A 230,686-nucleotide genomic window follows, 5' to 3' on the forward strand; every position below is an offset into this window, starting at 1 on the left:
TGAATCAGAAAATATTCTTGCTTTTGTAGAAGGTTCAGAAAAACCAGAAGAGGTAATTGTGATTTCTGCACATTACGATCACGTCGGAATGTCGAATGGGGAAATCTACAACGGAGCCGATGATGACGGAAGTGGAACTGTTGCACTTTTGGAAATTGCAGAAGCCTTTCAAAAAGCAAAAAAATCTGGAAAGGGTCCTAAACGTTCGATCTTGTTTTTACATGTTACGGGTGAAGAGCACGGACTTTTAGGTTCGAAATATTATGCAGATCATCCGATTTTCCCGATGGCAAATACGGTTGTAGATTTAAATATTGACATGATTGGAAGATGCGATCCGGGAAATTGTGGTAAAGATTATGTCTATGTAATTGGTTCGGAAATGTTGAGTTCTGAATTAAAGAAAATTAATGAACAAGCCAATAAAGAAACCGTCAACTTAGAGTTAAATTATAAGTATGATGATCCTAATGATAAAGATCGTTTGTATTATAGATCAGATCATTACAACTTTGCCAAAAATGATGTTCCGGTGATTTTCTACTTTGATGGGATTCATGAAGATTATCATAAACCTACTGATACACCTGATAAAATAGATTATGTTGCATTAAAAAAACGTACGCAATTGGTTTTCGCAACGGCGTGGGAATTGGCGAATAGAAAGGACAGGATCTTGGTTGATAAAAAATAAGAGGTGTTGAAATAGTTCTCTTTTTACTGATATTAGTTAATTCATTTATTTTTATACGAAGATTATTAATGAACATTTTAATAAAAAATCATTTATAATGAAGGTCACAATGATTTGAAATTAGATACCAAAACTTTTTCTTTAATCGTAAATGCTGACAAAATGATATTGGTTAAAACTGCCGAATTTCATTAATTAAAAGATGGACAAAACTTCAGAGTTTCAGGTTATCTTTAAGATGATTAATGTATTATATAACAAAAACGAAGACCATATTTATTTCATAAATGCGATTAAGAGAAGAAGGAGGGGTTTTGAAGAATGGTTTTTTTTTGGATGTTTTTTCTTTTAAACTATAAATCCTCTAAATTTCTCAGTCTTTTTTGTTTCAAACCTTTAAAATAAGTTGGCGTAAGACCGGTAATTTTTTTGAATTGATTTGATAAATGGGCAACACTGCTGTAATGAAGTTTGTAGGAAATTTCGGTAAGATTCAGTTCGTCGTACAGTAGAAGTTCTTTAACTCTTTCAATTTTGTTCAAAATAATATACTGCTGAATGGTGATTCCCTTCACTTCCGAAAAAGTATTGGCTAGATAAGTATAATCGTAGCCCAGTTTTTTGCTGATGTAATCTGAATAATTCACTTTGGGGATTTCATCAGAATAATGAATCATTTCAATGATAATGGCTTTTATTTTTTCAATGATGATGTTCCGCTTATTGTCTAGAAGTTCGAGGCCAAATGTTTTAAGGTTTTTACTCAATTCTTCCTTCTGGAAATCAGAGATATTTTCCTTAATCTCAATAGTACCAAGTTCTACATTTACACAATGAAGACCAATCTTTTGCAGTTCTTGCTTCACGATCATTTTACAGCGCAAACTGACCATATATTTGATGTATATGAACATGTTTTCAGGAAATTACTTTTTCTAAATAAAAGGGAAATAGAATCATTGTTAAAATCTTTTTCAATTTGATTTTTCCCTATTGATTATGTAATTTAAAGATACAAAAATCAGAATAAGTCGTAACTGTTTTTTTTATTCTATACATGTGCAGTTAATAGGGATAAATTCCATCGCTTATAAAAAATCAAAAGTAAATTGATATTTAAATTATTTGGTTTATCAAGGTATTACGCCAAAAAATAAAATTTAAACTCATTAAACAAGCAAACAATTTTTTCCGGAGAATTTACATTCATTATGAATTCTATTTTATTTAATCACTCCCATATTTTCGCGAGTGAGAAAAATGTAATTTATAAATCATATTGTATAAAATAATTGAGAAATACAATATTAACTTTATCTATTAATTTGATCAAAAATACATCATGATTCCATACGACCCGTTTTGGATGATTTTACACCTGCAATATATTTGCTAATGGTATATCGCAAAAGAGATCAATACTTTTAATTTAATAACAGAAAATTAAAACGTGAAAATTCTACAGCATAGTAAGTTTCTATTAAAAATAAAATAATGAAAGATTAATTTAAAAATAAAACAAAATGAAAAATGCCAACATCGGAATTTCCGAAGAAAACAAACAAGTAGTTTCAGACCAATTGTCAAAAATATTGGCCGATGAATTTCTACTTTATTCCAAAACATTGAATGCTCATTGGAATATTGGAGGACCTGATTTCCATACCGCACACGTTTATCTGGAAACACTTTACAATCAACAACAGGAAATCGTAGATACCGTGGCTGAAAGAATCCGTGCAATTGGACATTATGTTCCGGCACAACTAAGTAAATATCTGCAACTGACCCATCTTTCCGAACAACCACTTGATAAGAATGATAGCCAATCACTTTTTGAGGAATTGTTACATGATCACGAAAGTATCATCATTTTTTTAAGAGAAAATATAAAACCGATGGCAGACAAATTAAAAGCAGAAGGAATCAGCGATTACATTACAGGTTTGATGGAATATCATGAAAAAACTGCTTGGATGCTTCGGGCTCATTTAAACTAGAAATAGGTTGAACTCAAATTTTAAAACTATCCTTATTGAAAGGAAAAAGAGATATGATATTCGATATAAAGAGTTTTGCTCAGTCATAAAAAATCAATTAATTTTTATAAAATGAAAAAATCAATTTTAATCTTAGTAATGCTGGTATTGGGTTTTCAATGCTATGCGCAAGATGTACTTTACAGTGCCAGTTTAAAAAAAGGTGATGTTCCAGCGGTTGTCCTTAAATCCATAGAAGCGAATTTTCCCAATTATGTTGTAGAAGAATATAATGCAGTTCCCGTAAAATACGTTGGGGGAAATGTGTATGTTGATAAGGATGTAGATCTTTCAGATGTCGACAGTTATCAAATAGTGATTTCTTCTAATGGAAGAAGACTTGTCGCTAATATGGATGACAATGGTAAACTGATGAGCACGATAGAATATGTAAAAGATATGAAAGTACCTGGCAATATTTCTAGTGCTATTGCTGCAGCATATCCTGGTTGGATGGTTGATAAAGACAGTTATCATATGACTAATTACGCGAACGGAAAGAAAATCGAACATTACCGATTTCTTTTAACCAAGGATGGAAAAAAACAACGGGTTCATACTGATCTTAAAGGGAATATTATAAAGTAAAAATCAGCATCTATCGTTATCAAAATTTACGGTAGATATTGAAATAAATATAAATGACCACATCGTTAAATTACTTAAATCCTATTTCTCAAAGGGTTTAATGATTCCCATTGCGGCATAATAGGCAGCACCAATTAAAGCGGTCTTATCATTGAGAACTATTTTCACTGGAATTGTTTTCAGCAAATGTTCCATACGGCCGATGTTGATAAAGTTTTTGTAAAACTCTTTTTTATCGATTAGTGAAAGGATTTTTGGCGCAATTCCGCCGCCGATATAGATTCCGCCGGCTGCTTTCGTTTTTAAAGCGAGTTGGGATGCTTCTATACTCAAGAATCTTAGAAAAAGTTGAAGGGTTTCAGCACAGATGGAATCTTTGTTTTCTAGAGCAGCACGAGAAATTACTTTGGGAGGATCTTCATTTTTAAATTGTTTCGTAAGCCAATCGGGTTCTTTTTCGTTTTTGGAATGTCTTAAAAACTTATAAATATTTTCAATGCCATGTCCTGAAACAAGGCGTTCCCAACTAACATGGTCAAATTTCGTTTTTAAATAGGTCCATAATTCCATATCCAATGGATTGGTCGGGCTGAAAGAGCAGTGTCCACCTTCGGTAGCAAACGGATGGTAATGCGACCCGTCCCAATACATTCCTGCTTCACCCAGGCCTGTTCCGGGAGAAATAATTGCGGCATTGCCTTCCGCTTTTAATCCTTCAGTCAGGATTTCAAAATCTGCATCTTCAAGTGTTGAAAGTCCGTAAGCATTGGCTTGCAAATCATTAATGAGCACGATACGTTTAATATTTAAATCAACTTCTAATTTTTTAGCATCGATTTCCCAAGCAAAGTTAACTCCTTGAACTTTATCACCATCTACCACACCTGCAACTCCTAAACAGGCACAATCAATTTTAGACAATTCATCTCCGTGAAAACTCCCCATTGCTTTTACAAAAGAATTGTGATCACTTGTTGGATAGCGTTGTTGTTTAATTGAAATCAATTTCCCTTTTTGAATTTGAAATAGTGCCATGTCGGTTTTGGTTCCGCCAATGTCTGCGGCTAAAACTAATCCAGATTCAGGTAACCGATTTTTTCTTGAAGGATAGGCCATTGGTAATTTCGCATCTGAAATATCAGGTAAGCAAATTGATTTAAAATTCTCCATTTTTCATTATTTAGAAATTAAACACATGTAGAGTAGAGTATCGTAAAGATGGTTTAGATTTGCGAGAGTTATGTTATATTATTGAAGTTAATGTTATATAAATGATAGATTAACTTTCAGTAAAACTTATTAAATATCTTAATTGATAGTTGTTTTGTAGCCTCACTGGGAATCGAACCCGGATCTAAAGTTTAGGAAACTTTTGTTCTATCCGTTGAACTATGAAGCCGAAAGTGAATTCAAATTTAATACTTATCTAGGAAAAATTCTTTCTAAAATTTTTTTTTCTGACCAAAAAAGCCACCTCCGAAAAGTTGGCTTTGATATTTAATACAAGGGGTCTATAATTTTTATTACTTCGGACTTCCTACAATTTCTGTTTCAAATATTTCCCCGTATGCGATTTTTTATTATTCACCAAATCTTCGGGAGTTCCTTCAAAAACAACTTCGCCACCGTATTTTCCGGCTTCCGGGCCGATGTCGATAATGTAATCTGCGGTTTTGATAATATCGGGTTGGTGTTCAATAACGATTACTGAATGTCCAAGTTCTATTAAGGCCTGAAGGGATTTTAATAATTTATTAATATCGTGAAAATGCAAACCTGTTGAAGGTTCATCAAAAATAAATAATGATTTATCGGTCGTTGCGCCTTTTACTAAAAACGAGGCTAACTTTACTCTTTGTGCCTCACCGCCGGAAAGGGTAGAGGAACTTTGGCCCAATTGTAAATAGCCCAAACCAACGTCCTGCAAAGGTTTTAGTTTGGTAACAATTTTCGGCTGCTCATTATCTTTAAAAAACTCCAGCGCTTCGTCAACGGTTAAATGAAGAATATCTGAAATGTTCTTTTCGTCGAATTTAATTTCGAGGATTTCGTTTTTAAATCTTTGTCCTTTACAGGTTTCACATTCCAATTCAATATCAGCCATAAACTGCATGGATACGGTAATTACACCTTCACCTTTACACTCATCACATCGTCCGCCATCCACATTAAAAGAAAAATGTTTTGGCATTAAACCCTGCATTTTTGCCAGTTTCTGTTTTGAGAACAAATCACGAATATCGTCGTAGGCTTTGAGGTAAGTCACCGGATTTGAACGCGAAGATTTACCAATCGGATTCTGATCGATGAGTTCAATATTTTTAATGAGTTTCGTCGGGAAATCTACAGAATCGTAATTGCCCTTTTTTCCGCCCATTCCCAGTTGAATCTGAATGTCATTGGTCAAAATTTCTTTCATTAAAGTAGATTTTCCACTTCCTGAAACTCCTGAAATTACGACCAGACATTCCAGCGGAATATCAACATCAATATTTTTCAAATTATTTTGTCGAGCGCCTTTAATATGAATCCATTCTTTTGGTTTACGACGGCTTTCCGGAACTTTTATTTCTAATCTTCCAGTCAGATATTTTGAAGTTAAAGTGTCTGCATTTTCGAGTTCATCAAAGTTTCCAGCGAACACCAATTCGCCACCAAGATACCCGGCTTCCGGACCAATGTCGATGATGTAATCTGCGGCTTTCATTACGTCTTCATCGTGTTCAACAACGATTACGGTGTTTCCTAAATCACGAAGACTTTTTAAAACTTCAATTAAATTTTCAGTGTCTCGGGAATGCAGACCAATCGAAGGTTCATCTAAAATATAGATCGATCCAACCAACGAACTTCCGAGTGAAGTCGCTAAATTAATACGCTGACTTTCCCCACCAGAAAGCGTATTCGAGGTTCTGTTAATGGTTAAATATCCCAAACCAACTTTATCCAAAAATTCTAAACGCGTCGTAATTTCGTACAGCAAACGTTTTGCAATTTCAGCATCGTGTTTGTTGAGTTTTAATGATTTTATTAATGGTAAAAATTCATCTAAAGGCAATTCAATCACCGACTGAATATTATGTCCGTCGATTTTTACCCATTTTGTTTCTTCGCGCAAACGCAAACCTTCACAAGTCGGACAAAGCGTTTTTCCACGGTATCTGGAAAGCATAACGCGGTATTGAATTTTATACAAATTCTCCTCCAGCATTTTGAAGAAATTATTAATTGAAGGAAAATCAGAAGTTCCATCTCCTTTCCATAAATAGTTTTTCTGCTCCTTTGTTAACTGATGATAAGGCTTATGAATAGGGAAGTCTTTGGCTTTTTTAATGAAACTTCTTTTCCATTCGCTCATGCTGTCGCCTTTCCAACTCGCCACGGTTTCTTCAAAAACGGATAAATTTTTATTGGGAATCACCAGATCTTCATCGATGCCAATTACTTTTCCGTAACCTTCACATTCCGGACAAGCACCGTAAGGATTATTAAAACTGAAGAAATGAACATTTGGTTCCATGAATTCCATTCCATCCAATTCGAATTTGTTGGAAAATTCTGTAATTTTCCCGGTCTCAATATTTTTTAAAGAGCAATAGCCGCGACCTTCATAAAAAGCCATTTGAATAGAATCTGCCAATCTCTGTAAGAAACTTTCGTCCTCTTCATAACTGAAACGGTCGATCACCAATTGAATTTCCATATCGGCTTCAGGTACAAAACCGAAACTTTCTAAATCCTCGATTCCTGCTACATTTCCGTTGACTTCTAATCTCGTAAAACCGGATAGTTTTAAAGTATTGACTTGCTCCGTAAATTTTTCAACATCAAATAGTAGAGGAGTCGTTAAAAGAAAAGTCTGGTTTTCATTTTTTTCAATGAAAGTAATAACATCGGTTACCGAATCCTTCTTCACTTCATTTCCCGAAACTGGCGAAAATGTTCGTCCAACTCTGGCGAAAAGCAGTTTTAGATAATCATAAACTTCCGTAGAAGTTCCAACGGTTGAACGTGGATTCGAAGAAATAACTTTCTGCTGAATCGCAATTGAAGGAGCCAAACCTTTAATATCATCAACTTTTGGCTTTTCTAATTTACCTAAAAACTGTCTTGCGTAAGAACTCAAACTTTCCACGTAGCGCCTTTGTCCTTCAGCGTAAATGGTATCGAAAGCGAGCGACGATTTTCCACTTCCCGAAACTCCCGTGATTACGATGAGTTTGTTTTTAGGAATCAGAACATCAATATGTTTCAGATTATTAAGATGCGCATTTTTTACAAAAAGTTGTTTCTTAATATCGATATCTGTGGGTGTAGTCATTATAAAATTTAAAGGCTACAAAATTACGGAATTTTTAAGAGAAATTTCCTGAAGATAATTTGGAGTTCCGGATATTTTTTGCAATATTTGTTTCAACAAATAAATGTAGTAATATCATGAGAAAAATTTTGAATGATCTGATTACACATTTGATGAAATTAAGATAAGTTTTAACTTTAATCTTCAAAAGGAATGCAGCGCTTCGGTGTTGCATTTTTTTTGATTACACTTTTTTTTCTTTTATTTTTGCAAGATGTCAAAACGGATTCTTCTACTTTCCACTTCTCTTTTTATGCTGAATTTATCAGCACAGAAAGAATCGATTTCCAGTTATAATGTGATTACGGTTAACTATAAGCATAATAAGAAAATATTCGCTTATGCCGAAGGTCAGTTGCGTGGTATTTCAGATTATTCTTATCCGGACTATTATGAAATTAAAGTTGGTGTCGGTTATAATTTGACCGAAAATCACAAGCCTTTAATCGGAATTGGAAGATATGTAAACTACAAAAACCATTCTTTAGAAAAAGAAGAATTTCGGGTTTGGTTGCAAGATATTTACGATATTAAGGTCGGCAAATTTAAATTCGAAAATCGTTTTAGAGCCGAAAAAAGTTGGTTTTATAATAGTTTGAAAGATGAACATTCTGATCGGATTCGTTTGCGTTATCGACTTAATATTTCAATGCCTTTAAATGCAGATAAAGTTGCACCTGGAACGCTTTCAGCCATGGCTTATGATGAAACATTCTTCGTTGTAACTGATGATCCATTGTTTGCAAGAAATCGGGTTTTTGGTGGATTTTCTTATCAAATTGATAACAACTTTGCGATTACTTCTGGGTATCTTTGGCAAAGAGAATTTGCTAATTCGGGCAATAAAAACTTACATTTTATCTACCTCGGCTTATCTGTAAATATCGATCGCACAAAATCACAGAAAAAAGACTTGCCAGATCTGGATTAATGTTGGTAACTTTTTCACGGAAACAGTTTTTATCACCCAAAATATTGCATTTTTTAGGGTTTAATTTATATATTTGTGAAATTAATAATAATTGATTTTTATGAAATTTATTGTTTCAAGTAGTGAATTACAGAAAGCCTTACAGACAGTGAGCGGAGTGATCTCCAATTCTCAGTCCCGTCCAATTTTGGAAAACTTTTTGTTTGAAATCGAAAAAGATATACTGAAAATTACCGCTTCGGATGGTGAGACGACTTTAATTACTTCCTTGGATGTGAAGTCTGACGTTGAAGGTAAGATTGCAGTTCCCGCAAAAATATTTCAAGAATTTGTGAAAACTTACGGTGACCAACCTTTAACGCTTTCTGTGAAAGATGCTGAAGATGGAAACGGAAAGTTGCTCGAAATTTTGGATGAGAAAGATAACTTCGCAGTGGCACTAGATCACGCAGAAGATTATCCGGAAATCCCTGAATTCGATGCGGCTCAAAGCGTAACGATTTCTGCAGGTATCTTATCTGAAGCATTAAATAATACTTTATTTGCAACCAGTAATGATTCTCTTCGTCCAGTAATGACGGGAGTTTTGTTCCAATTCAAAGAAGATGAAACCAATTTCGTTTCTACCGATTCGCACCGTTTAGTGGTTTATAAAAGAACCGACTTAATGAATGCTGAACCAGTAGAATTCATTATGCCGAAAAAACCTTTGGCAATTTTCAAAAGCATCTTAGCATCTTCTAACGAAGAAGTTTCTATTGAGTTTAATGAAAATATGGCGAAGTTCACTTTCGGAAATAATATCTGGATCTGTCGTTTAATTGATGGAAAATATCCAAATTATTCCGCGGTTATTCCAAAAGAAAATCCAAATATTTTAACGATTAATAGAACTCTTTTATTGAACTCCATTAGAAGAGCCTCGATTATGTCGAACAAATCTACGAACCAGGTTCGTTTCAAATTATCAGGAAATATTCTTCATTTGCATGCAGAAGATACTGAGTTTGCAAACAAAGCAGATATGCAGATTCCTTGCGATTACAACGGAGAAGATATTAATATCGGTTTTAGTTCTAAGTTTTTAACGGAAATGTTATCCGTACTTTCTGCTGATGATATTACCATGAAAATGTCTCAACCAAACAGACCGGGAATTATCGAACCAGTTGATGGTTTAGAAGATCAAGAAAAATTACTGATGCTTTCAATGCCGGTTATCGGAATGTAAGAAAAACAGTTTTAAATAATTGCACTAAATATTAATTGAGATTCAAAGTTTTTGAATCTCAATTTTTTTTTAACCTTCAAAATCACGATATTTGCACCTTTCCGGTTTCAAGGTCTTTATTAATGAAATCGAAAATATAACATCTGAAATTTACGACAGAAATGAAAATCTCAAACAACTGGCTGAAAGAATACATAGACACTGATATCAAATCTGAAAAGATTGGCGAATTCCTGACCGATATTGGTTTGGAAGTAGAAGGAATCGACCCTTTTGAATCGGTAAAAGGAAGTTTAGAAGGAATCGTTGTTGGGAAAGTTTTAACTTGCGAACAACATTCCAATGCTGATAAATTAAAAGTAACAACAGTTGATGTTGGATCTGGAAAAATCTTAAATATCGTTTGTGGAGCGCCAAATGTTGCAGCCGGACAAACTGTTCCTGTAGCAGTCGTTGGAACGAAAATTTACGGAAAAGACGGAAGTTCGTTTGAAATTAAAGAAGCCAAAATTCGTGGTGAAGTTTCTCAGGGAATGATTTGCGCAGAAGATGAACTGGGCTTGAGCGATGATCACGGCGGAATCATGATTTTAGATGAAACGAAATTTGAAGTAGGTAAAAACTTCGCAGATTATTTTGATCTTACCAACGATAAAGTTTATGAAATCGGTTTAACGCCAAACCGAACTGATGCGATGTCGCATTACGGTGTTGCCAGGGATTTGAACGCCTATTTAAGTACGCATCAACTTGCTTCTACCTTTGAAAAAATGGTTTCTCAACCTTTAAATAATGAAGGAACTACCGATTTTCAAATTGAGGTTGAAGATTCTGAATTGTGTCCAAGATATATCGGTGCAGTGATCGAAAATGTGGAAGTAAAGCCGTCTCCGGATTGGTTAAAAAACCGTTTGAAAGCGATTGGATTAAGTCCGATTAATAATATTGTAGATATTACGAATTATATTCTTCACGGTTTTGGTCAGCCGCTTCATGCTTTTGATGCTGATAAAATTGCAGGCAAAAAAGTAAAAGTTGGAGTGAGTGAAAAAGGAACAAAATTCACCACTTTAGATGGTGTTGAAAGAACGTTGAACGGAACCGAAATCATGATTAAAGACGGCGAGAATAACCCAATGTGTATTGCTGGTGTTTTCGGGGGACAGACTTCTGGAGTTTCTGAAACTACGAAAACCATCTTTTTAGAAAGCGCTTATTTCAACCCGATTGGAATTAGAAAAGGCGCGAAATTTCACAGTTTAAATACCGATGCTTCTTTCCGTTTTGAACGCGGAGTTGATCCAAACATGACCAGAACTACGCTGACTCATGCCGTGAAAATGATTGCTGAAATTGCTGGTGGAAAAATGGTTGGTGAACTTCTAGAACATTATCCTACAAAAATAGAAGACCATTATATTATTCTTCGTTTTTCTAAAGTTGAACAAATTTTAGGAACGAAAATTCATCAGGAGAAAATTAAAGAAATTCTGAAGTCTTTAGAAATTACCGTTTTAAATGATATTCAAAATGGATTAGAAATTTCTGTTCCTGCATACAGAGCCGATGTTACGAGAGAAATCGATGTTATCGAAGAGATTTTAAGAATCTACGGGTACAACAAAATCGATTCTCCGCAGAAAATTTCTTTTACACCGGTGAAATTAAGTTTTGATGATCAGGATGCTTTGGAAAATGCTTGGGCGAGAACTTTACAAAGCAATGGTTTCAATGAAGTGATGAACAATTCTTTAACTTCTGTAAAAGACGAAACTGATGCGGTTCGTTTGTTAAATCCATTAAGTGGAGATTTGGCATTTATGAGAAAGTCTTTATTAGAAGGACTTCTGGAAAATGCAGATTATAACATCAAAAGAAAAAATCAAAATATTAAGTTCTTTGAATTAGGTAAAATCTACCACAAAAAAGGAACCTATTTAGAGAGAAAACAACTTGCGATTTTGGTTACAGGAAGAGATGAAGCAGAAAACTGGTTACAGCCAAAATCTACTACTGATTTCTATAGATTAAAATCTTATGTGAAAGTTCTTTTAGACGCACTTCCGGTTTCAATCGAAGAAAAATCTTTAGAAGATGCACGTTTTTCAGATGCAATTGAATTATCAGCAAATGGAAAAACCGTAGCGAGATTAGGAAAAGTTGCTCCGGAATTATTGAAAGATGCGGATATCGAGCAGGAGTGTTTCTATGCCGAAATCGAATTGGAAGTTGCTCAGAGTTTCAGAACAAAAGAGAATTTGAAATTTAAAGATATTCCGAAATTCAATAAAACCAGAAAAGATTTGGCTTTATTGATCGATAAAAATGTGACTTACGCTGAACTTTATAAAGCAGCCAGAAGCAATCCTTCCAAATATTTAAAGAATATTAATTTATTTGATGTTTATGAAGGCAAGAACCTTCCGGAAGGCAAGAAGTCTTATGCAATGAGTTTTGAATTATTAAACGAAGAAAAAACTTTAGAAGATAAAGACATTACCGAAGTGATGAATTCTTTGATTAAAACCTTCCAGAAAGAATTTTCTGCGGAGTTACGATCTTAATTTTAAAATTTAAATAAAACCTAAAAAGCATTTCTGAAAAGAGATGCTTTTCTGTTTGTACGGAAGAGATTAAATCCTGCAGCAAGTCATTAAATCAATATATTTACTTAAATTTACGGTATTAAAATTTTAAAAATGAAAGCAATTCACTTCCCACAGAAGAATATTTTCAGAAATATTTCCTTAGCGATTTTTACGGCTGCAACGATTGTTTCCTGTTCAACCATGGCAACTTCCAAATCAAAAGTTGGAACACCACAACCGAATATCGCAAATACGCAATGGACTTTAGCCGATAATGTAAAAGGTAAAAAGCCGACTTTGATGATTGAGTCTGCAAGAATTACCGGTAATGGTGGCTGCAATAATTACTTCGCCGATTTAATGATTGACCGTACTGTTGGAAATTTTTCAACCAAAAATATTGGTTCTACAAAAATGGCGTGCGACAATATGAGCGAAGAATCTAATTATTTCAGTATGCTCGGTGCTGCAACCAAATATGTGGTGAACGGAACTACTTTAGAATTGTACAAAGACAATCTTTTATTGTTGAAATTTAACAAGTTATAAATTTTAATTCAATAAAAATTGACATAAAAAAAGGAACTCAAATTTGAGTTCCTTTTTTATTTTTTTTGCTATCTATTCTTCGTCTTCTTCTTCATCATATTTAGCGAGTTCTTCGTCGCACCATTTGAAAGCTGCTTCGACTACTTTTGTAGCTTCGTCTGCTACTGTTTCTTCGTCATCTCCTTCTAGATCGTCGAACCATTCTACTTCCTCTTCCTCAACATTCAAAACAAATCTTGGGTATTCGGTGTGAACTACGAATAAATCTTCAGGAAAATCTGAATTGTCTGCTAATAAAAACTTTGGTAATTTCATTTTCTAATTGTTTATAACTGCGTCAAAGATAATAATTATTTATTGAAATTGATTCTTGTCAATTTTAATTTTTTGTAAAACTTTGTATTTTGTTAAAGTGTTATTTTTCAGCGTATCATCTGGTTTAAAGGTTACTTTAACATTTGGGTTTACGGTGCTGATTAATTCTGCGATTCTAATTTTATCCAGTTGTTCTTCATTTTCCATATAGAAATTAATGCGTCCATTTTCTAAATTTTCAGCATGAAGAAATTGTGTGATTTCCTTTCGGTTTTCTAAATAATTTCCACGCGCTAACCAAGTGAATGCAAAGCCAGTCATTAAACTTAAAACCGTAATTCCATAAGTGAACTTTCCGATTAATTGCCACAGTTTTTTAAAATAAACCAACCATATTGGAAGTGAAAATGGCGCTAGTAATCGGTAGTCTAAAGCATTAACGGAATAAAAATATTGAATGAAAAAAGAACAGGCAATTCCGAGAAAGCCAATCGTGAGAAAAAATTTCTCTGTTTCTTTTAATTTTGTTTTAATGAAAAGGTAAATCATTAAAGCAAAATTTAATAAACCAATTCCTATAATTCCGTAATTAACGATTCCACCCGCCGGATTTAGGATATGAATGAAGGGATTAAAAACCGTGACCATTCCCAGAAACAGTTCTTTTAGTAATTTGGAAGTTGGGTGCAAACCGATTTCTAGAAATTTATTAACGTACTGATTATTAAAATAATCGATGAATAAAAACTTGTACAAAATCACGAAGATCAATCCAATAATTCCTGAATAAATAAAAGTTTTTCCATAGGTTTTTCTGTAATTTAATATACCAAAAACTCCAGTTGCAAACATGATGAATAAAGCAGGATAGCGAATATTATATAATCCAATTAAAGCCAAACTTAGATATAAAACTGCTTTTATACCTTTAATATTTTCTGTAATAATTTGATGAGCCAAATAAAGAAAAACGAACATTACAGGTAAAATCAACGTTTCGCTCATCGTATAAGAAAAGATAGAAACGAAACTAAAAAGTCCGCCAACTAAAATTATTTCTTTATAAAAGAATTTCTTTTTCCAGGCGAAAAATACGAGGAATAAATATGCTAAAACTCCAATCGTTTTACTTGCCCAAAATTCATCAAAACCAAAGAGCGTAAAAAACTTTAAACTCAGCGGATAACCGAGTGGAGTAGTTGTATTATCAATTGTGGGAAATACTTTCGACGTTCGCATATACCGAATTGAGTCTGGATTTACACGACCTTTTTCATTCCATAAAAAACGAAGAATGATCATTACAAAAGTTGCAATGACCAATAGTATTTGAATTGATTTTTCCTGGTTCTTTTTCATTAGAATAGAAACCTTCAAGGTTTTTAACATCTTGAAGGTTTATTAAATTTAAAATTACTTCGCAAACATTTTCGAAACCTTCTCGGCTTTTCTACTTTCGGAATAATCATAAAAACCTTCTCCCGATTTCACGCCCATTTTCCCAGCGGTAACCATATTTACAAGCAATGGATTGGGTGCGTATTTTGGGTTTTTAAAACCGTCGTGCATCACATTCAGAATTGCTAAACAAACATCTAATCCGATAAAGTCAGCCAATTGCAAAGGTCCCATCGGATGTGCCATTCCCAATTTCATTACCGTGTCAATTTCCTCAACACCAGCAACGCCGTTGTATAACGTTTCGATGGCTTCATTAATCATCGGCATCAATATTCTGTTCGCCACAAATCCAGGATAGTCATTCACTTCAACAGGAACTTTTCCTAAGGTTTTGCTCATTTCATAAATCTCGTCAAAAGTCTCTTTCGAAGTAGAGTAGCCTTTGATGATTTCTACCAGTTTCATAATCGGGACTGGATTCATAAAATGCATTCCAATTACTTTTTCCGGACGGTTGGTAACCGACGCGATTTTGGTAATAGAAATAGAAGAAGTATTGGTCGCCAGAATACACTTTTCTGGAGCCAACTCATCCATTTGTTTGAAGATTTTTAACTTCAAATCTAAATTTTCGGTAGCGGCTTCTACGATTAAATCTGCCTTTGCAGCACAATCTCCTAAGTTGGTAAAAGTCGAAATATTGCCTAAAGTATTTGCTTTTTGGTCTTCAGTCATATTTCCTTTTGAGATAATACGATCCAGGTTTTTGGTAATCGTGGCTATCCCTTTATCTAATGCAGATTGCGAAACATCAACTAAATTAACGGTGAATCCGGTTTGTGCAAAAGTATGCGCAATACCGTTTCCCATGGTTCCGGCGCCGATTACTACTATGTTTTTCATATATTTTTATTTTTAAAATCTTAATTATTTATAAACTTCTGGAGTACTGTTTTTTTTCTTCAACATAAATTGGGTTTGCGTTTCCGGTTACCATAAATTTAGTTTTGATGTAATTTCTTTCTCCATCAATTTTGGGAGCGAAAACGGAAAAATGCAGATGTGGGCCTTTAGTCCAACCCGTATTTCCACTATATCCTATTAATTGTCCTTGTGAAACTTGTTCGCCAATTTGCACCGTAGAACCGTTTTGTTTCAGGTGAACATATTCTGCTAAAGTCCCATCGTTATGTAAAATCGTAATTTTATTGTTGAATCTCGCACAGTCTTTTGTAATACAATTTTTATTATTATTAATGATAACCTGAACTATTGTACCTTCTCTTGCGGCAAAAACCTGTTCTCCATTTTGCAAACTGAAATCAATCGAATTTGCATTCTGATGAGAAAATTTCCCGTTGTATCCCTGGTAAACTGAATGCTTTTTATGCTTTGCGAAAGGTAAAGTATAAGCAATATCTTTTTCTTTAAAATCGATGTTCACATCTCCTAAAACGTAGTAAGCAGTATAATTGAAACGAGTGCCTTTTTTGGGATCGATGCTTTGTAACTCAGTCAAAAGAAATTTTTTCGCTAGTGCTGGGATTACCGTAACACTTTTATCTTTCGCCGAAGAACTCATGTTTTCAGCGGTGAAACTATATTCTACAGAAACTGGTGCGTGCTCGTCATTGTCGGCATAGAGTACAAAAGTTTTGCCGACATTTTCTCGATATATTTTTAACTGTATAGAATCTTGCGCGAAAGAAATACAAGAAACTACCGCAAGAAATAAAATTAGAAACTTCCTCATTCAAATTAATTTTTAGTAAAATAATCAAAAACAATTTTAGAAATATCGGCAACTATTTTAGTATTCGTCGCTTCACTTTCCATAGAATCTGAAACAAAAACGCTGATTGTATAATGCTTTCCATTTGGAAGAGTGATAATTCCGATGTCGTTTTCTGCAATGGTTAATCCTTGATTGTTTTTTCCAGAAGAACCGGTTTTGTGGGCAACTGGTGTTCCTTTTGGTAACTGCGCTACAAGTTTTGTAGCTCCGGTATTGGTTTCGACTAAAGTTTTCATTAAAAAATCAGTGGAATTTTTAGATAAAACTTTTCCTTCATAAAACTTTTTCAATAATAAATTTGCAGCATTAGTCGTGGTCCAGTTCCAGTACATAAACTCGTAACCTTGATGCATTTTCGCTTCGTCGGCTTTTATCTGAAATTTTTTAATTCCTTGATGATCGATGAATTTTTGAACGGTTTCTGTTCCTCCAATTAATCTTAGTAAAATATCACAACCGTTATTATCACTTTGTGCAACCGTATATTGAATCATTTTACCTAAAGACATTTCAATATTTCCGTCGGGATATTTCTCCCGAATCGGACTCCATGTATCGGGTAGAAGTTCTGATTTCTTGATGAATATATTTTGATCTAAACTCAGTTTCCCTTCATCAACTTGATTCAAAACCGCCAATGCAATATGAAATTTGAAAACACTCAACATCGGAAGTTTTTTATTTCCGTTGATGTTTAAACTGAAATTATCGTCTAATGAAAGAACAGAAACCGCCACAGTTGCTTGTTTCCCTTTAATAATGTTTTTAAGGTCTTTCTTTAAACTTGATTTTTGGGCAAAGGAAAAAACCGAACATACAACAATTAATAGCGTTAATAATTTCTTGGTCATTTTTATCATCATTAATAATTTTTAGTATAACTTTTTCCTTCTTCTAAAAGCGTTGCTTCTCTTTCAGAAGTTCTAAATTTCGTTTTTATAAATGTTCTTTTTCCGTCGATTCGATTAATGAAAACTGCGAAATGCAAATGTGGTCCGCTTGCAAAACCAGTACTTCCGCTATAGCCAAGGAGTTGATCTTTTTTCACGTGATCCCCTTTTTTAACGACTGCGCCATGGAATGTAAGATGGGAATAATCGGCAAAAGTTCCGTCGCTGTCCATGATGACGATTTTGTTATTGTATTTCGCACAAGAAATATCGGGACAATTCTTATTGTTATTATTGATGACGGTAACTACAATTCCGTCGCGTGCAGCCAAAATTTTACTGCCCATTTTTAAATCAAAATCTAATGAAAATTCATTCTGGTGAGAAAATTTTCCATCGTAACCTTGGAAAATAGTCTGCGTTTTTCCTTCCTCGAAAGGCAATGAATAAATATAATCATCATCAAAGTTTTCCTGCAGCGAATTTCCATAATTGTAAGTATTGGTGTAAGAAAAAGAGTTCGCTTGATTTGGATTGATGGGAGCCAGTTTTGCAATCAGAAACTTTTTTGCTTTTGCTGGAATCACTACTATTACCTCATTTGGAAGCGTACAGGAAAGATTCGTCAGTTTAAAATCAAACTGCGCAGACATCGGCATTTCTTCCTTATTATCTGCGAAAATAAAAACCTCGCGGTTAATAACTTCATTGTAAAACTGAATATCCCATTTCTCTTGGGAGAAAAGGAAAGTTTGAATAAACAGAAATAGTATTAATAATATCTTTTTCATTTAATTTTCATTCAGGTACGCTAATATTTTCGAAGTCAAGTATTTTCGTTCTTCTTCATTAGCGTCATTGTCCATACTGCTGTGTTTTATATCAGTAAACTGAACGGTAATTCCAAATTTTTTCTGTTCTTCACCAGAAGGTAAAACGCCTTCGTCGGCAGGATAATCGCTTGAACGTAAAGTATAAACTTTTGGTTTAGACGTTCTGGGTAAATCCATTCTTCTGTTATCCATTGCGATTAATTTATGAATCAATTCGGGATGTTGATGTGCAAAGAGAACAGATATATCTCCACCATTAGAATGACCAATTAAAACCAGTTTATCAAAATTTACTGAAGAATATTCTTCTTTCATTTTATTCAAAACAAAACCAATATTTTCTGAACCTCTTTTCCAATTTGGCATTCTTGTAACTTTTAAAGGTTCATCCATTGCAAGAAGTTCATCCGTATCTAATTCATGTTGGATGCTGATTACAAAATAACCTTTGCTGGCAAGTGTTTCCAATAAATAAGTGTAATCTTCAATGTACTCATCTCCCTTATTTCCACCATAACCATGACTGAAAATTATGGGAGTTTTATTCACTAATTTTTTATCTAAATGTCCGTAAATGGCAACAGGAATTAGTCGATTGCGAGATGAATCGGTATACTTTTCTAGAGCTAATAAATATTTATGATTCGAATGGTCAATCGCTATTTTTGATTTACAACCTAAAAGCGAGAATAAAATAATTATAATTAAAGATTTTTTCATTCGAAATATTCTACTAATTAAGAAATTAACCTCACAATTTCCAAAGCCACCTTCAACGCTTCCGTTCCGTCTTCCAAAGAAACTTCCACGCTTTTATTTTCAGTAATCGCATCGGCGAAACTTTCCAGTTCATCTAAAATCGCATTGTTTGGTTGAATGTTCGGATATTCAAAAATTATCTGATTTTTTTCACCGTCCGCATTTTCAATAATCATATCAAAATCACTTGGGTTTTCAGGAGCCGGTTTCATGCGGATTACTTCTGCTTTTTTCTCTAAGAAATCTACAGAAATATAAGCGTCTTTTTGGAAGAAACGAGATTTACGCATCGCTTTCATCGAAATTCTGGAGGTTGTTAAATTCGCAACACAGCCATTTTCAAATTCAATTCGGGCATTACAAATATCCGGAGATTTCGAAACCACTGAAACACCACTTGCATGAATCGCTTTCACTTTTGATTTTACCAAAGAAAGTAAAATATCCAGATCGTGAATCATTAAATCCAAAACTACAGAAACATCAGTTCCGCGCGGATTGAATTCTGCCAAACGGTGAATCTCAATAAACATGGGATCTTTGATGAAATCTTTGGAACCAATAAAGGCCGGATTATATCTTTCTACGTGACCAACTTGTGCTTTAATTCCAAATTCACGGCATTTGTAGAGGATTTCTTCTGCCTGTTTCAGGGTTTGCGTAACTGGCTTTTCAATAAAGAAATGGATTCTTTTATCAATCGCTTTCATCGCGTAATCGTAATGATATAAAGTCGGTGTTACGATATCCAGCATTTCGATTTCATTTAAAAGATCCTCGAAACTTTCAAAATATTTATATCCGAATTCGCTTTCCAGTTTTTTACCGTTTTCTTTATCTGCATCATAAAAGCCGACCAAGTCGTACTTTTCTGATTGTTGAAGTAATTTTAAATGGATTTTTCCTAAATGACCTGCGCCAACTAAACCTGCTTTAAGCATAGAAAATTAATTTTTGTAAAGATAAGAAAATAGATGAAAAGACATGAGAATAAGAGACACGAGACTAAGAGACCGTAGATAATTATGTGAAAATAGAAAATTTTAAAATCTCTAATATCATGTCTTTGAATCTCGAGTCTATTTCCTATTTTTGTGACATGCAGGATTCGTACGTACATAAAGGAAAAAGAAAAATTTTGATTGATTATCTCCGTGATAAAATGGGAATATCTGATGAGAACGTTTTGGCGGCAATTAACAAAGTTCCACGTCATCTTTTTTTAGAAAGTGTTTTTGAGGATTTCGCTTATGAAGATCGGGCTTTTCCGATTTTAGCGAAACAGACTATTTCTCACCCATCAACTGTTGCGGAACAAACCGCCCTTTTAGAAATAGAAGAGAAGGATAAAGTTTTGGAAATAGGAACTGGAAGCGGATATCAAACTGCAGTTTTAATTGCCATGGATGCTTGGGTTTATACCATTGAACGTCAAAAAGACCTACACGATTTTTCTCAGAAAAAATTTAGAGAATTACATCTTCGTCCGAAATTTCAAAGTTTTGGAGATGGTTTTTTGGGACTTCCAACTTTTGCTCCTTTTGATAAAATTTTAGTTACGTGTGGGGCAGAAGTTCTGCCCACAGAATTACTTCATCAGTTAAAAGTAGGCGGAAAAATGGTGATTCCTTTAGGGAAAACGGACGAGCAAATCTTAATGCGATTCACCAAAAGATCCGAACGTGAATTTGAAAGAGAAGAATTTGGTGCCTATAAATTTGTACCGATGTTGAACAATACCAATCATTAAATGAATACAGAAATACTCGTTTTTAAAACAAGAATCGGCAAAAGTTTTGTCGCTTTATATCTCCTGATATTTTTGATTATTTTATCGATGAGCATCGTTACTTACTATTCAGCCAATGATTCTTCAATGTTCAGTTTTATGGCAGGAATCAGTACTGTTGCTTTAATTTTTATGTCATCTACTTTTTTTCTATTGAAAATTAAGATTGAAGATGACTTTTTATGCGTTGACCTTTTTTATCCAATCTATAAAGTTGACATTAGAACAATTACAACCATACAAATGGGTAAGACAATGTGGTTTGGTTTTCACAAACACGGCACGGCTACCAAAGGTTTAATCATTTCTTCACAATTCAAAAACGATGTTTACATTACTCCACAAAATGAGCAAGAATTTCTTCAAAAACTACTGAATATTAATCCGAACATCAATATTAAGAAAGACTAAATTGTTCTTTTATATTTACGCATTGAAGAAATTTATGATTTCTTTCGATTCTATCAATGTTAATTAACTTAAAAAAGAAGTTGCAAATTCGCTAATTCAGATTATAGATTGTATTTTTGCCATCGTTCAATTTATTCTAAATTAAAATACCTGAAATCAAGAATAAACTTTTTTTCAGTTAAAAGTAAAGTTTTAGATTCTCATGAAAAAAATTCAAAGTATTCTTATTTCGACCAGAACCATGGCGGTTTTATTATTAGTTTATGCTGCTTCAATGGGTTATGCTACTTTTCTGGAAAACGATTACGGAACTCCCACTGCAAAAGCACTGATTTACGACGCCAAATGGTTTGAATTGGTAATGCTTTTACTCATTTTTAACTTTATCGGGAATATCTCAAGATACCGACTTTGGCGCCGGGAGAAATGGCCGGTTTTGGTTTTTCACCTTTCATTTATTTTAATATTTCTTGGTGGTGCAGTCACTCGCTACATAAGTTTTGAAGGGGTTATGCACATCAGAGAAGGGGAGACTTCTAACGAAATCATCACCGACAAAAATTTCTTTAAAATTCAAATAGAAGAAAAAGGAGATGTTCTTAATTATGAGGATATTCCTTATTTAATGTCCCCTCTTCACAAAAACTTTAAGGCAACTTATCAATTCCACGATAATAAAATTTCTGTAAAAGCGCTTGATTATATCCAACGTAAAAAAGACAGTATCGTACTTAATCCTTCTGGTACAGAGTATCTTCACTTGGTTTCTACAGGACAATCTGGGCGTGAAAATATCTACATCAAACCAGGCGATTCGAAATTGGTAAACGGAATGTTAGTTTCATTCAACAGAGCGATTGACGGAGCAGTGGAATTCAATAATACCAATGGAACTTTGTTAATCAAAACTCCAGTAGAATCTGAATATATGACGATGGCGACCCAAGCAAAAGGGATGACGAAAAAAGATGAATATGAGCCTTTAGTTTTAAGAAGTCTTTACACCATCAACGATTTGAAGTTGGTTGTTCCTGAAGGTTTGATGAAAGGAAACTTGATTGCTTATGAAGGTGACCGTAAGAAAGATGCTAATGTTTCTGATAATTTAAAAGTAGAAGTTCAAGGACCAAAATCAAAACTGATTGTTGATCTTCCAGTTGAAAAAGGAAATCCAAATGCCTTCAAACAAGTTTCACTTGATGGGATGAATATCATGCTTGGTTTCGGACCGAAAGTTTATAAAACACCATTTTCTTTAAAATTAGAGAAATTTGTGATGGAAACTTACCCAGGAAGTTCTTCACCAAGTGCTTACGAAAGTCACGTACAAATCATTGAAAAAGGAAAACAAACGCCTTATAAAATTTATATGAATCACGTATTGAATCACGAAGGTTACCGATTCTTCCAGTCAAGTTTTGATCCGGATCGAAAAGGAACTGTACTTTCTGTGAACCACGATTTCTGGGGAACATTGCTAACGTATATTGGATATTTCTTCCTGTTTGGTGGAATGTTTGTAATCTTCTTCTGGAAAGGAACTCATTTTTGGAAACTGAATCAAATGTTGAAAAACGTAAGCAAAAAGAAAGCAGCAACGCTTTTATTAATATTACTGACTCTCAATTTTAATGCGCAGTATATCGAAACCCACGGGAATACCGATGGTTCCGGAGCGCCAGTTCATTCTGCCGATGATGGACATGACCACGGTGCCGCAGATTTATTGAATGAAGACGCAGCGCCTCAAAAGCAACAGAAGGTAGGAATGTTAAGATCTCCGAAGCCAATTACCGCTGATGAAATTATCGCAAGAAATAAAATTCCTAAAGAACACGCCGATAAGTTCGGATATTTGTTAGTTCAAAATTACGAAGGTCGTATTGTTCCGATGAATACTCAGGCTTTAGACGTTCTTAGAAAATTGTATAAACACGATAAATTTAATGGAACAGACGGAAAATCAATGACAGCTGAACAATGGTTTTTGTCAATTAATACGGATACTGCAAGTTGGACCATGGTTCCGATAATTAGAGTGGGTTCGAAAGGAGGAGAAGAGTTAAGAAAAAAAACCAAAGCTATTTATAAAGATCATAAGGCTTTAGGTGATGAATATTATACGTCCCTAATGAGTCTTTTCCCAGCTGATAATACGGGTGCTCTTCATTACGTTTTGGAAAAGGACTACCAGGAAGCCTTCCGAAAAAAACCTGCAGATCAGACCAATTATGATAAAGAAGTTATTGCAGTAAACGACCGTGTTCAGGCCTTCAATGAATTCTTCAGTGGGCAGTTCATGAGAATTGTTCCCGTGAAAAACGATCCGAATAATACTTGGCATTCGTGGTTAGATCAAAATTTCGAACCGGATACTGCTTCACAAGAAGTGATGGGACCATATTTCTCAGAAGTTTTAGCAGCACAAAAATCAGGAGACTGGAGCAAAGCAGATGCTGAGTTGGTGAAATTAGAACAATACCAAAAAACTTGGGGGAAAAATGTAGTTCCGAATGAAACGAAAGTTAATCTTGAAGTATTTATGAACAAAGCGAACATTAACTTTTACTTATTGATGTTCTATTCTGTAATAGGTGGTTTAATCTTGCTTTTAGGTTTCTTCGAGTTATTCAAACCGAATAAGATTTTAAATAAAATAATCAAAGGATTAATTCTTGTTGGCTTAATTGGATATTTCGCGCAATTCTTAGGATTGGTAGGAAGATGGTACATTTCAGGTCACGCACCTTGGAGCAACGGTTACGAAGCAATTATCTTTATCTCCTGGGTCGGGATTACCGCCGGATTATTATTATACCGAAATTCAAATGCACTAATTCCTGCCGCCGGATTTATGGTAGCAGTAATCATGATGGGCTTTGCACACGGTGGTTCAGCGCTTGATCCGCAAATTACACCGCTGGTTCCGGTGCTGAAATCATATTGGTTAATTATCCACGTTGCCATTATTGTTTCGAGTTACGGTTTCTTCGGTCTTTCCATGGTAATCGCAATTATCACATTGTTCTTCTATATTTTCTCCGACAAAAAAACCTATAAAGTTCACCATGATACCACGATTAAAGAATTAACCATCGTTTCAGAAATGTCTTTAACCATTGGATTATATGCCTTAACTGTCGGAACCTTCCTTGGTGGAATTTGGGCCAATGAATCTTGGGGAAGATACTGGAGTTGGGATCCAAAAGAAACCTGGGCCTTCATTTCCGTTATGGTTTACGCCTTCGTTTTACACATGAGATTAGTGCCGGGCTTAAGAGGAAGATGGGCCTTCCACGTAGCCTCTTTATTCTCCATCAGCACAATTGTGATGACGTATTTTGGAGTAAATTATTACTTAAGCGGATTGCATTCATACGCCGCAGGAGATCCGGTTCCTGTCCCAATTTGGGTGTACATCGGTATTGCATTCATGTTCACCTTAGCCATCGTTTCGTATTTCAGATTCAAAGCGATTAACAAGAAATAAATTAAATAGTAAGTCCCGAAATTAATTTTCGGGATTTATTTTTTAGGAGCAAGTAGATTTTCGCTTCTTAGAAAACCGGTCCGGCTGTCCACTATATCTTTTAATTTTTTCTGTCGAAAAAAATAAAAAGGATGCCGTTTCCATCCGGGCTATAATCAAGATTGTTTTTTTCTTTTATAAGTCTTCTAAATATTCAGTAAATTTGTTTGAATTTAAAAACACCAAACATTCTAAACTTTTGAGCGCACACCTAACTATTCTCGGCTTCAACTCAGCAATTCCCACCGTGAATTCGTCTCCCACAGCACAATTCCTGGAAATGGATGAGCGTTGTTTTCTCATTGATTGTGGTGAAGGAACGCAAGTGCAGTTGAGAAAAGCAAAAGCACGATTTTCCAAAATCAATCATATATTTATTTCGCATTTACATGGCGACCACTGTTTCGGATTACCGGGATTAATCGCATCTTTCCGATTATTAGGAAGAGACACGCCTTTGCATGTTTACGGCCCGAAAGGAATCAAGGAATTACTCGAAACAATTTTCAAACTGACAGAAACGCACAAAGGTTTCGAAGTCATTTACCATGAACTGCAAAGTAAGAAATCAGAAAAAATTTACGAAGATCACAAATTAGAAGTTTTCACGATTCCTTTGGATCACCGTATTTACTGCAATGGTTACCTGTTCAAAGAAAAACCAAAAGAGAGACATCTCAATATGCAGGAAGTTTCGAAATATCCCGAAATAGAAACCTGCGATTATCAAAATATAAAAAACGGAAAAGATTTCGTTTTAAGTGATGGCTACGTTTTGAAAAATGAAGTGTTAACAACTGATCCTAACCGGTCAGTTTCTTATGCTTTTTGCAGCGACACGCGTTATTCAGAAAGTATTTTACCCATCATCAATGAAGTAGATTTGCTTTACCACGAAGCCACTTTCTTACACGATCTAAAAGAAATGGCAGATTACACTGGACATACCACCGCTTTAGAAGCCGCCAGAATTGCGAGAAAAGCCAACGTCGGAAAATTGATTGTCGGCCATTTCTCCAACCGCTACCATGATTTAAATGTATTTCTGGATGAAGCTCGCCAGGTTTTTCCAAATACGGATTTACCAAAAGCGTTAGTTCCAGTTGAGATTGGTTGAGAGTTTTAATTAAGGAATTTACTTAGAAAGTGTTTTTTTTAATTCTTGATTTTTGCGTTGAATTCTAAGAAGAAATTGAAAACACTATATTTAAATCAAATTAATTAAATTTGTAATTATGAGTACAGCAGAATTAAAATTAGACTTAATTAGTCAAATTGCGGGTATAACTGATAAAGTTAAACTTAAAGAATTGATGCAATTACTTAAATTTCAAACCGAAGAATCTACTTACATCACCTCAGAAGAAGATAAAAACGCAATTTCGGAAGCGCGTAAAGAAATCGCTCAAGGAAAAGTCTTCACCAACGAAGAGGTGCAAAAAGAGATTAAGGAATGGTTAGAACAATAATTTGGACTGAAAAAGCCAAGAAAGAATTATTTGAAATTCTTAAATATTGGAATAATCGTAATAAATCAAAATCATTCAGTTTAAGATTGAACAATTTAGTTGAAGAACAATTGAGTTTAATTACTGAATTTCCCAAAATCGCGAGGGCAACCGATATTCCAAATGTTAATGTGAAGGTTGTTCACAAATACTTACTTTATTATGAAATTGTCGACGACGTATTGTACGTTTTAACATTTCGAAACGGTAGCAAAAATCCTAAAACATTAAAGATTAGATAAGATTTTATTTTCGAATCATTTAAAAAGCCCATTCACTCAATCCAACCGATGACCTTTCAAGAACTAAAAGATTTCCTCGACGAAAAAGCCGATCTATACAATCACATCGACTTTATCGAAAATGATCCCATTCAGATCCCACACCGTTTTTCTTTAAAACAGGATATTGAGATCGCTGGATTTTTAACCGCGACAATTTCTTGGGGAACCCGAAAATCAATCATCAGTGATGCAGAGAAAATCCTTTCTTGGATGGGGATTTCACCGTATGATTTCGTCTTAAATTTTAAAGAAACCGACATGGATTTCTTTAATCACAATTCCGTGCACCGAACTTTTAATAAAGAAGATTTAAATGAGTTCGTCCGAAACTTAAACCGACTTTACAAAGAAAATGACTCTTTGGAAAATCTCTTTTTAGTAAAAAAAGATGAAACCAATTTTTACCACAGTCTCCATCGCTTCAGAACAGAATTCTTTAGAGAAAACGAAATTCACCGAAGTACAAAACACGTAAGTTCTACTTATAAAAACTCCTCTGCAAAACGCTTAATCATGTTTCTCCGCTGGATGGTTCGCCAGGATCGAAAAGGAGTAGATTTCGGAATTTGGAAAAATATCGATCAGAAAAACTTATCAATTCCTTTGGATGTTCACACGGGAAATATTTCCCGCAAACTCAATCTCATCCAAAGAAAACAAAACGACTGGAAAACCGTCGAAGAAATGGATCTGGTTTTAAGAAAGTTTGATGATCAAGATCCTGCGAAATACGATTTTGCACTTTTTGGTTTAGGAATTGCTAAAGAGATTTAGGACTTTAAAACCAAAAAGTAACAGAAGTAAAGTTCACTAAAGTCATTGCTTTTGTAAGTAAAGAAAACAAAGTTTTTGAAAATCTCTAGATTTTCTATTTTGTGAACTTTTAATTTTAAGTAATTTGCACTCCATAAATTTTTGTGACTTTTGTGGTTTAAAAAGTGAGGTGCTTATTTAATAATTTGACGTAAAAAATATGAAAGACAGAGAAGAAAAAACCAAAGAAAAGATCGAACTTCTGGTTCGTATAACCGATGGCGTAATGTGGTGGATTGGTTCTATTCCGTCTTTGATTGTACATTCAATTATTTTCATAACTGCTTTTTTACTACCGATTTTCGGATTTGTCGAATTTGACAAAATGCTTTTGGTCTTAACAACGGTACTTTCTTTAGAAGCAATTTATCTCGCCATTTTCATTCAGATGTCAGTAAACAGAAGTCAGGAACATATCGAAGATTTGAAAGACGACGTAAACGAAATCCAGGAAGATATTGAAGATATCCAGGAAGATATTGAAGAGATTAGTGAAGATATTGATGATATCCAGGAAGACATCGAAGATATTGCCGAAGAAGAAGATGACGAGGATCACAATGAACGTGCAAAAAACGTAATGTTAAAAAGCAATGTTTCATCGAACAAGAACGATATCAAAGCAATGAGAGAAGTAATTGCCAATCTTCAAAAACGTTTGGAAGATTTAAAAAGTGAAGAAGAAAAATCTAATCTTCCGCCAGAAAAATAAGTTTCAATAGACCTTCAGATTTTTCCTAAAACCTTGTCAAGGTTCTGAACCTTTACAAGGTTAAACGCTACCTTTTTAGCATTTTTGAAGAGCACTTAAGTGACAAGACTTTTGTGACTTTGTGATAAAAAAATCAAGTTTATATTTTAAAAAAAAACCATTTCAAATCTGAAATGGTTTTTTTTATTTTTAAGAATGCTCTTTCCAGAGTTTGCTAAAAGCAATAAAATCTTCTACCGATAATTCCTCCGCCCGTTTATCCATAAATTCATGCGTTTTCAACGCTTCCGGAATATCCAGCGCTTTCCAGGAATTTGATAATTTCTTTCTTCTTTGCCCGAAGCCCGCTTTTACAATTCGCTTAAACAAAACTTCATTTCCGGCTAAACCTTCTTTTGGATTTCTTGTCAATCGAATAACGCCCGACTTTACTTTAGGAGGTGGATTAAAGACGTTTTCATGCACCGTAAACAAATACTTCACATCGTACAACGCCTGAACCAGAACCGACAGAATTCCGTAGTCTTTCGTTCTCGGGACAGCAGCCGTTCTTTCAGCAACTTCTTTCTGAAACATTCCAACCATTTCTGGAACATGATCGTAATAATCAATAATTTTAAATAAAATCTGCGATGAAATATTATACGGGAAATTCCCAATAATTGAGACTTGACCTTCAAAGGTTTCTGCAAGATTTAATTTTAGAAAATCGCCGATAAAGTGTTTTTCTTCTAATTTCGGATAATGGCTTTTTAAATATTCGATGGATTCAGTATCAATTTCTGCCACGAAAATTTCAGCATCTTTTTCCAAAAGATATTTGGTAAGTACGCCCATTCCGGGACCAACTTCCAAGACCTGATTACTATTTCCGTAACTCAGTCCATCCACAATATTTTTGGCAATATTTTCATCCGTTAGAAAATGTTGACCGAGGTGTTTTTTGGCTCTTACGCTCATTCAGAAATTTAATTTTTAAAATTAAAAATGAAGGTCATAATCCCAGTTTTCTAGGTTACACCTTATTTCTTTTAAGTTTTTTTTAACAGCGATTTTCCGCGTTTGTCCGCAAATTACGGAAGTTTTTTTCTATTTTAGCAGAAATTTTTTATTTAATGGCTAAGACAGTTGAGGATTTTAACAAAAGACGACTTCGCTCCAGCAATATTACCGTAGTAATAAGTATTGCATTGGTGTTATTTTTATTAGGGTTAATGGGACTTATCCTTATTAATGCTCAAAAATATTCAGATTATATCAAGGAGCAATTGGTGGTGAATGCGTATTTTGATGAAAATTATGATGCAAAAGATTCGGTGAAAATCGCGAAAATGGAAGCAGAGACCTTTAAGAAAATTCAGGTTTTGGCTCCCGTAAAAAAAGCGACTTATATTTCCCGGGAAATGGCTGCAGAAGAAGCAAAGAAAAGTATGGGCATTGAAAGCAGCGCGCTTTTCGACGAAAATATTTTCCCTTCGTCTATTGAAGTTGCCTTGAAACCCGAATTCGTAGATCCGGCAAAAATCGATGAAGCGATTAAGCAGATTAAATCGACACCCGGAATCATTGATGTGAAAAACAACAGTACTTTGATGGTTGAAGTTTATAACAACCTGAACAATATCTTGAAATGGATTTTAGGATTTTCAATCTTGTTTTTAATCTTAGCAATTGTCTTGATTAACAACTCAATTCGTTTAAAAATATTCTCTAAAAGATTTATTATCAAAACCATGCAGTTGGTTGGTGCCAAGCGCCGTTTCATCTTAAAGCCTTTTATTAAAGAAGCAATTATTCTTGGCGTAATCGGTGCTTTAATTGGTTTAGGCGTTTTATTTGGTGCCTGGTATTACTTCGTTACTCAAATCGGAACTCCGTTTGCGCAGGACAATAATCAATTGATTATTTTAGTTGTGGCTATTTTCTTATTGGGTGTTTTTATCACCGTATTCTCGACGATTTTCGCAACATGGCGTTTCCTAAGATCGAATGTTGATGATCTTTATTATTCTTAAAAATGAGCAAAAAAAATAAACAGTTCTCTGCTGATACGATTGGTAAATCGGTAGAAGTTTCAGAAAATAATCCTTTCTATTTCGGCAAAGAAAATTACAAATTGATGCTGATCGGTTTAGCCTTAATTGTAGTTGGATTTCTATTAATGATGGGCCCTGATGCCAACACCGTTGATGGAAAATACGATCCGAATGTTTGGAACGAAGATATTTTCTCGATCCGCCGAATTCGTATTGCCCCAATGTTGGTAATTGCAGGTTTTGCCGTTGAAGTGTACGCTATTCTGAAAAGAAAGAAAAAATAATTATTTTTTACAATACATCACTTTGTCATCGTTTATCTTTGACAAAGTTTTTTTTTAATATCAATTTACATGGATTTATTCAGAGCAATTATCATTGCAATCATCGAAGGTCTTACCGAATTCCTTCCTATTTCTTCTACCGCACACATGGGTTTTATCGCAAATTTAATGGGCATGGAAGAGACAGAATTCTTAAAAATGTTTCAGGTATCAATTCAGTTCGGAGCAATTTTAGCCGTAGTCGCTGCTTACTGGAAAAAGTTTTTTGATTTTCAGAACCTTAAATTTTATTATAAACTGGCCTTCGCAGTTCTTCCGGCCTTAGGATTAGGATTTTTATTCGATGATAAAATAGAAGAATTTCTTGGAAACCAGGTTGCAATTTCAACCGTTTTGGTTTTAGGTGGAGTCGTTTTACTCTTCGCAGATTCCTGGTTTAAAAATCCAAAAATCGATGATGAAAAGGACATGTCGATTAAGAAAGCCGTGATCATTGGTTTTTGGCAATGTTTAGCAATGATGCCCGGAACGAGTCGGAGTGCCGCTTCAATCATCGGTGGAATGACACAGGGATTGACTCGAAAAGCCGCTGCAGAATTTTCATTTTTCCTGGCAGTTCCTACGATGTTGGCCGTTACTGTTTATTCCATTTTTGTAAAAACTTGGGGCAAAACGACCGCAAATCCTATGAAAGGTTATGAGATGATTTTGGCTTCAAATGATAATATTATTGCGTTTGTTGTTGGGAATGTAGTCGCGTTTATCGTGGCGTTAATAGCGATAAAATCGTTCATTGGATTGCTTAATAAATACGGTTTCAAACCTTGGGGTTGGTACCGGATTATCGTGGGAATCGTGTTGTTGATTTATTTTTTGAAGTTTCAATAATTTGATTTGGGCAGACATTTCCGTCTTCCACTCCCAATCTTTTTTCAATCCTGAAAGGATTAAAAAAAGGATTTCCGTTCAAGCCGGGCTGCAAGGCAGAACTTTTCACCAATTTAGTTTTTAAAAATGACCGATACCGATTTCTTAGAAGGCCAAATAATACTCCTCGACAAACCTTTGGATTGGACGAGTTTTCAAGCGGTGAATAAACTGAAATACAAACTCAAAAAAGAATTCAATCTTCCGAAGAAATTTAAAATCGGTCACGCCGGAACTTTGGATCCGCGTGCCACAGGATTACTAATTGTCTGCACCGGAAAATTCACCAAGATCATTCCTGAAATTCAGGATGCTCCAAAAGAATATTTTACCGAAATAAAAATCGGCGTTCAAACAGAATCCTACGACACCGAAAAACCGGAGATTCTTCAACAGGATATTTCAAATATTACGGAAGAACAAATCAAGGAAACTTTAGAAAAATTCCTTGGCGAAATCGATCAGAAACCACCCATCTTTTCGGCCATTAAAATTGAGGGAAACCGCGCCTATGATCTAGCCAGAGCAGGTAAAGAGGTCGAGATGAAAACCCGTAAAACCACCATTAATTATATCACCGATATTGAGATAGAATTACCTTTTGTAAGATTTACCGTTGGCTGTTCGAAAGGAACATATATTCGAAGTTTAGCCCACGATATTGGTCAGGATTTAGGAGTGGGCGCTTACCTCACCAATCTTCGCAGAACAAAAATTGGAGATTACAAAATTGAAAATGGGAGTTCAGATTATTTGAAAGACGAATACCGATTTGAAAATTTCAATCAGTAGCCTTGATATGAAAAAACTATGTTTTATTTTTGTATTAATTTCCAGTCTTGGATTTAGCCAAAGTAATCCTGAGAAAAGACCAATACAGGGTTTTTATTTCAGTCCGGAAGTAAGTGCAGGATTTAATTTATCGAATATTATTGCAAGTAATCGAGATAAACAGAACAATCCAGAAAATCAATATACAACCTATCCCAACGATTTTTCTTACGGAATTTCAGCGGTAGCAGGATATAATTTTATACCGAATCTATCTTTAGGTGGCGGAATAAAATACACGTACACCACAGATAATTTTCATATTGTGTACGGAATTATCCAACCGAAAATCCTTTTCAATGTTGATGATGGAGAACCTGTTTTCATTGATTTGACGTATGGATTTCAACTGAATAAATCGGTGGTTAATGATTCAGATTTGTATGGAATTAAAGTGGGAAAATTAGTTTCTCACAGTACACGGTTAAGCCAGCAAGGCGGCTTATATTTTGAAGGTCAACAATTAGGAAATACTGGAGTTACCTTTGTAGGGTTATTTTACGGACTAACGATCTTCAGTAATAAAAACTATAATGAGTATGGAAAAGACTAGAATAAATAAATATCTTTCAGAAGTTGGTTTTTGTTCCCGCAGAGAAGCAGACCGACTTTTAGAACAGGGAAGAATAACCATCAACGGCGCAGTTCCGGAAATGGGAACTAAAGTTTCTGACGACGATGAAATCTTTGTCGATGGCGTGACCATTCGAAAAACAGATGAAGAACCTGTTTATATCGCATTGAATAAACCGGTCGGAATTGTCTGCACCACGGATACCAAAAGAGAAAGAGACAATATCATCGAATTCGTGAATCATCCGAAAAGAATTTTCCCAATCGGAAGATTAGATAAACCGAGTGAAGGATTAATTCTTCTGACGAATGATGGTGATATTGTGAACAAAATTCTTCGTTCCAGAAACAACCACGGAAAAGAATATATCGTACGAGTTGACAAACCAATTACGCCGAAATTCCTCATGCAAATGCGTGGCGGAATTCCGATTCTGGATACCGTTACCAATAAATGTGAAGTAGAGCAGATCGATAACTTATCGTTCCGTATTGTTTTAACGCAAGGCTTAAACCGCCAGATTCGCCGCATGTGCGAATATTGTGGTTATGAAGTAAAAAAACTGAAAAGAATCCGTGTTTTAAATATCAAACTCGATCTTCCAATAGGGAAGTGGCGGGATTTAACCGCAGCAGAAGTCAGCGAATTAAAAGCCTTGGTGGCTGATTCTGACAAGACCGTTGATTAGTATTTTTCCTTTAAATAAAGATAAGCCGTTAAGTATTTATTTAACCGTTTGAAATCTCTTTCGGTCATAACATTATTAAATCTCGTTAGATTCATGTTATCCTGCAAGTCATTTAATTTTACCGAAACGGCCAGTTTTGACTGTTCCGTTTTTTTGATGAATTCCATGTAGTCAATATCAGTCGGATTTTTAGTAAGACATTTTATAGCAAAAATTACTTCTTCAGAAAATCCTTCTTCAACCAAAGTTTCATAGGTGATTTCTGGGCAATCTTCGATCACATCGTGAAGAACGCCAACGATTTTTTCGTCGTACGTTTTTCCGGCATTCATTACCCGAATTACATGACCGATGTACGGCGTTCCGAATTTATCAGTTTGTCCCTTGTGCGCTTTCTGGGCTAATTTTATGGCTTTGTTAAGCAGTTCGTCTTTGGTCATTTTGTTTTTTATTAAAGATAAAATTTAAAGTAAAATAGAAGTTTGTTTTTTTAAATATAATTAAATACAAAATAAATTTTTAAGAAGGGTTTGAGGGTTTTGATAGGACCTTCATTTTTTTGTTCAATTCCTCTAAAAGAGCGAGTTGCTTCTGCTGAATATCGCAAAGATGCTTGTATTGATCGATTATCGAAAGGTCTATTTTCTCATGAAGATTTCTAATTTCAATCTCAGATTTCAGGTTGATCATATAATCGTTAATGGCTCTTTTTCGGTCTTTAACTTCTTTTCTATTTTGGCTCATCATTATGATTGGAGCCTGTACTGCAGCGATACAAGACAAAATAAGATTAAGTAAAATGTAGGGATAAGGATCAAAACTTTTGTTGTACTTAATTTCCGTATTATATAAAATCCAAATCATCAATAAAACGCCAAAGATGATGATGAACTTCCAACTGCCGCCCAACTCTGCTACTTTATCAGAAAGTTTTTCGCCATACGTCCGCTCTTCGTCATTATCCTGAATGGTCGTGGTGATGAATGTTTCCTCCGTTATGGCCTTATCGATAATCTCGTGCATTTTGTTAAGTTGGTCGTCTTCACTTTTTAGCAGATCGATTACATACTTTTTATTTTTCATAATGAAAGGTCTAAGGAATTAGCAATAAAACTTAAATAAAATTAATTCTTATTTTTCAATACTCTTTATTGGAGCCAGAATTTTTTCAAAAGAACGAGCACAATAATTCCAATCCCTGTAATGGCCGTTCCAAAAAGAATTTCTGCGATCAATTCCAGTCGGTGCGTCCATTTTTTATTTTCACTTTTAATGGAGGCAAAAGATAAGATTACCGAAAGGCATAATAATAAAGCAACGATACTTGTAAATTCATCTAAAATAGAATTTACGGTCGCCGAACTGATGTGCAGTGATGTAATTACGATGAGACAAAATCCCAGTAAATTAGAAGCAGTCGGAAGAATATGTTGTGAAGTTTTATTGGCCATTGATGTACTTTGAAAATATATTATTTCCCGCACCTTTTTTCTGAAATAGTTGATCCATTTTCGTGCGCATAAAATCGTTAAAGTTTGCGAAATAGTTCTTCGTTTTGAGAAATAGTCATTTTGATGATCGGTGTTCGACGGTAGAACTTAATTGAACGAAGTAGTTTAAACGCTTCAATATTTTTTTTTAATCGATCTTGAGACGATTCATTATTAGATTGAGTCGTAAAAAATTACTTCAGTTTTTTCTTAATCAGCAATAGTTTTAAAAGATTTTTATCCTATATAAAAAATGCTCTTGTATCTTAAAATAAAATTGAACGCTCCGGTTACGAAGTGTTTTTTTGTTTTTATCTATTTGGAAATATAAGGAATTACCCAATTATTTTGTCAATTGCTTTTGCGAGTTTATGGTCTTTCTCAGTAATCGCATTCCCTTCGTCATGCGTACACAAACTGATATTCACTTTGTTATACTCATTCGACCAATCTGGATGATGTTGCTGGCACTCTGCAACCAATGCGACTCTGGTCATAAAGGCAAACGCTTCGGAAAAATTTTTGAACTTAAAAGTCTGTTGAAGTTTTCCATCGATTTCTTTCCACATGATTTTATATTTTAAAGATTAGAATATGTTGTTGATAGTCAAACATTATTTATTTGGTTTTATCTTTTCATTTTCCGGAATCGCATTCAAAATTTTGTGCGGTTTATCATTTCTGGCTTTTCCCTTTAATGCTGCATAAATAGAACTGTCTTTAGGTTTTGCATTCGGCATATGAATAGTTTGGACTCTTTGCTTAATTTTTGAATTTGCTGACGAAAGTTTGAGTTGCTCGGAACTTTTTAAATTCAACATATCCAAACTGTCCACTTTTTTTTCTGGATTAATTTTAGGCAGAACCTGTTGACCAAAAAGGAAAGACGTGAACATTAGCGAAAATAAGATGGTGATATTTAGTCTCATCGTTTTTAAATTTTATTAAAGATAGAATTTATATTTAGTGTAAAACTGTATTTCTCCTAGAATTTTCGTTAAAATTTATATTTGTGATATTTATTTTCGAGAGAATTTAACTCTAGGCGGTTAACTGTTAATTATGTTTTTTTACAAAAATTATTTTATAAATTTCCAGCGTAACCAAAGGGACAAGACCCAGAAATAATGCCATGATCCAACCTTTGGAATCGGGCATATGGAGTTTGAATGCGTTTCTCAAAACCGGGATAAAAAGCAAGGTTAGCTGTAGGAAAAGTCCCAGTAAAACAGCTCCGTTTAAATAATGATTGCCAAAAATTTTGATCTGATAAAAAGGTTTTTTGCTGTTTCTTAATCCTAAAGAATAGAAAAGTTGTGCACATACCAAGACCAAAAAAGCCAGCGTTCTCGCATTTTTCACTACTTCCTCCGGAATGTTTTTCTCAAATGGCGTATAACCGAGTTCGTAAAAGCCGTACCAAAAAGCAAAAATGGTAATCAAACCGATAAGGATTCCGCCGATGACTACATGAGTTCCAGCGCCGTGGGAAAAGAAATTTTCATTGGCATCTCTTGGTTTTTCCTGCATTACGTCGGGATCATCACCATCCATTCCCAGGGCGATTGCGGGCAGAGAATCCGTGAGAAGGTTGATCCACAAAAGTTGGGTCGCAATAAGTGGAGCCGGCCAGCCAAAAGCGAGTGGCAGAAACATGGCCAGGACTTCGCCCAGATTACAGGTCAGTAAAAAGACCACCGATTTTTTAATGTTCTGAAAAATATTTCTTCCCTGTTCTATGGCAACAACAATCGTAGAGAAATTATCATCGGTCAGGATCATATCGGCGGCGTTTTTGGCCACATCGGTGCCGGTAATTCCCATTGCCACTCCAATATCTGCGATGTGAAGTGAAGGTCCGTCATTCACTCCGTCACCAGTCATCGAAACGATATTTCCGTTTGCTTGTAACGCTTGTACGATTTGCACTTTGTGTTGCGGGGAAACGCGCGCAAAAACGCGATAGTTAGTTACTTTTTCAATGAATTCATCTTCGCTAATTTCCTCCAGTTCCGGTCCTGTAAGAACTTGGTCAATACTTTCCGCAACTTCTAAATCTTTTGCAATGGCGAAAGCGGTATTCTTGTGATCACCAGTAATGATAATGGTTTTGATACCGGCATTTGCGGCAAGTCTTATGGAAGGTTTCACTTCTTCCCGTGCGGGATCGATCATTCCCACCAAACCGGCGAATACTAAATCTTTTTCCATGTCCTCCGGAGCTAAATTTTCATCTGCAGGTTTGTAGGCTAAAACGAGGGTTCGTAAAGCATTGTCAGACATTTTTATCGCTGCCTCACTGAAATTCTGAAGGTCTTTTTCTGTAATGGCTCTGATCTCTCCTTTATCAAAAATCCGGGTAGCCACTTTTCGAAGACTTCCCAAAGCACCTTTCGTAAAAACGCTGCACCCACTTTCAGATTTCACCAGAACCGACATCATTTTACGGTTACTGTCGAAAGGATTTTCTCCGATACGTGTATATTTCTGACCTAAGTTTTTGCGGTCGAGTCCGAGTTGATCGCCCAGAACAAGCAGGGCAATTTCCGTCGGATCTCCTGTTGCTTCTTCGTTTTCGAGCGTTGCGTCGGAGCAGAGAATCATTCCTTCAGACAGTAATTTTGCCGATTCAGAAATGGTCGTATTTTCTGTTTCTTCCAATACCATTAAACCTTCTGAGGTAAAGATTTGAGTAACGGTCATTTTATTCATCGTCAGGGTTCCGGTTTTATCGGAGCAGATGATGTTCACAGAACCTAAAGTTTCTACCGCCGGAAGTTTTCGGATAATGGCATTTTTTCGGGACATGGCGGTAACACCTATGGAAAGCACGACGGCGACAATCGCAGCCAGACCTTCCGGAATGGAGGCAACGGCGAGTGAAACTGAAATCAGGAACATTTCCGCCAGATCACGCCCCTGAAGCCAGGAAACTCCGAAGATGAAAATACAGATTCCGACGGCGATTTTCCCAAGTGATTTCCCGAGTTCGCTAAGTTTCTTTTCTAAAGGTGTTTTAATGTTGGAGTCTGTATCCAGGAGATCTGCAATCTTTCCGACTTCGGTGGTCATTCCGGTATCGACTACAATTCCTAAACCCCTTCCGGCAGTGACGATGGTCGACATAAAGGCCATGTTTTCAATTTCAGCCAGCGGCATTTTGATGTTGTCAAAAACACTTTCTGCCTTTTTATGCACGGGCAGAGATTCTCCTGTTAAAGAAGATTCTTCGATCTGCATGTTCACCGTTTCCAGGAGACGTAAATCTGCGGGAATGATTCGGCCTGCGTCTAAAATAACAAGGTCGCCCGGTACCAATTCGGCACTGTCTATTTCTTTGGTCTGCCCGTCACGTTTTACGACGGCTTTCGGCGAAGACATTTTCAAAAGCGCATCGATCGCCTTTCCGGCTTTCACTTCCTGATAGGTTCCAATGGCGGCATTAAGGAAAATGACAAGCGTAATAATCACCGAATCTATATATTCGCCCATGAAAGCGGTGATGATTACGGCAGCAAAAAGGACATAGATGAGCCAGTCATTTAGTTGAGAGAAGACAATTTTTAAAAGAGATTTTTTCTTTTTGCCTACCAAAATATTTGCGCCAAAATGTTCTTTTCTTTTCCGCGCTTCATCTTCAGAAAGTCCTGTATCAGCCTCCACCGAAAGCAACATTAAAGTTTCGTGAACAGATTTGGTGAACCAGTGTTTTATTTCTTTATTCATAAGGAGAATTATCTTTAGAAAATTGGTAAGTGCAATTTACCGCTTTAAAGGGGGATTTCATAAAAATATCGCAGTGAAATTTAGAAAAAAGAAGTAATGGAAAAAGAGAGGAGAAAAGGAATTAGATTTTAGATTATTTTACAAAATCCTTTGAAATTTAGAGAAAATGACAACCTTGACAAGGTTTTTTGAGTATCAAAGTACTCAATGCTTTGAAAATCTGCAGCGCCGGAAAAAACCTTTTCATTGCTGCAAAAGTAAGGTCATTATAATCTCTGTCCCAATTTTTAACAAACTTTATAGATTCAAGACTATTAAACTGGAGTGGGAGTTATACTTTGTTATTATTAGCCACACGAAAGGATTCGTGCGGGAGCGGGGAAAGGATTTGTGCGGGGGTGGGGGAAATTCAATTTAATTTTTTGTGCTATCAGTGATTTTGCAAAAAAATTTTCGATTTCCTGTAAGATTTGTATTACTTTTTAATTTTAAAGTTAAATCATTATTTTCAAATGATTTAATATTGAGAATTTCAGCACTTTGAAAAGATCCGTCACTTTTCATAATTACTATTAAACTTTCATTAGTGACAGCTATATTTTTAAGATTTGAAAATCCAAGAATGTTTCCCGCGAAAACTTTTGCATTTTCAATTTCAATACAATGAAATTTTCTCCAATACTTTAATTTTTCTTGTTCCAAATCGATTGTAAGAATTTTGTGTAAACTCTTAAAGTATTTTTCAATGAAATTAACATATTCAACTATTTGACTTGGGTCTAGTAATGAAATAACACTTCCGTGAGCGACCTCATTTCGCATTTCTACTAATTCATCTAACTTTATAAATTGATTTTCGGAATTTGATAAATTAAAATCTGTATGTTTACGAAATTCTTGATTTAAATCTAAATCTATTTGTTTAAATAGTTCACATACTTTTGCATGTTTCATATTACCAGATAAAATGGTAAAACCATCATAATTAAGTAAATAATTTGGAACATCTGTAAGGCAAGAATTTAAATTTCTTATCAGATCAACTTCCTTTAGATGTTTATATTTAAGGTATTTATTATCAAAAACTTTTAGTGTAAGATCTGCAGAGTTTCGAATATTCTTTTTTTTAATAACTTCTTTTAAATTTGAATATTCCGAAATTACTGTACTTAAATTCTCAAGGTATGTTTTGATAAATCTATCACAATAGTTTTCTACAATACCATATAGAGAAATTATTAAAGATTTATAATTAAAGGTTCGTTTCGTTATTGAATTGACATATATGTATAGTGAACTTGTCTCACCTATTTCCGTAGTAATATTCTGAATATACTGCAAATGTTGTCGTAATTCAATTATTTCATCGTCAAATTTTTTTAATGAAGAATTCATTATGCAATTGAATGTTCTATTAGATTAGTAAAATATTTGATTCTAGCTTCTACATTACTCCTGCTGTTATATTTTCCGTCAAATAGATCAATTTTTTTTCCTCTAGATTCATACGTTATTTTTTCTAAATCTTTAAATTTTGATTCTCGAATTGTTGATTGATTGCTTAAAATTACCTTTTCCTTATCAAGATTCATTGAAAATGCCTGCATTATTGAATCGTAAATAGTTTTTGTAGGAGTACTTTTCTTTTGAGTGCTTTCCGGCATATAAAATGCGCTTTCTCCAAAAAGAGAATAAACAAGTTCGACAGTTTTTGAAAAAATATTTTTTAACTCAATTAATAGATTTGGTTGATATTGATTAGCTATTTGCAAGTAATTGTCTAAGAATTGTTCTTGTGACCTAAAGTTAGAAAGTTGTTCAATATGTCGGTAAGCAAAAAATCTTAAAATCATTTCAACGTCTTCCATTTTTCTAAAAGTCTCATCTACCAATAGTTCGTCTTCATTCATCAATTTACCATTGGAATATTTGTAAGATGTATAATTCCATAATTTTCTAAACGTATCATTTTTAGACAACTCGATACAAAATTCATTGAATTTTCCGGCATATAGCGCATTTCTAGTTTCCTGGGGAGTTAATTTATCCCCACCACTGTTAAGTCTTCCAAATACCATTTGTTTAAGCGAATCTGCAATTTCTTTATCTTTAGCAGTTTCATTTAAAAGCACAATTGAAGAAAGATACCTACGGTCAATACCTTCTTTAATATTTTTTGGAAGTTGAGAATATTTTCTACCATTTAATTCTTTCCATTCTTCTAGACCACTTAGCGCAAATTTATCAGTATAAAAATCATTTATTGCTGTAAGTCTTTGTAAGCCATCCATTACCTCATACTTTGCATAAACAACTTCATATAAAAAAATTGGAGGTATTGGTACATTTATAATAAAGGATTCGATAAGTTTTGACTGTTGTACAGTGCTCCACCTTTTTCTTCTTTGATATTCTGGATTTAAATCATATTTGCCACTTTCAAGCATTGACGGGATAGTATCTAAAGGATAGCGCGCTTGTTCGGTAATAATTCTAATTTCACCTTTTGAATATTTTTCATTAATATCAGAATCAGATATTACAGAACTTTTACCTTCATCTAGCTTATAAAAGTTTATAAATTTTTCCCCGTTTAATAAGTTCATATTGATTATTTGTTTCTTTTTAATAGCTTTATCGAATGTAATTATTTCAATGTTAAATATACAAACAAATCCAATATTCCATTAAGGTAATTTGAAAAAATTATTAACTTCATTTTATGATAATGCTAATCATGAAAAAGAACGCCCCGATTTCTCAGAGCGTTCAAACCACATATCAAACTATTTCTAGTAAGATCCTTTTTCCACGAAATGCGCTGCAACTTTTTCAGTTAAGGCAACTACATTTGGCATATTGGTGTATTTTGTAAATCTGCGTAATCCAGAAAGCATCATGCGCTGTTCGTCGCCTTCTGCGAACGAGACAATTCCTTCTTTCGCTGCGGTAGAAATAGCTTCTACAGCTTTGTAAAGATTTAATCTCGCCATTGCTGCTTCTACAGAATCGGTATCGAAATGTTTTTCTGCTCTTAAAACTGCAGATTCTGCCATATAGATCTGGTTCAGAATTTCAGAGGCATTTAATAAAAGATGCTGCTGTTTTTCGATTTCCATCATGTATTTCTGAAGCGCTGCTCCGGCAACCATTAAGAATACTTTCTTCAAGTTGTGAAGAATTGCTCTTTCTTCAGACATATATTCTGAATAATCTGGAACTTCAAAAGACGGAATTCCCATCAATTCTTTTCCGATCGCCATGGCTGGTTTCAACAAATCAAGTTCGCCTTTCATTGTTTTCTTGATCAACATTCCTACGGCAAGAAGTCTATTAATTTCGTTGGTTCCTTCATAGATTCTTCCAATTCTGGAATCTCTCCAGGCTGCTTCCATTGGTGCATCTTCGGAGAATCCCATTCCACCGTAAATCTGAATTCCTTCGTCTGCGATATGTTGGGTTAAATCTGAAACGTACACTTTAAGAATTGAACATTCTACGGCATATTCTGCCAAAGCGCTTAATTCTGCTTCTGCGTGAGACATTCCACCCGCAACGAATTCCTCAATTTTATCTTCTACATTTTTCGCTGCACGGTAAGAACCTGCTTCAGAAACGAAAATTCCTGTTGCCATTTCTGCAATTTTCTTACGGATCGCTCCGAAAGTTGAAATAGAAACGCCGAACTGTTTTCTTTCATTTGCGTAGTTGATGGCAAGTCCTGTAATTCTTCTCTGTCCGTCAATGTTTGCAGCGGCTAATTTAATCCGACCTGCGTTTAAGGCGTTGATCGCGATTTTGAAGCCATTGTTTCTTTCGCCCAATAAATTTCCTACCGGAATTTTCATATCGTTAAAGAAAACCTGACGCGTAGAAGAGGAGCGGATTCCTAATTTGTGTTCTTCTTCGCCCATGGTCATGCTGTTTGGATCTTCCAGTTCAGAACGGTTGATGACGAAACCTGTAATGTTTTTATCGTCTTCAATTCTTGCGAATAACGTGAATGTATCTGCAAAACCTGCATTCGAGATCCACATTTTCTGTCCGTTGATGATATAATGTTTTCCATCTTCTGAAAGAACGGCTCTCGTTTTCCCGGAGTTTGCATCTGAACCTGCATCAGGCTCTGTCAGACAGTACGCTCCGAATTTTTCACCTGTTGCTAAAGCGGGAAGGTATTTTTGTTTCAATTCTTCCGTTCCGTACAAAAGGATAGGAAGCGTCCCGATTCCCGTATGCGCTCCGTAAGCAGTTGCCAAAGAACCGTTCGCGCCGGAAACCACATCGCAGGTCAACATTGTACTCACAAATCCCATTCCGAGACCGCCGTATTCTTCCGGAACTGCAATTCCCAAAGTTCCCATTTCACCCAATTTCCGCATGGTTTCTTCGGTCAGTGCGTAATCTTTTTTCTCGAAACGCTCTCTGTGTGGGATGACGTCTCTTTCCATAAATTCAGTAATTGAATCCCGAAGCATTTTTTGCTCATCGCTCAATTCTTCAAGACTGAATAGTTCTGCTGCAGGAATATCTTTGATGATGAATTCACCGCCTTTTAATGTTGTTTTTGTATCGCTCATTGCTATTAATTTTAATATTTGTTTTGTTGAATTGACGAATAGATGATAGACGGATAGATAATAGATTCTAACTGCTTCATATTGTCTGTCATTTTGTAGTCTATTGTCTGTTGGTCTATTATCTTTTAGTCTTTTAATGTGTTTTGGAAAACCATCGTAGCACGTTGAAATTCTTCAATTTTACTTTCTAATGAAACAGTAAGTTCATCAGAAATATATTTTTTATAGTTTGCTAAAATAAGTTGGGTTTGCAATTCGAATGATGAACCTAAAGACATATCTAAGAAATGACTGAAAGATTTATTAGTTCTACTTGAACCTTCGGCTACATTTGATACTATTGAAACGGAACATCTATCCATCTGACTTCGCATTCCAAAATTTTCAAAGGACGGAAAGGCGACAGTGATATCTGAAATGTTTTTCGCAATTTCCATAGCCTAATGCCAAATTTTCAATTTTTTGAAATTATGTCTTTTAAAATCGCTCATAATCAAATTTTTGTTTAATTAAAATCTCTTTATCGTTTCTCAGTCTATCATCTATCCGTCTATTATCTCTTCGTCTTTTAGAAAAGTTCGAAAATACTCGCTGCTCCCTGTCCAGTTCCTACGCACATTGTTACCATTCCATATTTCATATTTCCACGTTTGCGCATTTCATCCAAAAGTTGAACGGTTAGTTTTGTTCCGGTGCAACCAAGTGGATGTCCAAGTGCGATTGCTCCGCCGTTTACGTTGAGGATGTCAGGATTAAGGTTGAGTTCTTTTTTCAAAGCAACAGATTGAGAAGCAAAGGCTTCATTCAATTCAATTAAATCGATGTCTTTTAATTCTAAACCGGCTTGTTTTAATGCTTTTGGAACGGCATATAATGGACCCATTCCCATGATTCTTGGTTCTAAACCTGCTGCTGCATAAGCGACTAATCGTGCTTCCGGTTCCAAACCTAATTCTTTCACCATTTCCTCGGACATTACAATTACGAATGCCGCACCGTCACTCATTTGAGACGAGTTTCCTGCAGTTACAGATCCGCCATTTGCAAACACCGGACGTAACTTTGCCAAACCTTCTAAACTCGTATCTTTTCTTGGACCTTCATCCATCGTAAAGTCGTATTTCTTCGTCTGCATTTTCTGGTTCTCGTCAAGATAATTGTATTCTACCGGAATCGGAACAATCTGATCTTTGAATCGGCCAGTTTCGTTTGCTTTCAATGCTTTTTGATGAGATTCAAAAGCGAACTGATCTTGCTCCTCACGGGAAATTTTAAATTGGTTGGCAACTTCCTCTGCAGTATAACCCATTCCCCAATAATAATCAGGATTGGATTTTGCCATATCGCTTTCCGGAACTGGTTTGTAACCACCCATCGGAATGTAAGACATTGATTCCGTTCCACCTGCGATGATACAATCAGCCATTCCCGCCTGAATTTTCGCAGAAGCAATTGCAATCGCTTCAGATCCGGATGCGCAATATCTGTTCACCGTAACACCCGGAACTTGATCGGTATTTAATCCCATTAATGAAATTAAACGCGCCACGTTTAAACCTTGTTCTGCTTCCGGCATTGCGTTACCAACGATTAAATCGTCGATTCTGTTTTTATCTAACTGCGGCACTGCAGCCATTAACGTTTCGATAACTGTTGCTGCCATGACGTCGGGACGCGTGAAGCGAAGTGATCCTTTCGGAGCCTTTCCGACTGCGGTTCTAAACCCTTTAATTATATATGCTTGTTTTGACATTTGTTAAATTTTTAATTTTATTTCATTCCATTTCATTGGGCTTCACCCAATGCTTTTGATTTCGCCACTTCGTGGCTCAACGATTGAAAATTAATTTCTAAGTGGTTTCCCTTTCGTTAACATGAACTGGATTCTTTCCAAAGTTTTTCTCTCACCACACAATTGTAAGAAAGTTTCTCTTTCCAGATTCAATAAATATTGTTCTGTAACAATTGTTGGTTCCGAAAGATTTCCACCTACAAGAACGTTTGCTAATTTGTCAGCAATCAGTTTATCGTGCTCAGAAATATATTTCCCGGTTAACATTTGGTCGGTTCCAACTAAGAACATTCCTAAAGCATCACGTCCTAAAACTTTTACTTTTTGTTCGATTGGTTGCGTGTAACCGTGTTCCGCTAAACTTAAAGCGAGCATTTTTGCAGTTTTGATCTGACGGTTTTTATTCACCACCACGATGTCTTTATGGTTTTCTAAAATTCCCATATCGTAGGCTTCGTAAGCAGAAGTCGCTACTTTACCCATCGCGATATTCATGAACATATCACGAAGTCTGTTGTTCTTCACATCATCAGAATGGAATTCACGGGAAACTCTCAACGCCATTTCTTTCGTTCCACCACCACCAGGAATTACACCAACACCAGTTTCCACTAATCCGATATAGGTTTCTGCCGCTGCAACAACGCGGTCAGCATGCATTGTCATTTCGCAACCACCACCTAAAGTCATTCCGTGAGGAGCAACAACTACAGGGATTGTAGAGTAACGAACGCGCATCATGGATTTTTGGAAATAAGCAATTGCCATATTCAAATCATCCCAATCTTGGTCGATCGCCATCATTAAAATCATTGCTAAATTGGCTCCAACAGAGAAATTGGCACCTTGGTTTCCGATTACCAAACCGTCATATTCTTTTTCTGCTAAATCGATGGCTCTGTTCAAACCATCTAAAACTTCACCTCCTAAAGAGTTCATTTTAGAATGGATCTCGAAGTTTATAATTCCATCGCCCAAATTCTGAATTGAGGAACCTGAATTACTCCAAAGGGTTTTATTTTTTCTAATATTATCAAGAATGATAAAAGATTCCTGACCCGGAATGTTATTATAGTTTCCAGAGTTTTTGTCGAAGTAAATACTTTGACCTTCTTCGTTTACTTTATAGAAAGTTGCTACGTTTTTCACCCAATCAGAAACTTCATAACCGGCTTCTTTTGCCAGTTCAATTCCTTTTTGAACTCCAACTGCATCCCAAATTTCGAATGGTCCATTTTCCCAACCAAAACCTGCGCGCATTGCATCGTCGATTTTGTACAGTTCATCAGAGATTTCCGGAACTTTATGAGAAACGTAAGCGAATAAAGCGCCTAAAGATTTTCTATATAATTCTCCGGCTTTATCTTTTCCACCGATGAGAACTTTGAAACGGTCGATTGGTTTATCAATGGATTTGGTTAAAGCAAGCGTTGGAAATTCTGTTTTTCCTTGAAGTTCGTATTCCATGGTGTCCAAATTCAAACCTTGAATCTCAGATTTACCATCGGCATTTTTTACTTTCTTGTAAAAACCTTGTTCCGTTTTAGAACCCAACCATTTGTTATCAACCATGGTTTGGATGTATTTCGGAAGTTTGAAAACATCGTTGAAATCGTTGGCTTCAGCGCCACTTTGACTTACTCCGTTCGCAACCATCACCAAAGTATCCAATCCAACAACATCTGCAGTTCTGAAAGTTGCAGATTTCGGACGACCGATTACTGGACCGGTTAATTTATCAATGTCAGAAACATTTAAACCAAGATTTTGAACTTCATGAAGTAAATTCATAATCGAGAAAACTCCAATTCTGTTCGCAATAAATGCTGGAGTATCTTTCGCTTCTACCGTTGCTTTTCCTAAGAACTTCGCGCCATATTCCATATAGAATTTCACGATTTCAGGATCAGTTTCCGGCGTCGGAATAATCTCTAAAAGTGGTAAATATCTTACCGGATTAAAGAAATGCGTTCCCGCAAAATATTTTTTGAAATCATCACTTCTTCCTTCGATCAAGAAATGAATCGGAATTCCAGAAGTGTTCGAAGAAACTAAAATTCCCGGTTTTCTAAACTGTTCGATCTTTTCGTAAACCGATTTTTTAATGTCGAGTCTTTCAACAACAACTTCTATGATCCAGTCGGTATTTTTGATTTTTTCTAAGTCATCATCAAAGTTTCCAACGGTAATTCTTTCCGCAAATTTCGGAGAGTACAAAAGTGCCGGACTTGATTTCTGTAATTTTACAAAGTTCTCCGCAGCGATTCTGTTTCGGAAAACTTTATCTTCTTTCGTTAGACCTTTTTTCTGTTCAGCTTCCGTCAGTTCAAAAGGTACAATATCGAGTAAAAGCACTTGTACACCAATGTTGGCGAAGTGTGCCGCGATACCAGAACCCATAATTCCTGAACCTAAAACCGTAACGTGTTTGATGCGTCTGTTCATATTCCTTATTATTTTTTATTATTTAATTCATTGGCTATTCTCAAGATGTCGGTCATGACTTCCTTAAAAACATCCAGTTTTTCTTCTGAAATTTGTTCAACAACTTTTTTATTAAAATTAACTACAACTTCTTTGGAGAGATTTCTGGAGTTAAGGCCTTTTTCAGTCAGTTTAATGATTACTTCACGTTTGTCGCTCGTGGTTTTCTCTTTATAGATATAGCCATTGTCTTCTAAAAGTTTAATGATTCTTGTTAAAGAAGTTGGTTCGATTGCCATTTTGGGACCTAGATTCGTACTCCGAGTTCCTTCTTTAGGATCAATTTTTAGAAGAGTAAGTGCCTGAACGGCTGTTGCTGCATGGTCTTGTGCTAATTCTGAATACATTTTCGAAACCGCAAGCCAAGTAGATTTCAATATGAGATCAATATTCTCAACTTTTTCACTGTGCCTTTTGTTCATAATATTGTTGTAATGTGGTTATGTCAAATATAATTAATATTATGCATGCATAGTATATTTATTCTGTTAAAATTTTGTTAATAACTGAATAGCAGTACTTTAAAAGATATGAAAAGCATAATACTATGCATGCATAGTACTTTAGAAACTGTTGAAGAATAGGGATTTAATGAAGGTTTTGGATAAATAAAGCAATTTCCTCAAAAGAATGGCAATTTTGTTGAAAATGATGGTTTGAAACTACCCAAATTTGCTCTTTGAATTCAAATTTGAGAAAAGAGAGGTCAGTTTTGAAGTTTTTTTGAAGAAAAGAGTAGAGCATTTCTTTGTGCAGATTTGGTGCGAAAATTTGAGGAGCCACAAATCCTTCCGTAAATGCAAAAATGTTGGGATTTAATAGTTCATCATGCAATAGCAGAATTTCTTCTGTAATGCCGGCGTCAATTTTTTGAGTATTAATGAGCCATATCTTATCTGCAAATTCTTTCGCCAATCGCCAATCGTGGGAAGAGAATAGGATCAATTTATTTTGTTTTTTTGCTAAATTCCGCAGTAATTTTAGAATGATTATTTTATTTTCTTCGTCCAAATGAGTCGTAGGTTCATCTAAAATAATCATCGGAGAATTTTGTGCTAAAGCACGACCGATAAATGCTTTCTGAAGATTACCATCAGATAACTGACTTAAGGGAAAATCCCGGTATTGTGTTAAATTCAGACTTTCTATAATCTGTTCAACTTCTTTTTTGTCTGTGTCGTTTAATTCGAAATAGTAGGGATAGTGAATATATTTTCCGAAAGAGATTAAATCCCGTAAAGTATAATTTGCGGGAATTTGCGATTTAGAAAAAACGACCGCAATTTGTTCTGCCATTTCTTTTGATGAAAAAGTTTTGGTGTCTTTTCCATTTAATAAAACGTGCCCATCCAAGAACTTAATTTGATTCAGAATACTTTTAATTAAAGTTGTTTTCCCAACACCGTTATTCCCGATTAAAAGACAAACTTCACTTAAAGCCAAAGAGGTATTAACTCTATTAATTAAAGGAGTTTTATAACCAATTGTTGTATTTTTTAATTCTAGAAACATTTTTTTTAAATTGCAAAGTCACAAATGCTTTTCCTTAAGTCAAATTTTATTTTCGAATATTTTAAACTTTTTATTACCTGGCTCTTTTATTATTCAACATCATCGTCAAAATTACTGGAATTCCAAATAGGGAAGTGATCACATTCAAAGGAAACTGTGTAGATTCTGAAATAATAGAGAAAAATTCCATTATTAATATTCCTAATAACATATTTAAAATCCATTGTTGCCACAGTTTTGCGGGATTAAACAGCATTCTGCAAAAATGTGGAACTACAATTCCTATAAATAAAATTGGGCCTAAAAATGCCGTAACTGAAGCTGATAAAAGTGAAGAAGAGATTATTATAAAATATTTTAAGTGTTTCAGATTTACGCCTAAACTTTGAGCATAAGCTGTTCCCAGGGAATTTCCTATCAAAGGTTTGATGGTTTTGAAACTTAACATTAAACCAATTAGAACGAAAATACTTAAAACAATGATTTGATTCGTAGAAACCTGATTATTCGCACCGAAACTCCACAAAATATAATTTTTTAAACTTTGATTTTCTGCGTAAAACTGCAATATCGAAACTACTGCTCCTGCTAAAGCAGAAATCAAAAAACCAAAAATGATCAGAAATGACTTGTCCTGAAATCGTCCTGAAAATGCCAGCAAAATAATCATTAAGAACAAACTTCCGCCGATGGCTGAAAAACTTAAAAAACTATTCTGCAAAAATTCTGGCAAAATAAAATCTTTAGAAAAGAAAATATAAAATGCGACACTCAAACTTGCCACAGACGTAATTCCCAAAACGGATGGTCCCGCTAAAGGATTCTGAAAATATTCCTGCAATAAAAACCCAGAAGTCGGTATCGAAATTCCCGCCAACATCATAACCAAAATACGGTTGATACGAAGTTGCGCGATCTGCGAGTTTTCAGAAGTTGAGGAGAAAAAATCAGAAAAACTTAAATCCATAAAACCGATATTCAAATTGATGACGATTGAAATAAGAATTCCAATGACAATAAAGATTCCAGTGATTTTAAAGTTTTTTGACATTTTTAGATAACAAAAAAGCCACAAAAATTCTGTTATTATTAAAGGTGAAAAAAAGGAAAAATTGAAAGATGATTGAGGATAAACCTTCTCCATCAAAAATACCTCTTCACTATAATTTTACAGTAATTTTTGTGACCTTTAATTGTTTTTATTTAAAAGAATTAATTTTCTCTGTTAATGCTTCCATGCTCATCATTCCCACAGTTTCGTCGGTTTTATCGCCTTTTCTCATAAAGGTGAAAGGAATAGATCCACCGTCCCACTGTTTGAAGTTTTCTGCAAAAAATCCAGGAGTAAGCATTGAACCATCTACTAAAACGACATTATTTGAAAGACCATGCTCTTCTGCGAATTGTTTCACTTTTGTGTCCCAATCTTCTTTTGGATCTAAACTTACAAACGTAAACTTCACCGGTTGTGATTTCAATTCGGTCATTTTTTCTTTGAAATGCGGAATTTCTCTAACGCATGGAGGACACCAAGTTGCCCAGAAATTAGTTACATATAAAGTGTCATTTTCTTTTTTACCAAGGAGTTCAGAAGTTTGATCTTGACTTAATTCAACACGTTTAAATGGAGCAACCGCTTCCATTGAACCTTCTGATTTATTTGCAGTTATGGAGTCAGCACTTGCGTCATCAGTAGTTTCTGTAATTTTAACTTCTTTTTTACAAGCCGAAAGTGCAGTTAATAACACCACACCAAAAATCAATTTTTTCATTTTATTTTTATTATTTTTGAATTCTTAATAATTATGGAAAATCTCTTATCTAAAGCAAGACCAATAAAATTTCACCGGTTAAAATTAGCGAAAAAGGCAGAGCTGACCAAAACAACCTTTGCGCTAGAGTTCGAAATTACCGACGAATTGTCAACCAAATATCAGTTTGAGGCTGGGCAATATGTCACGCTTCAATTCATCGCCAGCGGAAATGTTGTACAGAAAGACTTTTCAATGACTTCGGCGCCACATGAGGGAAAGATTTCTTTAGGAATTAAAATTAACAGCGAAGAAAGTGTAGCCAATTCTCTTTTTAAAAATTTAAAAGTAGGAGATGCAGTAGAAGTTTCGGAACCTCGTGGAAGATTTACATTAATTTCCAAACCTCATGAATTCCGTACTATCGTGGGATTTGCAGGAGGAATTGGGATTACACCCATTTTAAGTCATTTCAAAAATATATTGTATTCCGAACCCAGAACGCGCCTCTTTCTATTTTATGGAAACAGGAGTAAAAAGCAAGTTGCCTTTAAAAATGAACTGGAAGAGTTGGTAAAGCAATATCCTGATCGATTAGAAATTCATTATTTTTACTCGCAGGAAAAAGTGGGGAATGGACTTTTTGAAGGACGATTAAATGCGAAAAAAGTAGCTTTAATCATCAATCAAATTTTAATGTTGGATGATACTGATGAAGAAAGCACAATTTGGGATGCTGTTGATGAAGTCTTAATTTGTGGGAAAGGTGAAATGATAAAATCAATTGCTAACGCTTGTTACAAACATGGAATTCCGAAGAAAAATATTCATTTTGAATTGTTTGAGGAATTTAATGAAGACATTTATCCGGTTGAAAAAGAATTTCCTTTGATAGAAGATATTGAAGTTGATTTTAAACTTTTTAATAAAGAATATAAAACCACTTTGAACAATAATAAAATGCGACTGTTGCAGCAATTATTGATTCAGAAATTTCCGGTTCCTTATTCTTGTAAGTCAGGGATTTGTGGAAGTTGTGAATGTGTTTTGGAAGAAGGAGAAGTAGAACTTTTAGAGAACGAATATTTGACGGAAAAAGAAGAAGCATCCGGAAAAATATTGGCCTGCATGTCTGTTGTATTAAGTAAAAATATTAAAGTCAATTTTGATTTAATTTAACCGTTTTGAAAAAAGTATTAGACTTACTAAAATCATTTTTTAATCTCATTGAAATTGGGATTTTAATTATGATTTTGGCTAATATTTGGGTTTTTGCAGTTACGAATGGAAAGACTTACACTAAAATCTCGAAAATTCCGCCGCGGGAAACAGCGCTCGTTTTAGGAACCTCTCCGAAAATGAAATCCGGAATTTCAAATCCTTATTTTACCTCGCGAATGGACGCTACGGCTCTTTTGTACCATCACGGGAAAATTAAAAAAATCATTGTGAGCGGCGAAAAAAGCAAAGGTTATGATGAACCTGCTGCCATGAAAGATTACCTTATTTATCAGGAAGGGGTTCCCGAAAATATCATCATCGAAGATCCAAAAGGTTTTAAAACACAAACCAGTATTAAAAATTGCCTGCAGATTTATCATCAAAAAGATGTAATTATTGTTTCCCAGGGTTTTCATAATTTGCGTGCTTTGTTCTATGCCAGAAATAGCGGTATGAATGCTTTGGGTTTTGATGCACAAGATGTTTTAGCCAATAAAAGTTATTATAGAAATCAGTCGCGTGAATTTTTGGCGAGAGTAGTAGCGGTAATATATTACGTCTTTAATATTGAAAGAAAAGTGTAGTTTTTTTTTAAAGACAATTAAGACTAGATTTACTGAAGAATTTACGACAAAATCTTATATTTGTAAAAACAAAAAATATGCTCGTAATCGGAATTGCAGGAGGAACCGGATCTGGTAAAACTACTGTTGTCAATAAAATTCTTCAGCAACTTAACACAGAAGGTGTTAATGTGCTTTCTCAGGATAATTACTATCATGATAATCCTAATTTGACATTACAGGAGAGAGAAGTTTTAAATTATGATCATCCGAAATCGATTGACTTTGATTTGCTTATCAAACATGTAAAAGCTCTGAAAAATGGCGAAACGATTGAGCAACCTTTGTATTCTTTTGTAACGCATTCCAGAACGGGAGATCACGTTTCCATCGATCCAAGAAATGTTTTGATTGTTGAAGGGATTTTGGTGTTAACCAATTCTGAACTGTTGAAAGAATATGATTTAAAAGTTTTTGTTCATGCGGATTCTGATGAAAGGTTGATTCGTAGAATTAGACGTGATACGCAAGAACGCGGTCGGGATCTGCAGGAAGTTTTGCACCGTTACCAAACGACTTTGAAACCAATGCATCAGGAATTTATAGAACCGTCAAAAAATGAAGCCGATTTAATTGTTCCAAATATGAAGCAAAATACCGTAGCGATTGATTTTCTTTCAACGGTTATCAATAATACTTTGAAACACACTCATTAAAATGGAAGACTTAATTAAAGAAATTAAACCCAAATCACCGAAGTTAAAATTCATTCAAAAATATTTTGTGAATAAATATTTCGTGACCATTTTTCTTTTTTTAATGTGGATGATTTTCTTCGACAGTACTTCGTTTTTAGTTATTAATGAATTGAATGGGGAAATTAATAAGTACGAAAATCAATTAGCCTACTATCAATCAGAGTACCATAAAAATGATGATTTCTATAAAAAATTGATGAACAATAAAGATGAGAAAGAAAAATACGCCCGTGAAAATTACTTCATGAAAAAACCAAATGAAGAAATTTTTATTTTGGTTGTAGACAGTACGAAAGCGGTTCAGAAATAACTCACGAGATAAAAGTCAGCAACTGACGCCATCAAAAATATGTTCAAAAAAACTTCACTTCAAGACTGGGAATCTGTTGTTCAAAAACAATTGAAAACAGAAAATATCTATGAGATTTTATCCAAAGAAAACCTCGAAGGAATCGTTGTTAAGCCGTATTACGATTCTGTTTCAAACACTTTAAGCAATCTTCCTAAAGTTGAAGAATCTACACATCTTGTTTCTCTTTATCACGAAAGTGCAGAAGAAAACGTTTTCGCTTTTCTTTTAAATAATAATGTGGAAAATTTACAGGAGAAAGTACTTTTTGTGAATGATAAAGATTTGGCAGAACATATATCTGTTGATGAAAGTAACCGTTATTTTTCTTTAATCGATGTTTTTTCAGAAGATCAAAGTGGTGAATTAAATCAGCAATTGGCGAAAGAACTTTTGGCGAAAGATTTTGAACGAAATATTTGTATTACTATTTCTTTACATCAAAATGCTGGAGCATCTATTGTTCAGCAGTTAGCAATCGCCTTGGCAAAAACAAAAGAACTGACCGAAGTTTTCGGCGCAGAAGTTTTAAATAAATTAAGTTTCAAAATTGCAGTTGGTGGAAATTATTTCTTTGAAATTGCGAAAGTTCGAGCCTTGAAATTAGTCTTTAATGAATTTTCAAAAGAGTTCGGTTTAGATGAAATTCCATTTATTTTTGCAGAAACCTCGTTGCGTAATAAATCAAAAAATGATGCAGAAAATAATTTAATCCGTTCGACTTTAGAACTTTCTGCAGCCATGATTGGTGGCGCAGATGCAGTTTTTAGCAACGATTATAAAATAGAAAATTCTGATTCTGTTTCAGAAGAAATTTCCTTTAAACAGCAAATCGTTTTGGCTTACGAAAGTATCATTAATGTTTTTGATGATGCCGGAAATGGATCTTATTATGTAGAAGATTTAACCCAACAATTCGCAGAGAAATCCTGGCAATTGTTTTTAGAAATAGAAAATAAAGGCGGCTATTGTGAACTTTTAAAATCTGGTTGGATTCAACAGATAATTTACGACCAAGCCATCAAAGAACAAAATTGGGTTGAAGAAGGAAAGGTGAAAATCATAGGCGTGAATCTTTATCCGAAATTAGAGAAGACTAAATCTGCTGAAGAATTATATTCATCAAATGAAATTAAAGCGGTTCGGTTAGCAGAAATGTTTGAATAGTTTTTGCCATGAATGCATGAATTTTTATTTCTTTTTTCCTTTAAAAAGATTTTAATTCCAAATTCAAAACAACCATGTGTGGTTTAGAAGAAATACTGTGAAAAACATCCTTAATAAAGAAATTCAACAATATATCAATGCAAATCTTACAACGGATTTGCATTCTTTGTTATTGAAAAAATCACCTTTCCCAGAAATTTCGATGCAGGAAATTGTGCAGCAAATAAAAGGGAAGAAAGTGGCTCAGAAAAAGTTTTCGTATTTGTTGAAAGACGGAATTATATTTCCACCCAACTTAAATTTAGAACAGGCTTCTTCGCAAGCAACTGCTGAGTTTAAAGCTAAAAGTTTAAGTGGAAAAAGTTTCATCGATTTAACTTCCGGCTTTGGTATCGATCCTTATTTTTTATCTCAAAATTTTGAAGAAGTTACTTTGGTCGAACAGAATGCTGAACTTTTAGCAATTGTAAAACACAACTGGAAAACTTTAAATAAAAAGGCGAACTTCATTAATGAAAACTTAGAAAATTTCTTAAAGCAAAATGATGAAAAGTTTGATTTGATCTATCTTGATCCGGCAAGAAGAGATGAACATAAAAATAAGAAATTTCTGCTGGAGGATTTGTCGCCGAACCTTTTGAAAATTCAAGATCAGTTGTTGAAAATTTCCGATCAAATTATCATTAAACTTTCACCGCTGATTGATATTTCTTATTTAATTTCAACTTTGAAGAATATTGTTGAAATTCAAATTATCGCGGTGAGAAATGAAGTTAAAGAATTGTTGGTTTTTATTTATTCAAATAAATTAAAAGATCAAATTGCAATTACTTGCATCAATCTTGAAAGTGAAGAAAAACAATTTTCTTTTAATTTTGATGAAGTAAAATCTGCTGTTTCAGAATTTTCAGAAGCCCTTCAGTATCTATATATTCCAAATAATGCGGTGTTGAAATCGGGTGGATTTAATTGTATTTCAGAGAAATTTAATTTAAAAAAATTGCATCCTAATTCACATTTTTATACTTCAGAGGAACTTTTGGAAAATTTTCCAGGACGAGTTTTAAAAGTAGAAATCATAGATTCAAAACAAATTAAAAAAGGGGAGAAGTACAATATCATTTCCAAAAATCATCCTTTAACCCCTGATGCAATTAAGAAAAAATATAAGATTATGGATGGTGGAAATGCCTATTTAATTTTCACCCAAACTCAGAAAAGTAAAATTATTTTAAGAACTGTTTAGAATTTATAGAAAAGCTTTGTTAAAAATGGTAATATTTCATACTTTTGGGGCATTGAAAATTATAAAAATTCTTAATCATCATAAATAAGATATGAAAAAAGTTATTTTAGCAGTAGCAATCGCAGGTTTAGCAATCAGTTGTCAGAAAATTCAGGCAGGTGGTAACAAGGGAGTTTTGAAAATGGAAAACGGTGTCGAAAGATACAGCGATGATGTGATGAGCGATGAGGCGACAGCAGCAGTGAATGCAGCAGATGCTAAAAAATCTGCAGAGATGATGTCTGCAGACAGTTCTAAAGTAGTTGCTCAGCCAGCACAAGTAATCAAAACGGATAGTGTTAAAGCAACTGAAATGCCTACTTCTACTCCGACTAAATAGTATTTTTCAGATATTAAAAGGTAAATGTCTTGCTTCGGCGAGACATTTTTTTTATTTTTACAAAGTTCGATTTTAAATAATTTTAATTAAAATAAAATGAAAGAAACCCTCAGTTACATTCAAGAAAATAAACAGCGTTATGTTGATGAACTTTTTGAATTGTTAAAAATTGCTTCGATCAGTGCAGATCCTGCTTATAAAGATGAAGTTTTGAAATGTGCAGATGAAGTAGCAAAATTCTTAAAAGATGCTGGTGCAGATGATGTAGAAGTTTGCGAAACCAAAGGATATCCTATTGTTTTTGGACAAAAATTCCTCGATAAAAATTTACCAACAGTTTTGGTTTACGGTCATTACGATGTACAACCACCAGATCCATTAGAATTATGGACGAAACCACCATTCGAACCTTATATTGAAAAAACTGAAATTCACCCAGAAGGTGCAATTTTCGCCCGAGGTTCTGCCGATGATAAAGGTCAGTTTTTCATGCACATCAAAGCTTTTGAAGCGATGATGAAAACCAATACTTTGCCTTGTAATGTTAAATTTATTTTTGAAGGTGAAGAAGAAGTTGGCTCAAAAAGTTTAGAAGATTTCGTGAATGAAAATAAAGAAAAATTATCATGTGATGTTATTTTAATTTCAGACACGCATATTTATTCGAATGAACAACCGACTGTAACAACAGGTTTAAGAGGTTTGAGTTATGTAGAAGTTGAAGTAGAAGGACCAAACAGAGATTTGCATTCTGGTTTATATGGAGGTGCTGTTCCTAATCCGATTCACGTTTTGTCAAGAATGATTGCTAATTTAATTGATGAAAACGGACATATCACCATCGATGGTTTTTATGATAATGTAGAAACGGTTTCTGATGACGAACGAGCGGCTATGAATAAGTTGAAAGACGATCCAGAACATTTCAAAAAATCAATCGGTTTAAATGGAGTGGAAGGTGAAAAAGGATATACAACTTTGGAAAGAACATCGATTCGTCCGACTTTAGACTGCAATGGAATTTGGGGTGGATATATCGGTGAAGGTGCGAAAACCGTGATTCCGTCAAAAGCATTTGCGAAAATTTCTATGCGTTTGGTTCCTTATCAAACTCCAGATGAAATTACCGAAAAGTTTACCAAATACTTTGAGAAAATTGCACCTGCAAACGTAAAAGTAAAAGTAAATCCGCACCATGGCGGAATGCCTTACGTTTTACCTAGCGATACGAAAGAATTTTTGGCGGCAAAAACAGCAATGGAAACTGCATTTGGAAAAGAAGTGCTTCCGTACAGAAGTGGTGGAAGTATTCCGATTACTGCGATGTTCGAGCAAGTGCTTGAGGCAAAATCAGTATTGATGGGATTTGGATTGGATTCCGATGCAATTCACTCGCCAAATGAGCATTATGGATTATTTAATTTCTACAAAGGAATTGAGAGTATTCCATTATTCTTTGAGAATTACACAAAATAGATAGAAAGCACCTTTTTCAAGGTGCTTTTTTATTTTAGTAAAATGACTGCTTTTTAGACTGATAGATTTTGAAATTATCTGCCTTCACTTTTTAAAATGAGAGAAATTCTGCTACGTCACAGACTTTTTTTATCTTTATAAAAATAAAAAGTAATGAAAAATAAAGTCGCATATATTACTGGCGGAACTAAAGGGATCGGTTTAGGAATCGCAGAAGTACTCCATAAACATGGAATCATAGTTGCCGTTTCTGGACGTAATAAAGAAGATGCAATTACAATTGCCGACCAATTATCTACTATGGAAGCACCTGTTTTTGGTATTGGCTCAGATGTGAAAAATTTTGAAGACGAGAAAAATGCAGTTGCCGAAATCACCAAAAAATTTGGGAAAATAGATTACGTTATTGCGAATGCAGGACTTGGAGTTTTCAAACCTGTTGATGAACTTTCGATTGAAGAATGGTCGTCAATGATCGATACCAATCTTACCGGAATTTTTCACACCTTGAAAGCATCTGTTGAAGAATTAAAGAAAACAGAAGGCTATTTTATAACCATTTCAAGTTTAGCAGGAACTAATTTTTTCGAAAATGGTTCTGGTTACAATGCGTCAAAATTTGGTGCAGTTGGGTTTACTCAGGCAGCAATGCTGGATTTAAGAAAATATAATATTAAAGTTTCGACCATAATGCCTGGTTCAGTCTCAACTCATTTTAATGGAAATGAACCTTCAGAAAAAGATGCCTGGAAAATTCAACCCGAAGATATTGGTGAATTAATCTTGGATATTTTTAAAATGAATCCGCGTACTTTACCGAGTAAGATCGAGATTAGACCTTTAAAACCAAAAGGTTAATTATGTACCAAATATAAATTTTTTTAAAATACTATGCATGCATAGTAAATAATTTTTTATCTTAGCAAACAGTAAAACAATAAATATTAACACATGAAAATATTAGTTTGTATCAGTAGTGTCCCAGATACTACGTCCAAAATTAATTTTACCGCAGACAAATCTGCGTTTGATAAAAATGGAATTCAGTGGGTTATTAATCCTTTAGATGAATTCGGTTTAACCAAAGCCATTAAATTGCAGGAATCAGCGGGAGCAACTGTAACGGTAATTAACGTTGGTGATGCTACAACAGAACCAGTAATCAGAAAGTCTTTGGCAATTGGTGCTAACGATGCTATACGAATTAATGTAGAGCCTAAAGATAGTTACTCGGTTGCTAAAGAAATTGCAAATATCGCTCAAAGTGGTGGGTACGATTTAATTCTTTGTGGTAAAGAATCCATCGATTATAATGGTGGAGCAGTTCCGGGAATGATCGCTCAGATGTTGAACCAACCTTTTGTGAACGCTTGTGTTGGCTTAGAAGTTAGTGGTTCTGAAGCAACTGCAGTAAGAGAAATCGAAGGGGGTAAAGAAACCATCTCCGTAAAACTTCCAGCAGTTATCGCAGGTCAAAAAGGAATGGTTGATGAGAAAGATTTAATTATCCCGAACATGCGTGGTATTATGTCTGCCAGAACAAAACCTTTGACGGTTAACGAACCAATGAATAACGAAGTAAAAGTAGATGCGGTTTCTTTTGATTCAGTACCTGCAAGAGCGGCAGTGAAAATGGTGGCCCCGGACAATCTTGATGAATTGGTAAGATTACTTCACGAAGAAGCGAAAGTAATTTAATTCTTAAACTTAAACAAAATCAATCATGGCAATATTCGTATATGCAGAAAATATAAACGGAATCTATAAAAAAGCAGCGTTCGAGGCAGTTTCTTATGCCAAAGCAATCGCTGATAAAAATGGGGACACGGTTACCGCAATCTCTATTAATCCAACAGATTCTTCCGATTTATTATATAAATATGGTGCAAATCAAGTTCTTAATATTAAAGATGAAGGATTAAAAAACTTCAGTGCAAAAGCATACGCCCAGGCGGTGAGTGAAGTAGCAGACGGAAATGTAATTGTTTTTCCTCACACTACAGATGCTTCTTCAATTGCGCCTATGTTGGCGATTATGAAGAACTATTCTTTAATCACCAACGCAATTGATACTCCAGAAAGTATGTCGCCTTTTCAAGTGAAAAGAAGAGCGTTTTCTGGTAAAGGAATGATGCACGCAAAAGCAGATGCCGCTGGCGTAATCGTAACGATTTCTCAAAATGCTTACGGTGTTAAAGAAAATACAGTTTCAGGTTCTGAAGAAGTGAAGAATCTATCGGTAGCAAATGAAGATACCAAAGTAATTTCTCACGAACAGAGTTCAGGAAAATTGGATTTGAAAGAAGCAGAAATCGTAGTTTCGGCAGGACGTGGAATGAAAGGTCCTGAAAATTGGGGAATGATTGAAGATTTAGCAAACCTTTTGGGTGCTGCAACAGCTTGTTCAAAACCAGTTTCAGATATTGGCTGGAGACCTCATTCAGAACACGTAGGACAAACGGGGAAAGCCATTTCACCTAACTTGTACATCGCAATAGGTATTTCGGGAGCGATTCAGCATTTAGCAGGAGTAAATTCTTCTAAAACGATTGTGGTAATTAACAGCGATCCAGAAGCTCCTTTCTTTAAATCAGCAGATTATGGAGTAGTAGGTGATGCGTTCCAAATTATCCCAGAATTAACTCAGAAAATTAAAGCCTTAAAAGGATAAAACTTTTTTTTGATTTACAAACTTAAAGTCCGAAATTAAATTCGGACTTTTTTGTGATTTTTTCATGATATTTTTCACAAATTCACTTCTTCCAAACCCATCTTGTTAAAATTTCATTTATATTTGTCTTATGGATTATAAAAAATTAACCATTCGCGGAATTTCCTACAGCCAAACGCAATCTGGTGCTTACGCATTGCTTTTGGAACATGAGGAGACGAATATTAAACTGCCAGTTGTGATCGGTAATTTCGAAGCGCAATCTATTTCTTTAGGTTTAGAGAAAGATATTCATCCGCCGCGTCCTCTAACTCATGATTTATTTTCAAAGTTTGTTTTAGCAACTCATTTTGAGATTACATCGGTCATTATTTATCAAATCATCGATGGCGTATTTTTCTCCAATATTAATTTTAAAAATAAAACAACCGAAGAAGAGTTAATCTTGGATGCAAGAACTTCTGATGCTGTTGCAATGGCCGTACGTTTTGATGCGCCTATTTACACCACACAGCAGGTTTTGAATGAAGCCGGGATTTTGTTAGAGCTCGATGTGCCTTCAAAGGAAATCGCAATGGAAGAAGATATTCCGGTTGAAGGAAATTTATCCGGTCTTAGTAATGAGGAGTTAAATAAACTCTTGGAAGATGCAGTAAAAGATGAAGATTTCGATGCTGCCTTGGAAATCCAGGAAGAAATTAAACGTAGAAAAAAGAAAATCGACTAAAATTATCATACTATTATGAATTTAAAATTAAGACTTACTGTATTATCGTTTCTACAATTTGCAGTATGGGGTGCCTATTTAACCTCTATGGGAAATTATTTAGGATCCGTAGGGCTGGGTTCTAAAATAGGATTGTTTTATGCAACTCAGGGCATCGTTTCGATTTTCATGCCGGCGATAATGGGTATTGTAGCAGACAGATGGGTTCAGGCCCAAAAACTTTTGGGAATATGTCATTTTTTGGCAGCCAGTTTTTTAATAGCCGCAGGATATTATGGAATGACCGCTGGTGCTGATGTCGAATTTTCTAAACTGTTTACCCTTTACAGTTTAAGTGTGATGTTCTACATGCCAACGATTGCACTCTCTAATTCTGTGGCCTACGCATTATTGGTTAAAAATAATTTTGATACGATAAAAGCATTCCCACCCATACGTACTTTTGGAACGATTGGTTTTATTTTAGCGATGCTTTTTGTTGATTTTACAGGTCATCAGGCCAGTTATACGCAGTTCTATATTTCCGGAATTCTTGGGATTATTCTTTTTATATATTCATTTACATTGCCACAGTGTCCGACCAGTAAAAAAGAAGAGAAAATGAGCGTTTCTGACGCTTTGGGTCTAAAAGCATTTAGTCTTTTTAAAAACAAAAAGATGGCTATTTTCTTTATATTTTCCATGTTACTGGGAGTTTCACTTCAAATAACAAATGGATATGCTAATCCTTTTATTACAAGTTTCAAAGAGATTCCTGGTTACGCCGATACGTGGGGTGCAAATCACGCCAACGCTTTAATTTCCCTTTCTCAGGTTTCTGAGACCTTATGTATTTTGTTGATTCCCTTTTTCTTAAAGAAATTTGGTATTAAGAAAGTAATGTTGATGGCGATGTTTGCGTGGGTTTTAAGATTTGGTCTCTTCGGTTTAGGGAATCCAGGAACTGGGGTTTGGCTATTCATTTCGTCTATGATCGTTTATGGTATTGCCTTTGATTTTTTCAATGTTTCAGGTTCTTTGTTCGTAGATAAAGAAACGGATAAAAGCATTCGATCCAGCGCTCAGGGCGTCTTTATGATGATGACCAATGGTTTCGGTGCTACAATCGGAATGCTTGCCGCACAGGAAGTTGTAAATCACTATGTGTTTTCACAAACTGATCCTCTTGCTCAACTTGCAGGTTGGCAGACTTCCTGGTATATATTTGCTGCTTATGCATTGATTGTTACCGTATTATTTGCAATATTATTTAAGCACAAACATCATCCTGAAGAGGTCGCAGATTTAAGACATTAATTTTTTAAAGAATACAACACACTTTTTTCAAAGTGTGTTTTTTTTTGTAATTTGGCGTACTTTTAAAAATATAAAATCTACATAATGAAAGAAGTATTCATCGTATCAGCAGTAAGAACTCCAATGGGAAGTTTTCTAGGAAGTCTGGCTTCAGTACCAGCAACTAAATTAGGTTCAACTGCAATTAAAGGTGCGCTAGACAAAATAAATCTTGACCCAAAACACGTTCAGGAAGTGTATATGGGAAATGTACTGCAAGCAGGTGAAGGTCAAGCACCGGCACGCCAGGCTGCAATGGGAGCGGGCTTATCAAATCACACTCCGGCAACTACGATTAATAAAGTATGTGCTTCAGGAATGAAAGCAGTAATGATGGCAGCACAATCCATTAAAGCAGGTGATCAAGACGTGATCGTTGCAGGTGGAATGGAAAACATGTCTTCTGTTCCTCATTATTATAATGCAAGAAATGCTACGAAATTAGGTGATGTTAAAATGTCGGACGGAATGGTTCTGGATGGTTTAACAGATGTTTACAATAAAGTTCATATGGGAGTTTGCGCAGAAAAATGTGCGGCTGAGTACGGATTAACCAGAGAAGATCAGGATAACTTCGCTATAGAATCTTACAAACGTTCAGCAAAGGCTTGGAGCGAAGGTAAATTTAAAGACGAAGTTGTTTCAGTTGAGATTCCACAAAGAAAAGGAGATCCAGTTATTTTTTCTGAAGATGAAGAATACAAATCTGTAAACTTTGATAGAATCGGAACTTTGCCAACGGTTTTCCAAAAAGAAAATGGAACAGTAACGGCTGCTAATGCTTCAACTTTAAACGACGGTGCATCTGCTTTGATTTTAATGTCTAAAGAAAAAATGGACGAATTAGGTTTAAAACCTTTAGCAAAAATCGTTAGTTATGCTGATGCCGCTCACGAACCTGAATGGTTTACAACGGCTCCTTCAAAAGCGTTACCAATCGCTTTGAAAAAAGCAAACTTAGAAATTTCAGATATCGACTTCTTTGAATTTAATGAAGCGTTTTCTGTAGTAGGTTTAGCAAATAATAAAATTTTAGGATTAGACAGTTCCAAAGTAAATGTGAACGGTGGAGCGGTTTCCTTAGGTCATCCACTTGGAAGTTCAGGTTCCAGAATTATTGTTTCTTTAATTAATATTTTGAAGCAAAACAACGGTAAGTACGGTGCGGCAGCGATTTGTAACGGTGGCGGTGGCGCTTCGGCAATTGTTATTGAAAACCTATAAAATATTTAACAGTCTTTAAATCAAGCCATTAAGAATAACTAGTGATTTTTTCAGTAGATTCTTAATGGTTTTGTTATTTTTGTTCAATCAATTACTTAACACATGTCGGAAAACGAATCTCTACAAACTCCAAATATCAAGAATAATCCAAAGATCATGAAAGCGTGGGCTTTGTATGATTGGGCAAATTCTGTTTATTCATTGGTCATCACTTCAACTATTTTTCCGATTTATTATTCGATTCTTACGACGGCTTCAGAAAAAACGGAATTTGTAGAAGCAACAGGACAATGGATTAAAGTTCCAGTTCGTCACATGATTACCATTTTTGGAAAACAATATCAGCCTGATGCGATTTATGGATATTCCTTAACGATTTCCTTTTTAATTGTGGTTTTAATTTCACCCTTTTTATCTTCGTTAGCAGATACGATCGGTAACAAAAAATCATTTCTACAATTTTTCTGTTACTTGGGAGCGACTTCCTGTATGGGTTTAGCGATGTTTACAGGAATGCAGAATGTATTTTTAGGATTACTTTTCAGTATTACAGCGAGTGTTGGATTCTGGGGAAGTTTGGTTTTCTATAATTCATTTTTACCGGATATCGCAACGCCGGATAAACAAGATGCGCTTTCTGCAAAAGGCTATGTTTACGGTTATTTAGGTTCTGTAGTTTTAGTGATTATTTGTTTGGTAATGATTCAGGTTTTTGCGAAAGATGCCGAGCAAGCGAAAATGTACACCCGAATTTCTTTCCTATTAACTGGTGCATGGTGGTTTGGTTTTGCGCAATATACCTTTAAACATTTACCGCAGTTTGGAAATATTAAAGAGCAGTTACCGAAAGATTTGGTACTTTTAAATTATAAAAACATCTTCAAAAAACATGAAGAACATGGTGGTGTTTGGGTCGTGTTAAACGATAATATTCATTTCTATTTTGATATTGCAAAACAAAGTTTCCGGGAATTATTTAAGGTTGGCCGAACTTTATTTCAAGATCGCAACTTAAAATTCTTCTTATCGAGTTTCTTCTTTTACAGTGTCGGAATGCAAACTATTTTCTTAATGGCGACGCTTTTTGGCAAAAGTGAAATTAATTTAGAACAGGATAAACTGATCATGACTTTGTTATTGATCCAGATTGAAGCAATTATTGGAGCCGTAATTTTCTCCAGATTGTCCAGAAGAATTGGAAATAAAAATGTGATTTCAATTGCTATCATTCTTTGGATTGTTGCTTGTTTATCAGCGTATTTCCTCAACAAGGAAAATCCAAATGTAGAATATCAATTCTATCTGATTGCTGGAATTATTGGTTTGGTGATGGGAGGTTTGCAGGCCATGTCTCGCTCGACTTATTCCAAATTATTACCGGAAAATAGTATGGATAATACAACCTATTTTAGTTTTTATGATGTTTTGGAAAAAATAGCGATTATCATTGGAACATTCATTTTTGCGACAATGATTGAACAATATCATAATATGAGATATTCTGCTTTATCGATGTCTGCATTTTTCTTTGTAGGATTGGTGTTAATCCGTTTTTTGAAGGTGAAAGTAAATAAAGTAAAGTAGCGAATTTTTAATTTTTTTAACTTTTCATTTTGGATTAATAATTGCTTGTTTAATTGCGAAGTTGTTAAATTAAATTTCCGTAAATTTGCAACAGTAAATCAATGGACTACATTACATTATGACCAACCCTTTATTTTACGCAAAGATTCTTTTGTTCGGCGAATACGGTATTATCGAAGATTCGCAGGGACTTACGCTACCGTATAGTTTTTATAAAGGAACTTTGAAGTTTTCTGATTTAGAAAGTGATTTCGAGGAAAAATCGAATGAATCACTTTTAAAATATTCAGAATATTTAAAGGATTTACAACTTCCGAAAACTTTTCAACTCGATATTTCTAAGTTCAAAAAAGATATTAAGAAAGGTCTGTTCTTCGATTCTAATATTCCGCAAGGATATGGTGTAGGAAGTTCAGGTGCTTTGGTTGCAGCAATTTTCGAAAAATACTCGTTAAAAAGTTACGGGCCGGAGCAGGTTTCTAAAGACGAACTTAAAAATCTTAGAACTATTTTTGGTCAAATGGAAAGTTATTTCCACGGAAAAAGTTCAGGAATTGATCCACTGATTTGTTACATGAATCTTCCGATTCTTATTGAAAGCAAAGATAGTGTAGAGAAGGTTTCTGTGCCAGCAAGTCATGAAGGAAAAGGAGCGATTTTCTTAATCGATTCAGGAATGACTGGAGAAACTGGACCAATGGTTCAAATCTTCTTCGAAAAAATGAAAACCGAAGGTTTCCGTAAAACGATGAAAGAAGAGTTTATCCGTTACAACAATGCCTGTATCGATGCTTTCCTGAAAAAAGAAATGACGCCACTTTTCAGAAATTTAAAAAGTCTTTCTGTATGGGCATACGAACATTTCAAACCAATGATTCCTGAAAGTATTTATAATGCCTGGAAAAAAGGTTTAGATACCAATGCGTATTACCTTAAACTCTGCGGAAGTGGAGGTGGCGGTTATATTTTGGGTTTCACCAAAGACTATCAGAAAGCAGAAAAAATGCTCGAAGGTTTTCATAAAGAAGTAATTTATCGGTTTTAGATAAATTGCGCAAGTCGGAAGCCACCAATCAAAATTCAATTTTAATTTAGAAGTTAGTGACTTACGGTCTATGAAAAATCCCTTATTTTATCGATTTTCACAGTTCATTGCCTTTCTTATGGGCGCGCGGGTTTTCGTGACTTTACTACTTACTTTTGCTTTATATGTTTCTACTTTTTTTCTCTTTAATCAAGAAGAAAGTTTGAGAAATTTCGTCTTTGATTTTAGAGTTCACGGCATTATTTTCTGTTCTATTTTAAGCATTCTGGCTGGCGGAATTATCAATCAATTTTACGATCGGGAAAAGGATCAGGTTACAAAACCATTCAGAACAAGAGTTCAGAATTTCCTGAAACAAAAATATTTCCTTTACGCTTATATTGTTCTGAACACATTTTCGCTGGGAATTGCGGGAATGATTTCTATGCGGGTTTTCTTTTTCTTTTTAATCTATCAGTTCTTGATGTGGTTTTACAGTCATAAATTAAGTAAGTTATTGATTATTAATAATCTAACTTTTGTGAGTTTGTCTTTATATCCCTTTTTCGGAATGCTGTTTTACTATAAAACGTTTTCGCTGCACATCTTTTTAATGTCGATTTTTATCTTTTTAATGCTTTTAATTATTGATGTTATTAAAGATACTTTAACCAAAAACGCAGACAAAATTTTCGGATATTATACCATTCCCAACTATTTCAGCACTCAAGTTTCAAACACAATTATTGTAATTCTTTTAATTTTAGCTCAAATTTCTTCTGCATTAATCATTTTGAAAATGGGCTTGCACAGCATCATGAGTTATTATTTTGTTGCCAGTATTTTCGTTCAGATCTGCTCTATTATTTTAGTTTTAAACAGAGCCAAATATTCGAAATTTGCTAATTTGAATTTACTCAGAATCTGGATTTTTATTGGAATTATTTCAATGTTAGCAAATGGAATTCATCAGTACTATTTTTTCTAAGTTTCAAGTTTAATCATTTTACTAAGTTTGTGAACTGATCATTTAGCAATACTTTTTTTTGAAGTTTATTGATTTTAAGGACTATCTTATTGCATTGCCGTATTTAAACAAATAAAAAATACCTTATCTTTGCAGATAAATTTTTCAGAACATGAGCAGAGACAGTAATGGTAATAAGAAGCCACGCATAAGCAAAATTTCTAATTCAGGAAGTTCCCCAAAACCACGCGGAACAAAATCTACTCGTCCGCGAACTGAAAAACCAGTTGAGAGAAAAGAGCCTAAAGAACCGAAAGCACCAAGAGAACCAAGATTAATGTCTCAGTCGGAAGCGAAGTCTTACGAGAAAACATTTGATAAACCGACTTCCCGTAAAATGGGAAAAAGAATTGGAAAATCTTACGACAGCAGCAGTAAGTTTGAAAAAGGACCTTCAAAATCTGGAGTTAAAAAACCATATAAGAAACCTTTCGTTCCAGTTGATGAAGCGGAAAAAACACGTTCTTTTGTTCAAAAAAGAAGGTTTGATAAATTAGCCAAAGAAACGCCGAAAGAATCAATCCGATTAAATAAATATATCGCTAACTCAGGAATCTGTTCCCGTAGAGAAGCAGATGATTTGATCACGCAAGGTCTTGTAGAAGTAAACGGGAAGCCTGTTACGGAGATGGGTTACCAAGTTCAGAAAACCGACAGAGTGGTTTTCGACGGACAGGGAATTACGCCAGAGAAACCGGTTTACGTTTTATTGAACAAACCAAAAGGTTATATTTCTACTACAAAAGATGACAAAGCCAGAAAAACCGTTTTGGATTTGGTAGCAAACGCATCGCCTTACCGATTGTTCCCAGTAGGAAGATTAGACCGTTCTACAACCGGAGTAATCTTGTTAACGAATGATGGTCACATGACGAAGAAATTGACGCATCCATCTTTTGCGATGAAGAAAATCTATCATGTAACTTTGGATCGTAAATTAGACAGAGCCGACTTAAATATGATTCAGGAAGGTATTCGTTTGGAAGAAGGAATTGCCGAAGTTGACAGCATTTCGTACATCGAGGGTAAACCGAAAAATGAAGTCGGAATCGAATTGAGTATTGGCTGGAATAGAGTAGTGCGTCGTATCTTCACAAAGTTAGGTTACGAAGTTGAATTACTTGATCGAGTATTGTTTGCTGGATTAACCAAGAAAAACATCAAACGTGGACACTGGAGAATCTTAACTGATCTGGAAGTGAATAATTTGAAAATGTTATAAGTTTTCTTTAAATAAAATTAAAGAATTTTAGAAATAGAAAACCCTTTTTGCTTGTTGCAGAAAGGGTTTTTACTTTATTAAATTTTATTTAAAGTTTTCTGTAACAAAATTATCCAAATGCTACTAACTTGTTAGATTACTCAAATATGTCTTCACTGGAAAAAGAATTTTTAGAAAAAATAGAAAAACACAAAGGCGTGATTTTCAAAATTTCTAAAATGTATATGGATAATTTCGAAGACCAAAAGGATTTGTTCCAGGAAATTACTTTTCAGGTCTGGAAAGCGTATCCAACTTTTGAAGGTAAAAGCCAGTTTTCAACTTGGCTGTATCGAGTTGCTTTAAACACGGCGATTATATTTTTGAAATCTGAGAAGAAGCGAAGTTTCATTCAAAATGATGAAGTTGAAAATTTCAAGATTATTGCTGATGATTACGATGATGACCAAGAAAAGAAACTCACAGTAATGTACAAAGCAATTCAGCAATTGAATGAAATCGATAAAGCATTAATTTTTTATTATTTACAGGATTATTCCGGAAAAGAAATCGCTGAAAATATGGGAATTACAGAAGTCAACGCAAGAGTGAAACTCAATCGTGCAAAAGAAAAACTAAAACAACTTATTTAAATTCAACATCATGGAATTAGATCAATTAAAAAATATCTGGGAGAAAGAAGAGGTGACTGAAACACCTATAATCTCTACAGAAAAACAGAAAGAAATTCATCTTCCGCTGGAAAAAATCCGTAAAAATATGCTGATGGAATTTTGGATGAATTTAATCAGTATGCTGATTTTATTGCCATTAATGTCTGTGTTCACAGAAAATCAGTATATCAGATGGACTTTGTATTTTATATTTTTATTCATAGTAGGATATTATACTTTTAAGTTTAATAAATTATATCAAAAACTTTCAATTCCACAGTTGGATACTTATCATTCTTTGATGGAACTCAAGTATGATTTAAAACTAAACGTTGAACTTTACAAATCATATTATGTAGCAAGCGTTCCGTTTTTCATGGGCATATTTTTTTTACTATTAGAAAAACGCAACTTCTTCACTGATGAAAATTTGATAATGCATTATGCTCCTTTTATTTTATTTTTCTCAACCACTGCATTAATATTAGGAATTGGAAGTTGGTGGTCGGAGAATTATTATGGAAAATATATAAAGCAAATTAATAAAATGGTTAGCGATTTAAATCAAAACCTGGTTGATCTTTAACGATTATAAATTCGATTTGTTCTTACAACTGGAATTCAAAAAACAAAACTTCCCGAGCAATTCAGGAAGTTTTATTTTATATAAAAATGAAATTTACTTTAAAGCAGAATTATTAAGTTCTGCCAGGACTTTTTGTAATTCATCATAAGAAAAACCATCTGCACTCAAAGTCAAGAGGTAACGGTTTTTTAAGACGGTCTGAATTTTAGAATTAATTCTGTCTCCGTTTTTATCTTCAGAAATAATAGATTTTACTCCATTGATTTCAGTACTTTTTTCAAAACCGGTTTCGGTCGTTTTTTCTTTATTTACATTCAGACCCATCATCATGATAGAAACCATTGCACTGCCTGTTTCTCCGGCACCATCGATAATTTCTACTTTAATTCTCTTATTATTGTCGTCTGCATATTTTGCTTCTGCCGTAGATAAATTCATCATGGCATTGTCACCAACGGTAAGTTCTCTTCTTTTTAAGCCCAATAATTGTTCAGGTAAGACGGCTTTCAATTCGTCATTCGTCAGTGGTGGAATATTCTTTAAATTTTCAATATTCTTGGTAACATCCTGCATAGAACTACTGACCTTGTTATAGTTTTTTGCAGTGGTGATCATTTCAGAAAGTCCGCCAGATTTTTCTTCTTTTACTTTTTCCTCTTTGGAACACGCGACAAGCATTAGGACTGCGGTCGTCATCATTAGTTTTTTCATGGTTATAATTTTTAGTTTAAACAAAAGTAAGAAATTTATTCTCATTGTAAAATGCTGATTTATAATACAAAAACACTCCCCGAATTGGAGAGTGTTTTCATATACTTAAAAACGGATTTTAATAATTTAATTAAATTCCATCAATAATTGCATTCAAAGTTGAGGAAGGTCTCATGGCTGCATCAGTTTTTACAAAGTTTGGTTGGTAATATCCACCAATATCCTGCGGTTTTCCTTGCGCCCCAATTAACTCTTCATTAATTTTTGCTTCCTGCTCGACCATCGCTTTTGCCACTGGAGCGAAGATCGCTGCCATTTCAGCGTTCTTCGTTTGTGTTGCTAATGCTTCTGCCCAATACATCGCCAAGTAGAAGTGAGAACCTCTGTTGTCGATAGAACCGATTTTTCTGGACGGTGATTTATCATTCGCCAGGAATTTCTCATTTGCCACATCTAAAGCATCTGCTAAAATCTGCGCTTTTTCGTTATTTTGAGTTTGAGCCAAATGTTCTAAACTCGCCTGTAACGCCATGAATTCTCCTAAAGAATCCCAACGCAAATATCCTTCCTGAATAAATTGTTCGATATGTTTCGGTGCAGAACCTCCCGCTCCGGTTTCAAATAATCCACCACCATTCATTAACGGAACGATCGAAAGCATTTTTGCCGAAGTTCCTAACTCTAAAATAGGGAAGAGGTCAGTCAAATAATCTCTCAATACATTTCCGGAAACTGAAATCGTATCTAAACCTTTTCTAATTCTTTCTAAAGTAAAAGTCATCGCATCTTCGATATTCATAATGCGAATATCAAGACCATTTGTATCGTAATCTTTCAGGTATTTCTCAACTTTTTTGATCATTTCACGGTCGTGCGCTCTTTTATCATCTAACCAGAAAACTGCTGGAGTATCTGATAATCTCGCTCTGTTCACGGCCAATTTTACCCAATCCTGAATCGGTGCATCTTTTGCCTGACACATTCTGAAAACATCGCCAGCCTGAACCGACTGTTCCATAAATACATTTCCATCAGCATCAGAAACTTTTACCGTTCCATCTGCCGTCAATTGGAATGTTTTGTCGTGGGAACCATATTCTTCTGCTTTCTGAGCCATCAATCCAACATTTGGAACAGAACCCATTGTTCTTGGATCAAGTGGACCATTTTTCTTCATATCGTCAATTGTCGCCTGGTAGAAACCTGCATAACATCTGTCCGGAATCATGGCAACAGTATCTTCTTCTGTTCCTTCCGCATTCCACATTTTACCGCCGCCTCTAATTAAAGCCGCCATAGAAGCATCAACAATAACATCAGAAGAAACATGGAAATTGGTAATTCCTTTATCGGAATTTACCATCGCGATTCTTGGTCCGTTTTCAATAGTTTTGGCGATATCCGCTTTAATTTCTGCTTCTTTTGGATGACCGGAAATTTTTTCGAAAAGTGTGGCTAATCCGAAGTTTGGATTAATATCTAATTCGTTGAAAGTGTCTTTATATTTTGCGAAAACATCTTTGAAATAAGTTTCTACAATTGCTCCAAAAATAATTGGATCAGAAACCTTCATCATCGTTGCTTTTAAATGTCCGGAAAGAAGAACATTCGCTGCTTTTGCTTCTGCCATTGCATCAGAAACAAAACCTTTCAACGAAGAAAGACTCATAACAGATGAATCAATAATTTCTCCGGCTTTCAAAGGTGAAAGTCCTTTCAGTTCTTTTACAGAACCATCATTTCCAAAGAACTCAATTTTAAATTGCGAATCATTTTCTACAGTTACTGATTTTTCAGTCCCATAAAAATCTCCGCTGGTCATATTGGCAACAGTTGTTTTAGAATCTGCAGACCAATCGCCCATTCGGTGCGGATTTGCTTTTGCGTAATTCTTAACTGCTTTTGGTGCTCTACGGTCAGAATTTCCTTCTCGTAGAACTGGATTTACTGCACTACCAAGAACTTTCGCATAGGTGTTTTTAATTTTTTCTTCTTCTGCATTTTTCGGTTCAGCCGGATAATTAGGTAGAGCAAAACCGTGTTTTTGTAATTCAGCAATGGCTTCATCTAACTGTGGAACAGAGGCTGAAATATTCGGAAGTTTAATAATGTTTGCATCCGGAGTAGTTGCCAGTTGACCCAGTTCGTCCAGGGCATCTTCTACTTTCTGATCGTCTTTCAGATATTCTGAGAAATTTGCCAAGATTCTTCCAGCAAGTGAAATGTCTTTTGGTACAATTTCGATGTCTGCAGTTTTGGTAAACGCTTGTACAACAGGTAAAAAGGAATGAGTTGCCAGCATTGGCGCCTCGTCTGTCAGCGTGTAGACGATTTTAGATTTTTCTGCCATTATATTTGATTTTTTATTTAAAAATTAATGAAGCACAAAAGTAGTGATTTTAAAAGAAATTGGGGAATGATAGACCTTATTATTTGCCTCAGTATAATGCTTAATTATTTTATAAGATCGATATTCTTTTTATCTATCTTGAGAATTTTTCTATTACTATTCCGATTTTGTGGTAATAACGTAGTTTTACTTTTTCAAATTGAAATGTAAATTATGAATATCAAAAAAGCATCTTGAGTATGTTAATTATTAGTGATGAGCGTTATGTTATCTGCTCAATATGTTGAAAAATCAAGTTCCCTAAAGCAGGAAGGAGCATTAAGGTTAGCAAAAGAAGCCAATGCGGAAGCCCAAAAATTAGACAAGAAAGTTGCGGTTGCAGTTTTGAATAATTCCGGAGTTGTTTTATTGTTATTAAAAGGCGATAATGTTGGACCTCACAATACAGAAGCGTCTCGCAGAAAAGCCTACACTTCATTTTCTACCAAAACCGCCTCTTGGGATGTAATGAATAATGCGGTTAAAAGTACCGATGCCCTCAACCTTAATACTTTACCGGAACTTTTAATGTTGGGTGGCGGAATGGCTATTTTTAAAGATGGCGATTTGATTGGAAGCATCAGGATTTCTGGTGGTGGAAGTGGGGAGAATGATCACAATATTGCGAAGAAAACCGTTGAGAATTTAGGATTTAAAATTTCGAAATAAAGATTACATTTGGTCTTTACTTTATAGCAAAATGATTTTTAATTTTTAAAGAGAAATTTTCTAAAAGTAAATAAATTTAACTTCAATAAGACATAAGTGAATCTACAGAGAAAGAAACACTGGGAAACCGTGTACGAAACCAAAAACCCGGATGAAGTAAGTTGGACGCAGGAAATTCCGAAAACTTCTTTGGCTTTTATTCATTCATTTGGTTTAGATAAATCTGCGAAAATCATAGACATCGGTGGAGGAGACAGCAAGTTGGTTGATCATTTATTAAACCAAGGTTTTGAAAATATTACTGTTCTCGATATTTCTGAAAAAGCCCTGGAGAAAGCAAAAATACGTTTAGGTGAAAAAGCAAAAAAAGTAACCTGGATTGTCAGCGATATCTTGGATTTTGAACCTACAGAAAATTATCACGTTTGGCATGATCGCGCTGCTTTTCATTTTTTAACAACCGAGAACGAAATCGAAAAATATAAATCAATTGTAAAAAATTCTGTAGATGGCTTTTTAATCATGGGAACCTTTTCTCAGAATGGACCTTTAAAATGCAGCGGTTTAGAAATTAGTAAATACAGTGAAGAAAAATTGACTTCAACTTTTGAGGATAATTTTGATAAGATAAATTCTGTTTTAGAAGACCATCAAACGCCATTCGGTACCACGCAGAATTTTCTATTTTGCAGTTTTAAAAATCGCTAAAAACCTGATTAGTTTCTAAATTATTTAGATCGCAATTTTTAAGGTAGACGATAATTCTTACCATTTAATTTTAATTTTGAAATGAAAATTTAAATAGAGAATTAAATCATGTGACTTTCAGTAAAGTTGTCAAGAACTTTAAGTAATTTAGTAAACACAATAATACCTCATTAACTTAAAAAGTCTCAAAATGGATTCTCAAAAAAATGTTATCGTAGTTACTGGCGGAGCGGGTGGAATTGGTTCAACTTGCGCAAAAACCTTTAAAAATAAAAAATTAATTATCACCGATTATTCTCAGGATTTGGTTGATCGAGCAGTTTAACAATTGAAAGGAGAAGGATATGATGCAGTGGGTATCTCCTGCGATATCACCGACAAAAATGATGTTGAAAAATTGGTAAAATTCACCGCCGAAAATGGTTCTTTTAAAGCATTGGTGCATACTGCCGGAGTGAGTGGAACCGTGAAGGATCTAAAGAAATATATGATATTGACTTGGTTGCCTCGGAAATATTGGTTGACGCATTTTATGATTTAGCCACTGAAAATTCTGTTGCTGTGCTGCTTTCTTCGATGATGGGACATGATGTTTCACCAAACGCAGAATATGATAAGGCGTTAATGAATCCACAAGAGTCTGGTTCTTTCGAAACAGTGAGTCAGTTTGTTGGCGGAAGTTCAGATGTAATGTACAATTTTGCAAAACGTGGCGTTCATTTACTTACGCAGAAAAATGCAAATAAATGGGGACACAAAAGAGCAAGAATTGTAAGTGTTTCTCCCGGAGTTATCGAGACTCCTATGGCTTTGAAAGCAGCAGAAGAACATCCTGAAAGAATGGAGATGATTAAAAAAGCAACTCCTCTACAAAGAAATGGCAAACCTGAAGATATCGCAGATGTCGTTCATTTTTTAGTCAGCGACAAGGCACGGTTTATTACGGGAACAGACATTCTGGTAGATGGCGGCGTGATGCTAAATATAAAAACGAATAAATCTTAAGCCTTTAACAAAATAGTATAATAAAAAAGAGATTCCTTTCGAAATCTCTTTTTTCATTTTTAATCGAATAAGTCTCTAACTTTTTCGAAGAATGTTTTTTCTTTTCCAGATGGTTCCGCTTGCATTTCGCCATTTGCCAATTGTTTTTCGAAAAACTCCTTTTGTTCTTTCGAAAGATTTTGCGGCGTCCAAACATTGATGTGAACAAACATATCTCCGGTTCCGTAACTGTCGATGCTCGGTAAACCTTTTTTAGAAAGTCTTAAAATCTTTCCGGATTGCGTTCCTGCATCCACCTTTATTTTAACTTTTCCGCCAACGGTTGGGATTTCTTTATGAGTTCCCAAAGCCGCTTCAGCAAAAGAAATATACAATTCCTGATGAAGATTATCACCTTCACGTTTGATGGTTCCGTCAACTTCTTCCTCTACAACAACAAGCAAATCTCCCGGGGTTCCGCCGAATGGTGCATCGTTTCCTTTGCCTCGAACATTCAACTGAATCCCTTCTCTTGCTCCTGCCGGAATATTGATGGTTACTTCTTCGTCCTCTTTAATTAAACCTTGTGAGTTCGCGCCCGCCGGAATTTTATCGGCAACTTTACCAATTCCCTGGCAAGTTCCACAATGCGTTTGCGTTTGCATTTGGCCGAACATGGTATTCATTACCTTCACCTGAACTCCAGATCCATTACAAGTGTTACAAGTTTTAGAGGTCGCTCCTGGAGCTAACTTCATCTTTTTCACTTTAATGGTTTTCTGAGTACCATTTACCATTTCCTCAAGATTCAATTTGATTCTTACTCTCAAATTACTTCCACGCAACTGTTGTCTTTGCTGACCGCCGCCACCGCCGAAATGTCCGCCGAAAATATCACCGAATTGAGAGAAAATATCGTCCATGTTCATACCGCCACCGAAGCCTCCGCCACCGAATCCGCCACCACCATTCATTCCGGCGTGACCATATTGATCATAACGGGCTTTTTTATTTGCGTCACTTAGAACCTCATACGCTTCTGCAGCCTCCTTAAATTTTTCTTCGGCGGCTTTATCACCAGGATTTTTATCTGGGTGAAATTTTATAGCCATTTTACGATATGCTTTCTTTATTTCCTCTGCTGTAGCGTTTTTAGATACTTCCAGAATTTCGTAGTAATCTCTTTTTGACATAATTTTCTCGTGAATTTCAGATTAATAACTGAAAATATTTGTAATTTGTTTTACTTGAGCAACTTATTACGTTTTAATCCAAACATTTTTATCGTCATTTTATGACTACAATAAAGACTGAATTATATAAGTTGATTTTTTAAGTTTTAGTTTCCAGTAACCACTTTTGCGAATCGAATAACACGGTCAGAAAGTTGATAACCTGTTTCAATCACATCTACGATTTTACCTTTTAAATCTTCTGAAGGTGCAGGAATTTGTGTAATCGCTTCGTGGAAATCAACATTGAAATCGTCCCCGGCTTTAACATCAATTACTTTTAAACCTTTCTCAGTTAACTTATTTTTTAATTTTTGATAAATTAACTCTACGCCTTTTAAGTCGGCTTCATTTCCGTTTTTAGCAATTTCCTTTAAAGCACGTTCGAAATCATCTAAAACATCCAACATAGAAATCATCATATCCTGATTCGCATATTGAAAGAATTCCATTTTTTCTTTGGTCGTTCTTTTCTTATAATTTTCGAATTCAGCAAAAAGCCGAATATAACGGTCTTTTTCTTCTGCCAAAAGGTCTTCTGCTGATGGCTCTACTGTCATGTTTTCAGTAGTTTCTTCTGGAGCATTCTGCGTAAGATCGTCTTGCGGATTTAAGTTTTCTTCCTGAATATCTTTGTTGTCTGACATAATATTAAATTTTATACCGAACCTTTCACAAAGATTTTGCCAAAAGGAACTTTAGGACATTTCGGCACATTTTAACTTAAAAGGTGAGGTTATATTTCAATAAATGTCTGATAGAGTAATACAAGATTAAGGATAAGAATAATACCAGAAATAATCCATACTAAAGTTTTGAGCCAAGGTTTATTTACAAATTCTCCCATTTTTAATTTGGAATTGGTAAACATTACTAATGGAACGACGGCAAAACTTAACTGCATCGACAATATTACCTGGCTTAAGACGAGTAAATCGGTCGTTCCTTTTTCGCCATAAATTATGGTAACAATTAAAGCGGGAATTACGGCAATTGTTCTTGTAATCAATCTTCTTAACCAAGGTTTTAATCGAATATTAAGAAAACCTTCCATAACGATTTGGCCGGCCAAAGTTCCTGTTAAAGTAGAATTTTGTCCGGAAGCCAATAAAGCAATTGCAAAGAAAATGCTGGCAAAAGTAGTTCCCAGAATTGGTGCGAGCATTTTATGAGCATCGTGAATATCTGCAATGTCTTTATTGCCGGTAGTATGGAAAGTTGCGGCGGCAACAATTAGAATGGCAGCATTAATAAAAAATGCGATAAATAAAGAAACTGTACTGTCTATGGTGGCGAACTTTATCGCTTCTTTTTTGCCTTCGTGATTTCTTTCGTAGTTTCGAGTTTGTACAATACTGCTGTGCAAATATAAGTTGTGAGGCATTACAGTCGCACCCAGAATACCAATCGCGATGTATAACATTGACGGATTTGTGAGTACTTCTTTTTGGGGAACCAGTCCACTAAGAAGCGGGAAAATATCTGGTTTACTTAAAATGATTTCGTAAACAAAACTTCCTAAGATTATAAAAGTTAATCCTGCGACGATACTTTCAATAACCCGGAAACCTTTTGCCTGAAGGAAAAGAATGATGAAGACATCAACTATTGTTATAGCGACTCCCCAAGTTAAAGGAATTCCGAAAAGTAGATTTAGCGCAATTGCTGATCCTATTACTTCTGCTAAATCACAGGCAGCGATTGCAATTTCACACAGAATCCATAGAACGAAATTTGTTGTTGGGTTAAAGTGGTCACGACAGGCCTGTGCTAAATCCCGTTCTGCAACAATTCCTAATTTCACAGATAAATGCTGGAGAACCATTGCGAAAAGATTCGAAATTAAAACTACAGAAAGCAGCGTATAACCGAATTTTGCTCCACCTGCAATATCGGTCGCCCAATTTCCGGGATCCATATATCCAACAGCAATCATTAAACCTGGACCTGCAAACGCAAATAGTTTTCTCCAAAAGCCAGCGTCTTTCGGAATATTAATAGAAGAGAAAACTTCAGGTAAGGAGTTAGCGTGTTTTTCTCTTCTCCACGGCCTTTTCAAATCGCTCACTAAAGTTAGGTTTGTCTAACAAAAATAAATAAATAATTTTTATGAAACATTAAGAAATAAAAAAAATCCCGAAAAAATTCGGGATTAAATATTTGATTTGAATATTGATTATTTAGTAAAGCGTACAGCCATTTTTCTATCTGCAGCTCTTTCGTCGTTAGATGCTTCAGCAGGTACTTTTGCAAATTCGCTTCCGTAACCTTCTGCACCAACAACCTGTGCTGCTACTCCTAATTTACCTAATTCAGCTTTGATAAAGTCTGCTCTTTTTTGAGACAATTCTTTTTTCTTAGCGGCATCTCCTGTTTTATCTGTATAACCACCAATCTTGATTTTAGCATCTGGATAAACTTTTAAGATTTCAGCAAGGTTTTGAACTTGACCTTCAGATCCTGGCTCCAATTCTGTTGCAGAACCAATTTTAAAGTTCACATTATCGAAGTCGTACCAAGTATCTTTCAGAGAAGCATCATCTGCATTCTTGTAACCATCAGATTTTAGGAAAGTGATCATTGATGCTTCCATTCCATTTGCATATCCTTTGATCATTTTACCATTGAGGTCTATGTCTGTAACTTCTTTTGTTGGCATCATTGCAGCGCTATCATTTACCATCGTCGATGCAGAATCTGAAACCATTTCTGTGTTATCCGTTGTTACAACTTCATCTTTCTTATCTTTATTGTAGTTGTTCCACAAGAACCAACCAGCTACCCCTAATAGTAAAAGTGGCAATAGCCATTTCCATACTGATCCTCCACCATCGCTATTATTGCTAGGAACTGCAGTTGAGTGGGTGTTTCCGCCTCTGCTTACTTCTACTTTTGGTTCATCATAAGAAGTTACTTTTACTTTGTCAGTATCATGACCACCAAACATATTTCCGACTCCTAAAGAGGCTAAAGAAAGTCCTGCTGGTAATAATGAAGAAACAATTCCTTTTTGATCTTGCAATAAGGTTTTTATTCCTGAGGCGCCAATATTATTATCTGCAGCATATTTTCCCACAGAACCTAAAGTTGCTCCTGTCACCATATTTAATAATGAACTAGAAGAAGAGTTGCTTACACCCGAATAGGTTGAAATTGCATTCACAATACCTCCAATTTTATCCCCAAAAATAGCAGTTAAAACTGTTGTAATTAGAGAGTTGTTTGCTGAACCTCCTAGCAAATTACCAAGTATTCCGCTGGAAGATGCACCAGTTATCGCGTCAAGAACTCCAGGTTTATCCGCATTATTTGCCAAACCTCCAACTACTGCGGGAAGTAATCCGCTAATTGCTTTCGAAATTCCAGATTCGCTTTCTCCCAATTGTGAAGCAGCTTGTGAAATTAGCGCTGGTCCTAATTGTCCTTTGATAAGATCAATAATGTTTAATGCCATAATAGTTTAATTTTAAAGTTAATTAATCGAATATAAGCAAAGTTTAGTCCAAAAACTTATCAATTAGATAATTTATAATAATATTAACATTTTATAAAATCTTATAAAAAGACAAATATTTAATAGGATTTAGCGAAAATTACTCTCTGAATTGATGGTTTTCCTGTTATCATAGAAATGCCATCTTCTAATTTATTATTTAAAGGAATACAACGGATTGTTGCTTTTGTTTCATTTTTAATTTGCTCTTCTTCTTCCGCGGTTCCGTCCCAATGCGCAGAAATAAATCCACCTTTTTCTTCTAAAACTTTTTTAAATTCCTCATATGAATCAACAGAAGTAATATGAGAATCTCTGTGGTGTAATGCTCTTGCATAAATATCTTTCTGTATCGTCTTCAATAATTCTTCGATATAAACCTCAATATTTTCAAGAGGTTGAGTTTCTTTGGTTAAATTATCTCTTCTTGCGATTTCTACAGTTTTGTTTTCTAAATCTCTTGCACCTATTGCAATTCTAATGGGAACTCCTTTCAATTCATATTCTGCAAATTTCCAACCTGGTTTATTTTCAGTTCTATTGTCATATTTCACAGAAATACCTTTTGCTTTTAATTTATCCTGAATTTCAAATGCAACTTCATTTATTAGATTTAATTGATCTTCCCCTTTAAAAATAGGTACTATTACCACTTGAATCGGTGCCAAAGTTGGAGGTAGAACCAGACCTAAATCATCTGAATGCGTCATTATTAAACCACCAATCAGTCGGGTAGATGTTCCCCAAGAAGTTCCCCAAGCATGTTCTATTTTGCCTTCTTTATTGGTAAATTTCACATCAAAAGCTTTTCCGAAATTTTGTCCTAAAAAGTGTGAAGTTCCGGCTTGTAAAGCCTTACCATCTTGCATTAAAGCTTCGATACAATATGTTTCATCTGCTCCTGCAAAACGTTCTGAAGCGGTTTTAATACCTCTAATTACAGGGATGCCCATAAAGTTTTCCACAAAGTCGGCATAAACATGAATCATTTTTTCAGTTTCTTCAATTGCTTCTTCTTTTGTAGCATGTGCAGTGTGACCCTCTTGCCAAAGAAATTCTGCTGTTCTCAAGAAAAAACGGGTTCTCATTTCCCAACGAACCACATTGGCCCATTGATTAATAAGGATTGGCAAATCACGGTAAGATTGAATCCAATTTCTATAGGTATTCCAAATAATCGCCTCAGAAGTTGGACGAACAATTAGTTCTTCTTCTAATTTAGCTTCTGGGTCTACGATTAATTTCTTAGGATTGTTAGGATCGGTTTTAAGACGATAGTGCGTTACAACTGCACATTCCTTTGCAAATCCTTCTGCATTTTGTTCCTCTGCTTCGAAATAACTTTTTGGAATAAAAAGAGGGAAGTAGGCATTTTGATGGCCTGTTTCTTTAAACTTTTTATCCATTTCATCTCGCATTTTTTCCCAAATTGCATAACCATATGGTTTTATAACCATACAGCCACGAACTCCAGAATTCTCTGCCAAGTCAGCTTTAACAACTAATTCATTATACCATTTACTATAATCTTCTCCTCTCGAAGTAATCTTTGCCATTATATATTTTATCTATTGATTTAACTTACAGGTACTTTTAATATCTAAATTAAAAAGGTTATTTTTACTCAAAATTTTACCGCTTCAGTTGGTATAATTTTGGTACAAAGTGCAAATATAAATCAAATTAAAACTTTTTCACCTTATCATGAAAAAAATTACTTATAAAAAAACAATTGAATTGCTAAAGTCCAAAGCGGTTTTAGCATTATTAGGAGGTTTTATTTTAACTTCTTGTGGTGCGACAATGGGTGGATATAGTGAGACAGATGGAGTTTATTATGATCCTAATAAAGATACCATCCCAGAAGGTGTTGTAATGAACAATGGAAATCAAGTTGGTAACTATTATGATTATCAAAATAATGACCAGGAAAATAGATATTTGAACTCCGACAATAGAAATCAAAACTGGCAAGATTCCCAAAGTTCTGACTGGGGGAATTTTACAGGAACCGAAACTTATTATAATGATTCTTGGGGATATCCTTACGGAATGTATTCAGGATATGGATTTGGGATGAGTTTCGGATTTGGATCTTCTTGGGGGTTTAATGGTTATTATAATCCTTGGGGATTTGGCTATAGCCCATTCTACGGGTATATAAGTCCTTACTACGGGTACGGATCTTACAGTCCTTATTATGGATACAATCCTTATGGTTATTATAATCCTTACTACGGAAGTTACAATCCTTATTACGGAAATAATGGATACGGTTATGGAGGATACAACAGCTACAATGCACCGCATTTTCAAACGAAAAGAAGTGGTTCAGATGGTTCTGGTTTTAGAACAGGTTCAAATGGAGTAAGATCAAATACCAACCAAAATGCTGGATTTAGAAATGATAGTCAACGTTATAATACGCAGCAGAATTCTAGACCGAGATATAATAACCAATCGGGAACGATGACTCAGCAGCAGCAACAGCGTTATAGGAATACGCCGCAACAAAATAATGCACCGAGACAAAATACAGAACCAAGGTACAATACAGAGCCTAGACAAAATAATTCGCCTCGCCAAGAAATGCCTAATTATAACCAACCCACCAGAAATAACTCTAATGATGGCGGAAGATCTGGTAATTCAGGAGGTGGTTTTAGTAATGGTTCGTCGGGTTCAAGTTCAAATTCTGGGTCAACCAGATCATCAGGAGGTTTTAGACGATAATTTTTAATACAAGCATATTTTAAAAAATGATAAAAAAGTCTTTTATAATTTTAGGTATAGCCGCGGCGTACTTCGCAAATGCACAGGATATTTCTACCAATAGAAATACCGCAGATGTTTATTCAAACTCATCATCAACTGGTACTGCTAAATATAATGCCATGGCTGGATCGATGGGTGCTTTAGGTGGGGATTTTTCGGTAATGAATACTAATCCAGCTGGGATAGGTGTTAACATTACGAGTGAAATGTCAGGAACTTTATCTATTCAGAAAAATAACAACTCAACTTCGTTAGCAGGAAAATCACTTGATTACACCATTAATAAAACGGATCTTAGTAATGTAGGTGGTGTTATGGCTTTTCAATTAGATGGATCTACGCCTTGGAAGTTTGTAAACATCGGCGTAAATTATTCAAATCAATCTATTGAGGATTATTCTGAAACTCCTGGTAATAATAATGTTAATTTTGATATTTATGACAGCACCAATGCTTTAATAGATAATGTGGCTTTATCTGGTCACGCCTATAACCGATACGGTGATGTGTCTAAAATGAGTGTAGCAGTTGGTGGTAATTATGACAATAGAATTTACGTTGGAGCAGGTTTGAATTTTCACTCTGCAGCCATCGATCAGTATGATTCTGCAGCGTTTACTTCTAGTTTAAATGGTAGTACAAGCGTTTATGACAAGCAATACACCCCATTCTCAGAATCATCAACAGGTTTTTCTGCTTCAGTTGGAGTTATCGGAAAAATTAATCCGCAATTCAGATTAGGAGCATCAGTGGAAACACCAACTTGGTGGAGTATCGCAAGAGTTTATAACGAATATGATAATCCTACAGACGGAACTTACACGGAAGATCGAAACCTTTCTACTCCAATGAAAGCAACGGTAAGTGCAGCATATGTTCCTAATAAAAACTTTGCAATCAACGTTGATTATAGTTTAGGATTAACCAAACCAAAATATAAAGTTTACGGAGATGCAGAAAGAGAATTGAATAATTTCTTCAGCGATCATTCAAAATCTTTGTCTGAAGTTAAAATTGGTGCGGAATATAGAATCGCTGCCTTGCGATTAAGAGGTGGATATGGATTTGCCTCAAGCCCTTTTGATTCAATGAATATTTCAGCATTCTCGGATAATGGAACAGCAACCAATACTTCTTTCGATAATTTAATTGTAGGAAAAAGAACGACAATCGGAGCTGGTATTGGTTATGATTTTAAATCTTTCTATATTGATGCTGCTTACCAAAATTTGAGTTCAGATTATAAAAGTCCATTTTTAAGAGGTTCTGCAACCAGTAATACTGGATATTTTTCTGATAATTATATTGTAGATTCAGATGCAGCGGTAGTTTCGACTGTTAAAAATAAAAAAGATAACTTCTTTATTACCCTTGGTTGGAAATTTTAATTGATTGAAATTTAGAAATAATATAGAAATGGCTCCAATTAATTTGGAGCCATTTTTTATTTTAAGATTTTTAGTGTTTGTGAAAAAGATGTCCAGTCATTGCTAATAAAACTCCTAAAGTCACATAACCGATTTTGCGCCAATCAACATTATGATTCTTATTGCTTTCGAAAATAATTACCGATGAGATATGGAGGAAAATCCCACCAACTAAAGCTAGAAAATAAACTTCTAGATCGGGATTAAAGTATTTCCCTAAGACTAAACCCAATGGTGATGCCAAAGCAAAAATTGCAATAATTAAAAAAGCCGAAGCCGAGAATTTTTTATTCTTCACCAAAAAAGCACCCAGGATAAATGAGATTGGAATGTTATGAACCAAAATTCCTGTTAAATAAGGACTCAAGATTACTTCTTCATTCGCCAAAGGAATTCCTTCTAAAAATGCGTGAATAAAAAGGCCAACCATCAAAGCCATAGGGAGAATATTCTTTCCTTCTGTGTGATGGTGAAAATGTCCGTGCTCGAAACCTTTGGTTAAATTTTCTAGTAACATTTGCAGTAGAACACCACCAATTACCCAAAGTCCTATGTTGTGATGATCTCCCGAATATACTTCTGGGAAAACCTCATTTAAACAAATGGTAATTAAAAAACCAGCACTTACAATCAAAAGACTTTTTGCAAATTTCTCCCGATCACCAAAGTATTTCCCCAGAAAAACCCCGATTAAAACGCTCAGAATTAATAAAATACTAATCATAATTTGCTTATTTTAATTTTGGATTTTCTTTTTGAAAATGTTGATACAACGTGGTGAACTTTCTAAATTAAAATCATTCAGTTGATAGTCACCGAAAATTTGAACTTTTTCAAAACCAAATTCTGCGGCATAATCACTAATTTCTTCTAAAGTGTGCAATTTTACTTTTTCATAAAAATGATAGTCTTTTCCAGCATCATTAAAATAAATGTCTTTAATGATGTTTTGGTTTTCAATTTTCTTTTTAATCGTAAAATTAATTCCTTCTTTCGTAATGATTTCTTCTTCAATTAAAGAATTCTCCACCCATTTTGCATTTAAAAAATCCAATACAAAATAACCATTTTCTCCCAAAACATTTGAAATAGATTGAAAAACTTTTCGATCATCGTTTTCATCATCAAAATACCCAAAACTGGTAAAAAGATTAAAAACAGCATCTGCTTTTTCCGCTGATATTTCCCGGAAAATTTCATTCCGCATATCATGAACTTCAAATTTTAAATTTGAATTTTCGAACTGTTTATTATAGGAAATGCTTTCTTTTGATAAATCCAAACCCAAAACTTCGTAACCCATTTTGTTCAAAAACACAGAATGTCTTCCTTTTCCGCAAGCCAGATCAATAATTTTCGAATCTTTCGGAATATTTAAGTAGTTGATTAATAGAGTGATGAAGTTCTCTGCTTCTGCAAAATCTCTGTCTTTATAAAGAATATGATAATAAGGGGTATCAAACCAAGTTTCAAACCATGCCATTCTGCAAAAATAACTAAATTTGCATTTCTAAAACGATAAGTTGTAAAAAGATTTCTTTTGTTAATAATCATCTTTTGAAATCTTATAAATTCAATTTGTCATTTTAAAAGAGCCTTTAATAATAAACTCAATTCACTTTTAATAAATACCAGCAAATTGTTGGTCATCAATATATGGATACAGAAAATTTAAAAATACAGATTAAAACGTTTTTCGGACTCGAAGAAATTTTAGCAGAAGAAATCAGAAAACTTGGCGGAACAAATGTCGAAGTTAAAAACCGTGCGGTAAATGTTGAAGGAGATTTAGGTTTTCTTTATAAAATTAATTACTCAGCAAGAACGGCGTTGAAAATTTTAGTTCCGGTTTTGACTTTCAAAGCGTGGGACGAAAACCGTTTCTACGACAAACTTTTCGATTTTCCGTGGGATGAATATATGACCGTTGATCAATCTTTTGCAATCGATACAACCATTTATTCTGAAAGATTTTCGCATTCTCAGTTCATGGCTCAAAAAATGAAAGATGCGATTGTCGATTTCTTTAAATTCAAATACAACAAAAGACCGAACGTTGATACGCAAAATCCAGATGTTAAAATTCATCTTCATATCGACCGAGAATTGGTAACTGTTTCTTTGGATTCTTCCGGAGATCCTTTATTCAAAAGAGGTTATAGGAAAGAACAAGGTGAAGCGCCATTGAATGAAGTACTTGCATCAGGAATGTTACAATTAGCAGGTTGGGACGGAAAAGGAAATTTCCTTGATCCAATGTGCGGTTCCGGAACATTATTAATTGAAGCAGCCATGATTGCGATGGATTTACCGGCTCAAACTTTCCGTAGAAGATTCGGATTCCAAAACTGGTTAAATTATGACGAAGAATTATTCAAAACAATTAAAGAAGTTCGTCTGAATCGTGTGAAAGAATTCACCGGAAAAATTGTTGGTTACGATATCGATTCGGATATGCTGCACGCTGCAAGAATCAATATCGAGTCTGCCGAAATGGAAGATGTGATCGAAGTGAAACACCAGGATTTCTTCGAATCTAAAAAAGAATTGTTCCCATTAATGATGGTTTTCAATCCACCTTATGACGAAAGAATTGTAATTAATGATGATGAGTTTTACGCAAAAATTGGAGATACTTTTAAGAAAAACTATCCCAATACTTTGGCTTGGTTAATTTCTTCCGATTTAGATTCATTAAAAAGAGTAGGATTACGACCTTCAAGAAAAATCAAACTATTCAATGGAAAACTAGAATGTCGTTTTATGCAGTACGAAATGTATGAAGGAACGAAGAAAATCCACAAATTAGAAGGGAGAGAAGGGGATAGTTAATCAATTCCATTTTCTTTTTTGAACTTTTTGAAAAATTTTTAGAAATAAAACTTTTGTGCCTTTTGTGGTTAAATAAACTATGCAGTCAATCTCAATAATCATCGCCATCTACAACAGAAAAGACGAACTTTTCGAGTTGCTCAATTCCTTGTCACATCAAACTGATAAAGACTTTGAGGTGATTATTGTAGATGACGGTTCGTTGATTAATTTACGTCCGACCGCAGAATTATTCAACGAAAGTTTAACCATAGAATTTTTTAGAAAAGACAATTCCGGTCCGGGATTATCACGAAATTACGGTGCAAAACGAGCCAAAAATGATTGGCTTGTTTTCGTCGATTCAGATGTAATTGTCGAAACCGATTATATCCAAAATATAAAGAAGAACATTTCCGAAATTCCGTGTGACGCTTTTGGAGGCGCCGACAAAGCCCACAAAGGCTTTAATCTCATGCAAAAAGCGATTTCCTATTCCATGACTTCCGTTTTTACAACAGGCGGAATTCGTGGCAATAAGAAAGCGGTGACCAAATTCCAGCCACGAAGTTTCAATATGGGCGTTCGAAAATCGGCTTTCGAAAAAGTAAATGGTTTTTCAGAAATGCGAATCGGCGAAGATCCTGATCTTTCAATGAGACTTTGGGAAAACGGTTTTACGACTGCATTTTTTGATGATATCGGTGTTTATCATAAACGCAGAGTTGACTTTGGGAAATTCTCAAAACAAGTTTATCAATTCGGTTGTGCGCGTCCGATTCTCAATCAGCGTCACCCGAAATATGTGAAAATATCTTTCGCCTTTCCATCACTTTTTTTACTGGGATATTTCCTCGGATTTATCGAATATTTTTTCTTTCAAAAAGGCCTTATTTTAGGTTTTTACGGACTTTACACCTTCATCATTTTCTTCCACGCTTTATACAAAACAAGAAACGTCAGCATCGCTGCAATGGCGATTATGGCGACTTATATCCAAATGTTTTCGTACGGTTACGGCTTTTTAAAGTCCTGGATTCTACTCAATGTTTTCCGCCAAAAACCAGAAGACGCATTTCCTTCTCATTTTCATAAATCGTAGTCAAACTGAGTTGGTCGACTTTTTGGGCGCACAATTGACTTCGTCGAAAGGCATTATTTAATAATTGTTTTTTGGAGCCTTTTCCGGCTTTCACTACTCGCTTTTTTTATCATTGTCTTCGCTTTTGCTCAGACAACGATAAAAAAGAGCTCAAACATGCCGTTCAATGCGGGGCGCAGTTTCGGCTTAAAATCACTATTTTTGCAAAAAGATAAGCATGCAAAATTACCTGGAATTTAATTTCAAAATACAGCCACTACAACCCTGGAACGAAATCTTAATGGCAGAACTCATCGAAATCGGTTTCGACAGTTTTACCGAAGAACACGACGGGATTTTGGCCTACATTCAAACCGAATTATTCAAAGATGAAGAACTGAAAGAAGTTCATTTGCTTCAGAATCCTGAAATTAGTATTTCTTATACTTTCAAAGAAATGCCGAATATCAACTGGAATGAAGAATGGGAAAAAAACTTTTCACCGATTAATATTGAAGATCAAGTTTCTATTCGTGCAGAATTTCATCCAAATCAAAACTTGCCGCACGAAATTATTATTCAGCCAAAAATGTCTTTCGGAACTGGACATCATGCCACAACTTATTTGATGATTCAGCAAATGCTCGACATGAATTTCGAAAATAAAACTGTTTTGGATATGGGTTGCGGAACTTCTGTTTTAGCCATTTTCGCTAAACAACAAGGAGCGGGAAAAACCGTAGCAATTGACATCGATGAATGGTCTGTTGAAAATTCAATTGAAAACGCAGCAAGAAATAACGTAGAACTTGAAATCTCTCAAGGAACTGCTGAGAATTTAGGTAAAGAAAACTTCGATATTATTTTAGCGAACATCAACAGAAATATTCTGATTTCAGATATTCCGACTTATGTTTCAGTTTTAAATAATGGCGGACAATTATTGCTTTCTGGCTTATGTTTCTTTGATGTAGATGATATTCTGGAAGTTTGTACGGCACAAAAATTAACTTTAAAAAAGAAAATTCAACGGGAAGAATGGGTTTCTTTACTCTTGGAAAAATAAGTTAATTGATAGACAAAAAAAAACCGCTTCGAAATTTTCGAAGCGGTTTTTTTTGTCTGTATATACTTTTTTTGATAATTAGAGTATGACTTAAATCACCAATTCTAATCTTTGCCCATTCTAAATGAAGTTCTATATTTGGCCCTAATTTATAATTATTCTAAATAAAAATAACATGAAGAAATTTTATTTCGCTTTAGGTTTATGCTCTGTAACAATCGTTCAGGCTCAACAATTTCAAGAAGTTCAGAACTTACCCTTCAAGAATTTTTATTATTCAGCCTCCGCAGTTGGGGATATTGATAACGATGGTTTTCAGGATATCTTTTTTACTGGCGCAATTGATTCTGATAATAACAATAATGTTGATGTAACATTTAACGAATTGTACAGAAATAACGGAGGTCAGTTTACCTCTTTTCAGGAATTTAATACCAATGCGGTTCATTTAAGTGATGTGAAATTCATCGATTTTGATAATGATGGTTTTCAGGATATTATTACCACTGGTTTAAGTTATAACGATATTGTAAATTATCAGCAATACCGTTTCAGAAATACAGGAAATGGATTTGAGTTGATGAAAAATTTACCAGGAAAAATCTTTGGAAGTTTAGAGGTTTTTGATTTTAATCATGATGGAAAACAAGATTATGCCTTAAATGGAGTTCGATATACTCCAAACGGCTTTACCTATGATCTCGATCTTTATCTAAATAGTGGAAATGATTTTACAGAAATAAAAGCTTGGTCAGAAGGGACACAAAATGGTGATTTCAAGGTAATTGATGTTAATAATGACAATGAATTAGATTTAATAATTTTAGGTTTTAATATCGACATAGAGCCGATTTTTAAAGTATATAAAAATACAAACGGCACCTTAGTACTTTCTCAGGAATTACCAGTAATTAACGGCGGAAAAATAGCGTATGCCGATTTTAATAATGATGGTTTTTTAGATTTCGTTGTTCACGGAACAGATAAAGAATATAATGGCTATCTCGCTTTTTTTATAAATGATGGAACAGGGTATTTTACCGAAAATATAATTGAAGGTGAAGGTTTTGATGATTCAAATGTACAAGTTGGTGACTTAAACAATGATGGTTATTATGATTTTATTATTAATGGTAATGATGAGAATTATGATGGACAGGTAGATATTTTCATTTATAATCCGGCAACAAATAATTTTGCAAAATCAGAAAATAATGAATTATATAAACTTGGAAGTGGTGGAAGTATACAACTTTTTGATTTTAATAATGATAACAAACTTGATGTTATGATTAATGGTTTCGATTGGACGGATGCTGATAACCTGCCCAAAACAAAACTCTACCAAAACTCTTTAGCGGGAAATAATCAAAAACCTAGCGCTCCAACTGTTCTTAATACTATTGTGGAAGCAGATAAGATTTTATTTAGTTGGTCTGGGGCTAATGATGATAAAACACCCGAAAATATTTTGCAATATGAATTAAATGTAGGTTCGGCATCAGGAAAATCTGATATAGCAAAGTATGTAGTGACTACCAAAAATTGGTATTTGAAAAAAGCAGGACTTTCATCTGAACTTTTCTGGAGTGTAAAAGCAATTGATGCTTCGAGAGCATATTCTAACAACTCGCAAGAAAAAACACTTTCGATCCTAGGAGTAAGCGATAACCAAACTACAAAAACTACGGTATATCCTAATCCTGCAAAAGATATTCTACATATTAACACAAACGAAAAAATAGATGCTGTGAAAATCTATAATTTGGCTGGTCAACAAAATGTGGCAAAACAAATTAGTGATAAAGTGATCGATGTTTCGACTTTAGCCAAAGGAATGTATCTCGTAGAAATTACTCTTCAAAATGGTGAAAAAGTAACAAGAAAGATTATTAAGAACTAAAATTCAGTTCTGTTTAATATTAAAAAAGATTACCTGAGTTTTTAGGTAATCTTTTTTAATTATTATTGATTATTCAAAGATTAAACCAAGATATTTTAACAAAAAAAAGGAATGACAAGCCAAATTAAAGGAATGTTATATCCTTATCTCTGTAAAACTTATTATTCCTTTAATAATAAAAAAACTTTTAATGAAGTTTCTTACTTAGTGACCTCGACAGGATTCAAACCTGTAACCTCCTGAGCCGTAATCAGGTGCGCTATTCAGTTGCGCCACGAGGCCTGTTTTTCGGTTTGCAAATATAATACTTTTTTATTTCCTTTGAAGAATGAAATCAACTTTTTTTACTTTTTTATCACTTTTTCTTCTTTTCGCTTGTAAAAAAGAAATTAAATCTACGTCAGAAGATTGGCAAATTATTTCCGAAAATGTTCAATTTAAAGAAGATGGAAATAATTTTCTTCTAAAATCAGGGAAATTTAATTATTCAATTCCAACTTCTAAACTTCCTTACAAAAAAGTGATTTTGTTGAATGCAAGTTTGGTTGGCTATTTTACAGAACTTAATTTAGAACAAAACATCATCGGAATCTCCAGTCCGGAATATGTTTATTCAGAAAAAGTTCATCAACTAATTGATGAAGGAAAAATAGAGAATGTAGGAAATGAACAAAAATATAATTTGGAGAAAATTATTGCTCTAAAGCCTGATGTGATTTTCACCAATTATATTGCAAGTTTTGAAAATACTTATGATTTAATAAAGAAAAACGGAATCGAAATTATTTTCCTCGATGAATATTTAGAACAGAACCCTTTAGAAAAATCAAAATATTTATTGGTATTCGGGGAACTCTTTAATAATGAAAAAAAGGCAATTTCTAAATTAGAAAAAATTAGAAAAAGTTATGATTCTTTAAAAACACTAGCGAAAACTGCTGCTGATAAACCAATTGTTCTTGCCAATGAAATGTATGGAAGTCAATGGTTTCTGCCAGGTGGGAAATCTAATTTAGCCCAATTTATTTCTGATGCCAATGCAACTTATATTAATGCTGATAATAATGATACAAAAGCAATCCCAATGAGTTTTGAAGAAGTTTTTGCAAAAGGGCAGAAAGCCGAATACTGGGTGAATATTGGGAATCATGAAAACAAAAAAGAGTTGCTACAGATTAATCCGAATTATACCAAATTTCCAGTTTTCAATAGTGGTAAACTCTACACGATTACAGGAAGAACCAATGGGAAATCAAATGATTACTTCGAAAGTGGAGTCGTTAGAGCGGATATTGTGCTTAAAGATTACCTCAAAATTTTTCATCCCGAATTATTACCAAATTACCAATTAACATATTTAAGGGAGTTGAAGTAAATTTTATTTCTATTTTTGCACCTTTGAAACTGTTCACTTATTGACTGATTATTTATGTGGAAGAAAATTAAAAGACTTATCTATATCATCATCCTGGCAAATATTCTTTTTATTGTCTGGGGTAAATTCTTTAATCCGCCCATCACCTTTACTCAAATTGGTGGTTTGTTAGAATATGGAAAACTCGACAGAGATTATATTTCTTACGATGAAATGGGTGATAATGTGAAGAAGGCAGTAATTGCTTCGGAAGATCAAAGGTTTTTCGGGCATAATGGTTTCGATTATAAAGCCATTGAAAAAGCAATGCAACATAATCAGCAAGGCAAAAAGATTCGCGGTGGAAGTACGATTTCACAGCAGACCGCAAAAAACGTTTTCCTTTGGCAGGGAAGAAGTTGGATTAGAAAAGGTTTCGAAGCAGTTTACACCTTCATTATCGAATTGGTTTGGGGGAAAGATGTTATTCTAGAAAGATATCTGAATTCAATAGAAATGGGACGTGGTGTTTTTGGTGTAGAGTCTGCCTCACAATATTATTTTCATAAAAGGTCTAAAGATTTAACCAAAAGTGAAGCCGCCTGGATCGCTACTGTTTTGCCAAATCCCAGTAAATACGATCCCAAGAATCCGTCTGCTTACCTCAATAAAAAGCATAATTGGATCATGCGACAAATGAATAATATCACGCTTAAATAATTTATCTTTACAGAGATTATGGGGATATTATTTCGACATAGAGAAAGTTTCTCAGTTTTGCTTACCAAGTTTTTTAGTTTTAAAAATGAAACTAAATCATTGGATCCATTAATTGAATTGCTGCCAAGTATTCGGTCCAGCGATTTTCATGAAGTTTTAGAATTTCTTCGCGAGAACAAAGAAGTTACCGAAAATTTGGGATATTATATCCGTAATATATTCGAAGGTAAACCTTTCAACCTTTCTTTGACAGAGGCCAATATCCTCTCTGAAAATGCATTTTATCCTGAATTAAAGAAAAGATTGCTCGATAAATTATTGCCGAGTGTGGAGAATGAAGAAACGATTTGGTATTTGGTCGATACGGTTTCTGTTCGGCCGAAAGTTGATTTGGAGTTTTTTAGAAATCTTGATAAAGAAGATCTAAATGAACTTTTCAGATTATTGAAGATTGACGATTATATTCTAAAACCACAAGTAAAAAATGAGTTGCTTCTTTCATTAAACATTCTTTCCTGGCGAATTATAGGAAATGCAATGGATGTGCAGGTGGTAAATATGGCGCCGGAATATCGGAATTTTGATAATCCATTTTTGGCCATGCAAAATGAAATTGATTTACTGAATCAAAGTTACAAGGAAAATCCAGATTTTCATTTGACGTCGAAAGATGTGAATTACAAGCAGATTAAAGTCTTACTGCACCAATGTTTAGATTTTGTTGCGTTGGCCTTTAAAAACTCCTCTAAATACGGCATCTCCGGAAAAATTAATCAGTCATTAATCAAAATTAGACAGCAGTTAGATAGGATGTCTGATATTCTATCAGTAATGATCTTTGACAAAGAACAAGATGTACTTAATAATTCTAAACGATTGTCTTTCAAAATATTAGAATATAAATCTCACAAAAATAATTTACGCGAATTAATTTCCGACAGCACCACGCTGAAATCTCACCTGATTACCAATCACACTGCGGAAACAGGTACGCACTACATTACTTCAACGTCTAAGGATTATATGAGTATGTTTTGGCGGGCGAGTGGTGGTGGCGTCATTGTAGGCGCATTGTGTGTTCTGAAGTTGCTATATGGTTATATTCCAGGCAGTGATTTTTCGCATGCATTCTACTATGCATTTAATTACGCGATGGGATTCATTATGATTTATTTAATGAATTATACTTTGGCTACAAAACAGCCAGCGATGACTGCGGCAACAATGGCGAAAGTTCTTTCTGAAGGAGAAAATACCCGTAAAAATTATGTTGATTTTGCGCATTTAGTTTCGAAATTATTCAGGTCACAATTCATTGCTTTTATGGGAAATGTCTTACTTGCGTTCCCAATTGCACTCGCGATTATTTACGGAATGGACGTTATTTTTAAACAAAATTTCGGGGCAGAAAAATCGGTATCGCTCTTAAAAGATTTAGACCCTATACAATCGAAAGCTATTTTCCATGCGTGTATTGCTGGGTTTTTCCTCTTTATTTCCGGAATCATTTCGGGGAATGTCGGGAATAGTTCGGTGTTTTATCACATTCCGAAACGAATTGAGAAAAATCCTTTCCTAAATTATTTTGTAGGAAAAAATACAGCTAAAGGACTTTCAGAATATTATGCAAAAAATTGGGCAGGAATTATTTCGAATTTTTGGTTCGGTATTTTTCTTGGAGTTACAGGTCCAATCGGGCTTTTCCTCGGCTTAGATTTAGATATTCGTCACATTACCTTCGCCTCAGGAAATTTTGCATTGGGATTATATGGTGCTGATTTTTCAGTAAGCAGTGCTACTTTCTGGATCGCATTCGGAACGGTTTTCCTGATTGGTTTTTTCAACTTTGCCGTGAGTTTCGGCTTGTCGATGATGTTAGCATTCCAGTCAAGGAAAGTAAATTTTGGAGAAGTAAAAGAAATTTATCGCGAAATATTCAGGTATTTTATGAAAAATCCTTTACGCTTTTTTGTGCCGATTTCTTCAAATTTAGACAACAGCACCAAGGAAATGGTAGACAATACAATTGTTACAAAACCAGAAGATCAATAAAATGTTCCTCGCCAAATTTCTCCTGAAACTTTTTTAAATAAAAGGTTTTTCGCATTCTAAAATCGTTTTTCAGCAAGGGAGATTTTATTCTTATCTCTAAAATTTTCTTGTTCAAATTTACAGATTCAATTTCATTGAAAAGTGCATCATTCAAATATTCATGCAAGAAATCTTTAACTTCAAAAGCCAGTAATTTATTTTCAAAACCATATAATCTCGCGAATGATTTCACGAGTTCTGAGGATTGATATTCTCTTTTCTTTTTTTTCATGATAACTCAAATATCTTACTTTCCTCATTAATTCTTTTCACAATATTTTCGGTTCTTTCCCGACTTGTATCGGTGATAAATATTTGGCCGAAAAGTTCCTGATTAACGAGTTCTATTAATTGTGAAACCCGCGAATCATCTAATTTATCGAAAATATCATCCAGTAAAAGAATGGGCGTTTTACCCGTCAATTCTTTAATCCTGTTCATTTGTGAAAGTTTCAGTGCAATTAAAAAAGATTTTTGCTGACCTTGACTGGCCGTCTTTCTCATGGAAATTCCGTTCATCTCAAAAAGCAAATCGTCTTTATGAATTCCTTTCGATGTGTAAGTCAGAATTCTGTCTTTTTCTAAATTTTGTTGAAGCAAACTTGCGAAGGAATTATCCTTTAAATCGGACTCATAAATTACAGTTACTTTTTCTTTTCCGTTAGAAATAATCTCGTAATAATTTTGAATTAATGGCACGATTGAATCTACGAATTCTTTTCTTTTTTCAAAAATTCTTGTGGCAAATTTAATTAAAGGCTCATTATAAATTTCTAAACTGTCAGCATCGAAATATCTATTTCTGGCGAAATCTTTTAATAACGCATTTCTTTGCTGAACCGTTTTTTGATATTGAATTAGGTTAAAAAGATACTCAGAATCAGTTTGTGAAATCATGGCATCCAAAAATTTACGGCGACTTTCTCCCGAATCAGAAATCAAGTTCGAGTCGTATGGAGAAATAATAACGCTAGGCAAAAATCCTATATGATCAGCAATTCGATCATAGGGTTTATCATTTTTTTTAATGAGTTTCTTCGCTTCTTTTGGTTGCTGAATTTTGATGATGTTTTCTTTTTCACCATCATCAATTGTTCCTTCGATGGTAAAGAAATCTTCATCAGTTTTAATGTTATTGACGTCTTTATTTCCCAGAAAACTTTTTGCCATCGACAAATAGTGGAGTGCATCGAGAATATTTGTTTTGCCCACGCCATTATTTCCGACAAAACAATTGATTTGTTTAGAGAAATCGAAGTCTTGTTCCTGATGATTTTTGAAATTCTGAATTTTTAAATTGGTGATGATCATAGTCCTAAAATGGTTTGAAGTCTTTCAGGATTTTCATGATTTTCCCAAAATGAAATAATATAAATTGTTTCTTTCTCTTTCGAAATTTTCCATCAATCTAAATTTCTGTAAAGATAAAAATTTCATTTCAGACCGCTCTCAAAAAAAGATGCTTGAATTTTAGTTTTCAAAATTTACAAAATGAGGAATGTCGGTTTTAAAAGAGTTAAATGGCAACTGATTATTTCGGTAATCATTAAATTCATAAACTGCTTTGTTATCAAATGGAACATTCGGATAGTAAACGAATGAAAGTTGAATTTTGTTGAAGACTAAATATGGATTATTCAGCAGAACACCGATCCCAAATTTGGAATGAGTTTTTGTTTTGAAAATATTTTCATTATTCTGGGCAATCCATCCTAATGAGATTATGCTATAAGGACTGATATGAAAATTTTTCCAGGTTTTATTGACGAATAATTGCATTTGATGTCGAAGTATTAATTTCTTTGTCCCACTGAAATCTTCACTGTAAGCCGGAAATTCTTCTTGCCCAGAAATCGTCATTCGGTCTTTATAATTGAAATTGTAACGCTGACTTCCCCAAGCAAAAGAAGGAGAAAAGAAATGTCTGACTTTGCCAAATTTATACTGATGCAAGTTGGTAAAATAAGTCCCTTCTAAGTTTATAGAATGGCTGTTTTCTTGTTCTTCCGTAAGAAATCTACCGTACTCGGCTTTAGCGGTAAAATATCCCCAGTTGATAAAACTTCCTATTCCTGCAGAAACACCTCCATAAGGAACGATTTCGCCACTTCTACTGAGTAATCCTAAAGTGATTCCAAATGATTTTCCGTAGGGAATATCCTCTGGAAGATTATACTCGAAAATATTTTTTCTCACCGAGAATTTTCTTTCTACATAGTTGGCTGAAGCTAAAAAACTATTGTAAGAAGTGAAAAAATTCTGGGAATCTGAAACTGGATGATCCTTATATTGATAATTTTGAAAGCGACCTAAGAGCGCAATGTTTCTAGATATCTCTGCCTTATTACCTATGAAAACAGGAAATTGGTATCCTCCCCATAAATCTTGATTATACACTTTAATCTGAACTTCAGGATAAATTTCTTCATTTTTCATTGGCATTAATACCTTTTTCTTAAAATACTCGAAGGTAAATCCACCTGCCCATCTTGTTAACGGTGAAAAGAATTCTCGACTTGCATTAAAAGTAATTCTTTCATTATCTACATAATCTTTCTCCCCAGAAATTCCCGCATCAATGAAGGTGCCGTAGATATTATTTGCTTTATATTCACCGTAAATATTATTTTCTTTTTCTTTAAAATCATTGGAATAAAGAAAACTGACTTCGTGTCCTAAACCCAAAAAGTTTTCTTCAGTAATTCCGGCTCCAATTTTACTTCCAGATAAACTGAGTTTAGGTTTAATGCTCCAGTAATCCAAAACTTTAACCATAACATCAATAGAATCCCGTGTAGATGTACTATCAATAATACTGATATTGACCCGATTGACGAACTTCATTTTTCTTAATAAACGTTCTGATTCATATAATTTCTGCGCATTGTATTTTTCGCCTTTTTTGAAAAGGAGATAATTGCTGATCGTCGATTTTTTGGAATCAATGTGAATGCGGTCTGCAAGCCGAACATACCAAGTAGAATCTTTGGGTTTACTCGTAATTTCATATCCGAACGGATCGATAGTTTGAATGTCTATCGATCGGATGATTTTGTCGTTGTATGAAATTCGGGAATATTCTTTGGTCCTGGATTCTACTGAAACTGAATCTGCATTACGCCGAAAAAGTAAACGGTGAAGAAATTTTGTGGTTTTCCTTTTGTCAGAAAATTCTTCAATTTTGTAGTAAAGAGAATCTTTTTTCTCTTGTGCTGAAGCATAAGAAATTGAAGATAAGAAGAGAATAATCAGAAAAGTAAATTTATGGCTCAAAAGAATTTTTTTAGATAAAAAGTGAATATCAATTAATAAGCCAATATAGTATTAAAAATAACATTGGCAATCCACTGCAACTCTCAACCCAAAACGAAAAATAAGAATCTCTATTAGAACTTTCTGAAAAATAGATCATTACAAATGTTACGATTGAAGTATGGAAAAATGCAAGTGAATAAATGCTTTTCAAACAAAAAATGGATATTAATAAGGCAATAAAAATTAGTCCGTACGCCAAATATTTTGTGTTTTGAATCCCAATCAATCTAGGGAAAGTTACAATAGTGTCTGACTGCATATCGCGAATATCAAAAGGCAAAACCAAAGCGGTGATAAAGATCCAACTGATCCAGAAAATCTCCGAATTAAAATAAGGGAGAATTAACCAGGAATTGATTAATGCCCAAGTTAAACCGACATAAAATATTTTGAATAAAGGTATTTCCCGTACAAAATATTTCAAAAATTTACTGTCGTAGAGTAAGCCTAAAACTACGATGATCAGCCATTTTACCAAACGGCCATCGTTGTGATTATAAATAATTAAAGCCGCGGAAATTATTCCGCAAATGACATTGAAAGCGAGAACTTTATTAAAGATTTTTCCGCTGCCTTGATATTTCGTGTAAATATACCCGCTAAAATAAGTAATAAAGATTAACGCAATGGTCGGGGTTTTGATAATGTTCTGCTCAAACATAAAGAATACAGCAAACAAAGTTCCCATTAAAGAAACATAAATTTGACTATTGATAATGTATTTTTTTAGTAAATTTAAACAGTGCTTAACCATAAACCTTAATGGTTTTAAAAAACCTACAAGGTTTTACATATTATAAAACAAATCTATGAAAAATAAATTTTTTACTCTCGTTCTTTTTCTTTTTACTTTACCTGCTTTTTTTGCCCAAAAACAATATGATTTGCAGTGGAAAAAAGTTTCAGAAAACTATAAAACTGGAAAGTTCAAATCCAATCTTCCTCTAATTTCAGAAATTCAAAATCAAGCCATGAAAGAAGACAATCCGGTGCAACTTATGCGTTCTTTGAAAGCAGAATTCAGTATTATTAATCAAACTTATGATGATATTCAAAATGATACTTCCAGTAAGTTTTTCACAAAATTAAATGGTTTAGATGCAAAACTAAAAGGTGATGAAAAGTTTTTGTATCAGGTTTTATTAGTTGAGTTTTTTAATGATTATTACAATGAAAATCAGTGGCAGATTAATCAAAGAACCAATATCAATAATCAGGATTTTTCACAGATTGAAACTTGGTCAAAATTAGATTTCAAAAATTATTTAGCGAAACATTTTACTGATTTAGAATTAAAGAAATCTGAACTACAAAAAATTTCAATGTCGAAGTATAAAGAGATTTTTGAAGGAACCGAAAACTTGGATTATTTCCCGACTTTGTTGGATTGGAATGCGACTAACGAAATTAAGTTCTATAATAATTCGCAACTTTTTACACCGAATGAAAAGAAAGTCAATCAATCAAAAATTTTAGGAATTTATAACGAATTGATTTCAAAAAACTCAGGAAACGCAAAACTCTATTTTCAACATCAAAAAATAAATGACGATTGTGCTTTTTCAAATTGTAAAGACAAAATTCAACAACTTCAAAATTTAGTTAAATCTTCAACTGAAGGCGATTATAAAGTTTTGATTATCGCTGAAATCCTTGATCAATTAACGGCTGATCAAAAATATAACGAAGCGCTTTTATTAATTAAAAACACAAAGCAAGAATATTCAAAATCTAAATTTTTAAATAATATTCTTAATAGAGAAAATTCAATTCTTCAACCCAGTTTGTCCATTAATTACGAAACTCATACGCAAGCAAATCTGCCTATTCACTTGGTTGTCGACGCAAAAAATGTTTCTAAGTTTTCTTTGAATATTTATGAAGTTAAAGATGATCAGCAGAACTTTTTAAAATATATAGCAAACTCGTATGATAAAACTCGTTTTCCGGCGGTTAAGAAAACTTTGGTGAGAAAAGAAAGTTTCGATTTACAGGATTTAAAAGATTATAAAAATCATAAAACTTCTTTGGAAATAAAATCACTTCCTTCAGGAATTTATCTCGCGGAATATGTGGTTGAAAATTCCATTCAGGAAAATTTTTATTTCATTGCCACGAATTCACGAATTATCTTTAACAAAAAAGATGAACGAAAAACAAGTGATGATCAATTACAAATCGTGAATCGCGAAAATGGAAAAGCAGTTTCTAATGAAAATTTGAAAATCTTTGAATTTACAAACGATAATAAAGCCAATTCTTTTACGGCAAAAACGGATCAATCTGCGATTTTTAAATTTCCTGTTTCTAAAGATAATCAGTATTACCGATACTATTTGGTGCAGCAACCTTCGACGAATGATTATAATTTAATGCAGGTTTACGGCAATCAATATTATAATGAACCGAAAACGAATGGCGAGAAAAATCTCGCGCAAATATTTATCGATCGCGGAATTTATCGTCCCGGACAAATCGTTTATTTTAAAGTGATTAATACGAAATTGCTTTTGGATAAAGAATCTGTAGCGTCTGGAATTTCACAGGAAATCACTTTAAATGATGCTAACGGCGAAAAAATATCTTCTCAGAAATTCACCACCAATGAGTTCGGATCTTACCACGGAAGTTTCACTTTACCTAATGGAAAACTGAATGGACAATTTTCTTTGGAAGTTGAATCTGATGATTTAGATCGTGATGCGACCAAATATTTTAGGGTTGAAGAATACAAACGTCCAAAATTTGAAGTTACTTTTGATCCGATAAAAGAGGAATACAAATACGGCCAAACCATTGAACTGAAAGGAAAAGCAATGATGTTTTCCGGTGTTGCTTTGAGCAATGCAACTGTGAATTATGAAATTAAAAAACAGAATATTCGCTGGAGATATTTCTGGTGGTTTCCAAGGGGAAATGATAATCAAAATTCAATTCTCGGAGAAGTTAAAACCAATGATAAAGGAGAATTTATTATTAAACTAGATCTTAAAAAAGACGAAACTTTAGAAGGAATTCAGGTTGATAATTATGAGATTAATGCTTCTGTGACTGATATTAATGGTGAAACACAATCTTCTACAGAAAATGTAAAAGTTGCCTCGGTTTCGCATTATATTAAGACCGATGATATTAAAGATACTTTTACTGATGAACCTTTAAAAATTACAGTTGAAACCAAAAATTACAACGATCAAAATTTAAAGAAATCGTATCATGTCAAATTGTCTAAACTTCAGCCGAAAGAGAGAATTTATCGTTCTAATTTTGAAAGCCAAATTCAGGATTTACCAAAGTTTTCAAACGCAGAATTCATTCAAAAATTCCCACATGATTATTTCTCTAAAGAAGAAAAAGATTGGAAAGTGGAAAAAATCTTGATTGAAAAGACAGAGCAACCGTCAACTGACAACTCTCAACTGTCAACTAATTTAAATCTCGGAAAACTTGCTGCTGGAAATTACAAACTCGAACTCTATAATATCGAAGGAAAAGACACCATTAAAATTGAAAAAACTTTCGAGGTTTTCGACAAGCGATTTTTAGCGGATTCACAAAAACCTTATTTAAAAGTTCTTCAACCAAAAGCAGAATTTAAAAGAACTGAAAAAGCGAAAATCTTTATTTATTCTGGTATCCCAGATGCTTTAATCAATGTTTATGTTCAAAACGGAAATGGCGAAACTTTAACCGAACAAAAGAAATTTAAAAATGGAATTTTAGAATATGAAGTTTCGTTTCCGAAAGACGAAAGTATTGATCAAATCAATGTTCAGTTTCAGTTGGTTGCTTTCAATGATGTACAAACGCAATCGGTTAATTTGACAATTGCTTCCGACAAAAAACCTTTGCGAATTGAAACCGTAACCTTCCGTGATAAATTACAACCTGGACAAAAAGAAAAATGGACCGTTAAAGTTTTAGGTGAGGATAAAGAAAAGATCAACGCTGAAGTTTTGGCGAATATGTATGATAAATCTTTGGATCAATTCGCCAGCAATTCTTTTTCTTTCCGTCAAATTTATCAGAAAAATTTCATCCTAAATTCTTATGGAATTAATGAAAATTTGGCTCAGGAAAATTTTAACAAAAGAGTTTCATATTTAAAACAGAAAGGTGTAAATATTCCCTATTTTAATTGGTTTGATGGTCGTTTCGGGGGCGATTTCTTCACGGACACAGTTTCAGGAGTTCAAATTGATGCTTCGAAAAATGTAAATATTAAAATTAGAGGTGCCGCTTCACCTACGATGCAAGATTCTACAGTATCACAAGAGGTCCAGGGGGCACTTGGAATTAAAAAAAAGATATCAGCATTGACAGGAAAAGTTTCAGGTATCCAAATTTTAACGAATTACGAAATAAACGAAGTAGATTTCGAAAAAATTCCCGTCCGTCAAAATCTAAACGAAACCGCATTTTTCTATCCAAACTTAATGACTGATAAAGACGGAAATGTGACTTTTGAATTTACCTCGCCGGAAGCATTGACGCAATGGAAACTCATGTTTTTAGCGCACACCAAAGATGCACGTTCTGCAACTTTAGAAAAATCAGTCATTACACAAAAAGAGTTTTCTGTAACGCCGAATTATCCAAGGTTTTTACGTGAAGGTGATAAACTGAATCTGCAATCAAAACTTTCAAGTTTGGTTGAAAAAAAATTAAGTGGAGTAGCGCAACTTCAGATTTTAGATGCTTTTACCAATGAGGATATTTCATCTAAATTTAATTTGGATGAAACTCAAAAATCCTTTGAATTAGCAGAAAATGGAAATTCTGTTGTGAATTGGAAATTAAAAGTTCCAAATGATGTTTCATCAATGATTATTAAAATCGTAGCAAAAGCCGGAAATTTTTCTGATGGCGAACAAAAAGCAATCGCTGTTTTACCGAACAGAATGTTGGTTACAGACGCCGTTCCAATCTTCGTAAAAGAAGGTCAAACTAAAACTTTTACTTTAGAAAATTTAGCAAAATATACTTCGAATACCGCAACTAATTTCTCTAATACTTTGGAATTGACGACCAATCCGATTTGGGAAATTATGTTTGCATTGCCAAGTTTGAAAAACGATCAAAATAATTCTGCCGATGTCATTTTCAATAAATGGTTTGCCGATGTTTTGGCTTCCGAAATTTTTAAAGCGAATCCGAAACTGAAAACTGTTTTTGAAGAATATCAAAGCAAAGGTTTATTGGCTTCTAATTTGGAAAAAAATCAGGAGTTGAAACAATTGTTGCTGGAAGAAACGCCGTGGGTTTTAGAATCGAAAAATGAAACCGAACAAATGGAAAAACTCGCTAGATTATTCGATGCTAATAATATGCGAAATTCCATCAATGAAGATTGGAGCGAATTGCAGAAATTGCAAAATCCTGATGGTGGATTTTCCTGGTATCAAGGTTATCCGAGTTCTTATTACAACTCGCTTTACATCTTGAAAAATCTCGGGAAAGTTAATGAATGGCTCAAAGGAAATACGGCGGATTATCAATCTTCCGAACAGAAAGAAATGGTTGCAAAACTCATTAATTATGTAGATTCAGAAGTTTTTAAATATTGGGACGTGAAGAAAGAATACGTTTGGAATAATTATGTTCTCGACTATTTAGACACTCGAAATTATTGGAAAAAAGACTTTCCATTAAAAGGAAAAGGAGCACAACTGAAAACTTTAGTTATTCAAAAAGCACCAAAAGCCGAAATCAAAGATTTTACGTTCTTCGGTTTGCATCGTGCTGCTTTACTGTTCAATGATTATAAACTGCCAGTTTTATCTAAAAAATTATTGACTTATTTAAAAGAAACTTCAACCGAATCAGAAACGCAAGGAATTTACTGGAAACAAAATCTAAACGATTGGGGATGGTACAATTCCAAAACCGTTAATCACGCCGGAGCGTTGGAAGCCTTCAATAAGTTAACTCCAAACGATACCAATTTTATTGAAGAAATGAAGATTTGGTTGATTACCCAAAAAGAAGTGAATTCTTGGGGAAGTTCGCGCGGAACAGCGGAAGTTATTTTTACTATTTTAAATTCCGGAAAATCTTGGACATCAAATGAAAGCGATAAAGCCACGATTATTTGGGGCGGAAAAGAACTCACCAATCCCGATACGAAAGCAACGGGTTATGTGAAATCAACTTTAAAAGAAGAAAAAATTGATAAAAATTTAGGAACAGTTACCGTTACCAAACCAGGTCCCGGAATTGTTCAAGGTGGATTATTTTGGCAATATTATGAGGATTTAGATAAAATTAAATCTTCTGAATCTTACCTTTCAATCATCAAAGAATTGTACAAAAAAGTAAAAACCGTGAATGGTGAAGAATTGGTAAAAATTGCAGAAAACTCCCCATTAAAAGTTGGCGATAAAGTCACCGTAAGAATGATTTTAAACACCGACCGAAATATGGAATTCATTCATTTAAAAGATATGCGAGCAGCAGGTTTTGAACCTTTAAATATCATTTCCGGATACGAATGGAAAAACGGTTTAGGTTATTATCAATCGACGAAAGATGCGTCCACGAACTTCTATATTGAAAATATGCCGAAAGGAAAATATGTTTTCGAGTACGATTATATTTGCAACGCATCAGGAATGTTTAGTAACGGAATTACGACTTTGCAAAATTATTACGCGCCACAAATGAACGCGCATACGAAAGGAACAAAAATTACGATTACCGAATAATCTACTTTGTCAAAGTTTTATCCAAATCCGTTTCAGTTTTGAAGCGGATTTTTTTTGGTTGGACCGAAAAACTCAAACGCATATTTTTTCGTAGATTTATTTAGGAATAGAGGAGGATCAATTTCAACATTTCCCCGACATGGGAAAATGCGTTTTTTGACAAATGTCAAAGGATTTGATTTCCATTCTCCGCAACTTTGTACCATCAAACAAACAAATAGAGAAAATGAAAACGTTTAAAAATAATTTGGGCAAATTGCTGCTGCTTTTTCCAGCATTCCTATTTGCGCAACAAGCACCGACTTTACAGGAATTGATCGATCATGCTTTGGTGAACGACGGAACATTAACGCAACAAGCGCTTGAAAATAAATACACCAAACTCGATGATCAAAAACTGAAAGATGTTTTTCTTCCGAAAGTTGAAGTTTCCGGAAAAACCGGTTATCTGTACGCAAGCGCTCATTTAAAATCTCCGGAATTCGGTATTCCTGCAATTCCTCCAATCTTTCCCGGTGCGATTATTCCCGAAGGTCAACTTAATAATAACCTGAATATTTCCGGAATTTCTGCCATGGCAAAAGCCGAAGCAACTGCTTTAATTTATTCCGGTGGAAAAGTGAAATATCTGAAAGAAGCGAACAAGGAGAAAAATATTTCAGAAAACTTATTGATGCAGAAAAGCCGTGATGAAATCATTACGGAGATTTCAAAAGCGTATGATCAAATGGCTTTGGTTCAGGAATCGAAAAAAGTTTTAGACGAAGCGAAAAAACGTTTAGACATCAATAAAAAAACGGCTGACAAAGCATTGGGTTACGGATTAATTACGCCTTACGATCACAAAAAAATTGAATTGGCTCAAGCAACTTTGGATTCCAAATTAGTAGAGTACGAAGGAAAAAAAGAATTGCTGATTACCCAAATCGAAATATTGACTGGAATCGAAAGAGAAAGAATCGCTTTAATTCAACCACAACTGCAAACGATAATTTACGAAGTTCTCGATCAGAATATTGAAAATAGAGTAGAGATTCAAGCCTTGGATCACGGAATAAAAGCCACTGATTTTAAAATTAAAGCCGAGGAAAGATGGTGGATTCCAAAAGTTCAGGCACAAACTTCAGTGAGTTATTTTGGACTTTTTAATAATAATATTTCTACTTCAAAAGAACTCTTGCCAAATACCGGAAAAAAACTGGATTTGAGTCCGGCTGCTTTAAATATTTTGCCAATTTTTCAGGCTGGGATTGGTTTTAAATGGGATGTCTTAGATGGAAATGAAGGAAAATATCAGGTTGAAAAAGCCAAGATTGAAAAAGAGATTTTAGAAAATAAAAAACGCGATGCCTCCAAAAAATTGAATCTGAATTTAGCCAATAATCAAACGAATTATACGATTGCAAACGCCCAAATAAAGTTGAAAGAAAAATCCAGAGAAATTGCAAAACAAGGTTTAGAACAAGTTGAGAAAGAATTCCGTTACGGAACCAAAACTTCATCTGCCTTAATCGATGCTGAAAATGATTTAGAAAACGCAGAACTGGAATATCAGAACGCCATCTTTAATCAAAGAAGAAGCGCTATCGAACTTATGAAATCTACGCAGAATTTGCAGATTGAAAAACTTTAAATTAAAGAGGACAGACTAAAAGATAATAGATAATAGACTTTTAGATAAGAGAAAAAGACGGACGAAAATTCCTTCAACATTACAACAACAAACAAACAATAGACATGAAAAATACTATATTAACTTCTTTGGCTTTCGCAAGTGTTCTCGCACTTTCGGGCTGTAAAGAATCAAAACCTGAAAGAGCAATTGTGGGCAAAACGAAAAAGGAAATTGTTTCCTTCGCACCAAAATTAACCGGAAGAATTCTCACCATTAAAGTAGAAGAAGGACAAACCGTGAAAGTGGGCGATACGCTTGCAATTTTAGATGTTCCGGAAGTTTCCGCGAGAATTGCGCAGGCAAAAGGTGCAACTTCTGCAGCCAGAGCGCAAGTTCAAATGGCGAAAAATGGCGCAACCAACGATCAACTTCGTCAGTTGAAAGCCAAACAAAAAGGTTTACAAGAGCAGTTTCAATATGCTCAGAAATCTTTTAACAGAGCAAAAAATATGTATAATGATAGTTTACTTTCGCCCCAAAATTACGACGAATATTTTGCAAAATACCAAGGTGCAAAAGCACAGTTGGATGCGGTGAATGCTGAACTTCATGATGTACAGTCCGGAACGCGCTACGAAAAAATTGAAATGGCTCAAGGACAAGCAAATCAAGCAGCCGGTGCATTGCAGGAAGCGAATATTGCGAATTCTGAAAAATATATTATCGCCACCAATGACATGGAAATTGAAACCATCGCTTTGAACAAAGGAGAATTGGCAACGGCAGGTTATCCGCTTTTCACAGGTTATATTCCTGAAACTTCGTATTTCCGATTTACGATTCCTGAAAGTAAAATTGCAAAATATCAAAAAGGAATGACCGTGAAAATGTTGGTGAATTATAATAAAAAAGAATTTACCGGAAAAATTGTCGCCATCAAACAACTGGCAAAATATGCAGATATTACGACCGCTTTCCCTGATTACGAACCGGAAGAAGCGATTTACGAAATCAAAGTAGTGCCCGAAAATCAGAAGGCAGCAAAAGATATTTTGGTGAATTCTAACGTGACTTTAAAGTAATTGTATAATTAAAAGTCACAAAATGAAACAGATCAAATATTTATTAAAAAGGGAATTCCGCCTGTTCTTAACGAACAAAACCTTGATTTCGGTTTTCTTTTTAGCGCCGGTTTTCTATGCGTTATTGATTGGATTTACTTACCAATCCGGGAAAGTAGAAAACATTCCCGTGATCGTGGTGAATCACGACAACACGCCTTTATCCGATCAACTTTTGGAAATGCTTCAGGACAGCAAAGCGATAAAAGTGCTGAGTTACATCAACGAACCAGCAAACCTGAAAGATGAAACCATAAAAACGGAAGCAGCCGCTGTAATCATCATTCCCGAAAGGTTTGAAGCCATGATGCTGCAGAAAAAATATCCGGAAGTGAATGTTTATGTGAACACCTCAAACGTGTTGACCGCAAACTTTGCGACGAAAGCCATTCAACAAACTCTCGGAACTTTTTCCGCCGGAGCAGAAATAAAAGCCCTACAAAAAAAAGGGATGAATGCCGATTTGGCAAAAACCCAGTTCGAACCTTTCAAAGCGAATTATATTACGCTCTTCAACACGACCAGCAATTACCTTATTTTTATGTGGCCTGCAATGATGGCGGTCGTTTTACAGCAGGTGATTTTACTCGCGATGGCTGTTTCATTTTCGGAAGAATTTAAAAGAGAATCTTTCATCAAAGATTTCGCAGGGAAGGAAAAATATGCCGTTGCCGTTATGGCGATAAAATGTCTGCCAATCTGGGTTTTTGCGAATTTCAACATTCTTTTCTTTTATCTGTGCAGTCTCTATTTCAAGATTCCCGTCCCGGATAATGTCTGGAATTTCTTTTTAATCACGGCAGTTTTTGTTGTTGCAGCAACCAATCTGGGCGTTTTGGTAAGTATCGTAATTCCAGATGCGCTGAAAGCAACTCAGTATTTAATGGTGATCGCGTCACCTGCATTTATCATCAGTGGATTTACGTGGCCGACTTACGCCATGCCGGAATTTATCAAAAACTTTACGGCAATTATTCCTTTAACGCCGTATTTAGAAGCGCTGAAGATTATGGTTGTTCAAAACGGATCTGCAATTTTGACGAAAAAATATCTGGTTCACTTGCTGATTTTAGGTTGGGTTTATTTCATTATCGGCTGGATCGCTTTGAAAATTAAAATCCATTTCCTATTCAAAAAATACAATATTTCAGAAGATTACGAGGAGGAAATTCCTACGGAGGAGAATCCGAACTTAATCATCGACGATGAAAATTTTCTGAATTAAAAAATAACAGTTTTCATACTGTTTGTTTGTTGAGAACGTCTGGACTTCGGTTTAGACGTTCTTTTTTTAGTGTTGTTATGGCAGACATTTGGCAAAGCCGAATCTTTTTTATTTTTTATTGTTTTTTATGGCAGCGATTTCCGCCTTCCACTCCCAATCTTTTTTTGCCAATGCTTTGCCCCTACAAAAAAAAAGGATTTCCGTTCAAGTCGGGCTGCAGATTATGCTTCTTTCACCAGTAATTATTAATTCAAAGTCTCTGCATCTTTACCAGATTCTTTTAGTATTTTTGTGAAAACCACATTACGTGAAACTTTTAGAACAAATTTCAAAATACATCAAATTAGATCCGATTACGGAAGACTTTTTCCGAACTGAAACGCAAACCAAAACTTTTCCAAAAGGCGAATTATTAAGCCATCAGAATTCCTACAACCGCAACGTTTATTACATGGAAGATGGTTTGGCGCGAACCTATTATTTTGAAAAAGGAAAAGACATTACCACCAATTTTTATTCAGAAGGAAAATCGTTTGGCAGCATCGACACGATTTTCGCAAATGTTCCTTCCATTTATAATATTGAAACTTTAGAAGAAAGCACCATTACCTTTTGTGACTATAAAAAGTTAGAAGAACTATGTTCGGTTTCTTTAACTTCAGCCAATTTCAGTCGGTTTATTTTGGGGAATTTAATGACGCAAATGACCAAAAGAATCAGTTCACTTCAACACATGACGGCGAAAGAAAAATATGCCCAACTTTTGGAAGAAAATCCCAACATTATTCTGCGTGCTCCTTTGGGAATGATTGCGACTTATCTGGGAATTTCGCAGGAAACATTAAGTAGAATCAGAAGTGAAATTTAATTTGAAAATAGTACGTTAATAATTTCTATTTTTGTTAAAGTAAAACCAAACTATGCAAGACATCTTCAACGCGAAAGAAGCACAAAACTATATCGACAGAATCAACAAACTTACTCCCGAAACGAAAGGGAAGTGGGGTACCATGAGCGTGGACCAAATGCTGGCTCACTGCAACGTCACTTATGAAATGGTTTATGAAGCCCAAAAACATAAAGCACCAAGCGGAATTGCGAAGTTTATTTTAAAGAATTTTGTAAAACCAAAAGTAGTGGGAGAAAAATCCTATTCGCAAAATTCGCCAACGGCACCACAGTTTAAAATACATGGAGATCAGGATTTCGATTTAGAAAAAAAACGATTAATCGGCTTCATTCAAAAAACACAACAGTTAGGGAGAGACGCATTTGACGGAAAAGAATCGTTCTCTTTCGGAAAACTAAAAGCGCAGGAATGGAACAATATGTTTGCGAAACATTTGAATCATCATCTGGAACAATTTGGAGTTTAATATGAAATATTTTTTAATACTATTTTTAGGAATATCGACGGGCTTATTTGGTCAGAGTCAGAATTTATTTTCTTCCAAAGATGCAGACCTTACGTCTAGAATTCATAATAAGGATACGTTTTATGCTGGTGAGGCTGACAAGGATAAATTTTTTAAAATAAAATTTGACTCCATAAAAAAGAATGTCCAAAAACCTGAAAGATATTTGGTAGAAGGAGTTACAAACTTTCAGGGGAATCTGACTCCGTTTAAAGGAGAGATTATTTTCAAAGAAAAATTCGATGTAAAAAATGAGCCAGACAGTGTTTTGCTTTTTGGAGATTTTAACTTTCAAGAACAATCTGAAGAGGCAAATCCGGGAATCTTTACAGGTAAAATTAGAATTCAGACCGATAAAGAAATGTCACCAACGCAGCATGGTGCAACCGTAACGTTCAAGGGTGAATTGAAAAAAGGAGAACATGAAATCCACCAGATTTGGTTTTCGAATTTTACACCACATAATATCGATAAAGTAATTTTTAGATAAAAACACAATCATGATGAAAAACCTAACCCTTTTATTGCTGCTCATCAGCAGTTTTGCCCTGGCTCAAATGCCCAATATTTCGAGTGTCTGGATGAATAATTCCCAACCTTATCTGGGAACAATCAGTGCCGAAAAGATGCCTATTAAATTGAGGATTTTAACTTCTGAACAAGATAGAAAGAACGATCAGGAATATTTTGTTTCCGGCTTTTCTTTGGTTGAAAAAACAAATACCAAATTCGAGGGCAAACTTAAAATCACCAAATATAAACCGGGCACAAAACGAAATACGGTTTTCGGTGAATATGAATTTGCAGAAGAAAGAACAGGAAAACACTCAGGAATCTTGAAAGGAAAATTTATTTACACTTTTATGTGGAATAAAAAAACCGAGAAAATCGAAAAACAATTTATCGAATTCATCGGTAATTGGAAAAGTTATGACGGTGTTTTAAATTACCCAACCAACTGGGAAAATCAATAATTTAAATTTAAAATTATGGCAACAGTAAATCCTTATTTAATGTTTGATGGAAACTGCAAAGAAGCATTTGAATTTTATAAAAATGCCTTCGGAAAAGACTTTGCAGATATTAATTATTTCGGCGATATGCCCCCACAGGAAGGAATGCCACCTTTGTCCGACGAGCAAAAAAACAGGGTGATGCACGTACGATTAGAGATTTCCAAAGAAACGATTTTGTACGGAAGCGATGTTCTCCCTGGAACTCACGGATTTTCGCATGGAAATAATTTCTCGATTTCGATCAATGCAGATTCCCGCGTAGAAACTGAAAATTTATTTAATAAATTATCCGAAGGTGGAGTAGTGACCATGCCGCTCGAAGATACTTTTTGGGGCGCTTATTTCGGAATGTGGAAAGATAAATTCGGTATCGACTGGATGGTGAATTATGATGATCCGACGAAAGTTCAGTCAAATTAAATGTTCTTTTTAATAATGCTGGAAAAAACTTTCAACTAAAAAAACCCTTTCAGCCTTTTAAAGGCTGAAAGGGTTCTGTAAATTTTATCGATCTAATCTAGATATTTACGTTTTCCAGAATAATCGCGTAACCTTGTCCAACGCCGATACACATTGTTGCCAACGCATATTTTTTACCGGTTTTTTGAAGTTCCAAAGCCGCAGAATAAGTAATTCTGGTTCCGCTCATTCCAAGTGGATGACCGAGTGAAATTGCGCCACCATTTACATTAACTCTTGCATCGTCATTTGCGATTCCGAGTTCTTTTAAACAGGCGATACTTTGGGCGGCAAACGCTTCATTCAACTCGATAATATCAATTTGATCTAAAGTTAAGTTCGCTCTTTTTAATGCTAATTTGGTCGCTTCAACCGGACCAATTCCCATAATTCTTGGTTCAACACCAACAACGGCAGAACTTACGATTTTCGCCAAAGGTTTTAAGTTGTAGTTTTTTACGGCATCATCAGAAGCAATAATTACGGCAGCAGCACCATCATTTAATCCTGAAGAATTTCCTGCGGTTACTGTTCCGTTTTCCTTCATGAAAGCCGGTCTTAATTTTCCTAAAATTTCTACAGTAGAAGTAGGTTTGATGAATTCATCTTTATTAATGACAATTGCATCACCTTTTCTTTGCGGAATTTTGATGTCAGAAATTTCTTCTGCAAATCTACCAGATTCTTGTGCTTTTGTCGCTTTCATTTGAGAATTCAAAGCAAATTTATCCTGTTCTTCACGGGAGATTTTATATTGGTCTGCGAGATTTTCTGCAGTTTTTCCCATGGCATCAATTCCGTACATTTTTTCCATGGCAGGATTCACAAAACGCCATCCAAAACTGGAATCAAACATTTTAGAATCTGTTCCAAACGCCGATTCTGATTTAGAAAGAACATAAGGCGCTCTCGACATTCCTTCAACGCCACCAGAAATGAATAAATCTCCTTCTCCTGATCTGATCGCGCGCATTGCGTGTACAATCGAACTCATTCCAGAGGCACACAATCTGTTTACCGTTTCACCCGGAACATTAATTGGGATTCCAGCCAAAAGCAAAGCCATTCTCGCAACATTACGATTGTCTTCGCCGGCTTGATTAGCGCAACCGATAATCACATCATCAATTTTATCTAAAGGTAAATCTGGATTTTTCTCAATTAAACTTTTTAGGACAGAAGCCATTAAATCATCCGTTCTTACGGGTGCCAAACTTCCTTTGAAATTTCCAATCGCAGAACGTGTTCCATCGATGATATATGCGTTATTCATTTTTTATTTTTTAGTGAGCGTAAATTTAAGAAAATAAAAAAGACTCTTCGAATAGTCAATCTTTAGTTTTAAAAATTTAGAAATCATGTGAATTTTGTTTCTGCTAATTTTTTGCAAGTTCATTTTATTACTAAAAAATAACTTATTTTAGATAAAATAAAATTTTAAGTAAAAATATAAACGTCTTCGGCAGATTCTTTGCATTGATGCTCATTTTTCGATAGGTTTAAAGAATAATAAAAATCAGATAACATTTTTCTTTTCAATTAATGGAATGATTTATAAAACTAAATACAGACAACTTATACATTATTCGCTGATTGCGTGTACTTTGTGCATTCAAATCATCATCTGTATCTTTATTTATAACGAATATTTTAACGGAAAGAAAGTTGAAGTTATTGAGAATCAAATTCAGGAAACTCACGTTCTGAAGAATTTAATGGAAAATTCCAGAAAAGATTTGTTGAGCGCACAAGATAATTTGCAGAAATACGTCTTTAATAATGATAAAAAATATTTAGAATCTTATTTTCAATCTTTGCGTAATCTAAATAAAAATTTGGACAGTATTAGCGCTTATAAAAATATTAATCCTTCTTTAAAAAGTTTTATTAATTCGAGAAAATCTGAACTTTCAAAACTTCCGAATCTGGAGAAATCGATTAATTCTGTTTATCGTGAGTTCAAGAAACCTGCGCCCGAAAAAGTTCCTTTTAAAATAAAAGATTTTCAAGTCAAAAGTATTCCGAAAATTTATGATACTAAAGTAGAGTATCGGTTAGACAGCGTCCAGAAAAAAACGCTTCTGAACCGACTGAAAGCAGCGGTAAAAAATGATGTCGACGTTCAAAGAGAACTCACAATTATTTCGACCAAATACGGAGATTCTGTAAATACTGACCAAATTAAAAACGACATTGATAGTATTATAAACGCGGTAAATAACCATTACGGCAATGAAATAAAGAAGTATGAATCTGGTATTACGGCCTCGCAAACCAAGAATAATAATCTGTATCAGATTTACGACCAATTGATTGTCTATAGCAATAATTGGATGGGGATTTATAATATTGCGGTAAGTGATTTCAGTAAAAATCTGGAAAAAGATCTGTACGAACAAAATTCAATTAACAATAAAATTAGAAGATATTCGGTGTTGGGATTAATGATTTTGATGTTCTTTGTAATGATCGTCATCGTTTACTACAACAGACAATCTTATCTTTATGAGAAAAAATTGAAGTTGGCTTACGAGGAAATTAACAAAAACCTGAATTTTAAAAATAAAATTTTAGGAATGTTGAGTCATGAAATCCGTTCACCTTTAAAAATTATTAATATTTTTATCGATAGAATCAGCAAAAAAACAAAAGATGAAAATATTGCAGATTATTTGAAAACCATAAAATTTACCAATAATTCCTTATTAATTCAAGCCAATCAAATATTGGAATACACCAAAAATCAAGAAAAGAAAGTTGAATTAAGACCTATAGAATTTAATCTTCGAAATGAAATTGAATCGATATTTCGGGCATTTGAACCTTATATCGAATCAAAAAATAATGTTTTTGAAGTAAAAAATAATATTCATCCTGAAACAATTGTTTTGGCTGATAACATTAAGATTCATCAGGTTTTCACGAATATTTTGGGGAATGCGAATAAGTTTACAGAAGACGGTAAAATTGAAGTAAATTTAAATACGAATCAGGTCAACGAAAAAATAGTAAGACTCAATGTTTCGGTTTCTGACACTGGCGCAGGAATTTCGAAATCAGATATTAAAAAGATTTTTGAACCTTATTTTCAAGGAGTTGTTTCTACTGAAATTGATAATCTTGGTGCAGGTTTAGGTTTAAATTTATGCAAGGAAATCATTGATCTTTTTCAGGGAACTATTTCCGCACAAAGTACTTTAGGAAAAGGAACAACCGTAACTTTCGCCATTAATCTGAATATTGCAAAATGAATAAATCGATAAAATTTCTGTTGGGTGATGATCATAATATTGTTCGTCAGGGACTTCAATTTATTATTGGAGATGTTTCTGAAAATCCCGAGATTATTCATGCTTCGAGTTTGGAACAGATTTTAAGTCAAATTAAATCGAACTCTTTTGACATTGCTATTTTAGATGCACAGTTTCCCGATGGGAATTCGCTTTCAATTATTGCGGAAATAAAAAGTCTTCAACCCGAAATTAAAATTCTGATTTTTACCAGTTTTGAGGAAGAAAATTATTCTTTAAAATTTATTAATGAAGGTGCTGATGGTTTTCTCAATAAGTTAAGTGAAGAAAACGAAATTCAAAATGCAATTAAGGAAATGGTTGAAAAAGGAAGTTCTTTTCCGCCATTTACCACAAAAATGTTACAGTTATCAGATGAACATATTGCGCTTTTAAATCCTTTAAATCAACTCACCGAAAGAGAATTGGAAATTGCATTATTATATGCAAAAGGATTTGGAAACCTCGAAATTGCAAACAGTTTATCGCTTCGACAAAATACCGTAAGCACCTTTAAAAAAAGGATTTTTGACAAACTTAAAGTCGACACTTTGGTTGATTTAATTGACTTGGTAAGAACGCATCATGATCTCTAAAATGTTGTATTGTAGATAAATATCTACAATACTCTCGACAAACATCGACTCGATTTTCCCGAAAAAAAAATCTGTTTCCCTTTACTTTGTAAGTGAATTTAGTTAGTAACTATAAAGTTTAGGAAAATGAAAGAAAATCGAATAAAAAAAGAATTTTTGCGTGATAAAATATCTCGTGCGGTCTCAAAAATAAAAGCATTAAGTAAGAAGGAATTCGGCGTTTTAATTGCGGTTCAAATTGTAATGTTTAGCGCTATTTATGCGGTTAATAATTTTAGTCCTTATTTTGAAGAACTTCATTTTGTAAGAATGCAGACGATTTCTGGACGAATTTTAGTGTTCTCTTTGTTAACCATCTTAATATTCCAGGTTTCGTTTCTTATTTATATTGCTTATTTATTTTTTAAATATAAAGCGGTGAAATCAGTTTCAGATGAAGAACTGCCAAGTTGTACCGTAATTGTACCGGCGTATAATGAAGGAAAGTTGGTTTATGAAACATTATTAAGTATTGCTGCAAGTGATTTCCCGATGCATAAAATGGAAGTTATTGCGGTAGATGATGGAAGTAGCGATGATACTTGGTTTTGGATTAACAAAGCAAATACCGATTTAGGAAATACGATTACGGTTTATAAACAACCTGAAAACAAAGGAAAAAGACACGCACTACATCTTGGTTTTACTACAGGAAACGGCGACGTTTTTATTTCAATCGATAGCGATTCCGTTGTAGAAAAAAATACGATTAGAAATTTGGTGAGTCCTTTTGCAGTCAACAAAAACTGTGGTGCAGTTGCTGGAAATGTAAAAGTTTTGAACAAAAACCAAGGCATGATTCCAAGAATGCTGAACGTAAGTTTCGTATTTAGTTTTGAATTTATGCGGGCTGCACAAAGTTCGTTAGGATTTGTATTATGTACGCCTGGAGCATTATCTGCTTATCGTAGAGAAGCGGTTTTACATTGTCTTACAGATTGGATTGACCAAACATTTTTCGGACGTGCGGCAACAATTGGAGAAGATCGTGCGATGACGAATTTAATTTTAAAACAAGGTTACGATGTTCAGTTTCAAAGAAATGCAAACGTTTTAACCAATACGCCGACTTCATTTAAAACTTTACACAAAATGTTTACAAGATGGGGCAGAAGTAATGTTCGTGAAACATTGATGATGAACCGTTTTATTTTTAATGATTTTAGAATGAAAAACAAAACAGGCGCACGATTTATTTTTATCAATCAGTGGGTGAACTTACTTGCTGCTTTTCCTCTAATGATTTTGATGTTCTATTTTTTAATGACTCATCCGCTTTTATATCTAAGTTCAGCACTGACGGGAACTTTTATTTTTGCGAGTATTCAGATGTTGTTTTTTAGTAAAAAATATAATTTTATCGATGCGCTTTGGGCTTATCCGTACAGTGTGTTTTATTTATTTGGTCTTTTCTGGATTTTCCCTTTTTCAATTGCTACGGTTAAAAACGGAGGTTGGTTAACGAGATAAAATTCAATTTAGATAAGAGAAAGAAATTGCTCCCTTTAATATTCAATTATTAAAGGGACTTTTTTTTTAATATTTTGAAACAACTGCTGATAAAAATAATTATGGCCGCAATCAAGGCTGCTAAATAAATCTCCTGATTAACTTCTTTATTTGCCATTGCAATAGCAACCAAAGCCCAAACGGCAACGAAAGCAAACACAGGTGCGTTCTTTTTCCAAGTCATGAAGGTGTGAATTAGAGACGCAATTATGATTAAAATGATTGTCCAGGAAACATCTGAAATTCCCAATCCGCTCCATTCAATTTTAGTGAGCCACGCAGCGACGGCAGCGATTAAAGCAACACTTACCCAACCAGCGTAAATTTGAAAAGGAAAATTAACGAACCATTTTTGTGCGTTTCCTGAATTGTATTTTAATTCTTCCATTAATATTATTAAAAGAGAGATAAACGCGATTAAAAGAACGATTACGGATAAACCAGTAAAATCGTAAAGCCACGTCAAAATCCAGGCGCAATTGGCGAGACATGAAACGACAAACCACCAGCCGATTTTTTCTACAAATCCGTCCGATTCATTTTTAGAAGGATTGAATAAACTTCTGCCCGTATAAAAGACAAATCCAATTAAAAGTAAATAAATGAAACCCCAAATTGAAAAGGCATAACCTGCAGGCGTAAATAAATTGTGGTATTGATTAGAAACATTCGCGATCGTTTTACCATTAAAAATTCCGGTATTGCTTAAATAATTAAAGATGATGGTGAACACCAAAAAGAGACCATTAGATATTTGTAATTTTTTAATCATCGTATAAAATTTACTTTAAAGTTTAAAGGGCAAATGAAGGTACTAAAATAGATAATTTAAAATCTAAAATTCTTGCAATCATTAAAATTAAATGCTGATTAATCATAAGTTTCCCACCATTTCTCATACTTTTTAGAATCATCTTCCCAAGTTGTTTTTTCTCCAATTTTTGGCGTAATAACTCTCAGATTCTCTGTGTTTAATTCTGTAATTTTTTTTAATGGTTCATCCCAAGGATGGGTGGCCAGAACAAATTTAGAATGATGAACCGGAATCATTCGTTTGGCATTCAAATCTTTCATGGCCAAGAGTTGCTCTGCCGGAATCATGTGAATGTATCGCCAATCCTTATTGTATTGTCCGGTCTCCAGGATTGCCAAATCAAAACCATTAAATTTTTCACCGATCTTTTTGAAATGAGAATCGTAGCCACTGTCGCCACCAACGTAAATTTTCTGCGTTGGAGTTATTAAGGCGAAACTCGCCCAAATGGCTTGGTTTCTTTTAAAACTGCGTCCCGAAAAATGGCGACCTGTTTCACAGTAAATTTTAAATCCATTTCCGAGATCAAAGTTTTCGCCCCAATCAAGTTCGATTATTTTTGAGGATTCATAATTCCAATGTTCCAAATGTTCGCCAGTTCCTAAACCGGTGATGACTTTACCAACCTTTGGGTTTAATTTCTTCACCGTTTTATAATCCAGATGATCCCAGTGATCGTGCGTGATAATCAAATAATCCAATTGAGGGATATCTTCGACTTCGTAAAGATCAGTTCCTGCCATTGCTTTTCCCGTGAAGGAAAAAGGTGATGCATGTCCACAGAAGACAGGATCTACCAATATCTTTTTTCCATCGACTTGAATGAAATAAGAGGAATGTCCAAACCAGATAAATACATTTTCATCTGGACTTATATGATGTAAGTCAGTTTTTTCAAAATTAAATTTTTGCATAGGAACTTTTCGCGGTGTATTTCCAAAGAGAAACCGAAACATTACTTTGGCCATGTTTGTATCCTCTGCAAGTTGTGGCGTAGGACTTATATTTTGAAAAGCACCGTCTTTATAATTGGGAGATTTTAAAATCCTTTCCAGCCTTTTGCCTGAAGGTTTCTTTCCAAATTGAGGATGATTAAAAATGAAAAAAACTGCGGCGGAAATTGTTAATAAAACAATAATAAATATAATCATTTCTGAATGTTAAAATAGTAAAAAAATAAAGCACGAAAGTAAACCAAATATTTATCATGTTACTTGTCTCACATCAGTAATTTTGCTTAATTTTAAGTAATCAAATTGTTTAACCCAATAAATTTATAAAATTATGCACGATAATGTAGTTATTAAACAACGTATTAATGCGCCAGTTGATAAAGTGTGGAGCGCAATTACCAATCGTTCGCAAATGAAAGATTGGTATTTCGATATCGCTGATTTCAATACTGATTTACACACTGAGTTTAGTTTTTATGAGAAAGATGGTGAGAATAAATATCAGCATCATGGGGAAATTTTGGAAGTTATTCCCAATGAAAAATTGAAATATTCGTGGTCGTATCCCGAAATTACAAAAGACAAAACAATTGTTAAATGGAATCTTCAAGATGAGGGCGATAAAACTTTAGTAATACTCACACACAAAGGATTGGAAAATTTTGAACATTTGGGTGAAGAGTTTAGCAAAGATGCTTTTGACAAAGCCTGGACGAAAATTGTTTCTATTAAGTTGAAAAATTTTATCGAAAACTAAACTGCCTTTTTTAAAAATGTAAAACACGCCCGAAAGCGTGTTTTTTTTATTGATATTTATTTTTAATTAACCTCTTAACTGTTCTTCTTCCAATTTTCTTTTTTCTACTTTTTTAAAGGTGTACGCACTCATTATAATACTGAATTCGTATAACAAAAGAAGTGGAAATGCAGCCATCATCATACTTAAAACATCTGCCGGAGTAATAATCGCTGCAACAACCATAATTAAAACAATGGCGTGACGACGATACGTTCTCATGAATTTTGGCGTAAGAATTCCGATTGCTGTCAGGAAATAAACGATCACCGGGAAAAGGAAAATAACTCCCATTCCTAAAACGATTTGAAGGAAAAGAGTCGTGTAATCACTTAAATCAAATAATTGGGTAATGGAATCTGATACTTTAAAAAGCAATCCGAAATTGATGGCGAATGGAAGAATTAAAAAGTAACCGCAAAGAATCCCACAGGCGAAAAGAATCCAAACGAAATTTATCAGCCAAACCGAATTTTTTCTTTCTTTCGGATGAAGAGCCGGCGAAATAAACCGCCAAAGTTCCCAAACCAAATAGGGGAATGCAGCGACCATTCCACCAAAGATGGATACTGCCATCATTACATTAAACTGTTGAAATAATTTCTTCTGTTGAACCGCAAAATGAGCGGGAAGTGTGATACTGTCGTGCCCAATCAGTTCACGCGAAAAATGATTTACCACCCGAAACGTTAAAAAATCATTTCGTGTGGGTCCGAAGAAAATATGATCCATTATCCAGTTGACATTAAATCCAACCACAATCGCACAGATTACAACGGCAATCATCGAGCGAATCAAGTGTGCTCTCAATTCTCCGATGTGTCCCCAAAAAGACATTTCCTTTCCTTCACTCACGAAATTTTAATTTAAAGTTTGTTACTGGCCTCCTCAATTACAACCAGCGTATTTTGAAGTTGCGAAATTAATTAATTATTGGCGAATAACTTGCAAATCATTTCAATTATAATCAATTGATCCCTTCATCAAGAAGGCGGTGAATATCGATGATTCCAAAATATTTCCCATGCTCTGTCACTATTAACTGACCGATATTTTTATCTTTTAAAATCTGCATTGCTTCTTTTGCCAAAGCATTTTTATCAACGCTCTTCGGATTTTTACTCATAATATCTTTCGCAATGAATTTCGATAAATCCTGTTCACTCATTAGCATTCTGCGTAAATCTCCGTCAGTAATTACACCAGTTATTTCCTCGCCTTGCGTCACAACGGTAATTCCATGTTTTGAACTGCTTACCGAAATTATGATGTCCCGTAAACTGGCTTCTTCCGAAACCTGTGGTTTTTGTGGAGATAAAAACTGCTCGACTTTTGCGGTAAGATTTTTACCTAAACTTCCGCCCGGATGAAATTTCGCAAAGTCAGATTCTTTAAACCCATTGAGTTCCATTAAACAAACTGCTAAAGCATCACCTAGAGCCATTTGAACTGTGGTAGAACTTGTTGGAGCCAGTTTAATTGGGCAGGCTTCTTTTTCTACAAAAGTATTAAGAACAACATCTGAAAATTCAGCAAGTTTGCTTTTTAAATTTCCGGTCATTCCGATGAGATGAGAAGAATATTCTTTAAGAAATGGCGCTAGTGTCACAATTTCCGGCGAGTTGCCTGAATTTGAAATACACAGAACCACATCTGTTTTTTGAATAACCCCCAAATCACCATGAATTGCTTCTGAAGCGTGCAGAAATTGCGATGGCGTTCCAGTAGAATTAAGGGTTGCAACCATTTTATTTCCGACATGTGCAGATTTGCCGATTCCTACAATGATGAGTTTGCCTTTGGATGATTTAATTATATCTAGGGCTTTTAAAAATTGGTCGTCTAAACGATTTTTAAGATGTTCAAGTTCAGCAATTTCGATTGAAAGAGCATTTTTTGCAAGTTGAAGAATTTCCTGATTATTCATAAAATTGAAAGGATCATTTTTTTAGGAAGTAATAATGTCAAAATCTAATTTATCATCTAGAAGTGAATGCTTATTTATTCTATTTCTGTAAAATACAAAAATATTAAATGAAAACTTATTCAAAAATAAATGGCATTTTTTTTTAATGTGATAATTATTAATTAACTTTGATTAATGTGCAAATTTAGGAAACAATTATTAGAACCTTACCTAAAATGTAAATTTCCCGCAGTGTAAAAATGAAAATAATTCTCAAAAAAACGCTGCCACAAAAATGTTAATGTAAAAATGAATACAAAAAACACCGATTTATCTAAGGAATTAAAGAAATATTTCGGTTTCTCAAAATTTAAAGGTCAACAAGAAGAAATTATAAAAACCCTTCTAAAGGGTGACGATGTTTTTGTTCTAATGCCAACCGGCGGCGGTAAATCCCTCTGCTATCAACTACCAGCGTTAATTTCTGAAGGAACTGCGATTGTAGTTTCACCGTTAATTGCCTTGATGAAAAATCAGGTCGACGCTATAAACGGACTTTCGTCTGTAGAAGGAATTGCTCACGTTCTAAACTCTTCGCTCAACAAAACGCAGACAAAACAAGTGTTTGACGATATTAAGTCGGGTGTAACTAAATTATTATACGTTGCTCCAGAATCTTTAATTAAAGAGGAATATCAGGATTTTCTACGTGAGGTTAAAATCTCATTTGTTGCGATTGATGAAGCACACTGTATCTCCGAATGGGGACACGATTTCCGTCCAGAATACAGAAATTTGAAATCGATTATTGATAAAGTTGCGGATGTTCCTGTGATTGCTTTAACGGCGACTGCAACTCCAAAAGTGCAGGACGATATTCAGAAAACTTTGGGAATGAGCAATGCGCTGGTTTTCAAGGAAAGTTTTAACCGTCCTAATCTTTATTATGAAGTAAGACCGAAAGTAAATATCGACCGTGAAATTGTAAAATTCATCAATGCCCGTAAAGGAAAAACAGGAATTGTTTACTGTTTAAGCCGTAGAAAAGTAGAAGAGTTTGCTCAGGTTCTTCAGGTGAATGGAATTAATGCCTTGCCTTATCACGCTGGTTTGGATCAAAAAACGAGAGTGATGAATCAGGATAAATTCTTGATGGAAGATGCTGATGTAATCGTTGCTACCATTGCATTTGGAATGGGAATCGATAAACCCGATGTTCGTTATGTAATTCATTATGATATTCCCAAATCACTGGAAAGTTATTATCAGGAAACTGGTCGTGCCGGAAGAGATGGAGGAGAAGGATATTGCTTGGCTTTTTATGATCCAAAAGATATTGAGAAATTAGAAAAATTTTTAGCGCAAAAACCTGTTTCAGAAAGAGAAATTGGTTTACAACTTTTGAATGAAGTAGTAGGTTATGCCGAGACTTCGATGAGCAGAAGACAATATATTCTCTATTATTTTGGAGAGCAGTTTGATCCTGTTAATGGCGATGGTGCGTTGATGTGTGATAATGCTACAAATCCCCCAAAACTAAAAGATGCTTCTAAAGAATTAAGATTGGTTCTTAATTTAGTAAAAGAACTGGAAGAGAAATTCAAAACAAAAGATTTAATTTCTGTCATTGTCGGTAAAGAAAACCCGGTTACCAAATCTTATAAATTAGAAGCCACTAAACATTTTGGTATTGGTAAGAAAGAAACCGAAAATTTTTGGAAATCGATTATCCGTCAAGCATCTGTACAAAATTTCCTACAAAAAGACATCGAAACTTATGGTGTTTTAAAGTTAACAGAAAAGGGAAACCAAGCACTTTCTTCAAAAACTGATACAGAATTTCTCATCGCAGAAGATCGAGAATACAATCTGGAACAAACAAAAGCAGATTCAGATAAAGTGCAAACTGATTCAGTTGGTGGTTTAGATGAAATTCTTTTCGGTGAATTGAAAGATCTGCGTAAGAAAGTTGCAAAGAAATATGGCATTCCACCCTATACGGTTTTTATGGATCCGAGTTTGGAAGATATGACGGTTCAATATCCTATCAACATTGAAGAAATTGGAAAAATTTATGGAGTTGGTGAAGGAAAAGCAAAGAAATATGGGAAAGAATTCGCCGACTTTATTAAAAAATATGTAGACGAAAATGACATAGAAAGAACGCAGGATATGGTGATGAAAACCGTCGCCAATAAATCAAGTCACAAAGTTTTCATTATTCAAAGTACCGATAAGAAAATTGATTTAGAAGACATTGCAAAAGCCAAAAATATTTCAATGGATGAACTGTTGAAGGAGATGGAACGTATCGTTTATCAAGGGACTAAATTGAATATTAACTATTATATCGATGAGAATTTTGATGAAGATGTTGTTGAAGATTTCATGGAGTTTATGAAAGGAAGTGAAAGTGACAGTATGAAAGTTCTCTTGTCTGAATTCGGTGATGATTTGAGTGATGAAGAGGTAAGAATGTTGAGGATTAAGTTTATTTCGGACGTCGCTAATTAAATTGTGAATCATGGGAAATCCAATGATAGAAAAGAAAAAAGAACTCATCGAGTGGATTAATCATCTTAAAGATTTAGTACTGATTCAACAAATGGTGGATTTAAAAAATAGTCAAACCGCCTCATTAATTTCAGATATCAATTCTGAAACAATTATAGAAAATGATTTTGATGAGCAGTTTGCTGCAGGAATGACTTCTGATGAACTACTGGAAAATATTGCTGAGCATATTGAATCTATCGCGGAGGAAGAACCTTCTTCTGTAGTTTCTGATACACAATCGGAATATGCGGTGAAAGATGATTTTGACGAAAGGTTTGCGAAAGGTTTAACTCCAGAAAAGGCGCGGGAAGAATCCAAGAAAAAAATTAGAGAATGGTGGGGGAAATAAATTATTCACCGCTATTTATTGATGAATTAGATGATCTTGCAAAGGTTCTTTATCAACAAAAATATTTTAGTTTTGTGGAAGATGTGGATATTTATATTGATAAAATTTACGACTTCATAGAAAGTAAAATAGAATATCCAATCTCCAAAAATTCTCCTGAATCTTTCGACAAATTCGGAAAGAAATATCTTCGTTACAAAGCCAATAATCAAACTTTCTGGTATATTTTCTTTGACCAAAAAGACAATCAATTTATTATCAATCACATTTTAAATAACCATTCCCAGGACTTTCCGGAATTGTTGTAAATTCGCAATTAACCGTGTCAAGGTTTCATACCTTGACACGGTTTTTAAATACAAAGCATGCAGAAAATCTCCATCCTCTTTATACTTCCCGATTTAGAAACTGGTGGCGCAGAGCGAATTGTCACCACGATTGCGAATCATTTGCCACGAGAAAAATTTGAACCCAAAATTATGCTTTTGCGTAAAGAAGGTGGTTATCTGGAATTTTTAAAAGACGATGTTGAGATTATCGATCTAAAAACTCCAAGAATTCGCCATTCTTTAAAACCTATTTTAAAGGAAATTCGCAAAAGAAAACCTGATATTGTTTTCAGTGGTTTCGGTGAAGTCAATGCATATTTGGCTTTGTTTATTAAGTTTTTTCCGAAAATAAAATTCATTGCTCGAGAAACCAATGTTGTTTCTAAACATGTTACCAGAAAGGAAATCCGATTCTTTTATAAGTTTTATAACAACTATAACAAGATTATTTGTCAGAGCGACGACATGCAAAATGATCTGATTGAGAATTTTAAAATTAAAAAAGAGAAATTGATTAAAATCAATAATCCGGTCGATTTTGATTTTATTAATGAAAAACTCGCGATTTCAGAAAAACCTGAATCTTTTAAAGATGATTTTAAAAATATTGTCGCCATCGGAAATCTATCTTCCAGAAAAGGTTTCGATAATTTGTTAAAAGTTTTTACTCATTTAAAAAATGAAAATATTCTGCTGCACATTTTAGGTGATGGACGAGATAAAGAATTGCTTCATCAAATGAAAAACGATTTAGGTTTAGAAAATGTCATCTTTCACGGACAGCAAAACAATCCTTATCAGTTTTTAAAGTTCGCAGATTTGTTTATACTTTCCTCGCGTTACGAAGGTTTCCCAAATGTTTTATTAGAAGCCGGCGCATGCGGAACTTATTCTTTAGTGAATAATTGTCCAGGCGGAATTACCGAAATTATACAACCTGGAATTAATGGTGAAATTTCAAATATAGAAAACCACAAGGAATTTGCTGATAAGATATTGAGTGTGATTAATGAAACTCATGATTCTGAAGCCATCGAAAATTCTATTTCTTCTCGGTTTTCGAAAAATTTTATCTTGAAAAAAAATGAAGATGTTTTCTTGGAAATATGCAATCAACCCTTTCAGCCTTTAAAAGGCTGAAAGGATTTGAATCAACTCAATTAAATTCAAAAAAGTTAAAATTTTCAATTAAGTATGATTTTAATCATATTCTAATTTTCATTTTTTGTAAACTTTATAAATTTTAAAAATATTTATTTTGTTGATTTACAAGTGTTTAAATTAAAATATTTGTAAACAATTTTTTATTAAAAGATACTTCTGTATATTTATTTCGTCAAAAAAATAATTATGGAAGCGAAAGTGCTATCAAAAAAAACTACAATTTATACTTACGATGAAGCAATTCAATCATCTTTAAAATATTTCGAAGGTGATGATTTAGCAGCGAAAGTTTGGGTGAGTAAATATGCCTTAAAAGATTCAGATGGTAATATTTACGAACAAAATCCTGATGATATGCATCACCGAATTGCGTCGGAAATTGCCAGAGTTGAAGCGAAATATCCAAATGCTCTTTCGGAAGAAAAGGTTTTTGATCTCATTAAAAAATTCAAATATATTATTCCGCAAGGAAGTCCGATGACGGGAATTGGCAATAATTTCCAGATTGCTTCGCTTTCCAATTGTTTTGTAATAGGCAGCGGAACGCAAAGTGATTCCTACGGAAGCATTATGAAAATTGACGAAGAGCAAGTTCAGTTAATGAAACGCCGCGGTGGAGTTGGCCATGATTTGTCGCATATTCGTCCGAAAGGTTCTGCGGTGAAAAACTCTGCTTTGACTTCCACCGGATTGGTTCCTTTTATGGAAAGATATTCGAATTCTACGCGGGAAGTTGCGCAAGATGGAAGACGTGGTGCTTTGATGCTTTCCGTTTCTGTAAATCATCCGGATTCCGAAGATTTCGTAGATGCAAAATTGGAGCAGGGAAAAATTACAGGCGCCAATATTTCCGTGAGAATTGATGACGAGTTTATGAAAGCCGTTGTCAATAAGGAAAATTATATTCAGAAATATCCTATACATAGTGCAAATCCAAAGTTTCAGAAGGAAATAAAAGCGACTGATCTTTGGGATAAAATTATTCATAACGCCTGGAAATCTGCGGAACCTGGTATTCTTTTCTGGGATACGATTATTAATGAATCATTGCCGGATTGTTATGCAGATCTTGGCTACGAAACAGTTTCCACAAATCCGTGTGGCGAAATTCCTTTGTGTCCGTATGATTCTTGCCGATTGTTGGCGGTGAATCTTTTCTCGTACGTTGAAAATCCGTTCACGAAAAAAGCGAAATTTAATTTTGAATTATTCAAAGAGCACGTTGGTTATGCCCAAAGAATGATGGATGATATCATAGATTTGGAAATTGAAAAAATTGATGCGATTCTAGCGAAGATTGACGCTGATCCGGAAGGAGATGAAATTAAATTCACAGAGAAAAATCTTTGGACAAAAATCCGTCATAAAACAATCGAAGGAAGAAGAACCGGCGTTGGAATTACAGCAGAAGGCGATATGTTGGCTGCATTAGAAATTCAGTATGGAAGTAAAGAAGGAAATGAATTTTCGACTTTGGTTCATAAAACTTTGGCTTTGGCGGCGTATCGATCTTCCGTAGAAATGGCGAAAGAAAGAGGTGCGTTTGCAATTTATGATGCAAAAAGAGAAGAGAAAAATCCTTTCATTTTAAGAATGAAAGAAGCAGATCCGGAATTGTATGAAGATCTGAAAAAATACGGTAGAAGAAATATTGCTTTGTTGACGATTGCGCCAACTGGAAGTACATCTTTAATGTCGCAAACCTCGTCTGGAATTGAGCCGGTTTTCATGCCTGTATATAAAAGACGTAGAAAAGTCAATCCAAATGATCAGGATATTCGCGTCGATTTTGTAGATGAAGTAGGAGATTCTTGGGAAGAATATTTGGTTTTTCACCACCGTTTTAAAGAATGGATGGAAGTCAATGGAATCGACACCGACAAAAATTATTCGCAAGAAGAATTAAATAAAATTATTGAGCAATCGCCGTATTATAAAGCGACTTCAAATGATGTGGACTGGTTGAGCAAAGTGGAAATGCAGGGTTCTATTCAAAAATGGGTGGATCATTCAATTTCAGTGACGATTAATGTTCCGAATGATGCGACGGAAGAATTGGTGAATCAACTCTACATCAAAGCGTGGGAAGTAGGTTGCAAAGGCGTGACGGTTTATCGTGACGGTTCACGTTCCGGAGTTTTGATTTCGGCAGACGAGAAGAAAGACGAAAAACCTGAAATGATTACGTCAGTTTTCCCAACGAAAAGACCGCACATTTTAGAAGCCGATGTCGTTCGTTTTCAAAATAATAAAGAAAAATGGATCGCTTTTGTCGGTTTAATTGAAGGTAAGCCTTACGAGATTTTCACTGGTTTGGCAGATGATGAAGAAGGGATTTCAATTCCACGTTGGGTTAATGATGGTGTGATTATTAAAAACCAAGATGGGAATGGAAAATCGCGTTATGATTTCCAGTTTAAAAATCAGCGTGGTTATAAAACGACCATTGAAGGACTTTCTCACAAGTTCAAACCCGAGTTCTGGAATTATGCAAAACTGATTTCCGGAACTTTAAGACACGGAATGCCGATTGAAAATGCGGTGGAATTAATCAACCGTTTAGAACTCGATTCTGAATCCATCAACAACTGGAAAGCCGGTGTTGCGCGTGCTTTAAAACGCTACATCGCTGATGGAACTGAAGCCGCTGGAAAATGTTCCAGTTGTGGTTCTGATCAAGTGGTTTATCAGGAAGGTTGCTTGACTTGCAAGAATTGTGGGAACAGCAAGTGTGGTTAGAATGTCATTGAGAGAAGCGGAACAAAGTGAAGCGACGAAGCAATCTTAACTATTTATAATTTTAAAGACGCAATTTTTGCGTCTTTTTTCGTATTAATCGTTTTTTATATTTAAATAATTTAACTATATTAGAGATAGTAGGAGACAATCATAACTCCTATTTATTAATATTAATGACAAATGTTATTAAAATCGGTGATACTTATTATTACCAAAATGCGCCAGTGAAAATTATTTCAATTCTTGGAGACGAGATTGTTGAAATACTTGGCGAAAAAAATGGGATTCCCTTTAATGTAAAGGTTCCCATTTTAGATTTGAAAGGTGAATTAGAAAAAGAAAAAGTATTCTTTTTTTAATTCCAATTAGAACTTCTACGAAAAGTTCCGAAGCAAATGTACTAATGTATATTTAAGCCACAAAATTTGTGGCTTTTTATTTTTTAAGATCCACTATAGATTTTTTTTGCACTTCTTTAATCAAACTTCTGTTAATTATTAAAAGTGGGTGTATCTTTTATCCCAATCTCATAGCCCTGATTGCAGCGGCATCCTTTTGCAAAACGAAGTGGCGCAAAAGATACAGCGGAAAGCAGGTTCCCGGCTCCTAAAAAATCCACAAAAATCTCTGCAAAACCACACCATCCAAAGCGAAAATATTTTGTAAATTTGCCCTACTTTTAATAAAATCATAAAAAGATAAATATGAGTCAATTCGATGTTACCGTAATCGGTTCCGGTCCTGGTGGTTACGTTGCTGCAATTAGATGTGCGCAACTGGGTTTCAAAACAGCAATTATTGAGAAATATCCAACGATGGGCGGTACTTGCCTGAACGTGGGTTGTATTCCGAGTAAAGCGCTTTTGGACAGTTCTGAACATTTCGAAAATGCAAAACACAATTTCGCGAATCACGGAATTATCATCAATGAGCCAAAAGCAGATTTGGCCAGAATGATTGCTCGTAAAAATGAAGTGGTGGAACAAACGACCAAAGGAATCCAGTTCTTGATGGATAAAAACAAGATTACTGTGTTCGAAGGGATTGGGAGTTTTGAATCTGCAACTCAGATTAAAGTGACGAAAAACGATGGTTCTACGGAAACGATCGATTCTAAATATACGATTATCGCGACGGGTTCTAAACCGAGTACGCTTCCTTTTATTACTTTGGATAAGGAAAGAATTATTACTTCTACGGAGGCTTTGGAACTGAAAGAAATTCCGAAACACCTGATTGTTATCGGTGGTGGAGTTATCGGTTTGGAGTTGGGTTCTGTTTACAAAAGATTAGGTTCTGAAGTAACAGTGGTAGAATTTATGGATAAGATTATTCCTACCATGGACGGCGCTTTGTCGAAAGAATTGAACAAAGTTTTGCGTAAACAAGGAATGAAATTCAACCTTTCTACGGGCGTTCAGTCTGTTGAAAGAAACGGCGATACCGTAAAAGTTACCGCGAAAGATAAAAAAGGCGAAGAAGTAGTTTTCGAAGGTGATTATGTTTTGGTTGCTGTGGGTAGAAAACCTTACACCGACGGACTTGCTGTTGAAAAAGCAGGCGTTGATTTAGACGAAAGAGGAAGAGTGAAAACAAACGAACATTTGCAAACGAATGTTTCGAATATTTACGCAATCGGTGATGTTGTAGCAGGAGCAATGTTGGCTCACAAAGCGTCTGAAGAAGGAACTTTGGTGGCTGAATTGATCGCTGGACAAAAACCACATATCAATTATAATTTGATTCCGGGTGTTGTTTACACTTGGCCGGAAGTTGCTGCTGTTGGTAAAACAGAAGAGCAATTGAAAGCGGAAGGTGTTGCCATTAAAGTGGGTAATTTCCCGATGCGTGCTTTAGGAAGAAGCCGTGCTTCAGGTGATGTTGATGGTTTCATCAAAGTAATTGCTGACGAAAAAACGGATGAGATTTTAGGAGTTCACATGATCGGAGCGAGAGCGGCAGATTTAATCGCAGAAGCGGTTGTTGCAATGGAATACAGAGCGAGTGCTGAAGATATTTCGAGAATGTCTCACGCTCACCCGACTTATGCTGAAGCGATGAAAGAAGCGGCTTTGGATGCGACTGGAAAGAGAGCGATTCATTTTTAAGGAGAGCCAAGTAAAAAGTAAAAAGTAAAAAGAGCCAAGGTTCGATTGTGAAGAGCCAAGGTAAAAGTAAAAAGAGCCAAGGTTCGATTATGAAGAGCCAAGGTAAAAGTAAAAAGAGCCAAGGAGAGATTTACGGATTGATCGGCGGTTCGGTTTATTATCATATTAAAAGAGAAGTTTCTGCTTCTCTTTTTTTGTTTGAAAGTCTGAAGCAATAATGAAATTTTGGCCTAGTCAGAATCCGAAGGATTCAACAAAAATAGCCGTTGGTGAAACCGACGGATTAAAAATATTTATGTAATTAAAACATTGTAACCCGAAGGATTCAACAAAATAACCGTTGGTGGAACCGACGCATTAAAAAAAAATTATAAAAGTAAAATATCATAATCCGAAGCATTCAATTATAATCGATTGAAAATCGCGGAACATCAATCATCAGAAAAAAGATTCGAACATTCTCGGCAAAAGAATTTTTAATATGAAAATCCGCTTTGATAAAGATTTTTAGCGAAGGTTAAAACGTTTTTTCAGTAATTCTCGATTATTGTACTCATTTGCAGTTATTCGTTAAAATGACGTGATAGTCGATGTTTTTGGCATCATAATAGCCTGGTTTTTTGTAACAATCTTTAAAATGTAAAAAAATGAAAACAATCTCTACTATCGGCGTATTATTTTTAAGCCTGAGCACTTTTGCGCAAGAAGCTGGAAAGGCAGGCGAGCTTTTAAGAAATGATGCGAAATCAACGGAAATGCAAACTCCAAGAAATAATACTTCTGCAAAAACCAATGACAAAGTCTTGGATAATTCAAAGTACAGAAACCCAATGAAAACTACTAGTTCGCAACCAATCTCAAATAATGATTACCGGTGGAATTATAACTACGGAAATTCGGAAGTCTTTTTAAGAATTCCCCAAAATGGAAATTATACGGTAGAAGTTGGCGATCAGATGATGAGTAACTCTACGGGAAAATTCCGATTTTTCGATGTTCAGTTTGGCACTGTTCCGATCGCAATTTATGAAAACAATTTTTTGATTTACAGAACGAATCTCCGGTTGCAAACCTACACACGACTGGTTCTGGATTTCTTTCCAAACAAAGGATTGTATCTGCTCGGAAATTATCCGGTGGAGAATAATCTATACGGAATTACGGAATGGGACGACATTTGGAACAATCCTTACGGCAACCAAAATGGGTATTGGAACGGAAATTCGGGGTATTCTGGAAATGTTATGAATAATCAGGATTTTAGCAGTTTTATATCTTCGGTAAAAAGAAGTGGAAGTTTTGATAAAGATAAAATGTCGGTGATAAAGATGACTGCACGAAATGCAAATTTTACTTCGCAGCAAAGTTACAGTTTATTAAAAACGATGGATTTTGACGATAATAAACTGGAGGTTGCAAAATTACTTTATACAAGATGTGTAGACCGCCAAAATTTCTATTTGGTTTTCGAGGCTTTTGATTTTAGCGCGTCAAAAATCAAACTGACTGATTATATCTCAAAATACAGGTAGACCTGTTCGTCATAAAACAAAAAAAGAGAAGTTTCGGCTTCTCTTTTTTACTTTATTTATTGACCATTAAATTTATTTCTGGTCGCAATAGAAGCTTCATAAATTCTCTTTCTGATTTGCTGAATTTTTCCGACCGGCTGTAAATTCTCCGCATTCTCGAATGGATTAAAATTTAAATTCTCGATGGCTGGATCTTCAGAATTAACAAAGGAAGCTTTTGGGATCGTAATTTTCCCTAAACAATATTTTGGCGCGTTTTTCCAGTCTCTCATCAGATCATTTACGGGTTGGTCTTTCAGATCTTCACAAAGTTCAACAAATAATTCGTAGGTAGATTCCTGCGAAGAAAGAAACCAATGAATGGAATTTTTCTGAGGTTCCCCTTTACCAATATTGGGATTAATGTTTACGGGCTTCAAACTGAGTTTCATTATGTAATCCCCAATCCGGTAACATCCGATTCCGGCGTATGCAAAGGAAAAGAAAAAATCATTTCTATGAGATAAAAAATTTAAAATCTTTTTAGTGACATCTACTGAAAACATCGAACTTACGAGAGAAAACCCGTTTTTCATTAAATGGGGTAAATCTAAAGAAGAAACCACAAAGTTGTCATTTTTGGTGACTAAAAAAGTGTTCACTGAAGTGAAAAACTTTAAAAATACCGAGGGTGAATTCGTAGGAAATAAAGGAAAGTTCACCAATGGAAAATTAGCGTCCTGACCCTTAACATTCTTAATTTTTAAGGAAAAGCCATACAGCGGATTTTCTCTTCCTTTTTTATTGATAACTAAATTCCCATTTGAAAATCTTGCGAGAATATCATATTGTTTCCGGTCAAAAATTTCTGTTAAAAAATCCGGTAAATTTTCTGATATTTCCAGAGATCCTTTTACCGTTGCATAAGTTTTGGCGTGTGCATCGCGTGTGGCGTAATTTACCTCACTGATTTCGGCAGAACTTTTAATGAACTTTTCCACAGAAATAACAGATCTTGCTAAGTCTCGATTTTCCTGGACTGAAAGCTCATCGAATTTAGAGGAATATTTTATAAGTGATTTCATATTTTTTCTTTAAGCTCAGCAACAACCATTCCTTAAAATTCGCAAGAAAATACCTTATCTTTGCACCTTACAAATATTCACTATTATTTTATCTTTCATTATGGAACTCGGAAAAACCCAAACTTTAAAAATTGCAGAAAAAAATTATTCAGGATTATTTCTGGAAGATGAAGAAGGTACAAGATGTTTTCTACCGAAAATTTTTGCGTCTGAAGATGCAGAAATCGGCGATGAAATGGAAGTTTTTGTTTATCAGGATGACGACAAATTAAAAGCAACGACCGAAAAAGCCAACGCTGAAGTAGGAGAGTTTGCCGTAATGACTTGTGTGCAAAGTTTACCCGCCGGTGCTTTTATGGACTGGGGAATTATCAAAGATTTATTTGTTCCGTACAAACAGCAGCGCGCAAAGATCGAAGAAGGTCGACGTTATTTAGTTCAAGTTTATATCGATGATGTTTTGGGATTAATTACCGGAACTACGAGATATAAGAAAAATCCGCATTACGAAAATCTACCTTTTCAAAGAGGGGAGAAAGTAAACTTAATAATAGCCGGCGAGAGTGAACTGGGTTGGAATGTCATCATTAATAAAAAATATGTCGGATTGATTTATACTTCTGATGTTTATAAAAGACTGTTCCCTTTGTCAGAAGAAATCGGGTACATTAAAACAATTCGTGAAGACGGTAAAATCGATGTTTCTCTACAACCGGAAGGGTATGAAAATATCGATGAATTTCAGAAAATGATTATCGATAAATTAGAATTGAATTACGGTTTAATCTACCTTTCCGATAAATCTACACCAGAAGAAATTAAGGATGAATTGCAAATGAGCAAGAAGAATTTCAAGAAGGCAATTGGTGGTTTATACCGTGATAAAAAGATTGAAATTTTAGAAGATAAAATTCGATTGATCAAGGAAGACGAATAATTTTGAATTAGATCATTATTAAAATATAAAAGAGCAGAAATTTCTGCTCTTTTTTGTGGTTGTTATCGTAATCGTCTTTCTTACCATCTACCATCCAAACACTTACGACAAATAATATAAATTATTCTTTCCTAACCAACAGTATCCAATCGTCTTCTAACAACTTATACCCGATATCATAAACAAACCTGTATTCTGCGCCATTTTTGTAAACTTTTAAACTCGTAAAATATTCAAAATCGAAACCTTCAGAGATTAATTTATTACGGGTGGTTTTCGCTTTGCCTTCTATAAATCGTTGTTCAGATAAGACGCGGTGATTTTTGCGCATCTTATTATTAATGTTGCGCATCAGATTCGACGAATCTTTGTTGTGTTTATTGTTGTAAGCGTTTCTGCAGCCATCATTGCAAAATTTCTTATCGCTTCTTCCGATAATTTTATCGCCACATTCCAGACAGTTTTCCATAATAATCATTTGATAATCAAATATATAAAAATATCCATTTGTAAACGGATATAATTTTGAAAACAATGCATATTATTCATTTTTGTTTTTAAAATTTACTTTATTTCGACTATTATTTTTGATTTTAACTAAAAAAAATTAAAAAATTATGATATCATTGTTTTTTTTATATATTTGCACCCACACAAATGGTTCGGATTAATTAAATGAAAATAATAGGAAATTTATTTTTCCTTCACTTTATTTATTGATTCGTAACGACACAAATGAAAAAAATATTTATACATGAAATTTATAATTTCAGGGTTATTGGTTGTCCATACATCCCTATTATTCTCTCAGGTAGGTATTAACACCTCCTCACCAGATTCCTCATCCGCTCTTGAAGTATCCAGTACCAGTTCATCATCCGTAAAAAGAGGATTTATCGGTCCAATCGTTACACTTACGAATCTCTCTATCGCAGGCCCAGTTACGGCTCCTGCAGAAGGTTTGGTTGTGTTTAATGATACCGGCACGGAAAGTATTCCAGTCGGGTATTATTTCTGGAATGGTTTTACCTGGAACTCGCTAAATAGAACAAGAACTACAAGCACTACCGTTTATACAGATATTCGTGCGGCTGTTTTGGGCTATGATCCTTCTTCTTCTGGCGCTTCAGCTCCCGTTGGTGCTAATTCTGGAACCATTACCGCAAGTGGTAAAAAGTGCGCAAAATTTTCTACCGGTACCGATGCTAATAACCATTCTTATTGTAGTTACAACTTAAACAAAAATGTTTCGTTTCAGGAAGCTTTTGTTTTGGCTAAAAGTTTAGGAGGTTATCTGCCAGTAATTACAACTGCGAACGAATGGAATTTTGTTAAAACAAACCTTCTGACAAGTGGCGGTATAGGAACAGGAACCAATTATGCAGGCGCAAGTTGGCTTGGTTATAAAAAGACTCAATATCCAGGAACGGCTTTTAACAATAGTTTTATTTGGATTACTGGTGAAACTTCTAGAATCGCTTGGGCAACTACTGGAAACAGAGGAGCAAGCCTTGAAGTGAATTTTTTACCTGGTTCTAACGGAATTAGTACTGCTACAGACGGCGCACTGGTTTTAGCCGGAAATTGCACTTATATTTCCAGTGATAGCAATAGAAACTGGGGAAGCAATAATTGCAACAGTTTCAATAATTCCAATTACCTCATTGTAGAATTTCAACAATAACCAGATATGAAAAAAATAATATTTAGTTTGCTTTTATGTTCTGTTTTTTCAGTAAAAGCACAGGTCAAAATAGGAGGAAGTACTCCAGCCTTAATGCCTAATAACGTCGCTTTGCAAGTTGAAGCCGCAAGTAAAGATAAAGGCGTGCTTTTCCCCAGAGTAGATTTGATGTCTTTAACTTTGAAAACACCTATTACCAGCGCACCTAGTCCGGGATTAATCGTTTATAATAAAAAATCAGACGGCGACAACGGTTTTTTAGCAAAGGGTTATTATTATTGGGAAAATAACCAATGGAATTTAATTAATGCTAAAGAAAGCGATTCTAATTTTGTTGATGTAATTACCACAGAGCAATTGGGTTATGTTCCTACAACTGCAAGTGGTTCTATAATTAACGTTCCGGGAACTACTAAATTACGTTGCGTGAAATGGGAAGAACTGTTGGGTGGTAATGGTCATGTTTATTGCCTATACACCTCAACTACACCACTTTCTTGGAATGCTGCCTATCTTCTTGGTAAAAACGCTGGTGGTTATTTACCAGTCATTACAAGCAATAGAGAATGGAATTTCATTAAAGATAAGGTTCTTACCGATGGTAATAGTGTTGGTGGTGGAAATTTTACAGCCAATGCATGGTTAGGTTTTAACAGAGATACTTTTTTCCAGAAAGGGGCTACGGTAACTGATTACAAATACAGATATCGCTGGATTACTGGAGAAATATCTTTATTAGACTGGAGTAGTACGACTGCCACAACGGAGAATCAATTTGTTACTGCGCTTCCTTTTAATGCAGACAGTGTTTCACAGAACTGCGGTAGAATTAATACTGCTGCTGGTAACTGGTCGGTTGTAAATTGTGCAACAAATAATACAGCAGGTCTCATTTTAGAATTTAATCAATAAACAGATGAAAAAAATTATACTTTTATTCGTACTAGCATTTTTAAATATGCAAGCACAGACAAAAAACGTCGGCATCAATATAGCCTCTCCAGATCCATCAGCGATATTAGATATTTACGCTCAAGACAGAGGTTTTCTAGGACCAAAAGTTGAATTAACCTCTAGAACTGATCAATCAACATTGGGAACTACTCCCGCTGGAATGATGGTTTATAATACCAGAATACAATTGGGTACTGTAGATACAGAATTGATTAAGAGTTATTATTACTGGAATGGCAGCCAATGGATTGCGATGAATACTGGTTATAATAACAATAAGATTGCAGGACAGGATATTACTTTTGTACAAACGTTAGGTTACAATCCTACAGGGTATGTTAATTCTCAAAATATAATTGTTGGACCTGTACAAAATGGAACAAATACCTATACCAGAATTGGTTGTTACAAATGGGATACCGGAACGAATGCAAATGGACACCGATATTGCGCCTATAAAATTGGCACTTCTCCTCTCATACCATCTAATCTTACCGATTTAACGCAGAATGCTACCTGGGCAAATGCTTTTAATATGTCTAAAACGGTAGGTGGATATATGCCGACCATTACTAATAATGAGGAATGGCAAATGATTAAAACGAACATTTTAAATTTAAATGTTGCAACCATTAGCGGTACAACTTATAAAGTTAAAGATTATACTTCCTGGATTGGAATGAACAAAGTGACTTATGCTGGAAATGCTAAAGAATTTATCTGGATAACGGGAGAAAGAAGTTCATCCTTGGGAAATACAGCAATTCCTTTTGGGCCTTTCAATGGTGGAGAACCCAATGATACCGATAATGATGAAGGTTGTGTACAGATTTTATCACCCACCGTCTCCACTACCAATGAGTGGAACGATTTGTCTTGTACCGCTACCTATTCTGCGAGGTTTGGTGTAATCTTGGTAGAATTTGATAATTAATTAGAAAATTAAAATCTCCAGCATTTATTTAAATAAAAAGGCTCTAATTTTGTTAAACAGATAAGAGCCTTTTACATTAATTGTTTTTTCGAAATTTTTCAGAATAACTTTTCAACTTATACAGTTAGTGAAATACTAGTTTTGAAAAACTAATTTTATCATTTTTTTCTGGTCTCTTTTGTGATAAAAAGTTTTTATTTTTCTAAAAACTGTCGCAATACATATTGTAAAATTCCGCCATTTCGGTAATACTCAATCTCAATCATAGAATCTAATCGCGCAATAACCGTGAATTTAATTTCCGTGCCTTTTTCGGTCTTAGCCGTAATCATAATTTCTTTTAAGGGTTTGATATCGTTTGCAATTCCTGTAATCGAAAAGATTTCTTTACCTGTAAGTCCGAATTTTTCTGCTGTGTCGCCTTCTTTATATTCCAGTGGTAATACACCCAAACCGACTAGATTACTTCTATGAATACGCTCGTAACTTTCTGCCAGTACTGCTTTTATTCCCAATAGGAAAGTCCCTTTTGCGGCCCAGTCTCGGGAAGATCCGCTGCCGTATTCTTTCCCGGCCAAAACCAATAACGGAATTTTTTCCTTTTTATATTTAACGGAAGCATCATAAACCATCATTTCCTCGCCAGTAGGTAAATAAGAAGTGAAGCCGCCTTCTTTCTGGGCTAATTTATTTTTGATTCTCACGTTGGCAAAAGTCCCGCGAACCATTACCTCATCATTGCCACGTCGAGATCCGTAGGAATTAAAATCCTCTTTCTTTACTCCTTTGCTTAAAAGGTATTTACCTGCTGCAGAAGATTCATTAAAAGCACCTGCTGGAGAAATATGATCTGTTGTTACGCTGTCTCCTAAAACCAACAAAGCTCTTGCATTTTGAATGTCCTGCAAAGGTTCAGTCTCAGTTGGAAGATTGTGGAAAAAGGGAATTTCTTTAATATAGGTGGAATCTTGATTCCAGTCGTAAAGTTTGCCCGTCGGAACTTCCAGGTTTCTCCAGATCTCATTTCCGTCAAAAATTTCACCATAGTTTTTTGCAAAATCATGAGGAGAAAGAACGCGAACTAAAATTTCATTGATCTCATCATCAGTCGGCCAGATATCTTTGAGATAAACAGGTTCCTGATTAGAATCATAACTGATTGGTTCGGTAGTCAAATCGATATCAACTCGGCCGGCAATCGCATAAGCAACCACCAACATTGGCGACATTAAAAAATTCATTTTTACCTGTGGATGAATTCTGGCTTCAAAATTTCGGTTTCCTGATAATACCGAAGAAACAATCAAATTATAATCATCAACTGCCTGTGAAATTTTTGGGGATAAAGGTCCTGAATTCCCAATACACGACGTACAGCCATAACCGACCAAATGAAAATCAAGCGCTTCCAAATCTTTCATTAAATCTGCTTTTTCAAGATAATCGGTAACCACTTTTGAACCCGGTGCGAGAGAAGTTTTTACCCAAGGTTTTACATCAATACCGTGTTCTCTGGCTTTTCTGGCAACTAGACCAGCACCAATCATCACAAACGGATTGGAGGTATTAGTACAGGAAGTAATCGCTGCGATTGCTACCGCACCATCAGAAAGCATGAATTTTTCATCACCTCTTGTAATCCAAACGGTTTTCATTCCATCTTTATCTGTGGCTTCAATTTCTAAATTCACAGATTTTTGTTCGGCTTTTGGAACTGGTAAATCACCACCTTCATTATCAAACCGAGTTATTGATTTTTCAATTTCGCGGTCTTGAAGATGAATATATTTTCTATTAAAAGAAGTGTGCAGTAAATCGATAAATGTATTTTTAAAATCTTTTAAAAGAATTTTATCCTGAGGTCGTTTTGGACCAGCAACGGTTGGTTCGATTGTAGAAAGGTCAAGTTCCAAAACAGAAGTATAAGTGATTTTATCTTCATTTTCCCGCCAAAGCATATTCGTTTTGCAATAGGTTTCTACCAAATTAATTTGAGTTTCGGAGCGATTACTTTTTCGCATATACTCCAAGCTTTTATCATCGATAGGGAAGTAGGTAATGGTGCAGCCAAATTCTGGCGACATATTTCCAATTGTTGCCCGATCTGGAACAGAAAGATTGGATAAACCTGGGCCAAATACTTCTACAAACTTTCCAACCACGCCAAATTTTCGAAGTAGATTAGCGATCGTTAACACTAAATCTGTAGCGGTAGAACCCAACGGAAGCTTTCCGCTCAATTTTAAACCGACAACTTCGGGCATAATAAAATAGAGAGGTTGACCCAGAATTGCGGCTTCAGCTTCGATACCGCCGACACCCCAAGCAACGACACCAATCCCGTTAACCATGGGTGTATGACTATCGGTTCCAACCAAAGTATCAGGAAAAACTTCACCATTTCTCTCGATGACGCCTTTGGATAAATATTCCAGATTGATTTGATGGCAAATACCCATTCCCGGCGGAACAACGCTGAAATTATCAAAAGAATTCTGTGCCCATTTTAGAAATTGGTATCGCTCTTTATTTCGCTTGTATTCTTCATCAATATTACGGGAATAGGATTCTTCGGTGCCGAAATAATCAACTTGGACTGAGTGATCAATAATTAAATCTACAGGAACTAATGGATTAATAGTATCTGGATCTTTACCTTTTCTGGCTACTTCAGCCCGAAGGGCGGCAATATCAACTACAGCAGGAACTCCCGTAAAATCCTGCATTAAAACCCGTGCCGGTTTGAAGGGGATATCCTTGTCGGAACCTTGGGGCAACCAGTTTAATAAGGTTTCAATATTTTCTTTAGTAATCGAAAAACCATCGTAATTGCGAAGTGTATTTTCCAAAAGAATCCGAATTGAAAAAGGCAGTTGGTCAATTTTATATCCCTTATTTTTTAATTCAGAAAGACTGTAATAGTTATAATTTCCTTCTTTGGTTTGAAGGCTTTTTTTTACTTGAAAAATATCTTTTTCCATAATATTGATGTTTTAATAGTAAATGATTTAAAACTCTGATGAACCAAGAATTGATACACTGCTTCAAATGAAAAAATGAAAATTATTACTCTGAATAACTGAAAAGGATTTTTTAAAGCAATGGCGTTGTAAAGACGATTAGCTCATTTTCATTATTAATGATTTTTAGAAAAGTATAAAAACCTTAATATATTAACCTGAAAAATTTCGACTTAAATTTCCAGGTTGTTTGCTCCCCTCAAAGTTAGGAAATAAAGGAAAGCAAAAGTGAAATTTTTTTTATGACCTGATTTTGAATGTATTATCTCTTCCTTAAACTATTTTAAAACTACAAAAGATGCAAAAGTTTTGCTATTATAAAACATTAAAAGATTTTAAAATATAATCTTCAACAGCAAATAATTCAGATTTTTTTAATTAATCCTGTTGTTTTTTTGGACTTGGAGTAAAACTCACCACCTTATTTTTGATGGGTTTAATCGTTTTCAAATAGGCGAAAATGGCGCTTATGTCTTCATCGGTCATTTTCCCATACATTGTCCAGGGCATCATGGTATTAAAATCTCCAGGTTTAAGTTTGGTGTTCAGTGTTGTAGAATCTGACCTTGAATGAAATAAATCGAGAAACATTTTTTCTGTCCAGTCTCCTAAACCAGTTTCTTTATCTGGAGAGATATTGCTAGAATGTACAACCGAGCCATCTGGAAATGGAAAATCTCTTCCACCTCCAAACTCAGTTCCTGCAACCAGACTTCCTTTCTCAAATTTGGTGTGACATTCTACACAAGCCGCAGCATTCGCAATATATTTTCCATAATTAACGACCTCGGTTTTTGCAGGTATTTTTGTAAAGTTTGCTTTGTGAGGAATGGTATTGATGATAAAATTCATCGGGAAATCAGACGTAGAATTAGGTACTACATTTTTGATGGGTTTTAGAGTTCGAACATAGGCGATGATGGATTTTATGTCTTCCTGATCCATTTGACCGTAGTAATGATAAGGCATTACGGGAAACATTGCTTCACCTTCTTTGTTGACTCCAGTTGTTATTACTCGAAAAAGTTCACCGTCTGTGTAATGGCTTATTCCTTCTGGAGTAATATTTTTCGCATAATATCTTCCCGGGAAACCAAATTTTTCATCGAACAAGTCGCCACCCATTCCAATAGTTCCCTCAGTCGCTGGGCCTGCAAATCTTGTCCAATCACGTTTGGAGTGGCAGTCCATACAATTGGTAACATGGTTGGCGAGATATTTCCCGCGTGCAATTCGTTCTGGAGTTCTTTCTATAGCCATGGTTTGCGCTTTTCCAACATTGGGTAAGAAAAACTTCACGTAGCATAAAATCGATATCCCAATAATCCCTATGATTATAAAAAACCAAAGTAGAAGGTGTATAAGTCTTCTCATCATTTATAGTTTTTAAATTAAATACTTTCTAATCAATGTTAACCAATAAAACAAATCTTAACTTCCCGAAATTTTCGCAAACTTGGGTTATTAAAAGAATAAAAAATTGTTTACTAAATCGTTAAAATTACAATTAATAGATTGATTAAAATAAGTATAACCAACTGATATTGAATTGATTGATATTAATGAGTACAATGAGGAAATAACCCATTAATATTGTAAAGAATTTACTAATGATTTGTAAAAACCATTAGCAAAATATGTGAGAAATTCACTTTCGATTTAATACAAGAAATTACTGCTATTTAATAATAAATAGATGAATAATAAAAAGAAGTTCGCAGGTTGGATTATCCAGGTGTTTTTTGACTTTTAATAGTAAGTATAAATCCAAGAATTAGGAAAATCAAAAATATTGGATAGAGGGTGAAAAAAATAGTATGGCTCGAAGTTATTGCTAACACTAAAGATAATAATAGATGGAGGCACCCAATTACAATAATTCCGAAGGTTCCAATGGCGAAAAATGGATGAAATTTTTTCATGGTCTTTTAGTTTTAAAAGGAATACTAAATTTACGAATCACTCCGAAACCGCACTATTTATTTGGTTGGTTATTCATTAAATGATTTGTTTTATGAAATTTAAAGATATTAAATTTAAACATATTCTAAGTTTTTATATTGAAATAAGCACAAAAACCAATGCGATTATTGCAGGAAGCGCCTGAACATAGAATATTTTTTTACTCGCAGTTATTGCTCCAAAAACTCCGGCAACAATGACGCACGATAAAAAAAATATCGCAATATTTGTTTTCCAAACGGTATCATTTATGAAAAACGTCCAAATCAGTCCTGTTGCTAAAAAGGCATTGTATAAACCTTGATTTGCAGCCAACCCTTTTGTAGGTTTAAACAAATCGGCCGGAATCTGCTTGAAAGTCTTTTTGCCAATAGTTTCCCAGGCAAACATTTCAAAATACATAATATATAAATGCTCAACTGCGACTAAACCGATTAATATTTTTGCGAATAATTCCATGGTGTTTTTGCTTTTTTGAATTGTTATGTTTTTATTTAAATTTTATAATTTTTGTTTTGAAATTTTTCATTGCTAGTATTGATGATGTTCAGTTTCTATTAAAAAAATGAAAAAAAGCACGGTTCACAAAAAACGGTGCTTTTAAATTGATATCTTAAAATTTACTCTGTATGTCCGTACAACGCATTATACAGTTTGATGTATCTTTCTTTTACGGCTTTTCTTTTCAATTTCAAAGTAGGAGTGAGGAGACCTAATTCAATAGACCAGACTTCTGGCGTGAGTTCGAATTTTTTAATCTGTTCCCAACTTCCTAATTTGGTGTTCAGATAAGCGATTTCTTTTCCTATTCTTTCTTTTAACTCCGGACTTTTTACCATTTCTGCTGGTGTGTTTCCAATCTCTAACTGTTTTCTTTCTGCCCAGTTTTTAATAAAATTGAAATCGGGTTGAACTAGAGCACATGGCATTTTTTCACCATCGCCCACGACCATAATTTGCTCAATGAATTTTGAGGCTTTTGCTAAGTTTTCAATTACTTGCGGTGCGATATATTTTCCACCCGAAGTTTTGAACATTTCCTTTTTACGGTCTGTGATATGTAGATAACCTTCTTCGTCAAGATGCCCGATATCACCGGTTTTAAAGAAACCATCAGCAGTAAATGCTTCTTTTGTCATTTCTTCATTTTTGAAATAACCTTTAAAAACAGAAGGACCTTTTACGGTGATTTCCCCATCTTCCTGAATTTTCACTTCCAGATTATCTAAAACATGACCAACTGTTCCTATCTTAATTTTACCAAAACTGTTCACTGAAATTACGGGTGAAGTCTCTGTTAAACCGTAACCTTCTAAAATAGGAATTCCGGCATTTTGGAACATCTTATTTAATCGTGCAGATAACGCTGCAGAACCTGAAACGAGGGTGATTATATTTCCACCAAGACCTTCTCTCCATTTTGAGAACACTAATTTATCCGCAATAATTTCTTTTAAGCCAGATGGTTTTCCTAATTTTTCTTTGGCTTTATTTACGCCCAGAGCCCATAGGAATATTTTTGATTTTAATCCGCCCGCGCTGGTTCCTTTATCGTAAATCTTATCATAAACCTTTTCGATTAATCTAGGAACTACGGACATAATGTGCGGTTGAACTTCCTTGATATTGTCGCCCATTTTTTCAATACTTTCAGCGAAATAAATAGCATAGCCATTATACTGATAAAGGTAAAAAAGCATTCTCTCGAAAATATGACAAATCGGCAGGAAACTTAAAATTTTGATATCGGTGTACTCAAGACCTTTTACTTCTGGGATTCTTGGATTAGAACCCAGCACATTCGAAACAATATTCAAGTGAGAAAGCATTACGCCTTTTGGTTTTCCTGTTGTTCCGGAAGTGTAAATAATGGTTGCTAAATCTTCTGTGTTAATCGATTTCGATAGATCTTCAACTTCGCCTTGCGTGGCTTCATCGCTTCCCAAATCAATAATTTCGCTCCAGTTCGGCACGCCACTAATTTGATCAAAACTAAAAACTCCTTGCAACGTGGGAACATTATCTCTTATTTTCATTACTTTTTCATACAAGTCAGCATCTGACACAAAACAGTATTTAACATCTGCATTATTAAAGATGAAATCATAATCCTCAGCAGAAATACTCGGGTAAACCGGAACAGAAACTGCACCGATTTGAGAGATTCCCAAATCCATTACAGCCCACTCAGTCCTTGTAGCAGTCGTGATTAAGACGATTTTATCACCAGGTTTTATTCCTAACTTTAGCAGTCCACGTGACACTTTATTTCCTAACGTAACGAACTCACTGGTTGATGTTTTTTCCCACTTTCCATTATATTTGGTGACAAACATATCTTCTCTTGAATATTTTTCTAACGCATTGTGCGCAAAATCAAAAGTTCTTTTTATTGACATATTATAGTTTTATTTGGAGATTAATTTAAAATTAACGTTAATTTGATATTGATTTGATGTAAAAATATCATTTTTATTTAAATGTGCAATAGCAAATTTTGAGGAATTAATAATTTTCTTTTTTAATTTTTAGAAATATTGTATTTTTACAACCAAACAATTTTTAAACCTTATGAATTTTAATTTATCTGAAGAACAGTTAATGATTCAGCAAGCTGCAAGAGATTTTGCACAAACTGAACTTTTACCAGGAGTTATAGAAAGAGACAACGCACAGAAGTTTCCGCACGAACAGGTAAAGAAAATGGGCGAATTGGGACTACTTGGTATGATGGTAGATCCAAAATATGGCGGTGCAGGAATGGACAGTGTTTCCTACGTTCTCGCTATGGAAGAGATTGCAAAAGTTGATGCTTCTGCAGCAGTAGTAATGTCGGTGAATAATTCATTGGTTTGTGCTGGCTTAGAAAAATACTGCAACGAAGAGCAAAAAATGAAATACTTAAAACCGCTTGCAAGTGGTGAAGTAATTGGTGCTTTCGCTTTATCAGAGCCAGAAGCAGGTTCAGATGCTACTTCTCAGCAAACAACAGCAGTTGACAAAGGAGATCATTATATCTTAAATGGAACCAAAAACTGGATCACCAACGGGGGGAATGCAACATATTATATTGTAATTGCGCAGACTGATCCAGAGAAAAAACACAAAGGAATCAATGCGTTCATCGTTGAAAAAGGATGGCCAGGTTTCGAAATCGGTCCGAAAGAAGACAAGTTAGGAATCCGCGGAAGCGATACCCATTCTTTGCTATTTACGGATGTGAAAGTTCCGAAAGAAAACAGAATCGGTGAAGACGGTTTTGGATTTAATTTCGCAATGGCAGTTTTAAACGGTGGTAGAATCGGAATTGCTTCTCAAGCTTTAGGTATTGCTTCTGGTGCTTACGAACTAGCCTTGAAATATGCTAAAACTAGAAAAGCATTCAAAACAGAAATCATCAATCATCAGGCAATTGCTTTTAAATTAGCCGATATGGCAACGTCAATTATGGCTGCCAGAATGTTATGTTATAAAGCCGCAGTTGAAAAAGATGAAGGAAAAGATATTTCTGAAATAGGTGCAATGGCAAAACTATATTCTTCTCAAGTTGCCATGGACACTACGATTGAAGCAGTTCAGATCCATGGTGGTTATGGTTATGTGAAAGAATATCATGTAGAAAGAATGATGCGTGATGCTAAAATTACTCAGATTTATGAAGGAACTTCTGAGATTCAAAGAATCGTGATTTCGAGAAGTATTGCTAAAAACAGTAATTAGTAAAAAGTAAACGCTATGAAAAAAATTTGGATTGTTGTAATAGCCGTTCTTTTGGTTTTAGGAAGTTTTATGTGGTATAAATATTTTTTCGTGTTTGCGGAAGGCGTCAAATCAGGATACCTTAATTACGCTACTAAAAAAGGATATATCTTTAAAACCTACGAAGGAAAACTCATTCAGGAAGGTTTTGGTGCCGGTAAAGCCGGTGGATTGACCAGTTATGAATTCGAGTTCTCAGTAGAAAACGAAGCCGTTTTTAAACAGTTAGAAGAGAACAGCGGAAAGCAGTTCGATTTGCATTACAAAGAATACAACGGTGCAATTCCATGGCGTGGAAATACGAAATACGTGGTTGATAAAGTAGTCAACATGAAATAAAGAGAAAATCCTTTCAGCATTCTGAAAGGATTTCTTATTTTTAGAAAATGAAAGAATATATTTTAAAGAAGGAAAGAATTTTTCACTTTTTGTCCCTCGCCTTAATCGCTGGTTCTATGTTTATCCCAGAGCCAATTCAAAAATTAATCGTTTTAGTAACGGGAATTTTAGGCTTACTGGTTTTGTCTTCCTTAAAAAAGCAGAAAACATTAGTAATCATTTATTTGGTTTTATTTTTCGCCGCCGGAATTTTCTATTATTTTATGATGAACGGAAAAATGAATTTTTAATGACTTAATTTTTTGGACGGCTAAAGTCAACTTTTTTTAAAACTCAAAAAGATAATTCTGAGATTTACCTTTGCTAAGTGGAACGCCTTTGCGATCTTAAAAAAAAAAAGAAAAGCATTGCATTTGTAATAAAATCTTTGAGCCTTTGTATTAAATCAATTTCTATTAAAAGATGAACAAATTTATACCAATTGCCCTTCTATTAACTTGCGCTTTTAATGCACAAGTATTGCCCAAATTCACCGACGATATCGCAATGAAACTGGCCGAAAAACCACTGAAATGCATCAATCAGGAATATCCCAATAAAACGGCTCATATCATTAATAATGAAAAGGAAGCGACTTTAACTCCTACAGAATTACATCCAAGTTTCTACGGTTGTTTCGATTGGCATTCCTCTGTTCACGGTCATTGGATGTTGGTTCGGTTATTAAAGTCAAGACCACATTTGGCCAATAAAAAAGAAATCATCGAAATTTTGAATGCATCTTTTCAGCCGGAAAAATTGAGAGAAGAAGCAGCCTATTTTACAAAATATGCAGTTTCAATGAATTTCGAAAGAACGTATGGTTGGGCGTGGTTATTGAAATTAGATGAAGAATTAATCAGTTGGGATGATCCACAAGCAAAGATTTGGCATCAGAATTTAAAACCTTTAACCGACGAAATTCTAAGACTTTGGAAAATTTATTTGCCCAAACAAACCTATCCAAACAGAACAGGAGTTCATCCTAATTCCGCATTCGCAATGGCCTTTGCAATCGATTGGGCGAGAGCATCAAACGATAAAGTCTTCGAAAATCAACTGGTTGAAAAAGCAAAATATTTTTATTTAAAAGATCAAAAAACTCCAGCTTATCTCGAGCCAGATGGAAGTGATTTCTTTTCGCCAAGTCTCGAAATAGCAGATTTAATGCGCAGAATTCTTCCACAGAAAGAGTTCGTAAAATGGTTCAATCATTTTTACGAAAAACGAAGTATTGCGAATATTTCGGAAATTCCCGTTATCAGTGATATCAATGATTTTCAAACCGTTCATTTGGTCGGACTATCCTTTACCAGAGCCTGGACGATGAAAGGGATTTCTAAATCATTGGCAACTAATCATCCGCTTAAAAAACAGTTTTCTACAACCTCAGATAAATTTTTAGCCAACGCATTACCGTTGCTTTTCAAAGGGAATTACGGTGGAGATCACTGGCTAGCGAGTTTTGCAGTTTATGCTTTGAGTGAAGAATAAATTATAAGTGCCATAAAAATTTTAGATATAAATAGGAACGGGTTTTAGCCCGTTCTTTAAATTTAAAATGCAAGTGGCTTTAGCCAAAACCTAAAATATTTTTTGCATTTTTCTTTGTTCGATGAATGCGTTAAAATTTGTTTAAACACAGATTTCACGGATTTCCACAGATTTTTTTTAATAAAATTAATCTGTGGAAATCTGTGCGATCCGTGCGAATAATGTATTTTTTATTCTACAGTAATGACGAGATTCTTTTGTGGTTTAAAATTATTCTTTCGGTAAATATTTCGAATAATCAGGCTCAGCAGAATCGTCGTTATTTTCCTTTTCTACAATTTCCGATGGAGTAGTCGTTTCTGTTTTTTCAACAGGAATATTGGTTTGATTTTCTAAAGATTTCGCTTCCTTGTTTTTCTTATTTCTTCGTATTAAATACAAGATTAAACCCGCAATTATAAAGATGGGCCAAAAGGGTAGAATCGCAATCATCACGTTTCCAATAACTTCAAAACCACTCATAAATGCTGATGAAGATTTTGAACCAAATGAATCAGAAAGTTTATTATTATTATTGTTATTATTATCTGTAACGATTTGATTTGATGTTGTTAACTCTTTCTGAACTAAAGTAATTTCTACATCATACATTTGACTCGAAATATAATCGTTTCCCTGACTTTCCAAAGATTTCGATTTCACTTCACCTAATCCATTTGATAGGTTCGAAACTAAATTATCGAAATTATACAACGGAACTTTCGCCGTGATATATTCCCTTTCAAAGCCTTCCTGTTGACTGAAATTTTCAGAAACCAAATCCGCATTACTTTCCCGAATTTTCTGTTTTAAAATAGATTTTGCTTGAGAAATGTCATCCACCTGAATTTCTAAAATCGCAGTTTTTACCAAAGGATTTTTCTCGATAATCGGTGGAATAACAACCGTATTATTTTGATTGGTTTGGGGATTTTGACTTTCTGAATTTGGTGGCAAAGTTGCTTTTTGAGTTTGTGTTCTTTTTAGAATTTTATCCGCCGTTTTGCTTAAAACGGAAATTACGTTTTCACCATTTTGAAGCGCTTTATTTGCCGAGTCTAAAGTTTTTGCAACGTCCGTTCCAACTTTTACATTCTTCGTAATTTCTGCAATATCTTTATTAATGGAATCAATTTTCCAACTTCCGGTTTTTAAAGTACTGTCGATTTTTTTAGTCTGTTTTTCTATTGTTGGAATAAGAACTTTTCTGGCAATTCCATCGGAATCATTAATTCTTTTTGAAATAGAATCGATAGTTTTCAAACCGTCGTTGGCTCTGGTAAAAAGACTGTCGGCTCGTTTTATTGAGTTGGTTGCCTCTGAAAATTCCTGCTTGCTGCAAGAACTTAAAGCAGTCAAAAGAATGAATGTGGCAAATATTTTTTTCATTTTAATTTTTCATTTTAATCGTGGCAAGATAATCAAATAGCATTCCCTTAAATATAGAAAAAGACTCTTAAAATAATTAAGAGTCTCTCTATCTGTGTTTTGCAAATTAATTTACAAAGACTTTACAATTTAATCTTTCTTAAATTCACTGATGAAATGCAATTTCACATTCGGGAATTTTTCCTGAGTCATATGAATGGTAAAAGAAGAATCGGCTAAAAATACAGGTCGTCCGTACTTATCTTTTGCCATAAAGCGCTGTTTCAATCTTGCGAATTCCTTGAACTCTTCAGATTTTTCATCTGCTTCAATCCAACATGCTTTATGTATGGAAAGCGGTTCATATGTACATTTCGCGCCATATTCATGTTCCAAACGGTATTGGATAACTTCATATTGAAGCGCTCCAACCGTTCCGATAATTTTTCTGTTATTCATATCCAGCGTAAATAATTGCGCCACACCTTCGTCCATCAACTGGTCGATTCCTTTCGCTAACTGTTTCGCTTTTAGTGGATCATCATTATTAATGTATCTAAAATGCTCTGGTGAGAAGTTTGGAATACCTTTGAAACTCATTTTTTCACCGGCTGTCAAAGTATCACCAATCCTGAAATTTCCAGTATCGTGAAGTCCGACAATATCGCCTGGGAAACTTTCGTCAACCACTTCTTTTTTATCCGCGAAGAACGCATTTGGAGAAGAGAATTTCATTTTCTTATTTTCTCTTACTAAAAGGTAATTTTCATTTCTTTTAAAAGTACCGGAAACGATTTTCACGAAAGCCAATCTATCACGGTGTTTGGGATCCATATTGGCGTGAATTTTAAAAATAAATCCAGTAAAATCTTTTTCTTCAGGTTTTACCAATCTGGTGTCACTTTCCTTTGGTTGAGGATTAGGTGCGATTTCAATAAAAGCATCCAACAATTCGCGAACTCCGAAATTGTTTAATGCAGAACCGAAGAAAACAGGTTGTAAATTTCCAGCCATATAATCTTCTCGGTTAAATTCCGGATAAACTTCCTGAATTAATTCTAATTCTTCTCTCAAAGTTGCTGCGGCTTTTTCACCAATCGCCTCATCAATTTTAGAATCACTGATATCATCAAACTTGATCGCTTCACCAACCCTTTGTTTTTTCTCTTCTAAAAATAACTGAATATTATGTTCCCAGATGTTATAAATTCCCTGGAAATCACTTCCCATACCAATCGGCAAAGAAAGTGGAACAACGGTTAAACTTAATTTCTGCTCAACTTCATCCAACAAATCGAAAGCATCTTTTCCTTCACGATCCAATTTATTAATGAAAACAATCATCGGAATATTTCGCATTCTACAAACCTGAACCAATTTTTCAGTTTGTTCCTCAACTCCTTTTGCTACGTCAACTACTACGATTACAGAATCCACTGCGGTTAAAGTTCGGTAAGTATCTTCGGCGAAATCTTTGTGACCAGGCGTATCTAAAATATTGATTTTATGACCTTTATATTCAAATGCCAAAACAGAAGTTGCTACAGAAATCCCTCTCTGTCTTTCAATTTCCATGAAATCGGAAGTCGCGCCTTTCTTAATTTTATTCGATTTTACCGCACCTGCTTCCTGAATTGCACCTCCAAAAAGCAAGAGTTTTTCTGTAAGTGTTGTTTTTCCGGCATCTGGGTGGGCAATAATTCCGAAAGTTTTCCTTTTTCCTATTTCTTTGAGTAGATCTGACATAATTATATTTGAGACTGCAAAAATCGCTTTTTTTTATCGAAAATGAAAATGGAAAAGATTTCTTCTTTTTAATGGGTTAGAATTTTTGTGAACAAATAAACTCTTGGTCTTCGTCGGTTTTTATTTAAAGATTTATCTTTGCGCAAATTAATAGTTCATGGAAGAAAAATCGGTTGCGAAAAAATATATTTTAGATGGTAAAGGAGTGCTTGCTTTGGTAGGTGGATTTCTTGCGGGAAGTTTTGTAATGGCTCTTTTGAACGTTATCTCAATGTTCGTTTTTAATGTCAATATGCAATATCACGATTACTACCTTTTACTGGCAAACGCAGTTGGATTTTTATCAGCAATTTTCGCTTTCGATTATTTTATTTGTCGCCCCTCAACTGGCAGGAAATTAAATTTTAATATGTCACCCACCAATTTGATGACCTATTATTTAATTTTCCCCATGATGTTTGGAATGATGTTGATCGGTGAGTTTATAACTTCACAAATTCCGACTACAGGACCATTTTTTGGCGAATATTATCAGTATTTTTCTAGATTAATGGATCAGATGACCAACGATAAAGCCACTTTAATTTTAATGGCCGTAGTTATGGCGCCACTTTTCGAAGAAATAGTTTTTCGCGGAATTATCATGAAAGGGCTTATTAATAAAGGAACTAAACCCAAAACTGCGATTATTATATCCGCTGTCATTTTTGGATTGGTTCATGGAAATCCGTGGCAATTTGTAGGTGCAGTTTTATTGGGAAGTGTTTTGGGATTGGTTTATTATAAAACAAAATCTTTGCTTTTACCAATTCTGTTGCATGCCTTTAATAATTTATGTTCTGCAATTCTTATATTTTACGGAAATACAGAAAGTTTTGCCGACACATTTAAAGTTTCAGAATGGCTAATTTTAGCAATTGGAATTGTGCTCTTTACCACTTTCTATATTCTGTTTACTAAAAAATACAGAGTTCATTACACCGAAAATTAATTCACTTTGTCAAAGTTAAAATCTTTGACAATTTTTTTTAATACTTTATTAATATTATTCATTACAATGAAAAAAGAAATTCTCATAGCGACGCACAACAATCATAAAAAAGAAGAAATTCAGCAAATACTAGGAAATCATTTTGAAGTGACTTCGCTCACAAATTATGATATTCATGATGAAATTGTAGAAGATGGGGAAACCTTTCACGCTAATGCTTTAATCAAAGCCCAGTATTGTTTTGATAAAACGGGGAAAGCCAGTTTAGGAGATGACTCTGGTTTGGTCGTTGATGCGCTTGATGGAAGACCTGGGATTTACTCTGCGCGTTATGCTGGTAATCACGATTTTGGGAAGAATATGGCGAAAGTTTTGGAAGAATTAGAAGGTGTAGAAAACCGAAAAGCCTATTTTATAACGGTGATGTGCTTGGTTGATGAAGCAGGAATTAATTATTTTGAAGGTAGAGTTTATGGGAATTTAACAAAAGAAATTCGCGGTGAAAAAGGATTTGGATACGACCCAATTTTTATTCCAGAGAATTACGAAGTTACTTTTGCTGAAATGAAAGCAGAAGACAAAAATAAAATCAGCCACCGGAAAAAAGCCATCGAGTTGTTTTTAGAATTTATGGAACATTAGGTTTTATTATTTTTGAGAAAGTTTTTCCTCAATCACAGTTAATGCAGATTTTACATCGCGCATTTTCTCCATAGAATCAGCATCGATTTCAATGTCAAAAACTTCTTCAACATCTAAAATAACATCAACCAAATTGGCAGAATTAATATTTAAATCATTGATGAAATCGGTATTTTCATTGATGTTCTCTAATTCGACCTCATTTTTAACATAAGGTTTTACAATTTCTTTTAATTTTTGAATAGCCTCTTCTTTGTTCATATTAAGATTTAAATTTTATTAAGAATATTTTTTAAAGATAATACATCCGTTTACATCTCCAAAACCAAAACTTACTTTTGCTGCGATATTGATTTCTTTTTCGATTAAATGCTGTGGAATACAATCTGAGTCGATAATCGCGGAAATGTCTGGATTTAAATCTTCACAATTAATATTGGGTGCGACAAAATTTTCAGACAGTTGTAAGACCGTTGCCACACATTCAACGCTTGCTGCTGCAGAAAGACAATGACCTGTCAACGCTTTTAAAGAATTGATGTAGGGGAAATCTTTACCAGATCGGTTTAAAGCGGTTGATAAATTTTGGATTTCGGTTGCATCTTTTGAAGTCGCCGTGAGATGTCCACTGATATAATCGATAGCATTTGCGTGAATTCTGGCTTCTAAAAGAGCATCTTTCACACATTTTTGAACCGCAGTAGAATTTGGTGCCGTCATACTTCCACCGCCGCGCTGACCACCACTATTCAAATTTCCGCCGAGAATCTCGCAATAGATTTTTGCATTTCTTGCTAAAGCAGATTCCAAATCTTCAATGACCAAAGCACCGGCGCCACTTCCTGGAACAAATCCCGCTGCAGAAGTACTCATCGGACGAGAGGCAGATTGCGGATTGTCATTCGATTTAAAATTACAGACTTTTATGGCATCAAATCCTGCCCAAATATAGGGTCCGGAATCACTTGTACTTCCGGCTAAAATGCGTTTTGCTTTTCCAGCTTTTATGCGGTCAAAAGCCATTAAAATACTTTCTGTTCCTGTAGTACAAGCAGAAGAATTGGTAGTTACTTGATTTCCCAAACCTAATTTCCCGCCGAGATAAGCGCTAATTCCACTATTCATGGTTTGGGAAACGGCGGTGCTTCCTAATCTTCTGGTTTGGAGTGCATCAATCTTATAAATACTTTCCCGAAATTTTTCAATACCTGAAGTTCCTGCGCCGAAAATCGTTCCGCTGTCCCAATCTGGATTTTCATCTAGAGAAGGTTCTAAACCCGCATCTTTCCAGGCCTCTAAGCCTGCGATAACGCCGTACATAATTCCGGTAGAATTGAAATTGCGAAGTTCTAAATCCGTAAAATATACGTTTAAATTATCTTTATCAATCGGTGGCGTTCCGGAAACCTGACAAGAGAATTGCAAGTCGGCTAATTGCTGATCAAACTGAATTCCAGAGCGTCCTTCTTTTAAAGCAGAACGGAAATTTTCCAAACCAACGCCATTCGGTGCAACGACGCCTAAACCGGTGATGACAACTCTTCTTTCTTTCATAATTTTTGCACTGATATTTATTAAAAATTTTCGCACAGATTTCAACGGATTTCCACAGATTTTCAAAATGCTAACTCTTTGCAATTCTGTGCTATTTGCGTGTAATCACTGAAATGCTTCGTGCAGACTTCGCAGTTTTTTATTCCACGACATCCGTGTAAATCTGTGGAATCTGTGTGATAAATTGAGTTACTTAAATTCTATTGCCGTTCTAAACTATTTAATAATTCCTGCAATACTGCCTTCACACACAATTTCTGATTGTTCATTCGACATCTTGACTTTACATTTTAATTTATTAAATCTAAAATATATTTTCTCTGAAATCACAGTTACTTTTTCACCCGGAAAAACGGGTTTCAAAAATTCGATATCTGTGGAAGTTAAACCAATTTGACTTTCTTCGGTCAAATCATTTCCAACCAGAAAAATTCCTAAACAAACCAGTCCGATTTGTGCCATTGTTTCGGTTAAGATAACTCCGGGAGTAATTGGATTGTTTTTAAAATGACCTTTATAAAAATCTAAATCTTCTTTAAAAGTGAAAGTTCCAGTCACGCCATTTTCGTCAACGCTCACCAAATCATCCACAAACAAAAATGGAATAGCATAGGGCAGTTTTTCTAAAATTTCTTCGTTTTTCACTTTGATACTTTCGCTTTCGTGAAGATGCGAAAAAAAAAATATTTTAACCTTGGTGAAAGCAATTATTTTAAAGTTTTACATGTCATCATTGATATGTTTTTGGATTGATATTTTTTAATAGATAAAAAACGAGTGAGACTCTTTATTGAAATGACCGTGAACTTTAAGAAAATCTTATCATGGGTCAACAAGACTCTGGCCGGATTGTTGGTAATTTGCTTCTACAAAAACTGAATAAATGAAACTTTTAGAAAAATACACTTCGAAAAATTTAAAATTAGAAAACAGAATGGTGATGGCGCCGATGACAAGAAGTCGCGCAGACAATGATGAACACCTTGCGAATGACCTGATGCAAAATTATTATTCGCAAAGAGCAACGGCCGGTTTGATAATAACTGAGGGTATAAATGTGAGTAAAAATTCTGTAGGATACATCAACGTTCCTGGTCTTTACACCGAAAAGCAAACAGAATCGTGGAAAAACGTAACTACCGCTGTGCACGCAAGTGGTGGGAAAATATTTGCTCAATTGTGGCACGTTGGTCGCGTTTCGCACCCTGATTTTCATAAGGGAAAAGTACCTTTAGCGCCTTCTGCGGTAAATCCTGAAACGCAGTCTTATACGTACGAAGGTTTCAAGGATACCGTTACACCGCAGGAAATGACTTTGGAAGATATCAAACAAACCGTTAAGGATTTTGCCAACGCTGCAGAAAATGCAATGAAAGCGGGTTTCGATGGTGTTGAAATCCACGGTGCAAACGGTTATTTGTTTCACCAGTTTTTTGCCCTGACTTCCAACAAAAGAGAAGACAATTATGGAGGTTCCATTGAAAATAGAGGTAGGTTTTTATTTGAAGTGTTGGATGCTGTTATCGAGAAAATACCTGTTGAAAAAGTTGGCTTGAGGCTTTCTCCAGATTTCGATGGTGTTTTTGGTATGACGAAAGATGACGAAACGACAGAAATGTTTGAATATTTGGTGAACAAATTAAATAACTACGATCTGGCTTATCTACATTTCAGCGGATTTGCAGGTCAGGATGATGATCCTTTAAAAAGTATTCTGGAAACCGCCGATCATTATCGTAAAATTTACAAAGGAACATTTATGATCAATGGTGGATTTAAAAAAGATACAGCAGATAAAGCGATAGAAGATGGTCTTGCAGATCTGGTTTCTTTCGGAGTTCCTTTCATCAGCAATCCGGATCTCGTACAGCGTTTTGCGGTTGATGCACCGTTAAATGAAGCAGATCAGAATACTTTTTACACGCCAGGTGCAAAAGGTTACACTGACTATCATTTTTTAAAATAAGGAAAATTTATAGGGAAATTCGTTTTTAAATTTCTTTCAATTGTAATTAAAAGGTCAGTCCAAAATTGGGCTGATCTTTTTTAATTTTATTGTAAATGTTCGCCGCCATCGACGGGTATTACACAGCCATTAATCCAAGCGGCTTCATCCTGACATAATAAACTGACCACATTTGCAACATCTTCCGGCGTGGTTAATCGTTTAAAAGGATTGCGCTTTTTAGTATATTCTTTTATTTCTTCATTTCCAGGAATCATTTGTAAGGATCTTGTATCAGTAACTCCGGCTTGAATACAATTTGACCTCAAACCAAATGGAGCAAATTCTAAAGCGATATTTCTACTAATTGCTTCTAAAGCGGCTTTTGCAGCAGAAACGGCGCCGTAATTATTGATGGGTTTTTTACTTCCTTCACTTGTAAAAGCGAGAATTCTCGCATCTTCTGCAAATAAATTTTTATTAAAAATCAATTTCGTCCAATCGTATAAACTTGTTGCCATGGCGTGAAGCGTAATTGCGAAATCATCTTTTGATAAACTTTCATTTTCCAATCCGATCATCGGTTTTAAATTTCCTTTGGCAATGCTATGTAAGAGACATCGGATTTTTCCTTCCAAACCTAAAACTTGTTTCAATTCTGCTAAAATATCTTGTTGATGTTGCGGATTTAAAGCATCTTTATTTAAACTTAAAAACTGAATGTTTTCATTTTTAATTAAAGAAAATTCTTTATTAATGACTTCCATTTCAGCGCGAGAACTGCGATGAAGAATACAAATATTCATTCCTTCGCTTGCTAGTTTTTTGGCAGAGGCTAAACCTAATCCGGAACTTCCGCCCAAAATCACAGTCCAATAATTTGTGTTTTCAAATCCTCTTACCATTGCAATAAAACTCTTTGTGCAGAAAATCCAGGTCCAAAACTTAACATTAAACCTTTCTCGCCTTTCTGCGGTTTTTGATTTATGATTTCTTCCAATACGTAAAGAACTGTGGCGCTCGACATATTTCCATAAAGTCTTAAAATCTCTTTTGTAACGTCAATATTTTTACCCAATTCTGAAAACAGTCCTTCCACCATTTGAACGATCTTTTTTCCGCCTGGATGAAAAATAAGGTAATCGACATCTTTAATTTCTAAATTTTGTTTTGCTAAAAACGGATGGATTATATTTGGAAAATGTTCCCCGATCGTGTCGGGAACTTCGATATCCAAAATCATTTGCAACCCAGAGTTGGTCAGTTTAAAACCCATCATGTGCTCATTATTATAAAAATGATACATTTCTTCCGCCAGAATTTCTGGACCTTCAGCATTTTCTTCGGAAGAGAGTAGGACGCACGCAGCACCGTCTCCAAAAATCGCAGCACTTACAATGTTTGCCATGGAGAAATCTTCCAGTTGAAAAGTCGCCGTCGGACTTTCCACTGCGATTACTGCAGCCCGCTTTCCTGGATTTGCCTGAAGAAAGTTTTTTGCATAAATAATTCCGGAAACTCCGGCTGCGCAACCCATTTCTGTCACAGGTAATCGTACAATATCCTGACGTAAATTTAATTTGTTGATCAGATAAGCATCAAGCGACGGAATCATAATTCCGGTGCAACTTACGGTGATAATGTAATCCAAAGATTGCGGATCCCAATTGGCTTTTTTCAAAGATTTATCTAAAACCTGTTCGCCTAATAAAACAACTTCCCGAGCATAAATATCATTTTTATCTTCAAAAGATGTTGCCGTGAAAACTTCGATCGGATCCATGATGGAATATCTTTCATCCACTGCGGCACCTTCAAAAATCTTTTTGACTTTACGCACAAAACGGCTGTCTTGGTTTACTAACCATTGATCTAAAAAGGGTAAAACTTCGGAAGTTTTTCGGGAATATTTTGGGAGTTGCTTGGCAACGGTAACTATTTTTACACTCATAATTTTTCAATAATCCATTGGTAGCGAAAAGCCCACTTCCATTTGATGCTGTATTTTTTTAATCCTAATTCGGTTGAAAATTTTTCTAAATCTTCTCTTTTGAAACCTCTTAAAATAGAAATTAATCCGTCTTCCGCGGTCATTTTTTCTAATCTAAAGATAAAGATAATTGCCTGAAAAAGTCGGTAAGCCAATTTACTTCTTTGTAAATCATTGACGACGATTCCTTTTTTCACCAAATTTAAAATTACACGAATTATTTTTAAAATTTCATCATCTTTAAAGTGATGTAAAGTAAGCGTTATCAAAGCAATGTCAATATTATATTTTGAGAAATCGTAGAGAAAAATATCTTCTGCTAAATACGTGATATTCTCAAATTCCGCCGAACATTTTTCTGCGTGCCGAATCGTGGCTTCATTCGCGTCAATTCCTATTAATTGAAACTTTAAATTATTTTCTTTTCCAAACTTCGAAAGCATTCGCAGCATATCACCGCTTCCGCAACCGAAATCCATGATGGTGATGGTTTTATCTTTTGGGAAATCTTTGATTAAAGTTTTAACTCCATCTAAAGTCACCGAATTTCCGCCAAGTAATTGATTAATTCTGGCGATGTCATCCAAAGCGGTCACTAATCCGTCATTATCCATCGAGAAATCGTCCATCGATTCTTCAAGATCTGTTCTGTACGTCGTATCTAAAGCCATTAATTTTGAGTCATATTGATTTCTTTTCCGTGGGTTTTTCTAATGATAATAGGAAGTAGGAAAGGAAGATGGGTTATTAAATTTGTCAAAACTTCTGAGAGTTTTGAATGTTCTAAAATACTACCTAAAATTCGGCCATACCATAATCTTTGTTTGAAATTTTTATTCCAGTTTGAAGAATAGTTCTTTTCCATTTCCTGTCTCGATATTTTTCTGGATAAAAAATCTATTGTTTCTTCTGAAGCCAATTTTGCACTGTGAATCGCCATTGCCATTCCGTTTCCGCATAGAGGATGAATTAACCCAGCCGTATCGCCCATCATTAAAATATGGTTTTCTACATTTTCTTTTTTCTCAAAACAAATCTGACTGATGGTCAAAGGTTTTTCAAACACAGAAGTTGAGTTTTCTAAAATATTTTTTAAATGAGGATTTTGGGAAACAACTTTTTCCTGGAATTCTTCAATATTTTTAAATTTCTTGAACGATTTAAAATTAGTTAAATAACAGATGTTGAGCAAATTGTTTTCCACTTTTGAAACGCCACAATAACCACCTTTAAAATTATGCAAACCCACAACATCATTTTCAAATTCGCCTTTATAATGAGATTTCACCGCCAGCCACGGAGATTTATTTTTTAAAAAATCACGATTCATTTTTAAATCCAAATTGGATCGTTTTCCAAATCCGCCCAAAACTACTTTAGCGGTCAAAGTTTTTCCAGAAGCCAAATGAACTTCAAAAAAATCATCTTTAAAAATGACTTCATTCACTTGATCTTCAACAATCTGACATTTTTGTGAAAGGGCTTTTAAATAAAGTGCGTGGTCTAAAGTATAACGACTAATTCCAAAACCACCAAGCGGAAGTTTAGTTTCAATCGTCCGTCCAGATTCTGATGAAAATTGTAACGATGTAATCTGGGTTGGCTTTAATTCCTCAATATTGATATTCAACCAAGCGAAATAGGAAAGGACTTCATTGGAAATATATTCGCCGCAGACTTTATGTTTGGGATAAGAATTCTTTTCGATAACAATAACTTTACAACCCATTTTCGTGAGGTGTATCGCACTTGTTAAACCTGCTAAACCACCGCCAATGATGAGGACTTCGGTATCGCAATTTGGATTCTTCAATTTTTTATTTAAATGTAGTAAATTTTAAACCACGAAATTTTTTAAAAACCACAAAGTCACAAAAGTTTTATGGTACAAGTTTTCGATTTGCTTTTTAACACATGAGTCACATTAGTTAAAGTTTAAAAACACAACGCTGAAAAGCACACATGAGTTTTTAATTTCTCTTAACTCCTTAAGCAAAATATTAACGGTAAAATTTTCCTATCATTCTTATGCAATCTTTTGATTATCTATATTTCCAGCCAAATTTCTTTTGTCTCTTTTGCGGTAAAAAAAAACCTCACTTTTCCGCAAGGTTCATTATAATTAAGTTTGATGTGTTGCATCAACGAATCATCAAATCAACACATCATCAAATTAGATCTTCTCATTCTTAATCTCCTCCACAATTTCCGGATTTAAAAGTGTAGAAGTATCACCGAAATTAGCAAAATCACCTTCTGCAATTTTTCTCAAAATACGGCGCATGATTTTCCCGGAACGGGTTTTTGGCAAGGCAGAAACAAACTGAATTTTATCCAGTTTCGCGATCGGCCCAATCGTATCGGAGATCACGTTGTTGATTTCTTTTCTCAAATTATCTTTATCACGGTCTTCACCGCTGTCTTTCAACATAACAAAACCGTAAAGCGCACTTCCTTTCACATCATGTGGATAACCAACAATTGCAGATTCCGCCACGGCTGGATGTAAATTCACACTATCTTCAATCGGTGCAGTTCCCAAATTATGTCCGGACACAATGATCACGTCATCAACACGTCCGGTGATTCTGTAATAACCAACTTCGTCTCTCAAAGCGCCATCTCCCGTAAAATATTTTCCCGGAAAGGCGGTGAAATAAGTTTCTTTATATCGTTGATGATCACCCCAAATTGTTCGCGCAATTCCAGGCCACGGAAAGCGGATACAGAGATTTCCATCCACTTGATTTCCCGTAATTTCATTTCGTTTATCATCCATCAAAACGGGCTGAATTCCTGGCAAAGGCAACGTTGCATAAGTTGGTTTTGTTGGAGTGATAAAAGGCAAAGGCGAGATCATGATTCCTCCTGTTTCCGTTTGCCACCAAGTATCAACGATCGGACATTTTTTCTTACCAACATGATCGTTATACCAATGCCACGCTTCATCGTTAATCGGTTCGCCAACGGATCCAATTACTCTCAAACTCGACAAATCATGTTTTTCAACCCATTCGTACGATTCTTTTGCCAAAGCACGAATAGCCGTCGGAGCCGTATAAAATTGCGTCACTTTATGTTTTTCAATCACTTCCCAGAAACGATCCGGTTCCGGATACGTTGGAACACCTTCGAAAATAACGGTCGTCGCACCATTTGCCAATGGTCCGTACAAAATGTAGGAATGTCCCGTGATCCAGCCGATATCCGCGGTACACCAATAAATATCGTTCTCCTTATAATTGAAAACATTTTTAAAAGTATAAGCCGTGTAAACCATGTAACCAGCGGTGGTGTGCAACATTCCTTTCGGTTTTCCAGTCGAGCCGGACGTATATAAAATAAACAAAGGATCTTCCGCATCCATGATCACCGAAATAAAATCAGACGGCGCTTTGTCATAAAGAGGCGCCAACCAAAGATCGCGTCCTTCCTTCATTTTCACGTCGGAGCCGGTTCTTTTTGCGACTAAAACTTTTTCTACGGTCGGACATTTTTCTACTGCTTCATCGATGATTCCTTTTAAATCAATTGATTTTGTACCGCGGTAACTTCCATCCGAACAGATGATCATTTTCGCTCCACAATCGTTGACTCTGGATTCCACAGCGTTGGCCGAAAATCCTGCAAAAATCACCGAGTGAATCGCGCCCAATCTTGCACAAGCCAACATCGAAACCGCCAGTTCCGGAATCATCGGCAAATAAATACAAACCCGATCACCTTTCTGAACGCCCTGATCACGCAGAACATTCGCCATTTTACAAACCCGGTCGCGCAATTCGCTGTAGGAAATATGTTGCGCCTCCTCTTTCGGATCGTTGGGTTCAAAAATAATCGCTGTTTTATCGCCCCGTTCGTTCAAATGCCGATCGATACAATTCTTCGTAATATTCAGTTTGGCATTTTTAAACCACTGAATTTTAGCATCTTCCATATTGTAATCCACCACTTTGGACCACCGTTGATACCACACAAAATTCTCATCGGCCACTTTATCCCAGAATTTTTTCGGGTTTTTAATCGATTTTTTATACTGTTTAAAATAGTCCGGCAAATCGTCTATCACGTAATTTTTCATAATATTTAATTTTTTTTAATTCTAATTTTATTTCGGAGCCAGGAACCTGCTATTCGCTCATACTCCTCACGCCAAGGCTTTTCCCAACGCTTGTTCCGGGGTAACCGCTTCTATCAGGGCTAGTTACGACCCGTTTTATTTATTCCAATTTTCGCTTATTTAAAATTCAGTTTTATAAAACCTGCATTTCTCAAAGAAATATTTTTCCAACCCTCAATTCATCTTTGATAAATCTTAATTTTACTTAATTTCTAAATGGTTAAATTTTGTACGGGCAAATCTTCTATTATTCAAAACCCTTTGCTAAGTGAAACGCCTTTGCGCCCGTAATTTTATGCAGTATTATTAATAAATTCTTTGCGTCTTTGCGTTAAAATATTTCTCGTAATTGGACACAACAATTTACAAATAGTTCTTTTTATATTCATCCATTTTCAACTGCAATTCCTCCACTACACTTTCATCATCAATCGTCGACGGCATTTGATATTCCTTTCCATCCAACATTGTCCGAATCAGTTTTCTCAAGATTTTCCCAGATCGTGTTTTCGGTAAACGATTCACCACCAAAGCATTTTTCATACACGCTACAGCACCAATTTTTTCGCGCACCAATAAAACAAGATCCTTCTCCAAAGTTTTCTCATCCGCTTCCGAACCTGATTTTAAAACCGCAATGGCGAAAGGAATTTGACCTTTCAAATCATCATCAATTCCGACCACACAGCATTCTGCAATTTCTTTGTGAGCAGAAACCACTTCTTCCATTTCTGCGGTAGAAAGTCGGTGACCCGCGACATTGATGACGTCATCAACTCTTCCTGTCACGAAAACATAACCGTCTTCATCTTTAATGGCACCGTCGCCGGAAAAATAGTAACCCGGAAATCTGGATAAATATCCAAATTTAAAACGTTCCGGATCACCCCAAATTCCCATCATCGCTCCAGGTGCTAAAGGAAGTTTGATCACCAAATAACCTTCATGATGCGGTTCAAGTTCATAACCTTCTTCACTGAAAATTTTTATATCATAACCCGGAATTGGTTTTCCAGCCGAGGCTCTTTTAATTTTAACATCTTCAACTCCCGGCATTAATCCCAACATCGGCCAACCTGATTCTGTCTGCCACCAATGATCAATTGCGGGAACGCCTACAAATTCCTCATACCAATCCAAAGTTGCGACATCACATCTTTCGCCTGCCAAAAACTGCGTTCGTAAAGAGGATAAATCATATTTCTTTACCAGTTTCCCTTCAGGATCTTCTTTTTTAATGGCACGAATTGCAGTTGGAGCCGTAAACATGATGGATACTTTATGCTCTTCGATCACGCGCCAAAAAGTTCCAGCATCCGGAGTTCCGATTGGTTTTCCTTCAAAAATAACGGTTGTATTTCTGTTGATCAAAGGACCATAAACCGAGTAACTGTGGCCAACTGCCCAACCAATGTCGGAAGCCGCCCAAAAAGTTTCGCCTTCATTTGCACCGTAAATATTCTTTATTGAAAATTTCATGGCAACGGCGTGACCACCATTATCTCGGACAACTCCTTTCGGTTTTCCAGTCGTTCCGGAGGTGTACAAAATATATAAAGGATGCGTAGATTCTACAGAAACGCAATCGGTTGGTTCTGATTCTGTCATTAACTTTTCAAAATCAACCAACGAAGAATCGTTTTTAAAATCAACCCGATTTCCTAATAATTTTCGATCAAAAGCCACGATATGTTCCGGTTGATGTTCAGACATCGAAACTGCTTGTTTCACGAATGGCAAATACGGAATTCTTCTGGATACTTCCATTCCGGAACTTGCGGTGATAATCGCTTTTGGATTACAGTCGTCAATTCTAATCGCTAATTCCTGTGGCGCAAATCCACCAAAAACAACGGAATGCGTTACGCCTAATCTCGCACAAGCCAACATTGCAAATACAGATTCCGGAATCATCGGCATGTAAATAATCGCGGTGTCGCCTTTTTCTAACCCTAATTTTTTCAGTCCGCCCGCAAATTTGGAAACGTGTTCTACAACTTGGCTGTACGTATATTTGATGATTCTATTCGTCACCGGAGAATCGTAAATAATGGCAACCTGATCGCCAAATCCATCATTGACATGTTTGTCAACTGCCAGAAAACAGGTGTTTAATTCACCATCTGCAAACCAAGTTGGATAATTTTCACCGTCGTCGGTTAAGATATGTTTTGGCTTTTTAAACCATTCAATTTGTTCTGCCTGTTCTGCCCAGAATTTTTCTTTTTGACTAATACTTTCTTTAAACATTTGATCTGCGTTCATGATATTTAGGTTTTAGGTAGTGGGTTTTAGGTTTTAGTCTAAATTCCCAAAATTGAGTTTTATTTATTGCTTATTATCGATTTCTTATTGCTTATCTGTCAAAAGTTCTTCAACCCGTTCTGTCAGTTTTTTTATCGAATAAGGTTTGGTGATGTAATCATCTGCGCCGAGTTCCAGCCCTTTTTTAATATCTGCTTCACCACTTTTTGCGGAAAGTAAAATGACTTTGATTCCACTTAGGTTTTTATCTTTTTTAATTTCTGCAAGCGTGGTGTAACCATCAACATTGGGCATCATAATGTCCAATAAAATCATATCGGGAATTTCGGTTTTCAACAGTTCCAAAACTTCGGAACCGTCTCGTGCGATAAAAACTTCATAACCTGCTTTCTTAAATGCATATTCCAAGGTCATGATGATTTTGTGTTCATCGTCGGCGATTAATATTTTTTTCATTTTTCTTTCATTTTGCCGTAGGTTTCTCCTACAGTTGTTATTGTTGAACGCTTCGCGTTCTTCGTTCTTTTGGGCGACCGCGAAGCGGTCGAATTTCTTTGCCGTATGTGAAACTTACGGACTAGGTTTATAAAAGATATTTTTTATCAAATTCAATTTCATTTTCCAGTAATAATCTGCGGTATTCGGATTCAAAATCTTCATCATGGTGATGCTTTTTTTGATTTTTAATATAATTAATGATCATCTCTTTATCTCTGATGCAATATGTAAATGCGCCGTAACCTTCCTGCCATTCTTCAAATTCGGGAAACAGATCACTTTGTTTCATCCATAAGTTACTGGCAATTTTAATGTCTTTTACCAGATCGCTCAGTCGAACGGTTGGATGCAAACTGGTGAAAATATGGAGATGATCCGGCATTCCATTAATCCTGTATAGCGTGCATTTTTTGTTTTTAATAATTCCCCAGATATATTTATACAATTCGTCTTCGTGTTCAGAATTGAGGGTTGGTTTTCTATGTTTTGTAGAAAATACAATGTGATAATATATTTGGGTGTAGGTTGACATTTTTTTTATTCGTTCGGTTGTTGAACCCTTCGGGTTCTTGATTCTTTTTTTTAATATTTTTTCCGTACGTTTCACATACGGCTATTGTTGTTGAACTCTTCGAGTTCATTGTTATGTTCTTTAATAGGTAAGAAAATTTCGAACGTTACTCCAATTTCCTTGTTTTTTACTTCGATGTCGCCGCCATGTGCGATCATTATTTTATTACAGATCGCTAAACCTAGTCCGCTTCCTGTTGGTTTTTGAAGGTTTTGATTTTTTGATTGGTAGAATTTTTCAAAGATGAAGGCCAGATCTTCGGTCGGAATTATTTTTCCGGTATTGAAAATCGAGATCTTCAACTGGTTTTCCTGTTTTTGAAATTTCGTTTGAATCATTCCTTGTTCATTGGTGAATTTCAGCGCGTTTCCTAAAATATTTTGAAAAACCTGAATCATTCTGGATTCGTCATATTCAAAAATTTCATTTTCTAAAAGATTGACTTCCGAATGGTGAAGACTTCTCTGTTCAAAAAGGTGAAGCAATGGTTTCACTGACTTACGGAAAGTTTCAATGATATTAAAGGACTGAATATTTAAGGGAATAGTTCCGGTTTCCAATTTATCTAAATAGAGAATGTCATTAATAATTTCACTTAATCTATCGGATTCTGAAATAATGTTTTCCAGGAAATCTTTCTTTAATTCTGCCGGCATTTCTTCATCATCCAAAAGAATTTCACTCGTCGCGCGAATTGCGGTAAGCGGTGTGCGAAGTTCGTGGGCGACGCTATCCAGGAATTCGTCTTTTTGTTTGTCTTTTACAATGAGATTTTTATTGGCGTTTTGAAGATCATCAGATAGTTTTAATAACTGCGAAGACTGGTCGCTCAACTGTTTATTGATAGAAATATTTTCCTTTGATTCTTCTAAAATTTTTAAAACTTCCGGAAGTGAAATTTTATCTTCTTTGGTTACGCCTTCAATTAAAATCTTGGCTGATGCCGTTCCGATTCTTCCGCTTAAAAGGTTCTCTGAAAACTTGATGAAACGGGAATCAGCCGTATCACTATCGTCGGTGATTTTATATTTTAAATTGAAGATTTTCAAGGCTTGCTCTGTCTTTTTCTCTCCTAAAAATCGAACTAAAATCTTTTGAATATCAGAAACATTTGCCGTTCCTTTCCAAATATAAGCGCCCTCGTGATTTTGGATATAATCATTAATATCTACATAAATTTCGGCGTAATTTCTTTCCCTATAATCAGAAACTGTATTGGTAGAAATAAGCGTAAATAAAACGCAATTAACTAAAAGACTCCAAAAGAAAATCTGTGGAATTGATGATAAATAGGGAATATTAAAAAAACTGAAAAAACCGTGATTGAAGAAAGTACTTTGTTGATAATTTTCAGAAAAACTTGGCAAGACCAGACCTAAATAACAAATAATAACTCCCACAATAATTCCAGTCATCGATCCTAAATAAGTTCCGCGTCGCCAAAAAATCGCACCGAAAAAAGAAGGTGCTAACTGTGCGATTAATACGAAAGAAACCAAACCAATACTGAATAAACTTTTGCCTAATATAAAATATTTATAAAAAATAAAACTCACCAAAATCAATAAGAAAATACTGATTTTTCTAATGTTAACGATGTTTTTGGTGTTGTCTGTTTCCGACCCAAATTTAAACCGATCCAGCCAACCGTAAGGAATGATGATGTTATTTGAAAGCATGATCGAAAGGGAAATGCTCGAAATAATGATCATCGAAATACAGGCGCTTAATCCACCGAAGAAAACCATCGTTGAAATAATCGTATTTCCAAATTTCTGTGGAATGAGAATAGAGTAGAGTTCGGGATTTACATCTTCACCAAAAAATAAAATCTTTCCGCCCCAGGCAATTGGGAACACGAAGAAGTTGAAAATTAAAAGATATAAAGGGAACAACCAAATTGCAGTTTTGATGTGTTTTTCTTTTCTGTTTTCGATAATCGCCGTGTGAAATTGTCTTGGCAAAAGAAAAATCGCTGACATTGAAAGCATCGACATTAAGAACCAGTTGAATCCGCCTTCTAAACCGTTAAAGGTGTTTTTGGCTGCGAAGTCCGGTAACTTTTCGGCTTGGTTGTAGATATCTTCGAAACCATTAAATACACCATAAACTACGAAGATTCCGAGAGTGATGAAGAAAATTAATTTTAAGAAACTTTCAACTGCAACAGCAGAAATAATTCCAAGTCTTTTTTCGGAAGCATCTACATATTTTGTTCCGTAATAAGATGAAAATAAGGCAATTATCAAAACAACATAGGTTGCCGAATCGAAAAATATATTCGTAGTTTGATCCGTTTCCGTTATTAAATGAAAGGTTTCCGAGATGGCTTTAATCTGTAAACCGACGTAAGGAATAATCGCAAACATACAAACCAAAGCAATTAAAGCGCTTAACGAACGGCTGTTTCCGTATCGCAAAGAAATGAAATCTGCGATACTACTGATTTTGTTAACCCGGGAAATTCGAATGATTTTTGAATTGATATAAATCCAGGCTGGAATAATAATAATGGGTCCAATGTAGATCGCCATATATTCTAAACCTTGATTTGCTGCCACACCGATACTTCCGTAATACGTCCAGGCCGAGCAGTAAACTGCTAGAGAAAGTGCATAAACGTACGGATTGTTTACCCAAAAACTGCTTCTTCTCTTCTCCGCGAAATACGCAATAAAGAACAGAAGACCCAGATAGAGTACAACCAGTGCAAAAAGCAAATAACTATTCATGAAATTTTTTAAAAATAATAAATGAAGTGAGACATGAGGCTGCCCAAACAAAAAAGATATAAACGTAAATAATCGGCAGGCCAATTAATTTTTGTGAACTGTTGAACAAAAGCAAAACTGGCGCATTGAATAAAATAAACAATGCAATACTTAAAATAATCAGTTTTTGTTGATGTCTCTTTTTCATATGAAGTTTCTATTGAATTTTAAAAGTCATATGGAATCGTTTAATCGCCATTTTGATTTTTTTAGAAAATATATAATTGACGATTTCATTTTAATAATTAAAAGAAAACAACGGGAAAGGAATTTCCCGTTAGTTTCCTAATTTTAAATTGTACTATACTTTATCGTCGGAATATTCTCCTGTAAAAGAATACCAACCGAAGATTCCTAAACCGCCTACGATGATCGGCATCAGTACGGTGAGGATGATCCAGCCAAATACGTTGTCTTCTTGTTTGTCCGACATAATTTTCGGAATTCCAAACATACTTAAACCGTAGTAGGCGACTACCAGTGCTAAAAGCATCCAGACAATTCCTAATATTTTTTTTACTTGATCCATTTTTTTTGTTTTTTAAAGTTACTGAAAATTTGAAAGATGATGCGTTTTAAACTACGGGATTTTCAACCTCTGTTTCCTCTACCAATTCATCTTCTTCTAAACTTTTATTTTTTGTTTTTAAGTAAAGGGTTCCGATAACCAAGCAGACTGCGGCGACTACGATTGGATACCATAATCCTTCGAGATACCATTCGGAATGTCCGGCGCTTTTTCCGGAGACGACGAGATAAGTTGCAACTGCCGGAAGCAATCCTCCAAACACTCCATTACCAATGTGGTAAGGCAATGACATCGAAGTGTAACGAATTTTCAGTGGGAACATTTCTACCAGGAAGGCGGCAATCGGTCCGTAAACCATGGTCACAAAAACCACTTGTATAAATACTAAAACAATGAGTAACCATCTGGTGTCCGGATTTACCGTAATCGCTTGTTTGATAAGCGGTTCTTCTGGTTTACCGTTAACCATGCTTGGGCCGGCTGCTGCCCAATGTACGATGCTGTCTTTTTTCATTACCGTTCCGTCTGTAAATATTTTTTCCTGATGGAACGTGATCAAACTGTCTGTTGGAATTTTTGCGTGAACTTTTACGGTTCTCTTTTCTGTTAATCCGTTTTTAGCAACAACTTTACTTTCGATTTTTACCGAGTTGTACATTGCCTTATAGATTGGTCGGTAAGCGATAATTGCCAATAACATTCCGATCATCATAATTGGTTTACGACCGATTTTATCAGATAGCCAACCGAAAAGTACAAATAATGGAGTTGCCACAAAAAGTGCTAAAGCCATCATCGTATCAACTTGTGCAGATTCAATATTCATTACTTTCTGCATAAAACTCATGGAGTAGAATTGACCCGTGTACCAGATAACTCCCTGTCCCATTACGGCTCCAAATAAAGCAAGCAATACGAATTTGAAATTAAATTTGTTTCCGAAACTTTCTTTCAAAGGATTTTTAGAAGTTTTTCCTTCTTTTTTCGCTTTGGCAAAAAGTGGTGATTCAGCCATATTACGACGGATGATGTAAGAAACTCCGACCATTAAAATAGAGATCCAGAATGGAATTCTCCAACCCCAACTGTCAAATTCTTCTGGCGAAAGTGAAGTTTTGGTTACCAGAATTACGATCAACGAAATAAATAAACCTGAAGTTGCCGTCGTTTGAATCCAGGATGTCCAGTATCCTCGTCGGTTCGGTTGCGAATATTCGGCGACATAAGTTGCGGCTCCTCCGTATTCTCCACCTAATGCTAAACCTTGTAAAAGTCTTAAAATTAAAACCAAAACCGGTGCAGCGTACCCAATTGTTTCATATTCTGGAACACAACCGATTAGGAAAGTTGAGAATCCCATGATCAAAAGCGTTACCAGGAACGTGTATTTTCTACCGATGATATCTCCCAGTCTTCCGAAGAATAAAGCCCCAAAAGGTCTTACTACAAATCCTGCCGCAAAAGTTGCCAGGGTAGACAAGAAGGCCGCAGTTGGGTTATCTGCCGGAAAAAATTTAGTGGCTAATACCACGGCTAAACTTCCGAAAATGTAGAAGTCGTACCACTCAATCAGTGTCCCAAGTGAGGAAGCCATGATGACGCCCCAAATGGTTTTGTTTTTCTTTCTCTCCGCAACATAAGCATCATGCTCTTCCTGCGTTTTAAATTTTTTGGCCATAATTTATTTGTTTTTTATTTTGTGAAATTTGGTTTAAGACAATTTTGGAAATTGGTTTTTCCTTTAATTAAAAAGAATACATCACTCTGACTATTGCTCGCAGGTTGCCCACATCTTTCATGTTATTTTGGGCTTTTCCTTCGGCATTTAAATCGCCCCATTTTGCGGCGGTGTATTCAATTTCGGGAGAAATGTTGAATTTGTTTTGTTTGAAATCAACTCTTGCTGAAGCACGCCACGCATCGTCCAGAACTCTTGCTCCGGAAGCGCCGCGAACGTAAAGGTTTTTGAAACCTGCATCAACACCCGAATTTTTTGTGTACCCAAAGAAAACTCCGGGAGCCACTTTTGGATTTGCACTCGCAACATCCACCCAGAACGCTGAAGTTTTTGTTGGTTTGTAAGATTCCTGTCCGTTTGGTTCTGTATAACCTGCGAAACCGCCAAACATAACTAAATGATGAAGATTTCCACCTGTAATTCCGTAAAGTTTAGTAATGATTTTATCATTCGCATATTTAAAGTAACCGAAGAACATTTCAGAATTTACTTTTTCATCTGAAACTAATCCTGCCGATTCAATAACCGGTTTCAAGGATTGATATTCTGCGCCGGCTCCAGCCGTTACTGTTTTCGTTTTGTATTGTAATTGTCCATGGAACGTTGGAATAGAAGAATTAAAAGTCGCACTGTTAACAGAAGTACCAGTTGCATTTGCAGTTTGGAACTCTCTGTCTTTATAAGCAACAAGACTTAAAGTTAATTCCGGAGTTAATTTTTGAGCCACTTTAATTTGACCTGCCCAACCGAATGGATTAAAAATAATTCCAGAATTAAAGTTGGCAACGCCGGGGAAAACATCAGGAACAACGGAAGGATACCACGTTTGTCCGAAAGTAACTGCAGTTTTAGGCCAGGCTAGAGTGGCGGTGGCGTGGCGAAGTCGCATTAATCCGGTACTTCCACTTCCTGCTGAAGATTTATTTAATTCTGTATTTCCGAAGAAATCTGCTTCAATATTTCCGCTTGCTTTTGCGCCCCAAACATCCGGACCTTTAAATCGAATTCCGACTCTGGAAGTGATTGCTAGAAAATTACTTCCTCCTGCAGCATTGATATCTTTTCCGTTCGCATCTAATTTTTCATCGAGTGGATAAAGATTGAGATGCATTTCTCGGGAGTACGCAGATTGTCTGCTGTCGAAATTATATTCCGTTCGAACCCAACCATAGAATGAGGCGTCCCATTCTTTCGGCTTGGCTTTTTCTGCTTCCAATGCTTCGATTCTTTTTAGAAGATCTTCATTAGAGGGAGTTTCTTGCGCTAAAAGTAAGTTTGAAAAAAATAGAGAAGAAACGATTCCTAACAAAACAGTTGATTTCTTCATAGATTAATAATTTTTAGTTTGTTTTTTTGTTGAAACGAAATTGAAACTAAAAATTTGATTGAAGAAATTTAATATATATCAGTGTAATGAATATAGTTGATTGTGAGTTCTTTTAAAATAAAGGTGAAAATTGATACTTTTATTTTTTAAATCTTTCCCATTTAATCATCATGTATTTATCACCAAACTCAGTGATGACCAAGCCTGAACCTTTTAAGTTTTCTTCCTTTGACATGTATTCTAAAAGTTCAGTTTGTTTAAAAACTTTATACATTGGATGAAAATCAGAATGTGGCGGGCGGGTAATATTGTATTTCTTGATCCAGGAACTTACCGTATTATGTGAAACGCCGATGATTCGTTCAATCTCACGGTAACTTAAACCTTCCAAATAAAGTTGAAGCGCTTTTGTAACCACGTAATCGTCAATTTGTTTCCCCAATTTCTTAACGGTGAAATAGTAGTTGCAGTCTTTGCATAAAAACCTTTGACGCTCGTTAATAATACCGCTTTTGACGATATTCTTTCCACTACATTTCGGACAGGAATTTGGCATAACTATATCTTTTTAGCAAAGATATATTAAATTAGCAATATTGTAAATGTAAAATGCAAATATTTTAAAGTTTTCTTATTGAAATAGAATTATCACAGTAGAAAACTCCTTTTAATTCAAAAATTTTAAATTGATTTTTAGCAGATATAATATCCTGTAATAGTTATTTTATTGGTTTAAAAATCTTTTTAATTAAAATTAAACAGCAATTAATTATTGTTTAATTTGTTTTCTAAAGATTTTTTATCTTAAATTTGCCACTTTAAAAGTTATAAATAAATGAAAATAGAAGTTTCTTCAGATAAACATTTGAAATACGCAGAAGAAATACGACAGGAAATTGCAGATTCCGCCAAGCAACGTGGAACTGGGATTTCAAAGCGGTCTTTTGAATATATCTGCGAAAAAATTTTAGAAGGAAAAGCAGTAGTTGCTTTTGAAGACGACGGAACCTGGGTAGGGTTCTGTTATGTAGAAACCTGGTCACACGGCGCTTTTGTTGCTAATTCTGGCTTAATCGTTTCCTCGAAATTCAGGAATTTAGGATATGCCACTTTAATCAAAGAAAAAGTTTTTGAACTGTCCAGAGAACGCTATCCGAATGCTAAGGTTTTTGGATTAACTACTGGATTGGCGGTGATGAAGATCAATGCTGAACTTGGTTATAAACCTGTAATCTATTCAGAATTGACACAAGATGAAGAGTTTTGGAGCGGATGCAAAACCTGTGTGAACTACGAAATTCTAATGAGCAAAAATCGACAAAACTGCCTTTGTACTGCAATGCTTTTTGTACCGAAAAATGATATTGAACAAATCAAAGTTGAGAAAGATGAAAAAAAGTGTAGTACTAGCATTTAGTGGTGGATTAGATACTTCGTATTGTGCGAAATATCTGACTGAAAATTTAGGTTACGATGTTCATGCAGTTACCGTCAATACTGGAGGTTTTTCTAAACAGGACGAACAGGAATTGAAATCGAAAGCAGAAAAATTAGGTGTGATTTCTTACACTTTTATTGATGCCGTTCAACCTTATTATAATGAGTGCGTCAAATATTTAATTTTTGGAAATGTTCTGAAAAATAATACGTATCCACTTTCTGTAAGTGCAGAAAGAACCGTTCAGGCGCAGAATATTGCCAAGTTTGCTTTTGAAATCGGTGCAACTGCAATCGCTCATGGAAGTACTGGAGCAGGAAATGATCAAGTTCGTTTTGATTTGATTTTTCAGATTATGTGTTCTGGTGTCGAGATTATTACGCCGATTCGGGATTTGTCTTTGTCAAGAGAGGAAGAGATTTTATTCTTAAAAAATCACGGTTATGAAATGGATTTTGAGAAAGCAAAATATTCAATTAACAAAGGACTTTGGGGAACTTCCGTGGGCGGAAAAGAAACCTTGACTTCAAAATACAATTTACCTGAAGACGCATTTCCATCTCAAGTTGTAAAAACCGAACCTTCTGATTTAGAAATAGAATTTAAAAAAGGAGAAGTGATCGGTGTAAATGGCGAGCAATTTTCACATCCGGTTGCAGCGATTCAGAAAATTGAGGAACTGACTTCTATTTATGGAATTGGTCGTGATATTCACGTTGGCGATACAATTGTGGGGATTAAAGGTCGAGTTGGTTTTGAGGCTGCAGCAGCGACCGTGATTATTAAAGCGCATCATTTATTAGAAAAACATACGCTTTCAAAATACCAGCAAACCATCAAATCTCAATTGTCAGATTGGTACGGAAACTGGCTTCATGAAGCGCTTTTCTTGGATCCCGTGATGAGAAATATCGAAGTTTTTCTAAATGATTCTCAAAAAACCGTGAACGGAAAAGTATTTATAACACTTCATCCTTATCGTTTTGTTTTAAATGGAATTGAATCTGAAAACGATTTAATGTCCGATAAATTTGGAAGTTACGGCGAGTCAAATCTTGCTTGGACTGGCGAAGATGTGAAAGGATTTACCAAAGTCTTAAGCAATTCATTATCGATTTATCATCAAATAAATAAAGCGAAATGAAGTCGGTAGGAATAATTGGCGCCAACGGTTACACTGGAAGCGAACTCGTTCGGTTATTGGTATTTCATCCAAAAGTTGAACTTCAATTTTTGTACAGCCGTTCGAATTCTGGAATCAATATTTCTGAAATTTATCCGGATTTAATTTCGATTTGTGAAATGAGTTTAACTAGTCAAACAGAAGAAGTTGACATTTTATTTTTGTGTTTGCCACATCATGAAAGCAAAAATTGGTTGATTGAAAATCCTGTAAAAGAAAATGTTTTGATCATCGATTTAGGAAATGATTTCAGATTAGAAAGCAATTTTCAGGAAAGAAATTTTATTTACGGTTTACCAGAATTTTTTAAAAATGAATTAAAATCTGCCAAAAGCATTGCAAATCCCGGTTGTTTTGCCACCGCAATTCAACTGGCATTATTGCCTTTAGCAAAAGAAAAATTGCTAAAGGATATTTATACCACAGGAATCACAGGTTCAACTGGAGCGGGACAATCTTTACAATCGACCACTCATTTTTCCTGGCGTAATGATAATATTTCAGCGTATAAAACTTTAACACATCAACATGTCGATGAGGTTTTGAAGTCCTTGAATCAATCTAATAAAAAAGAAATCGAACTTCATTTTGTTCCCTGGCGCGGAGATTTTGTAAGAGGAATTTTCACCAGTTCAATCATTAAATGTGATTTAGAATTAAATGAAATTCAGGAAAAATATTGCGATTTTTATAAAGACGCCACTTTTGTGACCATATCAGAAAAACCAATCGACATGAAGCAAGTCATTAATACCAATCGTTGCGCGATTCACATTGAAAAAAATAAAGAAATTATTGTTGTTCATTCGGCAATTGATAATTTATTAAAAGGTGCTTCCGGACAAGCCGTTCAAAATATGAATATCGCCATGGATTGGGAAGAAAATACGGGTCTAAACCTAAAACCAATCGCGTTTTAAAAGCAAAAAGTAAAGTCCCAAAGGGACGATTTAATTAAGAATAGGACAAAGTCCTATCAAGAGATAATCAGCAACCATTATGAATTTATTCCAAGTATATCCTTTATTTAATATCAATCCTGTAAAAGCGGAAGGTTCTTTTCTTTGGGATGATAAAGGCGAAAAGTACCTTGATTTTTATGGAGGTCATGCCGTGATTTCTATTGGTCACAATCATCCTCATTATCAAAATAAACTAAAAGATCAGTTAGAGAAAATCTCGTTTTATTCAAATTCTGTTCAGAATAATTTACAAACAGAATTAGCAGAAAAGTTGGGTAAAATTTCAGGATATGAAAATTACTCTCTCTTTCTTTGTAATTCTGGTGCAGAAGCAAACGAAAATGCGTTGAAACTGGCTTCTTTCCACAACGGAAAAAAGAAGGTAATTTATTTCTCCGGTTCATTTCATGGCAGAACTTCTGCCGCAGTTTCTGTAACAGATAATCCTAAAATTGTTGCGCCAGTTAATTTTTCAGAACGTTTTATTAAATGTGAATGGAATAATGTGAATCAGTTAAAACAATTGTTTTCGGATTATCAAGGTGAAATTTCTTCCGTAATCATCGAAGGAATTCAAGGAGTTGGCGGAATTATTTTACCAACAGAAGAAATGATTCAAACTCTTAAAAAACTTTGTTCTGAAAATGAGGTGATTTTAATTATGGATGAAGTGCAATCCGGTTACGGACGTTCAGGGAATTTTTTTGCGCATCAGGAATTTGATATTCAACCAGATTTAATTACGGTGGCGAAAGGAATGGGAAATGGTTTTCCGATTGGTGGTTTTTTAATCAGTCCAAAATTCGAAGCCAGTAATGGTTTATTGGGAACAACTTTTGGCGGAAATCATTTGGCGTGCGCTGCAGGAATTGCAGTTTTAGAAGTCATTAAAAATGAAAATCTGATTCAAAATTCAGAGAAAATGGGCGCTTATATTGAATCTAAAATTCTGAATTTTAATCATATCAAATCCATTAGGCGAAGAGGTTTAATGATCGGAATTGAACTCGATCAACCTTGTGCAGAAATCCGTTCTAACTTATTGACGAAACATCATGTGTTCACCGGGAATTCTAATGATGCAACTGTTTTAAGGATTCTTCCATCGCTCAATATTACAGAAAAAGAAGCCGATTTATTCATCAATGCTTTAAAATCTGTTCTTCAAAATTAGCAACCTTTTTAAGGTTCATCACAATTGCCAAATGGCAAAACTTAAATATAAATTTAATGAAAAATTTCACATCAGTAGAAGATATTAATGATCTTCAATCAATGATAAAAAAGGCGCTTCACATTAAAGAAAATCCTTTAGCGGAGGGGAATAAAGGAAAAGGAAAAACAATCGGACTGGTTTTTCTAAACTCCAGTTTACGAACCAGATTAAGCAGTCAAATTGCTGCTCAAAATTTGGGATTAAATGTTCTTATTTTAAACGCATCGCAGGAAGCCTGGAATCTAGAATTTGCAGATGGCGCCGTTATGAATAGCGGAACCGTGGAGCATGTTAAGGATGCGGTCGAGGTTCTGAATCAGTATTGCGATATCATTGCGGTGCGTTGTTTTGCAGGAATGCAGAATAAGGAAGATGATGTAAATGAAAGTATTTTGTCTCAGTTTCTGAAATATGCAAAAGTTCCGGTTATTTCTTTGGAATCCGCAACGAGACATCCTTTGCAAAGTTTTGCAGATTGTATTACCATAAATGAAAATTGGCCGTTCGACAGGCTCACGATGAATCGCAAGCCGAAAGTCGTGCTAACTTGGGCGCCACATATTAAACCGATTGCTCACGCCGTTGCCAATTCGTTTACTGAATGGATGCAAAATATGGAGGTCGATTTGGTAATTGCTAATCCTGAAGGTTATGATTTAGATCCGAAATTTGTAAAAAACACGCCCGTTTTTCATGATCAAGATGAAGCCTTAAAAGATGCTGATTTTGTCTATGTTAAAAACTGGTCGTCGTTTGGAAATTACGCTGCAATGCCCGAAGTTAAAGAGAATTGGATGTTAACGCAGGAAAAATTGAAATCTACGCAAAATGCAAAAGTGATGCATTGTTTGCCAGTTCGTAGAAATGTAGAATTGAGTGATGAAGTGATGGATAGTGATCATTCGATTATTTATCAACAAGCGAAAAATAGAATCTTTTCGGCACAAACTGTTTTCAGTGAAATTTTAGATGAATTATCGTCTTAAAAGAAAACGATTATGGATAAACAGAAATTGTATGTCATTAAAATCGGCGGTTCTTTAATTGATAAAGAGAAAGATTTAATGAACTTTTTAGAAGGATTTGCTTCAATAAAAGCATCAAAACTTCTAGTTCATGGTGGCGGAAAATTGGCTTCTGATTTAGCAGAGAAATTAAATATTCCTCAACAAATGACGGCTGGTAGGAGAGTGACGAATCAAGAAACTTTGGATATTGTGACCATGGTTTACGCCGGAAAAATCAATAAAAATATCGTTGCAAAACTTCAAACTTTTCAATGTAATGCGATTGGGTTTTCAGGTGCAGATGGAAATTTAATTAAAAGTGAAAAACGTTCGGTTTCAAATATCGATTATGGTTTTGTTGGCGATGTCGATTCGAAAAGTGTGAATGTTGATTTGCTTAAAGAATTTTTAAATCTAAAATTAATTCCGGTTTTTTCAGCGATTACGCATGATAAAAAAGGGAATTTGTTCAATACGAATGCGGATTCTATCGCTTCTGTCTTGGCGATTTCGCTTTCAAATTTTTATGAGGTTGAACTTTTATATTGCTTTGATAAAGATGGAATATTAGAAAATGTTGAAAATCCAGAATCTATTGTAAAGACTTTAAATCCTATAAGATGTGAACAGTTAAAGTTTGATAATAAATTGAATAAAGGGATTTTACCCAAACTCGAAAATGCTTTTAAAGCCAAAGAAAACAAAGTGAATAAAGTGGTTTTGCTGAATGAAACCAAATTTCAAAACCAAATTAAATTTCAAAATGAAGGAACAGAAATCAATATATAGTCAAGAAGAATTGCTCAAGAATGCCACAGAATTATTAAAGAAAATAATTGCAACACCATCTTTGAGTAAAGATGAATACGATGTTTCGTTGGTAATCGAAGGTTTTTTCCATCAAAAAAATATTCCAACAAAAAGGTTGAAAAATAATATTTGGGCAGTCAATCAATTTTTCGATGAAACCAAACCTTCCATTGTTTTGAATACGCATCACGACACGGTAAAACCGAATAAGGCGTTTACGTTTGATCCGTTTATTCCCATTGAAAAAGACGGAAAAATTTTTGGATTGGGAAGTAATGATGCAGGCGCTTCTTTGGTTTCGATGGTGCAGGTTTTTCTACATTTTTATGATAAAGAGAATCTGTCGCATAACTTAATTATCGCTTTAACTGCCGAAGAAGAAATTTCCGGAAAAGACGGAATTGAAGTGCTTTTCCCACAACTTCCAAATGTTGAATTGGCGATTGTTGGCGAACCGACTCAAATGAATTTAGCCATCGCAGAAAAAGGACTTTTGGTCATAGATGGTGAAATGTCGGGAACGGCTTCTCACGCGGCGCATCCAAATCAAGACAATGCGATTGTGAAATGTATGGCGGATTTACAGCATATTTTGAACTTCAAATTCCCAAAGGTTTCACCTTATTTGGGTGAAGTAAAAGTTACGCTTTCAGTGATTAATGCAGGAACTCAACATAACGTGGTTCCCGAAAAATGCAACTTTACTTTAGATGTTCGTGTGACTGATGAATACAGTAATAAAGAGGTTTTTGAAATCATTGAATCTGAAATGAAATCCAAATTAACTGCCCGATCTTTTAGATTAAATTCTTCGAGAATTGATGAAAATCATCCGATTATAAAAGCAGGTTTAGAAATTGGCAGAAAAACTTACGGTTCTCCCACGTCTTCGGATCAGGCGATTATCCCTTGTACATCTGTGAAAATTGGTCCTGGCGATAGTACCAGATCTCATACCGCCGACGAATTTATTTATATTAATGAAATAAAAGAAGGCATTGAAATCTATATTAAAATTTTAGAAAAAATAATGTAACACTATTTTGTTTATGATTTCACTTTAGACAGCCACGAAGTGGCGAAATATAATAGCATAGGGTGAAGCCCTATGAACAATGGAAATAAATATGATCAAGCCACGAAGTGGCGAAATTAATAACCGCATAAATTAAAATATTATAAACCTGCTTTTAAAGGTTTTTAAATAAAAGAAATAATGAAAAAAATTTGGCAAAAAGATAAATCTCTAACCGACCAATTGGTGAATAATTTTACCGTTGGAAAAGATTTAGATTTCGATGATCGGTTGGCGAAATACGATGTTTTGGGTTCAATCGCGCATTGCAAAATGTTAGCAGAAGTTGGGTTAATTTCTAATGAGGAATCGCTTGAACTATTATCAGTTTTAAATGAAATTTTAGAAAGCATCGAAAATAATACTTTCGAAATCGATCCGGAAGCAGAAGATATTCACTCTCAAATCGAATCTATTTTAATTGAAAAATTAGGTTCAACGGGAAAAAAAATCCATACTGCGCGCTCTAGAAACGATCAGGTTTTACTGGATGTTAAATTATATTTATTAGATGAGATTCGTGAAATTGGTGAATTAACAGATTCTCTATTTCAGTTATTAATTCGTTTGGCAAATCAGCATAAAAACGTTTTGTTACCAGGATATACCCATTTTCAAGTTGCGATGCCATCGTCCTTTGGATTGTGGTTTGGCGCTTATGCAGAAGCCTTGGTCGATGACGCCGAATTGCTGTTGTCGGTCAAAAATATCATCAATAAAAATCCATTAGGATCTGCGGCTGGTTACGGTTCTTCGTTTCCGATTGATCGGGAAAGTACGACCTATCATTTGAATTTTAAAAATTTAAATTACAATTCAGTTTACGCACAAATGACGCGCGGTAAATCAGAGAAATTATTGGCTTCTTCAATGTCGGTTTTGGCCGGAACTTTAAGTCGTTTTTCTTATGATGTGTGTTTATATTTAAGTCAAAATTTCGATTTCATCAGTTTTCCAAAAGAATTTACAACCGGAAGCAGCATTATGCCACACAAGAAAAATCCGGATATTTTTGAGTCGGTAAGAGCGCGTTGCAACCGAATTCAGTCTTTGCCGAATGAACTTATTTTGCTCACCAATAATTTACCTTCCGGCTATCATCGAGATATGCAGTTGACCAAAGAAATCCTTTTTCCAGCGATTGATTCTTTAAAAGAATGTCTGGAAATTCTGATTTATACTTTGCCGAAAATCGAGGTTAAAGAAGGGATTTTAGAAGATGAAAAATACAAGTATATTTTCAGCGTAGAAAAAATTAATGAAGAAGTAAAAAACGGAAATTCATTTCGCGATGCTTATATTAAAGTCGGAAATGACATTGAAAACAATGATTTTAAGTATGATACAAAAGATCTAAATCACAGTCATCAAGGAAGTATTGGCAATTTATGTTTAGATGAAATTAGCCATCAATTCCATAAAATATCGTGTAAAATATTGGCTTAATCGAGTTTGAATTTCGTAGTCTTTTTTACTTCATGTAAAGCGATCGAACTGTGATATTGCCAGATATTTGGCGAGTTAGAGATGACATTAACAGCGAAGTCGTTGTAAGAGTTAATGTCTTTTGCGATAATTTTCAACATATAATCATATTCCCCGGAAAGGCTTATAATTTCCTGAACTTCATCAAAAGTTTCGATGTGTTTTTCAAAATCTTCCAAGGTTTTTTGAGATTGCTCTTTCAGTCGGATATTACAATAAACAATAATATTCAGACCCAGTTTTTCACGGTTAAGGATGGCGACATATTTCTCGATAACGTTCTGTTTCTCAAGTTGTTTGATGCGTTCGTAAGTCGGCGTAAAAGTCAAACCGATTTTCTCCGAGATTTCTTTCACCGATAAAGTCGAGTCTTCCTGAAGTAAACTGAGAATCATTCTGTCCTTTGCATCCATAAATTTGATTTTGAACAAAAATATTAAAAATAAGGCGAAAACTCTGTGTTCATCAAGAATAGTTTTATTTGTTGAAAAAACCTTTTTCAGATTTCAGAAAAAATGATATCTTTGCACCTAATGAAAAGAAGATTTCCATTAGACGATTTACATAAAGGCAGCAATGCCGATATTCACGATATTTATTAACAACGAAGTCATTTTGGCTTCGTTTTTTTTTGATTTAAAAACTAAAATTATGCTCAGAACAGCCGATTTATCCGTAGAAAAAATTAACAAATTGCTTCAGGAAGCCGACGAGTTTTCGAAAGGTAAAGTGTTGAAAGCCAAAAGTGAAATCTATGTTTCCAATCTTTTTTTTGAAGACAGCACCAGAACAAAAACAAGTTTTGATGTTGCCGAAAGAAAGTTAGGTTTGAACGTGGTTCCTTTTGATATTTCCGCAAGTTCCGTTAATAAAGGAGAATCACTTTATGACACGGTGAAAACATTGAAAAGTCTTGGAATCGATCTTTGTGTGATCCGTCACAAAAAAGAAAAATTCTATGATGAATTCAAAGACATTGATATTGCTGTCATTAATGGTGGCGATGGAACCGGCAATCATCCATCTCAAAATCTTTTAGATTTAATGACGATTCAGCAGGAATTCGGAAAATTTAAAGGGTTAAAAGTAGGAATTGTTGGAGATGTAAAACACAGCCGTGTAGCAAATTCTAATGCAGAAGTTTTAAGAAAACTGGGTGCTAAAGTTTATTTCTCAGGTCCGGAACAATGGTTTGATGAAGGAACAATTATTAATGGAACATATTTATCCATCGATGATTTGGTAAAAGAAGTTGATGTTTTGATGTTATTGAGAATTCAACATGAAAGACACGATAGCGACGAAAAATTAAAACTTTCTTCTGATAAATACCACCGTCAGTTTGGTCTAACTACAGAACGCGAAAAAGCAATGAAGAAAGATGCGATTATTATGCATCCAGCCCCGATTAACAGAGGAGTTGAGATTGCTGATGAATTGGTAGAATGCAGTCGTTCACGGATTTTTAAACAAATGGAAAACGGCGTTTTTGCAAGAATGGCCATTTTGAAAACTGCCTTGGAAGCAAAAGGATTTGAATTCGAGTAAAATAAATCTATAAAATTGCTAAGGTTCGTTCCTTGGTAAATGTAATTGACGCAGTATTATGAAAGAAATTCTTGCGTCTTTTTTCTAAAAAATAAAAAGTGAAGATTTAGTAAAAAGTAAAAATGAAAAAGAAATTAATTTTAGAATCTGGCGAAGTTTTCCATGGAAAAGGTTTCGGAGCCAATCAGGATATTGAAGGCGAAGTCGTTTTCAATACCGGAATGACCGGTTATCAGGAATTGATATCTGATCCTTCCTACTGCGGGCAAATCGTTTGTATGACTTATCCACTCATCGGAAATTACGGAATTAACCGCGATGATTACGAAAGTATTGAACCTGCAATCAAAGGTTTAATTGTTAAAGAAGTATGTGATTTTCCTTCCAATTTCAGAACCCAAATGGATTTGGATGAATTTTTTCAAAAAAGAAATCTCTGCGGAATCTCGGGAATTGATACCAGAAGATTAACAAGAGTTCTGCGAAATTCAGGCGTTGTAAAAGGTAAAATAGTAAATTACGATGCTGATGAAAATTTAGTGATCGAAAATTTAAAAGTATCTGTTTTAGCCACTGATCAGGTTGCTCAGGTTTCTACCAAAACATCGTATGCAAATCCGGGAAGAGGTTTGAAAGTAGTCTTAGTTGATTACGGTTCAAAACTCGGAATCTTGCGTGAACTTGCTCAAAGAGATTGCGACGTGATCGTAGTTTCTCAGGATACAACCGCTGAAGAAATTCTATTGATCAATCCAGATGGCATCATGCTTTCCAACGGTCCTGGAGATCCTGAAGATGTAAAAGGTGCAACAGAAATGATTCAAAAACTTTTAGGTAAAGTTCCAATTTTTGGAATTTGTTTAGGACATCAGTTAATCGCTTTAGCAAGTGGTGCAAAAACCTTTAAATTAAAATTCGGACATCGTGGTGGAAATCATCCTGTTTTAGATCTGAAGAAAATTAAAGTGGCGATTACTTCTCAAAATCATGGTTATGCTGTTGATCAGAAATCTTTAATAAACACCGATTTAGAAGAAACACATATCGCTTTAAATGACAGAACCAACGAAGGTTTGAAACACAAAATTCATCCTTGTTTCTCTGTGCAATATCACCCGGAAGCAAGTCCAGGTCCCGAAGACGCGAATTATTTGTTCGACGAGTTTATTGAAATGATGGAAAATTTCAAGAATCAAGATGCAAGAATCAAGATTCAAGATCATGCATAATTTTGAAAAATTACTTTTCTGGCAAAAATCGATATCGCTCGCGAAGAATATTTATATTATTTGTAATGAAATCAACAGCGATGAGAAATATGGTTTAATTTCTCAAATGAAAAGATGTTCAGTCTCTATTCCCTCCAATATTGCAGAAGGTTCTGGAAGAAATAGTAATAAAGAATTTAATCATTTTTTGGCAATTGCACTTGGTTCTGCTTTTGAACTTCAAACTCAACTAATTTTGGTGAAGGAACTTCATCTTTTGAATGAAGATAAAGTTAATAAACTCATGTTGGATTTAATGGAAATTCAAAAGATGATTTATTCATTCAAAAACACTTTAAATATTAAACCCTAATTGAAAGTCTTGAATCTCGGTTCTTGATTCTTAAATCTAGTAAAAAATGAAACGTACAGATATAAAAACAATTTTAGTAATCGGAAGTGGTCCAATTATCATCGGACAAGCCGCAGAATTTGATTACGCTGGAACTCAAGCATGTTTATCTTTGAGAGAAGAAGGTTATAAAGTAATCCTTATTAATTCAAATCCGGCAACCATCATGACCGATGTGGAAATTGCCGATAAAGTATACATCGAACCGATTTCTCTGGAATTCGTAAGTCATATTATCCGTAAAGAAAGACCCGATGCGCTTTTGCCAACTTTGGGTGGACAGACTGGTTTAAATATGGCCGTAGAATTAGAAAATTCCGGAATTCTTGAAGAATGTAAAGTGGAAGTTTTAGGAACTAAACTTTCCGCCATCAATCAAGCAGAAGATCGTGATTTATTCCGGAATTTAATGCGTGAACTAAACGAACCTGTTCCAGATTCTGATATTGTAAATAACGTTCAATCGGCTTTAGAGTTCGCTCACAACATCGGTTATCCCGTCATTGTTCGTCCGGCTTTCACCATGGGTGGAACTGGTGGTGGAATCGCTCACAATGATGACGAATTGAAAGAAATTACTAGTTTCGGATTGAAATATTCACCGGTTCGTCAGTGTTTGATTGAAAAATCAATCGCCGGTTTTAAGGAAATCGAGTACGAAGTAATGCGCGACAAAAACGACAATGCTATTGTGGTTTGTAATATGGAAAACATCGATCCTGTGGGAATTCACACGGGAGATTCGATTGTGGTGGCGCCTTCACAAACGCTTTCTGATCGGGAATATCAAATGTTACGAAACTCTTCATTAAAGATTATTCGCGCTTTAGGAATTGAAGGTGGTTGTAATGTTCAGTTGGCTTTGGATCCAAATTCTTACGATTATTATATCATCGAAGTGAATCCAAGAGTTTCGCGTTCATCGGCTTTGGCGAGTAAAGCAACCGGTTATCCGATTGCGAAAATCGCGGCGAAAATTGCAGTCGGTTTGACTTTAGATGAAATTATGAATCCCGTAACAGGAAAAACGTACGCATGTTTCGAACCTGCTTTGGATTATGTGGTGACGAAATTCCCACGTTTTCCTTTCGATAAATTCGAAACTGCTGACCGACGTCTTTCAACTCAAATGAAAGCAACGGGAGAAGTCATGGCGATTGGTAGAAACTTCGAGGAATCTTTGCAGAAAGCAATCCGTTCTCTGGAAACTGGTTTAAGACATATCGGACTGAAATCAAAAGATGCCGCTGCTTTAACGGACGAAGAAATTGAAAGAAGAATCAGAGTTTGTGATGATGAGCGTTTGTTCATTATTGGTGATGCATTACGAAGAGGTTACGACTGGGAAAAAATAGTAGAGTGGAGCAAAATTGATAAATTTTTCATCTGGAAAATTAAAAAGTTAATCGATTTTGAAAAAGTAATTGCTGAAAATAAATTCGATAAAGAAACTTTACTCGAAGCCAAAAAATTAGGATTTTCAGATTTAAGTATCGCAACATTATGGAACGCTACTCAAAAAGAAATTTTTGAATTCCGTAAAAATAATGGAGTAATGCCGGTTTATAAAATGGTCGATACTTGCGCTGCAGAATTCGAAAGTGAAACACCATATTTCTACGGAACTTATGAAGAGGAAAACGAAAGTGTTCCATCTGATAAAGAAAAAATCATCGTTCTCGGTTCTGGTCCGATTCGGATTGGTCAAGGGGTAGAATTCGATTACGCCACGGTTCACTCGGTTTGGGCGATTAAAGAAATGGGTTATGAAGCGATTATCATTAATAATAATCCGGAAACCGTTTCCACAGATTTCTCGATTTCCGATAAATTATATTTCGAACCAATCACGGAGGAAGATGTCATGAACATCATCGAACTCGAAAAACCAAAAGGAGTTGTCGTACAGTTTGGTGGACAAACTGCCATTAATTTAGCCGATAAATTAGCAGCACACGGAGTTCAGATTTTGGGAACTTCACTCGAAGATTTAGACCGCGCTGAAAACAGAAATAAATTTGAAGCCGCACTTCAGGAAATGGGAATTCCGCAACCTTTGGGAAAGACCTGTTTTACGAAAGAAGAAGCGTTGGTGATTGCTAATGAAATTGGATTCCCGGTTTTGGTTCGTCCAAGTTATGTTTTAGGTGGAAGAGCGATGGAAATCGTTTATGATGAAACGGAACTTGCTCATTATATGACGAATGCGGTAAAGGAAAATTCAGAACATCCGATTTTGATTGACCGATATTTAACTGGAAAAGAAGTTGAAGTTGACGCCATTTGTGATGGTGAAACAGTCGTGATTCCAGGAATTATGGAACACATCGAAAGAGCAGGAGTTCACTCCGGAGATTCGATTGCTGTTTATCCGCCACAAAATATTAACGCTGAACAAATCGCAACTTTAGTTGATTATACCGAAAGATTAGCGAAAGGATTGAATGTAATTGGGTTAATGAATATTCAATATGTTCTTTATCAAGGCGGAGTTTATGTGATTGAGGTGAATCCAAGATCGAGTAGAACCGTCCCTTTCTTATCGAAGATTACAGAAATTCCAATGGCGAATTTAGCCACGAAAGTAATCCTCGGAAAAAAATTAAAAGATCTCGGATACAAAAACGGTTTGGCTCCAGTGAAAGATGGAGTTTACGTAAAAGTTCCTGTCTTCTCTTTTTCAAAATTAACGAGAGTTGATATTTCCCTCGGACCAGAAATGAAATCCACCGGAGAAGTAATGGGGAAAGACACCACGCTGGAAAAAGCCTTATACAAAGGTTTAGTCGGTGCCGGAAGAAAAGTTCCTTTGCATGGCGCAATTCTTTTCACCGTTGCCGATAAACACAAAGCAGAAGCGTGTGAATTAGCAAGAAGATTTCAGGAAACTGGTTTCAGAATTTGGGCAACCGAAGGAACTGCAAAATATTTTGAAGACCACGGCGTACCAACAAAAATCGGTTACAAAATCGAAGAAAATCCAGAAATCAATTTGATCGATTTAATTCAAACCGGAAAAGTTCAATACATCGTAAATACCATGACCAAAGGAAAACAATCCGAAAGAGACGGTTTCCAAATTCGCCGAACTTCGGTGGAGAATGGTGTTCCTTGTTTGACTTCAATGGATACAGTTGAAGCGATTTTAAAAGTGATTGAAAGCATGAGTTTCAAAATGGAGCAGATGTAATTCTACTTTGTGAAAGTTTAAATCTTTGTGAAAGTTTTCATAAAATGAGCCCTTGAAGTTATTTAACTTTGAAGGGTTTTTATTACTATTTTTACAAAAAGTAAATCAAAATGAATAGGAAATTCTTGAGAATGATTTTGTTGGTACGAACAATTTTAAATGAAAATGGTAAATTAAAAGTTGAAGATATTATAAGAAAAATCGAAAAACAATTTGAATCTTATCAAGATATTAAAAGTTTAAAGATGGATAAGTATTCCGATACTACTTTTAGTAATGATAAAACTGCAATTAAAGATTCTTGGAAAATCGATTTAGAATGTGATAACTTAAATCGATATTCAATTAATACAGAATTTGAAGGAGTTTTTCAGAATGATTTACTCAATTCTGCCATTTTTTTATCATCATTAAATACAGATTTACTATTGCCCGGATTCGTTATTCCTGAAGCCAGAAAGAATACAGGTTTGGAAAATTTCTTTAAAATTTCTAAAGCAATTGAAGAAAAATTAGAACTTCAAATTTCCTATTTCGATTATAGTACTGAACTAGAGAAAAATAAAAAAATTCAACCGTATCGTTTGAAACAGAAAGATTTTAAATGGTATGTTTTAGCCACAGATTCTAGCGATGTCCCTTTTAAAAGTTATGCGTTGGAAAGAATTCGGGATATTGAAATTGTAGGAAAATTTAAGCCGAAGGAAATCGATTTTGAAACACCTTTTCACAACGCAATAGGAATGTTTACCAATGAAGAACCCGTTAAAGTGGTTCTAGAATTTGACCCTCGAGACGGACATTATCTTAAAGCCAATCCGATTCATCTTTCCCAAAAAGTACTTTCTGAAAATAAGGAAACCATTCAGTTTGAGTTTTTTGTAAAACCGAATGAAGATTTTATTATGGAGATAATGAAACGGACTTGGTCTTTAAAAGTGGTTGGACCGGAGTTTTTGAAGGAAAAATTTTTGGGTTTGTGGAAAGATGCGATTGAGAGGAATAAATAGAAAAAGCCACTTTTTTTGAGTGGCTTTATATTAGTTTTTAAGTCTTTTTTTACTAGAATCACTTCGTAATCTAACAGAAATTATTTCCTCTTTTTTTATTAGAGTATTTATATCAGATAGAAATTCCGAACCATCATATTTTAAGAATAATTTTACTCTTTTCGATTTTGCTGATTTACAGTTTGTAACAATACAAATTCTATAATTTTTTTGATTTTTTTTATCTAATTCTTTTAGTTTTTTATACTCATTTTCACTTAAGTTGATAGTGTAAAATTTACCAGATAAGCCTTTAACTTCTAGTAATAAGTTTTCGTTCCCTTTAATTGCTTCTAAATCCCATCCGCAATTATCTGTTTCGACATTTTTCACTTCATAACCTTCTTTAGTAAAATGTTCAGTAATATCTTTTATTGCAGTCTTTTCAGTTTTTTTTGATTTCTTTTCATTCTCCTTTCTATCAAAAATTGAATATTCATTTGGATCTAATCCTTTAGATTCTACAAATCTTTTTAAATGTGACTTATCATTTTTTTCAAATATTGTATTTTCATCAAAAGTATTTAGTAAATCATTCAGTTGATAACTATTCGCTTCAAAAATTTTACTTAAATTTTGCCTTTCTGTAAATTTTTCAACTCCTTGCGCATAACTTTTAGGAGTCTTAATTTTAGTATTCTGTCCTAGCCATGATACAAATTTTTCCATATTTTTTATTTTTCTTAAATATACATTTTTAACTTAAATTTTCTTCTAAAATCTACCATTTTATAAACAATTTCTATCTATATCCAAAATATTCCCAACCGCACAACGATAATAAAAATGACCACCATAAAAACAATCGGTTTCGTTTTTGTTTATCGTAATTTCTAAAAATTGATAACCCAATAAATTTCTTTTATTAAAAGTGAAATGTTGCTTTTCTTTTGGAAAAGAAGTAGTTAGTAATTTTTCAATAATAAATGCATTTCCGAAAATATTGTGCAAATCTTTATCATCATCCATCGAAGGATTTTGCCCGAAAATAATCGTTCCGCCGTTTGTGTTCAAAAATGCGCAAGTGCTTTCCAGAAGTTGTTCTACACTTTCTTCTCGGTCTCGATAATCAACGAAGTCTATTTTTTCAAAAGAAGTCGATTTAATTCGATTGAGTTCTGCTAATAATCCTAATCTTCTTGCCGAAAAAGGAATTTTATTATTTTGGTCTTGTTCAAATTTTAATTTTAATAATTCGAAATATTTTCGCTCCGTTTCATTTCCAACTTTCATACTTCTCGCTTCACGATGTGAAAGATTGTAATGCGCTTCAATCATATATTTTGTTTCTGCTTTATCTGCAATTCCAAACTTATTTACATCTTCATTTATACGCAGATAAATTCCAATTCCCTGATCATAGTTTTCAGGATTTTTATAGGTGATTTTTTCAGAGTTTGCATCTTTTGTAATTTCTCCTTCACTTTCCAAGACATGAATTGCGGTTTTGTAATATTCAAATGCTTTATTACGGGCATTCACAATGTTTTCATCAGTAAAAACTTTTAAATAAAGTGTTTTCAATCCTACATTATTGATTACATATTGTGTTTTTACAACATAACTAATGAGCGGTTTTTTGGTTTGCATAATTTCTAATTTTAAATAATTTCGATAATGTTTTCTAATTCTTGATCGTTAGTTGGGAGTTCTATGATGTCTGAAAAAGTGGTGTGTTTATTAACTTCTTTCACTCCTTTGAAATCTCTTATATAAAGTTTTCCTGTTTTTGAGTAGGTTAGTGAGCAAGAAATATTTTCGTGCGCATAAACATAGAAATGAACTCCATCTATTTCTACATCGGCATAAAATTCAAATTTATTTTCTGTTGAATAAGTTTGCACCAAAAGATCTATAATTTCGGTTGAATATTTTCGATAGTTTTCTGGAATAAAAAGGTATTTCGTGACGAAGAACGTATTTTGAAAGGATAAAAAAATCTTTTCAAATTCTAAATAGGAATCTGTATTTAAAATTTCCTTTTGATGGTAATTTTCTTTATCGTAAAAAATTTGTGTTGCTTCCTGTATTTTCAGTTTATCAAAATAATTTAATTGATAATTTTCTTGTTTTCTGCGTGAGAAAGAATTCTTGGTACCGCCTTTTTCTTCATTTTTGATTTTGAAGATTGTTGACTTGCCATGTCTTTCGGATTGACTTCCAGTCAGCGCTAAAAATCCGTAAGAATCTAATTTTTCTCTTGCACTTCCATGAATATGCTGATTGAAGACTGCATTTTTTCTAATATATTTATTAAAGGTGTACCTAATTTGACATTGTAGAATTCGATCGAAATTTATATTTCCATTTTCTCGAGTATTAATCGTGCTGTCCAGATTTGTAATTTTTTCCAAATCTGAAGATTGGTCATTTTCAAAATCCCAAATCTCGATGACTTCTTTTTTGACGGCTTCTTTCAGTACTTTGGATAAGTAGGAAAGTGCTTCTTCTTTTGCAATTTCATAGTTTTCATTACTGAAATTTGTTGTTTCCATTCCTAATAGCAAATAATGGATTGGCGGGATTTCAACGGTGTAAGTTGTTTGTGACATAATTTTTTAGTTTTTAAAATTCTACTGCAAAGAAAAGAGTAGCGACTTCCAAAAACAGGTAGTCGGAATATTTATTTGTAAAATGTTTTGTTTATTAATAGAAACTCGGCTCAGTTGCTTCAAAAAGCATATAAAAAACACTTCTAAAATTTAAACACAAAAAAAGCGAAGAACAATTCTTCGCTTTTATATTTTTAAAAAGAATGGTTTTCTTAAATCGTTCCCATTACATACATTTCTTCCATTGTTGGTGTCGCATTTCCACCTTCTTTTTCAAGTGTGATTGCAAAGGCTTGTGGCTTCTCAACAGATTTCATAGGTTGAATGGTGCCATTTTTCTTTTCACTGTACATTCCCATGTCCACAGGCTTTCCGTCTACAATTGCCCAAAGTTGATATTGTCTGCCGGTTGGTGCAGCAGGTAAATTTTTAATGTCGAGGTACACTTTATTTGAAGAATCCCAATAGACTTCTGCCAGCATATCTGGATGTTTTTCAACGCCTTTTAATTGAATTCTTCTTGAATTCATCAACATTGTATTCATTTCTTCCAAACTGGAAACTTTATTTGAAAGTTCCGTATTATTTTGAGCGAATTTTTCAATCTGCGCACTTTTCGATCCAACTTCATATCCTAAATATCCCAATCCAAATAAAACGGCTACAGAAGCAGCTTTCATCCAAAGAGGGAAATTATTGGTCGTTGTTTTTGTGGTTGTTTTTTGATTTAAAGGAATTATTTTACCGTCAGATGATTCCGCATTTCCAAATTCTAATTTGCTGCGAATTGCATCTTGTAAATAAGATGCTGGTTCAATTGCCTGTTCGGTCGCCAATTTCTCAAAAGTTTGTTGTGCTTCGAAAACTGCAACTTGAACTTCTGCATTATTTTTCATCACACATTCTAAAATAGAAGATTCCTCGCTGGAAAGATTTCCCATCGCATAAGCTTCGATAACGCCTGATGATATGTAAGTTTTAATGTCCACTTTTATTTAAGTAAAAAAAATAAAAAAATAAATTTAAATTCTTTCAAGATTTCCTTTAGTTCTAATAATGCCGCTCTAGTTCTGGTTTTCACTGTTCCGAGAGGGATTTGTAATTCTTCCGCAATTTCTTCTTGGGTCAAGCCACCGAAATATGCTTTGTTTATAAGGATTCTGTAACCTTCTCTTAGTGTATTTACCATTTTGCCGACTTCATTAAATTCATGATTTTGTTCCGTGGAAAGTCCCACACCATCACTTACGAAATCGGGGATGCTTTGGTTTTGTAAATCGTTCTGAAAAGATTTAGATTTTAACCGGTCGATGGCAGAATTCCGCGCTATATTCAACATCCAGGTGTAAAGTGATGCTTTTTTGTCATCGAAACTTTTTATAGAATTCCAGATTTTAACAAAAACATCCTGCAAAACTTCATTGGCTTCTTCTTTATACCGAACGATTCTAATAATTACCCCATACAAAGCGCCCGAATAATTCCTGTACAAATAATTAAATCCCTTTTCATCTCTATTCATTAATAGAGATAAAAGTTGGTCGGGAGAAATTGTTTCGTTTTTCAAAAGAGTTATTCGATGTCAAAAGTAGTTTTTTTATTTAAGATATAAAACCAAATCTTGAAGTTCTCCGTATATCATTTTATAAGCAATATTGATAATGAAAAATTTAATAAAAATAGGAGCAGTCATTTTATTGGGATCATTGAGTTTTCAAAATATGAATGCGCAGAAAATTCAGAAAGTAAATGGAAAATCAATCGTTAACCCTTATTACTCCCGTACAGATACCAAAATATTAAAAATTCCAAATTCAATGTGGAAGAAGGTTTTGAATGCCGATTTATATTCCGTTTCTCGTCTTAATGAAACTGAAATGGCAAATACTGGGAAGTATAATAAATTCGATGGAATTGGAACTTACTATTGTGCGGCGTGTGGAAATGCTCTTTTTAAATCAGATGCAAAATTCGCAAGCACTTGTGGCCGGCCAAGTTTTTTTGAAACAATTCGTCCAAAATCGGTCATTTATAAAAGAGACGAATCTTATAATATGGTAAGAACCGAAGTTCGATGCGGAAGATGCGATGCGCACTTAGGACATTTGTTTGATGATGGTCCTACGGCTAACAAAAAAAGATATTGCATGAATTCTATTTCCCTTGAATTTGAACCCATTGTAAAAAATTCAAAATAATTTCAAAAAAATAAATCCAAATCGAATTTCACTTCGTAAATGATAATAACACAAATTTAATATATAACATTAAAACAATTTAAAATGAACTTTTTAAAAATTACAACAGCAGCTTTAGCATTAACAATGACTCTAGCAATCGGAAACAATGCCAATGCACAGACAATGGCTAAAAAACAAAATACAGTAATGGTCGGAGGAGCGCCAATGTATCCTACCAAAAACATTACTGAAAATGCATTAAATTCAAAAGATCACACGACTTTAGTTGCCGCAGTAAAAGCAGCAGGTTTAGTTGAAACTTTATCAAGCAAAGGACCTTTCACTGTTTTTGCTCCAACGAATGAAGCGTTTGCTAAATTACCTGCCGGAACGGTAGATATTTTGGTAAAACCAGAAAACAAAGAAACACTTACTAAAATCTTAACCTACCACGTTGTTCCTGGAAAAATTTCTTCTAAAGAATTAATGACTTGGATCAAGAAAAATGGTGGAAAATACATGGCTAAAACAGTTCAGGGAGAAGAATTAACCTTCTGGATGAAAGGGCAAAAATTATACGTAACAGATGCAAAAAACAATTCAGCCCAAATTACCATTGCAGATGTTAACCAGTCAAATGGCGTAATTCATGTGATCGACACGGTTTTAATGCCATAGTTTCATAGTTTTATTTTTAATGATGCCACTTAGATTTCGGTTTAAGTGGCTTTTTTTATATCTTTATTCGTTTTTAAGCCGCTCTTCATTAATATTTAAAATACGATTTATGAAAAAATTATTCGCAACGGTATTGTTATCATTTTCTTTTTTGGGATTTTCTCAGTATAATGTTCCTACCGCAAGTCCACGCGAGAAAGTAGAACAGCAATTCTCAATGACCAAAATTTCGGTTGATTATAGCCGACCAGGTGTTAAAGGTAGAAAGGTATTTGGAGAACTCGTTCCTTTTGGAAAAGTTTGGCGAGCTGGTGCAAACTCTGCTACAAAAATTACCTTTGAACAAAATGTTAATTTCGGTGGAAAAGATGTAATGGCTGGAACCTATGGACTTTTTATAATTCCAACAGATAAAGAATGGAAAATTATTTTAAATAAAGATTCTCAACAGTGGGGCGCCTATCAATATGATGAAAAACTGAATGTTTTAGAAGTTACCGTTCCAGTTCAGAAATTATCTGATAAACAGGAATGGTTCGAGATTTCTCTAAACCCGATGGATGTTCATTCTACAGATTTAATTTTTAAATGGGATATGACGAAAGCAGTAGTTCCGATAAAAGAAGCCAAGCCCGAAACAGTTGCTAAAATCATCGATAAACTTAATGAAATTAAGCAAATCGAAAAAGATGCTGCTCCTAAAAAATAATTTAAAGTGAACTTCGGTTCATTTTTTTTATGAAAATACTTGTCAATTTTTCGGTTGCAAAATGATTAACACTAAACTATTTTTGCTTTAAATTTACAAGATGAAACTCTCGAACGAAATAATGTACAATGCCTCATTCAATAAAAACCCTGACTTCGAAGGCGTTTTCTGGATGGGTGTAAAAACGACCGGAATCTTTTGCCGCCCAACTTGTACTGCTCGAAAACCAAAACCTGAAAATGTAGAGTTTTTTCAAAATACAAAAGATGCCATCTTAAAAGGTTATCGCCCTTGCAAAGTTTGTAAGCCATTGGAAAATCCAGACGAAACTCCGGAATATATTCAGAAAATTTTAGAAAAATTAAGGGAAGACCCTTCTTTGAAATTCAAAGATTCTGATTTAATTCAGCGTGGATTAGAACCTGCAACAGTAAGAAGGTGGTTTCAGAAAAATCACGGAATGACCTTTCAGGCTTTTCAAAGAATGTTTCGTTTAAATACGGCGTTTAAAAAAATCCAGCAAGGAGAAAATATTATGGAAACCGCTTATGAAAGTGGTTTCGAAAGTTTGAGTGGTTTTAGTGAAAGTTTCAAATCTGTATTTGGAGTTTCGCCGAAAAATTCGAAAGACCAAAAAATCATTGATTTAAAAAGAATTGAAACTCCCATCGGAACTATGTACGCCGCCGCCGTAGAAGAAGGAATTTGCATGCTCGAGTTCACAGATCGAAAAATGCTGGAAACTGAATTCAAAGATTTAGCAAAATCATTAAATGCAACGATTGTTCAAGGTGAAAATCTACATTTTAAAACTTTAGAAAAAGAACTTTCAGAATACTTCGATGGAGCAAGAAAAGAATTTACCGTTCCACTTTCACCAGTCGGAACAGAATTTCAGAAATCGGTTTGGAAAGTTCTAACGAAAATTCCTTATGGAGAAACCTGGAATTATAAAAAGCAGTCTGAAATTTTAGGAGATGTAAAAAAGGTGCGCGCAGTGGCTAATGCGAATGGAATGAATAAAATCTCCATCTTAATTCCGTGTCATCGAGTTATTGGCAGCAATGGAACTTTAACCGGTTACGGTGGCGGAATATGGCGAAAACAAAAACTATTGGAATTAGAAAAAGTCATTCTTTTTTAAGTTCCAAGCAAAGCAATTTTTTCTAAAATCTTTCTTTTCTAAATCATAAAGAAATTAACAAGTCAATTGCACGCTGCCAATTCGCCAGAGGCGAACTTTGCGCCTTAATTTTTTATAAAGAAATAAACCTTCGCGTCTTTGCGTGAAAATTTTCAGAATAATTCACAACATCATACATCATACATCAAACATGAAACCTGAAGAATTAAAAAATATCGCAACACTTTGGTTCAAAGCCTTCAATGAACAGGATTTAGAAAATCTGCTTGAACTGTATGATGACAATGCACAACATTTCAGTCCGAAATTAAAAATCCGAGAACCCGAAACCAATGGATTGATACAAGGCAAAGAGGCGTTAAGAAAATGGTGGAAAGACTGCTTTGAAAGACTGCCAACATTAAAATATCAAGTTAATAAATTAACCGCCGATTCTGACCAAGTCTTTATGGAGTATACCCGAAGAGTAGACGGAGAAGATGATATGGAAATTGGCGAAGTTCTGGAAATTAAGAACGGTAAAATTGTTTTCTCCCGAGTTTACCACGGATAATTTTCATCAAAAAAAATGTATAAAATACGAGAAGACTGGTAGCCCAAATTTTAATTATTTCTAAACGGTAGCCAAAACTTATTTTTATCTTTGAAAAACATCATCTATGAATTTCTCTATTCAACCAACTTTAGAAAATAAAAATATCAAATTGATTCCTTTGCAGGAAAGTGATTTTGAGAGATTGTTTGTGGTCGCATCTTATCCGGAAGTTTGGGCGATGCACCCTAATAAAGAAAGATATAAAAGAGAAGTTTTTCAGAATTTTTTTACTGGTGCCCTGGAAAGCAACGGTGCTTTTTTGATTATTGATAAAAATTCAGATGAAGTTTTAGGCAGCACAAGATTTTATGATTTTAATGAAAAGGATAAAAGCATTTTCATTGGCTATACTTTTTACGGCACTAAATCCTGGGGGAAAAACATCAATGCCAGCGTTAAAAAAATGATGTTGGATTACATTTTTCAGTTCGTAGATAAAGTTATTTTCCATGTTGGTGCAGGCAACATCCGTTCGGTAAAAGCCATGAATAAACTCGGAGCAGAAAATCTGGGGGAAGAAGAAGTAGCCTATTTCGGAGAGGCTTCAAAAATGAATGTGGTTTTTCAAATCAAAAAAGAAGACTGGAAATTAAAGCAGAATTTACATTAAACCTATTTACCGGAACAATCCTGAAACAGTTCTGCGCCAAAATAAAAAATAAAAAGCCACGCAATTCCTTTCACCGTAAAAAAGATAAGGCCGCCGATGCCGACGCGCTTAAACCATTTTTTAAATTTCGAATTTTTATCTTCAGGTTGTAAATTTTCCATGGAGAACTTTTTTCAAAATTAGTGCAATTATTTTAGTCATTCAAATTTTAACGACCTAATAAATGTCATTTATTATTTTGGGCGTTTAGTATGCTGTTCATCGTATTTGTGGTATTGTTTTGTAATCCATTAATTCCTTTAAAATTTAATAAAACTCCTGTAAAATTTTTCTGATTTCAGTAATTTTTCTATCTTTAAGGACAATTCAAATTAATATTATGTCCCAAACAATTCAGGATTTTGGAATCGAAAAATCCCTTTCTAATTTAGGTATTACAAAAGAAAATAAAGGCGTCTCTTCCGGCGGAAATTACTTTGCCAATGGAGATTTACTCGAAAGTTATTCGCCCACAGATGGCAAACTCATTGCAAAAGTTACAACAGCAAACGAAAGTGATTACGATCAGGTAATCGAAACAGCCAAAAAAGCGTATTTAGAATTTCGCCAAATTCCCGCTCCCAAAAGAGGAGAACTCGTTCGTCAGTTTGGCTTAAAACTACGTGAATACAAAGACGATTTAGGAAAACTGGTTTCTTATGAAATGGGAAAATCGCTTCAGGAAGGTCTGGGAGAAGTTCAGGAAATGATTGATATCTGTGACTTCGCTGTAGGATTATCCCGCCAACTTCATGGGTTTACCATGCATTCTGAAAGACCAGGTCACCGTATGTACGAGCAATATCATCCGCTTGGAATTATCGGAATTATTTCTGCTTTTAACTTCCCGGTTGCGGTATGGTCCTGGAATACTGCACTTGCCTGGATTTGTGGAAACGTTACCATCTGGAAACCTTCAGAAAAAACACCACTTTGTGGAATCGCCTGTCAAAATATTATTACCGAAGTTTTAAAAGAAAATAATCTTCCTGAAGGGATTTCTACCATGATTGTGGGCGACCATAAAATCGGTGATAAACTGGTGAATGATAAGAATGTTGCCTTAATTTCCTTTACTGGTTCAACCAAAGTTGGAAGAATTGTAGGAACAAATGTGGCGAAAAGATTCGGGAAATCGATTCTTGAATTAGGCGGAAATAATGCTATTATTTTCACCGAAAATGCGGATTTAAACATGTCAATTATCGGCGCAGTTTTCGGCGCGGTCGGAACTGCCGGACAAAGATGTACTTCGACCAGAAGGTTAATTATTCACGAATCTATTTTTGATGACGTTAAAAACCGTTTGGTAAAAGCGTACGGACAAATTAAAATCGGAAATCCTTTAGATGAAAATAATCACGTTGGACCATTAATCGATAAGCAAGCCGTTCAACAGTATCTTGATTCCATCGAAAAATGTAAGAAAGAAGGTGGGAAATTCATCGTTGAAGGTGGAGTTTTGGAAGGCGAAAATTTCGAATCTGGCTGTTATGTAAAACCATGTATTGCGGAAGTTGAAAATTCATACGAAATCGTTCAACATGAAACTTTTGCACCGATTCTTTATGTGATGAAATATAAAACTTTGGAGGAGGCAATCGCAATGCAGAACGATGTTCCCCAAGGTTTGAGTTCTGCAATTATGACGACTGATATGCGTCAGGCAGAATTGTTCCTTTCGCAAAATGGTTCCGACTGCGGAATTGCGAATGTGAATATCGGAACTTCCGGAGCAGAAATCGGTGGGGCTTTCGGTGGTGAAAAAGAAACCGGCGGCGGTAGAGAATCCGGGTCTGATGTTTGGAAATATTACATGAGAAGACAAACCAATACCATTAATTATACCGACAGTTTGCCTTTAGCACAGGGAATTAAATTCGATTTGTAAAAATAAAGAAACTAAAATTTTAACCTTGGACTTCCGACTTCAGTCTTTGGACTTTCGCACTTCCAAATTTTAATAGAAAAAATATGAACAACGCAATTGCATCTCATCCAGAACCAACCAATACGGTAAAAGAAACTTTGTCAAGGCACATGCTCGCTGATGGTTTCGATTTCGTGATGGATTTTGATAAATCTCAGGGTTCCTGGATTCATGATAGAATTACAGGAAAAAATTACCTCGATATGTTTTCGATGTTTGCCTCGGCATCTATCGGTTACAATCACCCTTATTTAGTGGAAAAATCTGCCTGGCTGGGAAAAATGGCCGTGAACAAACCAACTTTAGCCGACGTTTATTCTCAGGAATTTGCCGATTTCATGACGGTATTTGAAAGAGTGGCGATTCCAAAAGAATTGCAGTATTGCTTTTTTATCGAAGGTGGAACAATGGGTGTTGAAAACGCCATGAAAGCATGTTTCGACTGGAAAACCCGTAAAAATTTCGAAAAAGGATTAGACCTTGAAGCCGGAATATGTATTCATTTCAAACAGGCTTTTCACGGTAGAAGCGGTTATACTTTGAGTTTAACAAATACTTCTGATCCAAGAAAATATCAGTATTTCCCGAAATTTGACTGGCCGAGAATTCTGAATCCTCACTTGACCTTCCCGATTACGGAAGAGAATTTAGAAGAAACCATTAAGAATGAAAACTTGGCGCTTTTAAATATTGAAGAAGCAATTCTATCTAATCCCAATAAAGTAGCGTGTATCATCATCGAACCCATTCAGGCAGAAGGTGGCGACAATCATTTCCGTGACGAATTTTTTGTGGGTTTAAGAAAGCTTTGTGATCAAAATGAGGTACTATTAATATTTGATGAGGTTCAAACAGGTATTGGAATTACCGGGAAAATGTGGGCTTTCGAACATTTCAGCGTGGCTCCGGATATTATTTCATTTGGTAAAAAAGCACAGGTTTGTGGCGTTTTGGCCAATAAAGAGAAGTTCGATGAAATTCCAAATAATGTTTTCCGAGAAAGCTCCAGAATCAATTCTACCTTTGGCGGAAACTTTATTGATATGATCAGATTTCAATTGGTTTTAGAAGTGATTGAAAAAGAGAATTTGTTAGAGAATGCACAAGTGGTGGGCGAATATCTATTATTGGGATTACAAGGTTTAGCCCAAAAATATCCAAACAAAATTTCCAATGCCAGAGGTCGAGGATTAATGTGTGCAATTGATTTACCTAGCGGCATTGAGCGCAATCATTTGCAGGAATTAATGTATGAAGAAAATGTGATTATTTTAGCATGCGGTGATCAATCGATTCGATTCCGTCCGCATTTAAATGTGACCACTGAAGAAATTCAAATGGCAATGGATAAGATTGAAGTTTGTCTTGCGAAAATGCAATAATAATAAAGGATTCAAGTGGTTTTAAATTGTAAACTGTCTGAATCCTTATTTATTTTTGATTATTAATAACTAAAATGTAATTATTTTTTTGTAATTTTAACAATCAAAATTGAAATGAATTATGGAAAGAGAAACAAGAGTATCAGTTTTTGAAAGCGAAATACCTGCTGAACTACAATTGGTAAAGTCAAAACTGGAAGCACAAGAAATCATGACTTTTTTAAATGATAAATACATGTCTTTTACAACTACACCAACCGCGAATACCGTTCATTTAATGGTGAATTTGCAAGATGAGAAACAAGCCTTAGACATAATTGATAAAATGCTTAGGGAATCAGAATTTAATACAATTCACAACTAAATTAATAATCATATTTTTTAAATTTTACGTTTTACAAGAATCGAAATCCCATTAAGGATTTCGATTTTTTTTGTATAAACTTAATGAACTTTATAAACTCTCAATCAGTACGAAGTTCAAGTTTGTAAATGTTAACTGACTCTAATTTTACAATTTATCCTTCATCATTTTAATAAATACAGAAGGTTTTAAATCAAATTTTCGACGGAAATTATCTGAGAAGTTTTCAGTGCTAGAAAATCCTGCAATCGAGGCAAGTTCCTTAACATCCTTATTAATATATTTTACATCATTTTTAAGATGGTCAATAATATAATCTAAACGCAGATCACTAATATATAGTGCAAAATTTTTCCCTTTATAAGTATTGATGATTTTTGAAAAATAAGTAGAATTAGTACCTAAATCCTCACTTAAAGATTTCTGAGAAATCTGTGGATCCAAAAATTTATTTTCATTTTCAAACTGTTCTAATTGCGTTAGAATATTTTCTACAAAAAGAGGGTTAAGACCAGGTATTTTATTATAAAATTCATAATCAAATTTCTGAATGTGATGTATATCAGTTGAATAATCAAACGATTTTTCATCCTCAGCGCTTGCGTTTTTTTGCTGAGCAATAATTTCCTCAAATCTCTTTTTGTAACTTTGTTTTTCCTTTTGAATACGAAGACCGAAAAGTAGAAATCCAACTAGGAAAAAGACAAATATTACTACGAAAATAATTCTCTGATTTTGCATCGAACTTTCAATTCTATTTTTTTCTGCTACCAGTTTTTTGGTGTCATATTCCTTAACAATCCTTTGGTACAGATATTTATAATTTTTCTCATATGATCTGTCGAGTACCATTAGTTTGTTAATGTATTCAAGTTGCTTTTCGGTATTGCCAGTAGATTTATAATATTTAATTAAAATTTCATAGGCCGATCGGAACTGGGGATCAAGTTTTTTGGTTTGATTATAATGTTTATCAATTTCTTCCAAATATTTTACGGCTAATTTTTGTTTTCCTGTGTTCCAATAAGACATTCCTAAATAGAAAACTTCCGTATTGTGTTGCCATTGATCATTGTACAATCTAATCGCTTCAGAAAATTTTGAGATTGCAGTTTCATAATCTTTTGAGTAATAAGCATCTGTGCCTTCAGAAGATACAAAATAGGGAATGTATTGATTGAGTTTGTTTTGTTCGAGATAATCAAAAGCTTCTTTTAAAAGCGCTTTGTTTTCTATAAAATGTTTAAGTTTTGTATTAGAATCGATAAGGCTCATTAGTGAATAGATATAATACACTTGGTAATTTTTTCCCAACGCTGTTTTATTTTCTAAATTTTCCTTAAAAAATTTTAAACATACGATCAATTCTTTGTTAGCATCTTCATACTGCCCTAGATAAATTTTATTTTGAGCGATATAATAAATAGTTTTATTGAATATATAACTATCACCAGACTCCTGTGATAATTTATTAGCTACCAAAATATCATCCAGCGCCTTTTGATAAAATTCTTCAGACATATTGATATTGCCCCGATTAAGGTAAGCATCCATTACCGTTTTTTTAACCTTAGAATTTTTTGCTGCAAATAATGCACTATCTGCATATTTTATGTTTAAAGGATATTTGCTATTTACACTTGCGTAACGATAGGCGAAAAATAATGCTTCATTATTCTTTTCATTTTCAGATTTTTTAATGTAAAAATTAATGAGTTCCCACATCTTTGTAGGATTATTTGTGTTAGAATCAATGTTTTTTTCAATCTGCTCATTAGTTAAATTGGACTTCAACTCGGTTTGAGCACCAAAAGTGGTGTGAAAATTTAATAAAATTAGAATAAGAATAGAAAAAATATATTTCAGTTGCATAAATCCTTAATAATGTGATTATCAGTAATGTAAATTATTTTTAAACACTTGTTTTACAATAATACTGTAATTTTTTTGAAAAAACAGTACATAATTTACAATTTACTTGTTATTTTTTACAAAGTAACGGTTATTATTTTTGCTTAATAATTAGCAACTACCATACATTTGTAAAAATTAAACGTATGAAAAGATTAGCAGTTATATCAGCAGTAGTTTTTACTACACTTACATTAAACTCTTGCAGACAGGCAGATGATGTATTATCTCCAGAAGAACAGGCAACTTTACAAAAAGTAAGAGATTCTTCTAATGTATCATCACAAAGAGATTATGTTGATTCTATAAATAATAATCAAGGTGCTAATACCGCTTCATTTGCAGAAGACGGAGAAATTGTTCCACCACCAAAAAAGTAACCCCTTAAATAAGATATTTTTTTTTCATCATTTGTGTTGGTTCTTCCTCGAAGTTATTCGGGGAAGAATCGTTTTTATACGTTTGGTAATATAGTAACTCACAAATATAATATTTGCTTTATCATTTTATTATTTTTTTAATAATCTTAACTTCTATTTTATATGTACACAACTAAATATAGAAAAATTTTAAAATATCTTCTTTCCAAAAATTTCTCCTCTAAAGTTTTTTGCTCCTTCATTTAAAATATTTTTTATTTATAATTATTAAGTGAATCGTGTTAAAAGAGATTTGCTTGTAACCTTCAATTTATATGTAATTAAATATCATTTTCTTAATTATCAAATTTGTAAAATAATGGCACAAAAAATATTAAATTTTAAAAAAGTTTATTTTCTTAGTTCTCAAATTCAATTCAATTAATTATCTTTGTAAAAATTCAGATTTATATGGAAACTACCTATATCGAAACACAGCAGATTTCATTTCAAGACTTTAAAAACCAAATCCTGGAAGATTATAAACTGGGCAGAATTTCCCGGGAGATGTCTTATCTCGGAAGAAGGGAAGTTTTGACTGGAAAAGCGAAATTCGGAATCTTTGGCGATGGTAAAGAATTACCGCAATTGGCCATGGCCAAGGTTTTTAAAGATGGTGATTTCCGATCTGGATACTACCGTGATCAAACTTTTGCATTGGCAATTAATGCTGTAACGGTAGAAAGTTTTTTTGCGCAATTGTATGCTGATACCAGTATTGAGCGCGAACCCGCTTCTGCCGGCCGACAAATGAATGGACATTACGCTACCCGTAGTTTGAATGAAGACGGAAGTTGGAAAAACTTAATGAAGCAAAAAAATATTTCTTCTGATATTTCCCCAACCGCTGGCCAAATGCCTAGATTATTAGGATTGGCCTTGGCTTCGAAAGTATACAAATCCGTAAAATTTGAAGGTTCAGAAAAGTTTTCAGATAACGGAAATGAAGTTGCTTTTGGAACCATCGGAGACGCTTCTACTGCAGAAGGACATTTTTGGGAAACTTTAAATGCCGCTTGTGCCTTACAAGTTCCGATGATCACCTCAATTTGGGATGATGGTTACGGGATTTCTGTTCCTACCCATAATCAAAGAGCAAAAGTAGATATCGCAGAAATGCTTTCAGGCTTCCAAAGAAAAGAAGGAGAGAATCAAGGTTGTGAAATTATTCAGGTAAAAGCCTGGGATTATCCATCGCTTTTAGACGCTTATGCAAGAGCAGAACATTTTGCGAGAACAGAAAGTGTTCCTGTTGTAGTTCATGTTATTGAAGTGACGCAGCCGCAAGGTCACTCAACATCTGGATCTCACGAAAGATATAAAGATGAAGACCGATTGAAATGGGAAGGAGAATTTGACGGATTACTAAAATTCAAAGAATGGATTTTAGATTACTCCATCGAAATTGAAGGCGAAGAACAACAGTTGGCCACTGCAGAAGAATTAGAAAAAATTGAATCTGAAGCAAAATCTTTTGTAAAGGCGGGACAGAAAAAAGCCTGGGAGAATTATCAGAAAACGATTCAGGATTTGAAAGAATCAGTACTTCCTTTGGTTGAAAATTTAAAATTACAAAATGCTGAAGTTGCTGCAGAATTAGAAAAATTCAATGCTGTGATTTCTGTAGCGAAGAAAGATATTTTCCATTTGGTAAGAAAATCATTGTTGCTGACAAGAGCAAATCCATCAGCAGAAAGACAAAATCTTCAAACGAAATTCGAAGAAATTTACGCTGTTGAAAAAGAAAATTATTCTTCTCATTTATATTCTCAGTCAGAATGGAAAGCAACCAATGTAAAAGAAGTTGCGCCAGTGTTTTCCGATGCTTCAGAAACCGTTGACGGTAGAGTAGTCGTTCGAAATAACTTTGATAAAATTTTTGAAAAATATCCTGAAACTTTAGTCTTTGGTGAAGATGCCGGTAATATCGGTGACGTAAATCAAGGTTTAGAAGGACTTCAGGAAAAATATGGCGACATAAGAATCGCTGATACCGGAATTCGGGAAGCCACAATTCTTGGACAGGGAATTGGAATGGCGATGCGTGGTTTAAGACCAATTGCGGAAATTCAGTATTTGGATTATATTCTTTACTGTTTGCAAGGAATGAGCGACGATTTAGCAACCGTTCAGTACCGAACAAGAGGCGGACAAAAAGCACCGTTAATCATCAGAACACGTGGACACCGATTAGAAGGAGTTTGGCATTCAGGTTCACCAATGGCCGGAATTCTTAATCTTTCAAAAGGGATTTTAGTTTTGGTGCCGCGTAACTTAACGATCGCTGCAGGGTTTTATAACACCATGCTTCAAGCGGATGAACCGGCATTAATTATCGAATGTTTAAACGGTTACCGTTTGAAAGAAAAGCAACCGGACAACATAGGCGAATTTACCATTCCTGTTGGGAAAATTGAAGTAACGAAAGAAGGTAAAGATGTTACTTTGGTAACGTACGGGTCAACCTGGAGATTAGTAATGGAAGCAGCAGCAGAATTAGAAAAAATCGGAATTTCTACGGAAGTGATTGATATTCAATCTTTAATTCCATTTGATTTAAGCCATGAGATTTCTGAAAGTGTGAAGAAAACAAACCGACTAGTAATCATCGATGAAGATGTAGAAGGTGGCGCATCTGCGTTTATTCTGCAGCAAATTTTAGAAAAACAAAAAGCATTTAGATATTTGGATTCTGATCCATTAACTATTTCTGCCGAAAATCACCGTCCGCCTTATGCGAGCGATGGCGATTATTTCAGCAAACCAAGTGTTGATGATATGGTTGAGAAAGTTTACGCTTTGTTTACGGAAACTAATCCAACGAAATTTCCGAAAATCTAATAAATACAATTTACTTTGTCAAAGTTTAAAATCTTTGACAAAGTTTTTTTAACACTCAACCCTTTCAGCCTTTCAAAAGCTGAAAGGGTTTTTAATTAAGGCTATTAAACCTCAAAAAAATTCCGTAAATTCGCATTAAATTTTTAAATAATGAACTACGATATTATTGTCATTGGGAGTGGGCCTGGTGGATACGTTACGGCAATCAGAGCCGCACAATTAGGTTTTAAAACTGCCATTATTGAAAAAGAAAGCCTGGGCGGAATTTGCTTAAACTGGGGTTGTATCCCAACAAAAGCATTGTTAAAATCTGCACACGTTTTTAAATATTTGAAACAAGCCGAACAATACGGTTTAAATAAAGTAGAAAATCCTGGTTTTGATTTTTCAAAAGTCATCCAGAGAAGTAGAGGAGTTGCCACGAAAATGAGTGGTGGAATCGCTTTCCTGATGAAGAAAAATAAAATCGACGTTATTATGGGAACAGCAACCTTACAAAAAGGTAAGAAAGTTTCTGTAACCGATAAAGATGGTAAAGCCACTGAATATTCAGGAGAACATATCATTATCGCAACCGGAGCACGTTCAAGAGAATTGCCAAATATTCCACAGGATGGAAAAAAAATAATCGGATACCGTCAGGCAATGACACTTCCTGAGCAACCAAAATCTATGATTGTTGTAGGTTCAGGTGCGATCGGAATTGAGTTCGCAGATTTCTACAACACTATGGGAACCAAAGTTACTGTGGTAGAATTCATGCCGTTTATTTTACCTGTTGAAGATGAAGATACTTCAAAACACGTGGAGAAATCTTTGAAAAAATCAGGGATTGAAATCATGACCAATGCTTCCGTAGAATCTGTTGATACTTCCGGAAATGGCGTAAAAGCAACCGTAAAAACAGCAACTGGAAATATTACTTTAGAAGCAGATATTTTACTTTCAGCCGTTGGAATCTCCTCCAATATTGAAGGTCAAGGTTTCGAAGAAGTTGGAATCCAGACTGATAAAGGAAAAGTTTTAGTGAACGAATGGTACGAAACTTCGGTTCCGGGCTATTATGCGATTGGTGATCTATTGCCAACCCAGGCTTTAGCGCACGTTGCGTCTGCGGAAGGAATTACGTGTGTTGAAAAAATCAAAGGACTTCACGTAGAAAAAATCGATTATGGCAATATTCCGGGATGTACGTATGCTCATCCGGAAGTGGCGTCTGTTGGTTTAACCGAAAAGCAAGCGAGAGAAAAAGGATACGAACTGAAAGTAGGTAAGTTCCCGTTCTCGGCTTCCGGAAAAGCAACTGCAAACGGTGATACCGATGGTTTCATCAAAGTGATTTTCGATGCGAAATACGGTGAATGGCTTGGTTGTCACATGGTTGGCGACGGCGTTACCGATATGATTGCAGAAGCAGTTGTAGCGCGTAAATTAGAAACTACCGGTCACGAAGTGTTGAAGTCAATTCACCCGCATCCAACCATTTCGGAAGCAGTGATGGAAGCAGTTGCGGCCGCTTATGGCGAAGTGATTCACATCTAAAATATTCAAAATATTGATATAGAAAACTCCAGTAATTTGCTGGAGTTTTTTTATTTGGGGCAACTTAATCCGCCGTGAATTTATAATGAACTTGTCGAAGTGTTCCAAATTTTTTATTTCATTTCTTTTCGTAAAAAGCACTCCACTAAAGTCAGTTTGCAGAGTGGATATTTTATAAAAACTATTTTTTTTAGAAAACCCGATGTCTCTGATTTGTGATGCATGAAGACAATTACAAATCCCATATAATCTGATGGACGGATTTGGTGTCACCCATTACGCAAAGTCTCCTAAATTTGAGCCACAATAACCAAAACCACATCTTCAATTTGTGATTCCCTGTTTTTTATTAGTCCTTTTTCATCATCCTAATTAAGTCATTTAATAAAAAAATTCAATTTAATACTACTTAATATCAGCATTAATCATATAATTATAAGCCTAAGACGCAAAAATATAAGTTTAATGCTTATAAATATCAGTCTAAGACGTAAAACTATAAGCCTAAGTCGTAATAATGTAAGTCTAAGACTTATTAATATCAGTTTAAGACTAATAAATATAAGCCTAAAACATAAAATACAATTTATACTTGCGGTCTCAATCCTTTCGTGTGATCCAGTCAATAATCCGTGCCTTACCCGACAGCGCTAATTTTTAATCTGGGTCGTGCATTCTTTATTTCCCAAAAATTCTTATCTTAACATCAAATTATTATATATGCACATGAAATCTTTTATTCCGGTTTTTTTATTGACAGGGGCAGCATTTTTTGCTCAAACTAAGAACGATATTGTCGTTCCTAATGAAAATTTGATAACTGAGAATATTCCAGCGATTCCGAAAAGTTTAAGTACGACCATCAAGAAATATACGGAAAGCAGAAGCGCCAACTTTACCGCAATTCACCCGAATGGGAAAGAGTTGATTATGGTGACCAGATTTGCTTCAACCAATCAATTGCATCATTTAACGCAACCTTTAGGGAACAGAAAACAAATTACGTTTTTTGACGAACCTGTGAATTCCGCGGATTTCGAACCAACAAAAGGAGATTATTTGGTCTATTCTAAAGACATTGGCGGAAATGAATTCGGTCAACTTTTTAGATTAGATTTAAAGACGATGGAATCTACCTTATTAACCGATGGCGGAAGATCCCAAAATGGAGGAATGCGCTGGAAGAAAGATGGTTCAGGATTTTATTTTTCATCGACCAAAAGAAATGGTGGCGACCGGGATATCTATTATATGAATCCTTTGAAGCCAGAAGAAACCAAATTAATTTTGGAAGTGCAAGGCGGCGGTTGGGGAATTTCTGACATTTCTGAAGATGGTAAAAAACTCATCATCGGAGAATATGTATCTGCCAATGAATCTTATCTCTATTTATTCGATACAGAAACCAAAAAACTGGAACCAATCACGGATAGAAACGAAAAACAAATTGTGCAAGCGAGTGCGAAATTTGCCAAAAACTCAGATGAGATTTGGTATGTAACCGATCGCGATAATGAGTTTAAAAGATTGGCTTTAATGAATTTGAAAACGAAAAAGATAAACTATTTCACCACTGAAATTCCATGGGAAGTTTCGGGTTTATCTTTATCGAAAGACAAATCAAAAATCGCTTTTGAAATTAATGAAAGCGGTTTGAATAAACTGTATTTAATGGATACTTCGACCAAGAAATATTCTGAAATTAAATTGCCAGTTGGCTTAATCAACAGCACTGCTTTTACAAAAGACGGAAAGTCGCTCTTCTTCTCGCAATCAACTTATGATTCTTCTTCAGACATTTACCGTCTTGATTTGGCTACCAACAAAATTGAAAGGTGGACAGACAGCGAACAGGGGGAAATGCCGAAAGCCGAAATGGCAAAACCAAAATTGATTGAATGGACGAGTTTTGACAAGATGAAAATCTCTGGATTCTATTATCCTGCTTCTAAAAAGTTTACAGGGAAAAGACCAGTGATGATCAATATTCATGGTGGTCCAGAAGGTCAGTCGATGGCATCATCATTAGGAGCAAATAATTATTACACCAATGAAATGGGCGTTGCGGTAATTTACCCAAATGTCCGTGGTTCTTCAGGTTTTGGTAAAACATATATCGCGAGTGACAACGGTTTCAACAGAATGGATTCGGTACAAGATATCGGAGCATTATTAGACTGGATTGCCAAACAACCAGAATTAGATAAAGACCGAATTATGATCATGGGCGGAAGTTATGGCGGTTTCATGACCTTGGCGACGGCTTATGAGTATGCAGACAGAATCAGATGTTCCGTGGATGTGGTTGGAATTTCTGACTTTAATACCTTCCTGAAAAATACCGAAGAATACCGACGTGATTTAAGAAGAGCAGAATATGGCGACGAACGCGATCCGAAAATGAGTGCGTTTTTCACCAAGATTGCACCTTTAAACAATACCGATAAAATCAAAAAACCCATGTTCATCATCCAGGGAACCAACGATCCTAGAGTTCCGGTAACGGAGGCGATGCAAATGCGAGATAAATTAAAAGCGCAGGGAAATACCGTTTGGTACTTAGAAGGAAAAAATGAAGGACACGGATTCCGAAAGAAGGAGAATGTAGATTTTCAAAGGTTAGCGGTAATTAAATTTATGCAGGAATATCTTTTAAAATAAAAGAGACCCTTTAATTCTTAAACATAAAGCCGCAATTTCGATTGCGGTTTTGTGCTTTTAAATAACATTTAATTATGAAAAATTATAAACTCGGATTGGTGCTTTCGGGCGGAGGAACAAAGGGGATAGCGCATGCCGGCGTATTGAAGTTTCTGGGGGAACAGAATTTACGACCAGATGTTTTGGCTTGTTGTAGCGCAGGTTCAATTGTCGGATCATTATACGCAATTGGTAAAACTCCCGAAGAAATGCTCGATTTCTTTAAGTCGGTCTATCTTTTTAACTGGTGGCACTTTGTTTTTAATAAGCCTGGTTTGATCTCATCAGAAATTTTTGCGACTTATCTAAATCCTATTTTTGCCGACATGCGAATAGGTGATTTAAAGATTGATCTCAAAATTGTTGCAACAGAATTGGTTACAGGCAAGCAGAAAGTTTTCGGAAAAAAAGATAAGGTGGTAGATGCGATAATCTCTTCCTGTTCGATTCCCGGAATTTTTACCCCGTATGTCATCGGTGACGAGATGTATAGCGATGGCGGAGTTTTAGATAATTTTCCGGCAGATATTATTTGTCATGACTGCGATAAATTAATCGGTGTATATGTATCGCCGTCTCACAAGGTAGAAGTGTCAGAATTAAATTCTATCAAAGCAATTACCACACGCGCTTATGAGTTGCTTTCTCACCGTACAGAAATGTATAAATTCTCTTATTGCGATTGGTTTATCAGTCCACAAAAATTATCGAAATATGGTATCTTCGAAAAGAAAGCCAGCCGTTTGGAGGAGATTTTTAATATTGGGTATCAGGCAGCAAAAAGTTCTTTCGAAGAATGTAGTTTTAAATTAGAAAAGTAAATTGCTCGATCACTATTAAATTAATTGCCATTTAAAATAATATTGATTGTCCGTAAATAGTAATAATTTGTAATTCGTTGTGAACTTTGTTAAGTGAAACGGCTTTGCGAACTTAAAAACGTGCGGAAAACAGCATATTTATTAAGAAAACTTTGCGCTCCTTGCGTTTAAAATTTTCATTATTATTGAATATGGATATACATAAAAATAATTAATGAAAAATTGAAAAGCAATTAATTGTAATGAAAGTAGTAAGCATAACATTCAAAAATAATAAAATGAAATCACTGAATTGTGTTACTGGTTTCTTAATTTTGACCAACTTTTAATTATGGAAAAATTTAATCTCGGTTTTGTACTTTCTGGGGGTGGAACAAAAGGCGTGGCTCATGCTGGAATTTTAAAATTCTTGGCAGAGAAAAATATTCAACCAGATGTTTTGGCTTGTTGCAGTGCCGGTTCTATAGTAGGAGCACTTCACGCAGCAGGAAAATCACCAGAAGAAATTCTCGATTTTTTTAAGTCAGTCTATTTTTTTAACTGGCGACATTTTACTTTTAATAAACCAGGATTGGTTTCCTCTATGATTTTTTCAACTTATCTAAAACCTATTTTCGAGGACATGACCATTGGCGATTTGAATATAGAAGTGAAAATTATTGCCACAGAACTGGTTTCGGGAAAACAAAAACTTTTTGATAAAACTGATAAAGTAGTTGATGCGGTAATCGCTTCGTGTTCTATTCCGGGCATTACAACTCCGCATATTGTGAACGGTGAAATGTTTAGTGATGGCGGCGTTCTTAATAATTTTCCAGCAGATATTATTTCCGGTGATTGTAATCAACTGATTGGCAGTTATGTTTCGCCACCGCAAAATGTGGAATTATCAGATTTAAATTCTATTAAAGCAATTACGTCTCGTGCCTATGATTTGCTTTCTCACCGTACAGAAATTTACAAATTTGCATATTGCGACTGGTTTATCACCTCTCAGAAATTAGCGCAGTATGGAACTTTCGAAAGGAAAGCCAACCGTTTAGAAGAAATCTTTGAAATCGGATATCAGGCAGCGAAGAATTCCTACGAAGACAGCGCTTTTAGTACAACAAGTATTTAGGATAAATTAAAAGTCCCACAATTACAGACGCAATCGCCATTAAAAACACCGAGCCCGCTGCGATATCTTTAATGATTTTAATGCTAACATCATATTCTGGCTGAATCATATCACAGATTTTCTCAACACAGGTATTCAGGATTTCTAAACTTAAAACCGCAAACGCAACGACTAAAATGATGGTTGCTTCAATTGCAGTTACTTTAAAATAAACAATCAGGAAAAGGTTGATGAGAAGAGCCAGAACTTCAATCTGAAAATTGCGTTCCGATTTCAGCATCCAGATTACGCCTTGGATGGCGTTCCAAAAACTTTTATGAATAGAAGGTTTCCGCATTACCAGTTTTTATCGACCATATAAATTAACTGACCCATTACCGCTGCTCCTAACAATAATTCTCTTCTGTTTACTTTATCGAAAGTATCTTCTTCGGAATGATGAATGTCGAAATATCTTTGCGAATCTGGACTTAATTCGGCTAACGGAACACCCAAAGGTTCCATAGGTTCGATATCGGTTCCTGCATATTCCAGTTCGAAATTATGAACGCCATAAGGTAAGAAAAGGTTTCTCCAGGATTGAACTTGCTTGCGTTTTTCCGGACTCATGACCAAACCAAATCCGCGTGGGGTAAATCCGCCGCCATCACTTTCGATTGCGAAGAGATGCTTTTCATTGTTTTTCTTAATGTTTTCAGCATATTGATTTCCTCCTTTTACGCCATTTTCTTCGTTGGCAAAACATACCACTCGAATGGTGTGATTATTTTTAATTCCCAATTTTTTAAAAGTTCTCAATACTTCAATACTTTGCACAATTCCAGCACCGTCATCTTGCGCACCTTCGCCAACATCCCAGGAATCTAAATGTCCGCCAACTACGATTACACTTTGGTCTCTATTTCCCGTAATTTCTCCAATGACAGTATGCGAAAGTTTCTCGCCTTTCATGGTTGCATTAGAATTCAATTTGGCAATTACCTTTTGAGTTTTCAAAGTTTTCTCCAGTTCATCGGCACTTTTTGGTCCTATGGCAACAGCAGGAATTTTCGCCATATCATCAGCATCATAACGCATCGCTCCAGTATGTGGAACATCATCATAAGCCGAAGAAAGCGAACGGATAATCACGGCTTTTGCGCCTCTTTTTCCAGCCCAAGATGCAGCACTTCTTCTGTATTTACCAGCATCTCCATAGGCTTGTCCGGTTGAAATAAACTGTTGGTTAAAGGCATAGTTAAAGAATATAATTTTCCCTTTGATGGCGGCATCCGGAAGTTTGTCGAAGTCTTCTTTATTCTTTACAAAGACAATTTCTGCTTCTACATCTTTTCCCTTTGATCCTTCAGAATTCCCTAAAGAAAGCATTTTTAAAGATTTCCATTTTCCGTTTCCTTCTTTTATTTGAAGAGATTCTTTGCCTCTTTCCCAGACTGGAACCATGACTTCTTCTTTCCAAACTTTATCTGCACCAGCTTCTTTTAATTTTTGAACTGCCCAATCAGTGGCTTTTTCGTACGCTGCCGAGCCGCTTAAACGGTGACCGATGTTTTGTGTTAAATCTCTTAAGCTTTCGTAAGCCGTTCCATTAACCAATATTTCATCTGAAATATTTTTGAATTGAATAGAATCAGCGTTTTTTTGTGCAAATAGAAATCCGCCCAAAAAGAGCGGAAGTACTTTTATAATAGAGTATTTCATAGGGTTTGCTAATTAGTAAACCCAAATTTAAATAAAATTAATAACAATTAGATCTATTATTGCTTCATATCAAACATAATCAAAGCGGTTACTAATTTTGGTTCAATATAAGTGCATTTTGGCGGCATGATTATTTTGTGGTTAGAAACCTTTAACAAATCATTAAAACTCACCGGATGAATCCCGAAACCAACTTTATATTGGCCCGAATCTACACTTTCTTTAATTCGGTTAATCCCTTCGACGTTTGAGGTTCCCTTAATATAAGTGATTTTTTCCGTCGTCTTCGGATCGCTGATTCCCAGAATATCTTTTATAATAAATTCTTCTAAAAGGAAATGATCTAGATCGTTCATCGAACTTTGTTGTTTTCGTAACTCATGTTTTACATGCAGGGAATAAAATTTTCCACCTAAATACATAGAGATGTGGAATTTTTGAGAAGGGTAATAAGGCTGATCTCCTTTTTCATGAATAAGGAAATTTTTTTCTATCGCAGCTATAAATTCCTTTTCACTTAGACCGTTTAAATCCTCCAATAATCGGTTATAATCATGAATTTTTATGGACTGATTAGAAACCACGTAACTAAAAACATAATTGTATAATTCAGTACCGTTATGTTTTTTGTTTTTGTTTTTTTGATTTTCTGCGTTAAGGGCGGTAGATCCAATTCTGTGGTGACCATCTGCAATATAAAACGAATCAATTTGTTCGAGAACTTCTTTAAACTGAAGCATTTTCAAGCGGTTATCGATTTGCCAAACTTTGTGTCTGGTACCATTATCATCTACATAATTAAGAATAGGGACATTCTTTTCTTCATGATTCATCAGCATTTCCACTTTCGGATTTGCCATATAAGTAAGCAAAACGGGCTCTGCCTGTACATTTACTTTATCTAAATAATAAGACAGTTTTTCCTTTTTCTGAGTCAGCGTAGATTCGTGCTTTTTAATTTTACCATGTTTAAAATCATCAACACTAACCAAACCTAGAAGACCACGAAATACCGTTTTATTCGGTAAAATTTGCGAATATAAATAATAGGATGAATTGTCCCGAACTAATTTTCGAGCATCTAAAAGTTCCTCGAAATTTGTTCTGATTTTTCTAAGATTACGGTCAATATCTTTTGATTTGCTAACCACATAAGGTTTAATCATTTGAATGTAGGACGAATCTGTTTGAGATTTTTTATTGATCTCTTCCTGCGAAAAATTATCCAACGGATGGGTAGGGAATATCTCTACATAATCTTCGCTTGGTCGGATTCCTCTAAATGGTTTAAATATAGGCATATGGTACTACAGTTTCTTTTTAATCTCTATAATTTGCTCTGCAAGTTCTCTTCCAATTTTCTGTTGTGCGTCCGCAGTATTTCCTCCTAAATGCGGTGAAAGAGACAAGTTTGGATTCATCAAAAGAGCCAGTTCTGGGCTGGGTTCATTTTCAAAAACATCAAGTGCAGCGCCGGCTACTTTTCCATTTTCAATCGCATCCAGTAAAGTAACTTCATTCATGACGCCACCTCTAGCGGTATTTACAATAAAAACACCGTCTTTCATTAATTTAAATTCCGCAGCATCAATAATATATGAAGTTGTTTTCGGAGTATTGATACTCAAAAAATCTACGTCTTTTAAAAATTCTTTTGTATCGTTTGTAGAATTGATCTTAAATTCTACTTTTTGACCATCAAAAAAATCAAGAGATATTGTTTCTGTTTTTGGTCTTCTGGTAAGGACCTTAACTTTCATTCCTAATGAAATCCCGATTTTTACAACTTCCTGACCAATTCCGCCAAAGCCAATTACTCCTAAAGTTTTACCTTCTAATTCTACCGCAGATGAGAATGATTTTTTCAATGCCTTGAAATGCGTTTCGCCTTCCAGTGGCATTAATCTGTTGGACTCATGCAGAAATCTCGCCAAAGAGAAAAAATGGGCAAAAACTATTTCAGCAACAGAACGACTTGATGCATTTGGAGTATTGATGACGTAAAGTCCTTTTTCAATCGCGTATTCAACATCGATATTATCCATACCAACGCCGCCGCGACCGACGATTTTTAAACCTGGACAGCCATCTATTAATTCTTTTCTAACTTTAGTTGCGCTTCGAACCAGTAATACATCGACTTTGTTTTCATTGATAAAATTGATCAGATGTTCCTGGGAAACTTTTGCTTCTAAAATTTCGATTCCCGCATTTTTCAGCAGATCTTCTCCGGCTTTAGAAATACCGTCATTAGCAAGAACTATCATTTATATTAAATTTTGCATTACGTCAACTAAAACCTGAACACTTTCGATTGGCATTGCATTATACATACTTGCACGGTAGCCACCTAAACTTCGGTGACCATTCAGACCACTGATTCCGGCTTCTTTCCAGGCGTTATCGAATTTTTCTTTTTTAGACTCATCTGTTAATTTGAAAGAAACGTTCATCAGCGAACGGTCTTCTTCTTTAACACAGAAGGTTTCAAATAAAGGATTGCGGTCAATTTCTCCGTACAATAATTTTGCTTTTGCTTCATTTCTTGTTTCTGCCGTTGCAATTCCTCCGTTATTTTCTAAATGTTGTAATGTTAAAAGAGAAGCGTAAACCGGGAAAACCGGTGGGGTATTGTACATCGATTCTTTTGCTACATGTAAAGAATAATCGAGCATTGAAGGAATGTCTCTTCCTGTTTTTCCTAAAATTTCTTTTTTCACAACGACCAAAGTTGCTCCTGCAGGACCCATATTTTTTTGAGCACCAGCATAAATTAAATCAAACTGTGAAAAATCAATTACTCTTGAGAAAATATCTGAACTCATATCACAAACCATTACCGTATCTACTTTGGGGAATTCTCTCATTTGAGTTCCGTAAATGGTATTGTTAGAGGTACAGTGAAAATAGTCGTATTCGCTTCCTACTATATAATCTTTTGGAATAAAGGAATAATTCTCTTCTTTTGAGGAACTAACAACATCAACGGTTCCTAATTTTTTTCCTTCTTTAATCGCACCTGCAGCCCATGTTCCCGTATCTAAATAAGCGGCTTTTCCGTTTTCAGATTTCATTAAATTAAATGGAACCATGGCGAACTGTAAACTGGCGCCACCACCTAAATATAAAACTTCATAATCATCACCTAAGTTCATTAATCTTTTTACGATGGCTCTGGCTTCATCCATTACAGCCACAAAATCTTTGCTACGGTGGGAAATTTCTAAAAGTGATAATCCACTGCCGTTAAAATCGAGAATTGCTTCGGCAGATTTCTGGAAAACTTCTTGTGGTAAAATGCAGGGACCTGCACTGAAGTTGTGTTTTTTACTCATACTTTTTGATTTTTATAAGAACTCGAGCGACTGCAAAGTCGTTGATATTCTTGAGTGAGAAAGATGTTAAAAAGGTAAAAAAAAACGCCCACATTTTGTGAGCGGTTTATTATTCTCCGTGTAAAAATGCTTTTTTCTCGAGTAAACTTTCCTCTGATTCCACATGGTCTTCATCTGGAATACAGCAGTCGACAGGACAAACAGCCGCACATTGCGGTTCTTCATGAAAGCCAATACATTCGGTACATTTATCGGTAACAATGAAATAAACATCATCGCTTACGGGTTCTTGTGGATCATCGGCATCAATGGATAAACCTGACTTCAAAACTACTTTTCCTTTGAGTGCAGTTCCATCGGAGGCTTTCCAATCTACCGCTCCTTCATAGATCGCATTGTTCGGACATTCCGGCTCACAAGCGCCACAATTAATACATTCGTCTGTTATTTTAATAGCCATTGCTACTTTATTTTTTTAAATTTGTACAAAGTTACAAATAATTCCGTGCATCATACAAGTTTTCTCTAGTTTGCTGATGAATACACGAATTTATTTTTTTAGGTAACAAAACAAAAGCAGCAAAAAGCAACCAAATTAAGAGTTTGTTGTACTACTTGTTGTACTTTTATGTCATACTAAAATCATCCAGAAAAGTCCCTTTTCAGCACATTTTACAGAAAATTAGTAGTCGTTTCTCTAAACATTACTAACCTTAAATTGTTTTACTATGGCATCGTTAAAATTTGTACTAAAAACGCAGCAACTGGATAAAGCCGGAAATTGCTCTCTTTACATCAGGCTCATTAAAGACCGAAAAACTAAATTTATTTCAACTGGAGTAAAACTTAAACCTAATCAATGGGATGGAGACAGTCAGAAAGTCAGAAAATGTTATCCCAACAGTACCAGAATGAATGCTGTTTTGGCGGTTAAGATTGCTGATGCTACCATGATGGTTTTAGAAGAAGAAAAGAAAATCCAAAACATTACAGCACAGCAGATAAAACAGGCGTTAAAAGGCGAAGATCGAATCAATTTTTTCGATTATCAGCAAAAAACTTTTAATCGTTTACGAAATACATTAGCAGCGGCAACAATATATAATTATGAATCATTGATTAAAAAATTCAAAGAATTTATTGGTCATGATGATCTGACTTTAAACGATATAACCGTATCACTTTTGAAAGACTACATTAATTTTCTCACCGTGGTGAAAAAAAACTCTAACATTTCAATCAAAACTTGCCTAATACCTCTTGCTAAAATTTTCAACTCTGCGATAGAAGATGGTATTATTGACAAAAACATTTATCCCTTTGATAAAATAAAAATTAGAACAAATGTTCACAAGAGAAATTTTTTATCATTAGAACAGTTCGAAAATTTCAAAAACTATAACAAGGAAAGAAAATGTAAGGTTAAACTTTGCCAGGATATGTTCATCTTCGCGGTGTCCGCTGGAGGTTTACGATTTTCTGACGTCGCCACTTTGCGGTGGGAAGAAGTGGATATGGAAAAGGGTATTATTGAAAGGAAAATTAGTAAAAGTGGTAGAGTACACCGCATAAAAATTGGTACAACTGCGGCTGAAGTTCTTTTGAAGTACTATTCCAATAATGTCGAAAAGCAAGCCTTTATATTCCCGATTATTCTAAGAGGTAAGTTTGATCTTGGAAATCCGGAATTCAAAAGAAAAAAAATAGCATCTGCAAATGTGATTTGTAATCTGCATCTGCGTAAAATTGGCCAAGAATTAAAATTTCCTTTCCAGTTACATTTTCATTTAAGTCGTCATACTTTCGCGACGCAAGCTCTGAGTAGGGGAATGCGGATCGAGTATGTCAGCAAGTTAATGGATCATTCCAAAATAAGTACAACTCAAATTTATGCTAAAGTAATCGATGATGATTTAGATAAGGCAGTTGATCAATATGTAATGTAGATTTCATATGAATTGCTATTCATTGGATATGAATTTTTGCCAATTAACACTTATTTATTATCATATTTATTAAAAAATGGCTCTGTTTTGAAAATGGAGTCATTTTTATGCTTTACTTTTCATAGTTTAGCATTTGCTAATAAATGAAATTTCGGTGACTGATACCTGAATTGTTATGAAATGAGAGAAAGCGACCTAGTATAAAACACACAATGACTGAAAATATTCTCTGACAATTAGATTTAAAATACATTATAAGGATGTTAGTAAACCATATCATTAAAGAGTCTGTGCCGTTCGCACAATTTTCGTCTGTTAAGTTGACGGAAACTTTTAATCCGTTATTTGATGTTGAACAAGACACTGACCGTGGTTCAGAATACTATTGCCAGCAATTAATATCAAAAGTCTTTTCAATAACCCACTCTCAAATTCCCGAATTTATTTGTCATCATTGCAAACAGGTATCAGAGTCCATGCTTTGGTTAAATAAATTCGAAAAACTCATTTCTGTTAATGATGAATTATTTAAAGGCGAGCGGGGTCAGAGCAGATTGGTCAAACTTTATACATCTATCGAATCGAAACGCAATACATTAAAGTCTTTAGATCTTAATGTAAGTCTGTTAAGACCAAATAAGAAGCAAATTAATGCAGAATCAGAAGAACGTTATTTCTCATTTTGGGAATTAAAGAATAAACTGGCTACCTTAAGCAGTGACAATGAAAAAATCCTTCTTTTAATGGAAGAGAAATTTGAATATCTACAGGCCAATATTGAATTTGTCAACAGAAATCTTCAGGATTATAATCTGCAATGCAAAAAAGAGATTGAGCATTTATATGCCTTAAAAAAGTTGAAAGAAGAAATATCGAAAATTGATAGTCCGGAAGTTGTACAAAAGACTTTTCAGGGAAAAATAAAACTACATGGTCCAACAAATATTTTAGTCCATGCTTTTAAACAGATGATGTATGGTTTAAAACCAAACGGCAATTTTTATATTCAAATGACAAACAGTGAGTTAGCAGATTTTATCTGTGATAGTTTTCTGGATCAACACGGAAAGACGCTTTCAAAATCCACAGTGCTCACATACCTGTCTCCAACCAGAACCGATAAAGATCCGAATAATGACAGTGCTGTTACTTGGAAGTCTGATTTTTGAATTTCAGAAAATCTTATAATACTATTGATAATTAAGTGGTTGCAAAAAACTTAGTCCGATCAGACTAAAAAAGACCAATCAGACTTCCGGAACCTTTATTCCTTTGCTTCATAATCTTAAAACCAATAGTATTATGGAAGCAATTATTTTAACCAAAGAACAATTTGAAGGTTTAATCGCTAAAATCGATGACCTCTCAAGGAACTTCAATTCTCGGAATGGTTCAAAACAGGACCAGTTTCTCGATAATGAAGAATTCATAACCATGATGAAGATCTCCAGAAGAACCGCCCAAACTTGGCGTGACGAAGGCAAGATTTCTTTCTCTCAAGTCGGTAACAAAATCTACTACAAACTTTCTGATGTAGAGAAAACGATGCAGGAGCATTACAACAAATCCTTTGCGAAATAGTAATTCATTTCCCGCTTTTTTCTGAAATCTAAAAGCCCTCTACATTTCAGAGGGCTTTTGTCTAAGACTCAATGTCTAAAGTTCAGTATCTACCATCTAACCTCCAAAATCTAATCAAAATGAAATCAACCATATTTATAAATTTCAATGAAGTTGTTGAAAACAAAGACATCCTGAAAATATTAGATGATATTAAAACGGGCGTATATATTAACCCGATTACTTATCTCAGAAAATCACTCGCCGATAATAAAATGGAGGCTGCAGAAAGAGCCAAGAAATCACTTCCGGCATTCACACCCTCTGCAACTTTTAAAAGGGGCCGTAAAATGGAATTTCTTACAAAGTATAATCCTTTAGTGGTTTTGGATATTGATAAACTTCCAAAGGAAAAACTAAAGGAGTGCCGGAAAACCTTACTGGAAGAACCTTTAGTATTTGCCTCATTTCTAAGCCCCTCTGGCAACGGTATAAAAATTCTGGTCCAAATAGAAACCGAAAAAGAGAATCACAAAGAAACCTTTCTGGCTTTACAGAAACACTTTGAACAACTTCTCCAGGTTGAAATCGACAAATCAGGAAAAGACATCACCCGTCTATGTTTCGTCTCCTTCGATCCCGAATTATTCCTGAACGAAAACTCCACCGTCTTTACAACAGCATCGAAGCAATCTTCCACTGTAAGTAATCACAACCATCCTTCATCCAGCATCAAACATCAAACACCCATCACTTACGACGCAGTCTACGAACACACCGTCCGTTTTACCGAAAAAAAAGAATCATTCGTGGACGGTAACAGAAACAATTTCGTCTTCCAGTTGGCGAATAATCTCAACAGGAAAGGGATTCCGGAAGCAATGGCTCTGGGTTATATTTTAGCAGATTATGACTACAACAGTCAGGAAGTTGCCACCGCTGTAAAAAGTGCTTATGCAAATACTTCAGACTTTAATACCGATGATTTTAAACCTCAAAAACAAACTGGAAAATCCGCGCAATCTGCGAGCGTAAAAGAACCTGATAAAAATACTTCAAAATCCCGGTCACTGAGCGGAGTCGAAGTGAGTGACGACGAAGAAACGCCATCCTATATCGATAAACTGGAAATGTTCCTAAACAAACGATACAACTTTCGCTACAATTCAGTGTTAGGAAAACTTGAATTCAAAACCCTCACCGCTCATCTTTGGAAACCGATGACTGACTTTGCAGAAAATTCAATCCTCCGCGAGATCCTGAAAGCAAAAGTGAAGTGCAGTATCAATTCCTTACGGAATTTGCTGCACTCCGATTATTGCGAAATGTATGATCCATTCGAAGACTATTTTAAAGATCTTCCGGAAGTCCAGGATGACACCGATTGGCTCGAAAAATTGGCAGATACCATCACTACTTCAAAACAGGACCTTTGGAGAATATGTTTCAAGAAATGGTTTGTTGCTATGGTGGCTTGTGTACTGAATGAAAAACAGGTAAATCAAACCGTCATTGTCTTTTCAGGAAAACAGGGTCTTGGTAAAACAACCTGGATAGAAAAACTAATGCCCACACCTTTAAAAGAATATATCTTTTCAGGGACTATAAATCCTAGCAATAAAGACACTTTAATCCACTTGGCAGAATGCATGTTGATTAATCTTGATGAACTCGAAAATCTAAACAGAACCGAAATTGGCTCCCTAAAAGAAATCATTACAAAAACCCACATCAGGATTCGTAAAGCCTACGGCCATAACAACGAAAACATGCCACGAAGAGCCAGTTTCGCTGGCTCAGTAAATACCGCGCAATTCCTAAATGATACTACTGGCTCGCGCCGTTTCCTCTGCTTTGAAGTAGAGCACATCGAATACACCCATGATATTGATATTAATTTAGTGTACTCGCAAGCATTGAAACTGTACAACGATGGTTTCCGCCATTGGTTCAATCAGGAAGAAACAAAAGAGATCAATGCGAATAATGAACAGTATCAGTTGAAATCGCCGGAAGAAGAATTACTTCTGACTTGGTTTGAACCTGCAAATAGACACAATGCAACCTACTTTTTCAATACCACACAGATTGCACAGGTATTAGCAAGCAGAGCGAATTTAAATATTACAGATACTTCAGTTCGTAAAATTGGTATGGCTTTAAAGAAGCATGGCTTTACCAGAATCTCTAAGAATAAGATTTACGTTTACCCAATTCTTTTGAAAGAATTTGAAGAGGTCGATAAGGAAAACAAGCAGTCTGGGGACAAATTACCTGATACATTATTCCAGCAAATTTAAAATCAAAATAGATACGTCGGATTTCATTTTAACGAGTGGTTGCTGAGCATGTCGAAGCACACTCATTTTCTTTGATAAACGTTGTTTTATGGGAGTAAGTGGAGTAAGTGATTTTTCAGTAAACAATTTTTATTTTTTTTAACTCAAATAAAATAGGCTGAAATAGAACATTTCAAAGCAAAGGGCGAAGTACCCTTTATTACTTTGCGTTCAAATCATCGTTTAAAATAGTTTTTTTTGAAATTAAAAAACAAATTATTCTTTTTGGCCAAATTCAGTTACTTACTTACTCCATGATTTATTTCCTCTTTTTTCTTCGGTTTGCTTTTCGTATTTTTGGAAGTCCCATCAAAAAAATAAATTCTTTCACATTTTACATGAGCAACTTTACACAGACCTTTAAAAATATTGACGACTTATTGTACAAAGATTCAGGTGCAGACAGCGAAATCGACTATATCGAGCAGTCTTCCTGGATTTTATTTTTGCGCTATCTCGAATCTTTAGAACAGGACAAAGAAGATCAGGCAATCTTGGAAGGAAAAGAATATCAATACATACTCGAAGAAAAATTCCGCTGGAGTAGTTGGGCAAAACCCAAATCGCAAAACGGAGTGGCAAGTCATCATCTGGAATTATCAGGTCCCGATTTAGTACAGTTTGTTCAAACCGAACTTTTTCCTTACCTCGCAGAATTTAAGAATTTACACATCGATAATCCTAAAACGATTGAATACAAAATCGGTGAGATTTTCTCGGAACTTAATAATAAAGTAAAGTCTGGGTATAATCTTAGGGAGATTATCGATATGGTAGACCAACTGCCTTTCGGTACTTCCAAAGACAAACATGAACTCAGTCACCTTTACGAAACCAAAATCAAAAACATGGGGAATGCCGGCAGAAATGGCGGGCAATATTATACCCCACGTCCGCTGATTCGTGCCATGATTTCGGTGATTGATCCGAAAATTGGAGAAAAAATTTATGATCCCGCTTGTGGAAGTGCAGGTTTCCTTTGCGAAGCGTACGATTACCTCTATCAAAAGATGGATAAGACCTCGCTGAATTTGGCGACACTTCAGGACGAAACTTTTTACGGAAAAGAGAAAAAAAACCTCGCCTATATCATCGGTACCATGAATATGATTCTGCACGGCATTGAAGCACCAAACATAACGCACACTAATACTTTGGGCGACAGCATTCGAGATATTCAGGAAAAAGACCGTTACCATATCATTTTAGCCAATCCGCCTTTTGGTGGTAAGGAAAGAGTTGAAGTACAGCAAAACTTTGATATTAAAACCGGGGAAACCGCTTTTCTCTTTATGCAGCATTTTATTAAATCTTTGAAAGCAGGCGGAAGAGCATCTGTAGTTATTAAAAACACCTTTCTTAGCAATACCGATAATGCTTCTGTGGCATTGAGAAAACACCTTTTGGAAACCTGTAATCTACATACGGTCTTAGATATGCCACAAGGAACATTTCTGGGTGCTGGTGTAAAAACGGTGGTCTTGTTTTTTACCAAAGGAGAACCCACTACCAAAACATGGTTTTACCAAATGATCGCAGGCAGAAGTATGGGTAAAACAAATCCTTTGAACGATAATGATTTAAAAGACTTTGTCACTTTAGAAAAAACGAAACCTGAAACCGAACAATCCTGGATGCTCAATATTGCTGATATTGATCAAAACACTTTTGATCTTTCTGTTAAAAATCCTAATAAACCCGAAGAAGAACCTTTGCGCGAGCCGGTCTTAATATTAGAAGAAATGCAGTCTTTGGATGAGGAAACCAATGAGATTTTATCAACTTTAAATGAATTGGTAGGATGAAGAATGAAGTTTTAAAAGTAGAGAACAGGATCTTTGATATTGAAGGTGAAAAAGTAATGCTGGATAGTGATCTTGCAAAAATGTATGGTGTTGCAACGAAAGTTTTGAACCAGGCAGTTAAGAGGAATTTAGACAGATTCCCAAAGCAGTTTAGATTTGTATTATCAGAATTACAATATGAAAACTTGTGGTCACAAATTGTGACCACAAGTGGATCTTCACAAAATCACGGAGGTAGAAGAACAATGCCATTTGTATTTACTGAGCAAGGTGTTGCGATGCTTTCCGCCGTATTAAAAAGTGATACAGCAGTAAAAGTAAGTGTAGAAATAATGCAGGCTTTTGTGCAGATGCGAAACAATATCAATAGCAATATTTCCCTATTGCAGTTATCACAGGATTTTGAACAATTCAAATTGCAAACTGGTGGTAACTTTGATAAGATCTTTAAAGCGTTGGAAGGAAATACAGAAATTCCCAAACAAGGTATTTTCTTTGAAGGGCAAACTTATGATGCCTTTGTTTTCATGAAACAATTGATTGGCAAAGCAAAAACCAATCTAACGATTATAGACAATTACATTGATGAAACCGTTATTACAATGCTTACGGCTAAAACAGAAGGTGTAAAAGTGAATTTACTTACCAAAAATATCAGCAAACAATTAGAATTAGAAGTAAAAAAAGCAAATCTGCAATATCCGTCGATAAGATTGAAGAAATTTGATTCTTCACACGATCGTTTTATCATTATCGATGGCAAAGAAATCTATCATCTTGGTGCATCTTTAAAAGATTTGGGAAACAAGTGGTTTGCATTTTCAAAAATGGAGGTAGGAAGTGTAGAAATTTTATCAACTTTAAATGAATTAATTTAATATGACTAAGAGTATTGAAATTAAAAAATTTGAAGATTTTTTTGATATAACATCAAGTAAGAGAGTTTACAAATCAGAATGGACTACCGACGGAGTACCTTTTTACAGAACACGAGAAATAGTAAAGATTTCTAAATATGGTTCTGTGGAAAATGAATTATATATTTCGAACGAAATGTATAATGATTACAAATTAAAATATGGTGTTCCACAAGAAGGGGATATATTAGTTACTGCTGTCGGCACACTTGGTATCTGCTATTGTATTAAAGAAAATGATAAATTTTATTTTAAAGATGGTAATATTATTTGGTTAAAAAAAAAGCAAGAAATAAACAGTAGATATGTAGAATATCTTTTCAAATCTGAATCTGTTATTAAGCAAGTTAATAGTCACATTGGCGCAGTAGTAGGGACATTTACTATTGAAAAAGCAAAAAAAACTAAAATACCTGTTCCTCCACTTACCCAGCAACAAGCCATTGTAGAAAAATTAGATTTCGCTTTTGAAGCCATAGAAAAAGCCAAAGCCAATATTAAAAAAAATATACAAAACGCTAAAGAACTTTTTCAAAGTAAACTGAATGAGATTTTTTCGCAGAAAGGGGAAGGTTGGGAAATTAGATCTTTAGGTGAATTAGGAAAAGTGTCAATGTGCAAAAGAATAATGAAGGATCAGACTAAAGATGAAGGAGATATTCCTTTTTATAAAATTGGAACTTTCGGAAAAAAACCTAATGCATTCATCAGTAAAGAAATTTTTCATGAGTATAGTAGAAAATATTCTTATCCTAAAAAAGGAGAAATTTTACTTTCTGCTTCAGGAACGATAGGAAGATGTGTTGTATTTGACGGTGCGCCTTCTTTTTTTCAAGACTCAAATATTGTTTGGATTACTCATGATGAAAAATTAGTTTTAAATGAATTTCTATTTCAATTTTATAAAATATGTGACTGGAATCCATCAAAAGGTGCGACAATATCAAGACTTTACAATAATGATTTAAAAAAAATCAAAATTAACTTTCCAAAAATTGAACAACAAAAAAAACTGATTCCCCGTATTGAAAAATTACAAGAGCAAACCGATATTCTTCAAGAAAAATACAAGCAAAAACTAGCCAATCTGGAAGAACTGAAGAAAAGTATTTTGGAGAAAGCTTTTAAAGGGGAGTTAGCCTAAGCTGATATTTTAATGTTGTCAGACTTTTAAACTTGGACAGAATTCACAAGATGACAAATTATGAATTGAAGATAGAATTAAGTTCAAACTTGAAGATATAATTACACACAAATAAAACACAAAATACTATGGCGAAAATTAAAAGATGGGGTGAGAACCTTGATGTAAAAAACATTGTAATACATCAACTTCTAAAAGAAAGTGGCGATAGACTAGTAAAGGCTAAGCTATCAGAAAATCTTCTGCATATTGGTGATAAAGAAAAGGTTTTTTTGGGTAATCTAGATCACTCGTATCATAAAAAATCAAATCCAATTTATGGGATTTTTGCAAATGAGTACCCGCATTTTAAAACTTTATTAAAATCGTATCTTAGTGGAGAAATAGAATTTTTTGAGTTTTCAGTGGAGGTTACTAATTATTACGAAACTGTCTTAAAAAGAACACCCGCTTCGACTGGTGGATTCATGATTTTATGTGAATATACTAACACTACAACCAATTGTGACTTACTGCTGGTTTTAATGATTAATAATAAAGACGGATATTTGATTAATGAAGAAGATTTAACTCTCGAGAATGTTAAAAATTTAGATTTAAGCAAAGTAGATGTTGCCTGTATCATAAATCTAACTGATTGGGCCAAAATAGAAGACGCTGAACCAACTGATCGTACAACCTATTTGTCGTTCGTAAAAGGTTTGAAAGAAGTTAGTTTTTATTTTATGTCTTTTATTGATGTAAATAATAAAAATACAAGTTCTGAATCAACAAGTAGATTGGTTAGAGCAATCGATGATTATGCTGATAGAAAAGGATGGGATCGAGATACTAAAATTAATAAGAGAAATAGAGTATTTACTCATTGCGAAGAATGTATGAACGCAAAAAGAGAAATTTTACTTTCAAGTATATCTCCTTTTATGAATGAAGAAAATCCGCAAGATTTTGAAGATTTTTGCATGAGCGATGATTATAAAGTAAGTGCTATAATTAGTGGGGATCGAACTAAAATGAGGAATTTAAAAACCATAATTTTCGCAGATAAGCAACTTAAAATAGAATTTGATACAAAACTTGTTTTAGACGAACTAATTATACTTAGTCCGAATGAAAAAAATTTAACAATAAAAAATATTTCTCCACTATTACGGGATAAAATATTAGCGCTTACAAAAAATGCTTAATTCTATTGTAAATATCATAGAAAAGTCATCTGCAGTAGTTGTAGATGGTGATTATTTAATATGCGATTACATTGTAGAAGATACTTCAATAATATCATTATTATTCACAAATGAATATATCGATAACTCTTCTGTCGATTCAATTGTTGTTGGTAATTTAATAAAGATTGAATTTATTTTGTCAAGAATATTTTCACTAGGTTTCTTTTTAACTGAAGAATCTTTTATTCTTAAACATCGGTATAAATTTCCTTCTTATCCCATATACATATTTCAACAAAAAAAATACTTAAAAGATAATTTGCCATTCGTAAATCAGTATAAAAGTGTAATCAAATTAGTTGAAAATATCATCACTAATTCCAAACATTCTTATGAAGAGTTAAATATCCAAAATGCAATAATTTTACGAAATGAATCTTCATTGTATCTACCATTAAAATACAGCAATGAAGATTTAACTTATCTAAAAACTTCCTCAATTGAAAAACTTCATTTATTTACTGGCTTGCTTTCAAGTAAAAGTTTTGAAGATAAAAAAGATGCTTATTTAAATCATTTAGTTTCATATTTAAATAGCATAGATGATGATCAAATACGTTTTTCATTTTTATTAAAAAATTTCGAAAGATTTTATGACAAGGCACAAACCTCGTACAATTATTATTTACGACAATATACTTACTCTAAATTTAAGCTAGAGTTGGACTCGAAAGCATTGGAATTTAATCAAAAAATACAAGCTGTAATAAATGACTCTCAAACAAAATTAATCGCAATACCAACAGCATTAGTTCTAGTTTTAACGACATTAAATTATGAAGATATTAATTCGCCTAAAAATTATTTAGCAATAATTGGTTTAGTAATTTTTTGTATTTTCATTCAATTGTTTATTAATAACCAAAAATCTGCAATAAATTTCGTTCAAGCGAATATTAAACATTATAAGTCAACATTTAAAGAAACTGAATTAACGGAGATGGAACAATCTTTTAGTAAAGTAAATGAAGAAAAAAATAAACAGATTAAAAGATTACAAATAATAGAAATTTTATTGTGGTTTATTCCACTATTAACGATATCTGTTATATTATTTTTAAATACTTTAAAAATAATATCTAGTGGAATGATTATATTATATTTTATTATTTCACTAATTATTTATTTTCAAGCGCAAAAGTGAAGATCAAAAAATCTTAATTATTGCATAGCATGAATTAAAAAGATTATTAAATAAACAATGAACGAATCCGAAACAAGAGCCGAACTCATAGATCCACACTTAAAAGTGCGTGGATGGCAAGAGGTACCAGACAGCCGCGTTCGTCGGGAATATCCCATTACGAAGGGCCGTTTGATTGGTAATAACAAAAGAACTGCACCCAGTAAAGCCGATTATATTCTGCAATACAAAAACAGACATGTTGCGGTCATTGAAGCCAAAGCAGATACCTGTTATTACACCGAAGGGCTTGGTCA

At 34.7% G+C, this 230,686-nt stretch carries 208 protein-coding genes, 2 tRNA genes and 2 pseudogenes (2 of these 212 only partly in view); 126 read left to right on the forward strand and 86 right to left on the reverse strand.

Going from position 1 to position 230,686, the window contains the following annotated elements; genetic code table 11:
• Window positions 1-694, forward strand: the 3' portion of a protein-coding gene (locus PUH65_RS09435) for a M28 family metallopeptidase (protein ID WP_305519752.1). 317 nt of this gene lie to the left of the window's left edge; only the last 694 of its 1,011 coding nucleotides appear in the window; the start codon falls outside the window, past its left edge; it ends in the stop codon at window positions 692-694.
• Between the two features lie 353 nt (window positions 695-1,047).
• Here the strand turns inward: PUH65_RS09435 and PUH65_RS09440 are convergent, their stop codons facing one another.
• Window positions 1,048-1,608 (reverse strand): AraC family transcriptional regulator, encoded by a 561-nt coding sequence (locus PUH65_RS09440; RefSeq protein ID WP_305519753.1) that lies wholly within the window; start codon window positions 1,606-1,608, stop codon window positions 1,048-1,050.
• A gap of 609 nt (window positions 1,609-2,217) precedes the next feature.
• Here PUH65_RS09440 and PUH65_RS09445 point away from each other — a divergent pair.
• Both PUH65_RS09445 and PUH65_RS09450 read left to right on the forward strand, forming a co-directional pair.
• A complete protein-coding gene (locus PUH65_RS09445) occupies window positions 2,218-2,694 on the forward strand; it encodes a Dps family protein (protein WP_305519754.1) in 477 nt (158 codons plus the stop codon).
• 138 nt (window positions 2,695-2,832) lie between these two features.
• On the forward strand, window positions 2,833-3,321 hold the full coding sequence (locus PUH65_RS09450; protein WP_305519755.1) for a hypothetical protein: 489 nt from the start codon (window positions 2,833-2,835) through the stop codon (window positions 3,319-3,321).
• An 81-nt stretch (window positions 3,322-3,402) separates the two neighbouring features.
• Here PUH65_RS09450 and glk read toward each other — a convergent pair whose 3' ends face one another.
• From glk to uvrA, 3 genes are all read right to left on the reverse strand, one after another.
• Window positions 3,403-4,491 carry a glucokinase gene (gene glk, locus PUH65_RS09455; protein WP_305519756.1) on the reverse strand — a complete coding sequence of 363 codons (1,089 nt, stop codon included), beginning with the start codon at window positions 4,489-4,491 and terminating at the stop codon, window positions 3,403-3,405.
• Window positions 4,492-4,648: 157 nt separating this feature from the next.
• Window positions 4,649-4,720: transfer RNA gene (locus tag PUH65_RS09460), tRNA-Arg, on the reverse strand.
• A 138-nt stretch (window positions 4,721-4,858) separates the two neighbouring features.
• Window positions 4,859-7,642, reverse strand: a complete 2,784-nt coding sequence (gene uvrA, locus PUH65_RS09465) for an excinuclease ABC subunit UvrA (RefSeq protein ID WP_305519757.1) — start codon at window positions 7,640-7,642, stop codon at window positions 4,859-4,861.
• A gap of 253 nt (window positions 7,643-7,895) precedes the next feature.
• On the opposite strand from uvrA, the gene PUH65_RS09470 reads away from it, so the two are divergent.
• From PUH65_RS09470 to PUH65_RS09485, 4 genes are all read left to right on the forward strand, one after another.
• The gene (locus PUH65_RS09470) at window positions 7,896-8,612 is read left to right on the forward strand and encodes a DUF2490 domain-containing protein (RefSeq protein WP_305519758.1); all 717 of its coding nucleotides are present in this window, start codon (window positions 7,896-7,898) and stop codon (window positions 8,610-8,612) included.
• A gap of 100 nt (window positions 8,613-8,712) precedes the next feature.
• Complete coding sequence (gene dnaN / locus PUH65_RS09475) at window positions 8,713-9,843, forward strand: DNA polymerase III subunit beta (protein WP_305519759.1); 1,131 nt, start codon at window positions 8,713-8,715, stop codon at window positions 9,841-9,843.
• Between the two features lie 161 nt (window positions 9,844-10,004).
• Window positions 10,005-12,407, forward strand: a complete 2,403-nt coding sequence (pheT, locus tag PUH65_RS09480; RefSeq protein WP_305519760.1) for a phenylalanine--tRNA ligase subunit beta — start codon at window positions 10,005-10,007, stop codon at window positions 12,405-12,407.
• Window positions 12,408-12,542: 135 nt separating this feature from the next.
• On the forward strand, window positions 12,543-12,980 hold the full coding sequence (locus PUH65_RS09485; RefSeq protein ID WP_305519761.1) for an META domain-containing protein: 438 nt from the start codon (window positions 12,543-12,545) through the stop codon (window positions 12,978-12,980).
• A 72-nt stretch (window positions 12,981-13,052) separates the two neighbouring features.
• On the opposite strand, the gene PUH65_RS09490 is transcribed toward PUH65_RS09485, so the two are convergent.
• The 8 genes and pseudogenes from PUH65_RS09490 to PUH65_RS09525 all read right to left on the reverse strand — a co-directional run bounded on the left by PUH65_RS09490 (window position 13,053) and on the right by PUH65_RS09525 (window position 19,914).
• Window positions 13,053-13,295: a hypothetical protein gene (locus tag PUH65_RS09490; RefSeq protein WP_125022841.1), complete on the reverse strand. Its 243-nt coding sequence runs from the start codon at window positions 13,293-13,295 to the stop codon at window positions 13,053-13,055.
• 39 nt (window positions 13,296-13,334) lie between these two features.
• The gene (locus PUH65_RS09495) at window positions 13,335-14,654 is read right to left on the reverse strand and encodes a hypothetical protein (RefSeq protein WP_305519762.1); all 1,320 of its coding nucleotides are present in this window, start codon (window positions 14,652-14,654) and stop codon (window positions 13,335-13,337) included.
• Window positions 14,655-14,708: 54 nt separating this feature from the next.
• Window positions 14,709-15,599, reverse strand: coding sequence for a 3-hydroxybutyryl-CoA dehydrogenase (locus PUH65_RS09500; RefSeq protein ID WP_305519763.1), 891 nt, complete (start codon window positions 15,597-15,599; stop codon window positions 14,709-14,711).
• 151 nt (window positions 15,600-15,750) lie between these two features.
• A pseudogene (locus PUH65_RS09505) lies at window positions 15,751-16,449 on the reverse strand (M23 family metallopeptidase); the annotation flags it as partial.
• A 5-nt stretch (window positions 16,450-16,454) separates the two neighbouring features.
• Window positions 16,455-17,342 (reverse strand): class A beta-lactamase, subclass A2, encoded by an 888-nt coding sequence (bla, locus tag PUH65_RS09510; RefSeq protein WP_305519765.1) that lies wholly within the window; start codon window positions 17,340-17,342, stop codon window positions 16,455-16,457.
• An 11-nt stretch (window positions 17,343-17,353) separates the two neighbouring features.
• Window positions 17,354-18,172, reverse strand: coding sequence for a M23 family metallopeptidase (locus PUH65_RS09515; protein WP_305519766.1), 819 nt, complete (start codon window positions 18,170-18,172; stop codon window positions 17,354-17,356).
• Entirely contained in the window at window positions 18,173-18,934 is a 762-nt protein-coding gene (locus PUH65_RS09520; protein WP_305519767.1) for an alpha/beta hydrolase, read from the reverse strand. It lies immediately after the preceding gene.
• Window positions 18,935-18,951: 17 nt separating this feature from the next.
• Window positions 18,952-19,914 carry a Gfo/Idh/MocA family protein gene (locus PUH65_RS09525; protein WP_305519768.1) on the reverse strand — a complete coding sequence of 321 codons (963 nt, stop codon included), beginning with the start codon at window positions 19,912-19,914 and terminating at the stop codon, window positions 18,952-18,954.
• A 158-nt stretch (window positions 19,915-20,072) separates the two neighbouring features.
• Between PUH65_RS09525 and PUH65_RS09530 the strand changes: the two genes are divergently transcribed.
• From PUH65_RS09530 to PUH65_RS09565, 8 genes are all read left to right on the forward strand, one after another.
• Window positions 20,073-20,723 (forward strand): protein-L-isoaspartate(D-aspartate) O-methyltransferase, encoded by a 651-nt coding sequence (locus PUH65_RS09530; RefSeq protein WP_305519954.1) that lies wholly within the window; start codon window positions 20,073-20,075, stop codon window positions 20,721-20,723.
• Window positions 20,724-21,173: a PH domain-containing protein gene (locus PUH65_RS09535; protein ID WP_305519769.1), complete on the forward strand. Its 450-nt coding sequence runs from the start codon at window positions 20,724-20,726 to the stop codon at window positions 21,171-21,173.
• Between the two features lie 202 nt (window positions 21,174-21,375).
• Window positions 21,376-24,663 (forward strand): cytochrome c biogenesis protein CcsA, encoded by a 3,288-nt coding sequence (ccsA, locus tag PUH65_RS09540; RefSeq protein WP_305519770.1) that lies wholly within the window; start codon window positions 21,376-21,378, stop codon window positions 24,661-24,663.
• Between the two features lie 238 nt (window positions 24,664-24,901).
• On the forward strand, window positions 24,902-25,819 hold the full coding sequence (locus PUH65_RS09545) for a ribonuclease Z (protein ID WP_305519771.1): 918 nt from the start codon (window positions 24,902-24,904) through the stop codon (window positions 25,817-25,819).
• Window positions 25,820-25,937: 118 nt separating this feature from the next.
• Window positions 25,938-26,171 (forward strand): hypothetical protein, encoded by a 234-nt coding sequence (locus PUH65_RS09550; RefSeq protein WP_305519772.1) that lies wholly within the window; start codon window positions 25,938-25,940, stop codon window positions 26,169-26,171.
• Window positions 26,156-26,452 (forward strand): type II toxin-antitoxin system RelE/ParE family toxin, encoded by a 297-nt coding sequence (locus tag PUH65_RS09555; RefSeq protein ID WP_305519773.1) that lies wholly within the window; start codon window positions 26,156-26,158, stop codon window positions 26,450-26,452. The genes PUH65_RS09550 and PUH65_RS09555 overlap by 16 nt, the downstream gene beginning before the upstream one ends.
• Before the next feature lie 48 nt (window positions 26,453-26,500).
• Entirely contained in the window at window positions 26,501-27,268 is a 768-nt protein-coding gene (locus PUH65_RS09560; RefSeq protein WP_305519774.1) for a TIGR02757 family protein, read from the forward strand.
• Window positions 27,269-27,467: 199 nt separating this feature from the next.
• Complete coding sequence (locus PUH65_RS09565; RefSeq protein ID WP_305519775.1) at window positions 27,468-28,019, forward strand: DUF1003 domain-containing protein; 552 nt, start codon at window positions 27,468-27,470, stop codon at window positions 28,017-28,019.
• Window positions 28,020-28,208: 189 nt separating this feature from the next.
• On the opposite strand, the gene rsmA is transcribed toward PUH65_RS09565, so the two are convergent.
• Entirely contained in the window at window positions 28,209-28,979 is a 771-nt protein-coding gene (rsmA, locus tag PUH65_RS09570; RefSeq protein ID WP_305519776.1) for a 16S rRNA (adenine(1518)-N(6)/adenine(1519)-N(6))-dimethyltransferase RsmA, read from the reverse strand.
• 155 nt (window positions 28,980-29,134) lie between these two features.
• Between rsmA and PUH65_RS09575 the strand changes: the two genes are divergently transcribed.
• The 6 genes from PUH65_RS09575 (at window position 29,135) to rluF (ending at window position 33,359) form a co-directional block, all read left to right on the forward strand.
• Window positions 29,135-30,034, forward strand: a complete 900-nt coding sequence (locus PUH65_RS09575; RefSeq protein WP_305519777.1) for an ABC transporter permease — start codon at window positions 29,135-29,137, stop codon at window positions 30,032-30,034.
• A gap of 2 nt (window positions 30,035-30,036) precedes the next feature.
• A complete protein-coding gene (locus PUH65_RS09580; protein WP_305519778.1) occupies window positions 30,037-30,339 on the forward strand; it encodes a DUF3098 domain-containing protein in 303 nt (100 codons plus the stop codon).
• A gap of 69 nt (window positions 30,340-30,408) precedes the next feature.
• Window positions 30,409-31,227, forward strand: a complete 819-nt coding sequence (locus tag PUH65_RS09585) for an undecaprenyl-diphosphate phosphatase (protein ID WP_305519779.1) — start codon at window positions 30,409-30,411, stop codon at window positions 31,225-31,227.
• A gap of 126 nt (window positions 31,228-31,353) precedes the next feature.
• Complete coding sequence (truB, locus tag PUH65_RS09590) at window positions 31,354-32,058, forward strand: tRNA pseudouridine(55) synthase TruB (protein WP_305519780.1); 705 nt, start codon at window positions 31,354-31,356, stop codon at window positions 32,056-32,058.
• A 7-nt stretch (window positions 32,059-32,065) separates the two neighbouring features.
• Window positions 32,066-32,650: a hypothetical protein gene (locus PUH65_RS09595; protein WP_305519781.1), complete on the forward strand. Its 585-nt coding sequence runs from the start codon at window positions 32,066-32,068 to the stop codon at window positions 32,648-32,650.
• Window positions 32,637-33,359 (forward strand): 23S rRNA pseudouridine(2604) synthase RluF, encoded by a 723-nt coding sequence (gene rluF / locus PUH65_RS09600; protein ID WP_305519782.1) that lies wholly within the window; start codon window positions 32,637-32,639, stop codon window positions 33,357-33,359. Before PUH65_RS09595 ends, rluF begins: the two co-directional genes overlap by 14 nt.
• Here the strand turns inward: rluF and PUH65_RS09605 are convergent.
• From PUH65_RS09605 to PUH65_RS09680, 16 genes are all read right to left on the reverse strand, one after another.
• Window positions 33,356-33,799 (reverse strand): phosphohydrolase, encoded by a 444-nt coding sequence (locus PUH65_RS09605; protein ID WP_305519783.1) that lies wholly within the window; start codon window positions 33,797-33,799, stop codon window positions 33,356-33,358. The genes rluF and PUH65_RS09605 overlap by 4 nt on opposite strands.
• A 79-nt stretch (window positions 33,800-33,878) precedes the next feature.
• The gene (locus PUH65_RS09610; protein ID WP_305519784.1) at window positions 33,879-34,442 is read right to left on the reverse strand and encodes a DUF1003 domain-containing protein; all 564 of its coding nucleotides are present in this window, start codon (window positions 34,440-34,442) and stop codon (window positions 33,879-33,881) included.
• Between the two features lie 65 nt (window positions 34,443-34,507).
• Complete coding sequence (locus tag PUH65_RS09615) at window positions 34,508-34,810, reverse strand: hypothetical protein (RefSeq protein WP_305519785.1); 303 nt, start codon at window positions 34,808-34,810, stop codon at window positions 34,508-34,510.
• Between the two features lie 374 nt (window positions 34,811-35,184).
• Complete coding sequence (locus PUH65_RS09620; protein WP_305519786.1) at window positions 35,185-35,418, reverse strand: 4a-hydroxytetrahydrobiopterin dehydratase; 234 nt, start codon at window positions 35,416-35,418, stop codon at window positions 35,185-35,187.
• Between the two features lie 45 nt (window positions 35,419-35,463).
• Window positions 35,464-35,778 (reverse strand): hypothetical protein, encoded by a 315-nt coding sequence (locus PUH65_RS09625; RefSeq protein ID WP_305519787.1) that lies wholly within the window; start codon window positions 35,776-35,778, stop codon window positions 35,464-35,466.
• Window positions 35,779-35,905: 127 nt separating this feature from the next.
• Window positions 35,906-38,575, reverse strand: a complete 2,670-nt coding sequence (locus PUH65_RS09630) for a cation-translocating P-type ATPase (protein ID WP_305519788.1) — start codon at window positions 38,573-38,575, stop codon at window positions 35,906-35,908.
• Between the two features lie 414 nt (window positions 38,576-38,989).
• On the reverse strand, window positions 38,990-39,970 hold the full coding sequence (locus PUH65_RS09635) for an MAE_28990/MAE_18760 family HEPN-like nuclease (RefSeq protein WP_305519789.1): 981 nt from the start codon (window positions 39,968-39,970) through the stop codon (window positions 38,990-38,992).
• Window positions 39,970-41,181 carry a DUF262 domain-containing protein gene (locus PUH65_RS09640; protein ID WP_305519790.1) on the reverse strand — a complete coding sequence of 404 codons (1,212 nt, stop codon included), beginning with the start codon at window positions 41,179-41,181 and terminating at the stop codon, window positions 39,970-39,972. The genes PUH65_RS09635 and PUH65_RS09640 overlap by 1 nt, the downstream gene beginning before the upstream one ends.
• Window positions 41,182-41,367: 186 nt before the next feature.
• A complete protein-coding gene (locus tag PUH65_RS09645; protein ID WP_305519791.1) occupies window positions 41,368-43,155 on the reverse strand; it encodes an acyl-CoA dehydrogenase family protein in 1,788 nt (595 codons plus the stop codon).
• Window positions 43,156-43,280: 125 nt separating this feature from the next.
• The gene (locus PUH65_RS09650) at window positions 43,281-43,592 is read right to left on the reverse strand and encodes a four helix bundle protein (protein WP_305519792.1); all 312 of its coding nucleotides are present in this window, start codon (window positions 43,590-43,592) and stop codon (window positions 43,281-43,283) included.
• Between the two features lie 131 nt (window positions 43,593-43,723).
• Window positions 43,724-44,908 carry an acetyl-CoA C-acyltransferase gene (locus PUH65_RS09655; protein ID WP_305519793.1) on the reverse strand — a complete coding sequence of 395 codons (1,185 nt, stop codon included), beginning with the start codon at window positions 44,906-44,908 and terminating at the stop codon, window positions 43,724-43,726.
• 90 nt (window positions 44,909-44,998) lie between these two features.
• Window positions 44,999-47,392 carry a 3-hydroxyacyl-CoA dehydrogenase/enoyl-CoA hydratase family protein gene (locus tag PUH65_RS09660; protein ID WP_305519794.1) on the reverse strand — a complete coding sequence of 798 codons (2,394 nt, stop codon included), beginning with the start codon at window positions 47,390-47,392 and terminating at the stop codon, window positions 44,999-45,001.
• Between the two features lie 8 nt (window positions 47,393-47,400).
• A complete protein-coding gene (locus tag PUH65_RS09665; RefSeq protein WP_305519795.1) occupies window positions 47,401-47,853 on the reverse strand; it encodes a MarR family winged helix-turn-helix transcriptional regulator in 453 nt (150 codons plus the stop codon).
• 166 nt (window positions 47,854-48,019) lie between these two features.
• Window positions 48,020-48,943 (reverse strand): ABC transporter ATP-binding protein, encoded by a 924-nt coding sequence (locus tag PUH65_RS09670; protein ID WP_305519796.1) that lies wholly within the window; start codon window positions 48,941-48,943, stop codon window positions 48,020-48,022.
• Window positions 48,944-49,016: 73 nt separating this feature from the next.
• Entirely contained in the window at window positions 49,017-49,994 is a 978-nt protein-coding gene (locus PUH65_RS09675) for an iron ABC transporter permease (protein WP_305519797.1), read from the reverse strand.
• Between the two features lie 148 nt (window positions 49,995-50,142).
• A complete protein-coding gene (locus PUH65_RS09680) occupies window positions 50,143-50,715 on the reverse strand; it encodes a TlpA disulfide reductase family protein (RefSeq protein WP_305519798.1) in 573 nt (190 codons plus the stop codon).
• 33 nt (window positions 50,716-50,748) lie between these two features.
• Between PUH65_RS09680 and PUH65_RS09685 the strand changes: the two genes are divergently transcribed.
• From PUH65_RS09685 to PUH65_RS09780, 20 genes are all read left to right on the forward strand, one after another.
• Complete coding sequence (locus PUH65_RS09685) at window positions 50,749-51,873, forward strand: ferredoxin--NADP reductase (RefSeq protein ID WP_305519799.1); 1,125 nt, start codon at window positions 50,749-50,751, stop codon at window positions 51,871-51,873.
• A 5-nt stretch (window positions 51,874-51,878) separates the two neighbouring features.
• Complete coding sequence (locus PUH65_RS09690; RefSeq protein ID WP_370692034.1) at window positions 51,879-52,499, forward strand: vancomycin high temperature exclusion protein; 621 nt, start codon at window positions 51,879-51,881, stop codon at window positions 52,497-52,499.
• 56 nt (window positions 52,500-52,555) lie between these two features.
• Window positions 52,556-53,194 (forward strand): uridine kinase, encoded by a 639-nt coding sequence (udk, locus tag PUH65_RS09695; RefSeq protein WP_370692036.1) that lies wholly within the window; start codon window positions 52,556-52,558, stop codon window positions 53,192-53,194.
• Between the two features lies 1 nt (window position 53,195).
• Entirely contained in the window at window positions 53,196-53,546 is a 351-nt protein-coding gene (locus tag PUH65_RS09700; RefSeq protein WP_305519801.1) for a septum formation initiator family protein, read from the forward strand.
• 39 nt (window positions 53,547-53,585) lie between these two features.
• Window positions 53,586-54,752: a methylmalonyl-CoA mutase family protein gene (locus PUH65_RS09705; RefSeq protein WP_305519802.1), complete on the forward strand. Its 1,167-nt coding sequence runs from the start codon at window positions 53,586-53,588 to the stop codon at window positions 54,750-54,752.
• A 97-nt stretch (window positions 54,753-54,849) separates the two neighbouring features.
• Window positions 54,850-55,998 carry a class I SAM-dependent methyltransferase gene (locus PUH65_RS09710; RefSeq protein ID WP_305519803.1) on the forward strand — a complete coding sequence of 383 codons (1,149 nt, stop codon included), beginning with the start codon at window positions 54,850-54,852 and terminating at the stop codon, window positions 55,996-55,998.
• 91 nt (window positions 55,999-56,089) lie between these two features.
• Window positions 56,090-56,377, forward strand: a complete 288-nt coding sequence (locus PUH65_RS09715) for a hypothetical protein (RefSeq protein ID WP_305519804.1) — start codon at window positions 56,090-56,092, stop codon at window positions 56,375-56,377.
• A gap of 96 nt (window positions 56,378-56,473) precedes the next feature.
• Window positions 56,474-57,853, forward strand: a complete 1,380-nt coding sequence (locus PUH65_RS09720; RefSeq protein WP_305519805.1) for a dipeptidase — start codon at window positions 56,474-56,476, stop codon at window positions 57,851-57,853.
• A 153-nt stretch (window positions 57,854-58,006) separates the two neighbouring features.
• Complete coding sequence (locus PUH65_RS09725) at window positions 58,007-58,711, forward strand: SDR family oxidoreductase (RefSeq protein ID WP_305519806.1); 705 nt, start codon at window positions 58,007-58,009, stop codon at window positions 58,709-58,711.
• 93 nt (window positions 58,712-58,804) lie between these two features.
• Window positions 58,805-59,551 carry an electron transfer flavoprotein subunit beta/FixA family protein gene (locus PUH65_RS09730; RefSeq protein WP_305519807.1) on the forward strand — a complete coding sequence of 249 codons (747 nt, stop codon included), beginning with the start codon at window positions 58,805-58,807 and terminating at the stop codon, window positions 59,549-59,551.
• 25 nt (window positions 59,552-59,576) lie between these two features.
• On the forward strand, window positions 59,577-60,524 hold the full coding sequence (locus tag PUH65_RS09735; protein ID WP_305519808.1) for an electron transfer flavoprotein subunit alpha/FixB family protein: 948 nt from the start codon (window positions 59,577-59,579) through the stop codon (window positions 60,522-60,524).
• 130 nt (window positions 60,525-60,654) lie between these two features.
• Window positions 60,655-61,251: a bifunctional nuclease family protein gene (locus PUH65_RS09740; protein ID WP_305519809.1), complete on the forward strand. Its 597-nt coding sequence runs from the start codon at window positions 60,655-60,657 to the stop codon at window positions 61,249-61,251.
• Window positions 61,252-61,266: 15 nt separating this feature from the next.
• The gene (locus PUH65_RS09745) at window positions 61,267-62,547 is read left to right on the forward strand and encodes an MFS transporter (protein WP_305519810.1); all 1,281 of its coding nucleotides are present in this window, start codon (window positions 61,267-61,269) and stop codon (window positions 62,545-62,547) included.
• A gap of 84 nt (window positions 62,548-62,631) precedes the next feature.
• On the forward strand, window positions 62,632-63,810 hold the full coding sequence (locus PUH65_RS09750) for an acetyl-CoA C-acyltransferase (protein ID WP_305519811.1): 1,179 nt from the start codon (window positions 62,632-62,634) through the stop codon (window positions 63,808-63,810).
• A gap of 102 nt (window positions 63,811-63,912) precedes the next feature.
• The gene (locus PUH65_RS09755; protein WP_305519812.1) at window positions 63,913-65,394 is read left to right on the forward strand and encodes an MFS transporter; all 1,482 of its coding nucleotides are present in this window, start codon (window positions 63,913-63,915) and stop codon (window positions 65,392-65,394) included.
• Window positions 65,395-65,512: 118 nt separating this feature from the next.
• Window positions 65,513-66,439, forward strand: coding sequence for a mevalonate kinase (locus PUH65_RS09760; RefSeq protein WP_305519813.1), 927 nt, complete (start codon window positions 65,513-65,515; stop codon window positions 66,437-66,439).
• Window positions 66,440-66,509: 70 nt separating this feature from the next.
• Window positions 66,510-67,406 (forward strand): UbiA family prenyltransferase, encoded by an 897-nt coding sequence (locus PUH65_RS09765; RefSeq protein ID WP_305519814.1) that lies wholly within the window; start codon window positions 66,510-66,512, stop codon window positions 67,404-67,406.
• A 151-nt stretch (window positions 67,407-67,557) separates the two neighbouring features.
• Complete coding sequence (locus PUH65_RS09770; protein WP_305519815.1) at window positions 67,558-68,667, forward strand: pseudouridine synthase; 1,110 nt, start codon at window positions 67,558-67,560, stop codon at window positions 68,665-68,667.
• 146 nt (window positions 68,668-68,813) lie between these two features.
• Entirely contained in the window at window positions 68,814-69,299 is a 486-nt protein-coding gene (locus PUH65_RS09775; protein WP_305519816.1) for an RNA polymerase sigma factor, read from the forward strand.
• Window positions 69,300-69,309: 10 nt separating this feature from the next.
• Window positions 69,310-69,906, forward strand: a complete 597-nt coding sequence (locus tag PUH65_RS09780) for a hypothetical protein (RefSeq protein ID WP_305519817.1) — start codon at window positions 69,310-69,312, stop codon at window positions 69,904-69,906.
• Window positions 69,907-69,999: 93 nt separating this feature from the next.
• Here the strand turns inward: PUH65_RS09780 and PUH65_RS09785 are convergent, their stop codons facing one another.
• Both PUH65_RS09785 and PUH65_RS09790 read right to left on the reverse strand, forming a co-directional pair.
• Window positions 70,000-70,617, reverse strand: coding sequence for a hypothetical protein (locus PUH65_RS09785; protein ID WP_305519818.1), 618 nt, complete (start codon window positions 70,615-70,617; stop codon window positions 70,000-70,002).
• A 130-nt stretch (window positions 70,618-70,747) separates the two neighbouring features.
• A complete protein-coding gene (locus PUH65_RS09790; protein ID WP_305519819.1) occupies window positions 70,748-72,967 on the reverse strand; it encodes an NADP-dependent isocitrate dehydrogenase in 2,220 nt (739 codons plus the stop codon).
• Window positions 72,968-73,222: 255 nt separating this feature from the next.
• On the opposite strand from PUH65_RS09790, the gene PUH65_RS09795 reads away from it, so the two are divergent.
• The 5 genes from PUH65_RS09795 to PUH65_RS09815 all read left to right on the forward strand — a co-directional run bounded on the left by PUH65_RS09795 (window position 73,223) and on the right by PUH65_RS09815 (window position 75,388).
• Window positions 73,223-73,675 carry a heme-binding protein gene (locus tag PUH65_RS09795; RefSeq protein WP_305519820.1) on the forward strand — a complete coding sequence of 151 codons (453 nt, stop codon included), beginning with the start codon at window positions 73,223-73,225 and terminating at the stop codon, window positions 73,673-73,675.
• Window positions 73,676-73,771: 96 nt separating this feature from the next.
• Entirely contained in the window at window positions 73,772-74,383 is a 612-nt protein-coding gene (locus PUH65_RS09800) for a class I SAM-dependent methyltransferase (protein WP_305519821.1), read from the forward strand.
• A gap of 190 nt (window positions 74,384-74,573) precedes the next feature.
• Window positions 74,574-74,708 carry a hypothetical protein gene (locus PUH65_RS09805; RefSeq protein ID WP_305519822.1) on the forward strand — a complete coding sequence of 45 codons (135 nt, stop codon included), beginning with the start codon at window positions 74,574-74,576 and terminating at the stop codon, window positions 74,706-74,708.
• A gap of 3 nt (window positions 74,709-74,711) precedes the next feature.
• Window positions 74,712-74,924 carry a hypothetical protein gene (locus PUH65_RS09810; RefSeq protein WP_305519823.1) on the forward strand — a complete coding sequence of 71 codons (213 nt, stop codon included), beginning with the start codon at window positions 74,712-74,714 and terminating at the stop codon, window positions 74,922-74,924.
• Window positions 74,900-75,388, forward strand: coding sequence for an SDR family oxidoreductase (locus tag PUH65_RS09815; RefSeq protein WP_305519824.1), 489 nt, complete (start codon window positions 74,900-74,902; stop codon window positions 75,386-75,388). Before PUH65_RS09810 ends, PUH65_RS09815 begins: the two co-directional genes overlap by 25 nt.
• 59 nt (window positions 75,389-75,447) lie before the next feature.
• Here the strand turns inward: PUH65_RS09815 and dnaJ are convergent, their stop codons facing one another.
• The 5 genes from dnaJ to proS all read right to left on the reverse strand — a co-directional run bounded on the left by dnaJ (window position 75,448) and on the right by proS (window position 81,648).
• Window positions 75,448-76,560: a molecular chaperone DnaJ gene (dnaJ, locus tag PUH65_RS09820; protein ID WP_305519825.1), complete on the reverse strand. Its 1,113-nt coding sequence runs from the start codon at window positions 76,558-76,560 to the stop codon at window positions 75,448-75,450.
• A 146-nt stretch (window positions 76,561-76,706) separates the two neighbouring features.
• Window positions 76,707-77,246: a nucleotide exchange factor GrpE gene (locus PUH65_RS09825; RefSeq protein ID WP_305519826.1), complete on the reverse strand. Its 540-nt coding sequence runs from the start codon at window positions 77,244-77,246 to the stop codon at window positions 76,707-76,709.
• An 89-nt stretch (window positions 77,247-77,335) separates the two neighbouring features.
• On the reverse strand, window positions 77,336-78,667 hold the full coding sequence (locus PUH65_RS09830; protein WP_305519827.1) for an Nramp family divalent metal transporter: 1,332 nt from the start codon (window positions 78,665-78,667) through the stop codon (window positions 77,336-77,338).
• A 108-nt stretch (window positions 78,668-78,775) separates the two neighbouring features.
• Entirely contained in the window at window positions 78,776-80,053 is a 1,278-nt protein-coding gene (locus PUH65_RS09835; RefSeq protein WP_305519828.1) for an OmpA family protein, read from the reverse strand.
• A gap of 119 nt (window positions 80,054-80,172) precedes the next feature.
• Entirely contained in the window at window positions 80,173-81,648 is a 1,476-nt protein-coding gene (gene proS / locus PUH65_RS09840) for a proline--tRNA ligase (protein ID WP_305519829.1), read from the reverse strand.
• A 148-nt stretch (window positions 81,649-81,796) separates the two neighbouring features.
• On the opposite strand from proS, the gene PUH65_RS09845 reads away from it, so the two are divergent.
• Window positions 81,797-82,825: a prolyl-tRNA synthetase gene (locus PUH65_RS09845; protein ID WP_305519830.1), complete on the forward strand. Its 1,029-nt coding sequence runs from the start codon at window positions 81,797-81,799 to the stop codon at window positions 82,823-82,825.
• Window positions 82,826-82,851: 26 nt separating this feature from the next.
• Window positions 82,852-84,255, forward strand: a complete 1,404-nt coding sequence (locus PUH65_RS09850) for an OmpP1/FadL family transporter (RefSeq protein WP_305519831.1) — start codon at window positions 82,852-82,854, stop codon at window positions 84,253-84,255.
• A 70-nt stretch (window positions 84,256-84,325) separates the two neighbouring features.
• On the opposite strand, the gene PUH65_RS09855 is transcribed toward PUH65_RS09850, so the two are convergent.
• Both PUH65_RS09855 and PUH65_RS09860 read right to left on the reverse strand, forming a co-directional pair.
• Window positions 84,326-85,018 (reverse strand): ZIP family metal transporter, encoded by a 693-nt coding sequence (locus PUH65_RS09855; protein WP_305519832.1) that lies wholly within the window; start codon window positions 85,016-85,018, stop codon window positions 84,326-84,328.
• A 12-nt stretch (window positions 85,019-85,030) separates the two neighbouring features.
• Window positions 85,031-85,777, reverse strand: a complete 747-nt coding sequence (locus tag PUH65_RS09860; protein WP_305519833.1) for a bifunctional 2-polyprenyl-6-hydroxyphenol methylase/3-demethylubiquinol 3-O-methyltransferase UbiG — start codon at window positions 85,775-85,777, stop codon at window positions 85,031-85,033.
• A gap of 173 nt (window positions 85,778-85,950) precedes the next feature.
• Here PUH65_RS09860 and PUH65_RS09865 point away from each other — a divergent pair, with 173 nt between their 5' ends.
• The 4 genes from PUH65_RS09865 (at window position 85,951) to PUH65_RS09880 (ending at window position 91,155) form a co-directional block, all read left to right on the forward strand.
• Complete coding sequence (locus PUH65_RS09865) at window positions 85,951-87,126, forward strand: class I SAM-dependent RNA methyltransferase (protein WP_305519834.1); 1,176 nt, start codon at window positions 85,951-85,953, stop codon at window positions 87,124-87,126.
• A 79-nt stretch (window positions 87,127-87,205) separates the two neighbouring features.
• Complete coding sequence (locus PUH65_RS09870; RefSeq protein ID WP_305519835.1) at window positions 87,206-88,207, forward strand: glycosyltransferase family 2 protein; 1,002 nt, start codon at window positions 87,206-87,208, stop codon at window positions 88,205-88,207.
• 217 nt (window positions 88,208-88,424) lie between these two features.
• The gene (gene prmA, locus PUH65_RS09875) at window positions 88,425-89,252 is read left to right on the forward strand and encodes a 50S ribosomal protein L11 methyltransferase (protein ID WP_305519836.1); all 828 of its coding nucleotides are present in this window, start codon (window positions 88,425-88,427) and stop codon (window positions 89,250-89,252) included.
• Window positions 89,253-89,427: 175 nt separating this feature from the next.
• Window positions 89,428-91,155 carry a T9SS type A sorting domain-containing protein gene (locus PUH65_RS09880; RefSeq protein WP_305519837.1) on the forward strand — a complete coding sequence of 576 codons (1,728 nt, stop codon included), beginning with the start codon at window positions 89,428-89,430 and terminating at the stop codon, window positions 91,153-91,155.
• Window positions 91,156-91,363: 208 nt separating this feature from the next.
• Here PUH65_RS09880 and PUH65_RS09885 read toward each other — a convergent pair.
• Window positions 91,364-91,437, reverse strand: a tRNA-Arg gene (locus tag PUH65_RS09885).
• A 46-nt stretch (window positions 91,438-91,483) separates the two neighbouring features.
• Here PUH65_RS09885 and PUH65_RS09890 point away from each other — a divergent pair.
• The 3 genes from PUH65_RS09890 to PUH65_RS09900 are packed head-to-tail and all read left to right on the forward strand — an operon-like array spanning window position 91,484 to window position 95,281.
• Window positions 91,484-92,530 carry an ABC transporter substrate-binding protein gene (locus tag PUH65_RS09890; RefSeq protein WP_305519838.1) on the forward strand — a complete coding sequence of 349 codons (1,047 nt, stop codon included), beginning with the start codon at window positions 91,484-91,486 and terminating at the stop codon, window positions 92,528-92,530.
• A gap of 54 nt (window positions 92,531-92,584) precedes the next feature.
• Window positions 92,585-93,229, forward strand: a complete 645-nt coding sequence (gene mtgA, locus PUH65_RS09895) for a monofunctional biosynthetic peptidoglycan transglycosylase (RefSeq protein WP_305519839.1) — start codon at window positions 92,585-92,587, stop codon at window positions 93,227-93,229.
• A gap of 18 nt (window positions 93,230-93,247) precedes the next feature.
• Complete coding sequence (locus PUH65_RS09900; protein ID WP_305519840.1) at window positions 93,248-95,281, forward strand: recombinase; 2,034 nt, start codon at window positions 93,248-93,250, stop codon at window positions 95,279-95,281.
• Here the strand turns inward: PUH65_RS09900 and PUH65_RS09905 are convergent.
• From PUH65_RS09905 to PUH65_RS09920, 4 genes are all read right to left on the reverse strand, one after another.
• On the reverse strand, window positions 95,259-95,552 hold the full coding sequence (locus PUH65_RS09905) for a hypothetical protein (RefSeq protein ID WP_305519841.1): 294 nt from the start codon (window positions 95,550-95,552) through the stop codon (window positions 95,259-95,261). The genes PUH65_RS09900 and PUH65_RS09905 overlap by 23 nt on opposite strands.
• Window positions 95,549-96,631 carry a DNA replication/repair protein RecF gene (locus PUH65_RS09910; RefSeq protein WP_305519842.1) on the reverse strand — a complete coding sequence of 361 codons (1,083 nt, stop codon included), beginning with the start codon at window positions 96,629-96,631 and terminating at the stop codon, window positions 95,549-95,551. Before PUH65_RS09910 ends, PUH65_RS09905 begins: the two co-directional genes overlap by 4 nt.
• Window positions 96,632-96,790: 159 nt before the next feature.
• Complete coding sequence (locus tag PUH65_RS09915; protein WP_305519843.1) at window positions 96,791-98,593, reverse strand: hypothetical protein; 1,803 nt, start codon at window positions 98,591-98,593, stop codon at window positions 96,791-96,793.
• Window positions 98,594-98,621: 28 nt separating this feature from the next.
• Window positions 98,622-99,323, reverse strand: coding sequence for a hypothetical protein (locus tag PUH65_RS09920; RefSeq protein WP_305519844.1), 702 nt, complete (start codon window positions 99,321-99,323; stop codon window positions 98,622-98,624).
• 121 nt (window positions 99,324-99,444) lie between these two features.
• Here PUH65_RS09920 and PUH65_RS09925 point away from each other — a divergent pair, with 121 nt between their 5' ends.
• From PUH65_RS09925 to PUH65_RS09965, 9 genes are all read left to right on the forward strand, one after another.
• Window positions 99,445-105,339 (forward strand): alpha-2-macroglobulin, encoded by a 5,895-nt coding sequence (locus tag PUH65_RS09925; protein WP_305519845.1) that lies wholly within the window; start codon window positions 99,445-99,447, stop codon window positions 105,337-105,339.
• A 226-nt stretch (window positions 105,340-105,565) separates the two neighbouring features.
• Entirely contained in the window at window positions 105,566-106,972 is a 1,407-nt protein-coding gene (locus PUH65_RS09930; protein WP_305519846.1) for a TolC family protein, read from the forward strand.
• A gap of 104 nt (window positions 106,973-107,076) precedes the next feature.
• A complete protein-coding gene (locus tag PUH65_RS09935; protein WP_305519847.1) occupies window positions 107,077-108,036 on the forward strand; it encodes an HlyD family secretion protein in 960 nt (319 codons plus the stop codon).
• Between the two features lie 22 nt (window positions 108,037-108,058).
• Window positions 108,059-109,300: an ABC transporter permease gene (locus PUH65_RS09940; RefSeq protein WP_305519848.1), complete on the forward strand. Its 1,242-nt coding sequence runs from the start codon at window positions 108,059-108,061 to the stop codon at window positions 109,298-109,300.
• A 307-nt stretch (window positions 109,301-109,607) separates the two neighbouring features.
• The gene (locus PUH65_RS09945) at window positions 109,608-110,168 is read left to right on the forward strand and encodes a Crp/Fnr family transcriptional regulator (protein WP_305519849.1); all 561 of its coding nucleotides are present in this window, start codon (window positions 109,608-109,610) and stop codon (window positions 110,166-110,168) included.
• Between the two features lie 52 nt (window positions 110,169-110,220).
• Window positions 110,221-110,676, forward strand: coding sequence for a DUF1569 domain-containing protein (locus PUH65_RS09950; RefSeq protein ID WP_305519850.1), 456 nt, complete (start codon window positions 110,221-110,223; stop codon window positions 110,674-110,676).
• A 1-nt stretch (window position 110,677) separates the two neighbouring features.
• Complete coding sequence (locus tag PUH65_RS09955; protein WP_305519851.1) at window positions 110,678-111,205, forward strand: hypothetical protein; 528 nt, start codon at window positions 110,678-110,680, stop codon at window positions 111,203-111,205.
• A gap of 10 nt (window positions 111,206-111,215) precedes the next feature.
• Window positions 111,216-111,689: a hypothetical protein gene (locus PUH65_RS09960; RefSeq protein ID WP_305519852.1), complete on the forward strand. Its 474-nt coding sequence runs from the start codon at window positions 111,216-111,218 to the stop codon at window positions 111,687-111,689.
• 15 nt (window positions 111,690-111,704) lie between these two features.
• A complete protein-coding gene (locus tag PUH65_RS09965) occupies window positions 111,705-112,151 on the forward strand; it encodes a VOC family protein (RefSeq protein WP_305519853.1) in 447 nt (148 codons plus the stop codon).
• A gap of 97 nt (window positions 112,152-112,248) precedes the next feature.
• On the opposite strand, the gene pcaF is transcribed toward PUH65_RS09965, so the two are convergent.
• Window positions 112,249-113,463 (reverse strand): 3-oxoadipyl-CoA thiolase, encoded by a 1,215-nt coding sequence (gene pcaF, locus PUH65_RS09970; RefSeq protein ID WP_305519854.1) that lies wholly within the window; start codon window positions 113,461-113,463, stop codon window positions 112,249-112,251.
• 274 nt (window positions 113,464-113,737) lie between these two features.
• Here pcaF and PUH65_RS09975 point away from each other — a divergent pair, with 274 nt between their 5' ends.
• The 3 genes from PUH65_RS09975 (at window position 113,738) to PUH65_RS09985 (ending at window position 117,585) form a co-directional block, all read left to right on the forward strand.
• Window positions 113,738-115,441 (forward strand): ATP-binding protein, encoded by a 1,704-nt coding sequence (locus PUH65_RS09975; RefSeq protein WP_305519855.1) that lies wholly within the window; start codon window positions 113,738-113,740, stop codon window positions 115,439-115,441.
• Window positions 115,438-116,076, forward strand: a complete 639-nt coding sequence (locus tag PUH65_RS09980) for a response regulator transcription factor (RefSeq protein ID WP_305519856.1) — start codon at window positions 115,438-115,440, stop codon at window positions 116,074-116,076. Before PUH65_RS09975 ends, PUH65_RS09980 begins: the two co-directional genes overlap by 4 nt.
• A 126-nt stretch (window positions 116,077-116,202) precedes the next feature.
• Window positions 116,203-117,585 (forward strand): glycosyltransferase family 2 protein, encoded by a 1,383-nt coding sequence (locus PUH65_RS09985; RefSeq protein ID WP_305519857.1) that lies wholly within the window; start codon window positions 116,203-116,205, stop codon window positions 117,583-117,585.
• 49 nt (window positions 117,586-117,634) lie between these two features.
• Here the strand turns inward: PUH65_RS09985 and PUH65_RS09990 are convergent, their stop codons facing one another.
• Window positions 117,635-118,396 carry a tryptophan-rich sensory protein gene (locus PUH65_RS09990; protein ID WP_305519858.1) on the reverse strand — a complete coding sequence of 254 codons (762 nt, stop codon included), beginning with the start codon at window positions 118,394-118,396 and terminating at the stop codon, window positions 117,635-117,637.
• Window positions 118,397-118,494: 98 nt separating this feature from the next.
• On the reverse strand, window positions 118,495-119,589 hold the full coding sequence (locus PUH65_RS09995) for an MBL fold metallo-hydrolase (protein WP_305519859.1): 1,095 nt from the start codon (window positions 119,587-119,589) through the stop codon (window positions 118,495-118,497).
• A 133-nt stretch (window positions 119,590-119,722) separates the two neighbouring features.
• On the opposite strand from PUH65_RS09995, the gene PUH65_RS10000 reads away from it, so the two are divergent.
• Complete coding sequence (locus tag PUH65_RS10000; protein ID WP_305519860.1) at window positions 119,723-120,148, forward strand: SRPBCC domain-containing protein; 426 nt, start codon at window positions 119,723-119,725, stop codon at window positions 120,146-120,148.
• 66 nt (window positions 120,149-120,214) lie between these two features.
• Here the strand turns inward: PUH65_RS10000 and tatC are convergent, their stop codons facing one another.
• Window positions 120,215-121,042, reverse strand: coding sequence for a twin-arginine translocase subunit TatC (tatC, locus tag PUH65_RS10005; RefSeq protein ID WP_305519861.1), 828 nt, complete (start codon window positions 121,040-121,042; stop codon window positions 120,215-120,217).
• Window positions 121,043-121,154: 112 nt separating this feature from the next.
• Window positions 121,155-122,114, reverse strand: a complete 960-nt coding sequence (locus tag PUH65_RS10010; protein ID WP_305519862.1) for an SIS domain-containing protein — start codon at window positions 122,112-122,114, stop codon at window positions 121,155-121,157.
• 288 nt (window positions 122,115-122,402) lie between these two features.
• On the opposite strand from PUH65_RS10010, the gene recQ reads away from it, so the two are divergent.
• The 8 genes from recQ (at window position 122,403) to PUH65_RS10050 (ending at window position 132,870) form a co-directional block, all read left to right on the forward strand.
• The gene (gene recQ / locus PUH65_RS10015) at window positions 122,403-124,607 is read left to right on the forward strand and encodes a DNA helicase RecQ (protein ID WP_305519863.1); all 2,205 of its coding nucleotides are present in this window, start codon (window positions 122,403-122,405) and stop codon (window positions 124,605-124,607) included.
• Window positions 124,608-124,617: 10 nt separating this feature from the next.
• The gene (locus PUH65_RS10020; RefSeq protein ID WP_305519864.1) at window positions 124,618-124,998 is read left to right on the forward strand and encodes a hypothetical protein; all 381 of its coding nucleotides are present in this window, start codon (window positions 124,618-124,620) and stop codon (window positions 124,996-124,998) included.
• Window positions 124,983-125,306 (forward strand): hypothetical protein, encoded by a 324-nt coding sequence (locus PUH65_RS10025; RefSeq protein ID WP_305519865.1) that lies wholly within the window; start codon window positions 124,983-124,985, stop codon window positions 125,304-125,306. Before PUH65_RS10020 ends, PUH65_RS10025 begins: the two co-directional genes overlap by 16 nt.
• A gap of 57 nt (window positions 125,307-125,363) precedes the next feature.
• Window positions 125,364-126,467 (forward strand): glycosyltransferase, encoded by a 1,104-nt coding sequence (locus PUH65_RS10030; protein WP_305519866.1) that lies wholly within the window; start codon window positions 125,364-125,366, stop codon window positions 126,465-126,467.
• 210 nt (window positions 126,468-126,677) lie between these two features.
• Window positions 126,678-129,230: an adenosylcobalamin-dependent ribonucleoside-diphosphate reductase gene (locus PUH65_RS10035; protein ID WP_305519867.1), complete on the forward strand. Its 2,553-nt coding sequence runs from the start codon at window positions 126,678-126,680 to the stop codon at window positions 129,228-129,230.
• Between the two features lie 173 nt (window positions 129,231-129,403).
• Window positions 129,404-129,589, forward strand: coding sequence for a hypothetical protein (locus PUH65_RS10040; RefSeq protein ID WP_305519868.1), 186 nt, complete (start codon window positions 129,404-129,406; stop codon window positions 129,587-129,589).
• Window positions 129,590-129,934: 345 nt separating this feature from the next.
• Window positions 129,935-131,338: a dihydrolipoyl dehydrogenase gene (gene lpdA, locus PUH65_RS10045; RefSeq protein WP_305519869.1), complete on the forward strand. Its 1,404-nt coding sequence runs from the start codon at window positions 129,935-129,937 to the stop codon at window positions 131,336-131,338.
• A gap of 647 nt (window positions 131,339-131,985) precedes the next feature.
• The gene (locus PUH65_RS10050; protein ID WP_305519870.1) at window positions 131,986-132,870 is read left to right on the forward strand and encodes a DUF4476 domain-containing protein; all 885 of its coding nucleotides are present in this window, start codon (window positions 131,986-131,988) and stop codon (window positions 132,868-132,870) included.
• A 56-nt stretch (window positions 132,871-132,926) separates the two neighbouring features.
• On the opposite strand, the gene PUH65_RS10055 is transcribed toward PUH65_RS10050, so the two are convergent.
• The gene (locus PUH65_RS10055) at window positions 132,927-133,934 is read right to left on the reverse strand and encodes a catalase (RefSeq protein ID WP_305519871.1); all 1,008 of its coding nucleotides are present in this window, start codon (window positions 133,932-133,934) and stop codon (window positions 132,927-132,929) included.
• A gap of 100 nt (window positions 133,935-134,034) precedes the next feature.
• Here PUH65_RS10055 and PUH65_RS10060 point away from each other — a divergent pair, with 100 nt between their 5' ends.
• Window positions 134,035-134,871: a S1 RNA-binding domain-containing protein gene (locus PUH65_RS10060; RefSeq protein WP_305519872.1), complete on the forward strand. Its 837-nt coding sequence runs from the start codon at window positions 134,035-134,037 to the stop codon at window positions 134,869-134,871.
• A 121-nt stretch (window positions 134,872-134,992) separates the two neighbouring features.
• On the opposite strand, the gene PUH65_RS10065 is transcribed toward PUH65_RS10060, so the two are convergent.
• A complete protein-coding gene (locus PUH65_RS10065) occupies window positions 134,993-135,340 on the reverse strand; it encodes a hypothetical protein (protein ID WP_305519873.1) in 348 nt (115 codons plus the stop codon).
• 285 nt (window positions 135,341-135,625) lie between these two features.
• Here PUH65_RS10065 and PUH65_RS10070 point away from each other — a divergent pair, with 285 nt between their 5' ends.
• The 3 genes from PUH65_RS10070 to PUH65_RS10080 are packed head-to-tail and all read left to right on the forward strand — an operon-like array spanning window position 135,626 to window position 138,443.
• Complete coding sequence (locus PUH65_RS10070) at window positions 135,626-136,555, forward strand: C-type lectin domain-containing protein (protein ID WP_305519874.1); 930 nt, start codon at window positions 135,626-135,628, stop codon at window positions 136,553-136,555.
• Window positions 136,556-136,561: 6 nt separating this feature from the next.
• Entirely contained in the window at window positions 136,562-137,467 is a 906-nt protein-coding gene (locus tag PUH65_RS10075; protein WP_305519875.1) for a C-type lectin domain-containing protein, read from the forward strand.
• A gap of 46 nt (window positions 137,468-137,513) precedes the next feature.
• Window positions 137,514-138,443, forward strand: coding sequence for a C-type lectin domain-containing protein (locus PUH65_RS10080; protein ID WP_305552586.1), 930 nt, complete (start codon window positions 137,514-137,516; stop codon window positions 138,441-138,443).
• A 194-nt stretch (window positions 138,444-138,637) separates the two neighbouring features.
• Here PUH65_RS10080 and acnA read toward each other — a convergent pair whose 3' ends face one another.
• From acnA to PUH65_RS10100, 4 genes are all read right to left on the reverse strand, one after another.
• Entirely contained in the window at window positions 138,638-141,424 is a 2,787-nt protein-coding gene (gene acnA, locus PUH65_RS10085) for an aconitate hydratase AcnA (protein ID WP_305519877.1), read from the reverse strand.
• A gap of 417 nt (window positions 141,425-141,841) precedes the next feature.
• A complete protein-coding gene (locus PUH65_RS10090) occupies window positions 141,842-142,837 on the reverse strand; it encodes a c-type cytochrome (protein ID WP_305519878.1) in 996 nt (331 codons plus the stop codon).
• Window positions 142,838-143,518: 681 nt separating this feature from the next.
• Window positions 143,519-143,884 (reverse strand): DUF1304 domain-containing protein, encoded by a 366-nt coding sequence (locus PUH65_RS10095; protein WP_305519879.1) that lies wholly within the window; start codon window positions 143,882-143,884, stop codon window positions 143,519-143,521.
• A 161-nt stretch (window positions 143,885-144,045) separates the two neighbouring features.
• Window positions 144,046-145,824: a long-chain fatty acid--CoA ligase gene (locus PUH65_RS10100; protein ID WP_305519880.1), complete on the reverse strand. Its 1,779-nt coding sequence runs from the start codon at window positions 145,822-145,824 to the stop codon at window positions 144,046-144,048.
• Window positions 145,825-145,996: 172 nt separating this feature from the next.
• Here PUH65_RS10100 and PUH65_RS10105 point away from each other — a divergent pair, with 172 nt between their 5' ends.
• The 4 genes from PUH65_RS10105 to PUH65_RS10120 all read left to right on the forward strand — a co-directional run bounded on the left by PUH65_RS10105 (window position 145,997) and on the right by PUH65_RS10120 (window position 149,056).
• Window positions 145,997-147,145 carry an acyl-CoA dehydrogenase gene (locus tag PUH65_RS10105; RefSeq protein WP_305519881.1) on the forward strand — a complete coding sequence of 383 codons (1,149 nt, stop codon included), beginning with the start codon at window positions 145,997-145,999 and terminating at the stop codon, window positions 147,143-147,145.
• A gap of 15 nt (window positions 147,146-147,160) precedes the next feature.
• On the forward strand, window positions 147,161-147,523 hold the full coding sequence (locus tag PUH65_RS10110) for a hypothetical protein (protein ID WP_305519882.1): 363 nt from the start codon (window positions 147,161-147,163) through the stop codon (window positions 147,521-147,523).
• Between the two features lie 47 nt (window positions 147,524-147,570).
• Window positions 147,571-147,813, forward strand: a complete 243-nt coding sequence (locus PUH65_RS10115; RefSeq protein WP_305519883.1) for a hypothetical protein — start codon at window positions 147,571-147,573, stop codon at window positions 147,811-147,813.
• Between the two features lie 172 nt (window positions 147,814-147,985).
• The gene (locus PUH65_RS10120; protein WP_305519884.1) at window positions 147,986-149,056 is read left to right on the forward strand and encodes a DUF2891 domain-containing protein; all 1,071 of its coding nucleotides are present in this window, start codon (window positions 147,986-147,988) and stop codon (window positions 149,054-149,056) included.
• Between the two features lie 270 nt (window positions 149,057-149,326).
• Here the strand turns inward: PUH65_RS10120 and PUH65_RS10125 are convergent, their stop codons facing one another.
• Window positions 149,327-150,484: a DUF4349 domain-containing protein gene (locus tag PUH65_RS10125; RefSeq protein WP_305519885.1), complete on the reverse strand. Its 1,158-nt coding sequence runs from the start codon at window positions 150,482-150,484 to the stop codon at window positions 149,327-149,329.
• A gap of 129 nt (window positions 150,485-150,613) precedes the next feature.
• Entirely contained in the window at window positions 150,614-152,209 is a 1,596-nt protein-coding gene (locus PUH65_RS10130; protein WP_305519886.1) for a peptide chain release factor 3, read from the reverse strand.
• A 157-nt stretch (window positions 152,210-152,366) separates the two neighbouring features.
• Between PUH65_RS10130 and PUH65_RS10135 the strand changes: the two genes are divergently transcribed.
• Window positions 152,367-153,200 (forward strand): CPBP family intramembrane glutamic endopeptidase, encoded by an 834-nt coding sequence (locus PUH65_RS10135; RefSeq protein ID WP_305519887.1) that lies wholly within the window; start codon window positions 152,367-152,369, stop codon window positions 153,198-153,200.
• A gap of 66 nt (window positions 153,201-153,266) precedes the next feature.
• The gene (gene rdgB / locus PUH65_RS10140) at window positions 153,267-153,842 is read left to right on the forward strand and encodes an RdgB/HAM1 family non-canonical purine NTP pyrophosphatase (RefSeq protein WP_305519888.1); all 576 of its coding nucleotides are present in this window, start codon (window positions 153,267-153,269) and stop codon (window positions 153,840-153,842) included.
• 6 nt (window positions 153,843-153,848) lie between these two features.
• Here the strand turns inward: rdgB and PUH65_RS10145 are convergent, their stop codons facing one another.
• The 3 genes from PUH65_RS10145 to PUH65_RS10155 all read right to left on the reverse strand — a co-directional run bounded on the left by PUH65_RS10145 (window position 153,849) and on the right by PUH65_RS10155 (window position 156,041).
• A complete protein-coding gene (locus PUH65_RS10145; RefSeq protein ID WP_305519889.1) occupies window positions 153,849-154,103 on the reverse strand; it encodes an acyl carrier protein in 255 nt (84 codons plus the stop codon).
• A gap of 18 nt (window positions 154,104-154,121) precedes the next feature.
• A complete protein-coding gene (locus tag PUH65_RS10150; protein WP_305519890.1) occupies window positions 154,122-155,396 on the reverse strand; it encodes a beta-ketoacyl synthase in 1,275 nt (424 codons plus the stop codon).
• A 216-nt stretch (window positions 155,397-155,612) separates the two neighbouring features.
• On the reverse strand, window positions 155,613-156,041 hold the full coding sequence (locus tag PUH65_RS10155) for a 3-hydroxyacyl-ACP dehydratase FabZ family protein (RefSeq protein WP_305519891.1): 429 nt from the start codon (window positions 156,039-156,041) through the stop codon (window positions 155,613-155,615).
• Window positions 156,042-156,279: 238 nt separating this feature from the next.
• Here PUH65_RS10155 and PUH65_RS10160 point away from each other — a divergent pair, with 238 nt between their 5' ends.
• Window positions 156,280-157,362 (forward strand): alkene reductase, encoded by a 1,083-nt coding sequence (locus PUH65_RS10160; RefSeq protein WP_305519892.1) that lies wholly within the window; start codon window positions 156,280-156,282, stop codon window positions 157,360-157,362.
• Window positions 157,363-157,448: 86 nt separating this feature from the next.
• On the opposite strand, the gene PUH65_RS10165 is transcribed toward PUH65_RS10160, so the two are convergent.
• The 13 genes from PUH65_RS10165 to PUH65_RS10230 form a co-directional block, all read right to left on the reverse strand.
• The gene (locus PUH65_RS10165) at window positions 157,449-158,246 is read right to left on the reverse strand and encodes an SDR family oxidoreductase (protein ID WP_305519893.1); all 798 of its coding nucleotides are present in this window, start codon (window positions 158,244-158,246) and stop codon (window positions 157,449-157,451) included.
• Window positions 158,240-159,292 (reverse strand): type III polyketide synthase, encoded by a 1,053-nt coding sequence (locus tag PUH65_RS10170; protein WP_305519894.1) that lies wholly within the window; start codon window positions 159,290-159,292, stop codon window positions 158,240-158,242. The genes PUH65_RS10165 and PUH65_RS10170 overlap by 7 nt, the downstream gene beginning before the upstream one ends.
• Window positions 159,289-160,002, reverse strand: a complete 714-nt coding sequence (locus PUH65_RS10175) for a methyltransferase domain-containing protein (protein ID WP_305519895.1) — start codon at window positions 160,000-160,002, stop codon at window positions 159,289-159,291. The genes PUH65_RS10170 and PUH65_RS10175 overlap by 4 nt, the downstream gene beginning before the upstream one ends.
• Window positions 160,002-161,144 (reverse strand): NAD(P)/FAD-dependent oxidoreductase, encoded by a 1,143-nt coding sequence (locus PUH65_RS10180; RefSeq protein ID WP_305519896.1) that lies wholly within the window; start codon window positions 161,142-161,144, stop codon window positions 160,002-160,004. Before PUH65_RS10180 ends, PUH65_RS10175 begins: the two co-directional genes overlap by 1 nt.
• Window positions 161,145-161,504: 360 nt before the next feature.
• Window positions 161,505-163,412, reverse strand: coding sequence for an acetate--CoA ligase (acs, locus tag PUH65_RS10185; protein WP_305519897.1), 1,908 nt, complete (start codon window positions 163,410-163,412; stop codon window positions 161,505-161,507).
• A gap of 402 nt (window positions 163,413-163,814) precedes the next feature.
• Window positions 163,815-165,716: an AMP-binding protein gene (locus tag PUH65_RS10190; RefSeq protein WP_305519898.1), complete on the reverse strand. Its 1,902-nt coding sequence runs from the start codon at window positions 165,714-165,716 to the stop codon at window positions 163,815-163,817.
• Between the two features lie 84 nt (window positions 165,717-165,800).
• Window positions 165,801-166,172: a response regulator transcription factor gene (locus PUH65_RS10195; protein WP_305519899.1), complete on the reverse strand. Its 372-nt coding sequence runs from the start codon at window positions 166,170-166,172 to the stop codon at window positions 165,801-165,803.
• Between the two features lie 127 nt (window positions 166,173-166,299).
• A complete protein-coding gene (tnpA, locus tag PUH65_RS10200) occupies window positions 166,300-166,746 on the reverse strand; it encodes an IS200/IS605 family transposase (RefSeq protein WP_305519900.1) in 447 nt (148 codons plus the stop codon).
• 71 nt (window positions 166,747-166,817) lie between these two features.
• Window positions 166,818-169,517, reverse strand: a complete 2,700-nt coding sequence (locus PUH65_RS10205; RefSeq protein WP_305519901.1) for an ATP-binding protein — start codon at window positions 169,515-169,517, stop codon at window positions 166,818-166,820.
• Window positions 169,518-169,857: 340 nt separating this feature from the next.
• Window positions 169,858-170,085, reverse strand: a complete 228-nt coding sequence (locus PUH65_RS10215; RefSeq protein WP_305519902.1) for a DUF6814 family protein — start codon at window positions 170,083-170,085, stop codon at window positions 169,858-169,860.
• Between the two features lie 46 nt (window positions 170,086-170,131).
• A complete protein-coding gene (locus tag PUH65_RS10220) occupies window positions 170,132-171,679 on the reverse strand; it encodes an MFS transporter (RefSeq protein ID WP_370692037.1) in 1,548 nt (515 codons plus the stop codon).
• A gap of 151 nt (window positions 171,680-171,830) precedes the next feature.
• Complete coding sequence (locus tag PUH65_RS10225; RefSeq protein WP_305519904.1) at window positions 171,831-173,150, reverse strand: hypothetical protein; 1,320 nt, start codon at window positions 173,148-173,150, stop codon at window positions 171,831-171,833.
• A 139-nt stretch (window positions 173,151-173,289) separates the two neighbouring features.
• Window positions 173,290-173,706 carry a helix-turn-helix domain-containing protein gene (locus PUH65_RS10230; RefSeq protein WP_305519905.1) on the reverse strand — a complete coding sequence of 139 codons (417 nt, stop codon included), beginning with the start codon at window positions 173,704-173,706 and terminating at the stop codon, window positions 173,290-173,292.
• A 279-nt stretch (window positions 173,707-173,985) separates the two neighbouring features.
• Between PUH65_RS10230 and PUH65_RS10235 the strand changes: the two genes are divergently transcribed.
• The 8 genes from PUH65_RS10235 to argH all read left to right on the forward strand — a co-directional run bounded on the left by PUH65_RS10235 (window position 173,986) and on the right by argH (window position 182,287).
• Entirely contained in the window at window positions 173,986-174,567 is a 582-nt protein-coding gene (locus PUH65_RS10235) for a GNAT family N-acetyltransferase (protein WP_305519906.1), read from the forward strand.
• The gene (locus tag PUH65_RS10240; protein WP_305519907.1) at window positions 174,539-175,732 is read left to right on the forward strand and encodes an argininosuccinate synthase; all 1,194 of its coding nucleotides are present in this window, start codon (window positions 174,539-174,541) and stop codon (window positions 175,730-175,732) included. The genes PUH65_RS10235 and PUH65_RS10240 overlap by 29 nt, the downstream gene beginning before the upstream one ends.
• Window positions 175,729-176,691 carry an N-acetyl-gamma-glutamyl-phosphate reductase gene (argC, locus tag PUH65_RS10245; RefSeq protein WP_305519908.1) on the forward strand — a complete coding sequence of 321 codons (963 nt, stop codon included), beginning with the start codon at window positions 175,729-175,731 and terminating at the stop codon, window positions 176,689-176,691. Before PUH65_RS10240 ends, argC begins: the two co-directional genes overlap by 4 nt.
• 79 nt (window positions 176,692-176,770) lie before the next feature.
• Entirely contained in the window at window positions 176,771-177,907 is a 1,137-nt protein-coding gene (locus tag PUH65_RS10250; protein WP_305519909.1) for an aspartate aminotransferase family protein, read from the forward strand.
• A 56-nt stretch (window positions 177,908-177,963) separates the two neighbouring features.
• Window positions 177,964-178,935 (forward strand): acetylornithine carbamoyltransferase, encoded by a 972-nt coding sequence (locus tag PUH65_RS10255; protein ID WP_305519910.1) that lies wholly within the window; start codon window positions 177,964-177,966, stop codon window positions 178,933-178,935.
• A gap of 12 nt (window positions 178,936-178,947) precedes the next feature.
• A complete protein-coding gene (gene argB, locus PUH65_RS10260; protein WP_305519911.1) occupies window positions 178,948-179,745 on the forward strand; it encodes an acetylglutamate kinase in 798 nt (265 codons plus the stop codon).
• On the forward strand, window positions 179,720-180,802 hold the full coding sequence (locus tag PUH65_RS10265; RefSeq protein ID WP_305519912.1) for a M20 family metallo-hydrolase: 1,083 nt from the start codon (window positions 179,720-179,722) through the stop codon (window positions 180,800-180,802). Before argB ends, PUH65_RS10265 begins: the two co-directional genes overlap by 26 nt.
• Window positions 180,803-180,982: 180 nt before the next feature.
• A complete protein-coding gene (argH, locus tag PUH65_RS10270; RefSeq protein WP_305519913.1) occupies window positions 180,983-182,287 on the forward strand; it encodes an argininosuccinate lyase in 1,305 nt (434 codons plus the stop codon).
• Here the strand turns inward: argH and PUH65_RS10275 are convergent.
• The gene (locus PUH65_RS10275) at window positions 182,284-182,739 is read right to left on the reverse strand and encodes an Lrp/AsnC family transcriptional regulator (protein WP_305519914.1); all 456 of its coding nucleotides are present in this window, start codon (window positions 182,737-182,739) and stop codon (window positions 182,284-182,286) included. The two genes, argH and PUH65_RS10275, sit on opposite strands and share 4 nt — an antisense overlap.
• A 238-nt stretch (window positions 182,740-182,977) precedes the next feature.
• On the opposite strand from PUH65_RS10275, the gene PUH65_RS10280 reads away from it, so the two are divergent.
• The 5 genes from PUH65_RS10280 (at window position 182,978) to PUH65_RS10300 (ending at window position 189,694) form a co-directional block, all read left to right on the forward strand.
• Window positions 182,978-183,874: an aspartate carbamoyltransferase catalytic subunit gene (locus PUH65_RS10280; RefSeq protein ID WP_305519915.1), complete on the forward strand. Its 897-nt coding sequence runs from the start codon at window positions 182,978-182,980 to the stop codon at window positions 183,872-183,874.
• Window positions 183,875-183,996: 122 nt separating this feature from the next.
• A complete protein-coding gene (locus tag PUH65_RS10285; RefSeq protein WP_305519916.1) occupies window positions 183,997-185,103 on the forward strand; it encodes a carbamoyl phosphate synthase small subunit in 1,107 nt (368 codons plus the stop codon).
• A complete protein-coding gene (locus PUH65_RS10290) occupies window positions 185,096-185,455 on the forward strand; it encodes a four helix bundle protein (RefSeq protein WP_305519917.1) in 360 nt (119 codons plus the stop codon). The genes PUH65_RS10285 and PUH65_RS10290 overlap by 8 nt, the downstream gene beginning before the upstream one ends.
• A 46-nt stretch (window positions 185,456-185,501) precedes the next feature.
• Window positions 185,502-188,684 (forward strand): carbamoyl-phosphate synthase large subunit, encoded by a 3,183-nt coding sequence (carB, locus tag PUH65_RS10295; protein ID WP_305519918.1) that lies wholly within the window; start codon window positions 185,502-185,504, stop codon window positions 188,682-188,684.
• 110 nt (window positions 188,685-188,794) lie between these two features.
• Complete coding sequence (locus PUH65_RS10300; protein ID WP_305519919.1) at window positions 188,795-189,694, forward strand: WYL domain-containing protein; 900 nt, start codon at window positions 188,795-188,797, stop codon at window positions 189,692-189,694.
• A 30-nt stretch (window positions 189,695-189,724) separates the two neighbouring features.
• Here the strand turns inward: PUH65_RS10300 and PUH65_RS10305 are convergent, their stop codons facing one another.
• The 5 genes from PUH65_RS10305 to PUH65_RS10325 all read right to left on the reverse strand — a co-directional run bounded on the left by PUH65_RS10305 (window position 189,725) and on the right by PUH65_RS10325 (window position 193,852).
• Window positions 189,725-190,402, reverse strand: coding sequence for a protein NO VEIN domain-containing protein (locus tag PUH65_RS10305; RefSeq protein WP_305519920.1), 678 nt, complete (start codon window positions 190,400-190,402; stop codon window positions 189,725-189,727).
• A 60-nt stretch (window positions 190,403-190,462) separates the two neighbouring features.
• Window positions 190,463-191,323 carry an RNA-binding domain-containing protein gene (locus tag PUH65_RS10310; protein ID WP_305519921.1) on the reverse strand — a complete coding sequence of 287 codons (861 nt, stop codon included), beginning with the start codon at window positions 191,321-191,323 and terminating at the stop codon, window positions 190,463-190,465.
• Window positions 191,324-191,334: 11 nt separating this feature from the next.
• The gene (locus tag PUH65_RS10315; protein WP_305519922.1) at window positions 191,335-192,285 is read right to left on the reverse strand and encodes a hypothetical protein; all 951 of its coding nucleotides are present in this window, start codon (window positions 192,283-192,285) and stop codon (window positions 191,335-191,337) included.
• Between the two features lie 212 nt (window positions 192,286-192,497).
• A complete protein-coding gene (locus PUH65_RS10320) occupies window positions 192,498-193,274 on the reverse strand; it encodes an anti-sigma factor (protein ID WP_305519923.1) in 777 nt (258 codons plus the stop codon).
• 2 nt (window positions 193,275-193,276) lie between these two features.
• The gene (locus PUH65_RS10325; RefSeq protein ID WP_305519924.1) at window positions 193,277-193,852 is read right to left on the reverse strand and encodes an RNA polymerase sigma factor; all 576 of its coding nucleotides are present in this window, start codon (window positions 193,850-193,852) and stop codon (window positions 193,277-193,279) included.
• Between the two features lie 94 nt (window positions 193,853-193,946).
• Here PUH65_RS10325 and msrB point away from each other — a divergent pair, with 94 nt between their 5' ends.
• From msrB to PUH65_RS10360, 7 genes and pseudogenes are all read left to right on the forward strand, one after another.
• Window positions 193,947-194,483 (forward strand): peptide-methionine (R)-S-oxide reductase MsrB, encoded by a 537-nt coding sequence (gene msrB, locus PUH65_RS10330; protein WP_305519925.1) that lies wholly within the window; start codon window positions 193,947-193,949, stop codon window positions 194,481-194,483.
• A 126-nt stretch (window positions 194,484-194,609) separates the two neighbouring features.
• A complete protein-coding gene (locus PUH65_RS10335; protein WP_305519956.1) occupies window positions 194,610-195,143 on the forward strand; it encodes a fasciclin domain-containing protein in 534 nt (177 codons plus the stop codon).
• Between the two features lie 109 nt (window positions 195,144-195,252).
• Entirely contained in the window at window positions 195,253-195,852 is a 600-nt protein-coding gene (locus tag PUH65_RS10340) for a DUF2911 domain-containing protein (RefSeq protein WP_305519926.1), read from the forward strand.
• Window positions 195,853-195,973: 121 nt separating this feature from the next.
• Window positions 195,974-196,462 (forward strand): annotated as a pseudogene (locus tag PUH65_RS10345) (bifunctional transcriptional activator/DNA repair enzyme AdaA); the annotation flags it as partial.
• A 27-nt stretch (window positions 196,463-196,489) separates the two neighbouring features.
• A complete protein-coding gene (locus PUH65_RS10350; protein WP_305519957.1) occupies window positions 196,490-196,996 on the forward strand; it encodes a methylated-DNA--[protein]-cysteine S-methyltransferase in 507 nt (168 codons plus the stop codon).
• Between the two features lie 190 nt (window positions 196,997-197,186).
• Entirely contained in the window at window positions 197,187-197,549 is a 363-nt protein-coding gene (locus PUH65_RS10355) for a nuclear transport factor 2 family protein (protein WP_305519927.1), read from the forward strand.
• 106 nt (window positions 197,550-197,655) lie between these two features.
• A complete protein-coding gene (locus PUH65_RS10360) occupies window positions 197,656-198,201 on the forward strand; it encodes a GNAT family N-acetyltransferase (protein ID WP_305519928.1) in 546 nt (181 codons plus the stop codon).
• 2 nt (window positions 198,202-198,203) lie between these two features.
• On the opposite strand, the gene PUH65_RS10365 is transcribed toward PUH65_RS10360, so the two are convergent.
• Complete coding sequence (locus PUH65_RS10365; RefSeq protein ID WP_305519929.1) at window positions 198,204-198,362, reverse strand: hypothetical protein; 159 nt, start codon at window positions 198,360-198,362, stop codon at window positions 198,204-198,206.
• Between the two features lie 218 nt (window positions 198,363-198,580).
• Between PUH65_RS10365 and PUH65_RS10370 the strand changes: the two genes are divergently transcribed.
• The 3 genes from PUH65_RS10370 (at window position 198,581) to PUH65_RS10380 (ending at window position 201,916) form a co-directional block, all read left to right on the forward strand.
• Window positions 198,581-200,131 (forward strand): aldehyde dehydrogenase family protein, encoded by a 1,551-nt coding sequence (locus tag PUH65_RS10370; RefSeq protein ID WP_305519930.1) that lies wholly within the window; start codon window positions 198,581-198,583, stop codon window positions 200,129-200,131.
• A gap of 83 nt (window positions 200,132-200,214) precedes the next feature.
• On the forward strand, window positions 200,215-201,552 hold the full coding sequence (gene lat / locus PUH65_RS10375) for an L-lysine 6-transaminase (RefSeq protein ID WP_305519931.1): 1,338 nt from the start codon (window positions 200,215-200,217) through the stop codon (window positions 201,550-201,552).
• Window positions 201,553-201,673: 121 nt separating this feature from the next.
• Window positions 201,674-201,916, forward strand: coding sequence for a putative signal transducing protein (locus tag PUH65_RS10380; protein ID WP_305519932.1), 243 nt, complete (start codon window positions 201,674-201,676; stop codon window positions 201,914-201,916).
• A gap of 147 nt (window positions 201,917-202,063) precedes the next feature.
• On the opposite strand, the gene PUH65_RS10385 is transcribed toward PUH65_RS10380, so the two are convergent.
• A complete protein-coding gene (locus PUH65_RS10385; RefSeq protein ID WP_305519933.1) occupies window positions 202,064-203,710 on the reverse strand; it encodes a helix-turn-helix domain-containing protein in 1,647 nt (548 codons plus the stop codon).
• Window positions 203,711-203,973: 263 nt separating this feature from the next.
• Between PUH65_RS10385 and PUH65_RS10390 the strand changes: the two genes are divergently transcribed.
• The 6 genes from PUH65_RS10390 (at window position 203,974) to PUH65_RS10415 (ending at window position 213,270) form a co-directional block, all read left to right on the forward strand.
• Entirely contained in the window at window positions 203,974-204,207 is a 234-nt protein-coding gene (locus tag PUH65_RS10390) for a hypothetical protein (RefSeq protein WP_305519934.1), read from the forward strand.
• Between the two features lie 450 nt (window positions 204,208-204,657).
• Window positions 204,658-207,087 (forward strand): thiamine pyrophosphate-dependent enzyme, encoded by a 2,430-nt coding sequence (locus PUH65_RS10395; RefSeq protein WP_305519935.1) that lies wholly within the window; start codon window positions 204,658-204,660, stop codon window positions 207,085-207,087.
• Window positions 207,088-207,237: 150 nt separating this feature from the next.
• Window positions 207,238-208,629 (forward strand): dihydrolipoyl dehydrogenase, encoded by a 1,392-nt coding sequence (gene lpdA / locus PUH65_RS10400; RefSeq protein ID WP_305519936.1) that lies wholly within the window; start codon window positions 207,238-207,240, stop codon window positions 208,627-208,629.
• A 726-nt stretch (window positions 208,630-209,355) separates the two neighbouring features.
• On the forward strand, window positions 209,356-211,290 hold the full coding sequence (locus tag PUH65_RS10405; protein ID WP_305519937.1) for a S9 family peptidase: 1,935 nt from the start codon (window positions 209,356-209,358) through the stop codon (window positions 211,288-211,290).
• A gap of 74 nt (window positions 211,291-211,364) precedes the next feature.
• A complete protein-coding gene (locus PUH65_RS10410; protein ID WP_305519938.1) occupies window positions 211,365-212,150 on the forward strand; it encodes a patatin-like phospholipase family protein in 786 nt (261 codons plus the stop codon).
• 331 nt (window positions 212,151-212,481) lie between these two features.
• Window positions 212,482-213,270, forward strand: coding sequence for a patatin-like phospholipase family protein (locus PUH65_RS10415; RefSeq protein ID WP_305519939.1), 789 nt, complete (start codon window positions 212,482-212,484; stop codon window positions 213,268-213,270).
• On the opposite strand, the gene PUH65_RS10420 is transcribed toward PUH65_RS10415, so the two are convergent.
• From PUH65_RS10420 to PUH65_RS10445, 6 genes are all read right to left on the reverse strand, one after another.
• Window positions 213,251-213,607 carry a diacylglycerol kinase family protein gene (locus PUH65_RS10420; RefSeq protein ID WP_305519940.1) on the reverse strand — a complete coding sequence of 119 codons (357 nt, stop codon included), beginning with the start codon at window positions 213,605-213,607 and terminating at the stop codon, window positions 213,251-213,253. The two genes, PUH65_RS10415 and PUH65_RS10420, sit on opposite strands and share 20 nt — an antisense overlap.
• Entirely contained in the window at window positions 213,607-214,971 is a 1,365-nt protein-coding gene (locus PUH65_RS10425) for a M20/M25/M40 family metallo-hydrolase (RefSeq protein WP_305519941.1), read from the reverse strand. The genes PUH65_RS10420 and PUH65_RS10425 overlap by 1 nt, the downstream gene beginning before the upstream one ends.
• A gap of 56 nt (window positions 214,972-215,027) precedes the next feature.
• Window positions 215,028-216,272, reverse strand: a complete 1,245-nt coding sequence (locus tag PUH65_RS10430; protein WP_305519942.1) for a DUF1015 domain-containing protein — start codon at window positions 216,270-216,272, stop codon at window positions 215,028-215,030.
• 6 nt (window positions 216,273-216,278) lie between these two features.
• The gene (locus tag PUH65_RS10435) at window positions 216,279-217,238 is read right to left on the reverse strand and encodes a D-2-hydroxyacid dehydrogenase (RefSeq protein WP_305519943.1); all 960 of its coding nucleotides are present in this window, start codon (window positions 217,236-217,238) and stop codon (window positions 216,279-216,281) included.
• A complete protein-coding gene (gene serC, locus PUH65_RS10440; RefSeq protein WP_305519944.1) occupies window positions 217,239-218,306 on the reverse strand; it encodes a 3-phosphoserine/phosphohydroxythreonine transaminase in 1,068 nt (355 codons plus the stop codon).
• 109 nt (window positions 218,307-218,415) lie between these two features.
• On the reverse strand, window positions 218,416-218,766 hold the full coding sequence (locus tag PUH65_RS10445) for a 4Fe-4S dicluster domain-containing protein (RefSeq protein WP_193812383.1): 351 nt from the start codon (window positions 218,764-218,766) through the stop codon (window positions 218,416-218,418).
• Between the two features lie 268 nt (window positions 218,767-219,034).
• Here PUH65_RS10445 and PUH65_RS10450 point away from each other — a divergent pair, with 268 nt between their 5' ends.
• From PUH65_RS10450 to PUH65_RS10495, 10 genes are all read left to right on the forward strand, one after another.
• Window positions 219,035-220,252 carry a site-specific integrase gene (locus PUH65_RS10450; protein ID WP_305519945.1) on the forward strand — a complete coding sequence of 406 codons (1,218 nt, stop codon included), beginning with the start codon at window positions 219,035-219,037 and terminating at the stop codon, window positions 220,250-220,252.
• Between the two features lie 260 nt (window positions 220,253-220,512).
• Window positions 220,513-221,421 carry a hypothetical protein gene (locus PUH65_RS10455; protein WP_305519946.1) on the forward strand — a complete coding sequence of 303 codons (909 nt, stop codon included), beginning with the start codon at window positions 220,513-220,515 and terminating at the stop codon, window positions 221,419-221,421.
• Between the two features lie 133 nt (window positions 221,422-221,554).
• On the forward strand, window positions 221,555-221,833 hold the full coding sequence (locus PUH65_RS10460; RefSeq protein ID WP_290216431.1) for a helix-turn-helix domain-containing protein: 279 nt from the start codon (window positions 221,555-221,557) through the stop codon (window positions 221,831-221,833).
• 119 nt (window positions 221,834-221,952) lie between these two features.
• On the forward strand, window positions 221,953-224,112 hold the full coding sequence (locus PUH65_RS10465) for a VapE domain-containing protein (protein ID WP_305519947.1): 2,160 nt from the start codon (window positions 221,953-221,955) through the stop codon (window positions 224,110-224,112).
• Window positions 224,113-224,489: 377 nt separating this feature from the next.
• Complete coding sequence (locus tag PUH65_RS10470; RefSeq protein WP_305519948.1) at window positions 224,490-225,956, forward strand: N-6 DNA methylase; 1,467 nt, start codon at window positions 224,490-224,492, stop codon at window positions 225,954-225,956.
• A complete protein-coding gene (locus tag PUH65_RS10475; RefSeq protein WP_305519949.1) occupies window positions 225,953-226,834 on the forward strand; it encodes an ORF6N domain-containing protein in 882 nt (293 codons plus the stop codon). The genes PUH65_RS10470 and PUH65_RS10475 overlap by 4 nt, the downstream gene beginning before the upstream one ends.
• Window position 226,835: 1 nt before the next feature.
• Complete coding sequence (locus PUH65_RS10480; RefSeq protein ID WP_305519950.1) at window positions 226,836-228,017, forward strand: restriction endonuclease subunit S; 1,182 nt, start codon at window positions 226,836-226,838, stop codon at window positions 228,015-228,017.
• A gap of 128 nt (window positions 228,018-228,145) precedes the next feature.
• Complete coding sequence (locus tag PUH65_RS10485; protein ID WP_305519951.1) at window positions 228,146-229,204, forward strand: nucleoid-associated protein; 1,059 nt, start codon at window positions 228,146-228,148, stop codon at window positions 229,202-229,204.
• Window positions 229,197-230,390, forward strand: a complete 1,194-nt coding sequence (locus PUH65_RS10490; protein ID WP_305519952.1) for a hypothetical protein — start codon at window positions 229,197-229,199, stop codon at window positions 230,388-230,390. Before PUH65_RS10485 ends, PUH65_RS10490 begins: the two co-directional genes overlap by 8 nt.
• Before the next feature lie 57 nt (window positions 230,391-230,447).
• On the forward strand, window positions 230,448-230,686 hold part of the coding region annotated (locus tag PUH65_RS10495; protein ID WP_305519953.1) for a type I restriction enzyme HsdR N-terminal domain-containing protein (this coding region is incomplete at its 3' end). Its footprint extends 210 nt past the window's final position; 239 of 449 annotated nt are visible.

This window comes from Kaistella sp. SH40-3, from assembly GCF_030686865.1.
In the GTDB taxonomy this organism is placed as follows: domain Bacteria; phylum Bacteroidota; class Bacteroidia; order Flavobacteriales; family Weeksellaceae; genus Kaistella.

Bases quoted from the DNA above. Each gene is read 5' to 3' on its own strand.
- PUH65_RS09440 (WP_305519753.1), bottom strand. From the start codon at position 1,608: ATGTTCATATACATCAAATATATGGTCAGTTTGCGCTGTAAAATGATC.
- PUH65_RS09445 (WP_305519754.1), top strand. From the start codon at position 2,218: ATGAAAAATGCCAACATCGGAATTTCCGAAGAAAACAAACAAGTAGTT.
- PUH65_RS09450 (WP_305519755.1), top strand. From the start codon at position 2,833: ATGCTGGTATTGGGTTTTCAATGCTATGCGCAAGATGTACTTTACAGT.
- glk (WP_305519756.1), bottom strand. From the start codon at position 4,491: ATGGAGAATTTTAAATCAATTTGCTTACCTGATATTTCAGATGCGAAA.
- uvrA (WP_305519757.1), bottom strand. From the start codon at position 7,642: ATGACTACACCCACAGATATCGATATTAAGAAACAACTTTTTGTAAAA.
- PUH65_RS09470 (WP_305519758.1), top strand. From the start codon at position 7,896: ATGTCAAAACGGATTCTTCTACTTTCCACTTCTCTTTTTATGCTGAAT.
- dnaN (WP_305519759.1), top strand. From the start codon at position 8,713: ATGAAATTTATTGTTTCAAGTAGTGAATTACAGAAAGCCTTACAGACA.
- pheT (WP_305519760.1), top strand. From the start codon at position 10,005: ATGAAAATCTCAAACAACTGGCTGAAAGAATACATAGACACTGATATC.
- PUH65_RS09485 (WP_305519761.1), top strand. From the start codon at position 12,543: ATGAAAGCAATTCACTTCCCACAGAAGAATATTTTCAGAAATATTTCC.
- PUH65_RS09490 (WP_125022841.1), bottom strand. From the start codon at position 13,295: ATGAAATTACCAAAGTTTTTATTAGCAGACAATTCAGATTTTCCTGAA.
- PUH65_RS09495 (WP_305519762.1), bottom strand. From the start codon at position 14,654: ATGAAAAAGAACCAGGAAAAATCAATTCAAATACTATTGGTCATTGCA.
- PUH65_RS09500 (WP_305519763.1), bottom strand. From the start codon at position 15,599: ATGAAAAACATAGTAGTAATCGGCGCCGGAACCATGGGAAACGGTATT.
- bla (WP_305519765.1), bottom strand. From the start codon at position 17,342: ATGACCAAGAAATTATTAACGCTATTAATTGTTGTATGTTCGGTTTTT.
- PUH65_RS09515 (WP_305519766.1), bottom strand. From the start codon at position 18,172: ATGAAAAAGATATTATTAATACTATTTCTGTTTATTCAAACTTTCCTT.
- PUH65_RS09520 (WP_305519767.1), bottom strand. From the start codon at position 18,934: ATGAAAAAATCTTTAATTATAATTATTTTATTCTCGCTTTTAGGTTGT.
- PUH65_RS09525 (WP_305519768.1), bottom strand. From the start codon at position 19,914: ATGCTTAAAGCAGGTTTAGTTGGCGCAGGTCATTTAGGAAAAATCCAT.
- PUH65_RS09530 (WP_305519954.1), top strand. From the start codon at position 20,073: ATGCAGGATTCGTACGTACATAAAGGAAAAAGAAAAATTTTGATTGAT.
- PUH65_RS09535 (WP_305519769.1), top strand. From the start codon at position 20,724: ATGAATACAGAAATACTCGTTTTTAAAACAAGAATCGGCAAAAGTTTT.
- ccsA (WP_305519770.1), top strand. From the start codon at position 21,376: ATGAAAAAAATTCAAAGTATTCTTATTTCGACCAGAACCATGGCGGTT.
- PUH65_RS09550 (WP_305519772.1), top strand. From the start codon at position 25,938: ATGAGTACAGCAGAATTAAAATTAGACTTAATTAGTCAAATTGCGGGT.
- PUH65_RS09555 (WP_305519773.1), top strand. From the start codon at position 26,156: ATGGTTAGAACAATAATTTGGACTGAAAAAGCCAAGAAAGAATTATTT.
- PUH65_RS09560 (WP_305519774.1), top strand. From the start codon at position 26,501: ATGACCTTTCAAGAACTAAAAGATTTCCTCGACGAAAAAGCCGATCTA.
- PUH65_RS09565 (WP_305519775.1), top strand. From the start codon at position 27,468: ATGAAAGACAGAGAAGAAAAAACCAAAGAAAAGATCGAACTTCTGGTT.
- rsmA (WP_305519776.1), bottom strand. From the start codon at position 28,979: ATGAGCGTAAGAGCCAAAAAACACCTCGGTCAACATTTTCTAACGGAT.
- PUH65_RS09575 (WP_305519777.1), top strand. From the start codon at position 29,135: ATGGCTAAGACAGTTGAGGATTTTAACAAAAGACGACTTCGCTCCAGC.
- PUH65_RS09580 (WP_305519778.1), top strand. From the start codon at position 30,037: ATGAGCAAAAAAAATAAACAGTTCTCTGCTGATACGATTGGTAAATCG.
- PUH65_RS09585 (WP_305519779.1), top strand. From the start codon at position 30,409: ATGGATTTATTCAGAGCAATTATCATTGCAATCATCGAAGGTCTTACC.
- truB (WP_305519780.1), top strand. From the start codon at position 31,354: ATGACCGATACCGATTTCTTAGAAGGCCAAATAATACTCCTCGACAAA.
- PUH65_RS09595 (WP_305519781.1), top strand. From the start codon at position 32,066: ATGAAAAAACTATGTTTTATTTTTGTATTAATTTCCAGTCTTGGATTT.
- rluF (WP_305519782.1), top strand. From the start codon at position 32,637: ATGGAAAAGACTAGAATAAATAAATATCTTTCAGAAGTTGGTTTTTGT.
- PUH65_RS09605 (WP_305519783.1), bottom strand. From the start codon at position 33,799: ATGACCAAAGACGAACTGCTTAACAAAGCCATAAAATTAGCCCAGAAA.
- PUH65_RS09610 (WP_305519784.1), bottom strand. From the start codon at position 34,442: ATGAAAAATAAAAAGTATGTAATCGATCTGCTAAAAAGTGAAGACGAC.
- PUH65_RS09615 (WP_305519785.1), bottom strand. From the start codon at position 34,810: ATGGCCAATAAAACTTCACAACATATTCTTCCGACTGCTTCTAATTTA.
- PUH65_RS09620 (WP_305519786.1), bottom strand. From the start codon at position 35,418: ATGTGGAAAGAAATCGATGGAAAACTTCAACAGACTTTTAAGTTCAAA.
- PUH65_RS09625 (WP_305519787.1), bottom strand. From the start codon at position 35,778: ATGAGACTAAATATCACCATCTTATTTTCGCTAATGTTCACGTCTTTC.
- PUH65_RS09630 (WP_305519788.1), bottom strand. From the start codon at position 38,575: ATGAATAAAGAAATAAAACACTGGTTCACCAAATCTGTTCACGAAACT.
- PUH65_RS09635 (WP_305519789.1), bottom strand. From the start codon at position 39,970: ATGAATTCTTCATTAAAAAAATTTGACGATGAAATAATTGAATTACGA.
- PUH65_RS09640 (WP_305519790.1), bottom strand. From the start codon at position 41,181: ATGAACTTATTAAACGGGGAAAAATTTATAAACTTTTATAAGCTAGAT.
- PUH65_RS09645 (WP_305519791.1), bottom strand. From the start codon at position 43,155: ATGAGCGATACAAAAACAACATTAAAAGGCGGTGAATTCATCATCAAA.
- PUH65_RS09650 (WP_305519792.1), bottom strand. From the start codon at position 43,592: ATGGAAATTGCGAAAAACATTTCAGATATCACTGTCGCCTTTCCGTCC.
- PUH65_RS09655 (WP_305519793.1), bottom strand. From the start codon at position 44,908: ATGTCAAAACAAGCATATATAATTAAAGGGTTTAGAACCGCAGTCGGA.
- PUH65_RS09660 (WP_305519794.1), bottom strand. From the start codon at position 47,392: ATGAACAGACGCATCAAACACGTTACGGTTTTAGGTTCAGGAATTATG.
- PUH65_RS09665 (WP_305519795.1), bottom strand. From the start codon at position 47,853: ATGAACAAAAGGCACAGTGAAAAAGTTGAGAATATTGATCTCATATTG.
- PUH65_RS09670 (WP_305519796.1), bottom strand. From the start codon at position 48,943: ATGTTTCTAGAATTAAAAAATACAACAATTGGTTATAAAACTCCTTTA.
- PUH65_RS09675 (WP_305519797.1), bottom strand. From the start codon at position 49,994: ATGTCAAAAAACTTTAAAATCACTGGAATCTTTATTGTCATTGGAATT.
- PUH65_RS09680 (WP_305519798.1), bottom strand. From the start codon at position 50,715: ATGAAAAAATTGATTTTTGGTGTGGTGTTATTAACTGCACTTTCGGCT.
- PUH65_RS09685 (WP_305519799.1), top strand. From the start codon at position 50,749: ATGGAAAATCTCTTATCTAAAGCAAGACCAATAAAATTTCACCGGTTA.
- PUH65_RS09700 (WP_305519801.1), top strand. From the start codon at position 53,196: ATGGAAGACTTAATTAAAGAAATTAAACCCAAATCACCGAAGTTAAAA.
- PUH65_RS09705 (WP_305519802.1), top strand. From the start codon at position 53,586: ATGTTCAAAAAAACTTCACTTCAAGACTGGGAATCTGTTGTTCAAAAA.
- PUH65_RS09715 (WP_305519804.1), top strand. From the start codon at position 56,090: ATGAAAAAAGTTATTTTAGCAGTAGCAATCGCAGGTTTAGCAATCAGT.
- PUH65_RS09720 (WP_305519805.1), top strand. From the start codon at position 56,474: ATGAAAGAAACCCTCAGTTACATTCAAGAAAATAAACAGCGTTATGTT.
- PUH65_RS09725 (WP_305519806.1), top strand. From the start codon at position 58,007: ATGAAAAATAAAGTCGCATATATTACTGGCGGAACTAAAGGGATCGGT.
- PUH65_RS09730 (WP_305519807.1), top strand. From the start codon at position 58,805: ATGAAAATATTAGTTTGTATCAGTAGTGTCCCAGATACTACGTCCAAA.
- PUH65_RS09735 (WP_305519808.1), top strand. From the start codon at position 59,577: ATGGCAATATTCGTATATGCAGAAAATATAAACGGAATCTATAAAAAA.
- PUH65_RS09740 (WP_305519809.1), top strand. From the start codon at position 60,655: ATGGATTATAAAAAATTAACCATTCGCGGAATTTCCTACAGCCAAACG.
- PUH65_RS09745 (WP_305519810.1), top strand. From the start codon at position 61,267: ATGAATTTAAAATTAAGACTTACTGTATTATCGTTTCTACAATTTGCA.
- PUH65_RS09750 (WP_305519811.1), top strand. From the start codon at position 62,632: ATGAAAGAAGTATTCATCGTATCAGCAGTAAGAACTCCAATGGGAAGT.
- PUH65_RS09755 (WP_305519812.1), top strand. From the start codon at position 63,913: ATGTCGGAAAACGAATCTCTACAAACTCCAAATATCAAGAATAATCCA.
- PUH65_RS09760 (WP_305519813.1), top strand. From the start codon at position 65,513: ATGACCAACCCTTTATTTTACGCAAAGATTCTTTTGTTCGGCGAATAC.
- PUH65_RS09765 (WP_305519814.1), top strand. From the start codon at position 66,510: ATGAAAAATCCCTTATTTTATCGATTTTCACAGTTCATTGCCTTTCTT.
- PUH65_RS09770 (WP_305519815.1), top strand. From the start codon at position 67,558: ATGAGCAGAGACAGTAATGGTAATAAGAAGCCACGCATAAGCAAAATT.
- PUH65_RS09775 (WP_305519816.1), top strand. From the start codon at position 68,814: ATGTCTTCACTGGAAAAAGAATTTTTAGAAAAAATAGAAAAACACAAA.
- PUH65_RS09780 (WP_305519817.1), top strand. From the start codon at position 69,310: ATGGAATTAGATCAATTAAAAAATATCTGGGAGAAAGAAGAGGTGACT.
- PUH65_RS09785 (WP_305519818.1), bottom strand. From the start codon at position 70,617: ATGAAAAAACTAATGATGACGACCGCAGTCCTAATGCTTGTCGCGTGT.
- PUH65_RS09790 (WP_305519819.1), bottom strand. From the start codon at position 72,967: ATGGCAGAAAAATCTAAAATCGTCTACACGCTGACAGACGAGGCGCCA.
- PUH65_RS09795 (WP_305519820.1), top strand. From the start codon at position 73,223: ATGAGCGTTATGTTATCTGCTCAATATGTTGAAAAATCAAGTTCCCTA.
- PUH65_RS09805 (WP_305519822.1), top strand. From the start codon at position 74,574: ATGGATTCTCAAAAAAATGTTATCGTAGTTACTGGCGGAGCGGGTGGA.
- dnaJ (WP_305519825.1), bottom strand. From the start codon at position 76,560: ATGTCAAAAAGAGATTACTACGAAATTCTGGAAGTATCTAAAAACGCT.
- PUH65_RS09825 (WP_305519826.1), bottom strand. From the start codon at position 77,246: ATGTCAGACAACAAAGATATTCAGGAAGAAAACTTAAATCCGCAAGAC.
- PUH65_RS09835 (WP_305519828.1), bottom strand. From the start codon at position 80,053: ATGGCATTAAACATTATTGATCTTATCAAAGGACAATTAGGACCAGCG.
- proS (WP_305519829.1), bottom strand. From the start codon at position 81,648: ATGGCAAAGATTACTTCGAGAGGAGAAGATTATAGTAAATGGTATAAT.
- PUH65_RS09845 (WP_305519830.1), top strand. From the start codon at position 81,797: ATGAAAAAAATTACTTATAAAAAAACAATTGAATTGCTAAAGTCCAAA.
- PUH65_RS09850 (WP_305519831.1), top strand. From the start codon at position 82,852: ATGATAAAAAAGTCTTTTATAATTTTAGGTATAGCCGCGGCGTACTTC.
- PUH65_RS09855 (WP_305519832.1), bottom strand. From the start codon at position 85,018: ATGATTAGTATTTTATTAATTCTGAGCGTTTTAATCGGGGTTTTTCTG.
- PUH65_RS09860 (WP_305519833.1), bottom strand. From the start codon at position 85,777: ATGGCATGGTTTGAAACTTGGTTTGATACCCCTTATTATCATATTCTT.
- PUH65_RS09865 (WP_305519834.1), top strand. From the start codon at position 85,951: ATGGATACAGAAAATTTAAAAATACAGATTAAAACGTTTTTCGGACTC.
- PUH65_RS09870 (WP_305519835.1), top strand. From the start codon at position 87,206: ATGCAGTCAATCTCAATAATCATCGCCATCTACAACAGAAAAGACGAA.
- prmA (WP_305519836.1), top strand. From the start codon at position 88,425: ATGCAAAATTACCTGGAATTTAATTTCAAAATACAGCCACTACAACCC.
- PUH65_RS09880 (WP_305519837.1), top strand. From the start codon at position 89,428: ATGAAGAAATTTTATTTCGCTTTAGGTTTATGCTCTGTAACAATCGTT.
- PUH65_RS09890 (WP_305519838.1), top strand. From the start codon at position 91,484: ATGAAATCAACTTTTTTTACTTTTTTATCACTTTTTCTTCTTTTCGCT.
- mtgA (WP_305519839.1), top strand. From the start codon at position 92,585: ATGTGGAAGAAAATTAAAAGACTTATCTATATCATCATCCTGGCAAAT.
- PUH65_RS09900 (WP_305519840.1), top strand. From the start codon at position 93,248: ATGGGGATATTATTTCGACATAGAGAAAGTTTCTCAGTTTTGCTTACC.
- PUH65_RS09905 (WP_305519841.1), bottom strand. From the start codon at position 95,552: ATGAAAAAAAAGAAAAGAGAATATCAATCCTCAGAACTCGTGAAATCA.
- PUH65_RS09910 (WP_305519842.1), bottom strand. From the start codon at position 96,631: ATGATCATCACCAATTTAAAAATTCAGAATTTCAAAAATCATCAGGAA.
- PUH65_RS09920 (WP_305519844.1), bottom strand. From the start codon at position 99,323: ATGGGAACTTTGTTTGCTGTATTCTTTATGTTTGAGCAGAACATTATC.
- PUH65_RS09925 (WP_305519845.1), top strand. From the start codon at position 99,445: ATGAAAAATAAATTTTTTACTCTCGTTCTTTTTCTTTTTACTTTACCT.
- PUH65_RS09930 (WP_305519846.1), top strand. From the start codon at position 105,566: ATGAAAACGTTTAAAAATAATTTGGGCAAATTGCTGCTGCTTTTTCCA.
- PUH65_RS09935 (WP_305519847.1), top strand. From the start codon at position 107,077: ATGAAAAATACTATATTAACTTCTTTGGCTTTCGCAAGTGTTCTCGCA.
- PUH65_RS09940 (WP_305519848.1), top strand. From the start codon at position 108,059: ATGAAACAGATCAAATATTTATTAAAAAGGGAATTCCGCCTGTTCTTA.
- PUH65_RS09950 (WP_305519850.1), top strand. From the start codon at position 110,221: ATGCAAGACATCTTCAACGCGAAAGAAGCACAAAACTATATCGACAGA.
- PUH65_RS09955 (WP_305519851.1), top strand. From the start codon at position 110,678: ATGAAATATTTTTTAATACTATTTTTAGGAATATCGACGGGCTTATTT.
- PUH65_RS09960 (WP_305519852.1), top strand. From the start codon at position 111,216: ATGATGAAAAACCTAACCCTTTTATTGCTGCTCATCAGCAGTTTTGCC.
- PUH65_RS09965 (WP_305519853.1), top strand. From the start codon at position 111,705: ATGGCAACAGTAAATCCTTATTTAATGTTTGATGGAAACTGCAAAGAA.
- pcaF (WP_305519854.1), bottom strand. From the start codon at position 113,463: ATGAATAACGCATATATCATCGATGGAACACGTTCTGCGATTGGAAAT.
- PUH65_RS09975 (WP_305519855.1), top strand. From the start codon at position 113,738: ATGATTTATAAAACTAAATACAGACAACTTATACATTATTCGCTGATT.
- PUH65_RS09980 (WP_305519856.1), top strand. From the start codon at position 115,438: ATGAATAAATCGATAAAATTTCTGTTGGGTGATGATCATAATATTGTT.
- PUH65_RS09985 (WP_305519857.1), top strand. From the start codon at position 116,203: ATGAAAGAAAATCGAATAAAAAAAGAATTTTTGCGTGATAAAATATCT.
- PUH65_RS09990 (WP_305519858.1), bottom strand. From the start codon at position 118,396: ATGATTAAAAAATTACAAATATCTAATGGTCTCTTTTTGGTGTTCACC.
- PUH65_RS09995 (WP_305519859.1), bottom strand. From the start codon at position 119,589: ATGATTATATTTATTATTGTTTTATTAACAATTTCCGCCGCAGTTTTT.
- PUH65_RS10000 (WP_305519860.1), top strand. From the start codon at position 119,723: ATGCACGATAATGTAGTTATTAAACAACGTATTAATGCGCCAGTTGAT.
- PUH65_RS10010 (WP_305519862.1), bottom strand. From the start codon at position 122,114: ATGAATAATCAGGAAATTCTTCAACTTGCAAAAAATGCTCTTTCAATC.
- recQ (WP_305519863.1), top strand. From the start codon at position 122,403: ATGAATACAAAAAACACCGATTTATCTAAGGAATTAAAGAAATATTTC.
- PUH65_RS10020 (WP_305519864.1), top strand. From the start codon at position 124,618: ATGGGAAATCCAATGATAGAAAAGAAAAAAGAACTCATCGAGTGGATT.
- PUH65_RS10025 (WP_305519865.1), top strand. From the start codon at position 124,983: ATGGTGGGGGAAATAAATTATTCACCGCTATTTATTGATGAATTAGAT.
- PUH65_RS10030 (WP_305519866.1), top strand. From the start codon at position 125,364: ATGCAGAAAATCTCCATCCTCTTTATACTTCCCGATTTAGAAACTGGT.
- PUH65_RS10035 (WP_305519867.1), top strand. From the start codon at position 126,678: ATGGAAGCGAAAGTGCTATCAAAAAAAACTACAATTTATACTTACGAT.
- PUH65_RS10040 (WP_305519868.1), top strand. From the start codon at position 129,404: ATGACAAATGTTATTAAAATCGGTGATACTTATTATTACCAAAATGCG.
- lpdA (WP_305519869.1), top strand. From the start codon at position 129,935: ATGAGTCAATTCGATGTTACCGTAATCGGTTCCGGTCCTGGTGGTTAC.
- PUH65_RS10050 (WP_305519870.1), top strand. From the start codon at position 131,986: ATGAAAACAATCTCTACTATCGGCGTATTATTTTTAAGCCTGAGCACT.
- PUH65_RS10055 (WP_305519871.1), bottom strand. From the start codon at position 133,934: ATGAAATCACTTATAAAATATTCCTCTAAATTCGATGAGCTTTCAGTC.
- PUH65_RS10060 (WP_305519872.1), top strand. From the start codon at position 134,035: ATGGAACTCGGAAAAACCCAAACTTTAAAAATTGCAGAAAAAAATTAT.
- PUH65_RS10065 (WP_305519873.1), bottom strand. From the start codon at position 135,340: ATGGAAAACTGTCTGGAATGTGGCGATAAAATTATCGGAAGAAGCGAT.
- PUH65_RS10070 (WP_305519874.1), top strand. From the start codon at position 135,626: ATGAAATTTATAATTTCAGGGTTATTGGTTGTCCATACATCCCTATTA.
- PUH65_RS10075 (WP_305519875.1), top strand. From the start codon at position 136,562: ATGAAAAAAATAATATTTAGTTTGCTTTTATGTTCTGTTTTTTCAGTA.
- PUH65_RS10080 (WP_305552586.1), top strand. From the start codon at position 137,514: ATGCAAGCACAGACAAAAAACGTCGGCATCAATATAGCCTCTCCAGAT.
- acnA (WP_305519877.1), bottom strand. From the start codon at position 141,424: ATGGAAAAAGATATTTTTCAAGTAAAAAAAAGCCTTCAAACCAAAGAA.
- PUH65_RS10090 (WP_305519878.1), bottom strand. From the start codon at position 142,837: ATGAGAAGACTTATACACCTTCTACTTTGGTTTTTTATAATCATAGGG.
- PUH65_RS10095 (WP_305519879.1), bottom strand. From the start codon at position 143,884: ATGGAATTATTCGCAAAAATATTAATCGGTTTAGTCGCAGTTGAGCAT.
- PUH65_RS10100 (WP_305519880.1), bottom strand. From the start codon at position 145,824: ATGTCAATAAAAAGAACTTTTGATTTTGCGCACAATGCGTTAGAAAAA.
- PUH65_RS10105 (WP_305519881.1), top strand. From the start codon at position 145,997: ATGAATTTTAATTTATCTGAAGAACAGTTAATGATTCAGCAAGCTGCA.
- PUH65_RS10110 (WP_305519882.1), top strand. From the start codon at position 147,161: ATGAAAAAAATTTGGATTGTTGTAATAGCCGTTCTTTTGGTTTTAGGA.
- PUH65_RS10115 (WP_305519883.1), top strand. From the start codon at position 147,571: ATGAAAGAATATATTTTAAAGAAGGAAAGAATTTTTCACTTTTTGTCC.
- PUH65_RS10120 (WP_305519884.1), top strand. From the start codon at position 147,986: ATGAACAAATTTATACCAATTGCCCTTCTATTAACTTGCGCTTTTAAT.
- PUH65_RS10125 (WP_305519885.1), bottom strand. From the start codon at position 150,484: ATGAAAAAAATATTTGCCACATTCATTCTTTTGACTGCTTTAAGTTCT.
- PUH65_RS10130 (WP_305519886.1), bottom strand. From the start codon at position 152,209: ATGTCAGATCTACTCAAAGAAATAGGAAAAAGGAAAACTTTCGGAATT.
- PUH65_RS10135 (WP_305519887.1), top strand. From the start codon at position 152,367: ATGGAAGAAAAATCGGTTGCGAAAAAATATATTTTAGATGGTAAAGGA.
- rdgB (WP_305519888.1), top strand. From the start codon at position 153,267: ATGAAAAAAGAAATTCTCATAGCGACGCACAACAATCATAAAAAAGAA.
- PUH65_RS10145 (WP_305519889.1), bottom strand. From the start codon at position 154,103: ATGAACAAAGAAGAGGCTATTCAAAAATTAAAAGAAATTGTAAAACCT.
- PUH65_RS10150 (WP_305519890.1), bottom strand. From the start codon at position 155,396: ATGAAAGAAAGAAGAGTTGTCATCACCGGTTTAGGCGTCGTTGCACCG.
- PUH65_RS10160 (WP_305519892.1), top strand. From the start codon at position 156,280: ATGAAACTTTTAGAAAAATACACTTCGAAAAATTTAAAATTAGAAAAC.
- PUH65_RS10165 (WP_305519893.1), bottom strand. From the start codon at position 158,246: ATGGTAAGAGGATTTGAAAACACAAATTATTGGACTGTGATTTTGGGC.
- PUH65_RS10170 (WP_305519894.1), bottom strand. From the start codon at position 159,292: ATGAGTGTAAAAATAGTTACCGTTGCCAAGCAACTCCCAAAATATTCC.
- PUH65_RS10175 (WP_305519895.1), bottom strand. From the start codon at position 160,002: ATGGCTTTAGATACGACGTACAGAACAGATCTTGAAGAATCGATGGAC.
- acs (WP_305519897.1), bottom strand. From the start codon at position 163,412: ATGAAAAATTACGTGATAGACGATTTGCCGGACTATTTTAAACAGTAT.
- PUH65_RS10190 (WP_305519898.1), bottom strand. From the start codon at position 165,716: ATGAACGCAGATCAAATGTTTAAAGAAAGTATTAGTCAAAAAGAAAAA.
- PUH65_RS10195 (WP_305519899.1), bottom strand. From the start codon at position 166,172: ATGAAAAAAATATTAATCGCCGACGATGAACACAAAATCATCATGACC.
- tnpA (WP_305519900.1), bottom strand. From the start codon at position 166,746: ATGTCAACCTACACCCAAATATATTATCACATTGTATTTTCTACAAAA.
- PUH65_RS10205 (WP_305519901.1), bottom strand. From the start codon at position 169,517: ATGAATAGTTATTTGCTTTTTGCACTGGTTGTACTCTATCTGGGTCTT.
- PUH65_RS10215 (WP_305519902.1), bottom strand. From the start codon at position 170,085: ATGGATCAAGTAAAAAAAATATTAGGAATTGTCTGGATGCTTTTAGCA.
- PUH65_RS10220 (WP_370692037.1), bottom strand. From the start codon at position 171,679: ATGGCTTCCTCACTTGGGACACTGATTGAGTGGTACGACTTCTACATT.
- PUH65_RS10225 (WP_305519904.1), bottom strand. From the start codon at position 173,150: ATGAAGAAATCAACTGTTTTGTTAGGAATCGTTTCTTCTCTATTTTTT.
- PUH65_RS10230 (WP_305519905.1), bottom strand. From the start codon at position 173,706: ATGCCAAATTCCTGTCCGAAATGTAGTGGAAAGAATATCGTCAAAAGC.
- PUH65_RS10235 (WP_305519906.1), top strand. From the start codon at position 173,986: ATGAAAATAGAAGTTTCTTCAGATAAACATTTGAAATACGCAGAAGAA.
- PUH65_RS10240 (WP_305519907.1), top strand. From the start codon at position 174,539: ATGAAAAAAAGTGTAGTACTAGCATTTAGTGGTGGATTAGATACTTCG.
- argC (WP_305519908.1), top strand. From the start codon at position 175,729: ATGAAGTCGGTAGGAATAATTGGCGCCAACGGTTACACTGGAAGCGAA.
- PUH65_RS10250 (WP_305519909.1), top strand. From the start codon at position 176,771: ATGAATTTATTCCAAGTATATCCTTTATTTAATATCAATCCTGTAAAA.
- PUH65_RS10255 (WP_305519910.1), top strand. From the start codon at position 177,964: ATGAAAAATTTCACATCAGTAGAAGATATTAATGATCTTCAATCAATG.
- argB (WP_305519911.1), top strand. From the start codon at position 178,948: ATGGATAAACAGAAATTGTATGTCATTAAAATCGGCGGTTCTTTAATT.
- PUH65_RS10265 (WP_305519912.1), top strand. From the start codon at position 179,720: ATGAAGGAACAGAAATCAATATATAGTCAAGAAGAATTGCTCAAGAAT.
- argH (WP_305519913.1), top strand. From the start codon at position 180,983: ATGAAAAAAATTTGGCAAAAAGATAAATCTCTAACCGACCAATTGGTG.
- PUH65_RS10275 (WP_305519914.1), bottom strand. From the start codon at position 182,739: ATGGATGCAAAGGACAGAATGATTCTCAGTTTACTTCAGGAAGACTCG.
- PUH65_RS10280 (WP_305519915.1), top strand. From the start codon at position 182,978: ATGCTCAGAACAGCCGATTTATCCGTAGAAAAAATTAACAAATTGCTT.
- PUH65_RS10285 (WP_305519916.1), top strand. From the start codon at position 183,997: ATGAAAAAGAAATTAATTTTAGAATCTGGCGAAGTTTTCCATGGAAAA.
- PUH65_RS10290 (WP_305519917.1), top strand. From the start codon at position 185,096: ATGCATAATTTTGAAAAATTACTTTTCTGGCAAAAATCGATATCGCTC.
- carB (WP_305519918.1), top strand. From the start codon at position 185,502: ATGAAACGTACAGATATAAAAACAATTTTAGTAATCGGAAGTGGTCCA.
- PUH65_RS10300 (WP_305519919.1), top strand. From the start codon at position 188,795: ATGAATAGGAAATTCTTGAGAATGATTTTGTTGGTACGAACAATTTTA.
- PUH65_RS10305 (WP_305519920.1), bottom strand. From the start codon at position 190,402: ATGGAAAAATTTGTATCATGGCTAGGACAGAATACTAAAATTAAGACT.
- PUH65_RS10310 (WP_305519921.1), bottom strand. From the start codon at position 191,323: ATGCAAACCAAAAAACCGCTCATTAGTTATGTTGTAAAAACACAATAT.
- PUH65_RS10315 (WP_305519922.1), bottom strand. From the start codon at position 192,285: ATGTCACAAACAACTTACACCGTTGAAATCCCGCCAATCCATTATTTG.
- msrB (WP_305519925.1), top strand. From the start codon at position 193,947: ATGAAAAATTTAATAAAAATAGGAGCAGTCATTTTATTGGGATCATTG.
- PUH65_RS10335 (WP_305519956.1), top strand. From the start codon at position 194,610: ATGACTCTAGCAATCGGAAACAATGCCAATGCACAGACAATGGCTAAA.
- PUH65_RS10340 (WP_305519926.1), top strand. From the start codon at position 195,253: ATGAAAAAATTATTCGCAACGGTATTGTTATCATTTTCTTTTTTGGGA.
- PUH65_RS10355 (WP_305519927.1), top strand. From the start codon at position 197,187: ATGAAACCTGAAGAATTAAAAAATATCGCAACACTTTGGTTCAAAGCC.
- PUH65_RS10360 (WP_305519928.1), top strand. From the start codon at position 197,656: ATGAATTTCTCTATTCAACCAACTTTAGAAAATAAAAATATCAAATTG.
- PUH65_RS10365 (WP_305519929.1), bottom strand. From the start codon at position 198,362: ATGGAAAATTTACAACCTGAAGATAAAAATTCGAAATTTAAAAAATGG.
- PUH65_RS10370 (WP_305519930.1), top strand. From the start codon at position 198,581: ATGTCCCAAACAATTCAGGATTTTGGAATCGAAAAATCCCTTTCTAAT.
- lat (WP_305519931.1), top strand. From the start codon at position 200,215: ATGAACAACGCAATTGCATCTCATCCAGAACCAACCAATACGGTAAAA.
- PUH65_RS10380 (WP_305519932.1), top strand. From the start codon at position 201,674: ATGGAAAGAGAAACAAGAGTATCAGTTTTTGAAAGCGAAATACCTGCT.
- PUH65_RS10390 (WP_305519934.1), top strand. From the start codon at position 203,974: ATGAAAAGATTAGCAGTTATATCAGCAGTAGTTTTTACTACACTTACA.
- PUH65_RS10395 (WP_305519935.1), top strand. From the start codon at position 204,658: ATGGAAACTACCTATATCGAAACACAGCAGATTTCATTTCAAGACTTT.
- lpdA (WP_305519936.1), top strand. From the start codon at position 207,238: ATGAACTACGATATTATTGTCATTGGGAGTGGGCCTGGTGGATACGTT.
- PUH65_RS10405 (WP_305519937.1), top strand. From the start codon at position 209,356: ATGAAATCTTTTATTCCGGTTTTTTTATTGACAGGGGCAGCATTTTTT.
- PUH65_RS10410 (WP_305519938.1), top strand. From the start codon at position 211,365: ATGAAAAATTATAAACTCGGATTGGTGCTTTCGGGCGGAGGAACAAAG.
- PUH65_RS10415 (WP_305519939.1), top strand. From the start codon at position 212,482: ATGGAAAAATTTAATCTCGGTTTTGTACTTTCTGGGGGTGGAACAAAA.
- PUH65_RS10420 (WP_305519940.1), bottom strand. From the start codon at position 213,607: ATGCGGAAACCTTCTATTCATAAAAGTTTTTGGAACGCCATCCAAGGC.
- PUH65_RS10425 (WP_305519941.1), bottom strand. From the start codon at position 214,971: ATGAAATACTCTATTATAAAAGTACTTCCGCTCTTTTTGGGCGGATTT.
- PUH65_RS10430 (WP_305519942.1), bottom strand. From the start codon at position 216,272: ATGCCTATATTTAAACCATTTAGAGGAATCCGACCAAGCGAAGATTAT.
- PUH65_RS10435 (WP_305519943.1), bottom strand. From the start codon at position 217,238: ATGATAGTTCTTGCTAATGACGGTATTTCTAAAGCCGGAGAAGATCTG.
- serC (WP_305519944.1), bottom strand. From the start codon at position 218,306: ATGAGTAAAAAACACAACTTCAGTGCAGGTCCCTGCATTTTACCACAA.
- PUH65_RS10445 (WP_193812383.1), bottom strand. From the start codon at position 218,766: ATGGCTATTAAAATAACAGACGAATGTATTAATTGTGGCGCTTGTGAG.
- PUH65_RS10450 (WP_305519945.1), top strand. From the start codon at position 219,035: ATGGCATCGTTAAAATTTGTACTAAAAACGCAGCAACTGGATAAAGCC.
- PUH65_RS10455 (WP_305519946.1), top strand. From the start codon at position 220,513: ATGTTAGTAAACCATATCATTAAAGAGTCTGTGCCGTTCGCACAATTT.
- PUH65_RS10460 (WP_290216431.1), top strand. From the start codon at position 221,555: ATGGAAGCAATTATTTTAACCAAAGAACAATTTGAAGGTTTAATCGCT.
- PUH65_RS10465 (WP_305519947.1), top strand. From the start codon at position 221,953: ATGAAATCAACCATATTTATAAATTTCAATGAAGTTGTTGAAAACAAA.
- PUH65_RS10470 (WP_305519948.1), top strand. From the start codon at position 224,490: ATGAGCAACTTTACACAGACCTTTAAAAATATTGACGACTTATTGTAC.
- PUH65_RS10475 (WP_305519949.1), top strand. From the start codon at position 225,953: ATGAAGAATGAAGTTTTAAAAGTAGAGAACAGGATCTTTGATATTGAA.
- PUH65_RS10480 (WP_305519950.1), top strand. From the start codon at position 226,836: ATGACTAAGAGTATTGAAATTAAAAAATTTGAAGATTTTTTTGATATA.
- PUH65_RS10485 (WP_305519951.1), top strand. From the start codon at position 228,146: ATGGCGAAAATTAAAAGATGGGGTGAGAACCTTGATGTAAAAAACATT.
- PUH65_RS10490 (WP_305519952.1), top strand. From the start codon at position 229,197: ATGCTTAATTCTATTGTAAATATCATAGAAAAGTCATCTGCAGTAGTT.